This is a genomic window from Bacillus sp. FSL M8-0256 (assembly GCF_038005765.1).
Classification (GTDB): domain Bacteria; phylum Bacillota; class Bacilli; order Bacillales; family Bacillaceae; genus Bacillus; species Bacillus safensis.
Genome location: NZ_JBBOTU010000001.1, coordinates 3,391,376 through 3,622,061 on the forward strand (window position 1 = coordinate 3,391,376; position 230,686 = coordinate 3,622,061).

The window sequence follows — 230,686 nt, forward strand, 5'->3', positions numbered from 1 at the left end:
TCGTCACAATCGGATTTATCTTCAGCACGGGTATTGTCACAATTTGATACGCCAAGCTGTAAATACCTAACGCTTCCGCTCCAAGAAACCGGCCGATTAAAATCATGTCGATGTTTGATCCTGCTCGGTTAACCAGTCTGGATGCGAGCTGGAATGCACCGAATGAGAAAAATTCCTTCACTTCTCCTAATGCAAATACAGGTGCTGGACGCCACTTCTTCCAATAAGCCGCTGCATACATGAGACCTTTTCCTGATTGCAGCAGCACTTGAGAAATGACATAGGCGACAATCGGATTCATGAAGAAGGCGAAAACGAGTAAAACGAGCAGCGATATGATGGTCGCAATGGCTTCAATGGTGCTTAATGTTTTAAAGGCTAAGTCTTTTTGCATCATATACTGGTACTGCTGGCCAATCGGTGCGATCAGAAACATGATCGATAATAGCTTGAGCAGACCCTCTAGCTCTGGCCGGTTATAAAAAGCGGCTATCATTGGGCTTAGCAGGATGAGCAGACAAAACAAGATAATCCCTGTGAGCAGGTTGATCCAATATAATGTAGATAATTGACGTTCTGTCGTTTGTTCCTTTTGAATGATTGCTGCCCCAATTCCTAGATCTAGTAAAATCTGCGTAAATATTGTGACAGTTGTGATCATGCCAACGAGTCCAAACTCCTTGAGTGACATCACGTTCCCTAAAAAAGCGAACTGTGCAATTTGGATGATGGTGATGATCAATGCGGACAAGCTTGTCCATTTTGCCCCGCCTAGCATGCTTTTTTTCATACTTGCCATTTCTCTTCCCTACTTTACTTATCTGGCTCCGTCACCAGTCATGATGACTTTTAACGTTTTTACCATAATCTTCGTGTCGAGAGAAAATGTCAAGTTTTGAATATACTGTAAGTCATGTGTTAATTTTTCACTTGGACTCATTTCATATCCGCCATTTACTTGAGCAAGACCTGTCAGCCCCGGCTTTACCGCCAACCTTTTTGTGAAGCCTGGAATCGTCCGATTAAATTCTGCGGTAAACATCGGTCTTTCTGGACGAGGACCTACGATACTCATTTCTCCTTTTAACACGTTGATAAATTGCGGAAGTTCATCAATTCTTGTTTTACGGATGAATGCCCCCACTTTGGTGATACGCGGGTCATTTTTTTGTGCCCATTTCGCTCCTCCGCTTTCTGCGTCAGTTCTCATCGATCTGAGCTTCCATAATTTAAAGTAAACACCGTCTTTCCCGACCCTTTCCTGCATATAAAAGGCTGGCCCTGGTGTTTCCAGCTTAATCAAAAGAGCAAACAGCAAAATGATTGGCGTACTCAACATCAATCCGATGAACGAGAACATTAAATCTATGAAACGTTTTGCAAATAAATAACGAACCATATGTTCTGTTAAGGCAAAAGAGTGATTTCGTCTCACTTCATATTCTCTGTAAAGATTCATCGCTTTCTCTGCACTCACTGACCTGCACCTCACCATTCAAAGTAGTTGTTGTGTAAAGAGATGTTCTATGAAAGTCAGTTTAGCAGAGCAACATTAAGCAAATGTAAATGCGCTGTTAAGTCTTGTAAAACTTTGTTAAGAATGTGCACTTATATCAAGTTATGCCCTTTTGAACGTAAAAAAGACCCGCAATTCTGCGGGTCTCCGGGTCTTTTCTTTATTTTGCTTTTACAGATTCGATCGTTTTTAATCGAAGTGTTCCGTTTGCATCTTTTGTATAGGTTACTTTTACTTTTGATTCTTCTTTTAAGCTGTTCACTTGTTTAGAAAATGTATTTCCGAATTGAATAGCTACTTCTTTTCCATCAATGTTGACAGCAATTGTATGTCCATCAGCCAAACCGACATATGTGCCTTCTTTGGTGACTTCATTTTTCTTATTAGTCGTTGATTCTTTCTTTGTTTTAGAGTCACCTTTAGAGTCAGCTTTTGATTGGTCTTTAGCAGGTTCTTCTTTTGTGATTTCTTTGCTTGAGCTGTCTTTTGCCTCTTCATCAGATTGACTTGCTGGCTCTTCTGTTTGAGCAGCTGTTTCTTTGCTTTGATCATCTGATTTTTCATTTTTTGATGATTGATCTTCTGATTTTTCGTCTGCAGCCTTATCTTTGTTTTGATCGGCTGCTTCAGTTGTTTCTTTTTTGCTGTCTTCTTTTTTGTTATCGCTTGATTGATTTGTTGTGCCGCACGCTGTGAGCAATACACCTAGAAGCAATACTAGAAACGGCATTGTGATTAATTTTTTCAAAATCGTCACCTCTTCATGATTTGTCGGTTTGCTGTCGTTTGAAGATTTATGTGTAAACCATTCACCTTCTATGTTTCAATTATAACAAACATAACCAGAAATGAAATGTATTTTTAACTTGACACCCCACTCATGATTCATTTTGTGTCAAAGTAATTGGACACACCAGTTGTAATTCCAGAAGCCAGCCGATCCTTTGCAGTGGTAGATTTTAAAATACTCGCATCGATTGGACTTGTTACAAAGCCGGTTTCTAGCAAAATACTGGGCATTCTAGAATATTTGATGACGTAGAACCCTGCTGTTTTCACTCCTCGATCCCTCGTTCCAAGGGCACTGACCATTCGAGGCTGAACCTGTTGTGCCAGCTTGATACTATGAGCAGCCGCATATGTCGTATCATAATACGTCTCTGTTCCATTCGCACCGCTGTTATCATTTGCGTTGGCGTGGATACTGATGAATATATCAGCACTTGCCTGGGCTCCTTTACTGACACGTGTCTGCAAGGAGTCAAATGTATCAGAAGTTCTCGACATGACAATAAGGGCACCCGCTTGGTGAAGCCTTGACCGCAGCTTTAATGCTACTTCTAAATTGATATTCTTTTCAAGCAGCCCATTCCCTACCGCTCCAGCATCCTGCGCACCATGACCTGGATCAATAAAAATCGTTTCACCTAACACCGCATTTTTCAACTGCGTGATGACATTCGTTTGAACGGCTGATGTTCCGCCTACAACAGAAAAAGCTGACATCTGTTTGGCTCCGATGACTTTTCTGATAGCATCCGGCACCGTTTGAGCGTCTGTAAGAAGAAGGGTTTGGCCCTGTTTCGCTGCTATACTTGCCGCAGCGGCTGCATCTGCATAGGCATACCCATAACTTATAAATGTTTGGCTTGTCTTCATTGGATACGTTTTAGCAATTTGGGCAGCCACCTCATACCGATTGGCTCCGCTTATTCTGACTGGTGATGGAAGCTTTTGAAAAGCCGTTTTATTGATACTTGCTTCTCCGCCAATCACAATGGTCCGCTTGACTGCTTTGTTTTTTAATAGATTGGCTGTTTCCTCGCGCAGTCCTTTCGCATCTGTTAATAAAATAGGATAGCCTTGTTTGGCAGCGTATGGAGCAATCGCGACAGCATCAGCATAAGCAGAACCATTCACGACGACTGCCGCACTAGCACTCTTCATGTGCTTCGCCACATTTGCCGCCAATTCATAGCGGTTCTTTCCTTGAATACGGGAAACAGATAGATTCATTGCTTTTAGCTGCTTCACGACGTTTTCAGAAATACTCGCAGTCCCTCCAAGAATCGTTACCCGCTTCGTTTTGAGCTGCTGCAGCCCTGTCTTTAAAGGACCTGAAAGACTGCCAGCATTCGTTATCAGGACTGGGGCCCCTTGCTGGTAAGCATAAGGCACAGCACTCAGGGCATCTGCATAAGCATCACCGCCCACAAGAACAACGGCAGGCGCTTCCTTCCAGCCCCTTTTCGCGGTATTTACAGCCACCTCATATCGATTGCTTCCTTCTATCCTCGATACAGTGTGCTGAGCAAAAACGGATGGTGTATATAAACATAGTGAAATAGCAATCAGTAACATACATTTGATATCAAAACGCATGAAGTCAACCTCCTTGGTTTGAACCCTTCACCAAAGATGCTTCATGGACTTTTGAAAAAAGGCTGCCGAGTACGTTCTCGAGCAGCCTAAGAGGAGTATCTGAGGCACCCCTCAGGTTTGTGTTTTCTTATCTAAAATAACCTGACACACCGCTTGAAATGCCTGACGCTAATCGATCTTTATACGTAGCAGATTTCAAGATGTTTGAATCTACTGGACTGGAAACAAAACCAGTTTCCAAAAGAACGCTTGGCATCTTAGAATATTTAATAACGTAGAAGCCAGCTGTTTTCACACCACGGTCTCTTGTACCTAGTGCGCTGACCATTTTAGGCTGGATGTTTTGCGCCAGCTTCAGGCTGTTTGCAGCCGCATAGGTTTTGTCATAATACGTTTCTGTTCCATTTGCACTGCTGTTATCGTTTGAGTTCGCATGGACACTGATAAAGATATCTGCATTTGCTGACGCAGCTTTGCTCACTCGTGTTTGAAGACTATCAAATGTGTCTGATGTTCTTGACATGGTCACAAGTGCACCAGCGTTGTTTAATTTCGTATTTAAACGCTTTGCTACATCTAAATTCAAATTCTTTTCATATAATCCGTATCCTACAGCTCCTGAATCATGCGCACCATGACCTGGGTCAATGAATACTTTTTTCCCAACAGCCGGGTTTTTCAGCTGGTTCACAACAGTTGGTGTCACTGTATTTGTACTGCCTACGACAGTAAATTTGGTGATTTTCTTACTGCTCACTGTTGCTCTTGTTACTTTTGGCAGTGTCTTTTCATTCGTTAGAAGCAATGCTTTGTTTTGCTTCGCTGCAATGCCTGCAGCAGAAGATGAAGTGGCATAACCAAATCCTCTTCCTACATAGGTATTATTGACACTCATATTGTACTTTTTCACAATATTTGCCGCGACATCATAACGAGTCGAGCCTTTGATCCGTGTTGGTGATTTCAATTGGTTATAAGCTGCTTTTGTGACGTAATTCTCTCCGCCGACTACAATGGTTTGTTTCACATTGCTTGCTTTTGCAACAGAAGCGATTTCAGAACGAAGTCCCTTTTTATCTGTATATAGAATTGGGAATCCTTTTTGAGCTGCTACAGGTGCAATCGCAATCCCATGTGCATAGAAAGAACCCTCAACGACAACGACGCCTGCTGGCTTTTTCATTTTTTTTGCGATATTGGCAGATAGCTCATATCGGTTTTTTCCTGAAATACGCTGTGTGGAGATGCCCATTTTCTTCACTTGATTGACCACGTTGTTTGACACACTTGATGTGCTGCCTAAAACGATCACCGTCTTTGTTTTTAATGAAGTTAAGGCTTTCTTTGTATCACCCGAAAGGCTTTTACTGTTTGTGTAAAGAACTGGTCCATTTTTTTGATATGCAAGTGGAATTCCTGCTGTTGCATCTGCATACGCAGTTTTCCCAACTAAAACGACTGTACTTGCAGTTCCCCATCCTTTTTTCGCTACGTTTGCCGCTACAGCATATCTGCTCCCGCCATCAATTCTTGAGACTGAATTGTCTGCCAATGCTGTTGGAACGATAACGAAAATGGCGATGAGGCTGAGGATGGCTGTTTTCATCATTGAGCGCATCTTCTATGTCCTCCTTTTTCCCTTTAATAGTTTGTTAGTTTTGTACCTGGATAGTAGAACGAGAGTATGGAAGAATATGAGTTTCCAGATTCAGCTCTCGCTTTGGCTCCGTATTGGCTCATACCAATGCCGTGGCCATATCCTTTTCCTGAAATCGTGAAGTCATTTGTATTGTTTTTGACTGACGCAAACGTGCTTTTCACCTTTGTTGCGCCCATGACTGATCGAAACTCGGTCATCTTCATACTTGCCGTTGTGCTTTTGTTTACCGAATATGTGCCTGTTTTGTTTTTCAGATGGTATGTCAGTTTGATCGATACCGTCTTCGCACGCTGTCCTTTTGTTTTCCCTGAGAACGTCAGGCTTGAGATCGATGCGATTTTCATATCAGATGCAGCAGTTTCTTTGTTTTTGAGCAGCCATGATTTCAAGCCGGCAAGGTCAGCTGCATTTGTCTCTTTTGCTTTAGACCACTCAGATGCTGCTGTGCTAGCAGTCCATGTCGTGCCTAGTTGTTTTTTAGAGAGTTTCAGTGTCCATGGATTGACTGGATCTTTTGGATCCTTTTTGGCCACTAAGTATGGCAGTGCATTTCCCCATACTTCTTCACTTGCCTCTGTATAACCGCCATTGCTAGAGTAATAGGTTGCTGAAATGAGCTGATTGTTATATTTCAGAACCTTTCCTTTTGTGGCATCGACAGCTTTTGTCGAATTTGTATACCAGTTATATCCTCCATATACTTGGAAGGCTGTTGTATCAGGGACGACTTTTCCAATACTTTTCACCGAATACGTTCTAGCAGCAACCGCCTGTGCTTTTAACGCTTCGACATTCCAGCTTGCAGGCATTTCATTTGGCACTACACCTTTTAAATAGTCTTCAAATGGAATATTTTCGAGAGTCGGCCTGATATACCCTGATTCAATTGCAAAGTTTACGCTGCCTAAATACGGCTTTCCTGCAATTTGAAGGACATTTTTTGTTGAATATTTCTCAGGAACAACTCTTACTGTGTTATACGTCTTTATGCCTTTTAATGAAATTTTTCCGTTAGAAATATTCAATTGGTAGTTTTGATTTTTTTTCAGATAGACTTGTTTGGCTAATGAGTTTTTCAAGCTATCTTTAATTGCACTTGTGCTGCCAGCAAGATGATAAGCATATGTACCTTTTTCCTTCAGCAGTGCTTTTAAAGACGCTGTGACAGAATCGGGCTTTACATACACAACCGTACTGTTAGATTTTGCAGCCAATTGAGACAGCGGCATCGCATAAATATAGCTAGAGGCTTTTGCCAAATAAACTTTATCTGCATTAATATTTAATTTCTTTATAATATTCACAGATAATTCATAGCGATTGGCACCGCTGATTCTTGTCACCTGTGAGGTTTTTTTGATTTGATTTTCAACTTTTTGTCCAGTACTTTTCGTACTGCCGATGATGATCACTTTACTTGGCATTCTATAAGACGGAATGGAATCTTTTTTTGTTAACAGGATAGGGTATCCCTTTCTCGATGCGTAGGATGCAATGGCAATCCCATTCATAAATGAGTTCCCGCCGACAACGACAGCTTGCTTATAGTTACCCATTTCTTTAGCGATTTTTTGGGAGATTTCAAACTTATCTTTTCCACTAATACGTCTGACTTTGCCATACTTTTTAATAGACTTCTCAGCAGCTGTTGAAATGCTTTTCGTATTTCCGACAATCAGAATGTTATCCGGCTTCATTTTCTTGAGCTGGTTTTCTGTTGTTTTCGTCAGTTTTTCAATATTCGTATACAAAATAGGTGCGCCCAGTTTGTATGCTAACGGTGATACAGAAATTGCATGATCAAATGCATCACGACTGACAATGACAACAGTTGATGGATTTTTCCAGCCAGCAGATGCGATGCTGTTGGCTACTTCGTATCTATTTTTGCCGTCATATCTTTTCGTCACAGCAACATTTGATCCTGATAGCTTGTATTCCCCAGTTGTTGAGATATCCATGCTTGTTTTGTTTCCGATATAATTAGACAATTTCACTGAAATTGCCGAGCTTGCCATGGCAGACTGAAAGGGTGCAATTAGTAGAGTCAGTATCATGAGAACGATTAGTGTAACGCCTGTTTTCTTCAATTTTGTTCATCCCGCCCATCTTTTTTACTTCTGTTTTTCAATCTTCTGGATTTCCTTTTGACCATTGTCATTAATAAAGTAAGAGATTTCTACTGTGTCTCCTGGTTTAAATTCATTTAACACATCTTTAAAATTTTCCGTAAATTCATAGCTTAGGGTCGTATTCACTTTTTTCACTTCGACTGTATGTGCATCAGCCATTCCAATAAATTCAGCTTTCTCTTCCAGTACCTGAGGAGTTGAACTGCTTGTCTTGTTTTCTCCTGAGGACTGCTCAGCCGTTCCACATGCTGTGAGCACGATACCTAGTAGCAGTATTAAGAACGGTAAAACGACGATTTTCTTCATTTTTTTCACCTCATGTCTTTGTATCGTCTTATAAGTTATTATTTTAAGGTAAATTTAAGGTTTTTTGAAACCTTTTTTTTGTTACAACGTCTATATCTAGGTTCAGAGTAAAAAAATAACTTGTTTATCAAGATTCGTAAACCTATAATCATGGAAGAATCATAGAAAAGGTGAGGGACATTATGAGAGCTGAAAGAAAAAGAAAGAAGAAAAAGGTTCTTTGGATTGTTTTATCGATTATTGGCTTATTCGTATTAGCAACTGGCGGATACGCATATCATCTTTGGAACACAGCAGCATCGACCGTCGCAGGCATTCAGGAGAATTTAAAGAAGTCAGATAAGCGTGACAAAGATGTCGATTTAAGTAAGAAAGACCCGATTTCTATTTTAGTCATGGGTGTCGATGAACGAAAAAATGACCGAGGCCGTGCAGATACATTAATATACATGACAGTAAATCCCAAAACGAAAACGACCGAGATGGTGAGCATCCCGCGTGATACGTATACGAAGATTGTCGGAAAAGGCACAATGGATAAAATCAACCACTCCTATGCATTCGGCGGTACACAAATGGCAGCAGATACTGTAGAGGAACTGCTTGATGTACCTGTTGATTACTTTGTCAAAGTGAACATGGAAAGCTTCAAGGATATTGTTGATACACTTGGCGGCATTACAGTAAATAGCACGTTTGCATTTAGTTATGACGGCCATTCATTTGGTACAGGCGAAATTAACCTGAATGGGGATCAAGCCCTTGCGTATACGAGAATGAGAAAGCAAGATCCAAAAGGTGACTTCGGACGTCAGCAAAGACAGCGTCAGGTCATTGAAGGCATCATTGCAAAAGGTGCCAACATTTCATCTATTACGAAATTCGGCGATATGTTCAAAGTCGTAGAAAATAATATGAAGACAAACATGTCATTTGATGATATGTGGACGATGATGAATGATTATCGTGATGCAAGACAGCATGTGAAGCAGCACGAGTTGAAAGGATCAGGCACACGTATCAATAACATTTATTACTACCAGCTTGATGACAGCAGCCTTGCGAATGTGAAGAAGGAATTGAAGGAAAGTTTGGAGCAGTAAAAAAGAAGACTACAGAAATGTAGTCTTCTTTTTTATGATTGAAATGGAACTGGTTTTTCTTCACTTAATCCAAAACGGTGGAGAAGCTCTTCGACAATTCGTTTTGACGCTTGTCCATCACCATATGGATTAGACGCCTTCGACATGTTGTCGTACTCTTTCTGATCGACTAACAGCTGTTTTGCCATGTTGTAAATGGTCTCTTCATCTGTACCCGCGAGCTTAAGCGTGCCAGCTTTCACACCTTCAGGGCGTTCTGTTGTATCTCGCAGAACTAATACTGGCTTCCCTAGAGAAGGCGCCTCCTCTTGGACACCACCAGAATCCGTTAATATAAAGTGTGAGGCAGCAGCGAAGTTATGGAAATCAACGACTTCAAGCGGCTCAATTAAGTGCACACGATCAAGATCACTGAATTCTGTTTGAGCCGCATCACGAACAGCAGGGTTTAAATGTACAGGATATACAACCTGAACATCTTCAAACTCTTCTACAATACGTCTAATCGCTCTAAACATGTTTTTCATCGGCTGGCCGAGATTTTCTCTGCGATGAGCCGTTAACAAAATCATTTTATCTGTGCCTATTTTCTCTAAAATAGGGTGCTCATACTGTTCTGTAACCGTTGTTTGCAACGCATCAATCGCAGTATTCCCCGTCACACAAATCGTCTCTTCTTTTTTATTTTCAATTAAAAGATTCTGCTTTGCCTCATTTGTGGGAGCAAAATGAATATCAGCAATAGTGCCTGTCATTTGTCGGTTCAATTCTTCAGGGAACGGCGAGTATTTATTGTGTGTTCTTAAACCCGCTTCAACGTGACCAACCGAAATTTGGTGGTAGAATGCGGCCAAGCTTCCTGCAAAGGTTGTTGTTGTGTCTCCATGAACAAGGACAATATCAGGTTTTTCCTCTCGGAATAGTTGATCTAGTTTCAAGAGTGCATTTGATGTGATTTCGGATAATGTCTGGCGTTCTTTCATAATATTTAAATCATGATCCGGACGAATGTTAAAGGCTTTCAACACTTGATCAAGCATTTGCCGATGCTGTGCAGTCACAGTGACTGAGGATTTGATTTGCGGATGTTTTTTCAGTTCAAGGACAAGGGGTGCCATTTTAATCGCTTCAGGCCTCGTCCCGAATACAGTCATTACATGTAATGTTTTCAATAGTCGATGCCTCTTTCCTTCTCATTTATCATAAGTGTATTATACAAAAGAATAGGAACGAATCCTAATCATACTATTTTCAATTTTTACATCGCCTTTACTCTTTTCAACATAAAAATTTACACAAACTCTTTACAATAGATAATGAATCAGATCATGCATTTATCGTAAATCATTTGTCATTTCTATCATTTGTAAGTTACACTTTATGAAAGATGAAAAATGAAGCCAAATCATTTTTTCTATATGTAAGGAAGGTGCAAAGTTCATTGAAAAAAGTACGTAAAGCCATTATACCAGCTGCAGGTCTTGGGACACGTTTCCTCCCTGCAACAAAAGCAATGCCTAAAGAAATGCTCCCAATCGTTGATAAACCTACCATTCAATATATTATTGAAGAAGCTGTTGAATCAGGAATCGAAGACATTATTATCGTCACTGGAAAAGGAAAAAGAGCCATTGAGGATCATTTTGATTTTGCACCAGAGTTAGAGCGCAACCTTGAGGAAAAAGGAAAGAGCGAGCTTTTAGAAAAAGTGAGAAAGTCCTCTAACATTGCTGACATTCATTACATACGTCAAAAAGAGCCGAAAGGACTTGGACACGCCGTTTGGTGCGCACGCAACTTTATCGGTGATGAGCCTTTTGCTGTTTTGTTAGGTGATGACATTGTTCAAGCCGAAACGCCTGGGCTTCGCCAGCTGATGGATGAATACGAAAAAACCCTTTCATCTGTCATCGGGGTTCAGCAAGTAGCGGACAGCGATACGCATCGCTATGGGATCATCGACCCTCTTACACAAGAAGGACGCCGCTATCAAGTCAAAAACTTTGTTGAAAAGCCGCCGCAAGGAACAGCACCATCGAACCTAGCCATCTTAGGGCGCTATATTTTCACGCCAGAGATCTTTATGTACCTCGATCAGCAAGAGATTGGTGCAGGCGGAGAAATACAACTGACAGATGCCATTCAAAAGCTAAATGACATCCAGCGCGTCTTCGCCTATGATTTTGAAGGAAAACGATATGATGTCGGCGAGAAGCAAGGCTTCATTGAAACGACGCTTGAGTTTGCTCTTCAGGATGAAGAATTGAAAAAGAAACTCATTCCATTTATGAAACAGCTTCTCGAAAAAGAAGAAGTGAATTAAAAAAGCTGCCATCATCGGCAGCTTTCAGATTGTTGACAAAGGGCTAAAATGATCTTGATTTTAGCCCTTTGTCTTCTTTTCAGCGTGATAGAAAACCTTTGCAGTCTAGGAAGGGCGAGTACCGGAGCGGAGCGAATTGGACATTCGTGAGCACCGGAGCGCAGACCTGACACCGAATGCGAGGGTTTGTCTACACGCTGAAAGCTGCCGGCATCGGCAGCTTTTTTATTTAATGACTGAAATAGTCAGTGTATGCTGTTCATTATCAATGACAAACAGGTTGTTTTCGCCCTTCACTGCGAACTTTGTTCGTTTCTCATTCATCCAGACATTTTGTTCTGTCAGCCCAAGTGTGGAAGGAGAGATTGGCATAATGTCGCGAAACACAATCGTGTTTGCCAGACTATTTTGAATGACATAGTCGGTTTTCTCTGTGGTCAATCGCTCAATCGTATCTCCTTGATCATTTTTCACTGAACTCAGCGTTTGCATTCTCTGTTTCAGCACAGATTCTTCTTTTCCAAGGAAAGACAGTAAATACTCATACGAACCTGCCGATGCAGGCGATACATAGGAATTAAACTGTCCTGGTCCAATGGATAATGACTTTAAATCCTCTGCATTTTGAAGCGCAGCAGGTTTAACAAAATACGTTTCTGACGCTGTTTTAATTTGAACGGTTTGTTTATTTTCAGCCACAGCCTGTACTTCTTGTCCAAATGACAAAGTGACATCGGCCTTTTTTTTCATGGCTTGGTCCTTGTAAACCTTGAGTGGATCAGCCGTGACAATCACCTGTTGATCCACCTTTTTCATATCAGGCGCTCCTTTGGTCTGCGGGTTCTTCGACTGAGGCGCTTCTGTCTTATCTGATGGGATTGCACCAAATGTCGCCAATGTACGAAGCGGGCGATCTGAAAACATCGATAAGGCTAGCAATAACGTTAAGACTGCTAACACTGTCACTTGAAATGCGGGTCCGAACAATGAGCGGCGTTTTCCGTTCTCTTGATAACGAGACACCTTTTCTGTCTTTTGTACGCCTTTTCTACCTTCTTTATGTTCCATTTGGTATTTTTGTTTCTCTTTCTTGGAAAGCTTGTTAAACCAATCAACAAACTCCTTATATTCTTTCACGACCTTTTTCGTATCATCAAACATACGAAGCTCACCATAATGCATCCAAGCCACCCGATCACAGATTTTTTGAATTTGGCTAATGGAGTGACTGACAAAAAAGATCGTCTTTCCTTGTTCCTTGAATTCTGTAATGCGGTCCACACATTTTTGATAGAAGGTTTGGTCTCCAACAGACAGTGCTTCATCAATAATGAGGATATCTGGATCGATATGCGCTGAAATGGCAAAGCCAAGACGTGATTTCATTCCACTTGAATAGCTCTTAACCGGCTGGTCAATAAAGTCTCCAATATCCGCAAACTCTACAATTTTTTCATAAAGCTCATCTATCTCTTTATTCGTCAGTCCCATCATTAAGCACTTTAATCGAATGTTGTCTTTTCCGCTTAATTGGTTGTTCAGCCCTGCTGCAATGGCAATTAGCGATGGCTGGCCGTCCATATCAATTTCACCACTTGTCGGTGGAATGATTTTCGCTAGAAGGTTCGACATTGTCGATTTCCCAGATCCGTTAATCCCCACAAAACCAATGGTCTCGCCTTCATATACATCAAAGGACACATCACGAACAGCAAAGAAACCTTTTTCATTTTTATTAGGTAAAAACAGTCCTTTAATCTTATCCGATTGTTTTTTATATAGTACGTATTGCTTGGATACGTTTCGAAACGAAACCTTTAGTTTCATCGTATAATCTCCTTACTTTTTAAAGAAAATCGACAAATTTATCCCTAAATTTCATATGAAGCAATGAACCGACTGTTAAAAGAAGAAGCGTGATCAGCCAAAAATAAAGTGTGTATTTGACATCATGGAAGAACCATTCTCCCTTTAACAAACTATTTCTAAAACCATCAATAATGTAGAAAAGAGGATTCAATCTTAATATGTCCCCAATCCACGCTTTGTCTCCAGTGAGCTTCTCTGAAATATTCCAAAAAATCGGCAGCAAAAAGAAAAGTAATCTTGTCACAGATTGTAAAAGAAATTGATAGTCTCTCACGAGTACACTAATCGTGGAATTAAACAAACTAAACGAAAACATAAACGCGATCATACAAATAAGATAGTATATATATTGCAGCCAATGCGCGTCAGGATAGATGCCATAAGAAATCAGCACAATCAGATAGACACCCATCATAACAAAGTAGCTAAACAAGTTGGACATAATCACCACAGAAGGCAGCGCACTAATCGGAAAATTCATTTTCGATACCATATTAATGCGTTTAAACACACTGTTTGATCCATCAAGAATCGTCGGACTAATGAAGAACCAAGGGATTAAACCGGCAAGCATCCAGATGATAAATGGAACCTCCATGTCTCCAATGGCAATTGGCTGTCCTCCGCGAATACCCATACCGAAAACAAACCAGTATGCCAGCATCTGCATTAATGGATTTAAAAACTGCCATAAAACACCCAAATAATTCATCTGATATTTTGATTTTGTTTCATAAACAGCAAGTCGCATAATCAGCGGAAGTGAGCTGATCTGCTCTCTTAATATTGTAAACAATGCGTTCATTCTAATCTTCCTTAGATATTAGTTTTTGGGATTGCCTCTTTAAAAAAATCACCGCTCATAATTGTAACAGATGTTGAGAAATATTTCACTTTTCAAATCGAATGAGTATATTAAATAGTAGGGAAATTTGATCAAAACAAACACTGGTATATTCAGCTATTCTAGGTTACTAATTACCTTATTATATCATTGCTTTATAATTGCCATTAGAATATAATTATCAGGATAATTGCATTTCCAAAATAAATATCATTTTCCTATTATATATATTACATGAAGGGGCTTAACATTAATGAGAATCAAGCAATTCAAAAAAATCGTTACAAGAAAGATTAAATTTATTTTAGATCCACTAATTGAATTTTCCAGAGATTCACGACTTCGTATTAGAAGTAAATACACCTCCTATTTAGAGAAAAACCCAGTAAGAAGTAATTATATTCTATATGAAGCTTATCATGGCAAAAGTATTTCTGGAAATTGTTATGCAATTTTTCTAGGCTTGATGAAAGATAGTACTTTTAAAGATTTACATCATGTTTGGGTCATTAATGATTTTAATGATCCAATGATTGCAGAATTAAAGCAGAAAACTTCTAATATTTCCTTTGTTAAAGTTGATAGTAACGAATATCTAAAATATTTAGCAACTTCTAAATATTTAGTTAATGATACGTCATTTCCTTTTTATTTTATTAAAAGAGACGAGCAAGTTTATATTAATACATGGCATGGAACTCCTTTAAAAACTTTAGGGAAGGATCTTAATAAAAGATCAATGTCTGGTCATAAAAATATCCAAAGAAATTTGCTTCATTGTGATTACCTTATTAGCCCGAATACTTTTACGTATGAAAAGTTACTAAAATCAAATGATGTATTTGGGATATTTACTGGGAAAATTGCAAATATCGGTTATCCTAGAGTAGATTTAACATTAAACACTAGCAGTGAAAGTGTGAAAGAAAGATTAGACCTACCTTTTAATAAAAAAATTGTACTTTATGCTCCAACATGGAGAGGAACAATAGGTGCCGAAGAGGATACTTGCTATACATTGCATAGTGAAGTTGTGAAAATTCAGCAGGCGCTTGGTGATGATTACTTAGTACTTTTAAAATCTCATTATTTTTCTTATAAATTTTTTAAACAGAGCGGTCTTGAACACCTTTGTGTTCCAAACTGGATTGATACAAATGAACTTTTATCTGCTATAGACATTTTAATTACAGATTATTCAAGTATCTTTTTCGATTTCCTACCTTTAAAAAGACCTGTCTTTTTCTACATGCCTGACTTACGTGAATATGAATCAGAGAGAGGTTTTTATTTAGATATAACAAAACTTCCAGGACCTATCTGTGAAAGTATAGTTGATTTAATTGACAGCTTAGGCCAACTAAACAGTTTAAATAACTTCAATAAACAATTTGAAAAACAATACAAAGAGTTTTTAGATGAATACTGCTCTTATGATGACGGAAATGCTACTGATCGACTCATTGACATAATATTCAAAAAGAAAAATCAAGATGATTTAATCAAGGTTGAAAGCGATAAACAAAAATTACTCTTTTATTGTGGCGGCTTCTACAATAATGGTATAACCGTTTCAGCGACTAATTTATTTGATCAGATTGATTACAACAAATATGAAGTTGTTGTCATTGATAACTCAAATTATCATAAAGATAAATGGATGAACATACAAAAGCTACATCCTAATGTTCATATTATTTATAGACCTGGTTTTGTTAATAGAACATTAATAGAAACATATAAACAGAACCTAATTTTCCGCCGTGGTATATACAATAATAAAATGTTAAAATACACTCCAGTAAACTCTTACAAGAGAGAATTAAAGAGAATTAAAGAGAATTATTGGTAATACAAAGTTTGATGTAGGAATAGATTTTGGAGGATATAACAAATTTTGGACTCTTCTTTTCGCATTCGGAGATTTTAAAGTCAAAAGTATTTTCCTGCATGCTGACATGATGAAAGAGTATAACAAAAAAGTGAATCACAAATATAAACATCGTGGTAACCTAAAAGTAATTTTCTCACTGTACAAGTTCTTCGATAGAATTGTTTCAGTTGCCGAATCGACTAACATAGAAAATCACTTGAACTTAAGCCCTTATATTCCTAATGCTTTAGAGAAAATGGTTTTTGTTAATAATGTAATCTCACCTAACAAAGTACTTCAAATGAAAGAAAATAAAGAGATTATAGAATTTAACAATGAGAGATATTTAATTACTTATCAAAATGATAAAAACGAATCCATTGGTCTTAATCTATCTGGGATTCCACTTCCAAATAAGGAGTATATCAACTTTATAACTATAGGAAGATTATCTCCTGAAAAAGGGCAAAAGAAATTAATTTCTGCTTTCTCACAATTACACAAGCATTATCCAAAAGCTGTATTGTATATTGTGGGTGAAGGGCCTTTGAAAAAAGAATTAAAGGATCATACAAAAAAATTACATCTTGAACATTGCGTGTTTTTTGTTGGACAACTCGAAAATCCATTTTCTTTACTAGATGAATGTGATTGTTTTGTATTATCTTCAGATTATGAAGGGCAAGGCTTGGTTCTCATGGAAGCAATGATTCTAAAGAAACCAATTATAGCTACCGATGTAACTGGAGTACATTCCGTCTTAGAGGGTGGATATGGATTATTAGTTGATAATAATGAAACTGCGCTATTTAATGGTATGTCTGATTTTATCCAGAATAGTATGGAACAAAAATCCTTTGATTATGAAAAGTATAATAGCGAGGCGCTAGACCTCTTCTACAAAAATGTCTGTACAAAAACTAATTAACCACTTATATACAGAATAAATTATATGTATTTAAAAACACCTTTGGATAATGGTCAAGTACTGAACTTGATACCTTCCAAAGGTGTTTTTCTATCTATAAGAAAACAATTAAAAGCGTTGCGAATTAAAAACTACTTCAACCACCCGCTTCGATGACTCTCCGCTCTCTAAGTAACAGAATTTCTCATAAAACGGTGCAAATGATTCTGGTAGTGTAAAGGTCGGCTGTTCTGTTTCTCTTATCCAGTCAATAACACTTGCTGTCTCTTTCACAAGCGGTCCAGGTGCTTCTTGTTCAAAGTCGAAGTAGAAGCCTCTGAGCTTGTCTCGATAGGTTTCAATGTCTGGCACATAGAACAGCATCGGACGTTTGAGGTTTGCATAATCAAAGAACACCGATGAGTAATCTGTGATGAGCAGATCTGAAATCATATAAAGGTCTCTAATGTCTTCGTAATGAGAGAAGTCATAGGCAAAGCCTTCATACGGCCCTAAATCAAAGTTTTCAGCAACTAGATAGTGCATACGCAGAATGATGATATATTCATCTCCGATTGCAGCTCTGAGTTCATGCAGATCAAGGTCTAAATCAAATTTGTACTGCCCTTTTTTATAAAATTGATCGTCTCTCCATGTCGGTGCGTATAAGATCAATTTTTTATCGAGCGGCAGGTTCATTTTTTGTTTCAGTGCTCTCATCGTTTCTTCATTGTTTTGATTGTGAAGAAAGTCATTTCTCGGATATCCTGACTCAATCATGGTCTTTTGGAATTGGAACGCACGTGTAAAGATTTCAGTCGAGTAGGCATTTGGAGAAATGAGATAATCCCAATTCGATGCTTCTTTTGTGAAATTCTTTTTGTATTTCTTCGTGTTTGTTCCAGGCATATGCACCTCGTCCATGTCCATTGCCAGCCGTTTTAACGGCGTACCGTGCCAAGTCTGCAAGTATGTTGTGTGATCTGGCTTTGGAACCCATAGCGGCAAACGGCTGTTTACAACCCAATACTCGGCTCTTGCCATCGCAAAGATCCATTTCAATGACAGACGATTGATATAGTAGATGCCTTTTTCCTTAAACGGTGCTTCATGACCCTTTTTAACGCTCCAGATCAGCGTATATTCAGGGTGATGTTCCTTCATATACTCATAAATCCCACGCGGGTTACAACTGAATTGTTTTCCGTTAAAACTTTCAAAAACAACCGTTTTCTTTTTCACAGACAGCTTACTCGCCAGTTTAAAGGTCGTTTTAAACGTTCTTGTCACAAGACGGTTACGGACTTTTTTGATTTTACTGATCTTCTTTTTAAATTTCTTCCACTTGCTTTTGACGTAATACTTGGCACGTGTTTTCATTGTGTAATCATTAATACGGATGCCAAGCGTTTGTCTTTTTTTCTTTCGGTACACTTCATATCGAATCGGTACATCGTTTCGTTTATGAATTTGAACAAGTCCTTTGAGTTTGTTCGAGCGGTCTCCAAGCACTAAAGAAGTGGTTGTTAATGTTTCCTCTACTCCGTTTACATCGCAGATCAATTCAAGGTAGAAGCGATATACAAAGCGTTTGTTTAATGAATAGGTCAATTCCTCTAAAGGGACTTCTGCTAAAAATTGATAAAGCTGTGGTACATGTTGATCATCACGGTATTCGATCACTTCGTCTTTTATATGGGTGATATTAACCGGAAAGCGATGTTCAATTGGTTCTTCAGCATTTTTCTTCAATAGAAGCTTTGCTTCTTTGATCTCATACGGATGTTCTGCACTTAACACACCTGCATACCCGGATAAAGATAACATACACCCTTTGTTGAGCTCGATATGATTGAATTTCACAACCTTTAGCTCACGCTTGATTTTCAAAGAAGCATTCCCTTTGTCTGTACGGTATGGAATGATACACAGCATGGCGTCTTTATTTTCTAAAAAAGTCAGCTCAGGCTTTTCTATTTCCATTTTTAAACGGCGTTTATAGTTTGACGTTTTCTCTTCAGATTCAATATCTGTATTGATATCCGCTTCTTTTACTTCTTCTTCCTCTTCTTCGGAATCAGAATCATAAGCTGAGTCCTCAAGCTCGTCCTCATCCTCTTCTTTGTTTGTGCTCAAATAGTCCGTGACATACAAGTTATATGTCTGGCCTTGCTCTAACGCAAGCGGCAGCGATGCTTCATTCAATACCAATTTGAATAGATTCTCTTCTTGATGAACAAGCGGAAGGAAAAGTTCTTGTTTCGAAACTCTCTCCCTCATAAACAAATAAAATTCTCTATCTGTTAATGGCATGTCATCGTTGATGCGAATCAGCATTTCTAGTTTCTCATGGTGATTTTTTAACCCTTCAACGACACTCTTCTTATGAATTCCCTCTTCAATCATTAATCCTTAATCTCCTCTGTTCAGAAATCTTACCGTTATGTTATATCACTATTTCACTTTCCAAGAATAGTTGCCTTGTTTCGTTTGATATGACCATCCATCGATGGACGATGGTTTATTCGTAAGCAGCTCACCTTCTATTTCTAAACGCTGCAAAACCTCTTGAAGTTCTTCTGTTTTAAAACGAATGTAAAAATCCACAAATTTCGTTTGGTTGATTTCAATGTTTTTCTTTGTTTGAAAATGGCCGATTGGGAAGCTGACTTGATGGTTCTCATCGATTGTTTGAGAGATGATTTCAGCTCCATTCACTCGATCATATCCTGCGAAATCAATTTGCACATGATCCGCATGACTCATTTCATCTTTTAACTCGAGCTGAAGGTGAAGAACATGATGCTCAGAGCTTAGATCACGCAAGACCCATTTCATGCTGTCAACAATCCCTCTCAGTTCATCTTTATGCTCACGATTTTCGAGCATATGATGAATCGCCGTATTCCAAACAGTCTCTTCGTCAGAAGGAACAAGATAAAAACAGGCTTGTTCTCCCAATAGTTTTTCGACATCTTCTTTATGTTTAGTATCCCCAAAAAAGACAGCATCCACTTGCTGTTTTCTTATTTGTTTAAATAATTCTCCATATTGAGAATTGACTTGATGCAGATCTTCCTCATAATGTGCGTCATGCACAAATGCAGCATAATAAGTTGTTTCAGGCTGCTCAATTTTAAACAAGTGGCGGTCTTGATCCCGGTCTTCTGTAATCATCAATTTCAAACGGTCATTTTGTGATTGAATGCTGGATAACCATAATTGTTTAATATCCGTCTTCTTTGTAAATGTTTGAATTCCTGTTTTTTTATACCAATTAATATGTCGAACCGGATTCTTTTTTACATCTCCATGGTAGATGAACTCCATATAAATACTGCCATCATCACTGATCAATTCCTCTAAGTATAGTGCACCTGTATGGGGAACAAAGCTTTGTACTCTGCGTAAAACGCCATGCCAATTATATTCTTCCCTTTTCACCAATTGCTGCTCTTCATTATATTGTTCAATATAACAAATGGGGGAAGCAGGCAATTCATATCTCGTCACTTGAATCGTGGATTCATCTGCTGGAATCACTGCTTCATTGATCGAATGCGATGATTCACCAACAATAAATTCCGAGTAACGTCTTTTACTACCACTTTCCGGTAGAATATAGTGTTCATATACATTCAATATGTCAACCTCAGGAGAAAAGAACTCTCCCATGCGATGAATACGTTCTTTCACATTTGCATCATAATTTAAAGTTAAAATTTCCGTACGTTTATGCTGATCAGCTAATGGCTTAATTCTTGCCTTTATAGACTTCGTTAAGCTCTCATCCTGTTTTGGCACATCACCCATAATAAAGTAATAGTCCATATCAGGCACGTCCATTGATGCCATTGTTTCATGTTGTTCAGATTGATCCAATGTGTCTTCAACTTTTTTCTTCATCCAATTTTGAAACAAAGGAAGCTCTCCTTCATAATATTGTTGACTTACTCATTGTATTTTACATGAAAAAGTACTTCTTACCAAAAGATAAGAAGTACTTTTTTGATCTATTAAAGTCCAGCAATTTCTTCTTTAATTTGGGTTGTCGAGATGCCTTCTGTTCTCTTCAAGTATACGACTTCGCAATGTTCTTTTAAGAAATCGAACTTGCCTTCCCAGTCATCTCCCATAACAAACACATCAATATCATGCTGTTGCACATCATGAATTTTTTGATCCCAGCTGTTTTCTGGAATGACTTCGTCAACATAACGAATGGTTTCAAGAATCAGCTTTCTATGCTCGTAACTGTGATAAGCTTTTTTTGATTTTTGTAAATTAAACTCGTCTGTAGAAATAGCCACCACTAAGTAATCTCCAAGCTGCTTTGCACGTTCTAGCAGCTTAATGTGCCCCCAGTGTAATAAATCAAATGTACCGTAAGTAATAACTTTCTTCATTGCAAACATAAACTCCTTTCTTTCATCCTTATTCGTCTGCTTTAAGCAGTAATGTTATCCGTAATCTTATTATCATCGATCATTTTTTCGCTCTTCGGAACTTCATTATATCACAACGCCTATGAAAGGTTAAGAAAATGTAAAGACAAACTATTTCCAATTTATTGGGCACAGGAGGAAAAGTCCGAAGAATCAATGTTTCACAAAGGATTGTCCAGATGAAATGATGAAAATGTCATGAAATTTAAAGGTTTGTAAAGTTATTGTTAATATTTCATGGAGCATCTGTGATAAAATGATGAGTAGGTGAAGAATGAATTTACAATGAACGTTCATAGATAACAAGTTAAAAAGGAGGTCTAAACAATGCAAACAGAAGTGGTCTCTAACCTTTCTTATGTAAACGGCGACTTAGATGAATTTATCAGCTATATGAACCAGCATCATATTTCTCAGAGAAGAGGCGCCATGATTGCGACTGTCAATCCAGAGATAGGCTATGCCGTCATGAAGGATCATGCGTACCATCAAGTCGTCTCATCTGCGGATTATGTACTGCCGGATGGCGTAGGCGTCGTATTGATGTCCCGCATGACCCAAAGTCCGCTTAAGTCTAGAATTGCCGGCTTTGATGTCTTCATGTCTATGCTTGATCTAGCAAACAAGCAGTCTAAAAGAATCTTTTTATATGGTGCCAAAAAAGAAGTGCTTGAGGCTGTGAAACAGCGAATTGATACGGAATATCCAAATGTGGTCCTCGCAGGAAGCTGTGACGGCTATCAAGCCGATAAACGTTTCGTAGCGAAGCAAATCGCGCGCTCGAAACCTGATATGGTGTTTGTTGCATTAGGTTATCCAAACCAGGAGAACTTTATTTACGAATACCGCCATTTATTCCCGCAGGCTGTTTGCATCGGTTTAGGCGGAAGCTTTGATGTATTTAGTGGAACGGTGAAGCGTGCACCACGCTGGATGATTAAGACAAATACAGAATGGCTGTACAGATTGATTGTGAATCCATGGAGATGGAAACGAATGCTCAATATTCCTAAGTACGCTTTTGCCGTCTTAAAGGAAAGCAAAGGAAAAAAACGTTACTATCCTGAGCAGGTAAAGGATCAGACGAAGCAGCTGTGAGAGACTGATAAATGATGAATATACGCTCAATGATGATTTCATGTTACGCAGCTTTTATTTCTTTCATTGGATGGCTGATGAGCGGCGTGAAGCCTCGTGAAAACCAGGTGACGCTGCTTGTTTCATTCCAAGAGAATGCGGCTGCTCTCATTCATACTTATCAACAACAGGCGAACATGACAATGAAGCTTACTGTCCTCTATACGAAGCATGCTTCTGCGATAGAAAAGGACGAGCCTCATCTGTCATTTCGCTATTTTCATGAAAAAAATCCTCTCCATCTCATTCAATGTATGTATACGATGTTTAAAAGCAAGGTTGTCGTGACGGATAATTACTTTCTCATGACGAGCGTGCTCAGAAAACGGCCTTCTACCACCTGTATTCAAGTATGGCATGCCAATGGGGCTTTGAAAAAGTTCGGGCTTGAAGATGCTTCAAATTCTGAACGAAGTCCCCGTGACATCGAACGCTTCAAACGTGTCTATGCGTCTTTCGATTACATTGTGACAGGCTCAGATCACATGCGTGAGATTTTCAAGACCTCGTTTGGGGTCAATGATGAACGCTTTTTACCAACTGGTGTACCACTGACGGATGTGTACTATGAACAGCATCAGCCTTCCTTGAAGCTAAATGATGTTCCAAAAGGGAAAAAGATCCTGCTCTATACACCGACCTATCGAGACTTTGCAATGGACGGTCTTGTGCTGCCTTTTTCAAAAGAGCAGTTGCAAACTGAGCTGAACGGCGATTACATTCTGCTCGTCAAGCTTCATCCTGCGGTCAAACATTTAGCGAAAGCAGAAACAGACGGTGAATGGATATTTGATGTGTCCGATCAGCCGCTCTATCCATTGCTTTGTGCTTGTGATGTCCTAGTGACAGATTATTCGTCCATTGTGTTTGAGTATGCACTGCTCGAAAAGCCTGTCTTGTTCTTCACTTATGACTTAGACACTTATCGAGAGAAACGCGGCTTAGTCGATCGGTATGAAGATATCATTCCTGGTAAGGCTTGCGTCACTCAAGACATGCTCTTGCAGGAGCTTTTACACCTAAACAGATCAACCAATAAAGAACGAATCAAAACCTTTGCTGAGGAATGGAACCAATATTCAAAGGGACAATCCAGTCAGCAGCTCCTCTCATTTATTGAGCAGCAGCTGCTCCTACACAAAAAACGTCCGGCTTCTCATTAGGAAGCACGGACGTTTTTTTATTTGTTATACACCGGGATATCATAATACAGCGTATAGTCATCAAGCAGGTTATACAAACTATACATGCGAGTGACTTGCTTAGAAGCCCAGCCAATATCTGTTGCATATTGATGAGTGGCTGTAGCCGACCAGCGCATTTTATAAATTGTATCTTGCTTGTATGTGGCATTATTGATATAGCTGTTACCAATGAATTTTGCTCCGCCAATAATGGCAGCCTCTGGCGTGAACCATTGTTGTTCATACGCATACTTTGCACCAAGATAATTCGGATTGCTGTCATATGCGCCAATGCCATACATGTTATAAACTTTCTTTCCATTATACATTGTACCATTCGCTAAAATGGAACTTCCGTTACCCGTTTCAAGCAACGCATGAGAAATAAGATAAATTTCGTTGATATGATACGTTTTTGCTGCTGTAATAAAGGCTTGTCCTTTACCCGCAAGAATCCCTTTTCCTGCTAAAATCTTTGAATTGACCTCTGCTGGATTGAGATTCGCAGCTTCAGAGAGTTTCAGAAATTGAAAATAAGATTGCGTGCCTTCGGCAATATTAGCTGGATCTACATATTTTTGCACCTCTGCTGCACTTGCATTTCTCCAGCCGAGGTTGATCCTAATCCAGTTCCCTTCTTTCCCAAGCTGTTTCACTTTTGCTCCTTTATTGAGCTGTGCCACAATGTTGCTTGCAGAGCTCGAATCAGGTGTAGATCGGACATTTAAGCCATCCGTATTCACTGTCGATGTGGCTTGGTCTACATATGCTGCATAGACATAGGCCGCACCATCTGTCTGTGGTGACACCTTCATTTGTTTGTTGACCATCTCATTGACTGTAAGGTTGTAGTTCGTTTGCATGACCATTGGGCCATTTTTAATTTTTATGGCTGTGGCGGTCCAGCCATATTGGCTTTTCACAAAAGCAATGGCTTCATTTACAGTTGGTAACCCTGTAAATTGCTGCGTAATGTTGATTTTGTAAGTTGGTTTCGTTGTTGTTGTATACGCAGCGGTTTCATTCCGTTTTTTGAAAAATGCCATGCCTTGGTCACGCAGTGCAGCTGTTGAGATGACACCTGTTTTGATCTGATATTGAGCATAAACGGCTGCGCCTGTTTTTTGAGCAGCGGCCTTCATTTTTTGTTTGGTCAAATAGCTGAGTGCTTGATTCAGTTTTGTCTGATTCACTGTCGGCTCTGTCGTGATACGGTATTGCTTGACCGCTTCTGTCAGCGTTTTTGTACTGCTGGCAACGCCATTTTTCTTGATAATCTCTTGAGCCTGCTTCACTTTACTTTGTTCATATACAGGTGTTGTCTTGAGACTATATGTTTTGCTGACAGCCTGTCCATTACTTGCCTTGATGCTGCTTGTCAGCTTCTGCGTTTTTAAGTAGGCGGCACCTTTATCCACTTTCGCTTGGTCCACTGCTTGATTGACGACGAGTCGATATGTGCTGTCTGATACCTTGCCAGTTTTTTTCGTTGTCGCAGATACTTTTTTCTTTTGGAAGAAAGCCGCTGCTTTTTTCGCCTCTTCATCTCCTAAAAGGTTTCCCGTCACGACTTGATATGGCTGTGTAGAAGAAATCTTTTTGGACGTGTAGCGCCATTTCTTTTTCTTGAAAAAGGCTACCGTTTTGGCGTAAGCTGTATCGTTCAGTTGATTGAGCTTCACGATATAATTTTTTGTTTTTCCCACTCGCTGGACAGCACCTGCAGCACCGGTTTGTTTCTTAATCTGAGCTGCAGCTGAAGCTGCTTGTTTGTTGTCTTTAAAATAGCCTGATTCCAAGCTGTAGACATTTTTTAAGGCACCAGCCTTTTGAATCTTCCCGCTGATCTTTGCTTCTTTTTGCAGCTGGGTAAGGAGCGTCTGTGCTTTCGACTGGTTCGCTTGTGCAGCGGATGTGACGATGTAATACGGCTTACCTGCTGTCACCGTTTGAAGGACTGGTTTTAAACCAGATGCCTTTTGAAAGCCTTGCAGAATGGTATTCGCCTTACTTTGTCCAACAATACCGCTTGAAATCAACTGATACACAGTGCCAGCTTTCGTTTCGGTTTGGTATGTACTGGTGACGCCTGCCTGCTTTTGCAGCTCAGTTTGAATATTTTTCACTTTCGTTTCAGAATCAATGGTTCCTGATATGACCTGATAAGAAGGTTTGCTTTGATTGATGACTTCATAGGAGCTATTGAGCCCTGATGTTTTCGTTAGTTCAAGTGAGAGCTTTTTCGCCTGACTTTCATCATTGACTGGGTCAGATACGACCTTTTGTAAAGGAAGGCGGTCACCTACTGGAGACACCGTACCGCTCATGCCCACTTCTTTTTTTAATGCAGCTGCACTTGCATTCGCTGCTGCTTGCGACTCATATCCTGAAGCAGTGAGCTGATAGGTCGACGTATTTCCTGAGGTTTGATAAGTGGCTGTCCATTTTTTGTCTTTCTTCAGTGTTTCCACTGCTTTTTTCACTTCTGCTTCTGTTGTAAATACCTTTGAGGTGTTCATCGTATAAATGGATTGATCGACATAGGAGGCTGCTTGCGCTTCTTTACCCGTGTGTAATGTCATACCAAAGGCAGCTGCGAGTAACATAATCTTGATGGTTTTTTTCACGTTCCCTGTCCCTCTCTTAACTTTGCATAATAGTCTACTAATCTCTTTATCGACAAAAACAAGTACTCTTTCAAGTCATTTATGCAATAGAAAAATAGAGGACCCACTCGAAGTCCTCTTTTCCTTATATATGCGACACAATCAGTTCACAAGATCCTTCAATTGAGAAGCTTCCTGTTTCAGCCGGCAAAATAAAATGAGCGCCCTTTGGCAGTGGATATGTGTGTCCGTCATGCTCTAAAGACCCTTCTCCATGAATCACACTGCATAGCAAAAACGGATAATCCTGCGAAAGCACTACTTTTTGATCAATTTCCCATTTATACACAGAGAAATATTCTGCTTCGACAAATGTACGAATGGTCACTCCCCGGCGTGTTTCAACTGATTCATCTGCATACCCGTCTACATGAGGAACTGTTGTGACATCAATCGCTTGCGCAAAATGAAGTTCACGTTCGTTGCCATCCTGGTCTTTTCGTTCATAATCATATACGCGATAGGTTGTATCTGAGCTTTGCTGCGTTTCAAGGACAAGCGTTCCTTCGCAAAGCGCATGGATGGTACCGCTTGGCACATAATAAAAATCACCAGGCTTAATCTTCACCCGCCGCAAAAGACCTTCCCAATCTCCGCTATTCATCATGGTGACAAGCTCAGTTCTTGTTCTTGCATTGTGCCCATAGATCATTTCTGCTCCTTCTTCGCAGTCAATGATATACCAGCACTCTGTTTTTCCAAGCTCGCCATTTTCATGTCTTTCCGCATAATCATCATCTGGATGCACTTGAACGGATAAGTCTTGGTTTGCATCTAATATTTTAGTTAACAGCGGGAAGCGGTCGCCTTCTATCCCCCCGAACAATTCTCTATGATTGTCCCAGAGTTCGATCAGCGTTTTCCCTTTATATGGACCGTCTTGTACGACACTTGGTCCGTTTGGATGAGCAGAAATTGCCCAGCATTCTCCCGTTTGATCAGAAGGAATATCATAGCCAAATTGATCCCTTAAGGCTGTACCTCCCCATATTCTCTCCTTCAATTCAGGCAGTAAAAAAATTGGTGACTGCTTCATTCAGGATGACTCCTCCCTTTGCTACCCTTTGATAATCCTTACCCAGCTTGATGAAAACTAGTAAGTCTCAACTTTTATTATGACGCTATCTAAAGAGAAGTCAATCCTTTCAGTACACCGAATGAAAACGATAACACAAAAAATGTTTTACCCTTTGACAGAGCCAGCAAGAAGCCCTTTAACAAAGTATTTTCCAAGAAGAATATAGACGAGTAGTGTCGGCAGCGCAGCCAATATCGCCCCTGCCATTTGGACGTTCCATTGCACAATTTGACTGCCTGATAGATTTTGCAAGGCAACCATCACCGGCTGATGCTCCGCAGTGGTCATCGTGACCGCAAATAAGAATTCATTCCACACATTTGTGAACTGCCAAATGGCCACCACAACAAATCCTGTGATCGAAAGCGGAAGAATCATATGTCTGAAAATCCCGATAAACCCTGCACCATCCATTTTCGCCGATTCAATCATTTCATCTGGGATGCTCACATAGAAATTTCGGAACATGAGTGTTGTGATCGGAAGTCCATATACGACATGGACAAGCACAAGCCCTGGAATTGAATTATACAATCCGACTTCACGCAAAAATTGAATGAGCGGGATCAGAATACTTTGATATGGAATAAACATCCCAAACAGCATCAGCGTAAAGACGACTTCTGATCCTTTGAAACGCCATTTTGATAATACATAGCCATTCATTGCACCTAATACAGCTGACAGTAAAGTAGCGGGAATAACAAGATAAAGAGAATTCATTAAATTGGGCGCCAGCTTTTCAAACGCGATTTGATAGCTTGAAAAATCGATAGTAGATGGCAGCGACCACATTCGCTCAAGGGTGACTTCACCTAATGGCTTCAAGCTTGTGACGAGCATGACATAAACAGGCATCAGAAAAAAGAGACTGCACAAAATCAATAAAGCATAAAGAACTGGACGGACAAACCATCTGGCTGTCATGATGAAGCCCCCTTCCGGCTCGACAGGAGATATGGCACGATAAAGACCGCAACAGAGATCAGCATGACAACCGCAATGGCGGCACCGCCTGCATAATGGTTTCCTCTAAAGGTCATTTCAAACATATACACGCCCGGAACATCCGTGACAAAGTTCGCACCCGGCCCTGTCATCGAGTAAATCAAATCGAAGATCTTTAAAGAAATGTGAGCCATGATGATGACAACACTTGCTGTAATCGGTTTTAAAAGAGGGAAAATGATTTTCCAGTAAATCTGCCACTCCGTTGCGCCATCCATTCTAGCAGCCTCTCTTACTTCCTCTGGAATCCCTCGCAGACCCGCCAAATACATCGCCAGAGAGAAGCCTGTCATTTGCCAAACAGCTGCAATCACAACAGCAATCATGGCCGCAGGTACACCAAACTCAATTTTCCCCCAGACAAATCCGGCCAATATGTTCGTATCTGTATACCACTTAGGCTGGATTCCAAGCGTTTTCAAAAATAAATTCACCCCAGTTGACGGGTTTAAAATCCATTGCCATACGACTCCTGTGACAACGAAGGAAAGGGCCATCGGAAAGAAGAATAAATTCCGAAAAAGAGATTCCCCCTTGATCTTCTGGTCTAGTAAAATCGCAAGTGCGAGACCAGAGACAATGACCGCTCCAATAAAAAATAAAGTGAAAAAGACCGTGTTTCGAAGATCTGATTGAAAGCGGAAATCTTGAAACAGCATGACATAATTGCGAAGACCTGCGAAAGAGAAATCAGGAACAAGCGTGGTCCAGTTTGATAATGACACATATCCTGTCCAGCCAATAAAACCGTAAACAAAGATGAATAATAAAACCGCTGACGGGGCTAAAAAGAGCAGCGCCAGCAGCTGGTCTCCATTCCATTTTTTCCGCATACGTTTAACTTTGGGCACAGGTGTTTTTGTCATCGGCGATGTGTCTATGCGCATGAAACTGCACTCCTTTCTAAAAAAGAGGCGGTGCCTAGCCGCCGCCTCCTTCGTCTTTATTTCATTGCATCTTTTAATGATGAAACAAACTGACTGCTGTCTTTTTGTGTCACGAAGATATTGACGGCTTGATTCGCTTTTGTCACAAACCCTTCTTCAGCAGCTGAGCCATGAGCAAGAGACGGCGCCAGTTTTGACTCTTTAAATGCCTTCATCGCCAATTTTCCGTATTCATCATATTTTGATACATCTGCATCCACACGTGCTGGAATCGATCCTTTTAGCGGATTAAACGCATCCTGTCCTTCCACAGATCCTAAAACGGATAAGAATTTCTTCACGTTTTCTGGCTGTTTCACACCCTTTGGCAGTCCAAATGTATCGGTGATCACCATAAAGCTTCCTTCCGTTCCAGGAGTCGCCGCGTATCCAAAGTCTTGATTCACCTTCAAATCAAGATCATTCACAAAGTACCCCTTCGCCCAGTCGCCCATGACATTCATTGCCGCTTCTCCTTTTGCCACGAGCTGTGAGGCATCCTGCCAGTTACGTGAACTGTGATCGTCATTGACGTATTCGAGCATACGTCCAAAGATGTCTGCCGCTTCCTTCACTTTCGGGTCATCCATTTTCATGTCGCCAGCCCAAAGTTTTTGATAACCATCTGCCCCTAATACTCCCAGCAAAACACTTTCAAACAAATGAGTCGCTGCCCAAGGCTCCTTATCTCCAAGTGCAAGTGGTGTGATTCCTTTTTTCTTTAATGCATCTGCTGTTTTGAAAAATTCATCAAATGTCGTTGGCGGCTCTAAGCCTGCATCATCAAATACCTTCTTGTTATACCAAAGCACATTGCCCCTGTGAATGTTCACTGGCACGGAATAGATTTTCCCATCTTTGCTGACAAGGTCAATCAGTGATTCTGGAAATTTGTCTTTCCAGCCTTCTTTTTCATATAAATCATCCAGAGGCTCCATTTTGCCTGCCGCGACCCAGCTCTCATTCAGCTCCGCCCCGCCATGCACTTGAAACGTAGCAGGCGGATCATTTCCCTGCATACGGCTAGTCAGGACAGCCTTTGCATTCGTACCAGCACCACCTGCGACGGCTGCATTTTCAATTGGAATGTCTTTATTCTTCTCTTCAAACAATTGGATGAGTGCTTTCAGCCCGTCTTCCTCACCTGCTCCTGTCCACCAAGAGAAAATTTCTAGTTTTTCCGCTCCGCCTTCTTTTTTTGCCTCTGAGTTCGTCGATGGGCTGCAGGCAGTGACGATAAGCATACAGAGTGCCAGCAGCGTAAAGCCTAATTTGAACTTCATAATTGATCCCCCTATCCCCATTTTGTAAGCGTTATCAAAATAAGTATAATGGCAGATCCTTGCTTTTTTTCAGGCAAACTTCTTCACTTTTTTATGAAATTCTTCATTTTTTTACGGCCTGTTTTCGATATTCCTTCGGTGAACAACCGACCATCTTCTTAAACACACGGCTGACGTAATTAGGATCTGTATATCCTGCCTGAAAGGTAATTTCTTTTAAGCTAAGCGTGCTGTCTTTGAGGAGCTTTTTGATTTTATCCAGCCGGCAGGCTGTCACATACTCTTTAAATGTCAGACCCGTCTCGTCTTTAAATCGTTTTGTGAAATAGGTGGGACTTAAATCAACATAAGCGGCCGTTTGCTCAAGCGTGATCTGTTCACAATAATATGTTTTAATGTAACGTTTTGCCCGCTCGATGTCATTGATGGTCTGGGTTCTCGCTTCATACACATCAAATAGGTGTTCACAGCATTGGCGGCATTCAGCTGCGGTGCTGATTGTCAATATCGATAGGTCTGTACGGAGGCGTGATTTGAAGAGAATCAGCAGTTCTTTTACCTGTGAAATCGTCGCCCCCTCTAATTGAAAGGCATCAAATAAAGCCAGCGCATCCTCTCTTCTCCCTTCCTCAAGCGCCTGCATCATGCTGTCTGCAAGCTCCGGCAGATAAATCAATGGACCGGGCTTCACCTCTGTTTGGTAAAAGCCATAACGAACAACGCCGCCACTCTTTTTTCGCTGATAATAGGAAAGCTTCGCCTCTGCTGCACTTTTCTGAAGATGAAGCGGGTTTGAGACTGGGTGCCCTATGCCAACGACAGGTGAAGGCTGACCGTTTGTCATGGCAGCTCGAATGGCTTGCAGCACCTCTGCCTTTAGCTGACCTGATCCTTGATGACTATAAATGAGGCATGTAAATAGTTCACTTCCCATCTGAATCGGTACTGTATGAAATCGTGCTGATTTCTGTAAATCGATCAACAGCTGATCTCCTTCTGTCCGCTGCACAGCGATGATAAGACCTGCTTCATATTCGGAGAATAGTTGTTGAAACTCCATGGATGTATAAGATTGACCGTTCATGACATGCGCTTCAAGCCACTTTGACTGCTGATCGGCCGCTGCCGCCTGCCGCAGAGTCGCCTCCTGCTGAATCTCTGCTGCTACAAATCGAATGGCTGCGATGGTTTCATCTTTGTCAGCTGGTTTGACGAGGTATTGTTTCACCCCCTCCTGCATCGCTTGCTTGGCATAATCGAATGTATCGTAGGCTGTCAGCATAATGAATTTTGTATGAGGACTGATTGCTTTGATCTGTTTGATCGCTGTCAGTCCATCCATGCCAGGCATCTGAATATCCATGAGCACAAGATGAATGGACTCAGATCGCACGAATTCAACCGCCTTCTTTCCATTTTCCGCTTCTCCTGCTATATGACACTCTGGAACCCATTCGGTTAAGAACTTCCGCATCGCTAGCCGTTCTATTTTTTCATCATCGACAATCAGCACGTTCAGCATGACGGTCCCTCCTTCATCGGAATAGCCAATTGTATGGTGGTGCCTTCGTTTGGCTTTGAATCAATTTGAAGGGCATCTTGCACCCCGTAAAACAAGCGCAGTCTTGACATTACATTTCGAAGACCGATTCCTGTTGAGTGGCCTTTACTCAATATGTTCGAATCTTCCTCTTCTTTTTCTGATAGCAGCCTTCTTTTCTCTTGTTCATTGATGCCCATCCCATTGTCCCGAATCCGGATCATTACATAGCCGCCTTCTTGATAGATCGAGAGCTCGACAAGTCCCTCTTCCTCCTTTGGCTCAACGCCATGAATAAAGGCATTTTCAACAAGCGGCTGTAAGGTGAGACTTGGGATATGCACAGATAAACACGATTCATCGATGGACGTTTTGCACGTAATTCGATCGGCAAATCTCGTTTCTTGTATATGAAAATACTCTTTCACCACTTTCACTTCTTGTTCCAATGTAACGGATGTACTAAGAGCAGACAGCGAATACCGCATCAGCGTGGAAACGGATTGAATCAACCTCGATGTGGCTTCTGCTGATTCTAAGTAAGCCATACGTGAAACGATGTTTAATGTGTTAAATAAAAAATGCGGATTCATTTGGTTTTGCAGCGTTTTTAGCTTCATGTCTTTGATTTTTTGATCCAATGCTGCCTTTTGTTTGATCTCTTCAATCATCATTTTCATCTCTTGCCGCATTCGCTGAAAGGCTTCATTTAAAACAGATATTTCATCCTTTGAGGTGACATGCAAATTCGCTCCATCAAAATGTCCTTCTGATACTTCTTTTACGCTTCGGGACAGATGAACGATGGGTCTTGAGATCCCGCCAGCAATCATATACGCCATCCATAAGGCGACCCCGATTGATAACGTAAACAGGCACAAGGTAAAGAGCGCATAGGTTTGATGCCTTTTTTGAAGAGTTTGATAGAGTATCTGATACTCAGATAATTCATCATCAAGCAGGGTCATCGTCTGCTCTTGTATATAGGAGGAGACGGTTCTCACTTCCTTCACACTTGCAGCATATTCTTCGATTTTCCCTTCTTTTACATGTGTCATGGTCGCATCACTTTCATTGATGAGCGTCCGCATCATATATTGATATTTTTCAATAGAAGGAATTGCCGCATGAAGACCGGCATCCTTTCGCAGCGCTTGATCGTATGATTTCATTTTCTGTTTTGACGTAAGATATTCTTTGGCAAACTTCCGTTCCTTTTCAATGGCATAGGCATTGACCTTTTCATACATCGTTTTCGCCTCTGTCGATATATCATTGAGCAGGAGAAAAGAACGAAAGCTCCGGCTATATTCTGATGTGATTTTTGAACTGCTCCAGTAGACAAAAAAAGCAGCTACGTTGCCAAGAAGCACAAGGATTAAAAATGCCAATAACAGCTTACTTCGAATCCTTCTCATGGCTGCACCCCCTGCTTTCTGTCTGTTTGCTGAAGAGGCAGATCCCCGCGCCGGATTACACTCGTTCCCGTGTACTGAAGCGGTTCTTCTTTTTCACCTTTCTGCAAACGAACAAGCGATTCAACCGCTTGATAGCCCATTTCATAAGGATGCTGTACGACCACGGCATCAATTGTTCCATCATCAAGTGCCTGAATCGTATCAGGCAATGTGTCAAATGCAAGCACATAAAAATCAGTGGTTGATCGATACTGTGCGATTGCTTGAATAATGCCTGCGCCATCTAATGCACTTGTACCATAAAATGCGGTGAGCTTCGCATGATCGTTTAATAATTTATAAGCGGCACCTGAAGCACCTGACTTCGTAATGGCTGATTCTTCTATCCCAGCAATATGAATGCGTTTTTCAGCAGAGACGGCATCTCGAAAGCCTTTGACACGCAGCTTTTGATGAATGGCATCCAGCCTGCCTGTGACAATTCCTACATACTGTTCACCTTTTGTATCTGCGATGAGTGCCTGTCCTGCGATAAAGCCTGAATAGTAATTGTCCGTTCCTACATACACTTGACGCTTGCTCCCCTCTGCATCTGTATCGACGGTGACAACATCAATTCCCTTTTCCCTCGCCTTCTGAAAAAGCGGTTTGTATTTTTTCGCATCAAGTCCCTGTGTCATAATGCCATCAACATGTCCAGCGATTGCCATATCAATGGTTTTCAGATGATCGTCCACATCCGCTTGCTTTGGGCCCAAATATTCTAGATACACGTGATGAACGTCTGCCGCATCCGCAGCTCCCTTTTGTACCAGCTGCCAATATTCGTTATCAAGTTCCTCCGGTATAAGAACAAAATGATATTGATACGTTGACTCCGTTTTATCGGAAGCGCTTTCAATTTTAAATAAATCTTGACCTAATAACGTTAAAAAGATGACAGATACCGCACAAAATGTGAGAAATGCGCTTATTCCGATCCACTTAGATAATTTCACCGTGTCCTCCTCCTTCCCACTATTTCCGCATAAAAAAAAGAGCTGCTTATAAGCATACTCTCTTGACCTCTATAATTCCTTTGTCATAAATAAACTGTTTGGATCTTCTTGATATGTACCAAAAGGCGGACAATACTGAAACCCAGCGCTCTCATATAGTTTTCTTGCTGGTTCAAAGAAAGCCATTGCCCCTGTCTCTAAGCTGACACGTGTGTAGCCGCGCCGTTTTGCCTCTTGGAGAAGATGATTCAGCATATACCTCGCTACACCTTTTCGCATATGGAGGGCTGCGGTTCTCATCGATTTGATTTCCCCATGTTCACTTGACAGTTCTTTTAACGCTCCGCAGCCAAGAAGCTCCTCTCCATCTCGCACACTCCACACGGTGACATCCTGTTTTTTTAAATCAGTTAATGGAAGGGCATGAATGCTTTCTGGCGGCGAATGCTCCTTCATTTCTTCTAGATGTGCGGTAATCAGCTGGTCAATTCGTCCATCCGTGAGTTCATCTTGTAGAATGTACATTTCCATCACTCCTTCACGCTCATTGTACGTGAAGAGTCACATGTTTACCTGCTGTTATGTCAGATAAACGAACAAACAACCGGCATCAACGAGCCAGTTGTTTGTTCGTTTGACAAGTATTTATGAAGAAAGAACGGCTTGTAATTCCTCTGCTGTACTGCTTTCAAGCTGACTTCCGACACCAACAGCCACCGCGCCTGCTTTGAGCCACTTTGGAACATCAGCTGGATGAATGCCGCCCGTAGGGATAAATTCAATTTCTGGAAATGGACCTTGTAAGTTTTTCATATAGGATAAACCGAAAGAGCCGCTCGGAAAAAGCTTGAGCAAGCAATAGCCATCTGCTTTTGCCTGCATGATTTCACTCGGGGTGAGAACCCCTGGTACATAGAGTGTGTCGTAAAATGAAAGATGTTCTCCAATCATAGGAAGGTATCCTGGACTAACGATAAACTGTGAGCCTGCCTCAATGGCTGATTGTGCCTGCTCCAGCGTCGTAATTGTTCCCGCTCCTACAATGAGGTCCTGCTCCTGCTGGAAGGATGCGATGATGCGTTCAGCATTTGGCGTAGTATACGTTACTTCAATGGCACGAACCCCTTTTTTCTTTAAACGCTCAATCATTTCAATGCCTTCTGCTTCACTACCTGCTCTTACCACTGCAATTAATTTACAAGACGCTAGCTGCTTTTTAACGCTCAAACTTGCTGACTTTTCCATATCTCTCATCCCCTTTCATGTACTCCCGCCTTTGATATCGCTTGGCTTCTTTCATAAAAGCCTGAAGCTCCTTCCGGGTAGGCAGTCCGTCCTTATCGCCAGGTGACATCACTGCAAGTGCCCCGACCGCATTGCCTCTTGTCACGGATTTTTCATGTGATAAGCCGTCAAGCAAGCCGCTGATGACCCCCACTGCAAATCCATCACCAGCTCCAACTGTGTCTACGACATCCTGCACATAAAACCCATTCACAATTCCCTGACCTGCTGCACTTTTATAAAAGGCACCTTCTGCCCCTAGCTTAATGACCACTAGCTTGACACCTTTTTGCAAATAAACATCTGCAATCTCTTCTGGCTCGTGACAACCCGTGAGCCTTTGCCCTTCTGCAAGCCCTGGAAAAAACCAATCCGCTTGCGAGGCGATATGATTCACCGTCTGAATCATATCTTCCTCCTCTTCCCATAGCTGAAGCCGTAGGTTTGGATCAAATGAAATGGTTTTGCCCGCTTCCTTCATTTCTTGAAGAGCACGAAAAGAAAACGTTCTCATTTCACTGGATAGGGCAGGCGGAATACCAGTCATATGAAGGTGGCCTGCCTGTTTGAAATAAGCGGCGGGAAAGTCGCTTGGACTCATTGTGCTCGCAGCAGATCCTTTCCGATAATACGTGACGTCAGGGTCTCCTTCCTTCACTTTTGATTTAAGTAAGATTCCCGTTTGAGATCCATCATTTGAACGGAGCACTGCACTTGTATCGACCCCTTCTTTTTGAAGCTCTTCTAAAATGAATGTGCCAAGTGAATCTGCTCCGACTTTGCTCATCCATCCCACATGAAAGCCCAGCCTCGCCAAGCCGACAGCCACGTTACTCTCTGCACCAGCAAGCGCCTTTTGAAATGTATGCACTTGATGAAGCTCTCCAACTTCTTTTGCATAAAACATCGCCATTGATTCCCCAAATGTGACCGCATCCAACGCTTTCACTCATTTCTCCCCTTTCTTGGTACCGGTTTCAAATCAGTTGAAAAAGAGAGAGCATGCACGTATGTATACTCTTCTCTGCCTATCATTTATAAAGATTTCCTTACTATGATTTCTCCATCAAGCTGAATCGTTTGGGGCGCACTTTCATCCCCTTCTAGCCGCGTCTTGATTTTTTGCATGGCTGCTTTCCCCATTTCATGAGATGGCTGGGCGACCGTTGTGATTCCAGGTCCAATCAGCTTATACCATTCTGTATCATCAAACCCTGCAATGCCTATCTCTTTAGGAATCTTCACCCCAAGCTCTACAAGTTCACTAATCAGCTTCAGCATGAGTAATCCATTACCGGCTAAAATCGCTTTTTTCTGTTCGTTTGATTGTAAAAAACGAACAATCTCTTCGCGCATTTGTTCCTTTTGCTTTAAATCAATTTCTGCAATGATCGGCTTCTTATGTTTACTCAAAGCTGTCTGTTCATATGCTTCCTTTCGTTCTTCACGAGGGCTGATTCCACCGACAGGCTCAGTAAAGAAAGCGATGTGATCATAGCCTTTCTCATACATTTTTTGAAGCAGCCGGATGGTGATATCACGGTTGTTCGTGGTCACTGTGTCGACTTTCAGTTCAGGCAGCTTCCGGTCTACAAGAACAATCGGTACACCGTTTTTCTTAAAATCCTCCAGAATGTCATTGTTCTGTCCTGTCGTATTGATGATGAGCCCTTCAATATAATGTGCATTCAGCTTTAGGAGCATTTCTCGTTCTTTTTCTGGACGATTATCTGTGTTGCACACCATGATGCTGTATCCATATTCATCACAAATCTCTTCGACTCCGCGAAGTGTTGCCACAGAGAATGGATTCGTAATGTCGGCTACAATAAACCCAATGACCTTGCTTTTTCTGACTTTCAATCCTTGAGCGAGCTGACTCGGACGATAATGGAGTTCCTCAATGGCTTTCTTGATTTTTTTTACCTTTTCTGAAGAAATTTCATTTGTTCTGCCATTGATATATCTGGATACAGTTGATTTTGAGACCCCTGCATAAGCTGCAACTTCATTAATGGTGACTTTCGTTTGCTTTTTCTCTTTCATTCAAAAAAACTCCCACAATTGATCTTCTTATTTGGTTCGAAACCGATTTCAAATAAACTTAAAAAGAGCATATCATAATTGAACGCATTTCAGAAGATTTTTTTGCATGATGATAGAAAGAATTTGTCTAATCAGAGAAAAAGAAAGCGATTTCAAAATAACGGTTGACGACGCTCTCTTTTTCCTCTAAAATTTTCCTTGAAACCGATACCAAATAAATATCAATATTTGTTTCATATGGAAAGGGAGGCTTATCCAAATGGAAAATCGTTATGCTGTACATCCTGAGCAGGTCAAACGTTTTACAACAGAGGAACTTCGTCGTCATTTTCATATTCCTACGCTGTTTGTCAGTGGTGAATTAAAGCTCTATTACTCGCATGAGGACCGCGTGGTGATTGGCGGAGCGATGCCGGCAGCAGAGCCCATCACACTAGATGCCGGAGACTTTTTACGGACGGAGTATTTTCTTGAAAGACGAGAAATCGGGATTGTGAATGTCGGCGGACAAGGAACGGTCACTGTTGATGGTGAGGCCTTTGTGCTGGAGCATAAAGATTTCTTATATATTGGCCTTGGTCACAAAGATGTACAGTTCGCTAGTTCATCAGGCGAGCAGGCCAAGTTCTATTTAGTATCAGCCACGGCTCACAGGGCGTACCCTACGCAAAAAGCAGCCATCGCTGAATTAACACCAAACCACTTAGGGGAAGCAGCTGCTTCCAACGTACGAAACCTGTATCAAGTCATCCATGCAGACGGCATCCAAAGCTGTCAGCTCATGATGGGCATCACTCAGCTTGAAACCAATAACACATGGAACACGATGCCTGCTCATATTCATGATCGCCGGATGGAAGTGTACTTATATCTTGATATCGAAGAGGATGCACGGGTCTTTCATTTTATGGGGGAGCCATCTGAAACGAGACATCTTGTGGTGGCAAATGAGGAAGCAATCATTTCACCTGCCTGGTCCATTCATTCAGGCTCAGGAACAGCGAATTATTCATTTATTTGGGCAATGGCGGGCGAAAACTATACGTTCAAAGATATGGACTTTGTCCCAATGGGTCAGCTGAGGTAACGAGGATGATGACAACTTCATATGCAGCGTCCCTCTTTTCCCTTGAAGGAAAAACAGCCCTTGTGACAGGTCCTGGAACCGGCATTGGGCAAGGCATTGCCGTGGCGCTTGCCAAATCAGGTGCAGATATCATCGGTACGTACCATCACACACCGCTTGAAGAAACAAAGGCGCTTGTCGAACAGGCAGGCCGATCATTTCATGCGGTTCAGGTTGACTTTTCTAATCATCAGTCTGCAAAGCAGGCTGTCGATGCCATATTAAAGAAGCATACGATTGATATTTTAATCAATAATGCTGGAACCATTAAAAGAGAGCAGGCGGCTCACTATTCAGAGGAAGATTGGCATACGGTCATGGATGTGAATATCAACAGTCTCTTTTTCCTCACGCAAAAGGTTGGACAGCAGATGCTGAAAAATGGGCAAGGGAAAATCGTCAATATCGCCTCCCTTCTATCGTTTCAAGGCGGCGTCTTTGTCCCTGCTTATACAGCAAGTAAGCATGCTGTCGCTGGGCTGACGAAAGCTTTTGCCAACGAATGGGCGAGCCAGCATATTCAAGTGAATGCGATTGCGCCTGGGTATATTGCGACTAATAACACACAAGCCATTCGTGACGATGAAAATCGAAATGAAGAGATTCTGAAACGAATTCCCGCCGGGCGCTGGGGAAAGCCTGAGGATCTAGCCGGTGCTGCTGTTTTCCTTAGCTCACCAGCTTCTGATTATATGAACGGCCACATTTTAGCTGTTGATGGCGGATGGCTTGCAAGATAAACAAACGAGAGAATTCCTATCCGGGATTCTCTTTTTTCTATTTGTATAATTCTCCACCTTCCGAGTCACTCTATAAAAAACATGTGATGAGGGTGAGGTATTATGAAAAGTCGTATTGAACAAGATATAGCGTCCGTCATTAAGCGTGTCAAAAGCTTTGCCGGAAGAAGTGATGATATCGTGTTCCACTCTTTTTCATTTGGTCCTTCCACTATTTCTGCATGTCTCGTGTACGTTGAAGGACTCACAGAATTTGAGATGCTTTCTAAGCAAATCATTTCACCAATGCAAAAGGAACTCGACATCACTGAGGTTGGTTCTACTACACTTCCCTCCCTTTCAAAAACGTTCTTTGGCATTCAAAATGATGTGCTGGATGATATGAACCTTGCCATCGAGCAGTTATATAGCGGCAAGGCTATTTTATTTGTAGATGGAGCGGCTCAAGCGCTTGCGCTCCATACGAATCTTTTTCAATTTAGAGAAGTAGAAGAGCCGCAATCTGAAGTTCTTGTAAGAGGACCGCGGATCGGATTTATTGAGAATCTTGAAAAAAACACGGCTTTACTTCGTGAACGGGCAAACGACCCAAATCTTGTGATTCAAAAGGTGAGTATCGGTACTCGCAATAAAAAATCCGCTGCTCTTGTGTATGTTCGCGATATTGCTGATCCTAAACTAGTAGAAGATGTTCTATCACGTATGATGAAAATCAAAATGGATGACATTCCTGAAACCGGCTATATTGAACAACTGATTGAGGACAGTCATACCTCCATTTTTCCACAGATTCAAAACACAGAACGTCCTGACCGGGTGATTGCATCTGTACTTGAAGGAAAAGTGTCGATTTTGCTCAATGGGACTCCTTTTGCCCTTATTTTACCTATGACAATTACAGCTTTGATGCAATCTCCGGAGGATTATTATCAGAGGTGGACAAGTGCGACTCTTTTGCGTTTACTTCGTTATATTGCCGTGCTCCTCACGATTTTTTTACCCGGGCTTTACATTGCCCTTGTCTCTTATCATCCCGGTTTATTACCGACAAGAATGGCACTCACCATCGCAGGCAGCAGGCAGAATGTTCCCTTCCCTCCTGTTGTCGAAGCCATTCTCATGTCTTTTACGATAGAGCTGCTGCGGGAAGCTGGACTTCGGCTTCCAAGAGCCATCGGACAGACAATTGGGCTCATTGGCGGCGTGATTATTGGCCAGGCAGCGGTCCAAGCCAATATCGTCAGTGCCTTAATGGTCATTATTGTGTCGCTGACCGCACTGGCTGATTTCACAGCACCGTCATATGACTTTAGTTTTCCACTGCGTATTTTGCGGTTTATGGCGATTTTTAGTTCAGCATTGTTTGGATTATACGGCTTAATCATGTGTTATTTATTTGTGCTTTGTCACTTGATGCAATTAAAGACCTTTGGTTTTGACTATTTCACACCAGTGTTGTCTTCACCGTTTTCAGATTTAAAGGATACGTACGTTCGTTTACCAATCGGGCTATTTAAATCCAGACCAAAAACAGCAAAAATAAAAAATCTCAAAAGACAAGGAGATTAAACGATGTACAGACCTGAAAGGCTATCATTGTTACAAGTCACCATCCTCTGCAGCTCTACAATGATAGGCGCTGGAATTTTAACCATTCCACGCAGTTCTGCCAATTCAGGATACCCTGATGGCTGGATCATTGTATTAATACAGGGAGTCATCTTTGCTTTCGTTGCTTTTTTGTTGGGGTGGATTGCCGAAAAGAATGCGCCAGACACCATTTTTGAGTCAAATACAAAAGGAGCAGGGGCATTCTTTGGCACGATCTTTAATTTAATGCTGATCGCCTATTTACTAGGTATTGTCGGCTTTGAGGCACGTGTTCTCGGCGAGGTGGTCCAATTTTTCCTCCTGCAATCGACTCCCATGGCAGTGATTGTGATGATTTTTCTACTCGTGGCGATTTATCATTTAAAAAGCGGTATCTTTCCAGTTGTCAAAATGGTGACCTATATTTATCCGATCACCATGATCATTTACATAGCGCTCATGCTGTTTTGTTTAAAGATATTTGATTTTGATTATTTACGTCCTGTGATGGCGCATGGTTTTAAAGATTTTGTAAGCTGTTCTCACAAACCTTTATTCAATTTACAGGCTTTGAAGTGATTTTGTTTGTCGTACCGCTCATTTATAAAGACAAATGGTCGAAAGCAAAATGGGCAGCTGCCATTGGCGTTGGCATTACGTCTATCGTGTACTCGCTCACACTTTTTATTGCGATTGGCTCCATGACCGTCGGAGAAACGAAATCTCTCACCTGGCCGACAGTTTCCCTCATTCAAGCGCTTGAACTTGAAGGGGTGTTTATCGAACGATTTGATATTTTCTTACTGACGATCTGGACGTGTCAGCAGTTCATCTGTATGCTGGGCTTTTTCCAGTTTGCGATTAAAGGCTGCTTCACCGTTTTTAAAACAACCAGCTTAACGAGACTGCTATGGCTGCTATTTTTGATTACATCAGCACTCTCACTTTTCCCTAAAAATATCAATGAAGTCTTTTACTACTCTACGTTACTCGGCTACGCATTGTTCGCGGTTTTAGCCATTCCTTTTATTACAGCTATCCTGCTGATGATACGCAAAAAATGGGGAGGTCGTTCTGCATGAGAGGAAGGCGTATATTGTTATTCTTTTTTTCCTGCTGCCTTATCCTTTTATCAGCAGGCTGCTGGGACTTAAAGGATATTGAAAAACTATCGTTTGTACGCGGTGTTGGCATAGATGAGGAAGACGAGAATAGGATTAAGCTGACCTATCAAAACCTTGTACCGAAAACGGGCGGAACACAAGAAGCCGATTCTCCCGGCTATGTGAATGTCGTCTCGAAAGGAAAAAATGTATTGGAGGCTGTCAGTAATGTCGCCTTGAAGGATCCGCCGATCTATAGTGATCACCTGAAAATCTTTTTGTTTGGCAGAAATCAAGCGGAGCATCACGATATTCAAGGAACACTCAATCATTTTATTCGAGATGATGAGGTTCGGCGCAGCAGCTATCTCCTAGTATCACGAGGAGATGCGTCAAAAATTATTAACCAAAAACTAAAATCGCAGCAAAAAATCCCGGTTGAACATATCTTCGAAACATCCAAAAACCGAAGCTTTAACGGTCAGATCGCACTGCCAACTCGTATTGGCCGGGCGTCTGATTATTTTCAGATGGGCGTTAGCTTCCTTGTACAAAGTGTAGATGCAGTAGACGGTGAACTTATTTATGATGGTGCAGGAATCATACATGGGAAAACGCGTAAACTGATTGATTTTATTCCAGCAAAAGATGTCCAATCTTTAAACTGGGTAATGGGCCGTATCACTGGCGGCGTTGTACCTGCCACCTACAAAGGTTATCCGATAACGTATGAAATAAAAAAAGCTAAAACGAAGGTCGAGCCCTATCTGAAAGACGGAAAGGTTTCCTTTAAAATTAACGTAAAAACAAATGGAAAATTATCAGAGGATCAATATCCTCCAGAAAACTCATACGATGAGCAGTACATCAAACGATTTGAGCGGCTCTTTGCTCATAAAATTAAAGAACGCATTCAAAAAGCAGTAAATCATGTGCAAAAAGAAGTGGGCGTTGATCCTATTTTTTTAAACCAGCAGTTTCGTATGAAATATCCTGATTATTGGGATAAGCATGGTACCGAGTGGGATAGGCTATTCCAAGAAGCAGACATCGATTACAATATCAAAGTGAACATCTTGAACTTTGGCGCAGAAGGCGCAACAAAAAGCTTCAAATGGTAATACCAAAAGGCGGTTATCCCGAAGGGGAACCGCCTTTTTTACGTACGACAATGAGAAGCTGATACAAAGTCACTTGATCAGACAACGCTTTTGTTTGAAAGCCAAGTGATGCTCCTATCCTCGCCACCTCGTCAAAAAACAATTGGACGTTTTGATCAATCTGTACATTGATCCGCTGCTCGATCACGCGTTCAAACAATTGATCTGGGAAAAGTGCACGCATCGTGTTTGGTGTGAAGAACCGTATATGGGTTCGGTCTAAAATTCCTACATCTTGATACGTAAAATCCCCTGTCATCAAAGGAAGAAGTACCTCTGCATGCATCATGTTAGGCAAACAGCAAATGATAACACCGCCTGGCTTTAAAGATGCGTGGGCTTGCTCAATGATGTGCCAAGGATCTGACACATGCTCTAAAACATCTGAAAAAATGACCGCATCAAAAGAGGCCTCTTTCTCTGACCATGGGTATTCATCTGCATTTGCCTCGATGACTTCTTCATAATACGCCTTTGCGACCGCTGCTTTTAACGTATCCGCCTCTACCCCGTACATGTATACAGACTGACGATTCATTAGCTCAAGCCCGGTAGCCCCTGCGCCGCACCCAACATCCAGCACGCGAGCAGCGTCCTCAGGGAGTAATTCCGCAAAATACGGATGAGGGGTGATCAAATTTAGATCTATGCCCCACTTATCTAAAAACCGAAGTCTATTCTCAGTAAACAGTGTAGAGATGTTCGTTTCTTGATTGGCATTGAAGGTAGCATGACCATGATGATGCACAAAGGAATCATGCACAATTTGCAGCTGATATCCTTTTAGTAATGACCGCAAACATAGATCGTCATCCTCAAATGATCCATATACAAACCGCTCATCAAATAATCCCACATCCTCGATCAGCTTTCTTTTCACGAGCAAGCAAAACCCTACAAGCCGGTGCACATAAGTTCTCTGACCTTTTCTCTTAGACGTATACTCTTTAGCAAAGTCTGGGAGCTCCTTCACATCTGTATACGATGGCTGGACCATCTGAGGGCCGCTCACATAATTAGAGACGGGCCCCACCATCCCAATCCGCTCTGATGCAAATAACGCCTCTTTTAATGGAGGCAGCCAATTTTCCGTCACGATCGTGTCATTATTTAAAAAGAGAATGCTGTCTCCTGAAGCTTTTTTTGCCCCTTGATTACATCCCTTTGCAAAACCTTCATTCTCTTCATTATCAATGAATATCACATCATTCAGCTCTCTTACATATTCCTTCGTGCCGTCAGTTGACGCATTATCGACAATGATGAGTTCATATTGGTCGCTATCCGTATGCTGTTTCATGCTATCGATACATTTTTTCGTCAAATGCAGTTCATTGTACGTCAGCATGACAATGCTTGTTTTCCCTTTCATCTCATTTCCACCTTTCTCCCGCCTGTTCCATATGTATGTGATAGGCAGCACGTTCAGAAGATGAGGGAATGTCCTTTCTTGATTAAACGTTTGTTTAACATAGAAAAGCCAGCTGCACACAGCAGCTGGCCATTGTTCATACCGTTTTTCCTTCGCCACTTGCGACGGCACGATTTCTCTTTTTTAAATCTTCTTCGATTTCTTCAAGACTTTTCCCCTTCGTTTCGGTCACCAAGTATTTCACAAATAAGAAGGCGCCTACGCCAATGACCGCATAGATGAGGAAAAGATTACTGATACCAATCGCGCTTAATAAAGCTGGGAATGTCAGCGAGATGATTAAATTTCCTGTATGAAGAAGGAAGGTGGAGACACCTGTACCGATTCCCCTGACATGTACTGGGAACAGCTCTGGGAGCATCACCCAAACGACTGGCCCCCAGCTGACAGCAAAGATGACGATAAAGAGACCTAAACAAATAACGGTTGTCCATCCTGCAGCTGTTGAACCTTCAAAAAATCGGTTGACCACTGACAGGACAATTAAACTAAGGATCATTCCTGCATTCCCAAATAGGAGCAGCGCTTTACGCCCTACACGGTCAATGATTTTAATGGCAACAAACGTCATAATGACATTCACTGCACCAATTCCAACAGTTCCTAAAATCGCTGCTGAATTCCCAAAACCAACACTTGTGAATGTTTTTGGTGCATAGTAAATGATCGTATTTGTACCGATGAACTGCTGCAGAAAGGCTAGGCCGACACCGGCAATCAATGCTGGGCGTACCCACGGCTCAAATAATTCCTTAAAACCGCCTTTCTCTTCACTTTCCGCCTTTTGAATATCTGAAATTTCTTCTTCCACTTCTTGCTGACTTTTTCTGAGTTGAGATAATATCTTCTTCGCACGGTCAGCCTGTCCGTGAACAAACAGCCAGCGGGGACTTTCCGGCATAAACAAAATCCCGAATAATAATAGAACAGAAGGAACAACCGCAATTCCAAGCATCAAGCGCCATGCCTCTGCATCCGCTAAAGCGTAGTTCACAATATAGGCAAGAAGAATACCAAATGTGATCATGAGCTGGTTTAAAGAGGACAGTGCCCCTCGTGATTCCTTTGGTGCAAGTTCAGATAAATATAATGGAACAATCGTTGTCGAGCACCCGACAGCGAGCCCTAGCACAATTCGGAATAAGACCATCACTTCTGTATTCGGTGCAAGAGCTGTACCAAATCCGCCGATAATAAACAAAATAGCTGCGGCGATGATGGCTTTTTTTCGCCCAAATTGGTCTGTCAGCTTTCCAGAAAGAGAGGAACCGAGCATCGCCCCGATTAAAATCGAGCTGACGACAAGCCCCTCTGTAAACGCATTTAAACCTAAATCCTCTTTCATAAATAAGATGGCGCCAGAGATGACACCTGTATCATAGCCATATAAAGCACCGCCAAGGGCGCCGAAGAAATAAAGCCATCCATTCCGATTTTTCATATACATAACCCCACTTTTGTCTCTGTACTCTTATGAAAAGTCATTTTCCTCACTTCCTGTCATTTCAAACATTTCGATGTTTTATGACAAATATATTTCATTTGTGTATCTTTGAAACTTTTTACGAGAAGAAAACGTCAATTAAGCGTTAGTGAAAAAAATGTCGCACTATATCCCGTTTTAAGGTATATTTGTTTTAGTTTGTAAGCAGAAAGAAGGACATCTTTACTATAAAATCATAGCGAGGGTTTAAAATATATGGATCAATCACGAAGTAAACGCAAAGGAAAAAAGCGTTTAAAACCATGGGTGAAAGTCACTCTTTTTATCATTAGTATTCTTTTATTGACAACTGCTTCAGTCACAGGCTATGCCTACTACAAAATAACAAATGCTGCCAAAAAGGCTCAAGTATCTCTTGATCGCGGCGCACAATCTGTGAAACGGATTGAAGCATTCGATCCAGGAAAAGACAGCTTTTCTGTCTTGCTGCTTGGAATTGACAGCAGACCGGGCGAAACAGTGAAACAAGCACGAAGTGACGCAATGGTTTTGGCAACCATTAACCGCACAAATAAAACCGTTAAATTATTAAGCATTCCTAGGGACTCATACGTTAATATTCCAGGCCACGGTTTTGATAAAATTACTCACGCACACGCATTTGGCGGTGCAGATTTAACAGTGAGCACAGTTGAAGATTTACTTGATATTCCGGTCGATTTTGTCATCCAAAGTAATTTCGTAGCGTTTAAAGAAATCGTCAACGAATTAAACGGTGTTCCTATTAACATCAAGGATGAGTATCTTGTGAAACAGATTAAAAAGGATACAAAAGGCAAGGTTGTGCTTCAAACTGGAACTCATACACTAGATGGTGATCAAGCGCTCGCATATGTGAGAACGAGAAAAGCAGATAGTGACTTAATGCGTGGACAGCGACAAATGGAAGTATTAAAAGCCATTTTTGATAAATCAAAATCATTAACTTCTATTCCGTCATACGACAATATCATTGATACACTCGGTGATAATGTATCAACCACCCTTTCTATGAAGGAGTTAGTCGGTCTTTTCCCGCTTCTGACTTCATTGAAATCGGTTGATACCATTCAGCTTAAAGGATCTGATTACCAGCCAAACGGCGTTTATTATTTCCAATTGGATCAAAACCAGCTGAACGAAGTGAAAACTGAATTGAAGAAGCAGCTTGAATTATCATAAATAAAAGCGTCCCTTTGGGGCGCTTTTAGATTGTTGACAAAGGGCTAAAATGATCTTGATTTTAGCCCTTTGTCTTCTTTTCAGCGTGATAGAAAACCTTTGCAATCTAGGAAGGGCGAGCACCGGAACAGAGCGAATTTGAGATTCGTGAGTACCGGAGCGCAGACCTGACACGGAGTGCGAGGGTTTGTCTACACGCTGGAAGCGTCCCTAAGGGGCGCTTTTTCTTATTTCCTTGATCATTCACTCATTTTTGTTTAGCCTTGATAGAGAGGAATCAACCTTCCTTTTTTATGAGAATGAAGAAAATCGTACATACTTTGAAGAGGCTATTGCATGAATGAAGGAGGATTTGACAGCGATGAAAAAAATGATTGCGATTGATTTAGACGGTACACTCTTAAATACAAAAAGTGAAATATCCGCTCAAAACCGTGAGGCATTGATTCGTGCAAAGGAAGCTGGATATATTGTGACCATCTGTACAGGGCGGGCAACTTTTGATGTAAAGGAGCTGCTTGGTGATTTGGACATCCCCATTATTGCGGCAAACGGCGGGACTGTCCATACAGAAGGATACGAGCTCTTCAGCCGTATCACATTGGACCAAGAAGCGGGCAAGCGGGCTGCAAAGGCATTAGTGGAACGAAACATTTACTTTGAAGTCTATACAGATGATGCTCTCCTCTCTCCTTTTGATGGAAAAGAGAAGCTGAAAGCAGAATTTGATCTGATCAAAAGCGCAAACCCAAATGAGGATCTCGCTGATCTATGGGAAGGAGCCATGACGCAATTTAAACAATTTGGCATCAAACCAGTAGATGATATCCGTGAGATTTTTGAGTCGAACGAACCGACCTATAAATTACTCTGCTTCTCTTTTGATATGAACAAACTGAACGAAGCACGAAATCTTCTGACAGACATGCCCGAGCTTTCATTGACCTCGTCTGGAAAACATATTATTGAGGTGCTGCCAAAAGAGTCTGGAAAAGGACATGCCCTGAAAAAGCTCGCAGCCCATTATGGTGTAGACCGCTCACATATTTATGCAATTGGTGACAGCCCAAACGACCTTTCTATGTTTGAAGAAGCAGGTCACCGCATTGCAATGGGGAATGCTGTTGATGTCATTAAAGAAAAGAGCACCTTCATCACAAAAGGAAATCATGAAGACGGTGTCGCTTATTTTATTGATCTTCTTTTACAAAATCAATTCCATGAAAAAAAGACGCTTGTCTGATCAGCGCCTAGAGAGAAGTCCAGAAGTCCGATACAAGTATTGATCGGGCTTTTTCTTTATTTTTTGATTCTAACAGCCGTTTCATATTTGTCCTTCCAGTACGTACTCGTTTTCATATTGGTTAAGACAACACCGTTTGAGACAGTCACATGAATGACTTGATTGGATCCTGCATATATCGCCGGCATCAATGATGTTCCGCTGAAGAAGACAAGATCTCCCGGCTGAAGCTCAGAACGTTTCACAGGTGTACCTGCTTTGACTTGACCTGATGCATAGCGGGGCAGCTCAATGCCAAGCACTTCTTGATACACGTACTGCGTGAATCCTGCTGTATCAAATCCTTCCTTTGGGTTCGTACCGCCTTTGACATAAGGGACTTCACCAATATACGTAGCGGCTTTTGATACGATAGGGTCCTCTTTCGCAAGCTCCAGATCTGTTAACCGTTTTGCACCTGTCCATTTCTCGCGCCAATACGATTCAGATAAATAAGAAATTGTCACACTTTCAGAACGGCTTGCATGAATAAAGCGGTCGCCTCCAATATACATACCTACATGAGAAATTCCGGGCTTATATGTGTTGCTAAAAAAGACAAAATCCCCAGGGCGGATATCGTCTAATGCCACTTTTTCTCCAACGCTCCACTGCTGTTCAGCACTTCGAGGTAAATAGATTCCAAGTGATTTTTCAAATAAATACTGTAAAAATCCTGAGCAGTCGAATCCAGTCTTTGGATCTGCTCCTCCAAATTCATAAGGAATTCCTAAATAGGTCAGCGCATCTTTCACAAGAGGGTCATCAGAAATTTCTTGCGTGCCGGGCAGGCGTTTGACCGCATAAAATCGGTCTGTCCAATATTTGCTTTTGCTGACATCTGTTTTCACCACACCTTGACTAAGCGTGATGTGGATGACCTGATTGTTCCCCGCGTACAACGCCACATGTGTTGGGATATCCTTTGTTTCTTCAAGGCTTCGGAAATACACAAGGTCACCGGGCTGCGCTTTATCCCATGATACCTTTTTTCCAATCTGATATTGGTCGATTACCTTCCGCGGCAAATCAAATGTTTCGGATGTCTTGTACACATATTGAATAAACCCAGATGCATCAAAGCCCGTTTTTGGATCGGTTCCTCCTTTATGATAAGGTGTTCCAATCAGCTTTTCCGCTTGCTCCAAAAGAGATAGTGTTTGAGCAGATACCGCTGATTGAGACATGAACATCAGCCCTACAAGCGCACACCCTCCTATCAATATTCCTTTCCATTTCATGATCTTTTCCCTCCAATCTTCTATAGTTTCGGCATGACACCTTTCATTTTACACCCTTTTTCGACAAAAAAAGAGCACGCGATGTGCGTGCCCTTTATCTTTTTTAGGTTATTTACCTGCTTCCGCTTTTGACTGCTTTTGCTGTTCAATTTTCTGCATTTCAACCGAAATCTTTTGTTTTTCGTGATCTGTCAGACTGTCACTAAATTTAAAAGCAGACATAAAGACAAAGACTAAAATTAACGCAACAAACGGCCAGCTTGCTTTTAGGAATTTCATTTCTTCTCTTTCCCTCCGTTTTCTTTTAAGTTTTTAACTTTATCAGCGTGATCTACTTCAAAGAAAATGTGTCCGTCTTTTTCTTTCCAATCTGCATTCGTTCCATTGGTCAGCATACGGATAATGGCTTTTGATTCTAGAGATCCTGCTTTTACTGGAGCAGGTGTTGCTTCTTTGATGTACATTGGGACAACTTCAAATGTCGCTTTTCCATCTTCATTCAGATGATACTGAACAAGTGCAGAATCACGTGTTCTTGACCAGCCTTGGTCAAAAATAAAGTTACCTAGGCTATAGAAAATCGCTGTTCCGTTATAGACTTCCATTGGTTCAAGGACGTGCGGGTGGGCACCGATAATGATATCAGCTCCGGCCTTAGACATCGCTCTTGCCAATTCTCTTTGTCTGTCGTTTACTTCATTGTTGTACTCCTGTCCCCAGTGAGCATGAACAACGACGAGATCTGCCTTTTCAGCAGCCTGCGAAATCATCGGAATAAAGATAGATGGATCGGCTGGCAGAATACCCGCCTGGCGATTCGTTGCTTTGAAATCTTTCCCATACACATCTGTAAAACCAAGTGTAGCAATTTTGACACCATTTACTTCTTTGTACGAAATGTTCTGCTTCGCATCTTGGAGGTTACGGCCTGCACCTGTATAATCCATGCCATTTTGTTCAAAGGCATTGATCGTGTTGTTCAGCCCTTTTTCACCATAGTCTGCCGCATGGTTATTCGCAAAGTTTAAGACAGAGAAATTTAAATCCTTCAACGCTTGGACAGAATCTTCATCTGTTTTTAAATGAATATTCTTTTGGGCTGCCTGTTCCTTATCTGATGCGACAGGATGCTCAAAGTTACCTGTCACATAATCTGACACATCAAAATATGGCTTGGCATAACGAAAGAGATGCTCTTTTCCATAGCGTTCTGTTACTTTCTCTACGTTTCTTCCAAACATAATGTCACCGACAAACGAAGCGGTCAGGATGTTTTCTGGATTCTTTTGTACAGTTGGCACTTGTGCTTTCCCGATAAACGTAAATAGAAATGTACAAGCAATGACGATCGGTAAAGCAATGAGTACGTGTTTATTCGTCTTTTTCTTTTGATTCTTTGTGATTTTCAGCAGCTTTTCCTGAAAGCTCAATTTTTTATTCATCATTGGACACACCTTATCTTAAAATAGATAGTAAACATACATGATGGCAAATGTTGCACCACTTAGAAGTAACGTGCTTCCAAGGGTAATTGTAAGACCTTGCTTTTGAATCGTATTTGCAATCAATCCAGGGACGATGATTCCGATTCCGCGGAATTCTGCTATTTCAAATGGGACCACTGGATAGAAGAAATCAAATATCAGCTTTAAGGCAATCCCTGTAATCAGCATCGCAGCAAACTTTCTGCGTCCGTATAAAATCATGAATTTTGATAAGCCAAAGCGAACGATCACATACGTAAGCAAGCTGACAGATAAGACGATTAAAATGAAGACTGGCTGGTTAAATACGAGTGCCAGATAACCCGGGACAACAAGTCCAGCTGGTACGATTCCTGTTTTTTCTGCAAAGATTAAACTAAGTAGAACACCTAAAATTAACGAGATATAAAGATCTGATCCGAACATTTTCTATATTTCCTCCTAGCTGACAAGCTGCTTAATTTTGTATTCTTGAATTTTTTCGATTAACGGTTCAGCGGCACCATGGATATTGCCGACTCCATAAACCACTCGATTATGAAGCTTTTTCTCAAGCATATTCATAATTTCTTCTGTAGATTGATATTCAAGGTTGTGTAAGTGGTCAGCCGGAATTTTCCCTTCCTCATATGCCTTCACAATTGGATCAGTTGTTTCACCAATTAAGACAAGGTCACTTGCTTCAATATATGGAAGTACATCCTCCGCAAACTGGATCGTTCTATCTACCCGATCCGCACGGCAGTTCATAATAATAATCGGTTCATCTGTTGGATATCCAATTTCTTTCACACGCTTCCAAATGTTCAATGTAGATGCTGCGTCATTTGCCGCAAATCCATTTACAAAGTGTCCAGGTGTTTTCGCGTCCATTAATGGGAGAATTCTCATCGCTCCTGGATCAGGCGGCGCATTTAACATTCCTCTGAATGCCGTATCTTCATCAATCCCTAATGCTTGGGCAACACCAAGTGCAAGTGAAGCATTATCTGGGAAAACCATGTACTCAAATTTCCGCAAAAACTCATCGGAAATCTTGGAATTATCCGCAACAATGACTTCTGTGTTGCGTTTTTTCGCAATCTCTTTAAAGAAATCTGTATATTCACTATCCGTAATAACCAAGTGTCCATTGTAAGGAATTGTCGCTGTAAAGGCTTCTGCTATTTCATCAAGTGTCGGCCCCATAACGTCCATATGGTCTTCAAGAACGTTTACGATCACGCCAATATTTGCTTGAAGCAGCTCTTCCTGAAAGATAATTTGGTAATCTGGATTTACCGCCATACATTCACTGACGATGGCATTTGCTCCTCTTTCAACTGTTTCTCTCATAACTTCTTTCTGCTCTCCGATATTCGGTCCTTGCGGTTTCCTTTTAATCGGTTTCTCCTCTGGCGTATCCCAATAAATCATTCTTGCATCCGTTCCCGTTGTTTTACCGACAGTTTTATAACCTGCCTCCATTAAGATACCGGTTGTCAATCTTGTGACGGTAGACTTTCCGCGAATACCATTAATATTGACGCGCACCGGCAGGGCATCGATATTTTTCTGATGACGCTTCTTTTCAATAAAGCCAATCCCTAACATGATGACACAGGCTATAACGATTAACCACATCGCTATCTACATCTCCTTTTTTTATGAGTGTGATATGTAAATTCAATCAACAGTATATCTGTTCAGCATAAAATCACAATCGGTATTATGTAACATAATCTTTCACTTCCTCGTATGCCAAATTCCTCTAATCAGAAGGCTTTTTTGCCTACCCATCCTTTAAATGAAAAGGCCAAAAGGCGGACAAAAATCAATCTGAATTTCTGCTGAATTCATGAGAAAGCGTTACCATCAATGATCCGAAAATCTTTTGTCCTTTTCTCCCTAAATTTTTTGACAATTATTAAGATGTATTTTGAATCAATGTTTTAAAGCCCGCTCTTCTCTATAACATCAGTCATATCAGCGCTTTAAATAAATAGTGCGTGTTTTGGAATGTTTTATATTTTTGAACGAACAGGTTAGAAAGTCATCCTCATTGGTCAGATTGCTATGTGTTGGCCTATGACAAAGGTCACCTCTAAAAAAATCAAGTCATCTGCTTATTTTTAGGTCACGAAAAATTGGGATAAGATGTAAAATTTTGATCATTTCGGTGTACCTTCTCTTTACGAGATTCGCACCTTATGACCTAAACAATGAAACATTATTCATTTGTTTTTATCAAGATTCATCATTTCTTAACATTTTTAATGTGAATTTAGTTGAAAGTTGTCAGCTTATGTCATGCTTTCCCCAAAGGAGACGAATAAAATCCGCTTCTCCGCTTACACTATGGGTAAAAAATCTGTGAGAGGAGGCTAAAGATGCCAAACACCAATGAGCAGACACGCCTGCATTTTTTATCAGGCAGCTTCGAGGAAAAAATCCGTATCCTAAAAAAAACATTTCAGCAAAGCGGCGATTTTGAATATCGAGAGTTAATGGTGAATGAAACAAAATCTGTGCTGTTCTTTATTAAAACAAGAATTGATGAAGGCAAATTAAATGATTTCATTATCGGTAACTTATTAGGCTCTCCTGGAAAGCAGAATTATATAAAGTCTCTTAGCACACTTGAAACAGGCGACTTGACGCTGATCACAGACAGTATTATTGCGGGAAGTATTGCCTTTCTTGATGAAAACTCCTCGCAAATCAAGCTGTTTGCTGTCGGACAGCCGCCGCTGCGCTCTATTACTGAACCGTCTTCTGAAAGTATTATCGCGGGTGCACATGATGGTTTTGTTGAAAGTCTTGATACCAATATCTACTTACTGCGTTCGCATTTAAATGATCGGAAGCTTGCCATTCAATATCATAAGGTCGGTACAAAATCGGAAACAAAGCTTGCAACGGTTTATATATCTGATATTGCCAATCAAGAAAAGGTCGAAGAAGTCAACAGACGGATTTCTTCTATTAAAGTAGACACACTGATAAGTCCTGGCTCTATCGTTGAGGCAATTGAGGAAGATTCATATTCTATTTTCCCGCAGCTGATTGATACAGAACGTCCGGACAAGGTAAGATCTGCCATTCTTGAAGGCAGAATAGTCGTACTCATGGATGGCAGTCCAATGGCCATTATTCTGCCTATCACGTTCTTTAGTTTTTTTCAGTCGCCAGATGATTATAACAGCCGCTGGATTCCTGCTACGTTTATTCGTATTCTTCGTTATCTTGCCTGCATCATCGCAGTCATATTGCCATCTTTTTATATTGCTGTTATTGCGTTTCATTATGAGGTTGTCCCAGATGAACTAGCTATTACGATGAAGAACTCTATTATTGGCATTCCCTTTCCTCCATTGATTGAGGCTATGCTGATGGAGATCACAATTGAACTTATACGTGAGGCTGGGGTGCGTCTGCCTAAACCTATCGGGCAGACCATTGGCATCGTAGGAGGTTTGGTTATTGGGGATGCGGTTGTACAAGCAGGACTTATTTCGAATGTCCAAGTGATTGTAGTCGCTGTGACGGCTGTCGCTTCATTTGTACTTCCGTCGTTTGAAATGACGTCCACCATCAGGATGCTTCGTTTCCCGCTCATGTTTATGGCATCGATGTTTGGATTTATTGGCATTTCATTTGGGCTCGCCATTATTCTCATGAATTTATGCCGCCTAGAATCACTAGGGGTGCCATATTTATCACCTGTTGCTCCATTTAACTGGCAGGACTTAAAAGATACTGTGGTTCGACTCCCAATGTGGATGTACAAAAACCGCCCTGTTTATTTAAATCCGCAAAAGAACAAACAAATTGAACAACTGAGAGGGTGGAAAAAGAAAAATGAAAAATAAAATATCTCCACCTCAAGCTGTTTTTTTTATCATCCAATCTCAAATTGGTGTTGGTATTTTAGCGCTCCCCCATTTGCTAATGAAAGACATGGGACACGATGGCTGGATGGCAATAATTGTCGCGTGTTTTTTTATCCAAATCATCAATACCATTTTTCTTTATATCATCTACAAGTATCCAGAAACGTCATTTTTCCAAGCGCTGATTGAGGTCTTTGGAAAATGGATTGGACGCGCCTTGGTCGTGCTCTATACGGTATACTTTGCCTCGGTCTGCATCGTAGTCCTTTCTATATTCACAAGGATTCTTGGCATATGGGTGCTCCCGCTCACACCAAACTGGGTGATTAACCTATTACTGATGATATGCATTATCTATATCTCAAAGGAGCAAATTACAGCCATTGTCAGGTTTAACTTTATCTTAACTCCCTTTTTGCTTATGCTCTCTCTATTGATGTTCTATTCATTGAAAGGAACCAATATTGATTACCTTCTGCCTTTTTTCCAAACAGATATTTCTCAATTTCAGCTTGGATTGAAGGACGTGGTGCTGTCATTGAATGGATTTGAGATGATTTTAATCATCTCTCCACTGATGAAGGGCACCATTAAGGAACGATATAAAGTGATGACCATTTCAAATATATGCACGACGCTTTACTACCTATTTATTACATTAATTTGTTTTATGTTTTTCAGCCCAGCTGAGCTTGATGTTATCCCGAATCCTGTTTTGTATCTATTAAAAACCATTACATTCGGTGTCATTGAGCGCACGGATTTAATTTTTCTAAGCTTTTGGGTCTTTGTCATTTTAGCCACACTGAGTAATTATCTGTACTTTTGTGCAAATGGTGTGTCCAGTATGCTGAAGAAAAAAAATCACAAAAAATATGTCTACTATTTTGCCATTTTGATTTATGCTGCAAGCTGTTTTCTTTCAACTGATAACTTTAGAATTCAGCGCTTCAATGACTTTACCACCGTTGCACAATATTCATTTATATACACACTTCCGATCATGATGGCCGTTATCATCTTTATCAAACACCGCAAAAAGAAGGTGAAATCACATGCATCATAGGTACATGTTGACACTGCTTATGTGTGTTTCCCTCATTTTCATGCCTGGCTGCTGGGATCAAAACCTATTAAAAGACATCTCGCTCGTATTAACTTCAGCTGTTGATCAAGGAGAGGATGACAATGCGAGATATTCGATTACCTATCGAAAGGTGCAACAGTCTCAAAGTATGCAGCAAGGGAATTCTGGCAGCTATTTAACCACTGTTCTCACAACCGATGCGCCTACTTTAAGAAAAGCAAGAAGCAACTTTAGCCGAAGTGTAGACCAAAAAATTGATATGTCGAAAATGAGGGTCCTGCTGATCGGTGATGAATTTGCCCAAAACCGGCTGCTCCCTTACTTAGATATGTTTTACCGCGATCCCAAAAGCCCTTTGCTCGCAAACTTGGCAGTGGTGCAAGGCGGGAGCTGTGTGGACTTAATCAATTCTCTGCTCAAGGAAAAACTCATTGTGAGCGACTATTTAAACAACCTGATCACTTCTGCATCACGCTCCTCACAAGTTGCACCTAAGAACATTCAAAATATCCGGTCCAAAATGCTGCAAACCGGCGAGGATTTCACACTGCCATTACTCTACTACGATAAATCGAAAAAGTTAACGAGTGTAAGGGGGGTCGCCTTATTTGATAATGAGAAAAAGAAAGGTGAACTTTATGCGCAAGATGCCATTCTGCTCACCATCATGGATGGAAAAATGGGCAGTTATGCAAACTTCACAAAAAAAGTAAGAAGTGATATGAAATCAAAGGAGAACAATTACATCAGCATTCAAGTTACCGATACAAAGAGAGACATTAAAATCGTCAATCCTGATCATCGAAACGTAACCTTCTCTCTTGAGTTTGAATTCAATACCTCTATTATTGAATATCCGAAAGATAATTTAGATACAGACAAGAAAATTAAAATGTTAAATAAAAGGCTGTCAGCTATTTTGACTAAAGACGCCGAAAGAGTCATTGCGGCCCTGCAAGAAGCAAATTCTGACGTCCTAAGCCTTGGCAGAAAATATCGGGTAAAACACTATGATGAATATATGAAAATGAACTGGGTCACCGATTATCCGAAGGTGAAAATCATTCCAAAAGTGAAAGTGAACATTACACAAACAGGTATTATTAGTTAAGAAAAGGAAGAAGCCTTCTTTCTTTTCTTTTTTTTATTTTTTTTAGATTGTCATTTCGATGCTTTCGTGATAATCTATGTGTGTAAACGGTTACACATTCATGAAGGGAGGCTCTCCATTGGCTACAATTAAAGATGTCGCAAAAGCTGCACAAGTGTCTGTTGCCACTGTTTCACGCGTGCTCAATGATACTGGATATGTTCATTCAGATACGAAAACCCGCGTGACGCAAGCGATGCAGGAGTTGAACTACTTTCCCAATGAAGTGGCTAGATCCCTTTTCAAAAGAGAATCACGCTTAATCGGCTTAATCTTGCCTGATATCACAAACCCCTTCTTTCCTCAGCTTGCTAGAGGCGTTGAGGATGAGATTCATGCGCACGGTTTTCGGTTATTATTCGGAAACAGTGATGAAGATCGAGAGAAAGAAATGGCATACTTGCAAACCTTTAAACAAAATCAAGTGGTCGGTGTCATCGCGGTCACAAATGAACCTGAGTCAGATATATACAATGATGATGATCTGCCTGTTGTGTTTTTAGATCGAACGGTTCCACATGCACCTTCTGTTTTTGCAGATGCTGCAGCTGGCGGGAAAATGGCGGCAATGGAATTAATCAGACGCGGCAGCCGGCAGATCACACTGTTAAAAGGACCTGCCCATCTGCAAACAGCGCGGCAGCGATTCAAAGGCGCACTCGATGTTCTCACGGAAACAGGTGTCGACTTTCATGTGATGTCTAATGCTTCCTTTTCCTTTCAAGAAGCTCGAAAAAGTGCCAAGGCCCTTTTCCAGCTGTACCCTGAAACAGATGGGATCATTGCCAGCAACGATATCGTCGCAACAGCGGTCATCCATGAAGCGATTCGAATCGGAAAAGCGATTCCAGGAGACGTTCAAATCATTGGATTTGATGATATTCCGCAAAGTGAACTGCTCTTCCCTTCCTTGTCGACCATAAGGCAGCCGGCCTATGAGATGGGAAAAGAAGCAGCACAGCTGTTAATCAAAGCGATTCAGAAACAACCGATAGATCAACCAGTTATTCAAATGCCCGTCTCTTTTATTGAACGAGAGACCACAAGAAAGGTGGATTCACAATGAGTCATATTGTTGTAGTAGGAAGCTGTTCAATGGATTTAGTCGTCACATCAGATAAACGGCCAAATGCCGGTGAAACGGTTTTAGGCGAATCGTTTAAAACGGTCCCAGGCGGGAAAGGTGCCAATCAGGCAGTCGCAAGCGCCAGACTCGGTGCAGATGTATATATGGTCGGCCGAGTTGGTGATGATGCTTATGGCCATGATATTCTCAGCAATTTACAAGCACAAGGTGTCCGTACCTCATATATGAAACCGGTTACCGAAATGGAGAGCGGCACAGCTCATATCATTTTAGCAGAAGGTGATAACAGCATTGTAGTGGTCAAAGGGGCAAATGACGAGGTTACTCCTGACTATGTGAGTGATGCTCTTTCTACAATTGATGATATTGGGATGGTTCTCATCCAGCAGGAAATACCTGAAGAAACGGTCGAAGCGGTCTGTGCCATTTGCAGTGAAAAAGAAATCCCTGTCATTTTAAACCCTGCACCAGCCCGTAAAGTATCGAAGCAGGTTTTAGATCAGGCTGCTTACATTACACCGAATGAACATGAAGCTGTTCTGATGTTTGATGGTCTGCCAATTGAAGATGCCTTGCGTCAATACCCTAACAAATTATTAATCACAGAAGGAAAAAATGGGGTTCGATATTTTGATGGAACGAAAGACGTGTTGGTTCCAGGCGTTCCTGTCGAAACAGTCGATACAACAGGGGCTGGCGATACCTTTAACGGAGCCTTGGCTGTCGCTCTAACAGAAGGCAAATCCCTCTATGACGCACTTGCCTTTGCCAACCTTGCAGCATCAATGTCCGTCACAAAGTTTGGCGCACAAGGCGGCATGCCAACAAGAGAAGAATTGGAGAAAAAGAAATGAAAAAAAACGGCATCCTAAACAGCCATATCGCCAAGGTGCTTGCTGACCTTGGCCACACAGATACAATCGTTATCGCAGACTGTGGTCTCCCTATCCCAGAAGGTCCAGTCAAAATCGACCTGGCGTTATCAATCGGCACACCATCCTTTCAGGAGGTCACCTCCCTCCTTCTTCAGGAAATGGCCGTTGAAAACATCACTGTAGCTAGTGAAATCAAAGAAGCCAATGAACGAGATCATTTATTTCTTAAGAAAGCGCTCTCAAAACCGTTACATGAAGTAGACCACGAGACGTTCAAAGACATGACCAAACAGGCAAAAGCAGTCATTCGAACGGGTGAAGCCACCCCATACGCAAACTGCATTCTTCATGCCGGTGTCATCTTTTAAAAGGAGGAGCCAGATATGAACATAGAGATGCATAACATCCATAAGGCTTTTGGAAAAAACACCGTTCTCTCCGGGGTCTCCTTTGACCTCGTCACAGGTGAAGTCCACGCACTCATGGGTGAAAATGGTGCGGGAAAATCAACTTTAATGAATCTGCTTACAGGTCTTTATTCTTTAGATCAAGGAACGATACAAATCGACGGAAAAGAAATCGCTTTCAAAAATCCGAAGGAAGCGGAGGAGCACGGCATCGCCTTCATTCATCAGGAGCTCAACATATGGCCGGATATGACCGTCTTGGAGAACCTATTCATCGGGAAAGAAATCTATACGAAACTCGGACTGCTAGATACTAAGAAAATGAAGACCCTCGCCCAAACGCAGCTGGACCGTTTGTCTGTGAATCTCTCACTTGAACAAGAGGCAGGCAGCTGTTCTGTTGGACAAAAACAGATGATTGAGATTGCAAAAGCATTAATGACCGATGCAAAGGTCATCATCATGGATGAGCCGACAGCAGCTCTTACGGAACGGGAAATCGAGAAGCTCTTCCAGGTCATTGAATCTCTCAAAAAAGAAGGCGTTTCCATAGTCTATATTTCTCACCGTATGGAGGAAATCTTTGCAATCTGTGACCGGATTACGATCATGCGTGATGGGAAAACGGTCGATACGAAAGCCATACCTGAAACGAATTTCCATGAAGTCGTCAAAAAAATGGTCGGCCGTGAATTGACAGATCGATATCCTGAGCGAACGCCTTCTACAGGAGACATTGTCCTTGAGGTGAAACAAGCAACGAGAAAAGGACAATTTCAAGATATCAGCTTCTCAGTTAAAGCTGGAGAAATCGTTGGTGTTGCAGGCTTAATGGGTGCTGGCCGGACCGAAATGATGCGGTCGCTGTTTGGTCTTGATCCTCTTGATCAAGGAGAAATATGGGTTCATGGAAAAAAGGCTGTTATTAAAAAACCAAGTGATGCCGTCAAGCTCGGCATCGGCTTTATCACAGAGGATCGCAAGGATGAAGGATTGATGCTTGATGCATCCATCCGGGAAAACATCGGTCTGCCAAACTTAAAAAGCTTCTCTCCAAAGGGACTGATTGATAAGAAAACAGAACAGGATTTTGTCGACCTTCTCATCAAACGACTGACGATTAAAACGGCTTCCTCTGACATCTCTGCCCGAAGCCTGTCTGGTGGAAATCAGCAAAAAGTTGTCATCGCCAAATGGATCGGCATACAGCCGAAGGTCTTGATTTTAGATGAACCGACACGAGGAGTCGACGTCGGAGCGAAACGAGAAATCTATCAGTTAATGAATGAGCTGACCGATCGAGGCGTTGCCATTTTAATGGTCTCCTCTGAGCTCCCAGAGATACTCGGGATGAGCGACCGGGTGCTCGTCATTCATGAAGGAGCCATCAGCGGAGAATTAGACAAAGCAGAAGCAACGCAGGAACGAATTATGACACTAGCTACAGGAGGGAAGTAACATGAAACCACTTACTTCAAATGGACGATTTGATCACATCATGCAAAAGCTTGGGCCATTCTTAGGACTCATCATCCTTGTTGCCATTGTTTCTATTTTAAACCCGGCCTTTTTAGAGCCATTAAACATCTTAAACTTACTGAGACAAATATCCATTAATGCCCTCATTGCCTTTGGCATGACGTTTGTTATTTTAACTGGAGGTATTGATTTATCAGTCGGTGCTATTCTTGCACTGTCCAGTGCCCTGACTGCCGGCTTTATCGTTTCTGGCATGGATCCGATTTTAGCCATTATCGTCGGCTGTATCATCGGTGCCGTTCTTGGGATGATCAACGGTCTTTTAATCACAAAAGGCAAGATGGCTCCATTTATCGCAACGCTTGCCACGATGACAATTTTCAGAGGTTTGACACTCGTTTATACAGACGGAAACCCGATTACTGGGCTTGGCTCTAACTATGCATTTCAGTTATTCGGCCGCGGATATTTCTTAGGCATTCCTGTTCCAGCGATCACGATGCTTCTCACCTTTATCGTACTTTGGGTACTGCTTCATAAAACACCTTTCGGCAGAAGAACATATGCCATCGGCGGGAATGAAAAAGCGGCTCTCATCTCAGGAATCAAAGTACCACGCGTGAAAATTATGATCTATTCATTAGCAGGCTTCATGTCTGCCTTAGCAGGTGCGATCTTAACATCTCGCCTAAATTCAGCGCAGCCAACAGCTGGTACGTCCTATGAGCTTGATGCCATTGCTGCCGTCGTACTTGGCGGGACAAGCCTGTCCGGTGGAAGAGGACGAATTGTCGGCACACTCATCGGGGTGCTCATTATCGGTGTCCTGAACAATGGTATGAACTTACTTGGCGTTTCATCATTCTATCAATCTGTTGTGAAAGGGATTGTCATCTTGATTGCAGTCCTATTAGACAGAAAGAAATCTGCTTAAGGAGGCAGCCGCTATGAAAAAATATCTTATTCTCATCCTGACTCTCTCATTGTTCATGCTTTCTGCCTGCTCACTTGAACCGCCGGAGTGGGCCAAGTCATCAAAGGATGGCAAGAAAAAAGACATCAAAATTGGGCTGTCGATCTCGACGTTAAATAACCCATTCTTCGTTTCTCTGAAAAACGGTGTGACAAAAGAAGCGAAAAAGCTAGGCATTGAAGTCGTGATTGCAGATGCACAAAATGATTCAGCTAAACAAACAAGTGATGTTGAAGACCTTATTCAGCAAGGCGTCGACGCATTGCTCATCAACCCAGCGGATTCATCTGCCATATCAACCGCTGTCGAATCAGCAAACGCTTCTGATATACCTGTCATCACATTAGACCGTTCAGCCGAAAGTGGAAAGGTAGAAGCACTTGTCGCCTCAGATAACGTCAAAGGCGGAGAAATGGCAGCTAAATTTATCATTGACAAGGTTGGCAAAGGAGCAAAAGTCGCTGAATTAGAAGGCGTACCAGGCGCTTCCGCTACACGTGAGCGTGGAAAAGGATTCCATCAAATAGCGGATAAAGATTTAAAAGTGACAGCAAAACAAGCTGCTGACTTTGACCGGACAAAAGGACTGAATGTCATGGAAAACCTCCTTCAAGGAAACCCTGACATCAAAGCCGTTTTTGCCCATAATGATGAAATGGCTCTTGGCGCACTAGAAGCGATTCAAAGCTCTGGGAAAGACATTCTTGTCGTTGGCTTTGATGGAAACGAAGATGCACTCAGCTCAATCAAAGCAGGAAAGCTCTCTGCAACAGTCGCGCAGCAGCCTGAGCTGATCGGTCAACTGGCAGTCGGTGCTGCAAACGACGTATTAAAAGGGAAAAAGGTACAAAAGAACATCGCAGCTCCACTCAAACTAGAACAGAAGAAATAAACAGAAAACCCCCGATTTCCCTCGGGGGTTTTCCTATTACTGTGGTCTTTTCAGCACAAATGACGTGCCTAAATGGGCATAATCATTACCTGCTAGGCGAGCAACTGGTTTCAGTTCATTAGTAGAAACATAGCCTTTTTCTGCATCATAAACACCCTCATCTAAATGTGCACATACAACCCGGCCAATGATATGATCAACTGTGATCTCCCCTTCATCATTTTGAAAGGTCAGATGTTTTTCCAGCTGACATTCAAAACGAATGCGCGCTTCCTTGATTCCCGGCACTGAAATGACATGACTCTCTACTTGATGAAGTCCGGTGCGATCCAGCTCACTCTCTTCCCGAGGCAATGTAGCAGCTGTTTCATTAATATCTTCTATCATGTCTTCATCACTCACATGGACGACAAACTCTTCCCTGTCAATGATATGCTGCGCAGTATCTTTCATCTGACCATCACGTCGTCCGATAGAAACCGCAATGAGCGGCGGGTGTCCGCTGATGACATTAAAGAAACTAAATGGTGCGGCATTGACAACATCTTCTTTAGACAGACTTGTAATAAACGCTATCGGTCTTGGAACGATAGAACCAGATAATAATTTATATGCCTCTTTTCGTGACAGCTGATCCATTTGCAATGTAATCAATTCAGGTACGCCTCCTTTTAATGTAACGACATCATACCATAACCCGTTCCCTATACCTCTTATTCCAGCTCGGTGCGATGCAGGATATGGTGAACAAGATGAAATAAAGCAGGATTATGATTTTCCCGTCTATAGGAAATCGTCCATTCCGCCAGAAGCTGTTCATCCTCAATGGCCCGATATACAACATCCAGATTAAATAAACGCCGGGCTGATTTTGGAATCACTGCAATACCGATCCCTGCTGTGACGAGGCCAATGATCATTTGATATTCCGCCGCTTCCTGCACGATATTTGGAGAAAACCCGTACTTTTCACATAGCAGGACAAAGTGCTGATAAAGAGACGGCCATGATTCCTGTGATAAAGAAATAATCGGTTCATGACGGATATCTTCAATCGCGACCGTCTCTTTATTAGCCAATCGATGATTTTTTGGAATCGCAAAAATACATTCACTTTGCTTCATCAAACGACTCACTAATTCTTCATGCGGCGGTGTAGGATGTAAAAAACCGATATCAATCTCACCATTTAAAAGTGCCTCTAGCTGCTGCGGAACAGAAAGCTGCTGCAGCTCAATACTGACAGAGGGATACAGCTCCCTGAATTCACGTACAACGGGCGGCAGAATATCGTACGTCGCCGTTCCAACAAAACCTATGATGATTTTCCCCAGCTCTCCTCTTGCTGTATGACGGGCATGATCAACGGCTTTATCAAGCTGCTGCAGCACTCCTCGAACCTCATGTAAAAAGACCTTTCCAGCTGCTGTTAGCTCCACCACCCGCTTCGACCGGTGAAATAAAGGAAAACCCAATTCTTCCTCAAACTGCTTAATTTGCTGACTAAGTGGAGGCTGTGTCATATTCAACCGCGCGGCTGCTCTGCCAAAATGCAGCTCCTCCGCTACTGTGACAAAATACTGCAAATGTCTCAGTTCCATCCTTTCACTCCTCACACACTTATTCGTGAAACATATCAAAACCACGTTAAACATATATTGGAAAATTTATTTTATGAAATGTATAGTAAATCATATCATGAAAATATATTTTCATAAAAAATTTTACTTGCCGAAAGGAGTGCGGGGTAAATGAAATCTCAAGCACAACCCCTAACAAGACGAGGAGCAGAGTTGATTGTTGATACGCTGATTGCTCAAGGTGTGACCCATGTTTTTGCGATTCCAGGTGCAAAAATTGACGCTGTATTTGATGTATTAAAAGACAGAGGTCCAGAGCTTGTCCTATGCAGACACGAACAAAATGCAGCCTTTATGGCAGCTGCTGTCGGACGATTAACCGGCAAACCAGGTGTTTGTCTCGTCACATCAGGTCCTGGTGCATCTAATTTAGCAACAGGTCTATTAACAGCCAATACAGAAGGTGATCCTGTTGTCGCAATCGCTGGAAACGTCATTCGTGCAGATCGTCTAAAACGAACACACCAATCACTCGACAATGCGGCATTATTCAAACCAGTCACAAAATATAGCGTTGAAGTACAAGACGTTCATAATATACCAGAAGCATTAACGAATGCTTTTCGCGCGGCACAAAAAGGGCAGGCTGGAGCAGCATTTATCAGCTTTCCACAAGATGTCGTGACAGAACACACCACACAAACACCAGTGTCTGCTCACCCTTCTCCAGAATTAGGTCCTGCACCAGATGCTCTCATCAGTTCGGCTATCGCCAAAATTCAAAATGCACACTTACCTATTGCGATTGTGGGAATGAAAGCTAGTCGTCCAGCTGCTGCAAATGCCACAAGAGCATTATTAAAAACACTTGGTATCCCATTTGTTGAAACGTATCAAGGAGCCGGCGTTCTCTCAAGAGAGCTCGAGTCTCAATATGTAGGCAGAATCGGCTTATTCCGTAATCAGCCGGGTGATCTTCTCATTGAACATGCAGATGTCCTTTTGACCATTGGCTTTGATCCAATTGAATATGATCCGAAGCATTGGAATCTTCAGCCGCAGCAGCGTCAGATCATCCATGTTGATGACATGCAGGCAGATATTGACCATTTTTATGAGCCAGCGCTTGAGCTTGTAGGCAATATTTCTGAAACCGTCAAACATCTAGCGCATGACAGTGTTCCCCTTTCACTTAGCAAAGAGAACATAGAATTCGTCACTGAATTACAGGAACTATTAAGCGACATCGAAAAGACACCAGAAAGAGAAAGTCATCGATCTCACCCTCTGGATGTCATTCATACATTGAGACGTCTGATTCCTGATGACACGAAGGTCACGTGTGATATCGGATCTCATGCGATTTGGATGTCCCGTCACTTCCGCGTCTATGAACCGAACTCATTCCTGGTGAGTAACGGCATGCAAACATTAGGCGTCGCATTACCATGGGCAATTGCGGCTTCTATCATGAATCCAGATGAAAAGATTATCTCGGTCTCAGGTGATGGCGGTTTTCTCTTCTCCGCAATGGAGCTAGAAACAGCTGTCCGGAAGAAAACAAACCTCGTTCACCTTGTTTGGAACGACAGCACATACGACATGGTCGCGTTCCAGCAGGAAATGAAATATGAGCGTACATCCTGCGTTGAATTCGGGCAGATCGATTTAGTGAAATATGCGGAAAGCTTTGGAGCAACTGGACTAAGGGTCAACTCACCTGAGGAGCTTTCAACCGTCCTTCAAAAGGGTATAAACATAGAAGGACCCGTGATTATTGATATTCCGATTGACTATCAAGACAACCCTGACCTCGCCAGTCAAAAATGGCCAGAAGTCTTTCGCAAAAAACATGCAATGAACGTCAGATAAGACTTCGATACATTACATTAAAGGAGTGAGCGGTTATGGGTATGATGCACCCAATGAATCAACAGAATGACACAAGACAGCATGACAAACAGCAAGAGGTCTATCAAGTATCGACAATGACCTCCCTGCTGGAAGCCGTATATGATGGAGATTTCTCCCTCGCACATATTCCTGAACACGGTGATTTTGGCATCGGTACATTCAATCAATTAGATGGAGAGCTGATCGGCTTTGACGGCGCATTCTACCGGCTGCGCTCGGACGGAACAGCGACACCGGTCACCAATCAAGATTATTCACCATTCTGCTCTCTAGCATTCTTTGAAACAGATATCGTTCATCGAATTGATGCACCTATGACGTCTAAAGAACTTGAAGAAGAAATCGACCGCATTTTACCAAGTAAAAATATCTTTTATGCGGTCCGCATTGATGGATCATTCAAAAAGGTTCAAACACGTACGGTTGAAAAACAGGAAAAACCTTACGTTCCAATGGTAGAAGCAGTCAAGTCTCAGCCTATTTTCGACTTCGAGGATATTCAAGGCACGATCGCAGGCTTCCGTACACCGCAGTATGCACATGGCATTGCGGTGAGTGGATATCATCTTCATTTTATTGATGAAGATCGAAGTGTTGGCGGACACGTATTTGATTACACTGTTGATCAAGTCACCATCCGCATTTCTCAAAAACGCCATATGAATTTACACCTGCCAAATACGCAGGAATTCTTCCAAGCAGACATTGATCGTGCTGATCTTGCACAGCAAATTGCCAGTGCAGAAAGCAGCCCGGATCAATAAATGAAGACACCCCGATGATTCCGGGGTGTTTTTTTATGCACAAAGATGTTTTCTCGCACGTAATGTTTTCGTTTCGATACCAAAATAGAAATCATCCATTCTATTCGTAATAAAATATGATAGAATATCAACAGAAGAAAGGTGGTTATACGGTGTCAAAAGACTATAGCATTCCAAACCTAACATTAGACGAAAGAGATAAACAAATTTTATCCCTATTACACGAGGATGGGCGCATGTCTTATACAGATCTCGGCAAACAGGTTGGTCTGTCACGTGTTGCCGTACAAGCCCGCATTCAGCAGCTCATTGAAGCAGGAGTCATTGAACGATTCACCGCTGTAATTAACCCCGCGAAGGTCGGCATTCATGTCTCTGTCTTCTTTAATGTAGAGGTAGAGCCGAAATTTTTAGAAGCGGTAGCCCTTCAGCTTGAAAAGGAAACGGCTGTCACAAGCCTTTATCACATGACAGGACCAAGCAAGCTGCATATGCATGGCATTTTTCAACATGAACAGGAAATGGAGACTTTCCTGACAAAAAAGCTATACCCGCTAGAAGGCGTTGTCAGTGTGGACTGCCAAATGCTCATTAAACGATACAAAAGCCGCATGGGCATGAAATTGTAGACAGGAGTTGAACCACTTGCAATCATATATCGAACTCATTATCGCTATGGTGCGAACCGGTATTCTCGGTTTTGGAGGAGGCCCTTCCGTCATACCGCTTATTCGCCATGAAGCGGTGGTGAAATACCAATGGATCAACGATGACGAATTCGGAGAAACACTCGCCATCGCCAATGCATTACCAGGCCCAATCGCAACGAAAATGTCAGCATACCTCGGCTATCGATTAAAGGGCGTATCTGGCGCAATTGTCGCCACAGCTGCTCATATTTTACCAACATGTCTCGCCATGGTAGCCCTTGTCACACTTGTCAGCGTCTTAAGCTCCTCACAAATCATTCAAAATATGATTGGCGCTGTGACCCCTGTCATTGCCGTGCTGCTCGGCATCATGGCATATGAGTTTGGACAAAAAACGCTGAAAGGCTTCGGTATGATCTTCGGGATCGCTCTATTCCTTCTTGCTTTTATTGGGCTGCAAGTGCTGTCCATTCATCCAGGAATTATTGTCATGATCTTTTTACTTTATGGCGCCTTTCATTTTAAACTGAAAAATCGCTGGAATCGGCCAAATAAAGAGAAAGGAGTGTCTTCATGATGCTGATTCTCTTTTTATTCTGGGCTTTCTTTTTATCCAATCTATTAGGATATGGCGGTGGCCCTGCATCCATCCCGCTCAATTATGAAGAAATCGTCAATCATTTTCATTGGATGACGAACGAAGGATTCTCCAATATGCTGGCTTTAGCCAATGCACTGCCGGGGCCAATCGCTACGAAGATTGCAGCATATGTCGGCTATGACGTCATGGGCTGGCCAGGCTTTATCGTGGCACTGCTTGCAACTGTCCTGCCGTCCGCTGTTGGGCTGATTTTATTGCTCAAGCTCATTAACCGCTTTCGTCAATCTCCCGTCGTAAAAGGCATGACCTTATCCGTTCAGCCTGTCATTGCGATGATGATGCTTTTATTAACATGGGAAATCGGCGGAGATGCTGTGAAAGCCATCGGCTGGACGCAATCGCTCGCCATTGCTGCGATCTCCTTTTTCTTGATGACCAAATTCAAGCTGCACCCTGCTTTTCTGATTGTGGCTGCATTTTTATATGGCGGATTCATTCTGCCGCATTCATAAAAACCGATAACATTCACTGTTATCGGTTTTCTTTTACATATAAATTGGAGAAACTGATCTGCGCCCAATCGAATGATACTCGACCCCCGCTTGTTCTGCCGCTTCAAGTGTATGACAGTTTCGTCCATCGAAAATAAGCGGCCGCTTCATCCATTTCTTATAGGAAGCGAGTGGAAACGACTGAATATCCGCCCACTCTGTTAATAGACAGACCGCATCGGCATCCTTGATCGCTTCCTCAATCGTTTGAGCAAATAAGACTTGATCCGGCAGCTCGCGAGCTGCATGCCGGGCAGCAACAGGATCATATGCCACAAGCTCCGCACCTAATTGATGGAGCTCATGAGCGATCGGAATAGATGGCGCCTCCCTCATATCATCTGTATTCGGTTTAAAGGACAGACCAAGAAGCGCAATTCGCTTCCCTTCAAGAGCTGCCCCCAGCCGCTCCTGAATATTGCGGATAAAACCTGCCCGCTGCTCATTATTTACTTTGATGACAGCCTTTAACAACTCAAAATCATGGGACACATGCCCTGCAATTTGGACAAGTGCATTTGTATCCTTTGGAAAACAAGAGCCTCCGTAGCCAATGCCCGCTCTGAGAAAGGAAGAACCGATCCGCTGATCAAGTCCCATTCCCTGCGCCACCCATTCAACATCAGCCCCTGTTTTTTCACAAATGGAGGCAATCTCATTCATAAAGCTGATTTTTGTCGCAAGAAATGCATTTGATGCATACTTGATCATTTCAGCACTTTTACGGTCTGTTTTCACCAACGGAAGGTGGAAATCAGCATACATGTCCTCTAACTTGTCTAATACGGCTTTTGTTTCAGCTCCAATCACTAGCCGATCCGCCCTCAATGTATCTGAAATGGCAGAGCCTTCCCGTAAAAATTCTGGGTTAGATGCAATCGCTAGTGGCTCCTTCCGTCCTAATTCTTGATGGATCAACTGATCGATTTGATCCCCCGTTCCGACAGGAACCGTACTTTTCACCACAAGAATCGCCCCTGACTTTGCTTTTAAACCCATCTCTTTCGCAGCCTGAAACACATACTGTAAATCAGCTTGGCCATCTGCCTGCTGCGGGGTGCCGACCGCAATCATTAACACATCTGCCCGCGGGTAGGCTTCCGCTCCATTTATGCGAAAATGAATTCGTCCCTGCTCAAGGTTGCGCTTCAATAGCTCTTTTAACCCTGGCTCATACATTGGGGGATTTCCTTGTTTCAGCTGCATGACCTTTCGGCGGTCAATATCAATACACGCCACATCATGACCTGCCTCCGCTAAACACACACCTGTCACAAGCCCCACATACCCACAGCCTGCAATCGCAATATTCATGACACCATCAGCTCCCCATACTCCTTATGCTTGTAATGACATCGTATGCCGGGAGCGTTCATTCCATTCTTAAAAGCATACAAAAACCCCCTGCCATCACTAGCAGGGGGTCACTTTTATGAAACAAGACCATTTCGAATATGAGCAATCAGATTTTCAAGCATTTCTTTTGTTGTGACATCATTTGAATTTTCACCAATATCATGAGCGTACATCAAAATCTTTAAAAACTCTTCTTGATTTAAACCCTTATTATCCATGTCTGTATCCTTTCGATTCCACTAATTTCATTATTATATGCTGTAAGGTTGGTTTATGCAATACTCTATTACATCATTCGACAGCTTTTGAAATTTATGACCATTTTCATGAAAAACTTTTTTATAAATCCCCATTGAGCTATAATAAAAGAATTGGAATCTTTTACTTGGTTAGGAGCGGATCAAATGCTTCAGCACAACATCAACGAAGAAGAAATCAAACAAACAGCCGAACAGATCAAAGAACTTCTTCCTGCAACAGATGAAAACAAACAACTCATCAAAAAAGCATTGATTACTTATAGACAGGACAGCGTATATCGGCTCAAGCAAGAGTCTGATACCGAATGGTCAGCTTATGTACATGATGTCGTGGCAGCAAGAGTCCACCTTCATGTGCTATTTCCTGTGAGAAGCAGCTGCTCATGTCCAGCAGATGGACTTTGTAAACACATTCTCGCTGTCTTCTTTTCGCTATACGCTCAAGTAGAGAGTGTGACCGGGTTTACAGAACATTGGTCAGAAAAAGATGAATTACAGCGCAGCAAAGAACTGATTCGCCAGCACTTCCAAGTGAAGCGCCCAGACGAACAATCACTCCAAAGCTGGCTGACTTTTTTCCAAGAGGAATTTAACCTCTGGCTGAAACGGACACCGAAGCACCAGCAAACACCGCAGCATTTATATTACGGCTATTTATCGATCCTAAAAAAACACGCACCTGCTTCACCTGAATTCAAGAGCTTGTATGCAATTCATACGTCGATCGATGTATGGCTGAGGCTTCATGAACTCGTCGACCTCGGCCGGCTTGATGCCGAAAAAGACTTTTATTCCATGAATCCCTATGTAGAACAGCTCATGAACACCATTTTCGATTCAGTGGATCATTTGAAGACATACGCCCTTTCCTTTTCCCTCGATCCGTTTCTTGAAAACACACCAACTGCCGTTCGCACACTTCTTCAAATCAATGGACCTTTCCAGCATGAACGAGTAGCGGTCTTTATGGAGATTTGGGGCACCATATTAAATAGAGGGAAATGGGTCAAAAAAGAAACAGAATTACTAAAGAACGCCCAGAAGAAAGAACAAACGGTTGAACGTACCATCGGGCTGATGCACATGGATTATTTACTGAAAGAAGACGAAAGCCTCTTTCAGCAATTACAGCTGCTTAATGCGGATATGCTGCCAAATGTGCTCAATTGGCTGAAGGATCTCACAAACCGAAAGGACTGGAAGCGGCTCAAGCTCTGGTATCATGAAATCACCTATATATTAGAGGAATATTGCCAGCTCGACCTTTCCTACAGAGAACTGCGGGGAGCCGTCAGTGATTTCTTCTTTTATTTAGATGCATACTTTAAGCAAACGAAGGATCATCATTTATATGAACGTTATCTCCAAATCTGTATGCCCTATGCGTTTACAGAATACAGTCAGCTCTTGTATGCACAGCAGCGTTATGCGGAATGGATTGAGATTCACAGCCTTGTTGGTTTCTCCATTAGTGAACTGGAGAAGGATTTGATCAAACAGATTGCAAAAGAGGAGCCGGAAGCCCTCATTCCATCGTACCACCGTGAAATCTCACTTCTTCTCGATCAAAAGAATCGAAGTGCTTATCGAGAGTCTGTGAAAATGCTGAAGAAACTGCGCACGCTTTATCATAAAACGAAAAAAACCGTGATCTGGGAAAGGTATGTAAAGCAGCTGCAAGATTCAACAAAACGGCTGCGTGCGTTCCAAGAGGAAATGAAGAAAGGAAAATTGATTGATGACACGCCATAAACAAATTGTCATTCATGCAGAACAAACTGAAGATTTCTCTTTCACCATTTCAGCGCAAGCAGAGGACGGACACCCTGTTCCGCTTAATGAAATGAAGAGGCAGCTTTTCCAATGGCACGAATCTTCTTTCTACGGAACATTTTTAGAAGATGTCAGCTTTATTGGCACTCCTGCCTTTCTGTTAAGCCCTTGGATGACCGTTGAATTGCTAGGAAAAAATTCATTTAATACGTTTAGTCATGTGACATTAACGGATGAAACGGAACCACTGATGAAGACAGCCTCCACCATTTACGAATTCATCGAGGACGAAGATTTCGCTCCCGATTATGAGGCGTGGACAAAAGGCGAGCTTCGGTTTAAAGATAAAGAAGGCCTATTAGATGGTTATACGGCTGATTGGTTCTCCTTTGCTGTACAGGATTACATTCAGTATGATGATGCCTTGCAGCACAAATGGGAACTCATGAACGCACAATCGCCTGCGCTCTCAACCTTCCAAGGACATTTTCTAGATGAGCAGGATTTCTTGGAGACGATTGGCTGGATAGATGATGAGACGCCGTTCACTGTCGGCTTGCGCTTAAATGAACCGGATTTTGACGGAGATGATTGGAAAATCGAATTGTTTTTGCGGGACAAGAAAAACAGTGACCTTCACTTTTTTGAAGGCATTCGTTCATTGAAAAGGTCTTGGCATCCGTATCAAGATAAAATTTCAAGAGAGCTGGAACGATTCAGTCAAATCGTCCCTTGGCTTTCTTTCACATCTGGCACCACACTTATGTCAGAAGAAGAAGCATGGCTCTTCCTATCTGAAGCAAGTGAAACACTTGTCAATATGGGCATTGAGATTCTGCTCCCATCGTGGTGGCAAATTGTTAAAGACAGCACGATGATGTTAAAAGCAAGGATTTCTTCTACACCGCGAGGCGAATCGCATGTCGGAATGGACGCATTAATGGACTTTAATTGGCGCTTTGCTACAAACGGCATTGAACTAACAGAAGGTGAGTTCAACGAACTTGTCCAAAGCAAACGGCGCCTTGTCAACATTCGAGGACAATGGATCAAAATAGACCCGACCTTCATTCAGCAAATGAAAAAGTGGATGGAGCGTGCCGAAAATGAAGGGCTTCACATGTCTGATATTTTGTCACGCGAACTGGCAGATCAAGAAGCTTCCTCTGAATCGATTCCAGAACTACTAGACAGTTCAGCATTTGCCCATATTCAATTTGAACTTTCATCGCAATTAAGAGGGCTTGTCCACCAATTAAATGATTCGCACGAGCTGCCTTCTTACGAAATGAGTGAGTCCTTCAAAGGCACACTGCGTCCGTATCAGCAGCATGGCGTGAATTGGCTTTTATTTTTAAGATCTCATGGATTTGGGGCTTGTTTAGCAGATGATATGGGACTTGGGAAAACGATTCAAATGATCGCGTATTTCACGTATTTGAAGGAGCAGGAGCAAAATGCCGCTCCATCTCTCATCATTGCGCCGACCTCAGTTTTAGGAAACTGGCAGCGAGAGCTCGAAACATTCGCACCACATTTGAAGGTTGCCCTGCATTATGGCCCATCGCGTCCACAGGGAGAGGACTTCACAAAAGCATACGAGTCAACAGATATTGTTCTGACGTCTTATGGACTCTCACATTCTGATCGTGATGAATTAACGGCAGCAAAGTGGAATACCATTTGCTTAGACGAAGCCCAAAACATCAAGAACGCCCATACGAAACAATCGAGAGCGATTAGACAGCTCAAAGGACAGCATCACATTGCCCTTAGCGGGACACCAATGGAAAACCGTTTGACAGAGCTTTGGTCCATATTCGACTTCGTCAACAAAGGATATCTCGGCAGCCTGACCAGCTTCCATAAAAAGTTCGTCCTTCCGATTGAAAAAGACCGTGAAGAAAAAAGAATTGAACAGCTCCAGCAGCTGATCAAACCATTTTTATTAAGACGAACAAAACAAGATGAAGAGGTTGCCCTGAACCTGCCTGAGAAACTCGAAGAAAAAGAATTCATTCCGCTCTCCGCTGAGCAGGCGTCTTTATATGAACAGCTCGTGAAGGATACATTTGAACACATGGCATCATTAACAGGGATGCAGCGAAAAGCCATTATTTTAAGTATGCTTGGCAGACTCAAACAGATTTGTGATCACCCTGCGCTCTATTTAAAAGAGAGCGGAACAGATGTGAAACTGCTGAAACGTTCGTTAAAAATGGATAAACTCGCAGAGCTGTTAAAAGCGATACATGAGCAGGGAGAAAGCTGTCTCATCTTTACGCAGTATATTGAAATGGGCAACATGATCAAGCAGCTGGCAGAAAAGATGTTTGGAGAACCGGTCCAATTTTTAAATGGCAGCCTCTCAAAACAAGAGCGGGACAAAATGGTGGACCGCTTCCAGAAGAAAGAATTCAACATCTTAATTCTCTCTTTAAAGGCAGGAGGAACAGGACTCAACCTGACCGCCGCAAACCATGTCATTCACTACGATAGATGGTGGAATCCTGCTGTGGAAAACCAAGCAACAGACCGAGCTTATCGGATTGGACAAAAACGATTTGTTCACGTCCATAAGATGATCACAACGGGCACAATCGAGGAAAAAATCGATCAAATGCTCGAAACAAAACAAACATTAAATGATCAAATTATCCAAAGCGAAAGCTGGATTACAGAGCTATCGACAAACGAACTAGAAGACTTATTTACCTTAAGTGCCGCCGCTCAATCATCTTAATCACAGCAAAAAGAGGACTTTTCATTAATCTTGAGAAAAGTCCTCTTTTTCATTTCATATAACGTACGCTAAATGTTCAGTTTTTTCAATGCAGATTTCACATTCATATACGTATTTAATTCACGGAAGTCCTCTCTCATTTCTCCCATTTTCATTGCAAGATTCGGTTTAATTCCTGTCACAATGAGTTCAGTACCTGTCATTAAAATCAAATCGTTCAGCTTAAAGATCGCATCTGCCACAAATGAATCCACTTCTAATAATCCGGACAGATCGACAATAAAATAATCATCCTTGGATTGAGAGATATAGGTGGAGACCGTTGAAATGATCTTATCAAATCTAGGCGCTGTTAACGTACCAATGATCGGTAACACAGAGATACCATCTTTCACCGGAACGATTGGGACAGAAATATTCAGCACTTCATCAATTGATTGCTCAAGAAGCTCCTGCTGTTCCTTCTCTTTCGTGACATCCTTTTGCAGACCAACGAAATAAAGACGTTTTCCTTCCTTTTCGTCAATCCAAAGAGGAGCGACACTTAACTCGTTCCAAAACATTTGTCCTGATTTTTTATAATTTTTCAGCTGAACCGTGACAGCCTCTTTGTTCTCAATGGCTGTTCTAATTTGCTTGAGAGCGATTTGTTCAGTTTCATCTCCCTGAAGGAAACGACAATTCCTCCCCAATACTTCGGTTTCTTGATAGCCTGTCATATCTAAAAAGCCCTTGTTCACATATATTAAAGGATTATCAGGTAAAGACGGGTCCGTCACCGTCAGGCCAACCTGAGTATAGTCCAAGGCTTCCTTGATTAAATGCAGATTTTCGGACTTATAAGATTCCAGCGCCATTCGTTTACTCTCCTTATTTTCCTTACAAGCGGGTTATATTCATAATTAAATTATATGATGTTCCACATCATGTGTAAATAGAAGTGGTTCTGAATTCCTCTTTTGTAGAATGCGCTTCATCCTATGTGATTTATACCACGACATCTGATTCATCTATTTCAAAAGGTGCCGGATCATATGCGCGACACCGTGTTCATCATTTGATAACGTCACGTGATCAGCGATTTCTTTTATATCCTGTCTCGCATTCCCCATTGCAACCCCAACACCAGCAGCTCGAAGCATTGATTCATCATTTAAACTGTCTCCTACAGCCGCTGCCCTACTTAAAGGAATACCCAGTCTTTCTGCCAGCCTTGTTAATGCCTGCCCTTTAGACGCGTCCTTTGAACCAATTTCAAAGTTATGATCAGCCGAACTGACCAATGTTAAATCTGAATCATCACCAAACATATCCCATCCGGCTTTCAATCTGTCCTGAAAAAAAGAAAAACCTAAGATATTGTAAAATGAAAGCTTTCGATCCTCACGAAACAATTCTTTATATGTATCAATATAAGAAAAACCCGACTGGCTGTATTGAACTTCTGCCGCTTGTTTTAAGACATTTTGATCCGTTTCTGGATTTGCACTTTTTAAACGGTCCATTTCAATCGCAAGAAGCTCTCTGCCGCGATTTGGTGTGAAAATGGCTTCGTTTGTAAAGACTTCATAATAATAATCACGTTCTTCAAGCCATGACAATATGTGTTTAGCCTTTTCTTCTTGTAAAGCAGCTGAATGGTACACTTGTCCAGTTGGATCATGAATCACAGCTCCATTGGCACTAATCACCCATGTATTCATACCAAGCTGGTCAAAAATAGACCTCACATCAAAATACGCTCTCCCTGTTGACACGACAACCTCAATTCCATTCGCAGCTGCTTCCTTTAATGCCTGCTCGTTTTCCTGACTCACTTTGTGTTCACTGTTCAATAAAGTTCCATCTAAATCCGTTGCGATTAATTGAATGTTTGTCATCGTTCTCTCCTTTTTGTCTTTATTTTCAACCGACATACCGTTAACAAAATCCATCATCATTATGAAATGAGTATCCACTATTTGCAAGAGCTGATCGGTTAAACAGTGAATAAAAGGGTATCCGGCCACGCAAATATGACCGGATACACACATAGGGGATTCACAAGGGGACACATGACCTATACAAAGAAGCATTGGTTCTATATTACGCAGTGTTCATATGAACAAGGCAGCATCTATCAGCTTTAGCTAGAGGGGGGCTGTCAGATGATAGACGTTACCTTTTAATTCGGGACTTGCCTCCTTTCCTTTCAGCTACCCCTAGTCTACGGAGAAAGGCCGTATGTGACAAAACAGGAAAATAGCAAAATAGGTCTTCAAATTCTCTATATCCTCATTAATTTCTGTTTTTTACCGCTTGCGTATAAAACATCATCTTGTTTTGTTTGATGAAATACTTATTTTTCATAAATTGATAAAAAATATCTGAATGAATCCAATTACTAGAAGGCATGTGAATATAATCAGATCCGTCCCACGCAAACCAATAAAAACAAAGCCGGCCATCATGAACCGACAGCTGAAACTCAAAACAGTCCATTTGATCCTCGGTGACATATTGAAACGTGAGTGACTCTCCTTCTTCCATATACACATCACAAAATGAAAGAATATCTCCCCACGAATAAACACGTATATCACTCTTTGCCTTGTCGTCGCCAATATGAATGTTTCTCAATTGATAGGACTCCATAAAACATCTCCTTTCACTCATGTGCAGCTAGTTCTAAGCAGGCAGCGGTTTCATTTATACAGATGTTGTATGCTATAATAATACTTACGAATAATGAACGCTTGTGAGGTGATAAATATGAAAACCTTTAGGCTGATTGATTTAAAAATTGAACTTGATCCACAGCAAGATAAAATGTCCAGCATTCCCCTTCGTGACGGTTTAATCATTAATAAAGAAGACGGTGAAAATCACTGGATGATTGAGGCACTCATTCCAAAGAAACATAGACAGGTGTTTGAGGTACTCTTTCAGCAGCACACAGAAGTGAAGATTCTTGTAACGATCACTAAAGAAAACAACCGCCCTGTTCATCTATCTGTCCAAGTCAAAAACATCGTTGCCTTAGAAGAAAACATTTCTGTATTACTCGATGGTAAAATGATTACAAATCGTTACAGAACAGAAACTGAAGAAGTATTAAAAGACCTCGTCAAAGAGGGGCTGTCAGGAGAAAAACTACTGGATGCTTTTAAACAAAACACATAAAAAAGAGCGGGATCAGCCGCTCTTTTTCTATTGCACATCTTTAGACTGGCTTTGATTTTTCAATAAATCTCTAATTTCAGTTAGCAGAACTTCCGTTTGATCCGGCGTTTCCACAACCTCTTCTTCCTCAACCTTTTTCCGTTTTAACTTATTCAAATAACGAATAAAGATAAAAATGGAAAACGAGATAATTAAGAAATCAACCACTGTTTGAATAAAGTTCCCATATAAAATTTGAGCAGCTCCGATTTTAATGGATAAACCGCTAAAATCATGCCCTCCAATAATAATACCGACAAGCGGCATGATTAAATCATTCACAAGAGAAGTGACAATTTTGCCAAATGCTCCCCCAATGATGACACCTACAGCCAAGTCAATGACATTGCCCTTGACGGCAAACTCTCTAAATTCTTTCAGCATCCTTTATCACCTTCATCTTTTTTTGTCTAATATGACGTTTTTTTGTCAAAATTGCAAGTCCTTATCCGTTCTAACTGAACGTTTCTAAATAAAAAAGCGATTCATGCTTAATGAACCGCCAGGAAAATCATGATACTTTAGGACCGATAGAAAATGTCAGTTCTGCTTCACATGCAACTTCGCCATCTACTGTCGCTACTGCTTTTCCTTTTGCAACCGGCCCGCGGAGGCGCGTCACTTCAACCTCTAAACGAAGTTGGTCACCAGGCTTGACCTGTCTTTTGAAGCGGCATCCATCAATCCCTGCAAACAAACCAATCTTTCCTTTGTTTTCTTCCTTGCCTAACATAATCACACCAAAAACCTGTGCGAGTGCTTCTACTATAAGCACACCAGGCATGACTGGATAACCAGGGAAATGGCCATTAAAAAATTCTTCATTCACTGTAACATTTTTAATTCCAACCGCTCTTTTTTCTCCCTCAACCTCTAAAATACGGTCGACCAATAAGAATGGATAACGGTGTGGAATAATGTCTTGAATTTGCTGAGCATCAAGCATATCTTGATCTCTCCTTCTTTTCTATATCGCTGATCTTCATTTGATTCCTATAGAAGTATATTATGAATGCTGGCATTTTTCAATATTCGCCTTATGCATATGGTAAAAAATAGAATATACCATTACCAATTGTCATCAAATATAATCCACACTACACTCATTGTTTTTTCACAAATATGGTAATATATATTACAACATTGATTGAATAAGAGGGTAAAAATGAATTTTATGAGCGATAAATCCATAAAAAAACTTCTCCATTCCTGGTATACAATGCTAAAGCATCGACATTTTTCGAAGGCTGAAGAAATCAAAAAAACACTGCTAAAATATAAACGCAAATTATCAAAAAAACAGGAACTCTATTTCCATTATCAGCTGATGCTTTTCCGTCATCAGCTCTGGATGAATCAGACAGAAGACTTAGAAAAACTCAAACATGAACTGCTGCCCCACAAAGATGAAATGAACGAAGAACTGCAATATTATTTTTATTTCTTTCTCGGATTATATGAATCTTTAAAAAGTGATCAAAATGATGCGATTCATTATCTCGAAAAGGCAGAGGAACGACTGCCATTACTTAACGATGAGCTGGAGGAAGCAGAGTTCCATTTCCGTACAAGCGGTGTTTATTATAACAACCGTTACTCGTTGTTATCGATTCGTCATGTTCAAAAAGCCATGGATATTTTTGCAAAGCACGGAGATATCCATAGCATCTATCGGTGTAAAATTGTGCTCGCTCTTAACTATAGCGACCAAAAAAAATATAAGGAAGCAGAAGATATTTTCATTGAAATTATTGATTATGTGAAAAAGATTGATGATCAAGAGCTGCTCGGTATCGTTTATTATGATGCTGGCTTTATTCAGTCAAGACAAAACCATCATAAGGAAGCGCTAGAATACTTCAAAAAAGCACTTCGTCTTCCAGCATACCGAAAGTCAGCACACTCCTATGTATCGTGCCTATACGAAACTGTGCGTTCCTGTTTTAAAGAAAATTTAACCGATGAAGGGATGAAATATATTCAAAAAGGACTGAAAGAAGCCGTTGCTTCCCAGTTTGATATATTAAGAATGAAGTTTCAAATCTTATCTCTTCTCTACAGCCAAACGCCAAAGGCAGATGAGCAGATCGCCACACTCGTCACATGTCTTGAACGAAAAGAAGCCTGGATTGATCTTGAGGATCTGCTTGCTGATGTCTCAGATTTTTATAAAAAAAAGGGCGACTTTGAGCGAGCCGCCTTTTTTATCATGAGAGGCTGATACCAGCCTACTGATTATCGAATTGTATTAATTAATCCCAGCATTTGATCGCCCATCGTGATCGTTCTTGAGTTCATCTGATAGGAACGCTGTGTTGTCATGAGGTCTGTTAATTCTTTCGACATGTCCACATTTGACGTTTCCAGTGCACCTTGCTGGAGCTGAATCGCCTCTCGGTTTGCTCCATTTAGTGCTGTTAATGCACCTTGATAGGTTCCGTCGACTGAGAACAAATTATCTCCTTCAGAGGCAAGTGCTGAAGAATTATTGACTTGTACAACGCCTAGATTCACTTGCTGATTCGGTTGATTATCTCTTGAAATCGCCGTAAGCCGTCCATTTTTATCGATTGAAATATCACGGAAATTCGCATTTAAGACGATTGCATTTCCGTTTTCATCAAGAATCGGATAGCCTTCGCTCGTGACAAGCTGCACTTGGTTACGGTTATTGCCCGGCTGTAAGTAAAGTGAACCATCTCTTGTATAACGGATATTACCGCCGGCGTTGACCTGTAAATACTGCGACGGCGCTCCGAATGCAACATCAAGATCACGTCCTGTTTCTTTAATCGAGCCTTGCAGCGAGTTAATGGACGCATTGACCATTGTCCCCGTACCAAGCCTTAACCCAGCAGGTGTCAGACGACTGTTTGCCACCTGCTCATTTTTTTCATCTACCTGATTAAACTGCTGTCTGATCAGCTCTGAGAAACGGGTGTTTTTCGCACGGTATCCTGTTGTTTCACTGTTCGCGATGTTGTTGCTGATGATGTCAAGCTGCTTTTGCACTTCATTCATCGATACAGCTGCATTTATCATCGTTCTAAGCATAATTTTCCTCCTTTCTTTTTCATTTCTTGATTAGTACACTCTGCCAATTTCATTCACTGCTTTTTCTAAGCTTTTATCATACGCCTGAACCACTTTTTGATTTGTTTCAAATGCTCGGTAGGCCGTTGTCATATCTGTATATGATTTCGTCACATCCACGTTCGACAGCTCTGATACGCCTTGGCTTAACGTATAGGATATTTGACCGTTATTGACTGCACTTGGCAGGGGCTGGTTATCAGCTGTACGGTATAAATCATTTCCTTCACGCGCTAGGTTTCTTGTATCCATCGCAACACGCACATCGATTTGACCAAGATTTTGGCCATTTTCAGACACAGTACCATCTGCATTCACTTTGAAGTTCTCACTCTGAACCGTAATCGGCTGACCCGTCACGGAAAGAAGAGCGCGTCCATTAATCGTCAGCTGCTTTTGTGCGTTCAATGTAATAGAGCTGCTTTTCGTATAACGAACGCCTTCTGGTGTGTTGACCGCATAAAATAGCGCTGATTTCTGATTGGTCTCCGGATTGATCGGCACATTATTTTCAACTAGTGCTACATCTGTTGTTTGATCTGTTGTTTTTAAAGTTCCCTGTGTAAATTGAGGGATTAATTCCTGCATATATGTCCCAGTATTGATTCCACCAATCGGCGATTGCAGTGGAACACTAAAGCCTTTGCCTGAGGATGTTTGGAAACGTCCTGATTCCATTCGGCTCAGCAGCATTTCTGGAAATGCACGCATTGCCCCTTCATCCGCTTTATAGCCTGGGGTATTCGCATTTGCGATATTATTTGAAAGCATTTCTGTCCGCCGCTCTTGAGCGATCATGGCAGATGTTGCGGTGTATAGTCCTTTTAACACGTGCTCACCTCATTCAAATTCTTTCACATGACCTAAACACAATCTTCTATGAAATATATCGGCTGATTAGCAGGGTTCTTTAATAAAAATCCCCCATTCTTTCTAAAAAGAATGAGGGAAATCATTAGCTGAGTTTACGCTTTGGCAGCTTGTCCATATTATCAAGCATCACGCCAGTACCAACTGCTACACAGTCCATTGGATTTTCAGCAACGAAAACTGGTACTTTCAGCTCTTCTGCAAGCAATTGATCAAGCCCGTTTAGAAGAGCTCCGCCACCTGTAATGATGACGCCGCGATCGATAATATCAGCTGATAATTCAGGCGGTGTTCTCTCAAGAACTTGCTTCGCAGCCTGAACAATCGCAGATACAGATTCACGCAATGCTTCTTCTACTTCTTTGCTTGTGACGGTAATCGTTCTTGGTAATCCTGTCACCATGTCTCGTCCACGAATCGAAATCTCTTCGTGACGTGCGTCTGGGAATACCGTTGCAACTTGGATCTTAATATCCTCAGCCGTGCGCTCACCGATCAACAGCTTGTACTCTTTTTTAATGTAGTTTAGAATTTCCAGATCAAATTTGTCTCCAGCCATTTTAATAGAAGAGGCGGTTACAATGTCACCCATTGAGATGACAGCGATATCTGTCGTTCCGCCTCCAATATCTACGACCATGTTTCCACTTGGCTGAAAAATATCCATACCAGCACCAATCGCTGCTACTTTTGGCTCTTCTTCAAGAAATACATGCTTACCACCGCTTTTTTCAGCAGCTTCTTTGATCGCCTTCTGCTCAACAGATGTAATATTTGTCGGGCAGCAGATGAGCATACGCGGCTTAGAGAACAGCCCTTTCACATTTAATTTGTTAATAAAATGCTTGAGCATCGCTTCAGTTACTTCAAAATCAGCGATTACGCCGTCTTTTAATGGACGAATCGCAACAATATTCCCAGGTGTACGTCCAACCATACGTCTAGCCTCTTCTCCAACAGCCAAAACTTTCCCGCTGTTTTTGTCAAGAGCTACCACAGATGGTTCATTTAACACAATTCCTTTTCCTTTGACATGAATCAGTACATTGGCAGTACCAAGATCAATTCCAATATCCCTAGCAAACATCTATATATATCCTCCTTGAAAATCTGTTTCCATAGCAAATACCACATTCTGCCCTAATTATATATTCTATCATAATTTGCAGAAAAAAAGATATTTCTTTACAAAAGTCTTTACAAAATTTGTGGTTAGAAACTACCGATATGAGGAAGATATATATATTATGTTTATGAACAAAGAACTAAGCTTACTGTTTCACAGGTTCGCCTTCTAAAATTTCTTCTTTTTTATACTTTAACTTGGTGGCTTCTCCTCCTCGCAAGTGGCGGATTGATTTATGATAATCCAGTATCTCCTTTACTTCATTAGCCAGATCTGGATTAATTTCTGGCAGTCTTTCTGTTAGATCCTTGTGTACAGTACTTTTAGAGACTCCAAATTCTTTCGCAATAACACGAACGGTTTTCTTTGTCTCCACGATATACTTTCCTATCTTGATTGTTCGCTCTTTGATGTAATCGTGCACACCACTCGACCTCCCTAAAATGGATGTGAGAAGTGTGAAATGAGATCCGTATGAAGATTATCCATTTTCAGCGGCGCTTGTTCGTCGTAATTTCTCATCCATTAGGTAGTAAATGCCAAACACGATCCCTCACCTCAAACACTCTCTTTGTCAGGTTTGTAACAGTGTATTAGCATTGAATAGGGAATATGCTAAAAATGAAGATGGGACAAGGGATTTATCAGAAAAGGCAAAACAAAAAATCATTTCGGGGCGCGAAAATTTCCACTTTACAAGAAAGGATTCAGCACGTAAAATAGAAAAGGTGAATTTATTTACCTAGCTAAATATTTAAAAAAGGTGAGCATATGGATACGTTAAATAGAGAGTGTTTACATCAAATACATCAAGGCGCACGGCTGCTGTCTAAAAAGGCGAACGAAGCGCTTGCTGCTTATGACTTGTACATGTCCCAGTGGACTGTGCTTTTTTGTTTGGATACATTCGGCCCAAAAACCCAAAAAGACATCTGGACATATTTAAACGTCGAAGCACCGACCATCACCAGAACCGTCACCCGCTTAGAAGCAAACGGCTGGGTGAAACGTGTACAAGGCAAAGACAAACGTGAGAATCTGATCGTGATGACAGATGATGCAAAAGCCCGATTTGAAGAAATCAAACGCACGATGGAACAATTTGAAGAAGAATGTCTTTCAGATTTTACCTACGAAGAAAAACAACTCCTCCATACACTTTTACACAAATTATCAACTGAATAGGAAGTGACATACATCATGAACAAACGCATATGGACAAAAGATTTTATCATGATTGTCCTGGTGAATTTATTTACGTTCACCTCTTTTTATGCCCTTTTGACATTACTGCCCATTTACACAATGGATGAACTAAATGGAACAGAATCACAGGGCGGTCTCCTTGTGACGGTCTTCTTATTATCTGCTATTGTGACAAGACCGTTTTCTGGCGCCATTATTGAAAAATTCGGCAAAAAACGGATGGCGATTTTCTCTTCTACAGCCTTTGCCTTACTCACTTATTTATACATTCCGATTGATCAATTCCAAACGCTCCTTGTGCTGCGTTTCGTACAAGGGATCTTTTTTAGTATTTTGACGACAGTTGCCAGTGCCATTGCGGCTGATATGATCCCGAAACATAAACGCGGGGAAGGACTCGGATACTTTGTGATGTCCATGAACCTCGCTGTTGTCATCGGTCCGTTTATCGCACTGAATCAAGTAGGAAAAATAGGATTTCATTCCTTATTTCTTCTCTTTTCCATTATCGTGACGATCGGAGCTGCTTTTACGATGCTGATTAGACAGCTAGAGCCTGAAAACGGTGGAAGCATCGTCTTCCGATTCACGTTTTCTCACCTGTTTGAAAAAGGCGCATTAAAAACAGCGGCCGTCGGCATTATTATTTCCTTCTGTTATTCGCCGATTATTTCATTTATTTCAGTTTATGCCAATTCACTCCATTTGATGGGTGCAAGCAGTTATTTCTTCATTGTGTTTGCGGCTGCAATGCTTGGATCACGTCCATTTACAGGCAGACTTTTTGACCGGGTTGGAGCTCACGTTGTGATCTATCCTTCGATTGCCCTTTTTGCCATTGGTTTATGGATGCTGACAGCGACACATTCAGCTACAATGCTTCTTCTATCAGGCGCTGTGATTGGACTTGGCTACGGTTCGCTCGTGCCATGTTTACAAACACTTGCAATTCAGCACTCACCAGCTCACCGTACGGGGTATGCGACGGCTACTTTCTTTACTCTGTATGATACAGGTATTGCTGCTGGCTCATTTGTCTTTGGACTCCTTGTCAGTTTCACAGACTTTTCAAATGTGTACCTCATTGCAGGCATTGTGGTCTTACTGAGTATGGGCGTCTTTTATTGGAGCGAACGAAAACCCCAGGAATCAAAAGCACAAAAAGTCTCCCTTTCAGAATAAAAGGGTACTATTTTAAACTTCGCCGGAAACATGCTAATATATAGGATATTCCAAATAGAGCATACAAGCTTTGTTGAAAAATAGTTAGCATTAAGCGAAAGTATAGGTGATGTTTTGAATTACGAATTGTTTAAAGTCATACACGGGATGGCTCACCATTCTGAGTTTTTAGATCAGGCCATGATCTTTATTACGAAAAAGGCCATTCTTGTGTACGCCCTTGTCTTATTGATTTGCTGGTTTTTAGGGAATCACAAATTTAAGAAGCATGTCTTCTTTTCCGGTGTAACAGGCATTGCAGCACTTATTGTCAACTTTGCCATTACATTGTTTCATTATGAAGAGCGGCCGTTTGTGGCGCATAAAGTCGACACACTCATCCCGCATTCAGCAGACGCTTCCTTCCCAAGTGACCATACAACAGGTGCATTGGCTCTTTCACTAGCCATTCGATCTCGTAATAAAAAGCTCGGCAACATATTGCTCGTCTTTGGATTACTTACAGGATTCTCCCGCATCTGGGTCGGTCATCATTATCCATTTGATGTTTTAGGCAGCTTGGTCGTATCGATTGTGGTTGTCTTTATCATGAATAAATTATGGAAGTTCTTTGACTCTCCAATTGATCGCATCGTGACATTTTACGAGACAATTGTAGGGAAAATTTTCAGAAGGAAGACAAAGGATCAGGGCTCAGACCTGTCCAACTCTTAAGCGGCCTTGCGATAACGTGATGAAGATTCTTCTCTCACTTATCGCGCCGCTTTTTTTATTGGCTGTCTCCCTCTAACCATTTTTGAAAAATAAAGACTGACGCCAATGCCAATAAGAGAAATGATGATCAACGTCCAGCCTAATTGCGCAAAATGAGCACCAGCAATTTCATCCCCAAACAGCATACCAAGCACAGCAGACGACAGAATAGAACCAAGGTAGCGGCATGTTTGAAAAAGTCCAGAGGATGTGCCAATCATTTGCTGAGGACTTTCCTTGAGCATCGCAGCTTGAAGCGCAACATTCCCAATCCCATAACTGAGCCCAAGCAGCGCCAGAACCAATCCTTTCCCCCATAATGGCGCAGGAATAAAAAAGAAAGTCATGGCAGACGCTCCAGCCAGCATCAATACAGCACTCGCTAAAACTGGATGGCGTTCATCCCCGCGATCCACCCACTTTCCTGTCAGCGGCGACACAATAATGCTCACCCCTGACATACACAGCATAAAAAGACCCGTCATCTCCACACGCCAGCCTAACTCATCCTGAAAATAACTCGGCAAACCAAAAAAGAGACAATAGAAAAAGATATTTAAAATGATAAATTGCACATACACAAGTGACAGCCGCTGCTCTTCTCTGAACATCCGTATTTGAATAAACGGCTCATCCACCTGATACTCCCACCAGATAAAAGCGCCTGCACTCAGGAGACAAAGAATGCCTTGAACATATTGAATGCCATCACCCAGTGATAATAAAAATGAAAGCAGGAGAACAATGCAGACGGTAAAAAGAAGCATCCCTGGCAAATCGAGTGTTCGCACAGTTTCGCCTATGCGCAGCTTTCTCTTTTTCTGCTCCTTCGGAAACAACAATAGACCAAGAAAGAAACTGATCAAAATAAACGGCAGATTCACTAAAAAGATAGCCGGCCAGCCGCCAATGGTCATCAGAAATCCGCCAAGCGTCGGTCCAAGCGCCGTCATCGCTGAAGCAAAAATGGATAATACCGCTAACGCCGAAGCCTGTTTTTCTTGAATATGATCCCGAATAAGTCCGACCCCAGAAGGATAAATGGCACTGCTTCCAATCGCCTGTAACAAACGGATCACAATCAGCACCGCAAACGTTGGGGCAAACGGCGCGCAAACGGCTGAGACTGCGACAAGAACGAGACCGAATAAAAATAAGGTTCTGCGGCTCATCACATGATCCCCAATCCGGCCGCTCACTGGCTGTGTTACTGCACTGGCTAAATAAAAAGAAGAAATAAGCCAAGATACGGTCGTAAACGACAAACCGAATTCATGCTGAATTTGATGCAAGGCCAAAGAAATCATTGATGAATTCAGCGGATTCAACATCGTTCCAAAGGCAATAGCGGTTAAAAAAACTTTTCGATTGTCTCTCCACTTGTTCATACACTGACCTCCTTTTTGCAACCCTTTCGTTATTATGAGATTCATTTCCCTTTTTTACCCTAATCAATTCAAGTTCTCTCTTAGAAAAGCAAGACATACATTCTAAAAAGGACGATTGTTGGAATAACACATATAAAATTGAGAATATGAGGAACAAATGGTAAGATGCTACACATATTGAAAAGCCTACTTTCTCCTTATATGGAGAACGGCTGAAAAGGAGGAGAAGCTTATTATTAAAAAAAGACGGTTTTGGGTCCCAGCCCTTTTCTCGGTTGCAGTATTACTTCTGTCTTCGTGTGGTTCAAATGAAACAAATGGGAACGGAGATAAACGTAATTCTACAGCGAAAGGGTCGCCAATTTTGGAGGATGGAAAATTTATTTTTGCAGCATCAGGTGAATTTCATCCGTTTAGTTACATGGATGGAAATCAGATGTCCGGCTTTGATATCGATGTAGGCAATGCGATTAGTGACAAACTAGGTCTCGAACCTATACAGAAAAAATATAAATTCGCAGGCATCGTCGAAGGCGTGAAAGCAGGTAAATTTGATGCGGCAGTTGCAAGTCATACCATCAATGAGGAACGAAAAAAACACGTCCTTTTTTCTAAGCCCTATTACTACTCTGGTCCGCAAATTTTCACAAGACCTGGAGCAGACATTCAGCATGCTGATGACTTAAAAGACAAAGAAATTGCTGTATCCAAAGGATCGTCCTACGCTGATATTGCTAAGGAACATAGCGGGCAAGAACCAAAATATTATGATAGTGATGTCGTCGCCTTAGAAGCACTGGCCAACGGAAAACACGATGCAGTCGTAACAGATTTCGCCACAGGTGCAGAAGCGATGAAGAAAAAATTGAACATCACAGCACAGGAAAGACTCGGACAAAGTGAGCAGGCAATTGCTGTATCAAAAGAAAATGAACAGCTCATAAAAGAGATCAACGATGCGATTGACGCACTAAAAAAAGACGGAACATTAAAACAAATTAGCGAAAAGTACTTTGATGAAGACATCACGGTCAAACAAGATTAAAACCACGATTGTGCGCCCTTTTTATAGGCGCACTTTCTTCAAATGGAGATGATTGTTTTGCCTACCCTATCACACTTTTTTCAGACGCTGATTGATTCTAGAGGTATTTTCTTAGAAGGAATGCTGATCACCTTACATCTGACGGTGATCAGCATCTTCATCGGTATGTTCATCGGGCTTTTCTTTGCTTTATTGAAAATATCCCGCATAGCCGTTTTCGGTTATATCGCCAATGCCTATATCTTTCTTGTGCGCGGAACACCACTTATTGTTCAAATTTTCATCCTATACTTCGGCCTCACAGAATTGAATATACCCGACTTCTGGGCTGCTTCCATTGCGCTCGCCTTTCATAATGGGGCCTATATAGCCGAAATATTTAGAGGTGCTATCCAATCCATCGATCAGGGGCAAAAAGAGGCAGGACGCTCTCTTGGCATGGGTCGTTTTTTAACAATGAGGCGCATCATTCTCCCGCAAGCGATGCGGCGTGCCCTCCCCCCTCTTGGCAACCAGTTCATTATCGGCTTAAAAGATTCATCACTCGCCGCCTTTATCAGTGTCAATGAACTATTTAACGTCGCCACCACGCAAGGCTCCAACAGTTTTGATAATATGACGTATTTACTTGTTGTCGCCGTCTATTACTTAGTTCTTGTCCTGCTGTTAACATTCGCTGTCCAAACCTTTGAGAAGAAACTATCAGCCAGTGACCAATAGGAGGAGAAGCATGACAGAATCAAAGGAAATCATTCGTGTTGAAAAACTCAATAAATACTTTGGAGAGCTTCATGTTTTAAAAGATATCGATCTCACTGTTTATGAAAATGATGTGGTCGTCTTAATTGGCGCAAGCGGTTCTGGAAAAAGCACCTTGCTCCGCTGTATGAACTTTTTAGAAATAAAAAATGATGGAGATATTATCATTGATGGCAGTCCTGTTCATCCAAAGCGCGATCAATTAAACGAAATGAGACAAAAAATAGGAATGGTGTTTCAGCATTTTAATCTTTTCCCGCACAAAACTGTGCTTGAAAATATCATCGAAGCGCCTGTTATGGTGAAAAAAACAAAGAAAGCACAAGCCATCGCTGAAGCCAGCGCCTTGCTAGAAAAAGTCGGACTTGCGGATAAAGCCAACGTATATCCTTCTAAACTATCAGGCGGCCAAAAACAGCGTGTAGCCATAGCCAGATCTCTCGCCATGAAGCCTGATGTCATGTTATTTGACGAACCTACATCTGCCCTTGATCCAGAGCTTGTAGGCGAAGTGCTGCAAACGATGAAAAGCCTCGCAAAAGAAGGCATGACCATGGTCATTGTCACACATGAAATGGGCTTTGCGAAAGAAGTTGCCGATCGTGTCGTCTACATGCACGAAGGCCGTATCGTCGAAGAAGGCGTCCCTTCGGAATTGTTTGATTCTCCTAGGGAGGAACGTACAAAACTGTTTCTCAGCTCCATTTTATAGGTCAAACGCCCTTCATTTTTAGTGCTTAACTTACGTTTTTTCTCATTTTTTACGAATTTTTCATCCATTTATATTGAACTTAACCAAAAAACCATGTCAGATAAACTTACATGTATATGTTATATATGACTTTTCTCTCTATAATGAAGAATTAAGAAAACAATAATTCTGAATGATTCGGGGGAATGCAGCATGCAAATGGGTGATACAGTATTTATGTTCTTCTGCGCACTACTCGTGTGGTTAATGACACCGGGTTTAGCTTTATTCTACGGAGGACTCGTGAGAAGTAAAAACGTGTTAAGCACAACCATGCACAGCTTAACGTCACTAGCGATCGTTTCAATCGTATGGATCGTATTCGGTTATTCCTTAGCTTTTGCACCAGGCAATGCATGGATCGGAGGATTAGACTGGGTGGGCCTGAAAGGCGTAGGCTTTGAGCCTGGTTCCTATAGTGAGACCATTCCACATTCATTGTTCATGATGTTTCAAATGACCTTTGCCGTCTTAACAACAGCCATCATCTCAGGGGCCTTTGCTGAACGGATCCGCTACTCAGCAGTCGTTGTATTTACACTCCTTTGGGTCACATTTGTATACGCTCCAGTCGCACACTGGGTATGGGGCGGCGGTTGGATTGGCGAGATGGGTGCACTTGACTTCGCAGGCGGAAACGTGGTTCACATCTCATCCGGTGTTGCGGGTCTTGTCGTGGCGATTGTGCTCGGGAAGCGTAAAGAAGCGGCAAGCTCTTCTCCGCATAACTTGATCTACACCCTTCTTGGCGGAGCTGTCATCTGGTTTGGCTGGTTTGGTTTTAACGTGGGTAGTGCTCTTACATTAGACAGCGTGGCCATGTTTGCCTTTATTAACACCAATACAGCTGCTGCTGCAGGAATCATCGGCTGGCTGTTAGTAGAGTGGATGATCAACAAAAAACCGACCATGCTCGGCGCGATCTCTGGAGCCATCGCAGGTCTTGTCGCCATTACACCTGCCGCAGGCTTTGTTACACCGTTTGCTTCTATTATAATAGGAATCATTGGCGGGATCGTCTGTTTCTGGGGAGTCTTTTCACTCAAAGCCAAATTTGGCTATGATGACGCACTAGATGCATTCGGCCTTCACGGAATTGGCGGTACTTGGGGAGGAATTGCAACAGGACTTTTCGCCACAACTTCTGTCAATGACGGCGGAGCCAATGGCTTATTTTACGGAGATCCCAGCTTACTTTGGAAGCAAGTGGTCGCGATTGTTGCCACGTACGCTTTTGTTGCCGTTGTGACATACGTGATCATCAAAGTGGTCAATGTCTTCTTCAAAATTCGTGCAACCGAAGAAGAAGAATCAGTGGGTCTTGATCTAACCATGCACGGTGAAAAAGCTTATCAAGATTAAAGAAAAGGGGTGTCTCTATGAGCAAAATGTATAAAGTGGAGATTGTCACACGTCCAGCTAATTTTGAAACATTAAAGGTGGAGCTTGGAAAGATTGGTGTCACCTCGATTACCTTTTCAAATGTACACGGCTGCGGCTTACAAAAGGGACATACAGAGCTATACCGCGGCGTCAAAAAGGAAAGCAACGTGTACGAACGATTAAAGATCGAAATCGTCCTAAGCAAAGTACCTGTCGAACAGGTCGTTGAAACAGCTCAAAAGGTACTGCGTACAGGCGAACCAGGGGATGGGAAAATTTTTATATATGAGGTAGCGAATACAATCAACATCCGGACAGGTGAAGAAGGACCTGCCGCCCTATAGTGTATCCTCCGCCGAGTGGCGGAGGATCTTTTTAAGCAGAAAAAACCTCTGCATATTCATATACACAGAGGACCTTGTAAGTCATTAAGATTGTTTTGTTTCTTCTGACTGACTGCTGTCTTTAGAGGAATCAGAAGACTTTTCTTGATCAGAGGATTTCCCCTTCTCATCAGACTTTTCTTCAGATTTTTCTCCAGCTGGCTCTTTGGCTTTATCTTCAGCAGCAGGTTCTTTCGTTTTTTCCTCAGTCTTTGGCTGAGCAGGTTCTTTTGCTTGTTCCGTCACTTCTTGCGCTGCTTTTTCAATTGTAGAAACAGGCTTGTCAATGAAGCTAAGCGGATTAAGCGCTAAACCTTCCATACGAATTTCAAAATGCACATGGTTGCCGCTTTCAGCACCATATAGATTTTTACCAGAAGCACCAATGACATCATTCTGCTTGACTTCATCGCCTTCTTTGACACTTACTTGTGACAACGATTGATAAACAGTCGATAATCCATCTTCATGTTCAATTTCAACAACGTGACCAAGAACTGGATCTTTTTTCGCTTGAACCACTGTTCCACTAAGAGCAGCTGTGACATCAAACACTTTGCCATCTTTATCTGCAAGATCAATACCTTTGCTCAAGGTATAGGTGTTATTATAGTTTACAAGTGCTGCTTCTTTTTCTTTTTGGTCAGCATCTGCTTCATAGAACTTTTTCACGACAGAAACATTATCAGAATTCTGGACCGGCATTGCGACATTTTCAATTGGCTTTCCAACTTCAACGGCATCATCGCGCTGTTCTTGCCCTGTTTGATTTCCATCAGATAGTTGGTCTTTCACATCTTTTGATACAGCTTGATACCAAAGAACGGCTGTTAACACGACCGCTGCGCTGACCAAGTAAATAGCAGGGAATACCCAGCGCTTACGGAAAAATTGCTGAACTTTTGTGATTTTGGAAGTACGTTTCTTTTCTTCCTCTCTCATTTTTCATCACCTCAGCAACATTCTGAACACTTTTCAAAAAATATATACACACGAAATCATTTTTCTTTTTATTTTGCGCAATCGCATCAATAATATGTATGATAAATGAAAAAAAGATGGGAGACTTAATTGTGAAAACTTTCAACCGTATAGCAACAGAAGATGACCTCAAAGCGATCGTTGATATCTACAATTCAACCATTGCTTCAAGAGAAGTGACCGCAGATACAGAACCAGTTTCTGTCGAGGACCGCCGGCAATGGTTTTTGAATCATTCCGAGAAAAGACCTCTCTATGTGAAAACAGATGAGGATGGAAATATCTACGGCTGGCTCAGCTTTGAAACCTTTTACGGAAGACCTGCATACAACGGGACCGTTGAAATGAGTATCTATTTAAACCAAGACTATCGAGGAAAAGGCTTAGGATCACTTTTCTTGCAAGAAGCCATTGATTTAGCACCCTCATTAGGCATTCGAACGTTACTTGCCTTTATTTTCGGGCACAACGAAGCCAGTATTCGACTATTTAAAAAGCACGGCTTTGAGACATGGGGCCACCTGCCACGCATCGCAGAAATGGACGGCAGCAGATACGATTTAGATATCCTAGGAAAAGAATTATAAAACGAGCGTCTCCCTGAAAAAGAGACGCTTTTTATGACGCATGTAACAGCTGTTCAAACTGTTTCGCATTTTGAAGAGATTTTCTTTGCAGAATGATACCATGTTCATCAATGAGAATCGCTTGTGGAACAACTGTTACCCCGTATAGCTCCATGATTTGTGAAGAACGAGTATACACAGCCTGGGACGGCAGCAATTCAAGGATCTGCGTATCATCCCCCTGTTCATCCCCATTAATAAAAATGAATTGAGTATCATCAACAGCGATTTGCTGCTGCAAGTCTGCTAAAATGCTTTTGCACGTCATACAAGTAGAGTTCACAAATAACAGCATCACAGCACTCCCGCTTTGAAAATATTCCTTCAAAATGACCTTCTCCCCTAAATGGGAATAGCTTCGAAATAACGGTGCAGGATCCCCCACATCCGCTTCCTTTAATTCAATTCCATCAAGGGTTTTGATTTTATTCATAAATTTTCCGATAAAACGAGCGAGCAAAAATATCACAGCCAGCTGAGCAATGACAATGAATAACACAATAATCAATAGAATATCTGTCATTTCACATCGTCTCCTTCTATAAATAATTCAAATTGATTGATCCATTTTCTTTTAAACATTAAGACTTCTTGACCCACCGCTATTATGAAAGAGACAGCCACGGCAATGAGAAAACAAATGATGTTATATTGCCATGGAATGGTTTCTGCATAGGGATGCACATAAAACAATCCGATCACAAGAGCCAGCATCGACACATTGCGAATCACAATTCCCCAGTGAAGGCGTTCATTATCAAGCAGTCCACCACAGCCGCAAGAAATATCACGATGTCCTCTCAATAAATTGAAGGTCACCGCTCCAGTATAAATACTTAAAAGTGCTGTAAGACCAATCGCAGGTACAAGAGTCATATGCCATACGAATAAAAAAACAGTACAAACCAATTCTACAGTTAAAAACAAATAAAACATGGGTCCCGTGAAAGAAGAAGGCAGCAGCCGATAAGCATTCATCTGCTGCATATGTGCCGTCTGTTTTTTTACTTTATCAAGCCAAGCACCAGCAAAAATGATACCTAATAAATAGACACCTATGTAATAAAAGACACTCACCTTACGCCATCTCCTTTTGTTGGAATAATTGAGATTGTGCCTCGTAAAGCCTTTTGTACTCTCCATTTAACACCATCAGTTCATCATGGTTCCCCTCTTCAACGAAAGCACCATCTTTCATTACGATTATACGGTCTGCTAAACGGGCTGCTCCCATTCGATGTGTGATAAACAAGACACCCTGATCCTGCGTGTGATCGAATAGCTTTCGAATGAGTGAAATTTCCGATAGTGGATCAAGAGCAGAAGTTGGTTCATCTAAAATGATAAAATCACTCTCTCTAAAGAAGGTTCTAGCCATCGCGAGCTTTTGCCATTGTCCGCCAGACAGTTCATGGCCTTCTTCAAAAAATCGGCCAAGCTGCGCATCATACATTTCTTCCATTTGATGAATTCTTTTCTCTATGCCTGCTTGCCGTGCAGCTGAGATCATCCGCTCTCCCTCGTCCATATGATCAATACGGCCAAACCCGATGTTTTCTTTCACAGTGAACTCGTACTTCATAAAATCTTGAAAAAGAACAGCCATTCTCGCATGATATGACTTTTTATGAATAGTAGAAATGGACTCACCGTTCACTTTTTGCATGTTCGGCTGATCTGGATCATATAAACCGGTCAAACATTTGATCAAGGTGGTTTTACCTGATCCGTTATCCCCCACCAATGCAATACGTTCACCTTTATTGATATGAAAATGTATATGCTCAATGGCAGGTGTTTTCATATTCGGATAAGTAAAAGAGAGATTTTCAAGTGTAATGGACTGAATACACTCGATTTTTCGAAGCGATGCTCCTTCTTCTGTCTGCTCATGAATTTCTTCTTCTCTCTTTTGAAAAGCTCTCATTTCATCAACATAAAGACTTGTTTCATATAAACTAGAACATTCTCTTGTTAAGTCTTGAAAACCACTTTGGATGTTTTGCACCGCTTGCAGCACAGCGACAAATGTCCCGGCAGCTAATTTTTTTTGAAAAATAAGAAAGACAATAAAAAGACCGCAGCATACATAGGCAAATGTCATAAGCAATCCGCCCGCCATCTCCCAGCGGACTTGCCGCTTAAGCAGTTTATATTTTTCATCTGCACTTTTTACATAATGATCTTTCCATTTCTGAAGAAGATAATTCCCGATTCCATATAAACGGATTTCCTTCAATGAATCCCGTTGTGCGACAAGATCGGACACATACATTTCTCTTCTGTCATTGGCTGTTAACATACGGTTTAATTGATAACGCGCTCCTCCAAAGAAAAGCTCAATCCACAAGACAGGCAGGGTAAACACGATCAGAATGACCGCCAAGCCCCAATGGATACCAATCATATAGATAAGAAGTGATACAACAGTAATCAATGCGCTCATGATGGTAAAGATACTTCTAACCATGCTCAGAACATGCTGATGACTGTTCATCACACGTTGACTTTCATTGTAAAAAGACGGGTGTTCAAATGTAATAAACGGCAGCCTGATCGCCTTTTGAAGCAATTCACCCTTCAAATGCAAACCAATCAAATTTGTCGCTTTCTGCTGGCTAAGCTGAAGAATGAATTGAAGCCCATATCCTAAAACCACAATGACCATTTGCAGCCCAAATAACCACAAAACCTTTTGAATGTCTCCTGAAGACGTCATGAATAAAATAATTTCATTAATCAAAGTTTGAATAATCCAGACACTAGCTAAAGGCATAAAACCAACGATCACTTGGATCAACAAGGTTAAAAGAAGATAAGATCGGCTTCTTTTCCAAGTATAGGAGATTGCATATAAACAATGGTTCACTGTACTCATCAAACGCTCCACCTTACACCATTTAGTATAATTGACATATTTTTGATATTTATATTATGATAGCTTTGCGTAACTTTACTCTGAGAGGACGATATACGATGAATTCAATCCTACTTTTACAGCTCACTCTTATTCTTTGCAGCCTATTATTAACGATCGGAGTCATCATCTATTTAAAACAACAAATGGAACTGATCATCTTACCGATACAGCATGTTGGACAAAAACTTGTGCATCCGCTGCTTGAAAAACCATCACCTATTCCAGTGAATGATTTACTGCAAACCAACAACAAGCAGCAGCTACTTATTTTCACTGATACATCATGTCCGCATTGCATCCCATCACTTGAACAATTCCTAGAAACGAAAAAGCAGCGTAAATTGGACGTTTCATTTAGTATTTTGCTAAAGAATGGGCAAAAAGAGGATCAAGAATTATATCGTGATAATAAAACCAACATGCGAATTATCCCTGTGGACGAGCAAATGATAGACGCATTCCAAATTGAAGAATTTCCTTATTACATTATGGTAGAAGATGAAATCATCTCATACGCAGCACCTTTTCCGGATGGTCTTTATTCAAGGATATCTGCAAAATAAAGATAAATGAGGCATGTGAAGACTATCAAACACATGCCTCATTTTTTTATTGTGGATCTGACTGAACATCTTGATCTTTTTCTCCTGCAGCAGCTTCACTCGCTTCACCTGAAGCCTGTTCCTCAGCTTGTTCAAACTCACTCCGAGCCTCATTTGAAATGTCTACTTGGTCACCATGCTCATTCACAGTAACAGACGAAGAAGACGTCTCTTTTTGAGCCTCTTTCTCTAGTTCCTTTAATTTAGAAACATGAAGTTCTAAATCTTTTCCTTGCTGAACTAGAGTAAGTTGTTGAAATAATGCCTTTCTCTCTTCTGGAGAATGGTCACCTTGAACAATTTGAGCCGCTTGGGTTAAAAAAGAATTTGACGTTTGACCCGCTTGACGTCTATTTGACGTCTGCATAGCATTTGTTAAGAATGAAATTGAAGATATGCTCATGCGTTCACATCCTATTAAATATGATCCTTAGATTAGCAGCCACATCTAACGCGTTCTTGACTAGTACAAATCTCACCTGTGTCACGATCCACGTAGTAACGGAAAGTTCCAACACCTTGAAGGAAACAAGTCGGTGCTGATTTACATGAAGTGACTAATTTTTGCAAAATACATCTTGCAGCTGCAGGTTGAACATTGGTCATCTTGTTTAAGAAACGATCTAACATATGAATTCCACCTTCCAATTTTTATGGTAACACAACACAATAATAACCAATTACTAGACAACTAACAACATATTTTGATAAATTAACTAATTATTTTTTACTATCAATCTTATTTACGACATAATTTGTTGATAATTTTTATAGTAAATGTTACTTTTTTCTTATTTGAAAATAATTTATTTATCTGTAAATAATGAAGTGAAGATAGAAACATTTTAATTAAACAACATTCACTCTTCCTAAAGCACTACTTACTCAAGTATGATAAAGAGTGAATACATAAAGGAGTGAACACCATTGCAACAAACTGAGAAAATCATTCAATCTCTTCATTCAATCGTAAAGTGGGGAAAGGTTGGTAGTATCTTTCTCTATATTTCAGGCGGTCTGGCTATTCTTATTGGTTTTTGGCTTGTTCTTCCTGCAGCCCTTGGCGTCTTCCTCATTATGATGGGAATTCATGTACAAAAATCTGTAAAAGCAGCTGAACACTTGATTCAGGCTCCAGATACTTCTTACGAAGAATTATTAGAACAGTACGCTAAGATGATGAAAATGCAAACACTGTTTGCCATTTCAAGTATTGCCGCAGTTATTCTTTCATTCATTGCTATCGTTTTGATACTTATACTAGGCGGGTTAGCCTTCCTTCAAGAAATTCCTTATGATGTCCAGCAGTATGAAGGTGATTACGAACAAGAACTCGGTGACTTTTATTAATGGAGAGGGGTATCAATAGTCATTCGATACCCCTTTTGTTTTTATCATTTGACTTGGATCATTCTCCTATGCTTGACATTCAGTCTTGATCATTTTAAAATACAAATCGTAACTATTACGAATTAAAGGAGGATCCTATTACTTATGCGCGTGAATATTACGTTGGCCTGTACTGAAACAGGTGACAGAAACTACATCACAACAAAAAATAAAAGAACGAATCCTGACCGATTGGAGTTAAAAAAATATTCTCCTCGATTAAAGAAATATACCCTTCATAGAGAAACAAAATAAATTTTTTAGATTATAAATCGTAATGATTACTTTTTAAGTGAGGCGGAAAACAAAATGATCGTTTTCAAAAGGACAAAAACAAATGAATAAGCGTATACCTGTTACAGTATTAAGCGGCTTTTTAGGAGCAGGAAAAACAACGATATTAAATCATGTTCTTCAAAATCGCAAAGGATTAAAAGTGGCTGTGATCGTCAATGACATGAGCGAAATTAATATTGATGCAGAACTAGTCAAACAAGGCGGCGAGCTTTCTCGATCAGATGAGAAACTCGTTGAATTATCTAACGGCTGTATTTGCTGCACTTTGAGAGAAGACTTGTTAATCGAAGTAGAACGCCTTTGTAAAGCGGGTAATATTGATTATATTGTCATTGAATCAACCGGAATTAGTGAACCAATTCCCGTCGCTCAAACGTTTTCTTATATTGATGAAGAAATGGGTATAGATTTGACCCGCTTTTGCCGTCTAGATACGATGGTCACAGTAGTAGATGCAAATCGTTTCTGGACTGATTTCCAGTCAGGAGAGAGTTTATTAGATCGTAAAGAAGCGGTTTCCGATGACGACGAGCGAGAAATTTCCGATTTACTCATTGATCAAATTGAATTTTGTGACGTGCTTATTATCAATAAATGTGATCTAGTATCTCCCTCTGAATTAGATCGACTTGAGCATGTGCTGAACAAACTACAACCAGAAGCATCTATCATCAAAACCTCAAAAGGTATAGTACAGCCACATGACATTTTGAATACTGGTTTATTCGACTTTGAAAAATCAAGTGCCTCTGCTGGGTGGATCAAAGAAATCAACGCAGGACATGGTCAGCATACACCGGAAACAGAGGAATACCAAATTTCATCTTTTGTTTACGAAAGAAGACTCCCTTTTCATACCGGCAGACTGAATGCTTGGTTAGATCAAATGCCTGAGCAGATCGTTCGTGCGAAAGGTTTTACTTGGCTTGCCACACATCATGATTTAACCATTTTAATTTCACAAGCTGGGAAATCTGTTGCGATTGAACCAATTGCATACTGGATTGCTGCTTTGCCTGAACAAGAAAAAGCACGGATATTAAATCAAGAACCAGAGCTTCTAGATGAGTGGGACGCAGAGTTTGGTGATCGCCATACAAAACTTGTGTTTATCGGTGTAGATTTGCCTAAAGCAGAAATCATTCGTACTCTTGATCAATGCTTGCTCACACCTGAGGAATTTGATCAAGATTGGACTACATTTGAGGACCCCTTTCAATGGAAAATACAAAATTAGGCCAGGAGGGTTTTAATTGGCAAAGAAATCTAAGATTGCTAAAGAAAAAAAACGACAGCAGCTTGTATTGAAATATGCAGAATTAAGGAAAGAGTTAAAAGAAAAAGGTGACTATGAAGCTTTACGAAAATTACCTAGAGACTCTTCCCCTACCCGCTTAAAAAACCGCTGTGAATTAACGGGCCGTCCCAGAGGTTATTTACGAAAATTTAAAATGTCTAGGATTGCTTTTCGTGAGCTTGCCTATAAGGGTCATATCCCTGGAGTGAAAAAATCGAGCTGGTAAAGAATGATTTGATCTTATCACAGCACTCGTAAAAGTAAAGCAGCACACAATGAGGGAAAATCTATTTTCCAATCTTATCTCAATCTTTTTGAGGTGTAAAATAGCAATTTAAAAACCAGCAGAGATTCTGCTGGTTTTTTTAGTGACTGAGTTCATAAGATAAAAAGACCTGTTTTCAAAAAAGGATTTTCAACCACGATTATGACATTTTCTCTTCTTTTCAAAAATACATGATCATGATACTTTATTGTCATTACCCACCGATGTATGACATCTCAACCTTTTTCTGATCTTTTTTCTGCTCTCTCTCGGCTGAATATTGGTCATGTCTATTCGACCATAATTCCATTAACCTGTTCGTTAATTCTTCATTATCTTTTGTCGTACGAATCATCTGTTTCAGATCAAAACCCGATGATGCAAACAGACATGTAAATAATTCCCCCCGTGCAGACAGCCTTGCTCTGTTACATGTTCCACAAAAAGCATCTGAAACGGAAGAAATAATGCCTATCTCTCCTGAACCATCTTTGTAAAAAAATCGTTTGGCTACTTCACCTGTATATTGAGGAGGTTCTGGTTTGATAGGATATGTTGAATCAATTAATTCAATTATTTCTTTCTTTGTCATGACATGTTCTAGATTCCATTTATTCGTATTACCAACATCCATAAATTCAATAAATCTGAGAACGTGTCCTTCTTTTTTGAAGTAAGCTGCCATTGGTAAGACATCCTGATCATTCACACCTTTTTGAACAACCATATTAATCTTGATAGCAAGTCCAGCCTTTTTTGCAGCCTCAATACCATCAAACACTTTTTGGATAGAAATATGCCTTCCGTTCATTTGCTTAAAACGGTCGGGATTTAATGAATCTAAACTAATGGTGACTCTATTAAGACCAGCTCTCTTCAACTGATCAGCATATAAAGGTAAAAGCGTTCCATTGGTTGTCATCGCAATGTCTTCAATCCCTGGAATGTTTGCGAGCTTTTCTATTAAGACAGGCAGATCCTTCCGCATTAAAGGTTCTCCGCCCGTGATGCGTATTTTTACCACACCTAGGTTCTTTACAAAAAGGGTAGCAAGTCGTTCAATTTCTTCGAAACTAAGCAGTTCTTCTTTTTTCAAGAAAGGATAATCCGGTCCAAAAATTTCAGCAGGCATACAGTACGTACATCTAAAGTTACAACGATCAGTTACTGATATTCTTAAATCGCGCAATGGTCGATGTCTTTTATCTAAAATACTGACCATACTTTGCCTCCTATTCTGTAATACGCTGAGGATGCGTGTAAATGTTAAAGGATTTCCCTCTGACGAATCCAACTGTCGTAATATTTAATTCTTCTGCCATTTTAAGCGCCAGCTCAGTAGGTGCTGATTTTGAAATGACGATAGACACTCCTAGTTTTGCTGCCTTCAATAGAACTTCTGACGATATCCGGCCGCTGAAAACAAGGATTTTATCTCTAAGTGGAATTCGCTGAAGTAAACAATATCCATAAATTTTATCTAAAGCATTATGTCTTCCTATATCAGTTCTAGTGATGAATAGCTTCTCTGTGTCACACAGTCCAGCATTATGAACTCCACCAGTATGTTGAAATAATTGGCTTTCTGCTTGCAAACACTTCATGAGATGCATACAGGTTTCAGCAGAAATACTGATTCGATCAATGGCCGTTTTTGCCGTCTTCACATCTTGAAGGAAATAAAAGTGTCTTCCTTTCCCGCAGCATGAACCAATCACTCGTTTTGTATAATCTGATGAATCAAATCCACTTGAGTGAACTAAATCAACATAGGCAAAACCCATACTTTCATCTATTGTAAACCTTTTAATCTCATTTTCAAATCGAATGACCCCTTCTGAAGCCAAAAAGCCGATAACCAATTCTTTCAGATGCTCTGGGGAACAAACAAGCGTCACAAATTCTTCCCCATTCACCATCACAGTTAAAGGATATTCTTCTACAATTTCATCAGTTTTGCAGGTAAACTGGCCTTCACGGTATTGGTGTATGACTCGTTTCTTTTTAACTGAAGAATTCATTGTATGATCTTCCTTTCTATGCAAATTTAGTTATATGATCCAATCAAATTGTGATATTATTTTAAAAAGTCATAAAAATGTAACATATTTCTATCTTATCAAACTTCTTGATTGCTTTATATGGGGGGAACAAAATGAACAAATCGAAAAATCGCTGGCTCATCGCAGCAAGTGCTGTAGGAATTCATTTATCTATTGGGTCTGTTTATGCTTGGAGTGTTTTTACGAATCCTTTACATGAAGCCTTTCAGTGGTCATTAACAGAAATAAGTCTCACCTTCAGTATTGCTATTTTATTTTTAGGTTTATCTGCTGCTTTTATGGGACATTTCGTTGAAAGGTATGGTCCAAGGGCATCGGGGCTCTTCTCAGCTATTTTCTTCGGCATCGGAATGACTGGGTCAGGATTCGCTGTCCACATGTCCTCATTGCCTCTCCTCTATTTATTTTATGGTGTACTCGCTGGAATTGGTTTAGGGGTAGGCTACATTGCACCTGTATCAACTCTAGTCAAATGGTTTCCGGATCGAAGAGGTCTTGCAACCGGCTTAGCCATTATGGGGTTTGGGTTTGCTTCTCTTATTTGCAGCCCAATTATTCAATATCTCATTGAAAAAGTGAATATCGCAAATACTTTTTATATTCTTGGAATCTCCTATTTTATCATCATGGTGATCTCATCTCTTTATTTATCACCACCAACGCCTGATGACGTCAAACAATTTGACGTATTCAAAACAAAGAAAAGAAAAATCCCTCAAGATTTATCACAGCTTACAGCAAATGAAGCGATCAAAACAAGACGTTTTTATTATTTGTGGCTTATGCTTTTTATTAATATCACATGCGGAATCGCAATTATTTCAGTAGCGTCACCTCTTGCCCAAGAAAGTGTTGGGTTCACTGCAGGTGCTGCAGCTACTCTTGTGGGCATTTTAGGTGCTTTTAATGGTTTAGGACGCATTGGCTGGGCATCGTTTTCAGATTATATAGGAAGACCGAATACGTATACGATTTTTTTTAGTATCCAGCTCATTGCTTTTCCTTTACTCCCCTATTTAAAAGAACCGCTCATCTTTTCAATCGTTATGGCGATCATTTATACGTGCTATGGAGGAGGATTTGCTTCAATTCCAGCCTATATTGCGGATTTGTTTGGTACAAAGCAGCTTGGTGCCATACACGGTTATATTTTGACTGCTTGGGCCGCTGCGGGATTAGCAGGACCACTATTTTCATCCTTCATCCGAGATATAACAGGTAATTACACACAAAGCCTTATGGTGTTCTCTGGCTTATTTTTCATTGCTTTTATCATATCACTTCTCATTCGAAAGGATATTCAGCAGCTAAGAGAAAAAAACCTATCTGCTGCTTCCTCTGTCTCAGCCCGATCTTAATTTGAATTTGACAGAATCACAATCTAAAGGTAATTTTTAGATATGAAAACGCTTTACAAAGTAATAGGAGGGGGATGATCTCATGGGGAAAACAAAACATAAGGGGCCTGTTAAACTCAATAAAAAACCCTCACCAAAGCTATGGGCCTCTTTTGTACCAATGGGGCTTGGCAAAGTGAAACCGAAACACATTCGAGATACGATGAAAGTGGCATGGGAGAACAAAGATAACCTTCCCTACGCGTACCGTATTTTAACACAGGGTGTTTGTGACGGCTGTGCCCTTGGCGTCTCAGGACTGTATGATCAAACGCTCGCAGGACCTCATATATGCACCACAAGACTAAATGTGCTTCGTCTTAACACAATGCCAGCTATTGATCCAAAATGGTTTGAAGATATTCAGCAGCTAAAGCAAATGGACAGCACCTCTCTTCGCAAGCTTGGGCGGGTTCCTTATCCATTGATCCGAAAAAAAGGTGACAATGCCTTTACACGTATTTCTTGGGATGATGCACTAGATCAAATCGCTGCTAAAATCCAATCAATTGATAAACGGCAGCTTGCTTTCTATTTAACCGCCAGAGGAATTACAAATGAAGTTTATTATACGGCTGCAAAGGCTGCTCGATTTATAGGGACGAATCATATTGATAATGCTTCTCGCATTTGCCATTCACCAAGTAAAACTGCTCTTAAACGGTCCCTTGGCATCGGTGCTTCCAGCTGTAATTACAGTGATTGGATTGGAACGGACGTATTAATATTTTGGGGATCTGTTGCAGCAAACAATCAGCCTGTTTCCACTAAATATATGTACGCTGCTAAAAAGAAGGGAACAAAAATTATCGTCATCAATCCGTATAAAGAGCCTGCTATGGAAAAGTATTGGGTTCCTTCTATTCCAGAGAGTGCTTTATTCGGTACAAAAATTGCAGATGATTTTTACCAAGTCAATATAGGCGGAGATATTGCATTTATGAACGGCGTCATCAAGCATTGGTTTGACATGGAGCAGCATGCTCCCCATTCGGCTCTTGATCACGAATTTATTCAAAAACATACAACGGGCATACAGGATTTAAAGCAGCATGTCACACAATTGAAGTGGGAGGACCTAGAAGCATCATCAGGTTTATCAAAAGAAAGAATGAAGGAATTTGCGACACTGCTTGCCAATGCTAATTCAGGCGTTTTTATTTGGAGTATGGGCCTTACTCAGCACCGCTTTGCAACTGATAATATATCACAGGTTGCCAACCTTGCCATGCTGCGCGGATTTATCGGCAGAAAACATTGTGGTGTCATGCCAATTCGGGGACATAGCGGCGTCCAAGGTTCTGGTGAAATGGGTGCTGATCCATTCGTTTTGCCGGGTAGTGATTTTGATGAAGAGAATATTGAAAGAATCGAACGTATATGGGGGTTTGACATTCCTAAATGGCATGGTGACACCATTGGGCAATCCTTTGAGAAGATGGCTCTCCCAAAAGACCATCCACAAAAACTCAAAATGCTGTTTACGAGTGGCGGAAACTTTTTAGAAACGATGCCAAATCCGGAAGCGATCGAAAAAGCATTATCTGAACTTGAACTCCGTGTTCACCAAGATATCATTTTGAATACCTCTACGCTGGTAGACGCTGAAGAGGCGGTGATTGTGCTGCCTGCTATGACAAGGTATGAACAACCAGGCGGCGGCACATCAACCAGTACGGAACGCATGGTATATTTCAGTCCAGAAATTGAAGGACCTCGTATTGAGGAAGCCAGAGCGGAATGGGAGATTTATGTTGATCTTGCGAAAAGAGTCCGGCCAGAAGATGCCGAGCTGATACATTTTGAAACAGCTGAAGACATTCGTCGTGAGATTGCGGTCGCCAACCGAAATTATGATGGCATCCAGCATTTACGTCACAAGGGAGACGTTTTTCAATGGGGAGGCGCATGGCTTTGTGAAGATGGCGTGTGTCCAACACCAGACGGCAAGGGACATCTTCTTCCTGCCCAGCTGCCTCAATATCGAAAAACCGAAGGACATTTCAATATCACGACAAGAAGAGGAAAGCAATTCAACTCCATGATCTACAGTGAAAAGGATGCATTTAATGGTGGAAACCGTCATTCTATCCTAATGAATGAAGAAGATGCAAAAGAGCTTTACGTCCAAGAAGGTGATCCAGTTGTTCTCTTTAATCAATATGGATCCTATCAAGGAGTGGCTCAATTCGGAGAGTTGAGACGCGGCAATATCGCAGTTTATTGGCCGGAAGGGAACGTTTTAATTCCTAAAGGTGTGTATGAGAGCTACTCACAGATTCCCGAGTATAATACAGCTGCCATATTAGAAAAAGCCGAAACCTTCCATGCAAGAAAGGATCAGCATTATGTAGAGAAACGAATTGATGAATTAGAAACGACTTTGAATTAATCGTCAACTTAAAAACAGCTGGGGTTGTTTTCCCCAGCTGCCATTCACTCTCTACCGACCAAAAGCGGTCGCTTCCTGTTGAAGAATATGGTTCAATTCTTCGGCATTTGCAGCCGGTTGATATTGTCCACCACCCGCTTTTGCAACAGATTTAAGACTTTTTGCTTCCTTTTCATTCACATCGAAGCCAATGATATTGACGATTGTATCTATTCCGTCTTCATGTAATTCCTTTGCTGCTTGTGAAGGGCTTCCACCACAAGTTTCTTCACCATCACTGACAACATAGACAATATTTTTCCCTTCAGCTTGGTGATCTTCAAAATCTTGTTTCGTATCCGTTAATGCTTTTGCAAGTGGTGTCCAGCCAGTTGGCTTATACACATTCAGTGCTTGTTGAAATGTTGATGGCTCATATGATCCAAATCCGTAAACGGCTTCAGAGCTTGAACAAGAAACGGCTTTCCCTGCATTTTTATTGGTTCCTTCATGACCAAACACACGAAGCAGAACTTGTGTATCTTCTGATAAAATGCTCGCAAAGCTTTGAATAGACCGTTTGGCGATTTCAATTTTCTTTTCACCTTCAACTGACTGTGCCATGCTGCCGCTTAAATCGAGTAATATCACCACATGAGCAGGCGGCTCCTGTTTTGTTACAGCATGAGCTGGTGAAGAAAGAAGCAGGACAAGACTAGCCAAAATGGTTAATACGATATTTCTTTTCATCAATAAAGACCTCCCTTTTTTACTTTTGTACAGAAAAAGAGAAACGAAAGCATGAATCAATCGTTTCCCTTTTGTTCAGCAAGTTATTCGTGTAGTTTTAATGATTCTGCTGAAAAGATAGATCCCATTTCTTTACCTGTGCTTGCTTGGTAGTAATGGCCTTTACCAGCTTTGGCTACTTGCTTCAATTGACCTTCATAGCCATCGTTAAAGTCTAACCCGATCACATTTACAACAGTTGATCCTTTTGAGTTATGCAATTCTTTTGCTACTTTTACTGGATCTCCGCCACAAGTTTCTTCACCATCAGTGATTAAGTACACAATATGCTTTGTTCCTTCAGTAAGCTGCTCATCCGCTTGCTTTGCATTTTCAAGTGCACGTGCAATCGGTGTCCAGCCAGTCGGCCCAAGTCCGTTTAAAGAGTTCTCAAAGCTGTCTTTTTCATAAGGCTGTACGCCGTAAACGCCTCTAATGACTTCACATGATTGAGCTTTACCTGAATTTTTGTTGTTTCCTTCAGAACCAAACAAGCTCATACGAATTTTAGCGTCTTTTGGAAGTGACTGAGCAAATTTAAATACCTCTTGTTTAGCGAGATCAAATTTGCGCTCTCCCTCTACTTTTCTTGCCATACTTCCGCTTGCATCAAGTAAGATTGTGACTCTTACATCTTTGTTATGTTTTTTGACTGTAGATGCTTCTGCAAATACTGGTGAAGAGATTGACATAGATAATGTCAATACAGCTAAGGTTACGAGTGAGAATACTTTTTTCAACATAATTTTCCTTCCTCCTTATGTATTTAATTGAAACATCTTAATCGTAAATTATTCTGTCTTGGAATGGTATAGGACTCGGTCCCTTTTTCTCTTTCATCAAAATCACTAAAATTCTGTCAGATGTCTAGATATTTTCACCTAATGTGCCAATTATCCTCTCGATTTCTCCTCCTTTTGAGGGGCTTTGTATCGGCCATCAGTTCTTATCGGGACGTAAATGTTTAAGTTTTCCTACGGTGCGTCTTAAGTCGCAATTTGTCACATTCTGTTCAAACCTCTTTGAACACAAAAAAAATGCCTCATTTCTGAGGCACTGTTGATTTATTTTTTAGCCATATACGTGTTGAGAAAACGATCGGCTGATTCGATTTGAATTCCTTTATAATAATGTTTCACGATGGCATCTACTTTTTTGCCTGCCTGCGCCATATAATGCGCACCATATTGACTCATGCCTACACCATGACCATATCCTTTTGTTGTAATGACAATCTGCTGGCCCTTGCGTTCCCATGTGAAGTCCGCTGAATGAAGGCCTAGTGATTCTCGAATGTCTCGGCCTGACAATGTTTTACCGTTGATCACGGCTTTCGCTACTTGGTTTCCTGGTGTCCGTTCTACAATCTGTCCGACCTGAGCCTGCTGAGTGAGTGTCACACCTAATTTTTGCTGAAATTCACTGACCGAGATGGTTTTCTTATTTTGAAATTTTGGCGATTTTTCGTCCCATTTACTTGAGACACTTTTCAAATAAGGGATTTCGTTTTTCCAATAGGCTTCGGCATTTTCCGTTTTTCCGTTACTTGTTGAAAAGAATGAAGCATCAATTGGTTTCTCGTCATAAGTCAGCACTTTTCCTTGTGTGCTGGCGACAGCTTCCGTGACCTTTTTTAATTTCCAATTGTACGCTTTCCCCCAAATTTTCTTGAGTTCCTGTTTGTTTTTGTAAACTTGGAACATTTGGGTATCATCTACAAGAGAGCCCTTAGGTGATTTGACAGTCTTATCATTGATCATCTGTCTGACGATATACGTTCTTGCTGCGAGCGCCTGTGCTTTGAGTGCTTCCATTTCAAAATCAGCTGGCATTTCAGATGCTACGACACCGATCACATACTCTTCTAAGGGGATGTTTTCTACCTGCTGATGAGCTGAGCGATAGACGGGGATAGCGACGGGTGATTGCTTCAATTTGACTGAACCCTTCACTTCTTTTTTAACTGATGGTTCTGCTGCTACGTGCTGGCTTGCCGCCGGTTTCCCTTGGAACGTCGGCAACACAAGTAATGTTGGAATCATTAAAATGATGATGCATATTCCTGCGATTGTCCATATCATTGGTTTCATATTTGGCTGCCCCCATTTGTCATTGAATCTCTTTTATCCTATGGGCATGGACAAGCTAATATGACAGCTTCTTTCATTTAGTGGACAAGTCTTTTATGAAAGCTATGGGCCTGTTCTTAGAATGGATTTTACTGTTCGTCTGTATGAATAAAATTTAAGATGGTTGGATACACTAATGATAAGCTTCGTGAAATGAGGCATTCTATGATTCTAAAAAAAAAATCAGCATGCCCCAATGGACACACTGATTTCTTTCAAGATTACGCGTTCAGATCTGATACAACTTGTTCTTGTGTCACATCTGCTGATTCATCGTTTACTCTTTCAATATCTGCACCGATTGCTGCAAGCTTTTGGTGGAAGTTCACATAACCACGGTCAATATGCTTCAACTCAGTGACACGTGTATGACCTTCTGCCACTAATCCAGCAAGTACAAGTGCTGCTCCTGCTCTTAAATCAGTCGCTGCCACTTCAGCACCTTGAAGTTGAACCGGCCCATTGATAATGACAGAGCGACCCTCAATTTTAATATCGCCATTCATGCGGCGGAATTCTTCAGCATGCATAAAGCGGTTTTCAAACACCGTTTCTGTGATCATGCTTGTTCCGTTCGCACGAAGCAATAGCGCCATCATCTGAGATTGCATATCCGTTGGGAACCCAGGATGCGGCATTGTTTTTAGATCGATTGGCTTGAGCTCAGATGGTCCAATGACTCTTAAACCTTCTTCTTCTTCAATGATCTGAATACCCATTTCTTCCATTTTTGCAACAAGTGATGTCATGTGCTCTGGCACTGCGCCTTTTACAAGAACATTTCCTTCTGTAATGGCTGCTGCCACCATGAAAGTACCTGCTTCAATTCTGTCAGGGATGATGTTGTGTTTTGCACCGTGAAGTGTTTCCACACCTTCGATTTTGATTGTACCAGTACCAGCACCGCGAACCTTACCGCCCATGGCATTGATGTAGTTTGCTAAATCAACAATTTCAGGTTCTTTTGCTACGTTTTCTAAAATCGTCGTTCCTTCAGCTAATGCTGCTGCCATGATGATGTTTTCAGTTGCCCCTACACTTGGGAAATCCAAATAGATTTTTGCACCTTTTAAACGGCCTTTTACTTCAGCCTCGATGAAACCATTACCTACTTGAATTTTAGCTCCCATTGCTTCAAAGCCTTTTAAATGCTGATCAATTGGTCTTGAACCAATCGCACAGCCTCCAGGTAATGCAACTCTTGCATGACCTGTTCTTGCTAAAAGTGGTCCCATGACAAGCACGGATGCTCGCATTTTACGGACATACTCAAACGGAGCCTCAGTTTCTAGTGCATGTGATGCATCAACTGATACTTCGTTATTTTCAAAATGTACTTCTGCTCCTAAATGACGTAACACTTCATTGATTGTATATACATCGGAGAGCGTAGGTACATCACAAATTACGCTTTTTTCTGTACTTGCTAACAAAGATGCAGCGATAACTGGTAAAACGGCATTTTTTGCGCCTTCTACTTTAACTGTGCCGTTTAACTTTTGACCGCCGCGGACGATGATTTTTTCCAAGGTCTTCCCCTCCGCGTCCCAAATTCTCTATATTAATATTCAGTCGTTACGATTGGTGTGCCAACCGTAATCGTATGATTTTCGTTCATTTCCGAACTTCTGATGGCAATTTGAACATTCATTTTATCATTTGAAGTCATAATGAACTGTTCCCACTTATCTGTGTAAGCGGAAAGCGACACAAAATTAGACTCAACGAGATACTCAACTGGTTTTGCTTGAAACTCATTTGCTAACATTTCAGCTTTTTTTTGCAAAACAACATCCATCATACCATTTACATGACCATCGAGACAAGTAAAAATTACAATTTTCTCTTGTAATATGCTTTTTGCATGACGTACGAACTGATCATATGTATGCTCCCAGGTATTCAGTGGGCGAGCACCTTTTTGCTCATATAATAAATACGACTTTTGTTTTGATTTTGTGTCGGTCTTCACGAGTAAAATTTTCGATTCTGTATCATTTTTTTCATCTTTGTAAATTCCTGTGACTTTGGTGACATGTTGTTCTTTTTTTTCGGTCCACTCATACTGTCGTAGTTCGTCTTTCAAACGTTTCACTTTTTTTGAAAATTGTTCGGATGAAATATCTACATTTGTTTTGGCATGAAGGGTCCACCCATCGACTTCGATTTGCTGGTTTTTTAGACCTTCTGCTATTTGAGCGAGTGGAGAAGATTCTTCCGCACGAACGCCTTGAATCATCAGAACAAAAAAAGAATAAACGCAAATAATGGCCAACCTTTCAAATACTTTCTCACTTGTCATTCCCCCTTGCTACAAGTGTTGCCGCAAGGAGGGCAATGCATACGTGGAAAAGTCAACAAAAGGCGAGCCTTTTGACCCTTCTTTTTACGTTCCCGCAGAAGGCAGTGACCAAACCTTTTATGTTAGAACATATAAGGAATTTGTCTCGAGAAATTTAAGTAATCAAGGAAGAAATTGCTGACCGCAGATGCGATAGCAATGGTAATGAGCATCATCAGCAGCCTTGCTTGAACGATTTTCCCTTTTTTAATGAGTGGATCAATATTTACAGCAAGCAGTGCCCACCATGTAACCGCGATAAAAAATAGGTGGATCACAATGCCCACGATTGCTTGTTGTCCTACGTCTTCCATACAGTTGAATCCTCCTTTTATTTATTTCTGTAAAGGAAAACTCCCTTTCATTATATCCTCGAAAATCGGAAAGATGAATCATTTGGAAAAAAGAGCTACATTTAGTGTAAATCCCCTCTTATCCTGATGCCAAGGAGATGATATACTGCGTGTGGAAGGAGCTGAACACATTGAAAGATTCTTTTCCTGACTTTGTTGATTTGTACGGAGAATTGGTTCCCTCATTTGATCATGAATGGGAGGCCATTGCTTTCTACTTTGATTATAGACAGACACAGCTAGAAGAATTAGCACAATTGTGTCATTTTCATAACATTTCTTTGGATTACTCTGAGGAAAGCTTGTATCAGTTAGAATCACTATACTTTGATGCATTGACCAAGCAGCTGTTCGCTGAGTGGAAAATGCCAATAGATGCATTAGAAGCGATGATGAGTGTGTATATAGGAGAGGTTGTCATCCGTCATCATTCAGATGCTGACTGGGTGGTGCGGCCTTATATGGATTCTCCGCATAAATATACGCTTGGCTTACGCAGAAACAATAAAACATGGCATTGTAGTACGCAATTTTGCGAGCACTTATATCTAGAAAAGCAAGCATCTCATCCTTATGTGTCGATGTACCAATCTCTCATGTCATCCTAAAAAAAATCCTTCTTATCACTGTGATAAGAAGGATTTTCTGTTTTATTTCCCTGCTACATTTAAACGGTTTAACGCCCGTTTTAATGCGAGTTCCGCCCGGCGTACATCACTTTCATTCGGGTGGTTCAAATGCTCTTCAGCACGCTGTTTCGCTGATTTAGCACGATCGACATCAACTTTGTCTGATGTTTCAGCGGCCTGAGCCAGAATTGTTACTTGTTCAGGGCGGACTTCAACAAATCCGCCACTTACAGCAACCAATTCAGTTGATCCACTATGTTTTAAGCGAACTGCACCGATTTTTAGCGGAGCAACCATTGGAACGTGGCCAGCTAAAATACCAAGCTCACCGCTTTCTGCTCTTACACTGACCATTTCCACATCCGCTTGATACACTGGGCCGTCGGGAGTAACGATATTGACTTGAACGGTCTTCATGCTTTTACCCTCCTAAGGACCAGATTAGGCCTCTACACCCATCTCTTTGGCTTTTTCAACCACTTCTTCAATGCGTCCAACTAAGCGGAATGCATCTTCTGGAAGGTGATCGTATTTACCAGATAAGATTTCCTTAAAGCCTTTAACAGTTTCTTTCAATGGCACATAAGAACCCTTTTGGCCAGTGAACTGCTCTGCTACGTGGAAGTTTTGAGATAGGAAGAATTGAACACGACGCGCTCTGTGTACCACAAGCTTATCGTCCTCAGATAATTCATCCATACCTAAAATGGCAATAATATCTTGCAGCTCTTTATAACGCTGTAATGTTTGCTGCACTTCACGCGCAATCGCATAATGCTCTTCGCCAACGATCTCAGGTGCAAGTGCACGAGATGTTGAAGCAAGAGGATCAACCGCTGGGTAAATACCCATTTCAGTCAGCTTACGCTCAAGGTTTGTCGTTGCATCAAGGTGAGCGAACGTCGTTGCAGGAGCTGGATCTGTATAGTCATCCGCAGGTACATAGATCGCTTGAATCGATGTAACCGATCCTACGTTTGTAGACGTGATACGCTCTTGCAGCTGACCCATTTCTGTTGCAAGTGTCGGCTGATAACCTACCGCTGAAGGCATACGTCCAAGAAGGGCTGATACTTCAGAACCTGCTTGTGTAAAGCGATAGATATTATCGATGAAGAACAATACGTCTTGACCTTGTTCATCACGGAAATGCTCTGCCATTGTCAAACCAGTTAGGGCAACACGCATACGTGCACCTGGCGGCTCGTTCATTTGACCGAAGACCATGGCTGTTTTTTCGATAACGCCAGAATCTTTCATTTCGTAGTAAAGGTCGTTTCCTTCACGTGTACGCTCTCCAACACCAGCGAATACAGAAATACCGCCGTGTTCTTGTGCGATGTTGTTGATCAATTCTTGAATCAGAACGGTTTTACCTACACCAGCTCCACCGAATAGACCGATCTTTCCACCTTTGATGTAAGGAGCAAGCAGGTCAACAACTTTGATACCTGTTTCAAGAATTTCAACTTCTGTAGAAAGTTGATCAAAAGAAGGCGCTTGTCTGTGGATTGGATCTCTTTGAGCTTCCACACCAAGTGGCTCATCTAAGTCAATGTTATCTCCCAGTACGTTGAATACACGTCCAAGTGTTACGTTACCAACTGGTACTGAAATTGGTTTTCCAAGGTCTACAGCTTCCATACCGCGCTTCACACCGTCTGTTGATGCCATTGCGATGGTTCTCACTGTATCGTCACCTAAATGTAGTGCTACTTCTAAAGTTAAGTCGATATCAACTTCACTTTCGCTTTCCGCTTTATGCGAAACTTTGATCGCATTATAAATCTCAGGCAAGTGACCGTCTTCAAAACGAACGTCTACGACTGGTCCCATGATCTGACTGATGCGTCCTGTTTTCATTGCATTCCCTCCTGACAATTATTTCTATTCTAAGGCAGCTGCTCCGCCGACAATTTCTGTAATCTCTTGTGTAATCGCTGCTTGACGAGCACGGTTGTAAGAGAGTGTCAGGCTGTCGATCAATTCTTTTGCGTTGTCTGTTGCACTCTTCATTGCTGTCATTCTTGCAGCATGTTCACTTGCTTTGCTGTCAAGAAGCGCACCGAAAATCAAACTCTCTGCATATTGAGGAAGGAGAACTTCAAGAATTTCTTCTTCAGAAGGCTCAAACTCATAAGATGCGGAACGTTTATTTGGTGTCGCTGCGGCCGAAAGGTCCGTTAGCGGCAATAATTTCTTCTCTGTTACTTCTTGTGAAATCGCACTGACAAAGTGGTTGTAGAACATGTAAAGTTCATCAAACGCTTCATCAGAGAACATTTGAACTGTACTGCTTGCTAATTCTTTAATATCAGCAAACGCTACTTCGTCTCCAAGCCCTGTTACTTCAGAAATAACTGGAATACCACGCTTTTTGAAGAAGTCGCGTCCGATTTTACCAATGACAATCACCGCATATTCATCAGCGGATTGATGACGAGATTGAATGGTTTGGTAAGCGGCACGCAAAATCGAGCTGTTAAAAGGTCCTGCAAGCCCTCGATCAGATGTAATAACGAGATACCCTGTTTTTTTGACAGGTCTTGAAAGAAGCATTGGGTGCTTAGCACTTGTTCCAGTTGCGATTGCAGCAACCACTTCCTGGATTTTCTCCATGTAAGGAACAAAAGACTTCGCATTGTTTTCAGCACGATTCAGTTTCGCAGCTGATACCATTTGCATCGCTTTTGTGATCTGACTCGATTTTTTCGTTGACGTGATCCTTGACTTTATATCGCGTAATGAGGCCAAAGATTTCACCACCTTTTTTCAGGAATCCGTGTTCATTTACGTGAAAAGAGAGAAAAAGAGAATCTTTTTCTCTCGGAAAGATTACTAATTAGTTGCTTGGTGCAAACGTACGTTTAAAGCCTTCGATTGCTGTCTTCCACTCTTCATCAGCAGGCATATTTCCTGTTTGAGAGATTGTGTCAAACAAGCCTTTATGGTTTTCTTCAATGTACAAGAATAACTCAGCTTCAAAACGTTTAACATCAGCAATGGCTACATCGTCTAAGTATCCTCTTGTTAGTGCGTAAAGAATCGCTACTTGTTTTTCAACTTTAAGCGGTTTGTTCAAGTCTTGTTTTAAGACTTCAACTGTTCTTGCACCACGGTTTAATTTCGCTTGAGTGGCTTGGTCTAGATCAGATCCAAACTGAGCGAATGCTTCAAGCTCACGATAAGAAGCAAGATCCAGACGAAGTGTACCTGCTACCTTTTTCATCGCTTTGATTTGTGCAGAACCACCTACACGGGATACAGACAATCCTGCGTTTACCGCTGGACGTACGCCTGAGAAGAAGAGGTCAGATTGTAAGAAAATCTGTCCATCTGTGATGGAAATAACGTTTGTTGGGATATATGCAGAGATATCGCCAGCCTGCGTTTCTACGAAAGGCAATGCTGTGATAGAACCGCCACCCTTTTCGTCACTAAGCTTCGCTGCACGTTCTAATAAACGAGAGTGAAGATAGAAAACATCACCAGGGAATGCCTCACGACCTGGAGGACGACGAAGCAATAATGAAAGCTCACGGTAAGCTGCCGCTTGTTTAGAAAGGTCATCATAGACAACAAGTACGTGCTTGCCGTTATACATGAATTCCTCACCCATCGTTACACCTGCATAAGGAGCAAGGTAAAGAAGTGGAGCCGGCTGTGATGCAGAAGCTGTGACAACGATTGTGTAGTCAAGCGCACCATGCTTACGAAGTGTTTCAACAACACCACGAACCGTAGATTCTTTTTGTCCGATAGCTACATAAATACAGATCATGTCTTGATCTTTTTGGTTTAGAATCGTATCGATTGCAACAGATGTTTTACCTGTTTGACGGTCACCAATGATCAATTCACGCTGTCCGCGGCCGATTGGAATCAAGGCATCAATTGCTTTAATTCCTGTTTGAAGCGGCTCATGTACAGATTTACGATCCATAACGCCAGGTGCTTCACTTTCGATTGGACGTGTTTTGCTTGTTAAGATTGGACCTAGTCCATCAACAGGCTGACCAAGCGGGTTCACAATACGTCCGATTAACTCTTCACCTACTGGAACCTCCATGATACGACCTGTACGTTTTACGTCGTCACCTTCGCGGATATCTTTGTAAGGTCCTAAAATAACGATACCTACGTTAGACTCCTCAAGGTTTTGAGCCATACCCATTACACCGTTAGAGAACTCAACCAGCTCTCCTGCCATAATGTTGTCAAGGCCATGTACACGCGCGATACCGTCCCCTACTTGAATGACTGTACCGACATCTTTTACTTCAATTTCTGATTGATAGTTTTGGATTTGCTGCTTTATCAGCGCGCTAATCTCTTCAGCTTTGATACTCACTAAGGTTTCACCCCTTCTAACGATTTTCGCCTGCAAGCTGACGTTCAATGCGGGAAAGCTTTCCGCTGACACTGCCGTCATAAATGCGGTTTCCGATACGGATTTTCACTCCGCCTATTAGATCCTTGTCAATCACATTTTCAACACGCAGTGATGTGACTCCGGCTTTTTTGGCAAATACTTCAGATAAAGATTGAATTTCAGCACCGCTCAGCGGTTTCACTGAATACACGACCGCATCGTCTATTTGTTTCGCACGGTTTGCAAGTTTCACAAACTCAGACGTCATTTCAGAGAAAATATTCGTGCGTCCGCGGTCAATCAGTAAATACATTGTGTGCAATACATAAGTAGAAACACCTTTGAAAGCTTCAGCAATCAACTGTTTCTTTTTGTCTGCTGTAATCTTTGGATGAACAAGGAAGTCATTGAGTTCTTGATCAGCCTTTAGAACTTTTTTGATCTCATTCAGCTCTTTTTCAGTTTCGTCTACTGCCGAAGAAGCAAGAACGATGTCAAAAAGAGCAGAAGCGTAACGCTTAGAGACAATAGTTACGCTCATCGGCTTTCGCCTGCCTCTTTAAGGTACTCTTGAATCAATTTCTCTTGTGCCTGCTCATCAAGTTCTTTTTCAATCACTTTAGATGCAATCAGCACAGATAGTGATGCAACCTGCTCACGCAGTGCAGCCACAGCTTGTTCTTTTTCTTTCACGATTTCAGTTCTAGCAGACTCTTTCAAGCGCTCTGATTCTTGACGTGCTGCTTGAATGATCTCTTCTTTTTGTTTCTCACCAATCTTTTTCGCATTTTCGATGAGTGTATGTGATTCTTCGCGTGCTTCTTTCAATAAGACACGTTGTTCTTCAAGAAGCTTTTCAGCTTGAACGTGCTTTTGTTCAGCACTTGAAATTTCATTTCCTATATAATCTTCACGCTGCTTCATAATACCTAATAAAGGTTTAAGCGCAAATTTCTTTAAAAGTGCAAGCAAGATGAGCATAGCGATAAGCTGGAATAACATATCACCGGCGTTGAAACTTAAGCCCCCTGCTCCTAAAACCACTGGTAACTGAGACATTTAGTACGGCAACTCCCTTCTTTAAATAATATGTTAAGAAACAAAACATAAAGGAATGGCGAAGTTTCGAACTAATCTGATCTTCGCCATTAAAATTCATATTAGAACGCTTCTCACATATTAACCAAAGAATGCCAAGAATGCGATAACGACAGCGATAATTGGAAGTGCCTCAACTAAAGCGACCCCGATGAACATAAGTGTTCTTAGTTCTCTACCAGCTTCTGGCTGACGAGCGATTCCTTCAACTGTTTTAGATACGATTAGACCGTTACCAATACCTGCTCCTAGTGCTCCTAAACCGATTGCAATTGCTGCTGCTATTAAATTCATTAAAAAGCTCCTCCTTTAAAATAACGTCCTTTTTGGACTCTCAATTTTTTAGTGTTCGTCGCTGACTTTATGGGAAATGTACACCATTGTCAGCATGGTGAAGATAAATGCCTGGATTGTTCCGACAAACAAACTGAATGCCTGCCATACAATCATCGGCACGATGGCACCTAATGTACCAACGATACCAAGCGCAATATTTTGCGTGTAGAAATTGGTCGCAAGTCCTGCAAGTAACCCAAGAAGAATCTCTCCAGCGAAAATATTTCCGTAAAGACGCAAACCAAGTGTTAGCGTGTTTGCAAATTCTTCAATAAGTTTCAATGGTACTAAAAGTGGAATTGGTCTAAAGTAGTCTTTCGTATATTCCTTGACTCCTTTTGCCTTGACACCGTAGAAGTGTGTAAGTCCCATGACCATAATTGCTAGTGTCATTGTGATTGCAGGATCAGCAGTTGGTGATTTCCACCACAAGTTGTGATCGACCGTAATCGAGAATGGCAGTCCAAGCATGTTTGAAACAAATATGTACATGAGTAATGTAACGCCAAGCGCTAGAAATGGGGCTCCTGTTTTCATGTCCATCGAACTACCTATGATATTTCGAACAAAATCAACGATCCATTCCATGAAGTTCTGCGCCTTAGTCGGACGAATAGACAGAACACGAGTAGTCAGCACCGCTATGAGAAGAACGATGATACTAGCAATCGTAATCATGAGAACATTGGATAAGTTGAACGTTAACCCTAAAAATTCTGTAGTTTTTGAACTGTGACCCAAAGAGTATTCACCTCTCTTCCATAGTAGAACGTTTAAGTTGAATGAAGGAATCTATCATAATGACAGGATATATTGTCATTAATCCTATAACAACACCTGCCAGATGAACTTCATTAGGGTAACGCCAAGCAATCGCTACTGCGAGAATCGCGTTGGCCCACCTGGCTGTACTTCCCATTGAACGAATGGATTTTCCTTTTTTAACCGCTCGATCAAAAGCGTGCATTCTCCGTATAAGTAGGAATAAATTAAAGAAAGCAAAAATTGTGCCGATAATGAAACCAAGAAACAGTGGTTTAAAACCAGGCATGGCATAGCCAAACACAAAAATTGCCAATAGATAGAACATGTATTTACTCTGTCTGCGGAAAATCGCGTTTGGATCGTTCATTCATCTGACTCCCGATGAAAAGTATTGTAAAAAAGGTGATAAATGGTGATGAAAACTGCGTAGAAGACGCTGATGATAAGCCGTCCTATTCGAAAAAAATCAATCACCCATCGGTCTAATTGCACAATCAGACTTGAAATCTTTAGATCTATGGGATGCTGCTTCATTCGTTGATACAAACCCTGATTATTAAAGGGTTCACAATGAGGATTAGTAGAGTGCTATAGGCTATGAAAACCTTACCATAATACCCTCGTTTAGCATACAATAGCGTCTATGATGTGTCAATCGGTTGAAAGTTAAAAAACTTTTCTATAGTGATAGAGCACACAAAATGTTCACAATTTCATCAAACTTTAGGAGAGATGTGACATTCATTGAAAAAAACAGCCAATGTTCAGTATACATTGATTTTTCTAAGAACGGTATCAACCGTTTGTCATATATTTCAAAAAGCCCACATGCACGTTTGCATGTGGGCTTTTATTAAGACTTTCTTATTTCGTTCCGTACATACGGTCACCAGCATCACCAAGACCTGGGATGATGTAACCTTTTTCGTTTAGTTTCTCATCTAATGCTGCAATGTAGATATCAACATCTGGATGATGCTTTTGCATTTCTTCTACACCTTCAGGGGCAGCAATCAGACACATAAAGCGAATGTTTTTCGCACCACGTTTTTTCAAGCTGTTTAACGCTTCGACTGCTGAACCGCCAGTTGCAAGCATTGGGTCTACTACGATAAATTCACGTTCTTCCACATCTGATGGAAGCTTCACATAATATTCAACAGGCTTTAATGTTTTCGGATCGCGGTATAAACCGACATGTCCCACTTTAGCAGCTGGAATGAGTTTCAAAATCCCGTCTACCATTCCAAGACCTGCTCTTAAAATTGGCACAACCCCGAGTTTCTTCCCTGAGATCACGTTTGATTTCGCTACTTGTACAGGTGTTTCTACATCTACCTCTTCAAGCGGTAAGTCTCTTGTGATTTCAAATGCCATTAATGTTGCGACTTCATCCACTAGCTCTCTAAATTCTTTAGTTCCTGTATGAACGTCACGAATATATGTAAGTTTGTGCTGAATAAGCGGGTGATCAAATACATAAACCTTTGCCATTGCTTGCTACAACTCCTTTTCTGTCATCTTCCGGTGAACTTTGCACACTTCCTACAATTCTACATAAAAAGACATCATCTTTCAATATGATTCGCAAATCCTACAAAAAAAACCCACATGCCAAAAATAGGCAAATGGGTCTGTTTTTTAATAATCTAATTCGTTATATAGAGGGAAACGGGCCGTAAGATCAGATACACGCTTTTTCGCCTCTTCTAATTTCGCTTCATCTTCATGATGTTTTAGCGCAAGTGCAATAATGGAACCGACTTCTTTCATCGCTTCTTGATCAAACCCGCGGCTTGTTACTGCTGCTGTACCTACACGTACACCGCTTGTGACAAATGGTTTCTCTGGATCATAAGGAATTGCATTTTTGTTCACTGTAATACCGATTTCATCAAGAACGTTTTCTGCAATTTTTCCTGTGATGCCAAGAGAACGCAAGTCGATGAGAACAAGATGGTTATCTGTTCCGCCAGATACAAGCTGAATATCTTCAGATAAAAGTGTTTCAGCTAGTTGTTTTGCATTATTAATGACGTTTTGTGCATATGTTTTGAAATCTCCGTTCAATACTTCACCGAAAGAAACAGCTTTTGCAGAGATGACATGCATTAGTGGTCCACCTTGAATACCAGGGAAGATCGATTTGTCGATCTTTTTACCAAACTCTTCACGGCATAGGATCATTCCGCCGCGAGGTCCGCGTAATGTTTTGTGAGTTGTTGTTGTCACAAAATCTGCGTAAGGAACTGGATTTGGATGAAGACCTGCTGCAACAAGACCAGCAATGTGAGCCATGTCGACCATAAAGTAAGCACCGACTTCATCAGCAATCTCACGGAACTTTTTGAAATCAATTTGGCGTGGGTATGCACTTGCACCCGCAACGATGAGTTTCGGCTTATGTTCACGTGCTTTTTCAAGTACGTCTTGATAGTCGATATGCTGAGTTTCTTTATCTACACCATATTCTACAAAGTTGTACTGTACACCACTAAAGTTTACAGGGCTTCCATGTGTTAAATGCCCGCCATGTGATAAGTTCATGCCAAGTACTGTATCGCCATGCTCAAGAATTGTAAAGTATACGGCCATGTTCGCTTGAGCACCTGAGTGAGGCTGTACGTTCACATACTCAGCGCCAAAAATTTCTTTTGCGCGGTCACGTGCGATATCTTCCACAACGTCTACATGTTCACAGCCGCCATAATAGCGTTTACCAGGATAGCCCTCAGCGTATTTGTTTGTTAATACAGAGCCCTGTGCTTCCATGACTGCTTCGCTTACGAAGTTTTCTGATGCAATTAATTCGATTTTGTCCTGCTGGCGTTTCCGCTCTAGTTGAATTGCTTTGAATACTTGTGCGTCTTGCTCAGGTAAATGTTTCATCAGCGAAATCCTCTCCAATCTATTTCCATTCGATGTTTTCACCATCTCATTGTACACGGTTTTTGAGTAAAATGTAAAAGTTTTTTTTGGAAAATCGACTTCTTTTTTATGAAAACCCGAATATTCAAGTGGTAAAGCGTCTTCATCATTCAACATTATATTAGAAATATATCGAAGCTATGATCTTGTATAAACGGCTCGTTCTCCGCCAATCAGCTTCGGACGCGTTTTCGCAAAAGTCACATGTGCATGTCCTAATCGATGACGACTGAGGCGGACAGGTACAGCGACTCTCTTTAAGTGCATCCCAATTAACGTATCGCCGATATCAATTCCAGCATGTGCCTCAATGCATTCGACCAATACAGGATGTTCCATTTGCTGATACGCATGAGCCGCCATCGAACCACCCGCTTTACGGACAGGTACTGCAGCTACGATCTCCAGGTTAAAACGGAAAGCCACTTCTTCTTCAACAACAAGGGCACGATTTAGATGTTCACAGCATTGAAAGGCGAGCTCGATGCCGGTCTCTCGTCTTAACTGATCCAATTCTTGATAGATAGAGGCAGCAATTTGCTCACTTCCTGCAGTACCAATATGCTCACCAGCCACTTCTGACGTACTGCAGCCAATGACTAAGATTTGCCCGGCATGCAATTCAACTGTTCGATGAAACTCTTTTAACATTTCAAGCCAATCTTGACCAATGTTCATGTTAAGCGCTCCTTATAGGTGCTTTTCTTCGTAATCAGCAATTTTGCCAATCCGCACAGCATGGCGTCCTGCTGTAAACTCTGTCGTCAGCCAAATGTGCGCAATCTCACGTGCTAATCCTGGTCCAATCACTCGCTCTCCCATTGCAAGAACGTTCGTATCATTATGTTCTCTCGTTGCTTTCGCACTAAATGTATCATGAGCCAATGCACAACGGATTCCTTTTACTTTATTTGCTGAGATGCTCATGCCGATGCCTGTCCCACAAATTAAAATGCCGCGGTCGACTTCTCCGTTTGCCACCATATTGGCTACAGGGAAAGCATAATCTGGGTAGTCTACAGAACCTGATCCGCATTCACAACCCATATCAATGTATTCAATCTTCAATTCATCCATCAGTTGTTTGATTTCTTCACGAATATTCGTTCCGCCGTGATCGGATGCAATGGCTACTTTCATCGGGCAATTCCTCCTAAGGGTGAGTTGATCTGTTATGTCTTACATTCATTCTTTATTTACAGTTATATTTTAACCTCTGCCTAGTGATTTGCAAACAATAGCAGAAAAACCGTTGAGGCAACGGTTTTACAAGTTATCTATTATGATGATCTTTTTTCAGCTTCTCAGCGAGCTGATACAGCAAGGCTTCTAGTTCATCTCGAGTTTCCTGATAAACAGAAAGACTTCCTCCAAACGGATCGGATACATCACCTTCTGTTCCTGTCGCAAATTCCTTTAAAGTGAAGACCTTGCCTTTTGCATGCGCATATTGCTCTGCAATCAACTGTTTATGCTGCATCGTCATCGTGAAGACGTAATGAGCTTCGCGCAGAAGATCCTCTGTCAATTTTGATGATGAGTGATTCAGTGGAATGCTTTTCTCAAATAATGCTTCGATCGCTTGAGGAGAAGCCTTCCCTTCATCGGAGGCAAAAATGCCCGCTGATTTTACAGTGACCTCTAAACCTTTTTCATCTGCAATGGAAGCAAAAAGGGCTTGAGCCATTGGACTTCTGCATGTATTTCCCGTACAAACAAATAAGATTTTCATCTTTCGCCCTCCTTTTCTTCTATTATATAGCATTTCATTCTACATGTTATGTAAGGAGACTGGCTAGAGCGGAAATAATAATTTGATACCAAAGGCTAGTAAAATGATTCCGCCAAGCGCGCCGCTATATGAACCAACCCATGACCGAACCTGTTTACCGAGTAATAATCCGAGCCATGTGAGGAGCATACTAAAAAAACCAAACAATAAAATAGTCATCCACACCTGGGAACCATATATCCCGAGGCTTAAACCAACGGAGAAGCTGTCTAGGCTTACACTTGTCGCAAAAAGAACGAGACCAGCCCCAACAGGTGCGATAAAGGGCTTATCCTCTTTGCGGATAGAAGCAACAATCATTTGCAGTCCCAGCACCAAAAGCAGCGCCCCGCCGATATAGGTGGCAAGAAGACCGAGCCATCCAGATAAGAGCTGACCTGTCAGCATGCCAAAAAGCGGCATAAACATATGAAATATCCCAATGACAAGTCCAATATAAATGATCTGGCGGAACCTCAGCTGAATCATTCCCATACCAAGTCCAACCGAAAAAGCATCCATCCCAAGTGCAAAAGCCATGATGCTGAGTGTCAGCAATTCGCCAGCTAGTTCGTTCATGTAAATCCCCCTTGGACACACATTCTTCTTTAACCTATGTTTGTCCAAGAAAGGTTAGAACTATTGGAACGACGGGAGTGTACGCCCTCCTGCGGCTTTTTGCAGACGGTTCATAATGGCAGAACCGACTCCCTGCTCTGAAAAGGCTTCTGAAATGATCAAGTCTACATCTGTTTCATCAAATTGTCTCAGTACACGATAAAGGTTTGCAGCAACCGTTTCAGGTTTTTCTCTCCATCCACAGCTGTACACAACATCTGCCGCAAACAGCGATTTCTTTTCTTCTGTTGTCAGCACTCCGACTTTTAAACCTTCAGCTCTGTATTTCTGAATGTGACGCTGCATGTCTTCATCACTTCCATGAAAGATATACATCTTGGCTTCAGGTGCATAATGTGTGTATTTCATTCCCGGCGATACAGGCGCCTCGTCCTTTTTTGTCAGCCCTGGGTCCACACTCACCGTTCCGACTACCTCTTCTAATGCTTCTTTTGTAATCCCGCCCGGTCTTAAAATCACCGGGGTCTCACCGACACAGGATACAACCGTTGACTCAACGCCAATTCCAGTTGAACCGCCATCCACAATCCCAGCGATTCTCCCTTGGAGATCACTCGCTACATGATCAGCTTGTGTTGGTGAAGGTTTTCCCGAACGATTGGCACTTGGTGCAGCAATTGGCAGACCAGCTGCTCGGATGAGCTCAAGCGCAATGGGATGATCAGGCATTCTCACTCCTACTGTGGATAAACCTGCTGTAACCTGCTTTGATAAAGTGCCTGGCTTACACGGAAGAACGATGGTTAAGGCGCCCGGCCAAAAGGCATCCATCAGCGCCTTCGCTTTTTCGCTTTCTATTTGTGCAAATTCGTGAAGCTGCTGAACCTCCGCAATGTGAACAATCAACGGATTATCACTCGGACGCCCTTTCGCTTCATAAATTTTCATCACGGCTTCTGTCTCTTTCGCATTTGCCCCGAGTCCGTAAACGGTCTCTGTCGGGAAAGCAACCACTTCATTTTGCTGCAGCAGATCGGCCGCCTGTTTAATTTGTGGATAGTATGTGGATAAATCCTTTTCTAAATCCACAGACCACCTTTTTGTATTTAACATCCTACAAACTCCTTTTAAAAAAGATAAAACTGTTGATATATCTCAATTATCCTTTTGAAAGTATAAAAGATGATGATCAATAAAACAAGCGTTGTCCACAATTTGTGGATAACGCTTGTTTTGTAGTGGATAAGTATGTGTATAAGTCCATCATTTTGTGATTAACTGCCTTTTTTTTGCAGGACCACAGCCTGTTCTTTCCCCAATGTCTCTTTCGCATGTGCAGAGCTCCATATGCTTTCTGGAATTTCCTTTAAAGGCGTAAAGCCCATTAATGCCAAAAAATCATGGGAAGAGGAATGGTTTGCGACGACATAAAAAGTATCCACACCCATTTTTTCACCGAGCGTTTGAACACTTTGGAACAAAGAGACAATGTGTCCCTGACCGAGCTTATCTGATATGACAAGAGACCGCAGCAATCCCTCTTGTTCATTGAGCTGTTCAAGACCTAAGCAGCCTGCCAGCTGACCATCCGCATCTTCCATCACTACAAATGCCGTTCGCTCCGCAAGTGTTACTCCGCCTTTTGCTTGTCCCTTTTCAAGAAAAGCATTGATCGCCGGGACATCTTCTTCTGTGGCTATTCTTAATTGATAATACATGCTTTCACCTCTTTTTGATCTCTTACTTCAACTCTATGAGGCAAAAACCGATTTATACCTTTTTTAAGAGAAAAGACTAGAGACCCATTCGAACAAAAAGAACTTTACTTCACCTGTCTCTTCTTCCTCTTCTTTCACCACTTCATTAACAGACTCTTTCGTTTGCTTCGCTGTCACTTGTTTATCATCATCCCCTTCTGGTGAGGCGATGGCTTCTCCGTTTGAAAAATCGATAAAGCAGAGCGGTGGAAATAACACACACCACCAGTTGGCACCGTCTCCTTCTCCAAGCGTAATTAAAATGGCTTCATATTTCCCAGCAGGGTAGACGAAATTTCCATAGAGCTTTGTTGGAAATGAAGCTTTTTGAAAACTGACCGATACGGATTGATCAATGTGCTGTTCCTTCAATTTCGCTTTAGCAATACGATTGATTTCTGGCAGCTTTGATCGAATGACACGTCTTGCTTCTTCAATGGATGTGAGGTCTTTCACCCACTCCGTCATATTCGCATTGACCTCGTCACGAATACTTCTTTTCACATCCTGATCCGCTGAACGATCACTATTTGCTAAAATGCGTAATCGAATCGCCTCATCTGGTATGACAACAGGCTGATTTGCAGAAGCAGCGGCTGTCTCCTCCTTGCCAAGGTTTGCAAAAGCACCGCATAATAATAGAAACATATAAAGACAAATCATCGTTTTATTTTTCAACATTGTGTGTTCCCCCCACTTTTTCTCTTCGCTACAAACATTGTGTCCAGGAAACTCATTTCATAAACAGTCAATATGAATTTTTTAATAGATTATGAGTCAAAACAAAAAAGCCGTTCTCATTAAGAACGACTTTTGAGTGAGGATTGATAGTCAGAAGGATATAGTCTCCCATCCCAATCTCGACTGATTTTTAAACCAGATTCTGTTTTGATGACAGTCATGGCTCCTTTTTTCTCGATTTCTTTTTTGACTTTTCCTTTTTGATCGATAAATTGGATCACCATTTCATAGTTAAATTCAATTCTGTCATCGCTTTCATCTGAAGGCGTAAACATAATTTTCTTCAGCTTAATTTGACAATCTTGATCCTTCGCCGCTTCTAATATGCTCGGGAACATGCTGTCTTGTGTATATTCTTGATATTCATGTTCGGTTAAATAAACCTTCAGCTTCTCTTTCATGTCAGATAGGTCATCCGTTCGATTCACTGTGTATTGTGCTTTTTTATAGCTTTCTCCAAATGCTGCTGCCTCTTTTTTAAAGCTCGGTTTACCACAAGCACTCACAATCAATAGTACACTGACGATGACCAACACCATCGCATACCTTTTGTTCACACCATTCGCTCCTTCAAAACAAATTTATGTAAAAAATCATGATCAGAATGTTCATTCTTCTATATATACGTTTCTCTTTTACCATAAGTTTCATCTTTACATAATAAAATAGTCCGGCTTTCTTCAGCCGGACTTTCCGTTTTGAATGTGTGCGCAAACAGCTCGATCTTTTCCGTTAATATCTTTGACGATACAGACATCCGCTTTAGGAAATGCCTGCTCAAGAAGCGCTGTGACATCTTGACCTTGCGTATGTCCAATTTCAAAGACAACAACTGCCTGAGCACTCAGCACGCTGGGAAGATCATGAACGAGACGCTGATAAAACCACAAGCCATCACGTCCGTCCGTCAGCGCATTCACCGGCTCATGCTTCGTCACAACCTCAGACAGACTATCCATTTCTTCCGCCGCAATATAAGGTGGATTGGAAATAAATACATCTACTTTAATGCCTTGAGCTATAACCGGTTCAAGCAAATCCCCATGTAAAAAATGAACGTCTGCACCGAGCGCTTGTTGATTCCGTTTTGCTACCGCAAGCGCTTCTTGTGAGATATCAGTCGCTGTGACAGATAGTGATTTTTTTTCAAGAGCCAGCGTAATTGCAATGGCTCCGCTTCCTGTGCCAACGTCAACTGCTTTGAGCCGCTGATCGGGCGGGAAAACGTCACCTACCAAATTGAGCGCCGCCAGAACAACTTCTTCCGTTTCAGGACGAGGAATAAGAACATGCTTGTTCACCTCGAAAGGACGTCCGTAAAAGAATTCAATACCCGTTAAATGCTGAACAGGAACACCCGCCTTATGCTGTGTCACAAATTTGCTGAACAGTTGATCTTGCTCCTCAGGCAGCGCATCATGAAATCGTGCAAGAAGCTCACTTCTGCTCCAGCCGAGCACATGCATCAACAGGAGTTCTGCTGCATTTTGGTCTCTGCCAGCTTCCGTTAACAAAGAAGAAGCCCATTTAAGGGCTTCGAAGATTGTTCGCTCTTTATTTTGCATCTTGAAGCTTTCTTGCTTGGTCTTCCATAATTAGTGCATCAATGACCTCGTCAAGTTTTCCTTCTAAAATTTGATCAAGCTTTTGAATCGTCAATCCGATGCGGTGGTCTGTTACACGGTTTTGCGGGAAGTTGTACGTACGGATACGCTCTGAACGATCCCCTGTTCCAACCGCAGATTTACGTGTTTGATCATATTCAGCCTGTGCTTCACGCTGGAATTTATCATAAATTCTCGCACGAAGTACTTTCATGGCTTTTTCTTTGTTTTTAATTTGTGATTTCTCATCCTGACAGGACACAACAACACCTGTTGGAAGGTGAGTTAATCGAACAGCAGACATGGTCGTATTGACACTTTGTCCGCCAGGTCCGCTTGATGCAAATGTATCCACACGGATATCTTTTTCATGGATATCAATTTCAACTTCCTCAGCCTCAGGTAATACAGCGACTGTCGCAGTAGATGTATGGATCCGTCCGCCTGATTCTGTTTCTGGAACACGCTGCACGCGGTGTGCACCATTTTCAAACTTTAGTTTGGAGTATGCGCCTTTCCCGCTGATCATAAAGATGATTTCTTTATAACCGCCTGTGCCAGTGACACTTGCTTCCATGACTTCCGTTTTCCAGCCTTGCATTTCAGCATAACGGCTGTACATACGGTAAAGATTTCCCGCAAAAAGAGCAGCCTCTTCTCCACCCGCTGCACCACGAACCTCCACAATAACGTTCTTATCGTCATTCGGATCTTTCGGGATCAGCAAGATTTTCAGCTCGTCTTCTAAACGTTCCGTTTCTTCTGTGAGCTCTGAAATTTCTTCTTTGACCATGTCGCGCATCTCGGCATCCAGCTTCTCTTCGAGCATTGCTTTCGCATCATTCAGCTGGTCGTATGCCGCACGATATTGTCTATATACCTCAACAGTTTCTTGAATATCGGATTGTTCTTTCGAATATTCACGAAGCTTCTTAGGGTCGTTCACCACTTCAGGGTCACTTAAATATTCATTTAGCTTTTCATAGCGTTCTTCAATTGATTTTAAACGGTCTAACATGGTCTTCACCTCTGTTTTGTGCGTAACAGTCTAATTATAGTATAGCGGGGTATGACAGTCAAAAAAATTTCCAAAACAATTGAATTCCTGCAATTTTTCGCTAGAAAACACGATCTTTGGCGATTGGTTACTTGTTTTGTCTAACGTGAAGGAACAGGAACTCTTAAAAGAGAATGGTACTTGTAATTGAAAAAAGGGAGGGCATTTGGTTTGAATACAAATGAGGTTGCAAAGGAAATTGGTGTTTCTTCAAAGACGATTCAGCGTTGGGTCAAACAGCTCAACATCCCTGTCGCCCGGAATGAACTTGGACATTATGAATTTCATGAAGATATTGTACAGCTGCTCAAAGAGGTCAAACACCAAATGAGTGAAGGTGTGATCCTCCAAGATATTCAACTGCCAATCCATAAGGAAACCGTTCGTCAATCAGCACCTGCTGCCGAAGCTGATGTCTCTATACAGCGGATTGAAGCATTAGAAAAACAAGTGAAAGCGCTCATTCAGCAGCAATTACACGTCACTGATGTGGAAGACCGCCTGCAAGAGTTTGAACGGAAATTGGCTAAAAAGGCAGATGAAGGTGTATCGTATCAGCTGCTTCAGCACCGCAGAGAAATTGAAGACTTATCCACAAAATTTGACCGCCTCGCCGCAGCCTTGAAACAACCGTCACAAGTAGAAGAAAAAAAGGAAATCGCACACCCCGACATCAAAAAAAAGCGTGTACTCTTCCCTCTGTTTCATTCTTTTCGCTAAGAAAGGCTGCCTCGTTTGGCAGCCTTTCTACTATATTATACGGTAAGTGCAATAATGATCGGTAATGTAATGAGTGACATGATGGCACTGATCACAAATGCGGATGCAGTTTCCGCCTCTTGTTTTTCAAATCGTGTTGCGATCATCGCTGCAACAGCTGAACCTGGGAAGGCAACAAGCAATACAGCTTTTGTAATTTCATCAGCCGAAAGACCCATAAGAACGGCAATAAAATACATAAGTAATGGTTGTACAGCTACTTTTAGCAATGCAATACTGAAGGCTGGCAAGCTTAATTTAATTTTGCGGATACCAACAGTGACACCGACTGCGAATAATGCCACACCTGATGTGACGCTGCCAATTTCCTCTAACATTTCATGTCCGATTGCAGGAAGTTTAAATCCTAAAAGAACAAGAATGATACTGGCTAACGGTGCAAGTGCAAGCGGCTCTGATAAACCGTGCAAAATTGCTTTTGTCGTCATTTTTAGGAAGCTTTCGCCGTCTTTTGTTTTTCCTTTTGTTTTTTCACCGACAGTTGAGACAATAATTGCAATTGGATCAAGCATTGCATTTACAACTATTCCGGTAATCGCAATCGGAATTGCAACCTCTTGAGCTCCAAATAAACTGCCCAAGACCGGAATCCCCATAAATGCAAAGGTCGGTTGTGCTGAGTTTAACGAGAAAACAGAAGAATCTGTTAAGTCATATTTAAAAGCAAATTTCGTAACTAAAAGGATAATGATATAAAAACCAACGATTCCGAAAATCAATGCCACGAAAAATGGAATTTGACTATAGAATTTATCTTTTGGTGTTGACAGAATACTGGCGATAAAGTGCGCTGGTAAAGCATACTTTGTAACAAGTGTACTTACACCTTTTGCAGATTTAGCGTCATAGCTGCCGAAGTGTCCTGCGAACCAACCCAGCGCGATAACGAAAAAAATCGGTGCTAGGAGGATCAAAATATTTAAAAAGTCCATCTTACTCTTCCTCCTTAAATCCTTTACATGTTTCTTATTTATTGCGGCATTGCTTAGATTACCCGAAGCAATGCCGCGTTACACATTTTATTATGCTCTTACAATTTTTTTATATTCAGGAATCCACATTGCGTCTTTCACAGCTTGTTCGATGTTGTCAGGCGTTCTTCTAGCGACTCCATCTTTGATTGCTGCTTTCGCTACTTCAACAGCTACATGAATTGACACTTCTTGCAATTTATCAATACTTGGAAGAAGACCAGCACCTGGTTTCTCATGATCAACCATTTCAGCAATTGCATTCGCAGAAGCAACGAACATGCCTTTTGTGATGATTTTTGATTCTGTTACGATTGAACCAAGACCAAGTCCAGGGAAAACGAACGCATTGTTTGATTGGCCGATTTCATGTTCAATTCCGTTATACTCAACGTTTTCGAACGGGCTTCCTGTTGCAACAAGCGCACGGCCGTCAGTCCATTTGAATAGATCCTCTGGCACAGCTTCAGCAAGCGGTGTTGGGTTAGACATTGGCATGATCACTGGACGCTCTGTATGAGCTGCCATTTCTTTAATGATTTCTTCAGTGAATGCGCCGCCTTGACCTGATGTACCGATAAGGATGGTCGGCTTCACCCTGCGAACAGTTTCAGCAAATGAGATTTGTCCTTTTTCATCGCGTGCCCAGCCTTCTACTTCATCAGAAGTACGCAGGTATGGTTTTTGGAAATCAAGCACTTCATCTTCAAATTGATCTGTGAGCAATCCTCTGTAGTCTAATGTCCAGAATGCATTGTTTGCTTCTTCTTCAGTTAGACCTTCAAGAACCATTGTGTCACGCATTTGATCTGCGATTCCGATTCCAGCTGATCCAGCTCCGAAGATGACAACACGGTGATCTTTTAATTGAGTACCAGTTTTCTTGACAGCTGCAAGAACACCCGCTAAAGTAATGGCACCAGTACCTTGAATATCATCGTTGAACGTTAAGATGTTATCGTTGTATTTTTTCATGATGTTACGCGCATTTTTGTTTCCAAGGTCTTCCCAGTGAAGCAATGCTTTCGGGAAGAATTTAAGTGCTGCCTTCACATAAGCATCAATGAATTCTTCGTATTTTTCACCTTGTACACGTTTGTGATGGTTCCCAATGTATAATGGATCATTCAATAATTTTTCATTGTTTGTTCCAACATCTAATACAACTGGAATCACGCGGCTAGGATCAATACCTGCTGCAGCCGTGTAAACAGCTAATTTACCGATTGCGATGTTGATACCACCAACACCCCAGTCACCAATTCCAAGAATACTCTCAGAGTCAGTTGCAACGATGAGATCAATATCTCCAGCAGTTGCGTGCAAGTTTTCAAATGCTTTCTCGATTCCGTCAATGTCGTCGATTGAAAGATAGACACCATGAGGTCTTCTGTATTCATGGCTGTATTCTTGAATTGCTTCACCAACAGTTGGTGTGTACACAACTGGAAGCATTTCACGAAGCTTTTCTGTTAGAAGCTTGTAGAACAATACTTCGTTACGGTTTTGCAAATCACTTAAGTATACGTTTTGACGAAGACGATCCGGCTGAGCTAGAAACTGCTTGTACGCTCTTTCCGCTTGCTGTTCTAAAGTTAGAACCGTTGGAGGAAGTAAGCCTTCTAGTCCAAGCTCTTGTCTTTCTTCTTCAGAGAAAGCAACGCCTTTGTTCAACGTTGGAATCGATAATACATCTTTACCTGTCAAAGTGGTTTCGAGGTACCCTTCTTTTGTTTTCTTCACGTTGTTCATCAAAAACTACCCTCTTTCTAAAATATAAATAAAGTGAACTATTAATCCAAAGAACGATTAAGGAGAAAAATCCTTAATCAAAAAAATTATGACAAGAAATCGAACTTTTCGTTTAAATGCTTTACACTACAGTTAGTCATTTTATGCCTGCTTATGACAAAACGCAAGCGTTGAAAATTAGATAATTTAATCGTAGTGTTATTTAATTTATTTAAGTACAAATGATGGGTGTTCAGCCAAAATCTCGAAAAACGAAACACAGCGGCATTTGCTATTTTTTTATTTGTCAAGTGTTGTACCAACATCAAGTCTTGGTACTTCATGGTGATGTCTGCATCGTGCTTCGTATGATTCCTGCGCACCTACTAAAATAATAGGATCATCATAGGATGCGGGTTTACCGTCGATCAAGCGTTGTGTTCTACTCGCTGGGGAGCCGCATACCGAACAAACTGCTTGAAGTTTTGTTACAAGCTCTGCACATGCCATTAAATGCGGAACAACACCAAATGGCTCTCCTCTGAAGTCTTGATCCAGGCCTGCAACAATGACTCGATAGCCTTGGTCAGCCAATTGAGTGACAATGTCAATGATTGTCTCATCAAAAAATTGCACCTCATCAATGCCAATGACATCGGTTCTTTCTGATATGTGCGTTATTATGTCTTTTGGTGAGGCTACTGCAATCCCATCTAATGATGAACCGTTATGTGACACAACTGAGCTTGTACTATATCGGTTATCAATCGATGGTTTGAATATTTTTACTTCTTGTTTGGCAAAGGTGGCCCTTTTGGCTCTCCGAATCAATTCTTCCGACTTTCCAGAAAACATACTGCCGCAGATGACTTCAAGCCAACCGCTTTGTTTCATCACATACATAAGGTCTTCTCCCCCGTTTTAAAGTTCCATCAATCCACGTAAAAAAACAGGCAAGAACGGATTCCTGCCTGTTTATTGTATCTATTATTACTTAAGACCGTATTTTTTGTTAAAGCGGTCAACACGTCCATCAGCAGAAGCGAATTTTTGACGGCCTGTATAGAAAGGATGGCACTCAGAGCAAATCTCGATGCGTACCTCTTCTTTTACTGATCCAGTTTCAAACTCATTTCCACAAGCGCATTTGACTGTAGCTTTTTTGTAGTTAGGATGAATTCCTGTTTTCATCTACTGTCATCTCCTTCCGCCCTGAATCCAATTCGGAAACAGAGTTAATATCTCAGAAATAAATTCTGAAACGCACATGATAAAATTATAACAGTGTGAGTCTATGATTGCAAATGTATTTTTTCAGAGAAACTATCTTCTTGATGCAGACATATTGGCTTGTTTCCATTCTTGCGTTAAAATATCGAAAAATTCTTGGTTTGTCTTTGTTTTTCTCATTTTGCGCATGAACTTCTCAGCGAAGTCAGGTGTATCTGACATCGATTTTCTCATCGCCCATAAACGATCAAGATGCTCTTTTGGTACAAGCAGTTCTTCTTTTCTCGTACCAGAACGGCGAATGTCGATCGCAGGGAAAATTCTTCTTTCGGCCAAAGAACGGTCCAAATGAAGCTCCATGTTCCCAGTTCCTTTAAACTCTTCATAAATTACGTCATCCATACGTGATCCTGTATCAACAAGTGCAGTGGCTAAAATCGTCAAGCTTCCGCCTTCTTCAATGTTACGCGCAGCACCAAAGAAGCGTTTTGGACGATGGAAAGCCGCAGGATCAATACCGCCTGAAAGCGTTCGGCCGCTTGGCGGAATCACAAGGTTGTATGCACGAGCAAGCCTTGTGATGCTGTCCATTAAGATGATGACATCTTTCTTATGTTCAACAAGACGCATAGCACGCTCTAAGACAAGCTCTGCTACTTTAATGTGGTTTTCCGGTACTTCGTCAAAGGTTGAACTAACAACATCCCCTGCAACAGAACGTTCGATATCTGTTACTTCTTCTGGGCGTTCATCAATCAAAAGGACAATCAGCTCTGCCTCTGGGTGATTTTCAGAAATGCTGTTGGCAATTTCTTTAAGCAAAATGGTTTTCCCAGCCTTAGGCGGTGCAACGATTAAACCACGCTGTCCAAATCCAACTGGCGCCATCATGTCCATAATTCTAGTAGACAGGTGATTAGGCTGTGTTTCAAGAATCATTTGACGGTCAGGAAATAGCGGTGTGAGTGCAGGAAAGTGAACACGTTCCTTTGCTGATTCTGGGTCGTCCCCATTTACCGCTTCTACATGAAGGAGGCCATAGTAGCGTTCATTCTCTTTTGGAGGTCGTACCTTTCCAGACACTTTATCTCCATTTCGTAAATCAAAGCGTCTGATTTGTGAAGCTGAAATATAAATGTCTTCAGAACTTGGGGAGTAGTTAATCGGTCTTAAGAAACCAAATCCCTCAGACTGAATAATTTCAAGAACCCCTTCCATAAATAAGAGATCCTCTTGCTCAGCGTTCGCCTTTAAGATGGCAAAAATTAATTCTTTTTTTGTTAGTTTGCTGTAATAAGAGATTTTGTATCGCTTTGCTAACTCATACAGCTCTTTTAATTTCATATTTTCCAAAGATGAAATCGATACATCTTTCAATATGGACACCACACTTTTCTAGTCAATGTATTTCTTTACAAATGCATGACCATTGTATTTGATTAGCTTTTAATTCCGTTGTTGTTGGAATGACCTCGCTCTGATGGTAACGCTCCCACTCGTTTTATCGTGAAAGATAGGAACAATGTGAAATAGAGCTTTGTCAACATAGAGAAGGATAATGAGTATATCGTCATGATGCGGCAGTATTTAAACTTGTTGAAGCTTAAAAGAAGTAAATTCGCAGAAAATTTCGCAGCACTATTTAGTTTTACCTCATTTGCAGAGAATATTCAACTTTTAAAAGAAAATGATATACATTTGACACCTATATGAAAAGCGGGTAATGAATACCCGCTTTCAGATTACGGACGAATGACAAGATTCGGTTTTTTCTTTAAGCTGTGTCTGCCGTCTACGAAACGAACTGTACCTGATTTCGCACGCATGACAACACTATGTGTTGTTCCAACAGAGCCTTTGAATTGAACACCTTTAAGTAATTCTCCGTCCGTTACACCTGTCGCTGCAAAAATGGCGTCATCTCCTTTTACGAGATCTTCCATTCTGAGGACTTTCCCAACATCCAGCCCCATTTTCTCACAGCGTCTTAGTTCTTCTTCACTTTGAGGAAGAAGCTTACCATGAATTTCACCACCAAGTGCCTTTAACGCAACAGCAGAAAGGACACCCTCAGGCGCTCCGCCTGAACCAAATAGAATATCAACACCTGTGTGATCAAATGCTGTATTAATGGCTCCTGCAACGTCACCATCGTCGATCAGTTTAATTCTTGCTCCTGCTTCTCTCAGTTCAGCAATAATTTTCTCATGTCGATCTCTGTTTAAAATCGTTGCAACCACATCTTCAATATCTTTGTTTTTTGCTTTTGCAACAGCGCGAAGATTATCAATGACAGGCGCTTCAATGTCGATGCAGCCTACCGCTTCTGGACCTACTGCGATCTTATCCATGTACATATCAGGTGCATTCAGCAGGTTGCCATGATCTGCAACTGCAATGACAGCTAAGGCATTCCAGCCGCCGCTTGCCACAATGTTTGTTCCTTCTAATGGATCAACAGCGACATCCACGCGAGGTCCATATCCGTTCCCAAGCTTTTCCCCAATATAAAGCATTGGTGCTTCGTCCATTTCTCCTTCGCCAATGACCACTGTCCCCTTCATCGGAATGGTGTCAAATACATCTCGCATTGCACTTGTTGCAGCATCATCCGCTTCGTCTTTTAATCCTCTTCCCATCCAACGGGCAGATTTTAATGCAGCTGCTTCTGTCACCCGTACTAGTTCCATCGATAAACTTCTTTCCATTTTTGTCCAAATCTCCTCTCACAGTCAAAGCCTTATGAATTTTGAAGTTCTTCTATTTCTTGGTCATTCAGCTTTTCACGCCAGATGGTTGCACCCAAGCCTTCAAGCTTCTTCTCAAGCAAACTATATCCTCTGTCTATATGTTCAAGCCCTGTGATTTCGGTCACACCGTCTGCCATTAACCCTGCGACAACAAGACAAGCGCCTGCACGCAGATCACTTGCTTTAACCTTTGCTCCTTGGAGCTGTGTTTGTCCGGTAATAATAGCAGATCTTCCTTCGACCTTCATGTTTGCACCCATTCGACGCAATTCGTCAATGTGCTTAAAGCGGGCTGAGTAGATCGTATCTGTGACCACACTCGTGCCTTTTGCTTTTGTTAACAGCGCCGTCATCGGCTGCTGAAGGTCAGTCGGAAAGCCCGGATACACAAGGGTTTTGATATCGACAGGCTTGAGTCCTTCGTTTCTGCCAACGATCAGCATCTGATCGTTGCTCGTTTCAATGGTGAACCCCATTTCTCTAAGTTTCGCCGTAATTGATTCTAAATGAGTTGGGATCACATTATCAAGTACAACTTCATCTCCCATCGCTGCACCAGCTATTAAAAATGTTCCTGCTTCGATGCGGTCAGGGATGATTGAATGCTTACAGCCATGAAGAGATTCTACACCTTCGATTCGAATGACATCGGTACCCGCACCTTTGATTTTGGCTCCCATGCTTGCAAGCAGTGTCGCTACATCAATAATTTCGGGTTCCTTTGCAGCATTTTCAATCACGGTTTTTCCTTCAGCCAGTACGGCTGCCAGCATGATGTTGATCGTCGCACCTACACTGACAACATCAAGATAAATCCGGGCTCCGACTAATTTTTCAGCACGCAAATAAATCGCACCCTGCTCGTTTGTCACCTCGGCTCCAAGTGCTTCAAAGCCTTTGATATGCTGATCGATCGGCCTAGGTCCTAAGTGGCATCCTCCTGGCAGTCCGATGACAGCCTGCTTAAATCTGCCCAGCATGGCGCCCATTAAATAATAGGATGCACGCAGTTTCTTCACTTTTCCATTAGGAAGCGGCATACTGATCATGGAAACAGGATTCACAACCATTTCACCTTTTTCAAAAGTGACCTTTCCGCCAATTTCTTCTAACAGATCCCGTAATGTGTCGATATCTGATATATGCGGAAGGCCTTCAATGGTTACTGGAGAATCAGCAAGAATCGTGGCAGGAATCAGTGCCACAGCACTATTTTTCGCACCACTAATATGTACGGTCCCGCGCAAGGGATCACCGCCGGCAATGTTTAACTTTTCCATATTTGTCTCCCTTCTTAAAGAAGATCACTGTTGGAGTTATACTGTTTGTGGATGTCGCGCTTTAAAAGGTCTTGTCCAAAATTTAGCCAATATCAAGAGAAAGAATACAGGTTAAACGAAATTTGTCGGAAGAAAAATAATCGAAGCTTTGCGAGGCTGTGATGTTCTCTTCTTTGCACAAAACATTTCTTAGCGTTTATAAGGAAAACTGCGGCAAACGAGAGACGATCCCGCCTGCCACAATCATTTATTTATTCCAGTCTGCTAAAAATTGCTCAATGCCTGCATCCGTTAATGGGTGTTTCGTCAGCTGCTTGATGACTTTCAGCGGCATTGTGCCGATATGAGCACCTCTAAGCGCAGCTTCTGTCACATGCTGCGGATGACGAATAGATGCAGCAATGATTTGTGTATCTAATCCATGAACATCAAAAATAGTTTTCACTTCGCTGATGAGATCAAGACCATTTTGGCCAATGTCATCTAAGCGGCCAAGGAATGGAGAAACATACGTCGCACCAGCTCTAGCTGCAAGAAGTGCCTGGTTTGCACTAAAAATCAATGTGACGTTTGTTTTAATTCCAAGGTCTGTTAATGCTTTGACAGCTTTAAGGCCATCTGTAGTCATTGGAATTTTGACTGTGATATTCGGTGCAATGGCAGCTAGCTCTTTTCCTTCTTCAATCATTTCCTCTGCTTTTAAGGAAATCACTTCTGCACTGACAGAACCTGATACCACGTCAGTGATTTCGCGAAGGCGGTCGTGGAATGAGACGTCCTTTTCTTTCGCTACTAAACTAGGGTTTGTTGTGACGCCTGCTAAAATGCCAAGCTCGTGCGCCTCTTTGATGTCTTCAATATTCGCTGTATCTACGAAAAATAACATAACTGTGCCACTCTCCTATCAATAAATTGTCTGAAATGTAAATTTGATTGCGCTTTCTCAAGATATGGAGAAAACCGCCTGTGACTCAGGCGGCTTTCGGTTCTCATCAAATTATGCTTGGTTAGAAGAACCAAATTCGCGCATTTTGCCGATAACAGTCGCTTTAATTGCGTCACGAGCTGGTCCAAGATATTTACGTGGATCATACTCTTCTGTTTTTGCAGCAAGTGTTTCGCGTACTGCTTTCGCAGAAGCAATTTGGTTTTCAGTGTTTACATTGATTTTTGCTGTACCAAGTGAAATTGCACGCTTGATGTCAGCAGTTGGGATACCTGTTCCGCCGTGAAGAACAAGTGGAAGACCAGTTGTTTTACCGATTTCTTCCATTTCAGCGAAACCAAGGTTTGGTTCACCTTTGTATGGACCATGTACTGAACCTAATGCAGGTGCAAGGCAGTCAATACCAGTGCGTTCTACAAGCTCTTGGCACTCTTTTGGATCAGCATAAATAACGCCTTCAGCGATGACGTCATCTTCTTGCCCACCAACAGTTCCAAGTTCAGCTTCTACAGACACACCATGGAAATGTGCAAGTTCAACGACTTTCGCAGTTGTTTCCACATTCTCATCGAATGGATGGTGAGAAGCATCGATCATGACAGAAGTAAATCCTGCATGAATCGCTTTTGCACAAGATTCAAAGCTTGAACCGTGATCTAAATGAATCGCAACAGGAACTGTTACATTATATTCTTCGATTAACGCTTTAACCATTGCGACAACTGTTTTGAAGCCGCCCATGTAGCGTCCTGCTCCTTCAGATACTCCTAAGATAACAGGAGATTTCTCTTCTTCAGCAGCTTGTAAAATCGCTTGCGTGAATTCTAAGTTATTTAAGTTAAACTGTCCAACAGCGTAACCTTTTTCCTTTGCGTCTTTCAACATTTCTGTCATTGAAACTAAAGGCATGATGAAAAATCCTCCCTATGTAGCTAATTTGCTTGCTAAAAAAAGCTCTCCACCCTAGCATGACCAGAATTTCTCGCCATATGTAAACTTTCAAAGTCAGATCGCTTTCTTCTTCTTTTCTAGAATACCAATTATTCGACAAATCGGCAACAGAATGACTCGATTCAATCATTTCCATCTAGCCATTTGTTTCAAGCGGCAGGTATTCTTTAACAGCATCTCGGATTTCATCAATATCAAAAGGCTTAGCGAAGTGCGTCAATGCACCGAGTTCTTTGGACTCTTGGATCATATCTAATTCTCCATAGGCTGTCATAATGATGACACGAATGTCTTCATCAATTAATTTCATTCGTTTTAAAATTTCGATACCATCCATTCCGGGAATTTTCATATCAAGCAGGACAAGGTTCGGTCTATGGTTTTTCACAATATCTAATGCCTGAAGTCCATTGGCAGCTTGAAAGGTTTGATAGCCTTCTTTATGAAACACTTCATTCAATAATATTCTAATACCGTACTGATCATCGACAATTAAAATTTTCTCATTCATCTGTTACACCCCATTGCTTTCATTTTTCGCCATAAAAAGAGCTGTTGTTAAATAATTCTGTTTGATTTTCACATTTCCTTTAATTATAATAGTTTACTTTACGACATTTTCTGAGCATTTTTCCTAATATTCTCTTTATATTCTATTATAAAATGATCTGACCGAAGGAGGAAATGAGTCTTGTTAAAAATTTTTACGACCCAGTTATCAGGTATTTTTTCACGTATTGGAGAAAAGCAGGCTGAAGCGATTGAGGACGGTGCACGCCTTCTTGCACAGGCTGTGGTCAGTGGACATGCCGTTTATTTTCATGGAAAGAATGAACTGGCTGCTGTCGCCCTAGAGGCATCTGAAAGCAAGGAGCCATTTCCCGGTGCGAAGGTACTGCCCCTCGATCAAAAGGAGCGCAGCTTACTTCATCCAAGTGACAGGGTGCTGCTATTTTATTCAGACCCAGAAGATCCAGAAATTCAATCTCTTGTCAAAGAACTGCACGAACAAGGTACGCCCGTTGTTGGTGTAGGACCGGCACAAAAGGAGCCGTCCACGATTGAAGAGCATTGTGATGTCCACATTGATTTCCAGCTCAAGAAACCGCTTGTGCCCGCTGAAGATGGGACAAGGTTTGGTTATCCTGCTTTAATGACCTGCTTATACGTCTACCACGCTCTATCGTTTACTGTGAAGGAAATCGTTGAGGAATATGAATAAAAAAACTGCCGAGAAGTGATATTCTCGGCAGTTTTTTGTTTTATTTTGATTCAGATGCTTGGAGTGAAGCACCAACGAAATCTCTAAATAACGGCTGTGGTCTTGTTGGTCTTGAAACAAATTCTGGGTGGAACTGAGAAGCAAGGAACCAAGGGTGATCCTTCAGCTCAATAATTTCAACAAGACGTCCGTCTGGACTTGTACCTGAGAAGACAAAGCCTGCTGCTTCCATTTGCTGTCTGTATTCGTTATTAAACTCGTAGCGATGACGGTGGCGTTCGTAGACCACTTCGTCATTGTATGCAGCAAATGCTTTTGAGTCTTCATTTAATTTACAAGGGTATAGACCGAGACGAAGTGTTCCGCCTAGATCATCTACATCCTTCTGTTCTGGAAGAAGGTCAATGATTGGGAATGCTGTTTCAGGATCAATTTCCGCTGAATGAGCTCCCTCAAGGCCTAATACGTTTCTCGCGTATTCGATAGATGCCACTTGCATTCCTAAGCAGATTCCGAAGAATGGCACTTTGTTTTCACGGGCATATTGCGTAGCAATGATTTTCCCTTCTACTCCGCGGTCTCCGAAGCCTCCAGGAACAATAATACCGTCAACATCTTGTACGAAATCAGCGATATTCTCTGCTGTCACTTCTTCTGCATTGATCCATTTAATTTGAACATCTGCATCAAACGCATAACCAGCATGACGAAGTGATTCAACGACTGAAATATAAGCATCTTGCAGCTCAACATACTTCCCTACAAGACCAATTGTGACTTGTTTCGAAAGGTTTTGCACTTTATCAACAAGCGCTGTCCACTCTGTCATGTCCGCATCTTGGCAGTCAAGTTTCATATGTTCACATACTAGCTTGTCCAGCCCTTGTTTTTGTAAATCAAGCGGAATGGAGTATAGCGTGTCTGCATCCTGACATTCGATAACAGCTTTTGTATCAATATCACAGAATAGCGCAATTTTGTCTTTCATATCTTGCGTCATTGGCATTTCCGTTCTGACCACGATGACGTTTGGCTGAATACCAAGACTGCGAAGTTCTTTTACACTATGCTGTGTTGGTTTTGTTTTCAATTCACCCGCTGCACGGATGTAAGGAACAAGGGTACAATGAATGTACATCACGTTTTCACGGCCGATGTCACTCTTCATTTGACGAATGGCTTCAAGGAATGGAAGGGATTCGATATCTCCTACTGTCCCGCCGATTTCTGTAATGACCACATCTGCACCCGTTTCTTTTCCGGCACGGTACACGCGGTCTTTGATTTCATTTGTAATGTGGGGAATGACCTGTACTGTTCCACCTAAGTAATCACCGCGGCGCTCTTTCTTCAGAACAGTAGAATAGATTTTACCAGTTGTGACGTTGCTGTACTTGTTTAAGTTAATATCAATGAAACGCTCGTAGTGACCTAAGTCAAGGTCTGTTTCAGCACCATCATCTGTGACAAAAACCTCACCGTGCTGGTATGGACTCATTGTCCCTGGGTCTACGTTGATGTATGGATCGAATTTTTGAATGGTAACATCCATCCCTCTATTTTTCAGAAGGCGGCCTAACGATGCAGCCGTGATTCCTTTTCCAAGTGAGGAAACAACTCCTCCTGTTACAAAAATATACTTTGTCATTTCGTATGCTCCTCTCTTTTTTACCCTTGCATGTCTACACATGCACAGTTTCATCCTTTTTAGAGTGTATCCCTAAATCTCTTGAAAAATAAGAAAGCTCCCTTTCAAATAAATGAAAGGGAGCGTAAATGAACGTATCTTTACGTACTCTTTTTTAGAGAGCCCAAAATACATACTACATAGTTCGCTCTCGAAAGTCAAGACGGTTTTGTCCTGTTTTGAAGACCGGTTTGAGAGGGTTATTTGTCTTCCTCATCATCGTCTAAATCGTCTTCATCAATCTCCGTTAAGCCGTCATCATCTTCATCATCATCTTCGTCGAAGTCTTCAAGATCTTCTTCAATTTCTTCATCATCGTCTAGGTCGAGATCATCGTCGTCTTCAACAAGATCAAGGTCTTCTTCAAGCTCGTCAATTTCTTCTTCCTCTTCGATCTCATCGAAGTCGTCTTCAACGACAGCTGCTTTTGATTTTTTCTTTTTCGCTTTTGTTTTCACAGCTGGCTGAACTTCTTCTTCGATTTGATCAACTGGATACCAGCTGCGAAGTCCCCATCTCTGATCACCTAACGAAATAAAGCGGCCATCTATATTTAAGTCTGTATAAAATTGAGCAAGTCGATCATCTAGATCGGATTTTTGTATTCCTTGCAAACGGACAATTTCATCTATTAACTCGGAAAACGTAATTGGTGTTTTACTGTCTCTGAAAATTTCATAAGCAAGTTCAACTAAAGACATTTGTTTGAGCTGTTCCTGTGAGTATTCTTTCAAACTCAAGGTCAGACACTCCCTTTCTATTACATGTATGTATCCATTTATCAGTGAAATAATAAGTACTTATACCTTATTCTTACGACAAACCATACCTCTCATTATAAACAAATTAGGGGAGTTTATGCCACCTTTATTGATGTTAATTTTTGATTTTTCTCACGGGGAGCACCTAGAGTGTGTACGGTATGCTTTTTGTCGTTCAGTTTTTTCTCGTCTGTTTTAAAATGGGATGTTCTGAATGAGTGAGACAACGACAGGAATCGTGAATAACATTCCAGCAGACATGAGTACGATTAGTTTTCTGCGGCTGTTTTCTTTTTCTTCCTGCTTTTTTGGAGATTTGGAAAGCTCCGCGGACACCATGATCCAGATCACCATCGTGACGATTGCCAAAATGCCCATAATTGTTGAGTTCATCATCATAACCTCCATATTGATATTTTCCCTAATTTTAACATAATACGATGATGATATGGATGAACATTGACAATGCGCTTACATTTGAAAACTGCATGACGAACAAAAACAGACCACCTCACGTTCAGGCGGTCTTTGCTTGTTTTCTACATATCTAGCAGTTTCCTTGAGATGACCAGACGCTGGATTTCCTGAGTTCCTTCATAAATTTGAGTGATTTTCGCATCACGCATGTATCGTTCGACTGGGTAATCCTTTGTGTAGCCGTACCCGCCGAAGATTTGAACCGCTTCTGTCGTCACCTTCATCGCTGTATCACCGGCAAAGAGCTTGGACATGGCAGATTCCTTCCCATACGGAAGACCTTTCGTTTCGAGCCATGCCGCCTGATAAGTAAGCAGCCTTGATGCTTCAATCGCTGTTGCCATATCAGCCAGCTTAAAGGCGATCCCTTGCTGCTGAATGATTGGTTTGCCAAATTGTTTACGCTCCTTGGCATAATCAACCGCCGCATCAAGAGCGCCTTGAGCAATCCCAACCGCCTGTGCAGCAATGCCGTTTCTGCCGCCATCGAGTGTCATCATGGCTATTTTGAACCCTTCTCCTTCTTGACCGAGCCGGTTCCTTTCATGAATTCGGCAATCTTCAAATCGAATTTCAGTTGTTGGCGAAGAACGTATGCCCAGTTTGCTTTCCTTTTTGCCAACGGAAAAACCAGGTGTCTCTTTTTCTACAATAAAAGCAGTTGTATTTCGAGATGAAGCTTCTTGGTCTGTTACGGCAAACACAATATAATAATCTGCAATGCCTCCATTTGTAATAAAGATTTTCGCCCCGTTCAGGACATATTCACTGCCTGCCTTGACGGCCGTTGTCTTCATTCCGCCAGCATCTGAACCAGAACCGCTCTCAGTAAGTGCGTATGCTCCCATCTTCTGCCCTTCTGCAAGCGGTTTTAAGTAGGTCTCTTTTTGTTCCTTTGTTCCGAATGTATAGATTGGCCATGAAGCAAGAGATGTATGAGCGGACAGGGTGACACCTGTAGAGGCGCACACTCTTGAAAGCTCCTCAACTGCTATGACGTAGGCTAAATAGTCACTGCCAATTCCGCCCACGTCTTCCGGCCAAGGGATACCCGTTAAACCGAGCTCCGCCATTTTGCGAAAAATAGATGGATCATATGTCTCTGTGTCGTCTCGCTTTGCTGCTGTTGGCTCCACTTCATTTTTCGCAAAGTCTCTCACCATTTTTTGAATCATTTCATGTTCATCACTTAATTGGAACTGCATCGTGAGCCACCTCGTTTCATATTAGCTGTTTACAGATGACCAGCCTTTGAATTTCACTTGTTCCTTCATAGATTTCACAAATTTTCGCATCACGAAAGTAACGTTCTGCTTGATAGCGATTCGTATAACCATCCATGCCTAGCAAATGGATCGCTTCTGTACTGATCTCTACCGCCGTTTTTGAAGCAAATAGCTTTGCCATTGATGCTTCCTTTGTGACCGGTCGATTTGCCTCTTTGAAAGAAGCCGCTTGATAGACGAGTAGTTTGGCTGCCTCAAGCTTCGCCGCCAAATCGCCCAGCCGAATGGTCGTTTCAAGACCTGCTGGATGCTTCTTTAAATAGGTCACTGCCTCGGTTAAAGCGGCTTCTGCAATGCCAAGGCTTTGAGCCGCAATTCCAATTCTCCCTGCATTTAGGCTGGACATGGCAATTTGAAAGCCCTCTCCTTCTGCACCGAGCAGCTGATCTTTTGGAATCCGCACGCCATCAAAATGAAGCGTGACTGTTTTTGAACCGTGCAGTCCCATCTTTTTCTCATCTTTTCCAATCGTAAATCCCGGCGTATCTTTCTCGACAATGAACGCCGATATATTTTTTCTCGCAGAAGCGGGATCGGTCACCGCAAAGACAAGATACAGTTCTGCTTCTCCGCCGCTTGTGATAAAGATTTTCGTCCCATTTAATACATAATCGCCGCCCCTCCGCTCTGCTCTTAACTGAATACTGGAGGCATCTGATCCGGCCTTTGGTTCAGTCAGACAAAAGGCGCCCAGCTTCTTCCCGGATGCAAGCGGCGGCACATAAGTTTCTTTTTGTTCCTTCGTTCCAAAAGTCAAAATAGGCATCGTCACAACAGATGTATGAACGGACACAATGACACCGATGGTCGCACTCACTTTCGATAATTCATGGATTGCGATGATATACGTTGTAAAATCTGCTCCTAAGCCTTGATACGAAGCTGGTATTGGAATTCCTAGATAGCCTTTCCGCCCCATTTCACTTAAAAGGGTGTTTGGAAACCGGCCTTGTTCCATGGCTTCTACTTCAGGGAATATATGCTGGCGTGCAAATTCTGCTGTCTGTTCTCTCCAGAGACGCTGTTTATCCGTAAGCAAAACATCCATCTTGACTCCCCCTATGAGTGGTCGTGGTATGTGTAAAAACCTCTCTTTGTCTTTTTGCCCAGCCAGCCTGCATTCACGTATTTTTTCAAAAGAGGACAAGGCCGATATTTGCTGTCTCCAAGTCCCTCGTGAAGGGTATTCATAATAAATAAACATGTATCCAGTCCGATGAAATCAGCTAGACGAAGCGGCCCCATTGGATGATTCATCCCAAGTGTCATCACGTCATCAATGCTTTCTGCATCTGCTACGCCTTCATACAGGGTGTAAATGGCTTCATTGATCATTGGCATCAATATGCGATTTGATACAAACCCCGGGAAGTCTTCCACTTCAATTGGGGTTTTGTTTAATGTCTTCGCTGTTTCATAAACAACTTGATATGTGTCATCACTCGTTTGCAGTGCTCGAATGACTTCAACCAGTTTCATGACAGGAACCGGATTCATAAAATGCATGCCAATCACTTTATCCGGTCTGCTCGTCACAGCTGCTAATTCTGTGATCGACAAGGAAGACGTGTTTGTCGCAAATATGGCCTCAGCCTCTGCAAATTGATCAAGTGTTTCAAAGATTTGTTTTTTCACACTCATTTGTTCTGATGCGGCTTCTATGACTAAATGAGCCTGTTGCATGTCTTTTAAATCTGTGGAAACGGCAAGCCGCTGCGTAATATCTCGGACTGCCTGATGTGCCAGCTTTCCTTTTTCTGCCCGCTTCGTCAGTTGTTTGGTCATGGAGGAAATCGCTCGATGAATCTGCTTTTCTGATACATCATGAAGCAGGACTGTATAGCCTGACTGAGCAAACACTTGGGCAATGCCTGATCCCATTTGACCAGCCCCAACGACCATAACGGTCTCTTCTATACTCATCAATAAACGCCTCCCTTTTCATCTACCTTTATCATGATGGCGTCTCCTTGACCGCCTCCGCTGCAAATCGCCGCAATGCCAAGGCCTCCGCCTCTTTGTCTTAATGCATGAATCAATGTCAATATCACGCGTGTTCCGCTTGCCCCAATTGGATGACCGAGTGCGACAGCTCCTCCGTTGATATTCATTTTCCGCCGGTCGATCCCGGTTATTTTTTCACATGCCAAAGCCACAGCTGAAAAGGCCTCATTGATTTCAAACAAATCAATATCCTCTAGGCGCTTTCCTGTTTTCTTTAAAAGCTTCTCGATAGCAAAGGCTGGTGTTTTCGGAAAATCCTTCGCCTCTACAGCAACCTGAGCATGACCGAGAACGACTGCCATTGGCTTTACGTCATGCCGTGCAGCATACGTGTCTTTCATTAAAAGGAGCGCACTTGCACCATCATTGACACCTGGTGCATTTCCAGCGGTGATGGTACCCTTCTGATCAAAAACAGGCATGAGCTTAGACAGCCGTTCATATGACGTATCACGCCGCGGAGACTCATCTTCTGTGATCAGCCGTTCTCCCGTTTTTATTTTGACGGTGACGGGAGTGATTTCATGTTGAAAAAAGCCGTTTTTTTGCGCTTCGATGGCCCGTTCATGACTTCTGAGTGCCCACAGATCCTGCTCTTCCCGCGTGATGCCGAGCTCCATTGCAGCCATACTTCCATACTCACCCATATGAACGCCTGTAAACGAACAGGTTAACCCATCTAAAATCATCGCATCTTGTACTGCAGCATCTCCCATTTTGTAGCCCCATCGCGCTTTTTTTAGCAGATAAGGAGCATGAGACATAGATTCCATACCGCCCGCTGCGATGACCTCAGCATCTCCGGCTCGAATGCTTTGATCTGCTGCAGTCACACTGCGCATTCCGGATGCACAGACTTTATTGATGGTTTGTGTTGGAACAGACCAAGGAAGATCAGCATATCTTGCTGCTTGCCTTGAAGGAATCTGCCCTTGCCCTCCTTGTAAAACACATCCCATGATGACCTCATCTATTTCATGAGAACCCGAAACTCTTTCCAGTGCAGCCTTGATCGCTATACCGCCTAGTTCTGCAGCAGTCAAACCACTGAGAGCACCGCCTAGTTTTCCAAATGGTGTTCTTGCTCCAGATACAATGACCGTCGTACTCATATATGCCCCTCCCCATTTGTTACCGCTTACATATCATTTAGGCAGCTGATGAAACAGCGCCATGGATAAGCCGATGAACATCCTATTCATCGGCCTGTCATGTTTACGACACCTGCTTTCCAGGCTCACCAAACACTGATTTTTCAAGAAGTTCGGCGACATCAAATGTGCCTACCTGCTCCTCTACTTCCTTCGCCTTCGTCCCATCTCCCAGCATCGTTAAGCAATAAGGACACCCTGAGCTGATGATGGACGGCTGTACCTGTAACGCCTGCTCCGTTCGTGCAGTGTTAATCCGGGTACCCGTCTCTTCTTCCATCCACATTAAGCCCCCGCCTGCTCCGCAGCACATACCAGTTTCACGATTGCGCTCCATTTCTTTCAGCGTCACACCAGGAATGGCTTTTAAAATGTCTCTTGGCGGGTCGTACACTTCATTATATCTGCCTAGGTAGCAAGAGTCGTGGAAGGTAATCACTTCGTTTACTTCATGTACAGGTGTTATTTTCCCTTCTTTCACTAACTCTGCCAGTAATTCTGTATGATGGTACACTTCTGCCTCAAGTCCGAAGTCTGGATATTCATTTTTAAATAAGTTGTAGGCGTGTGGATCAATCGTGACGATCTTTGTAACGCCGTTTTTCTGGAATTCTTCAATGTTTTTTGCAGCAAGCTCTTGGAATAAAAATTCGTTTCCGAGTCTTCTTGGTGTATCACCTGAGTTCTTCTCTTTATTGCCTAGGATCGCAAAGGAGACCCCCGCTTCATTGAGTAGCTTCGCAAAGGCAAGCGCAATCTTTTGGCTTCGATTGTCATAAGCCCCCATTGAACCAACCCAGAATAAATAATCAAAAGTTTGCTCTGCTTTTTTCAGCTCTTTCACTGTCGGCACATGCACATCTTCTCTCAGTTCACGCCAATTTTCTCTTTCTTTCCGGTTTAATCCCCACGGATTCCCTTGGCGCTCAATGCTTGTCATGGCACGCTGTGCATCTGCGTCCATTTTTCCTTCAGTCAAGACAAGATATCTGCGCATATCAATAATCTTATCAACGTGTTCATTCATGACAGGGCATTGGTCTTCACAGTTTCGGCACGTCGTACATGCCCAGATTTCTTCTTCTGTAATGACCTCTCCAATAAGAGAAGGATGATATATCGAGCTGGCAGCCGACTCTTCCGCACCTGCTCCTCTCGCCTGCAGTGCCAGCTGGTTTCCTGTTGTCTGCTTGAAGGCAAGCTGCGGGACCCAAGGTGTCTTTGATGTAATAGCGGCTCCTTTATTGGTTAAATGATCTCTTAACCTTAAAATCAAATCCATCGGAGACAGCATCTTCCCTGTCCCTGTTGCCGGGCACATATTCGTGCAGCGCCCGCATTCCACACAGGCGTAAAGGTCGATGAGCTGAGACTGACGGAAGTCTTCAATTTTTCCCACACCGAAGGTCTCTTGTGTCTCATCTTCAAAATCGATCTTTTGCAGCTTGCCTGGCGGGTCTAATCTGCTGACAAATACATTCACAGGCCCTGCAATTAGATGAGCGTGCTTTGACTGCGGAACGTATACTAAGAATGTCAGCAAAATAAGAAGATGCACCCACCATGCGGCATAAAAAACAATCGCAGCCGCAAGAGGTGAAATTCCGCCCAGCAAGAAAGCAATACCAGAAGCGATTGGCTCAGTTGGTGATAGAGAGTGTCCATGCCAGATGATGTTCATGCCGTTCCCAAGTAAGACTGTCAGCATTAAGCCGCCAATAAATAAAAGCACTAGACCTGATTTGAAGCCTCGTTTTAAACGGACAAGCTTCTCCACGTATCTTCTATGGAAAGCCCATACAACGGCCACTAAAATGAGAAGTGTGACCACCTCTTGGAAAAACGTAAAGACGCCGTACACCGGACCTAAAGGAAGCCCGCTGTCTGGAATAAGCCCTTTCAGAATAAAATCAAGGGCTCCGAACTGTACGAGGATAAATCCGTAGAAAAACAGCACATGAATGATGCCGCTCTTCTTGTCCTTTAACAGCTTCTTTTGCCCAAATACATTGACCCAAACACGCTCTAAGCGTTTCTTCATGTCTTGTTGAAACTCTTCTTTTTTACCAAGACGAATATACGCCGCTCGTGTTCGAATGAGATAAACAAACAAATACACTGCGTAAGCGGTCACCGCCGCAAATGCGATCAAGTTGATGATTAAAAGGCTATTCATCTTGCTCCCCCTTTCATTCCCCAAAACCCACTTTGTTCCGTTTCCATGTTGTACCTCTATCATAAATAATGAATGAGTATTCAGTCAATATTTTTTACGCGTTTGGGTACACTATTGAAATATGCAAAAAAGGAGGAAGTTTCATGATCGCATTGATCATCCTACTCGTACTCATTGCCATCGTTTTGCTCGTGATGTTAGACCTTTATATGGGAAGGAAATATTTTTCTACTCACGCATTTGAACGGTCTTTTGACCAAACAAGCGGCGATGCTGCCTTTTATCATGATGGCGAACCATTTTTCGATCAGCTGCTTACCGATATACAGCAGGCCTCTTCTTCTATTCATATGATGTTCTTTATTGTAAAGAACGACAAGATTGGTCAAAGGGTCTTACAAGCATTGAAAGCCAAAGCGGAGCAAGGAGTTTCCGTCTTTTTGCTGACTGACCGATTAGGCTCTTATCCGTTTGATCAAAAGGCGATTGACATGCTAGAAAGAAGCGGCATTCAATTTTACTTTTTAAATAAGCCTCGTTTTCCTTTTTTGATTTACCGTCTAAACATGAGAAATCACCGTAAAATTACGGTGATTGATGGGAAAATTGGCTATATTGGCGGATTTAATATAGGTGATGAATATGTTGGGAAGAAAGGCCGATTTGGCATTTGGAAGGATTATCATTTGCGGATGACTGGACAGGTTGTCGCAGATCTCCAGCATGTGTTTCTGAATGATTTGTACCGTTCGTCTGGCATTCATCAGCTGCAATATGAGGTTTTCCCTGCATTGGAACCGGGAACATTACAATGCACAACACGCGCGACTGCTGGCTTTTCTTTAGAAGCTTTATTTCTCCAAGATATTCAGCAGGCGAGGAAACAGATCATCATCTGTACGCCTTATTTTATTCCATCAGCCCCTCTTCTGAAGGCGCTGCTTGATGCACGAAAGCGGGGCGTCACAGTTGAAATCATCATTCCAATGAAAGCGGATCATCCACTTGTCAAAGAGGCTGGCTTTCATTATTTGAAGGACCTCATTGCCTCTGGATGTCTTGTTTATCGTTTTTATAAAGGGTTTTATCATTCGAAAGCCATTTTGATTGATCACAGCCGCTGTATGATTAGTACCGCGAATTTTGATAAACGCAGCTTGTTTTTAAACGAAGAAGTAGATGTAGCCATTGATGATCCCGCTTTTACTGTACACGTAGAAGAAAAGATTCGGGAGCATATGGAGGTTTCTGAGATCCTGACAGAAGAAACATTGTCAAAGCGTCCGCTTTTCACTCGGCCGCTTGAGTGGGTTGCCGCCATGTTCTCGTATTTTTTATAAAGGAGATGACCTATGCGTTATCGATTTGGTTATGTATCCAATGCCGTCACCTTGTGGGAAGCTTCTCCTGCCAAGTCGCTGACCTTTGCTAGATACAGCAAGCTCGCTAAGGAAGAAAGAAAAGAGGCTTTATTGCGAACAACGAAGGCCAATCTCGTGAATACATTAAGAACGCTTTATTTCGCCATTGCTCATGATATCCCGCTTTACCGTTTTTCAAGCTCGATCGTCCCGCTCGCGACCCATCCAGAGGTGCGCTGGGACTTTGTGACACCTTTTCACAAAGAATTTCTTGAGATCGGCAAGCTGGTGAAACGGCACGGCTTACGGGTCAGTTTTCACCCCAATCAATTCACCTTGTTTACTAGCCCCAAACCTTCCATTACAGAAAATGCCGTCATCGATATGACGTACCATTATCAGATGCTTGAGGCGATGAAGCTCGATAAGGAAGGCTACATGAACATTCATGTAGGCGGGGCGTACGGCGATAAAGAATCGGCTCTCCAACGCTTTGATGAAAATATCAAACAGCTTCCAGCTCATATCAAAGCGAGAATGACACTTGAGAACGATGACAAAACATATACGTCGCTCGAAACGCTTGGTGTATGTGAAAAGCATGACATTCCGTTTGTTTTTGATTACCATCATCACGTGGCAAATAAAGATGACGATGCCGCACTCGATGACATCCTGCCAAGAATGTTCGACACGTGGACAAACACTGGCATTCCGCCCAAAATCCATTTGTCTTCACCAAAATCAGAAAAAGCTATACGCAGTCATGCAGATGGAGTAGATATGAATTTTGTCTTACCGCTTTTTCAAGCATTAAAATCGTATGGCCGGGATGTAGATTTCATGATTGAAGCAAAATTAAAGGATCAGGCTCTGCTCCGTCTAGTCGAAGAGCTGTCTGCGATAAGGGGCAATCGGCGGACGGGCGGAGGAACCATTGAGTGGAAATCATAAAGAAAGGTTTACCTTTGTACAAATGGGGGTAACAAAGCTATTGTGAGAAAGTAATTAACAGGAGGATATGAAGATGTCTCAAATCTATTCAATCCGAATCGCTGCGAAAGCGTTGAATTTACATAAGCTTATTTCTCTTTATGAAAAGTGCCAGCAGGCTCAGCATCGTATATATGTGTATTCTAAAAAAACAATGTGTAGCATTAAGAACATCGTAGAGCTTGAAACCTTCAGGCTCACTCATTTAGAGTCTGACTACTTAATTGTCGTAGAGGGGAAAAAAGCGCAAGATCTCCTTCAGCCGTTTGAAAAAGAGACGGTTTCATAAAGAAGAGCAGCCTCGGGCTGCTCTTTCAAATTGGTTGACAAAGGGCTAAAATGATGTTGATTTTAGCCCTTTGTCTTCTTTTCAGCGTGATAGAAAACCTTTGCAGCCTAGAAGGACGAGTACCGGCGCGGAGCGAATTTGACATTCGTGAGCACCGGCACGCAGGCCTGACACCGAATGCGAGGGTTTGTCTACATGCTGGGAGAGCAGCCGCGGGCTGCTCTTTTGCTATATCCACTCTTTTGTTAACCAAACTTGTTTGGAGGATGCATCCATTTTCACTTGTGCCCCGATTGGCATCGTAAGCATTGGGTGCGTATGGGCACAGTCAAAATCAGCGATGAGTGGTCTTTTTGTCTCTCCGAGCACCTCAAGTAAAATCTCGTAAGGTTCTTTGCCCGTTCCTTCATCATCAAACAGCTCATGTTTTCCTAAAAGAATCCCTGATACCCGTTCAAACACTCCATTTACTTTCAATAAAGAGAAGTTCTTTTCTACAACTGACGCGGTTTTCATACAATCTTCAATGAGAAGGATGTCTCCGTTTTTCACCGCTGGCATGAATTCACTTCCCCATATGCCGTACATCGCATTCAAGTTTCCGCCGATCAACCTGCCTTCTGCCTGTCCCTCTATGGCGCACAGCCAATCATTCGGACGCTGTTTTTTGTCACGCGTCTTTTCTTCCCAATTGATTCGTTCATCTGTCCAAAAAGGCGGTTTTTCAATCTGATAAGGAATGGTTTGTTGGGACATCAGGATGTCCTCGAATGACTGATATGTATTATTAACAAACGGTTCAAACTCGCCAAAAGAAGGAACAAGCGCAGGCCCGTAGAAAACAGGCAGTCCCGTTTTTTCGTACGCCGCTAGTAGAATCGCTGTCGCATCTGAATAACCGATCATGATTTTCGGATGTTGTTTCAGCAGGTCAAAATCAAGATAAGGCAGCAAACTATTTGAATTCGTCCCGCCAATCATTGACATGATGCACGCCAAGTCCTCTCTAGCCATCAGCTCATTCAGCTCATCTGCTCGTTCTTGAATTGTACCTGAACGGTAGTAATCTTCTTTCCCTGTTAATGATCCTGGAACCACAATGAATCCTTTTTGCTCAAGCCACTTCTTCGCCCGCTCATACCTAAGAGGCGAGGTCGCTGATGCAGGACTAGAAGGTGAAAATATACCGATCTTATCGCCCTTTTGTAATCGCCGAAGCCCCTTCATTCCATCAGATCCTTCCTACACGCATTTTTTCTATCCTAACAAAAAAAGCCCTTTAACAAAAGAGCTCTCAGATTGTTGACAAAGGGCTAAAATGATCTTTATTTTAGCTCTTTGTCTTCTTTTCAGCGTGATGGAAAACCTTTGCAGCCCTAGGAAGGGCGAGTACCGGAGCGGAGCGAATTGGACATTCGTGAGCACCGGCACGCAGAACTGCGGGCGAATGCGAGGGTTTGTCTACGCGCTGATCAATGACCAAACTGCGCTTCATGCAGTCTGCTGTACACGCCGCCCATTTGGATGAGATCTTGGTGGCGGCCTTGTTCTTGGATGCCTTCCTCTGTCACGACGATGATACGGTCGGCGTGTTTAATTGTTGCCAGGCGGTGGGCAATGACGAGTGTTGTCCTGCCGACAGCCAGTTCGCTCAGTGCATCCTGTATAGCTTTTTCTGTTTCTGTATCAAGTGCTGATGTAGCTTCATCTAAAATAAGAATCGAAGGATTTTTTAGGAACATCCGCGCAATTGACAAGCGCTGCTTTTGACCGCCTGACAGTTTGACGCCGCGCTCGCCTATCACCGTATTTAATCCTTCTGGGAAACGCTGAACAAGTTCCTCTAAATGCGCACGACGTACAGCCTCCCAAATCTCTGCATCGCTGGCTTCTAGGTTGCCGTACGCGATGTTTTCTCGAATGGTGCCTGAGAATAAAAAGACATCCTGCTGCACAATGCCGATCTGCTGTCTTAAAGAAGACAGGGTCATCGATTTTGTACTCACACCATCAATCGTAATCTCCCCTTTATCCACATCATAAAAACGTGGCAGCAAACTGCAAATCGTCGATTTCCCGGCTCCTGAGGGACCGACAAACGCAACGGTTTCTCCTTGTTTGATCTTCAAACACATGGCTGTGCTCATCGTAGCCGAATGTCACGTTTCGATATTCAATTTCACCTTTTAGCCCGAATACATCACGAGCTCCCTCTGTATCCTTCACATCTGGCTCTGTTTCAAGTAAATCGACATAGCTTTTAAAGCCCGCAATTCCTTTTGGATACATTTCAATCACGGTATTGATCTTATCAATCGGTCTGAATAAGACGTTTGTAATGAGAACAAACGCGATAAATCCACCTGCCGTTAATTGACCCTGCAGAACAAACCATGTCCCTGCCAGAAGGACAAACAGTGTCACAAGACGGGTGAGAATGTAACTGATTGAGCCGTTGACCGACATGATTTTATATGAAAGAAGCTTCGCTTTCCGAAAGCGGTTGTTGTTTTCAGCAAAACGCTTTTTCTCGAAATGTTCGTTGGCAAAGGCTTGAACAAGACGAATGCCGCCAATATTGTTTTCAACCCTTGCATGAAAGTCTCCAATGTCATTGTTCAGCTGTGTAATCGCCTGCGTCATCTTCTTATTAAAATGAAGGGCAAGCCAGATGATGACAGGCATGATCAAGAAGGTTAAAATAGCAAGCTGCCAGTTAATCATCAGCATGACAGCAAAGGCACCAAGAATCGTCATAATTGCAATAAACAAATCCTCAGGTCCGTGATGAGCCACCTCACCAATGTACATGAGGTCATTTGTCATCCGAGACATAAGCTTACCCGTTTTGTTGTTATCAAAGAACTTAAATGAGAGACGCTGAAAATGATCAAACAGCTTCTTCCTCATATCTGTTTCAATATTGATACCTAACATGTGCCCCCAGTACGACACAATAAACTGCATAACCGAGCTGAGTGCATAAATGATAAACAGAGCAAGTGCGGTCCAGGCAATGACCGTCCAATTCCCTGTTGGTAATAATGTATCAATGAAGTAGTTCACGATCAGCGGGAAACCAAGTTCCATTAATCCAACTGCGACAGCGCAAAAGAAATCTAAAAAGAACAGACCGCGATAGGGCCTGTAATAGGCGAAAAAGCGTTTTAGCATATGTAAAAAAACCTCATTTCCTCTATAATTGATAATCATTTTCAATTATAGAGGAATCCTCTTCAAAATACTAGATCAGGAAATGATTTCATTGACTGGAAATCCTCATAATACGCCAGAAAACAACCGGGCAAATGATTCCTTCAACCGCTCTTTTAAGCCTCTTTTATAAAAATGTACAGGACCCATTTGCTCACATTCCTTCATATCTTCCTCATAGTGGGCCATCAATTGCTCAATTGGCTTTTTCGCAGCTGTAAAGACATTGACCTCAAAATTGAGCTGAAAACTTCTCATATCAACATTGGCGGTGCCGACGGAGGCGAGTTCTCCATCAGCAATCATCACCTTTTGATGCATAAACCCTTTTTGATAGTGATACACCTTGATGCCCTCTTTTAGAAGCTCAGAAAAATAGGATCTTGTGGCATATTGCGTGAGAAATCCGTCATTGATCTCCGGTACCATCACCCTCACATCCACCCCTCTTGTGGCAGCGATTTTGAGCGCAGTGCGAATCGATTCGTTTGGTACAAAGTAAGGTGTGGCAATCCAGACAAATTGTTTCGCATTAGAAATGAGAGCATCATATAAATCACTCATACTTTCTTTCATATCAGGTCCAGTTGGTACAACCTGAATGACATCATCGCCTGTCACAGAATGCGGCGTATGATACTTCGGATCATCAATTAATACTTCATCTGATACGTATTCCCAGTCGAGCATAAAAACGGAATGAAGGGTCTGAACAGCCTCACCCTTTAACATGGCATGCGTATCACGCCAAAAGCCGATCTTTTCATCCCGTCCTACGTATTCCTTGCCGACATTTAACCCGCCGACAAACCCTGTCTCTCCATCAATAATGACGATTTTCCGGTGATTTCGGAAATTGAATTTTTGATTAAAGAATCCATATTTTAAAGGTAGAAAAGGAGCGACCTTGACCCCTGCCTGCTTCAAGCGTTTAATATCTTTTCGCGAGAAGCGGATGCTGCCAGCCGCATCATATATGAAACGGACCTCTACCCCTTCTTTCACTTTTTCAATCAAAATCTCCATCATCCGGTGGCCGAGGAAATCGGATTTGAACATGTAATATTCAATATGAATGAACGATTTTGCCTTTTTTAACTCTTCAAAAATTCTGGGGAACGTCTCCTCCCCATTCTTTAAAATCTCCATATCACTATTTGTGTTCACATGCATACCTGTTGCTTTTTCTGTGTAATGAAAAAAAGCACGCTGATTATCGGTTAAACGTGACTCATTCGGCTTACTCTCAAGCTCAGAGATTCTGCGTAATTTCTCGCGGTTATACATTCTCTTTGATTTGAATAAATGACCCTTTACATAGAGCTGCCCTGAGAACAGATAGAACATATAGCCAATGATCGGGAAAAAAATGAGCACATATATCCATAACAACGTGTGCTGTGATGTACGGTTCTCCAGCATGAGTGAGATGATACTAAATAAAATAATGGCGATATAAATCGCTGCGTACAGCTGAACGCTCCACGCCGGCACAGTCCACCAATACACCACATATGCCCCGAATATCATAAAATATAAAAATAAAAATTCCAGTCTTCTCTTTTTCACATTCTCCGCCCTCATTCTGTCTTTTTCTCTTCCATACCCTTTGCACAGCTTGTATGAAACGCACGACCCATTCCTTTTTCCTAGCCTTTACAGACTTTCGCTATTTGATCCGATATAATAAAGAAATATGTGATGGAAAGGAAGATCTGTTTATGCATACCCCCTCACCTCTTAAAAAAGGGAGCCATATACGTGTCATTGCCCCAAGCCGAAGTGCCAGCATTTTATCAAAAGAAGGGATTTCTCAAGCGAAAAAACGTTTAGAGTCTTTAGGCTTCACTGTCTCTTTTGGACAGCATGTGTTTGAATGTGACATTCATTCCTCATCGTCTATTGAACACCGCTTGTCTGATTTGCATGAGGCGTTCAAAGATAATGAAGTCGATGGTATTTTGACAGCCATCGGAGGCTTCAACTGCAATGAGCTTTTGCCTTATATTGATTACGATTTGATCCGACAGCATCCTAAAGTCCTTTGCGGCTATAGTGATATCACTGCACTTGCAAACGCCATTACAGCGAAATGTGATATGGTGACATATTCTGGCCCCCATTTCTCAAGCTTTCAAATGGAGCAGGGACAGGAGGAGCAGACCGCTATGTTTCAAGCTTGTTTGATGAACGGCGGCGAACCGTTTGATGTGATTCCTTCGACAAAATGGAGTGATGACGCGTGGTATCTAGATCAAGCGAATAGGCAGTTTCATCCGACGAAATGGAACATATATCAGGAAGGAACAGCTGAAGGCACCTTGTTTGGCGGAAACCTTTGTACACTGAACTTACTGCAAGGGACATCGTTTATGCCGAATGTAAAGGATGCGATCTTATTTGTCGAGGATGATGATCTGGTATTCCCTGAAATGTTCGCCAGAGACCTTACCTCCCTCTTGCAGCATGCACAATCAATCAAAGGGTTGATCATCGGACGCTTTCAGAAGAAATCCAACATGACAGAGGAACATTTAAGATTCATCCTAGATAAGCATCCAATGCTCAAACACATCCCAGTGATTTACGACGTCGATATCGGACATACACAGCCAGTCTTCACCTTCCCGATTGGTGGAAACGTTCAACTAGCGTGTACAAATGGAGACGTGAAGCTGCGCATTCATTCATAACTTAAGGCCAAAAAGCACCCGAATAGGCGGTGCTTTTTTCTATGCCACCATCTTTTTTAAAGTTTTTTTAGAAAAAGTGATCCAACCCTTCATTCCCTTCGTTAAGTAGATGTAAAAAGAAAAGAGAGGAGGCAAAAATATGTTCTCTGATGTACTTAGCCAATTATTTGATTCTATTTCTAACATTATTAATACACTTGGATAATTTTTAAAACCCGCTATCCTCAAGAGATAGCGGGTTTTTACATGTTTTGAGTGGATGACATGTTGTTCCATTAAATAAATCTAGAACAATGCCTTCTATGAGCATGTTTCTGTTAAGTTATTTAAACAAACCTAATTGGATGCTATAATCTATTAAAGGAATATATTAACTATTTAAGGAGATATAATGAAAAAACGTTTGATTGGTTTGTTTTTTATTACTCTTTGTATTCTTGGATTAAGTTCCACTCCAAATCGTCTCACTCTTTCTGAAGAAGAATTAGATCAAAAGGTAGCACAAGTATTAGACTCGTTATGGAAAGAGCATGACTTGTTACATTATCAAATCGTTAAGACAGATCCCACAATTTCCATAGGCATCAATACTTCAAAAGATATAGCAGGTTTGCAGTCTGTATTAGAAAAGAAACTTCCTAAACAAGCATTAGAGAATTATGAAATTGAGATTTTCCAGAGAAATAAAAATGATATAAACGTTGAATGACAAAAACCCACTCCTGTTCCGAGTGGGTTTCTTCGTGTATTACATCTTCTCCGGAGCCGATACACCAATTAGTTTTAATGCATTCGCAAGTGTGATTTGTGTTGCTTTCATCAGCGATAGACGTGCTGTTGTTTTTGTTTCGTTTTCTACGTCAATAACCTTCTCGGCATTGTAGAAGCTGTGAAGGGCTGATGCAAGGTCATAAATATAGTTCGTCACGCGGTGCGGAATACGCTTTTCAGCTGCTTCTGCTACAACTTCTGGGAAGCTGCCAATGATTTTCAGAAGATCGTATTCTTTTTCCGATTGAATGTGAGAGAAATCGGCTTTTTCAAGGTTCGGTTCATAGCCTTTTTCTTCACCTTGACGCAGCATGCTGCAAATTCTCGCATGTGCATATTGTGCATAGTACACAGGGTTTTCGTTAGACGTAGAAATCGCTAAATCTAGGTCAAAGTCCATATGTGTCGCCGCACTTCTCATCGCAAAGAAATAACGAGTCGCATCTAAGCCGACTTCTTCAATCAGATCACGCATTGTGACGGCTTTTCCTGTACGCTTACTCATCTTCATCTTTTCGCCGTTTTTGTAAAGATGCACAAGCTGAATGATTTCTACTTCAAGCTTGTCAGCTGGATATCCAAGTGCTTGGATCGCCGCTTTCATCCGAGGAATATAGCCGTGATGGTCCGCTCCCCAAATGTTAATGAGCTGGTCAAAGCCTCTGTCCAATTTGTCTTTATGATATGCGATATCTGGAAGCAGGTAAGTGAAGCTGCCGTCTTTTTTAATCAGCACACGGTCCTTGTCATCACCAAAATCAGTTGAACGGAGCCATGTTGCGCCGTCTTCTTCAAAGACATAGCCTTTTTCACGAAGTGTTTCCAGCGCTGGTTCGATTTTTCCGTTTTCATATAAAGAAGTTTCTGAATACCATACATCAAATGGCACACGGAAATTCTCAAGGTCTACACGTAATTTCTCTAATTCGTATTTCAAGCCGTATTCACGGAAGAACTTCATCCGCTCTTCTTCCGGCTCATGCACGAAACGGTCACCAAATTCATCCGCAAGCTTTTGTCCGATGCCTTTGATGTCTTCTCCTCTGTAGCCGTCTTCAGGCATTTCTTTTTCAAGACCGAGTGCCTCAAAATAACGTACTTCTACAGATAAAGCGAGGTTATTGATTTGATTCCCTGCATCGTTGATATAGTATTCACGGCTCACATCGAACCCTGCTTTATCAAGGATGTTGCAAAGGGAATCTCCTACAGCTGCACCGCGGGCATGTCCAAGGTGAAGGTCACCTGTTGGGTTGGCTGAGACGAATTCGACTTGCACCTTTTGACCGCCGCCTGTATTCGTTTCGCCATAAGCTTCTTTTGCCTCAAGAACAGCTGGAATGAGCTTTGTTAAATACTGATTATTCATATAAAAGTTAATGAACCCTGGACCTGCGATATCCAGTTTTTCAATGGAAGCTTTCCCTTTATCAAACGCATTGACGATGTCCTCTGCGATTTGACGAGGTGCTTTTTTCGCAATGCGGGCAAGCTGCATCGCCATGTTGGTAGAGTAATCACCGTGAGTTTTGTCTTTCGGCACTTCTAAAAGGACATCTGGCACCTGGCTTTCATCGGCAAGTCCTGCTTTGACGACTGCCGCTATGATTTCTTCTTTTAACGCATCTTTGACCTGTTCTGCGATATTCATGAACGTAAATCCTCCTTATACGAAATCGATAATGTATGTAAATGCTTTTGATCTTCTCCTGTCAGCATATCGTACGTAATGTGCAGCAGCCCCTTGTCCACATCGAGATCAATACCATGTGTGTGCACATCTAGCTGAAGTGTACCGAATGGCATCTTGTAATGTGTGACGGTCGTTTCTCCAATGAGAAAGCGCTGCTTCATTTGAATAGCCCCTGATCTCATCACAAAAATTTCTTTTTCACTCATTTTCACAATGGTTTTTACTTGACCCATTTCATGTTCTTCATGATAAGTGAGATACGTTTTGTCATTCTTCTCTTGGTACGTTCCAGTCGTGCGGAATTCGATCGTTTCAGCCGGCTCCGTCTCTGGTTTCATCACTGACTTTACATGAATTGAAATTTGGTTTTGTGTCATTTTGCACTTCCTTTGCTAAGACCCGTTTAACTAAAATAGTATACCATAATCACGATCGCCTATCATACCATCATTTCTCTTCTTCACGGCGATTAAACTTCGTTTTTCATCTTCAGACATCCCTTTAGAAAAAAAGAAAAATACAACTGACCACTACGACAAGTCCAGCCTTTACACCTAAGTCTTTTCTTTTCATTAAGTAAAAAAGAGCCTGTATGCCTGAACTTGCCAAAAATGCCTGAAAAAAATCAAATGGTGCGATTTGATCCTTTTTAAATAACTGCATGAATAACGCAATGGCCGTCAGATAGAAAAAGCCTCGATCGTGAAACAGCCCCAGCATCTCTACCTTCGCTTCCTTCTTTGAAGCAAAAACAGGCGGATCAGCTGCGAGCTCTCGTTTCAATGTGAGAAAGCCGGCCCCTAACACACATAAAGCGAGGAACACCATCAATATTGACGAAAACATGAGCTCCCTCCTTTATTTTTTGACCAATGTAAAAAAAAGAGCTTGTCCACATGAGATGACAAGCTCCTCTATCAACTGATTATTTCACAAATCCAAGCAGCATTTCGCGTAAAAGCTTACTCGCTGTATTCGCTGTTTGGTCAGAGTGATCATATACAGGTGCTACCTCGACAAGGTCTGCCCCGACGACTTGGACGTCAGATCCTGCAATTGCATGAATGGATGCAAGCAGCTCTTTTGATGTAATACCGCCAGCATCTACCGTTCCTGTACCAGGTGCATGAGCTGGGTCAAGTACATCAATATCGATCGTCACATATACTGGACGCCCTTTTAGCTTTGGCAATACTTGCTTCAATGGCTCCAGTACTTCAAATTTAGAAATGTGCATCCCCGCTTCTTTTGCCCATTCAAATTCTTCTTTCATCCCAGAACGGATGCCGAAAGAGAATACATTTTCAGGTCCAATCAGTCCTGCAACTTTACGAATCGGTGTTGAATGTGAAAGCGGCTCACCCTCATATTCCTCACGAAGATCCGTATGTGCGTCCATATGGATGATGGCCAAATCAGGGTATTTCTTATACATTGCACGGAAAACCGGCCAAGACACAAGATGCTCGCCGCCCATTCCTAATGGAAACTTCCCTTTTTCTAAAATGCTGTCAACATACTCTTCAATTAAATCTAAGCTTTTTTGTGCATTCCCAAAAGGAAGTGGGATGTCACCCGCATCAAAGAATGGCACCTCATGCAGCTCACGATCTAAATAAGGGCTGTATTCCTCTAAACCGATCGATACTTCACGAATGCGGTTCGGACCGAAACGTGAACCTGGGCGGTAGCTGACTGTCCAGTCCATCGGCATGCCGTATAAAATGACCTTTGCATCTTCCCATGTCGGATGACTTCCAATAAACACTTTTCCTGAATAAGCCTCGTCGAATCTCATGCAAGATTCCTCCTTTTACGCTTCAAAAAATGCGCAAACCGTCATTTGCGCATGTCCATTTCGCTTGATTTATTTGATTAAGTCGCTCACAAATTTCGGCAGAACGAATGCCGCTTTGTGCAATTCTTTTGTGTAATATTTCGTCTCAATATCAAAGAAACGGCTGTCTTCTACAGCAAGTGGATCATATTTTTTTGAACCGATGGTGAATGTCCAAAGACCGCTTGGATACGTTGGAATATTCGCTGTGTAAAGCTTCGTAATAGGGAAAATTTCTTTTACATCACGCTGTACATTTGTAATCAGCTCAGGTGTGAACCAAGGGTTGTCCGTTTGTGCAACGAAAATACCGTCTTCTTTGAGTGCTTTTGCGATTCCTGCGTAAAATCCTTTAGAGAACAGGTTCACAGCTGGTCCAACTGGCTCAGTAGAGTCAACCATGATGACATCATACTCGTTGTCAGCTTCAGCAATGTGCATAAAACCGTCTCCGACTTTGACATCTACACGAGGATCGTCTAGTTTTCCAGCAATAGAAGGAAGGAATTTCTTCGAGTATTCGATGACCTTTCCGTCAATATCAACAAGTGTCGCTTTTTTCACACTAGGGTGTTTGAGGATCTCACGAATGACACCGCCGTCCCCTCCGCCTACGACAAGAACATTTTCCGGGTTTGGATGAGTGAAAAGAGGAACATGTGCCACCATTTCGTGGTATACAAACTCATCTTTCTCAGATGTCATCACCATGCCGTCTAAAAACAGCATATTGCCAAACTCTTCTGTTTCCACCATTTCTAAATGCTGAAAGTCTGTTTGTTCTGTGTGAAGGGTTTTGTTCACCTTCAATGTAATACCAAAATTCTTCGTTTGCTTCTCTGTATACCAAAGTTCGCTCATTGTTCATCTTCCTCTCATCAATAATAAACAAACATCTATTGTTAGCGCCTTTTATCGGCTTTGACTATATCGATTGTCCAAGAAAAAAGTATAGTGGATTCATATCAAATTGTAAAGAACCGCATGAGTTCTCTTCATTTTTTAAAGCGCTCCTGCAATCGCTTGTTTAAAACGGTTTTCTTTGTTCCATACTGATAAAAAACCGTCAAAATGGGGGCTTTGCATGGACACAATCATGAGTAATAAAAAAATCCGCATGACCGTGAAAACGATTCGAGCCTGTTTTTTTATCGGCTTGCTCGCTTTTCTATTTGCAGGTACCGTCTTTTTGACGATTCTATTGATAGCTAAATGGCAAGGTGCCCCTTCTGTTCAAGTTCCCCAATCCACGACCATTTATGCAGCCGATGGCTCAAAGCTTGGAGAATCCAGCTTTGGAGAAAAGAGATATTGGGTGCCATTAAAGGAGATGTCTCCTCATATCAGACAGGCAGTTGTCGCTGTTGAAGATAAAACCTTTTATGAGCATCATGGCTTTGATGTGAAACGAATGGCAGGTGCTGCGGTGGCCGATATTCGTGCCATGGCTAAGGTGCAAGGCGCCAGCACGATCACCCAGCAATATGCACGAAATCTGTATTTAGATCATGATAAAACGTGGAAGCGGAAGTGGAATGAAGCCTTTTACACGATTCGTTTAGAACAAAACTATACAAAAAATGAGATTTTAGAAGGATACTTGAACACCATTTATTATGGTCACGGAGCGTACGGTGTGGAAGCAGCGTCCCGTCTGTATTTCGGGAAAAAAGCAAAGAACTTAACCCTCGCTGAATCTGCCCTGCTTGCCGGTATCCCTAAGGGGCCTTCTCTCTATTCCCCTTATGTGAATGAGGAGAAAGCCGGCGCAAGAAAGAATATGATTTTGAGACAAATGTACGAGGATGGCATGATTACGAAAAAAGCAGCCGATAACGCTGCGAAAGAAAAGCTGTCCTATCGCCCTTTGCAAAAGAAGCAGCTGCAAGCAAAGCAAGCCCCGTATTTTTATGACGATGTGATTCGAGAGTTGAAACAAAGTTTGGGGTTAAATGAGGAACAGATTGAAACCTATGGGCTTCATATCCAAACGACTCTCAATCCAGAATTACAGAAAATCGCAGAAAAGACGTTAAAAAATACGATGAATTCCAAATCAGAAATCCAAATCGGCTTTGCCGCCATCCATCCTCAAACAGGGCATGTACTTGCCCTCATAGGCGGGAGAGATTATGAAAAAAGTCCATTCAATCGGGTGACACAAGCAAAAAGGCAGCCCGGTTCAACCATGAAACCCCTTCTTTATTACATTGCCTTGCAAAACGGGTTTACACCCGCAACTGTCATGCGCAGTGAGGAAACGGTGTTTGAATTAGATGATCAAGACAGCGATGCCGCTTATTCACCAAGCAATTATCACGGCTATTACGCCAATGACGGCATTACAATGCTTCAAGCTTTAGCACTGTCTGATAATATTTACGCTGTAAAGACCCATCTATTTTTAGGAATGGAACAGCTTGTACGTGCTGGCAAGACATTTGGAATCAAGGAGAAACTAGATCAAGTACCCTCTCTTGCCCTGGGCACGTCTCCTGTGAAACCCATTGAAATGACCAATGCTTACGCCATACTGGTCAATGGCGGAAAACGCGTCAAACCAACCTTTATTACGAAAGTAACCGACGCAAAAGGCAATGTGCTTTTTGAAGAGAAACAAAAACGAGAACAAATCCTCGATGAAAAAGCAGCATTTGTCACCACAGATATGATGTCAGGCATGTTCAATGATCAATTAAACGGCTATACAAGTGTCACTGGCCGTACCATTATAAAGGACCTTACAAGAACATACGGAGGAAAGTCTGGGACTACAGGCGCCGACAGCTGGATGATCGGCTTCTCTCCCCAGCTCGTCACAGGTGTATGGACAGGCTATGATAAAGGCCGCACCATTGACTCAGTCGAAGAAACGGCCTATGCGAAAAAAATATGGGCTTCCTTTATGGAATCAGCTCTCTCGAAGCAGCCAGCCTCCTCCTTCATGCCGCCAGACGGTGTCAAAGGGGTATATATTAATCCAAAAACCGGAGACCTCGCAGGTCCAGGATGTGAATCAAAGGTATTCACCTATTTTATAGAAGGAACGGAGCCGACAGGTGTCTGCTATGGTGCTGAGGACAAAGCCTCTGAGCAGGAACCAGTTCAAGATCAAAAGCCAAAGAAATGGTGGGAAAAGTGGCTGAAACGTTAAAAAAGACATGAAAAACCCCGAGATCTGCATCTCGGGATTCTCCATGTCCTAGCTTTAACACCAGTTTACTCAAAAACCGGAGAGAATTGGTAGCCATCCGCCAATCTTCACAAAAATTTCACAATTATTCAGGGACAGCCAATCCTTCTTTTAATTCATCTGTTGATGCGTCCCATAGCGCTTGATTATGACCTTTTAAGAAGTCAGCCAGCACCTTTTTGGATACGTCATCCATATGACTAACGACAATTTTTCGCTTCATCGATTTATCCATTAAATTCACATGCTCTGGAAGTGACTTATACCCGCGGCGGATCGAACGGTCAACGGTCATTTCACAAGCCGTCACACCTGCATAATAAGGCCCTTCTTCTCTGCGGTCAATCGTCACCCATACAAGCCAATACGGTTTTCCGTTCGGCACCTCTTCTTTTGTTTTCAAAAATTTAATTCCTTTTTCGACGGCACTTCTTGCATGCATGGCACCAATATCAATGACAGCTTCCTTTTCCTCTACATCAATGATGACTGGCGAGATATTATCAAGGCTGAGTGCACCTGCCCCAAAGCCTCCATGTCCGTCGGTTGCATCTGTTTTTTTAATGATGTTAAAACCAATTGGTTTTTTCTTTTTACCTTCCATTTATTAAACCTCCTAAAGCAGCGGCTTCAAAATAAGATTAAACCAGTGTATGATTTGATCCCGCATTCCGATCAATGGACCAAACACAAACTGTCCCAGCGGTGTGATCACGAATATGAGAAAAATAATGATCCCATATTGTTCAAATTGCGTCATTTTCGCCCGGATACGGGGGCTGACGACGTCCTCAATAATCCGATACCCATCCAGCGGCGGAAGTGGTAATAAGTTAAATAGGAACAAGATGACGTTTAAGTTAATAAAGATTAAAAAGAAATTATCGACTCCCGGCTCAAAGCGCATAATCCACTCCCCGCCAAATTTCTGAAGAAGCACATACACAAAAAAGCCCAAAAACGCCAGCACCAAGTTACTTAATGGCCCAGCAATGGAGACACAAATCCCTGCTAAGCGCGGTTTTTTAAAATGGTAACGATTCACCGGTACAGGTCTCGCCCAGCCAAACCCGGCCACAAAGATCAAAATCGTTCCGAATACATCGAGATGCTTCAGTGGATTTAACGTCAGTCTCCCTTGATTCTTAGCCGTCGGGTCTCCGAATCGGTACGCAACATATGCATGCGCCAGCTCGTGCATCGTAAATGCAACAACAAGCGTAATGGCGACATATGGAATAAGTTCTAATGGATAAACAAGAAATTGGTTCAAAGGCATGAATCCCTCTTTCTTTCTATACAATGATTTACTTCATTCAGTATACTATAAGAAGTCCCTTAAACTAAAGGGAAGCGTAGCATTAAAGGAAAAAGGAGGTTTTCGCCATGCCGATTGTCACCGTTCAAATGCTTGAAGGAAGAACAGACGAGCAGAAAAGAGCTCTTGTGGAGAAAGTCACTGATGCCGTTGTAGAAACAACAGGCGCAGGTGCAGAAAAAGTCTCTGTTATTATTGAAGAAATGAAAAAAGAACACTATGCCGTAGCAGGAAAGCGCATCAGCGATCTGTAAGCATATAAAAAGGACAAACACTCAATGTGTTTGTCCTTTTGTCTGCATTCTTATCTGTACCACGCTTTATTACGGTTCACTTGATTTTTATGAGCCGCATCGAAGAAATCGACTGTGTAAGAATAATCATAATTCATTAGGCAGACAATGCCGCTTCCTTGAGGGTCGTGCGGTAAGCCAAAGTTATGACCGTATTCATGCGTAGCCGCTTTTGCAGTGTTCGCTGTTCCTTGATCAAGGTTAACGGCGAATGCACTTCCGCTTGGTGCACTATTGTAGACATAAGCGATTCCGCCAGCATCAAAGTTTGGATTTGCTGTAAATCCAGTGACAAAGTCATATCCTCTGCCATCAAAGCTGCGCGCAAGGTTAGACAAAATTTGCTCTGCATTTGAACCCGAAGACGTCCATGATCCTACTGCTTGTACGACAAAGTCCACATCATGATCACGGTTAAACGTGACATCTGCTTGCTCGATGATGCTGACAATCCGTGTTTGCCAGTCACTATATTTCGCACGATACTGCGCATCAGCGACCGCATAGACAGTGACCTTCTGACTGCCTGTACTTGCTTTTGTTGAAATAGAATCTCCTGTATTGGCCTTAAAGGTTCTCGAGCCTACCTGCTTACCAGACTCATCTAATACCTTTGTTGTCACATCTCGTTCAATTGGAGGTGCTGTCGTCAAATCTTTAAAATCCTTTGCTTTTGGCAACCCCTCACTAATATGGGTTTCGAACGGCGCATGACCATGATCATGCCCATGACCTGCACTCGCTACAGGTGCTGAAGCTGAACTTACCCCCGGTAACAAACTACCTACCAATAAAAATGACAAAAAGACTGAACGCTTTTTCATTCCTATCCCTCCTTTGTTTTTCACAAGGTTATATATTCACTGAAAATTCACCATTTTCCTTCTATTCAGTCAAAAACAGGGAATTAGATGCACAGGAAGAAAGTCGAATTACGTCATTTTCACTAATTTTTCGGATATTTTGACACACATTTCATCGAAAAATAGCGCTTTTGGTCTGGGTCATTTACTTAGTAAACACTCATGTTTTTAAGAAATAATATCATGGACTTAATGTCACATCTGAAAGAAACAAAAAATGATATTAGAAAAGATAAAGTCACACTTTACTGATACCAATTATACTTCTCTGCGGTTCTGCCTTATGATGAAGAACATAAAACATTGCTACCTCAAAACGGAAGGGACGATCGGCATGTCTGGAAAAAAGCTCATACAATTTGGATTAATGTTACATGGCCCAGGGGGTCACATGAATGCATGGAAGGATAAATCGGTGCCAGCAGATGCAAGTGTTAACATTGATTATTATCAAGAGATGACCAAAAAAGCGGAATCAGCGGGTTTCCGTTTTGTCTTTGTGGCAGATGGCTTATATATTCATGAACATTCGATTCCTCATTTCTTAAACCGATTTGAACCATTAACCATCTTATCTGCACTTGCCACAGTCACGAAACAGATTGGACTTGTGGGTACTGTATCCACTTCATACAGTGAGCCCTTTACCATTGCCAGGCAATTTGCTTCCTTGGACAAATTAAGTAAAGGCCGGGCAGGCTGGAATGTTGTGACTTCCCCATTAGAGGGCTCTGCTGAGAATCACATCATCCGTTCGCATCCTAGCCACTCACTTCGATATGAAATTGCAGAAGAGTATTTACATGTAGTGAACGGGCTTTGGAGCTCATGGGAAGAAGATGCTTTTGTAAGAGATCGATCAACAGGTGTCTTCTTCGACCGAGATAAATTGCACACCTTAAACCATCATGGCAAACACTTTTCTGTCAAAGGTCCTTTAAATATTGAGCGCTCTGAACAAGGGCAGCCCGTGATTTTCCAAGCAGGCGCTTCAGAGGCAGGAAAAGACCTAGCTGCAAAAGAAGCAGACGCTGTATTTACAAATGCCGACTCACTTGAAAAGGCAAAAGCCTATTACCGCGACGTGAAAAATAGAGCGGCAGCGCTTGGAAGAAAACCATCCGAGATCAAAATATTCCCTGGCATCCACCCGATTACAGGGAAAACGGTCGAAGAAGCAGAAGAAAAATATGAAGCCATTAAACATCTAGTCTCTATTGAAGAAGCTCTGCATTATCTCGGCCGATTCTTTGACCATTTGGACTTCAGTCAATTCCCGCTTGATGAACCTTTTCCGGATATAGGTGACGCTGGGTCAAACAGCTTCCAATCCACAACAGAGTCCATTAAGAAAATGGCCAAAGATCAAAACCTGACCTTAAGAGAAGTCGCTTTACAAGTGACCACACCAAAAAGTGCCTTTTTCGGCACTTACGAACAAGTAGCTGACAAATTAATTCAATGGATCGAAGAGGACGCCGCAGATGGATTTATTTTTGGCGCTCCAATTTTAGCAAGCGGTTTATCCGAATGGACGGAGCACGTCATTCCGATATTAGTCGAAAGAGGATATTACGACCCAAATTATCCAGCTCATACCCTTCGCGAAAACTTAGGTCTGCCAATGAAGAAGAATCAGTTTCTGAAACAAACAGTAAAATAAATTTAAAAGAGGGGCTAGCATAAAGGCTAACCCCTCTTTTTATGACGGTTGGTGCTGGTGCAATCGACTTTCAATGAGATCAATAAACTGGAGCACAGCTCTTCCAGGCGTATCATTTGTTTTCCTCAATAGACCTACTGGCGGGGAAACTTGAATGCCCTTTATTTCTAATACCTTCGTACCCGGGAGTGTAAAAGAATGAGCCGTTCGTGTAAACAGAGATACTCCTAAGCCCGCCTGAACATAGTGTTTATGGGACATGCTGCTAGTAATCTCTAATTTCTTGTAATTTGTCCCAATGACATCAACGATTTGTTGTTCAATTTGGATACGGATGGGGCAATTGTGAGGTGTGAATAGTATAGTCTCATTTTCTAAATCAGTTACCTCTACGACATCTTTTTCCGCCAATCGATGGGAGGATGGAACCAGCAGGACAATATCATCTTGAAAAAGCGGCTTATAGCTATTTTCCATCGAAGCTTCTGGTGCACCGCAAATCGCAAAATCAATCTCATCATGCGAAAGCAAGGAACTCAGGGTATTCGCATCTGCTACTTGTACCGAAAATTCTACATTCGGAAACCTTTCCTTGAATTCTGCAAGGAGCGCCGGGAATTCTAAACTGGCAGTAGGCTCAGAAACACCGATGCGAATGAATCCCGCAATGCCCACTTCTAAATCTTGAAGCGTTTTCGTCAGTTTCTCATATTCATTGAGTAAAGAATTGGCTCTTTCATAAAAAAGCTGTCCTGAAGCTGTTAACTTTAAGGTCTTCCCTCTCTCTAGAAGCTTCTCTCCAATTTCCTCTTCTAAATGCTTGATGTGCAAGGTAATGGTTGGCTGAGAATAATTCAGTGCTTCTGCTGCTTTTAAAAAATTCCCATATTTCACAATGGTGGCAAAGGTGCGGATCGCACGAATCTCCATAAAACCCCTCTTTTCTCTATATTTTAAATAACTGAATCGTGTATTTATGATTACTAATTATACTTTTCAATTGGTTTGCCTTATTATAATTTATATTATCAACTATTCCAAGTTGTTTAGAAGGAATTATGTGAAATGGAGGAGACGAATTGACGAAAGTAACGATTATAGCAGGCGGACATTCCGTCCAATCTCGATTAACCGGTGTTTTGCATCATGTTCAGCAGCATTTAACGATCAATGGAATCGATGTACATATCATTCAAGTTCACCAGCTGCCTAGCAGCGCACTAATACGTGCGGACTTTTCAAACGAAGAGGTTGTCAAGGCCATTGAACTTGTGAATGAGAGTGACGGTGTCATTGTGTTAACTCCTGTCTACAAAGCGTCATTTTCCGGTATTTTAAAAACGTTTTTAGATTTACTTCCACAGAAAGCGTTACAAGGAAAACCCGTCCTTCCGTTTGTTTTAGGAGGAACCTACGGCCACCTGCTCGTCATTGAATATGCTCTTAAACCGATTATTCATCAACTTGGTGCAACAGTTGTGCAATCTGGCGTGTATGTTGTGGATCAACAGGTCACAAAGCAGGAGTCAGGTGATTACTTACTTGATTCAGATGCCACAAACAGGTTAAACCTCGCATTATCTCAATATCAAAGTCTGATAGGAGGAACAGCCAATGTCGTTCACCCTTAGTATTCTTGATCAAAGCCTTGTCGGTGAAAACGAGAACGCAGAGACGGGCATTCAGCATACTGTCAGATTGGCTGAAGCAGCGGATCAGCTTGGCTATCACAGGTTTTGGGTGTCTGAACATCACAATAACCCTCAAGTAGCAGGTTCTTCCCCTGAAGCTCTTGCCGGCTATCTCTTAGCAAAAACAAACAACATACGAATTGGGTCTGGCGGTGTCATGCTTCAGCATTACAGCCCGTTTAAAGTGGCTGAAACATTTCACGTCCTCGCATCATTAGCGCCTGGAAGAGTCGATTTAGGTGTTGGGAAAGCACCTGGAGGACTGAACCTATCGACACAAGCTCTTCAGGAAGATTATCAGGCGTCACGGAAGGATTTTTCTCAAAAATTAGTGGATCTCAAAACTTATCTGACGGAACACACAAATGAATTGAATGCTCAGCCCATCCCTCGTTTATCACCTGACATGTTCCTTTTAGGGGGAAGTATAGAGAGCGCTGAATTTGCAGCAAAACTTGGTATCTCCTTTGTCTTTGCCTTTTTTATTAATGGAGATGAAGCCTTATTAAAAGAAGCAAGAGAGGCCTTCCAAACATATCAGAAAGCGGGCTCCCGCCAGCAATTCCTTCTTGCTATCACCGTTTCTGTAGCCGATGATCCCGAACAAGCACTCTCACATATCAAACAAAAGGAAACAGTAAAGGTCTCCTTTTCTGATGGAAGAAAGCTGAATGTCACATCGTTAGAGGATGCAGAAAAACTGGTGAAAGAAACGGAGAAGGAACAGTACAACATTCACGTGCAAAAAACCGGCTATACCGCTGGCACAAAAGAAACCGTTCATCACAGGCTGACTGAGCTGGCCGAGTCATACGATATCAATGAATTCATTGTGCTGTCGCCGATCGTAAATATTGATGAAAGGATCACGTCTATCACTTTATTAAAAGAAGCACTTGATCAAGAACAAACAAACCAAAAACCAATCAATCAAGAGGTGAACGTCTAATGTCAAACAATCAAAAAATCATATTATGGAGCAAAAATGGATGCAGTTATTGCAAGGACATTCAATCCTACTTCAACGATCAGCAGATCCCTTTTTCAACGATTGATGTCACAGAACATGATGATTACAGAAACATTTTAGAAGCAAAATACGGTGTCCGCTATGTACCTGTAGTTGAGATCAGTCATGATCCCCACGTGTATCAAGCATTGCTGAATCCAGATATCGAGACTTTAAAAAAAGCATTAATCTGACATTACATTTTGAATGGAGGTTTGTCATGAGTCGAGATATTTTTCGCATCGCTACCGAAGAAGATGCGCCAGCTTTTTTAGAATTACTGTCCAGTGCATTTAAACCGCTTGGGGAAATGGGCATCGATTGGCCATCCACGAACGCCACACTTGAAATGGTCACAGAAAACATCACACAGTCCGCTGCCGTTGTATTAGAACGAGATGGCCGGCTCATATCAACCATCACCATACGTTTTCCTTGGGAGAGCACTGAGCCGGTCTCAGGCTATCCATTTGTCTGGTGGTTTGCGACAGCTCCTGATTTAGCCGGTCAAGGAATTGGAAATAGGCTGCTCGATTATGTAGAAAACACCTTGCTCCGGCAGACATATAAAGCGCCTGCTTATACACTAGGCACTTCTGGCCGGAAACACCCTTGGCTTTTAGAGATGTACGAACGAAAAGGATATACAAAATATATTGAACGCGAGGCTGAAAATGGAGATTTAGGTGTTTTGATGTATAAAGTGCTTATCCCTGAACGCTTTGATCCAGCCATTCTAGGGGCACCACCCGCAGAAGAAAAAGTCGAAACGACTTCTACATAGGAGGTGATTCAACGTGGGTGAGTTTTTCAAATGGGAGTATGTGGTCACACTTTTTCCTAAAGTATTATCAGCCCTTCCGACGACCTTGCTGATTGTTTTATTTGCCACTTTGATTGGCAGCTTTCTTGGATTCATCCTTGCTTATTTTCGAATTGAGCGCATTCCTGTTCTGCATCAACTCAGTGCAGTCTATGTCTCATTTATTCGCGGAACGCCTATCCTGGTTCAAATGTTTATTGTCTTTTATGGTCTGCCAGGTGTGCTCGCAGCAATTGGCCTTGATATCTCCATGTGGAACAAATTGATCTTTCTTTATATTACATATGGACTCAATACAGCTGCCTACTTTTCAGAAATATTCCGATCAGCCTTATCAAGTGTCCCAGCATCTCAATATGAAGCGGCTGCCTCAATTGGGCTGACGAAATGGCAGATTTATAGAAGAACACTCATTCCTCAAGCAGGAAGAATTGCGCTCCCGAATATCGGCGTGGCCATTGTGAACTTATTACAAAACACCTCCCTCGCCTTTACACTAGGCGTGATGGATATTATAGGAAAGGTCCAAACATTAGGGGCTTTATACTATCGCGTATTAGAAGGATACTTTATTGCTGCCGTCATTTTTATTATGTTAAGTATGCTGCTGGAAAAAGCGTTTGATCTATTGGAAAAACGGATCAATACACCGAAAACGAGAAAACAGCGTCAGACGACATTCGTTTCCTTAAAAAGACCCGAAACGGCCTTCACTGTCGAAAAGCGTGCGAAGTAAAACGAGGAGGATTTCACATGAAAAATAACAAACGATTCAAAAAACATTACATCATCGGTCTGCTTACACTTGGCTCATTGCTGCTTGCTGCCTGCGGAAATACAGAACAATCGAATGAAGTCAAAGCAGAAGCAGCGAATAATGATCCAGATGCGAAAGAAATCATCGTTGGCACAGGGAACGCTTATCAGCCTTTCGTTTACTTAGATGAAAACGGTCAACTAACAGGCTATGAGAAGGCTGTATTAGACGAAGTGGATCAGCTGCTTCCACAATATAAGTTTAAATATGAATCCTTCGAATTTAAAAATATTCTGCCCGCTTTAGATGCTGGTAAAGTAGATCTCGCTGCCCATCAATATGAAATCAATGATGAGCGCCAGAAGAAATATCTATTTGGAAAAGTTGGCTACACAGATTATACAAGCTATGTGGTTGTTGATAAAGCATCCGGTCATGATTTTCAAAGCTTAGACGATTTGGCTGGACACAAAGTGCACACCTCTACAGGAAGTAATTTCGCTTATCTTCTAGAGCAATATAACAAAAAACATGATCGGAAAATTGACATTGTCTACGGAGATGGCGGGAACGAAATTCTCGTCAAAAACCTTCAAAATGGCACAGTCGATGCAGCATTGCTCACAAAGTATGACGTCAACAAACTAAACAAACAATTCAATGCCAATCTAGTCACCTCTGGAAAACCTGTAAACGTATCTAAAACATATTATTTATATCAAAAAAACAATACAAAACTTCAAAAAGACATTGATCAAGCATTACAAAAACTGATCGACAACGGCAAGCTCGCTGAATTGTATAAGAAAATATTGGGCGGAGACTTTACTACATCATAAGAAAGGAGCGATCTGAGTGGATTTTGATGTTGCCTTTATGCTGCAGGCCTTTTTAGCCGCACTTCATTATTTGCCAACGACGCTGCTGTTAGGCTTTCTCCCGCTATTATTTGGCTCAGTCTTTGGATTTGGTATTGCCCTTATCCGTTTTTATCAGGTGCCTATATTGTCTCCATTGTTCAAATGGTTTGTGGCTATTTTTAAAGCAATTCCTGTTGTCCTCATTCTGCTCGTATCTTATCTTCTTTTTTCTGATTCGCTGGATCGTTTGGCTGCATCTTTTTCTCTTCAGATTCGTTTCAGTGATTTGGACAGACGATGGATTGCCATTTTCGCCCTTACTTTATATGCCGTAAGCGGGTTATCTGAAATATTTCGAAGCTCTCTTGCATCTATTCCAAAGGGGCAATTCGATGCTGCTCTATCCGTTGGTTTTACCAGCAAACAGATCTTACGAAGGGTCATTATACCGCAAGTCTTTCCCATCGCCCTTCCACTTTTGAACAACATGCTGATCAGTTTAATCAAAGCCTCTTCTCTCGTCTCTATGGTGTCTGTGGTCGATATTTTAAACGGCGCTTTAATCAAAGCCAATGTGAACTATCGTTATCTTGAAGCCTACATCGCCGTTGCTCTGATTTACTGGGCACTGTGTGCCTCTATCGAAGCCATTACAGCCGGATACGAGAAATATGGACTCAAAAACAAAAGGAGACGATTGGCATGATTGATATCAAACAGGTGCATAAAGCGTTCGGTAAAAACCAGATTCTGAGAGGAATTGATTTAACGGTAGAAAGAGGCGAAGTGGTCGTCATTTTAGGTCCGAGCGGTTCTGGGAAATCAACCTTTCTGCGATGCTTGAATTTTCTTGAGCGTGCGGATCAAGGAGAAATCAGCATTGATCACACGACCGTCAAGTTCAATCAAGCAAGGCCTAAAGACATTCTCGCACTTCGCAGAAAAACCGCCATGGTCTTTCAGCAATACGATCTATTTCTTCATAAAACAGCACTTGAAAACATCATGGAAGGTTTAGTCATTGCCCGTAAACAACCGAAAGATCAAGCCTATGACACAGCTCTCCAATTACTCACAAAGGTCGGGCTACTAGAGAAAAAGGATGCCTATCCGCATCAATTATCTGGCGGACAGCAGCAGCGCGTCGGCATTGCACGGGCACTGGCTTTGAATCCAGAAGTCATTTTGTTCGACGAACCGACCTCAGCATTAGATCCCGAACTTGTAGGAGAAACGCTTGATGTCATTAAACAGGTAGCCCAAACCGGTGTCACTATGATCATCGTCACCCACGAGATGAACTTTGCCTATGATATTGCCGACAGGGTCATTTTCATGGAGGATGGGGTCATCGTCGAATCAGGTACGCCGGAAGAAGTCTTTGAACAGACGAAAGAAGAACGTACAAAACAATTTTTAGCCAGATTCTCTTATCACCATTCATAAAATACAAGTCGATCCATGCGGTCGGCTTGTTTCTGCGCAAAATAAAAACCAGTCTGTTCTAGCCATGAGCCATCACACACTGGTTCTTTTCGTTAGTTCAATTCCTTCAACTGATCAATATAAGCAAGGGCCGCCTCAAATTCTTCGTCCGTATAGCGCTGCTTGCTTTTAATGGTGAAGACCTTTTCCTTCACCTCATCTTCTGGCAGGTTATCAAAATATAAAATCGTTGAGACAAGCTCTAGGAAACGGGATGATTGCTCGTTCATCTGCTGCGTCAGCGCTTTGAGGTCAGGCATGTCCACTTCACACTGATCGAGAAACTCTTTCCCATTGTCCGTCAGCGAATAGCGATATTGATAGTATCCGCCCTTTTTTTCCTTCATTTCGTCCAAGAATCCAAGGTTGCACAGCTCTTCAATTCTGAGCGTCAACTCCTCTGAATAGGGGCCATAAAAATGAAAATCGTATTTCTCGTAAAAAGGCAAATCTAGCTTTTTTGCTATGTAAATCATCTTTTGCAGCTTCTTCCGTCCAACGATTTCCCCTGATTCAGAGAATACCTTCATCAACTTTGCATGCTCTTTCAACAAATTCCCGACATCTCCTTTTTCAGTACTTCCTTATCCCAAACCAAGCAGCTTCATGATCGCCTTTTTTTCTTCAGCTTTTTCCGACATATCTACAATTAAGTCCATCGGGAAATAAAGTTTATGATCGGTTCTTCGTTTACCGGAAATGGCGTCAACAATATCTGACTGTCTCGACAGTTCTTTAATATGACCGCTTTGCGTCAAAAGGTGGATTGGCAGCCTCTCTTCTTCCTCCCCTGGTCTGTAGAAGTCATAGGGCAAGTCAGATGAAGAATCGACCACTAAATAATAGTCAGGATCAATTCCGGCCTCCTTGAACAAGGCGGTCAGCTTGAAATATTTCGTCATTTCTTCATTTGGATTAAACTCTGTATATTGGAACAATCGGCGGTTCATAAAACGGCGGCACAAATCAGCCAGCACGTGATCTTCTTCATCTTCCCACGCCTGAAAATAAAATAAGACAATGGATTCATCCAGCTTAATATAGTCCTCTGTGGTGACATTCCCCTCAAAGATTGAATAAAAGTGAACGGGGGCATGTGTGAAAATATAACCCGTTTCATGCAGCTCTTTTGCACGGTGAAGGATTTTCGTTAAAATGACTTCCGCACTGCGTGTCACTGGGTGGAAATAGACTTGCCAGTACATTTGATAGCGGCTCATAATATAATCCTCAACCGCATGCATCCCGCTCTGCTTCATCACAATCTGATCTTCTCTCGGGCGCATCACACGTAAAATACGTTCCATATCAAAGTGGCCGTAGCTGACGCCTGTATAGTAGGCATCACGCTGCAAGTAGTCCATTCGGTCGGCATCAATTTGACTTGAGATCAAACTGACCACCTGCTTGTTTTGATACGTTTTGGCAATGACTTCAGCCACATGCTTCGGGAAATCATCACTCACCCGGCGGAGCACTTCATTGACTTCCGTCTGCCCTAAAATAATATCTCTTGTAAACGATTCATGGTCTAAGTGGAAGACCTTTTCAAAGGAATGAGAAAATGGACCATGTCCGAGGTCATGAAGCAAGGCTGCACTAAGTACAAGCTCGCGCTCCCCTTCATCCCATTCAGGCCGCCCTTTAAACACATCATCCACAATTCGTCTCACAATCTCGTATACACCGAGTGAATGATTGAATCGGCTGTGTTCTGCACCATGAAACGTCAAATAAGTAGTTCCTAGCTGTTTAATTCGTCTCAGGCGCTGAAACTCTCTTGTTCCTATTAAATCCCATATTAATGCATCCCTTACGTGAACATAACGGTGTACAGGATCTTTAAATACCTTTTCCTCAGATAATTTCCCTTTTGGATACGCCATCGTTTCGTCCCTCTTTTTTTAAGACGTGTTTCTATTATATCGGGTAACTTTTCCCGAAAACATCCTTGAATTTGCTGGTGAATGTGTTCTCAAAGATTGCACGGACGTAAAAAGCCCGACCTGACAGGGACGGACCTCTTTTTAGGTCGACTGAACACATTCAGTGACATTTATTTGACTTTTTTTTGAACCTTTTCGAGTAATTCATCTTCTGTTGGTGCGGATAATGGGCGATTGTTCACAAACGCAAAAGCCTTTTTTCGTCCTGGACCACAATAGGATTGACAGCCGATCTCAATTTTTGCATCAGGGTCAACCGATTTGAGTCGAGGCAATAACGTCTTTAGGTTCGTCGCATCACAATCGTCACATACGCGAAACTCATTAGCCATGGTCTTACGCTTCCTTTCAATGATGATACTTCATTCTATATGAAACAGTTGGACAGCCAATCGTGAATAATATACCACCCAACATTGTACATCGAAGCGCCTGGACTTGCAAGATGCTTTGCCGCCCCCATCATCCGCTTACATAAAAGCTAGTATTTTCCACTATCCTTTTAGCAAACTTGTATAAACCTTCTTGAACTTGGCTAATCTAATACCATCAAATCTTATGGGGGTTTAAACATGTCAAAACAAAGACAAGATGCTTGGTCAGAGGAAAATGATCTCCTCCTGGCAGAAACCGTCTTACGTCACGTCAGAGAGGGCAGCACGCAGCTAAATGCGTTTGAAGAAGTTGGAGACAAGCTGAACCGCACCTCAGCGGCATGCGGATTTAGATGGAACGCTGTCGTCAGACATCAATATGAAAAAGCGTTGGCACTTGCCAAAAAACAGCGAAAACAACGGATGCGCGCACTTGGCAATGGCCAGCCTGCGAAAAAACGATTACTTTATCAGCCGCAAGTAGAAGAAACGGTGACTCAAGAGGAATTCTCACAGGATTTGGAGCCAGCAAAGGAAGAAACATTTGCACCAGCAGCTGAAACGGCTGAACAGCTTCAGTTTGTGGATCAAAGCTACAATGAAGAGTTAGCTAGTTTATCACATTTATTGTCACAGGCTGCTCCTGCCCCAAATACCGCAGAGAAAAAGCCGGAAGCAAATCCATTTAGGCAGCATCAAGAATTAACCATCGACGATATCATTGATTTCTTACGCCGTTATGAAGGCGATGGTCAGCAATCCACTGCCTTACGTATGGAAAACAGCCGCTTAAAACGAGAAAACAATGAGCTTTCTCATAAAGTCTCGCAGCTAGAAGCTGAAGTGAAGAAGCTTGAAAAGGATCAGCTCACGATTCAAGAAGATTATGAAACACTCGTCAAAATCATGAACCGTGCAAGAAAACTAGTTTTATTTGAAGAGGACGATAGTGCCGCACCAACCTTTAAAATGGACCGGAACGGCAACCTCGAAAAAATGGCAGAATAACAAAAAGTGCTCCCCCCCCTCGGGAAGCACTTTTTTAAATGCCCAAAAATAGCATCACACTAAAAAGGACATTGATCAAAAACACGAACATAAAAATATATCTGACCTGCCTTACTTGAAAATCACCAAACACAAAAATATAAAGACCTGCAATGCCAAGTGTCAGGACAGGCTGAAGAAATGGCACTAAAAGCGAAATGCCGTAGCCGGCTCCCATGATGACAGGAAGCCATAGTAAATAGAGGTAACCGCCGTTTTTGGATTTCAAGAAACCACTCCCTCTCTTTCTTCTATCTGCTTGATTTCAGGCTGAACAAACTTGAGTCCGGCCATTGTGCGTCCGCGTTTTTGTGATGTCCAGACTGCAATCGCCGGCTGATCTGTGAGAGATTCTGTATCAATGGTGATCAGCACTTTCTCATGTAATTCAATTGAAGCTTCAGACTCGATTTTGCACCCAGTTACACTTATATCATGTATGTTCACCGGCACCTTCTCTTCTAACCGGCCCTCATAGGACAGCGTGCCTGCCACGCTTTGCAACGGTCTTCTCACCCATTTGCGCCGCAAGGCCCTTGGTACTTTTTCCGTTTCTCTTATAAAGCGGAGAAATGTCCGAACAGCATAGGATTTTTTCTCACGATCCGTTATCGATACATGCTCTCGTGTGAATAAGAAACGGATCAATGATAGGTACTCTGATTTTTCTGTATCAGTAAAAGCAACACCAACCATCAGCTTGTCTCCCTCTGGATGGCTCCAAACCACATCACACGCCACACTTTGATCCTCTGAAAAGAACAATTGCATTTGCCCTTGATTTAAAGAAGAAGCTTGATCCAATGGAATGGATATACGCGCACCTGAATCACTCATGTCTAGTAGAAAACAAGCAATCGATTCATCTTGACGATCAGAACAGAGCTGCCCCTCTTTTTCTATGACAAACCGCTCTGATTTTCGATAACGCGGACGATCAAACGCCACAATCAGTGCCATGAATAGACCTGCACCGTTATAAAGCACCCAAAAAATATTAATCAACGTGAGATCAGCATTCATCGTCCCATTTACCTTCATATCGTATCCTATTTTCACAAGGACAAGCAATGAGAGCAGCAAGAAGATCAAATGAGGAATCATCGTTTTCAAATGAAAATGTCTCTTGTCCGTTTGAATTCCCTTCGGCGTGACAAGGAATTCAACCCTCTTCTTCAAAAACAGCTCACTTAAAGCTACACCAGCCAGATGGAATGCCATAGAGCTTTCGTAAATATGACTCCAAAACATACTTCTTTTTTGATTCGACACCAGTTTAAACGCTAAATACGAACTAAAGAACGCCGGCAGCCAAAACATAAAAATGGACTGGAAATCTGCCCAGAAACTTTGAATACCAAACAATAAAAACAAAATCGGTGTAAGAATGTAAATCATTTTAAACAAACCGTTAAACCAATACACAATGCCATCTAAATAAAGAACTCGCTGCATAAGCGTTAAGCCGCGAACCTTCAATGGATTAAACTTACGGGCGCACTGAATGTTCCCTCTCGACCACCGGTCTCTCTGCTTTAACAAATCAAGCCAGCTTTCAGGTGCCAGACCGACGGCTAATACTTCTCCGACAGACACAGATTTGAACTTCCCTTGGAGAAGCATTCCGGTCGCCATGTCTTCTGTAATCACTCCAGTAGCAAATCCGCCTATTTCCTCTAAGGCCGTTCTTCTAAATACAGTATTACTCCCGACATACATCACCGCATTGAACCGATCCTTACCAGCCTGGAGGGTTTGCATGAAGAAGTCCTGTTCATTTGGAATTCGATCCTTCGAGAACATATTATATTGGAAAGGGTCTTCGTTATAAAATGCCTGTGGAACTTGAACAAACGCAGTCGCTCCATCATGAAAGTAAGGCACTGTCTTTTCTAAAAAGGCAGGAAGGGGGACCATATCAGCATCAAGTGTGAGAATCAGCTCCCCATTCGTTTGAGACATCGCATGGTTTAAATTACCCGCCTTAGCAAACTTGTTATCTGTTCTTGTCAGATAATGAACGCCAAACTCAGATGCAAGCTGCTCCACAGACTCCCTCTTGCCATCATCACATAAATAAATATGGACGCTGTCTTTTGGATAAGAGAGATTCAAACAGCCTGCAACCGTGCGTTTCAGCACTTCAATCGGTTCATTATATGTAGCTATGAAAATATCAACTGTTGGCAGCCTGTCCAAATCACTGATCGTGACTTGTTTCCGATTTGAAGGCTTCCAAACAAGTGTATAAAACACAAGCAGCTGTAAAAATCCAATACATTCACAGGCAACAAGCAAGATGCCCATTATCATATTAAATGTACCTTCATGCGGCAGTGTAAAGAAGAGACGCCAGCAAATATATGCGGCATTTGTTAACACACAGAGCACAATGATGATTTTTTTAACAGTAGAGGCCAAGGGCTGAATACGATACATCACATACAACACAGACAAAACACAAAGCATCAACAGCGGGTAATACGTGGTGAATAATGACAACAAATTTACCTTCTTTCTTACGCCATAAATGACTATCACATATAAAATTCCATAACAAAGGAGGGGATTTTTTCATCACATTGCCCCTCCAAATCTATTCAAGCAGCCAAATTAATATATTATTTCCACAATGTATCTAACTGATTTGAATAAAAATCAATCGCTTTTCGATAACTTAAAATAGCAGGATCTTTTGTCGTTTCAGTTAAACAGTTCAGTAATATTTCCATCGCTTTGCTATGTTCCTTTAAATTATACAAAGTCATGGCATAGAACGTTTGAATGGCTTTGTTGTACGGATAAGTTTCCATCCCTTTTAGGAATATCTGTTTTGACTTTTCATATTCTCCTAAAGTTCTGTATGTACTTCCTAACCCTAGTAAAGCGTCTTCTAGTTCTTCTGAAGACAATCCTAACTCAATGGCCCTTTCATAAAAAAAGACAGCTTGCCTTTCCTCTCCTAACAGGTCATAACTCCAGGCACATTGATAATGAATAGAGGCATCGTCTGGATACTCCTCTGCAAGATGAGACAGCAATTCATTTGGTTCTTGAAGATGTCCACTTTTTCGAAGTTCAATGGCTTTTTCAAGCTTTGTTTCCATCACTTCACCTCTACTCTTTTCAAGATAAAAAGACTGATATTTACGAAAACACCTTTTCATTCCGCTCAATCATCCGCGTCATATTTTTCTCAAATTCCAGCTGCTCTTCTGCATTCAGGCCCGAGGCTGTCAGCTGATCACTAAGCTTTTGAAGCTCCTCTAGTAATAAACGCATAAGAAGTGTACAATCAATCGGTTCACCGATTAATTCTGATAAGGATGCCATCGTATCCGGCTGTATATCAGGAAATACTGCCTTCACTTCTTGCCGTTTATCCTTTAAGGCGGCGTCATAAAAACGGCGGATCAAGTTGGCACGTTCACGCCCGCTTCCATCTGCACACAAATAAATTTGCACAGCGACCCCACCGCGTAATCTACGCTGAGAAATGCCTGCAAATTTCTTTCCATTGATACTTAAATCGTAGCTGCCTGGACAATAAGAGCCGACTATTTCATAGGCTTCAATGTCCACATCATACATAGACAGCATCCGGCGGATCAATTCCACCATCGCATCATATCCGCGGTCAATATCAATGCCCTTCTTTTGTTCCGCAAAGATTAAAGACACATTCAGTACACCTTCATCCAGCACCACAGCAAGACCGCCTGAGTTGCGCACAATCACACGATATCCCTCTTCCTCAAGCAGCTTTACGCCATCTTGGAGAAATGGAAGTCTTGTATCCTGAATCCCAAGCACAATCGTATTGTGATGCACCCAAGAACGGGCTGTCGCTGGTGAAAGGCCCTTCCCCACCGACGCGCAAAGCGTATCATCCATCGCAAAGGATTGCTTCGGGTCCACATAGAGACCGAGACTCGACTGATCGATGATTCGCCATTTCGGCTGTGTCAGTAACTCAATAGGTTCATTTTTCATCTCCTGCATATCCTCTCGTTCATAAACTGTGTTTATTATACCATGGGATGAATGGGGGGAGAATGCAAAAAAGCTCTATGACATTTGGCGTCACAGAGCGTTTCAGTTGGATGATTTGGTTTTCTTGTTCTTGCTTTTCGAGATGAAATAAACAATTGCAATTAAAACGACAGGAACCCCAACCACGAGGCATGCAACGATCAATGTATTCCACGGCAAATCGATCATCTCCTTAATAGACTAAACTTCTATGAAACAGCCCTCATTTACCCAGCTCAACAAGTCTTCAGCGACCAATTCCGCATACTGAGGGTCCATCACACCAGCATCGACGATCCACACTTTTTTCTCCTCTTCAGCCAGCCGCATGAGAAATACTTGCCCGCCGCCATCGTCGCCAATCGCCACATAACCGCTTGCATATTGCTGAACCTCCCATGTTTTATTGCGTTCCACCATGTCCTCTGTCCCGTATAGAAGCACCTCACCGCCAATGGAACATCCATTTGTCTGTTTCAGCAAAGCCTTATAAGCACGGGGCAGCACCATGTTTAGCTGGGATTCTGCCTCTTTGATATGTATGTCACTGGCTGGTTTGTTCACGTGCAGATGTGGGATTTGGGGTAAATTGATCATTTTTAAGGCCTCCTCTATTTTAAGTTGCTGATTTTTTCATCACCCTTTTATACAAACGAAGAAGCATTTTTAAAAGAAAATAGAAAATGACCACGTCAAGTATAAAACCCCACAATAGAAATTCAAAAGCATGATGTCCGTGCAGAACTAGCCAATCAATAGGGAACCGCGATAATCAGCATCTGAGTAAGAAACTCCTCTCAGCAAAGCTGTTCCTATAACAATCAGAACACTGATACTTAATAGCCAGTTGGATGTTTTTTTGTTTTGTTTATGTTCCATATGCATTCCTTTCTCTGTTTTGCTGCCCGATACAAGACTTGATTCCAGTACTACAGACAACCGTCCTATCTATGACAGCATTTCTTTAAGCAAACTCTCTGCTTTATGTAATTCATCTAGAAAGGGGTTTAGATAGTCATTATAACTATCCAAATAAGCTCTCACCCCGCCAATGATCAAAATCTTTTGGAGATCTTCATTGTTCTGAATGATCCTTTCAGCAATTTTATATCTTTTGTATATTAATTGGAGAACACCTTGATTGATTTCTTGTGGATATTCTTTTTCTAGGATGTTGATGACGGTTTGGATTTGTTTCGTTAGTTGTTGTTTTTTGTTCATTGAACGCTCCTAAAGAATCTGCAATTTTTATTCTCTTATCAATTCAACAAGCCATCCCTGAGTGTATCTGATCATTATCGTTCTTAAGCAGGTATATCGATTCAACTATTATTATATTTCAAATAACCCTTAAAAGTTTATAGACTTTCAAGGGTTTAAAGACATCATCTCTTACTAATAAATATCAAGTCGTTGACAATTAAAACTTATAAAATCGCCTTCATTTATATCTCCTGGTAAATTGTTATCCAATTCTAATAAAAGTCCGCCTACTCTCACTTTTTCATCATGCTTATCAATTAATTGTCCTAAGAAACTATAGCTAAAATTATCATCTAATTTTTCAATTCTATACTCTGACAATTCAGCTTTCACTAGGTCTGACACATCTAAACAATAAATAGGCTCTAATAGTTCACTTTCTTCAAGGTAATTTAATGGTTGAGCAAAACACATTATTTCCAGTTCACCATCTGTTACAATCACTTCAGCTTCTGAAGCTTCTTGTGAAATCCAGTTTATTTTTTTTATTTTCAATACGATCACCCTTTTTTACTTCTTTGTTTTTATCCCTAAACTTGGTGCTTTTTTAGAAAGTTCTTTAACCGATTTTATATGAAATGTGGTAATATTCCCTGTTTTTCTATCAAGCCCAACAAAACCATATTTTGCACTTCCCTTTCCACCAACAAGCCTCACATAACCATTCAGTTCTGGTACATATTTCCCCTTCTGAATAACGTGATTTGCATCTTTAAGGTAATTTTTGATATTGTATTGATTTTTACCCATTGCATCCATTATCTCTTTACTATGCTTTTCATAATGAATAATAGCTTGATCACCTTTGAATTTAATCAGGTCACCCGCACCCTTAGCCGTCTTCTCAACCCTCTTCACATTCTTCCCTTGATCCAACCTAAAAACATATTTCCCAACCTTCACTATTTTCGTTATTGGGATGATAGAGGCGGCGGATAGAGCTTGGTCTGTGCTGCTGATATTTTGGCTGGTTTCTGGGTCTTTGCCAGTAACCGCTCGGTAGCCGTCGTAGATGCCGCTGTATTCTAAGATGATGTTTTCAGTGGTTGAGACGACTTCACCGTCTAATATGCGTTTAGCGTTGCCACGGCTGCGGCTTTCTGGAATTTTGTCGACTTCTTCTATTCTTATTTCGCCGTTTGCGATATACGTTCGGATGATTTGTTTATTGGCGTAAACGGTGTATCTTCCACCAATAAAATCAATATCCGACGGATCCGTGACGACTTCATCTGCGATGTCGAATTCTTTTAACTTTTTAATGTCTTTTACGTTGTATAGTCTACCATTTATGACTCTGATGTCTCTATGAATCTTGTTTTTCCCGTTCACAGCTTCCTTTTGTAATGTCGTAAGCAATGGATCGTTTGCTGTGACTTGTTTACTGATGTTTTTATGGTTGTCATTCCGAACAATCGTCTCCACATTCGCCTGTTGTTTCTCTTTCAGTTTCTTCAGCATGATCATCAATGGATTGTCTTTTGGGTTGTCTATTTTATCTTTCAATCCGCTGATGGTGCTGCTTACTTTTTCTTCTTTTCCATCTTTGAAAATAGAACCCTTTTGATAGCTCGTGATGTCGATTTTTGGGCCGGTGAACATGGTACTTAAGGTATCTATGTATTGCTTCATTGTTTGAAGGGAGCTTTTGGTTTCATGTAAAGCACTTGTCTGCTCCCTGTCAAATGCATGAAGCAGACCAATATTTCTTGATGTCTCAAGCCATGCCTTTTGATAGTTCTGCTGAAACAATGATTCGTCTACATTTGGCAAATGAACAATATGACCAACTCTGCCGATGGCATGGTTTACCTCTGATACAATTTCAGAAATCGTTCGTTCAGCTTTTTTTAAGCCTTGATCAAGATCATGTTCGATAAATGCTTGTGATATATAGCCGTGCTCATTTGATTCTAGCGCGCTAAGAGCCTGCTTTGTGTTTTTCAATGCGGCGCTATATTCCTCAATGACGACCTGAAAGAATTGCAGGAAGGGAATATGGCATTCTGTATAAAAGGCGCGGATGGCTTGTCCCGCCTCTCCCTTTAGTGCGCCATCGAGTGAGATGATGTGATTGATTTGTTTTTCTAGGGAGCTGATTTGCTGTGACTGCTGCTTTAACGCATTCAGCGTTTGATCTATTCCGTTTATTAGCGCAAAGGCGTCAAGGGTTTTCATTGCGTTCTCCTTTATTTTCTTTTACTGCTGGAAGCAAGCGCCTTGTCCGTTTCAATCATGGTGTTCACCGCTTGTTCTGTTTGTACAAGCTGTTTCTGAAGAATGCCTATATAGGATGTACTTAATTCGTTCAGCTGCTGATTGATCTTTTCTAATGTGTCTGCCGTCAGGAGATGATTGCTCCCTTTGATGGTGGTTGGAAGGGCTGCATTCATTTGAGCGCCTGATTGCTTTGCATGCTGTAATACTTGTTTGACCTGACTGGCATCTATTTTAATTTCTCTCGTCATGTGACTACCCTCTTTTTTCTTCCAGTTGTTTCTGCTTTTCTTTCTCTATTTTTCTTTCAACCGAATGAATTTCATGTTCTAACGAATGGATATCCGATGTTAAATCACTGATTTTCTCATTGATTCGATTTAATAGATTGGTTAGCTGTACACCTTTTATTTCCTGACTGGCGGAAGCCATTTCGTCTCGAATGTCATCAAACGTGTCTGCCAAATGGCCAAACCATGTATGTGATGTCAGGTCTGGATGTGTGATTTTTTTGCTGGCATCTGACAGGGCCCATTTTGCCTCTTTGATTTCTTTTCGGCACATATTGAGTTCGATGATTTGTTCTTTTTTGATAGATATATCTGCCTTTAATGAATACAAGGCTGCTTTATATCCGATGATTGCTCCAGATATGGTCAAACACCTCTATTCCTTAAATAGTCCTCCGTTATGTTACCATTTACTAGCACAAGAGGCATATGATTGAAAGTGAATTTACCAAAAAATGAATCGTACGTATTGGGTTTTAATACCTATTTCTCGCGCGCAAAAAAGCTGGATTCTTTTACTGAATCCAGCTTTTTATTGCTTATTTGAGCGATTCACCTGCTGATGCAGATGGATGATCGCTAAATGAGGTGGTGTCTTTCTTTTCAGGAATATAATTTAGAGAGAAACCAACAAGACTGAAAAAGGCACTTAACACCAATGTTGGGTTTTTAAATAGGTTCGTACTTGCAATGATCATATCTCCCTTTTGCAAAAGAATCCCTAGTATTTGACCGAATACCAACAGGGCTCCTGACGTTAAGAACAGGACAAGCAGCACTTTAAATAAAAATTCCATCAATGCTCTCATGTGTTTCTCCTTTCTATACTGGAAGTATTCCCATTCCGATGAGCCAGCCAATTCCTACGATCGGCAGCATATAGTAGAGAATCAGCGGTATAAACGTTTTCTCCGGTCTGGCTCCTGCAAGACCAGAAGCAATGAAAATTGATCCTGATGCCGGCGGGGAAGCGCCTTCTGTTGATGAAAAAGCAAGAATGGCGACAACAGCCACAACTGGATCCACTCCGACTGAGACTAAAGCTGAAAATGAGACAAGTCCAACAGCTGTTAATGTGGCTGTAGAAGATAATGGTCCAGCCACCAGCGTGACAAGAATACCCACAATGAGCACCATGAGCCATTTCGGAATGGTAAGCACTGATGTGATTTGCGTCAAATCTTCTGCCAATCCTAATTCAGCAAGCACCTGACTTGCCGCAACAGCAAACAGCATCAAGGCACCGATCGTTGTAAACTTAGGTATAGCCGACTTGAAAAACTGAGACCAATCTAGTGCAGACGCCTTTTTTCTCCCAATTGTTAAACTAATCAACATCATGAGAATCGGAATCCACGTAATTAAAGAAATTTGATCCATTGCCTCTGGTCCAATGTTTGGATTACTTTTCAAGTAGTTTGCCAGCGGACCTATCGTGACAATGATAGGAATCAAGGCACCGAAAAAAATAAAGATCGACTTCCACCCTTGTTTCACAGCTTCCCTAAAAGGAAGAATATCATCTGGCGGCATGGCCTGAATTTTATTCTTTTTCACCAGAATATACACAAGAATAAATCGGTATACGACTTGATACAGTCCTCCTATTAACAGGGCAATATATAAATCTCCCTCAGATACAAGGGCTGCAATTGGTGCAAACCCCAGCATGATAAACATTGAAGAGTTCGGAGGCAGTGCCGCCCCAAGTCCGCCATTCCCTGCTAAAATCGTGGCTGTATGGGTTCGGCTCCAGCCTGATTTAATCATCCAAGAAGCTGTGATAGAGCCAGTGGCTGCTGTGTTTGCAGAATTTGAACCTGAAAGAGCACCTAAGACCGCTGAACCTAACGTACTCATATAAGCCGCTCCACCAGGGAGTTTTCCTACAACCGAATTTAAGATTCGCAAGAGTGCATGAATTAATTCCAGCTTTTCGATTAAATAGGCCATGAATACAAATGCAACAGCTGCATAGAGCACCTCATATGTGGATGCAAATTTTAATCCATCCCAGAAAAGTCTTAATGCATCCAATCCGCCAAATAATGTGGTTGCAATAAAGCCTAATAGCATGGCTTCTCCCATATTCCGCTTCACGACGACATTCCATATAATGATGACAGCTATGAATACAATCAACGCAATAAAACCCATATCGTTTTTTCGCCTCCCCTTCGTTAAATAAAACGCTTACAATTTATTGCCCCTGCTGCATCACGTCAATGACTTCTTCCCAGCTGGCCGGCTTTTTCCCATTAAACCGTTCAGCGAATTGAAAGTCTGCTAATCTCTCTAGCTTCTGTTGTGCTGCCCGAGACATACTGGCATCAACCTCTGCTTCATCCAGCATTTCAATCGAGCCAAGAAGCTCGATCGCTCGTCTTTTTGCATGCAATGCACTCCCTGTCACAAGACGGTTCATGGTCTCTTCAAAACTTTTGCTATCCATTGTATCGCTTAATGAAGAAATCACTTGATGTTCCACATTATACTTTTTTGAAATTTCCAAAAATTCAATCATGAGACCAACGATCCCCTTCATATAAACGCTTCTGATCAGCTTCAAGGCCGAAGCATCTCCTGGCTGGTCACTGATTTTTTTAATATTCATGCCATAAGCATTCATTACTTTCATGAATTGGTCAGTTCCACTGCCGCTTGCCGTGATCGGAACCTTGTGTTTGTTAACTGGAAGAGGCCCTAGCATGGCAGCATCTACGAATAGAGCTTTTTGCTTTTCAATTTCGTTTGCCACTTGTTTTTTGATGTCTGGTGTTGATGCCGATACATCTACATATACTTGATTCTCTTTCAAACTTCCCGATACGGTTTGGGCCACTTCTAAGGTTTTATTCGCTGGCACAGCAGCAATCACAATATCAGATTTCTCAACGACTTCGCTAATACTGCTGGTTAATTGAACTCCTGTCTGCGATGCTTTTTCCTTCAACGCGCCAGCCAATTTCTCGTTTTGTAATAGTACATCATACGCATAAAATTGATCTAATCCTTCTGTTTTCAATCCTGTTGACAACTCATATGCCGCTTCTCCATATCCAATAAAGCCTATCTTCATCACCGATTCTCCCCTATCCCTGATAATTTTTCATTCTGCCTTCCAGCCATGCCGGTGCTAAAAGACTGATGTCTTGCTTGCCTTCGTCCACATACTGTTGAATCGTTTTTAATCTCTGATTTTCATACGCTTGTTTCTCTTCCGCTAGTGTCAGCAGATGTTCCGCCTTCTCCTTTGGAACGATGACGACTCCATCATCGTCTGCAATGACTAAGTCACCTGGTGCTACTTTGACACCGCCGCAAGAGATGATTTGATTCAATTCCCCAGGACCATCTTTAAAAGGTCCATTTGGCATAAACCCCTTACTGTATATCGGAAAAGCCAGTTCCTCTAAAGCGAGTTTGTCGCGAACAAGCCCGTCAATCACGATTCCTTCTATTCCTGCAGCCTTTGCTACACCTGCCATCAATTCCCCTAAATATGCATGGCCCTTATGGTCTTTTCCATCAACAATCAGTACATCTCCTTCTTTCGCAGAATAGATCGCTTGATGAAGAAATAAATTATCCCCTGGCCGTAAGCTGACGGTAAAAGCTGTACCTACTATATTCATGCCTCTTGCAACTGGTTTGATTTGATGATCCATCGCGCCGGTGCTTCCCATCACATCTGCCAGCAAGGTCGAGCTCAGTTTTTTTGCCCGATCTATTAGATCATTTGACACGAATTGAACAGTACCCATTGTTTCCATCATCCCCTTTGAGTTATATTCATTACATTTAATTTTATATAAAGTAATATATATTACTTTTGTGATAAGATCATACCATCTCATTTTTATTTAGTAAAGCGCTTTCAGAAAATTTTAAAATAAAAAAAATGAGTCACCACACGACTAATGTGTTGTGTGATAACTCATTTTCGTTAACATATGATTGATTTGATCTAAACGAGGTTTTGTCCTTTCAGGCTCATTAATGGCTAAGGCACTTAAAATGTAATCTACGATAAAGATAGCAGATACGACAGAGTTATGAGAGCCCGCACTTGCTGAGGAACATGGTAATACATATTGTGCATACTTGGTTAGTGGAGAGCTGTAGCTGTCTGTAATTAAAAGCACTTCCACCCCATATGACTTCGCTGCCTCCAGCAAATCCTTTATACGCTTTGCATAGCGAGGATAGCTGACCGCTATAATGAAATCATCAGATTGAAAATGAACGAGTTCGTCGACCCAGTCACTTTTGTCTGCATCAATATATTGACAGTTCCCCAGTAGGCGATTGATTCCTTGTGACAGATACTCTCCAACAGGTCTTCCACTTCGGACACTTGTACACAGAACCTGGCGGGAGCTGGCTATTTTTTCAACAATATGCTGAAAGGTTTCTTCCGTGATATTGTCTAAAGCGTACTGGATATTTTGAAATTGCAGCTCGACATGATTATGCAAAAGCTTACTTTTATTTGAATGCTTGAGGTTCGCTTCAAGTCTCGTTTGAGGGGCAGCTTTATGCTTCATATTTGATTGAAGCTCTTTTTGAAGCTCGGAGAAACCGGAATACCCTACAGCAGCAGAGAATCTCATGATGGTCGCTGTACTCGTCCCTACTTTTGACGCCAATTTATCTACTGTTAAAAACGCGACCTCCATTGGATTTTGCACGATATAATCTGCAATTCTCCTTTGTGCCTCGGTTAATCCCGCGACCTTATGCTGAAGCTTATGTATTAAATCGTCCATTATAGCACCTGCCCATTCTAAATTCTATCGGCTTTATCTACGATCAAAATTTTTTCTTTTCCCCCTATATTGTACACATTTGTCATCAAAAAAACAGCCAGCACGAATCTATCGTACTGGCTGCCTTTGTCGAGATCATTATAGTGCTTGAGCTGCTGTGATAAGCGCAAGGTTGTAAACGTCTTCGGCATTACAGCCTCTTGATAGATCGTTTACTGGCTGGTTTAAACCTTGAAGGATAGGACCTACAGCTTCAAAGTTACCTAAGCGCTGTGCAATTTTGTAGCCAATGTTTCCAGCTTCGAGGCTAGGGAAAACAAATACGCTGGCGTCGCCTTTGATGACGGAATCTGGCGCTTTTTTCGCTGCTACTGAAGGAACGAAAGCTGCATCGAATTGGAATTCTCCATCAAGTACAAGCTCAGGTGCCTTTTCTTTTGCAATGCGAACTGCTTCAGATACTTTTTCTGTTTCGTCTGATTTTGCTGAGCCTTTTGTAGAGAAGCTAAGCATTGCCACACGTGGTTCGATATCAAACATTTTTGCTGTGTTTGCACTTTCAATCGCAATTTCAGCTAGATCTTGGCTGTCTGGTGCAATGTTGATTGCGCAATCAGCAAACACATATTGCTCTTCGCCGCGAGCCATGATGAAGACGCCAGATGTTTTCTTAACGCCTTCTTTTGTTTTAATGATTTGAAGTGCTGGACGCACTGTGTCAGCAGTTGAGTGTGCCGCACCGCTCACAAGTCCGTCTGCAAGACCTTTATACACAAGCATTGTACCGAAATAGTTTTCATCTAGTAATGCTTTTCTTGCTTGCTCTTCTGTTGCTTTGCCTTTACGTCTTTCAACGAAAGCTTGTACAAGCTCTTCAAAACCTTCATATGTATGAGGATCATACACGTCAACACCATCAAGTGTAAGACCTAATTCTTTTGCTTTAGCTTCAACTTCTTGTTTTTTTCCTACCACAATTGGCTGCAATACTTTGCCATCTGCTAGTTTTTGAACGGCTGTTAGAATGCGTTCGTCCATTCCCTCAGGAAAAACGATCTTTACTCCTTTACCTGCAACCTTTTCCTGAACTGTTGAAAAAATATCTGCCACTTCAATACCCTCCTTGATTTTACAAAAAAAGCGTTCTCTTTTAAGCATACTCTTCTTCTACCTAAATTCAAACTACCAACTTATATTATAGCGCTTACAAATTAAATTCTTATTTTTCAAACTAATTTAATCAATTTTTGAGAAAAGCTGTTTTCCTCGTTCAAGTTTTGATCACATCTCCATTTGGACAAACTATGTTATAGTTGGAACAGATGGAAAACTGTTAATAGGAGTGAAAGAAATGAGCGAACAACATACAACAAATGAAGCAGCTCAAACACTAGATGGCTGGTATGCGCTGCATGATTTTAGAACAATCGACTGGACAGCTTGGAAGCTGCTGACAAGTGATGAGCGCCAAGCCATCATTCATGAATTCACAGGTCTATTGGAAAAATGGAAAACAGCTGAGCAAGATAAAGCTGGGAGCCAAACAATCTATAGTATTGTCGGCCAAAAAGCAGATATTATGCTCATGATTTTACGTCCGACAATGGAAGAACTAGGTGAAATTGAACTCGAATTCAACAAGACACGACTAGCAGAGTTTACGATTCCAGCTTATTCTTATGTTTCAGTTGTTGAGCTCAGCAACTACTTAGCAGGAGGCGGCGATGGCGGAGATCCTTACGAGAACCCGCATGTACGTGCTCGCTTATATCCAGAGCTTCCTTCTTCTCAATACGTGTGCTTCTATCCAATGGATAAAAGACGTTCTGGCAATGACAACTGGTACATGCTTTCTATGGATGAGCGTAAATCTCTTATGAGAAGCCACGGTTTAATTGGCCGAAGCTATGCTGGAAAAGTAAAACAGATCATTACAGGTTCTGTTGGTTTTGATGATTATGAGTGGGGCGTTACCCTTTTCTCTGATGATGTGCTTCAATTTAAAAAATTGGTTTATGAAATGCGCTTTGATGAAGTCAGTGCACGCTACGGCGAATTTGGTTCCTTCTTTGTTGGAAACCGATTAGCAAACGAGCAGCTGGCGTCTTATTTCCATGTATGATAAAATCTTAAAGCTTCGGATCTTTCCGAAGCTTTTTTATGTATTTGTTTAGAAAGGTGATCACATCATGAAAAACTTCCCCATCGCTATTTTTGCGTTAACGCTCGGTGCGTTTTCGATTGGCATGACTGAATTTGTTATCATGGGACTTTTGCCAAATGTCGCAAATGACCTTCATGTATCAATTTCTGCTTCGGGGCAACTGATTACTGGATACGCACTTGGTGTCGCAGTTGGCGGACCTATTTTAACGTTATCAACTGGGAAAATGTCGAGGAAACGTCTCCTCATTCTGTTAATGATTCTTTTCGTGGCGGGAAATGCTGCTGCCGCTGTCTCGACCTCTTATGGTCTATTAATGGCCGCCCGTATTTTAACGTCATTTGCTCATGGAACCTTCTTTGGCGTCGGAGCCATTATGGCTGCACGGCTTGTGCCTAAAGAGAAAAGCGCAAGCGCGATCAGCTTCATGTTTACAGGACTGACAGTTGCCAATGTACTCGGTGTGCCGTTCGGTACCTTTATCGGAAATCAATTCGGCTGGCGTATGTCTTTTCTAGTCATTGCCGTCATTGGGCTCATTTCCTTAATTGGTATCATCAGCTTAGTCCCAAATCAGTCGAAAGAAGAAGTACTCGATATTCGAAATGAAGTATCCGTTTTGAAAAAACCACAAGTACTCGTTTCCTTTGCAATGACCATCTTTGGTTTTGCTGGTGTATTTACAGCCTTTACGTATATCAGCCCAATCTTGCTGCAAGTCACTGGCTTTCAGGAAAATGGGGTGACGCTCATCCTTGTCCTATTTGGACTTGGGGTCACTATCGGAAATTTAGTTGGCGGAAAGCTTGCTGACTGGAGGCTGATGCCAAGTATTATGGTGACACTGATCCTGCTCATTGCTGTCCTGTTATTGTTTACAGTCACTTCCGAATTCAAAGTGCCTGCCGTGCTGACCATTTTTGTTTGGGGAATCATTTCATTTATTCTTGTTCCTACCTTGCAATACCGCACGATGAACATGGCACATGAAGCACCGACACTCGCATCGACGCTCAGCCATTCTGCCTTTAATATTGGAAATGCCGGCGGTGCAGCGCTTGGCGGTCTTGCTATCGAAATCACACATTTACAGCTTGTTCCGTTATTTGCTGCAGCTGTGACATTTATTGGTCTTATCATTACAATTATGAGCTATCAGTCAGATAGACAAACAAAAAGGACCTGAGTCAGGTCCTTTTTTATTTCACCACGGTCATTTCTGGCTCTTCTATTTGTTTCAAACGTTCCTGAATTGGATGGGAAAAAGAGTGCTCTGACAAGACAATATGGGAGACGGTTTTTGTAAATCCAGACACTTCTTGAATAAAGGCTTCAATTTCTTCAAGAGAAGAAACTGACAGCTTAATGAAAAAGCAAGACTGCCCTGCCACTCGATAAGCAAAAAAGGCGCGTGGATGCTCATTCATAAAAGTCACAAAACGCTGATACTCCCCATTTAACACCGTAACTTCCAGCAGGCAGTCAATCAGAAGCCCTAATTTTTTATAATTGACCTGAACAGAATACCCTTCGATAATCCCTGCATCCTCTAATTTACGCACTCTTTCTGCTACCGCAGGTGCTGATAAATTCACTCGTTTGGACAATTCCCTCATGGATAAGCGGGCATCTTCTCTCAATTCATTTAAAATATGCACATCTACATCGGTGATTTTCATTCGTACCTCTCCTATCCAAAAATCGTTCCATTTGAAAAGTATTTTATGATAATACTTATGATGCGAAATGTAAAATAAAACTAAATAATGGTAGAATTTATTTTAACGGAATTGAATGAAAAAGCAAGTATGGAGGGATCACTTGATGAAAGAATCTTTAGACAGCCAGGCTTCTAAAACATTTCCCATCACACTTGCCATTGCACTCACACTTGGCGTTTTTGCGGCGGGATCGGAAGAGCTGGTGATTTCACCACTGCTGCCTGATTTATCAAACTCCTTTCAGCACTCTCTTGATGTTCTCGCTCTTTCCATCAGTATATATGGGTTAGCTGTGCTGGTTGGAGCTCCGCTGCTCGTTCCTTTAGGGGACCGGTATTCAAGAGAGCTGTGTTTGATTATTGGGCTGTCTTTCTTTTTGATTGGAACAGTGATGTGTGCTGCTGCCCCAAATTTGGCCGTGTTTTTTGCAGGCCGTGCTATTTCTGGGCTGGCGACTGGTGTATTTGTGCCAACAGCCTATGCTCTTGTGGGCGACCGGGTTCCATATGAATATCGCGGCAAAGTGATGGGACTCATTGTATCGAGCTGGTCTCTTTCTCTTGTCCTTGGTGTGCCAATTGGCGCCTTTATTGGTCAAAGTTTGAACTGGCGCTGGACATTTTGGATTTTTGCCATGATGAGTCTCGTTGTCCTGCTGCTCGTCGTCCTTGAATCTCGTAAACAAGTCGAAGCAGCTGATCCAAAGACATCTCAAGCGAGGGAGAAATCAGGCTCTATATGGGGGGCTTTAAAAATCGACCGAGTCCCTGCCTATTTGACCGTGACATTTTGTAACATGCTTGGATTTTATGGCATGTACTCATTTTTAGGGGCTTACCTGCAAAGTCTGTTTTCCGGAGGTCAATCAACAGCTGGACTTCTGATCATGGCTTATGGCGTTGGTTTTTCCATGAGTATATTTACCGGGAAATTAGCTGATTGGTTTGGCAAAACACGCTCACTTTTCTTTGTGCTGGGCGGCATTACGCTCGTTCTTGCCTTACTTCCTTATGCACCGTTCTCATGGACATTGCTCATTTTCGCTTTATTTATTTGGGGTGCCATGCAAAGTTTATCCGTCACGCTTTTGAGCACCGTCCTGAGCGACTGCTCTCAAACCCACCGAGGCAAAGTGATGGCTTTTTACAGCCTTGCTTCCAATCTTGCCGTTATGCTTGGGTCCGCTCTGATGGGACCTGTTTATGTCCATTTCGGCTATCATACGGTAGGGCTTGTATGTGCACTCATTACGCTTGTTGGTTTTCTCATCAGCTTGGTCAGCTATAAACGTGAAAAATCTTTACAGCAGAAACATAAAAATACATTTGAAACGTGAGCTCATTTCACTGCACATCTTGATATGTGCAGTTTTTTAGATCAATTTTTAATATCATCATAAAATACATTTTTTATAAATTTTGTTGACAATTTACAATTTTATTTTTTATAATCTAGTAAAAATTTGAAAAAGATTGGATGGTAAACATGATCTTAAAGAATGATGTTTTTCATTTCAAAGAAGAGCCCATCGTTTCACCTAAGATGTTTACAGTCAATACATTAGGCCCTAAGGGGACAAGCAGTGAATATGCAGCAAAACATTTCATCTCTCATTCCACCACTACACTCGGCACCCATACGAAACTATCCCTTTACGACACATTCGAAACTTGCATTGAACATACTCTCTCTAACGCACTCCAATACACTCTCGTTCCACACGCATACGAAGGAATCAAACACTTCTACATGAGACCTGACCTGCAGCTTTTACAAATATTCAGATGTGACACGCCCATGTATGGTTTGGCTGTCAGACCAGATTTCCCCTTTCAAGAACAAATGCTTCACCATTTAAAAATTGTTTCTCATCCTGCACCTGTGAATTTGATTCAATATTTTATTCATCAAAATGCTGAATTTGAGCTTGTCAATTCTACAAGTACAGCCGCACAAAAGGTAAGAGACGGAGAATTTGATTTCGCTTTAACCAATGAGGTGGCAAGAGCTACATACGGGCTCACCTTCATTCGAACATTTAAAAGCATTCCTATGAGCTGGTCTATATTCGGAAAAGGAGAGATGTAACATGACAACTGAACAAAAGGTGCAAGAATTATATTTTCCTCAAGCGAAAAAACGAGAATGGGATAATGGTGTCATCCAATATTCTACTGTCAGAGGTGATACGGAAGTGTTAATTTCACACGTCCCTCCTCACACGATCATCGAACCTCACGAGCATCCAGAAGCACAAATCGGCATCGTATTAAAAGGCGAGCTTCAAATGACGGTCGGCCGATCGACCCAATTGCTGACCCCATTAGAATCAGCTTATATTGCACCACCATTCGTTCCTCACGGCGCATCTAATCTGACAGATGAAGAAGTGATCGCCATTGATATTAAGAGATTAAAAGATGGCGAAGAATATACGGCTCCTCCTACTTATTTCTTAGACATTTTCAAAACGCGTGATTTACTTCCTGGCATGGAAGTGACTTTTTTTGTGGAGGACTGGATGGAGCTTATGATTGCCAACATTCCGGGAAATGGCGGGGAAATGCCTTTCCATAAGCACCGTAATGAACAAATCGGGATTTGCATTAGCGGTGGGTACGATATGACGATTGAAGGCTTTACAGAAAAAATGGAATTTGGCACGACCTACTTCTGTGATCCAAAAGAAGATCACGGCGCCATTAATCCAAAGCCAGAAGCATCAAAATCTATTAATCTCTTCTTCCCTCCACGCTATAACCGCTTAAAGCCAAAAGCGTCTAAGGTGAAGAAATGAACATTGCCGGAAAAGTCGTCCTGATTACAGGAGGTGCGTCTGGGATTGGGCTTGCCGCCGTCAAGCTTTTCCTTGAGCACGGAGCAAAAGTAGCAGTAGCTGATATCAATGAAGATAGCGGTAAACAACTCGTTGAATCATTGCCTCATGAACATGCTGCGTTTTTCAAAACAGATATTACGAATGAGTCTGACTGTCAAAAAACCGTTCAATCCGTGCTGAGCCAATTCGGGACAATTGATGTTTTGATTAACAATGCAGGCATCGAAATTGTCTCACCTATTCACGAGATGACTCTGGAGGATTGGAACCACATTCTACAGGTCAACCTGACTGGTGTATTTCTTATGAGTAAGCATACATTGCCCCATATGCTTGAAAAGAAAAGCGGAAGTATTATTAATACTGGATCTGTCGGAGGTCTCGTTGGATGGCCTGACATTCCTGCATACAACGCAACAAAGGGCGGTGTCATCCAGCTCACCAAATCGATGGCGATCGACTATGCCGCTCATCAAATCAGGGTGAATTGTATCGCCCCAGGCATCATTGATACGCCATTAAATGAAAAATCCTTTTTAGACAATCATTCAGAAAGTCTTGAGGTTGTCAAAAAGGCAAAAGCAAAGGTGAATCCCTTGCTTCGTCTCGGAAAACCCGAAGAAATTGCGGGCGTGATGCTGTTTCTCGCCTCTGATCTATCCAGCTATATGACTGGAAGTGTTGTCACAGCAGATGGCGGATACACCGCTAGATAAAAAGGAGTGCTTTCATTGAGTAAAAAAACCGTACTTGTCATTGCTGACTTAGGAGGATGCCCGCCCCATATGTTTTATGAAAGCGTGGCGGCATCTTATCATATCGTTTCTTATATCCCGAGACCCTTCGCCATTACAAAGGGTCACGCTGAACTAATCGAAAAATACTCCATTGCCGTCATCAAAGATCGTGATTATTTTGAGACACACCCTTCTTTTGAACACCCTGATTCTATTTACTGGGCACATGATGATTATCTGAAATCAGAGGAAGAAGTGGTAGATGACCTAGTCCGTGTGGCTTCCTTTTTCAAAGCTGATGCCATCACCACCAATAATGAATTATTCATTGCACCAATGGCAAAAGCAGCTGAGCGTCTGGAGCTGCGCGGCGCTGGGGTAAAAGCAGCTGAAATGGCACGTGATAAAAGTCAAATGAGGGCTGCATTCAACGCTGCTGGTGTCAAAGCGGTGAAAACTCAGCCTGTCACGACTTTAGCTGATTTCCAGCAAGCCATTGAACATATCGGGACACCGCTTATTTTAAAGCCTACATATTTAGCAAGCTCCATTGGCGTGACCCTTTTTCATGACAGAGCCGGCAGTGATGATCTTTTTTTAAACGTAAAATCCTACTTGCAAACGATTCCTGTCCCAAACGCTGTGACATATGAAGCACCATTTGTCGCTGAAACGTATTTAGAGGGTGCTTACGAGGATTGGTATCAAGAGGATGGCTATTCTGATTATGTCAGTGTAGAAGGGTTAGTCGTGGAGGGAGAATATATCCCTTTTGTCATTCATGACAAGACCCCTCAAATCGGTTTTACAGAAACGGCTCATATTACTCCCTCGATCCTTGACAATGAAGCCCAGCAAATCATCATTGAGGCAGCAAAGAAGGCAAATGAAGGGCTAGGCCTTGAAAACTGTGCGACCCATACAGAAATCAAGCTCATGAAAAATCGAGAAACAGGACTGATCGAATCCGCAGCTAGATTTGCTGGCTGGAATATGATTCCGAATATCAAAAAAGTGTTTGGGGTGGATATGGCCAAGCTGCTGATCGATGTATTAGTCGATGGAAAAAAAGCGGAGCTGCCAAAAGAGCTGCTTTCTGGACATACGCATTATATAGCAGACTGCCATTTGTACCCTCAGCATTTCAAAGAAAGCGGGCACATACCGGCAGAGGCCACACATATCACCATTGATCATATCCATATTCCGCAGGATGCTTTAGTTGGAGATACTGTGATCGTCAGTGAATCCGTCCCCTCCAAAGGCACTTTTGTGGATCTATCTTTATTTGAAGCCTTTAACGGCATCGTGTCGCTTGAATTAAAAGGGTCATCCTCACAGGATGTTGCCGCATCCATCCGCAACTTACAGAAACAAGCTGCTATTCAGTTAATGGATGAATTAGTGAAGGGATAGAAAGAGAGGGTAACGTGGTGGAAATCTTACCATCTAACATAATTGAACGGTTGCCAGAACAGAAATTTGGAACCGTATTTGAGAAAATTGCGCAAAAAGCACAAAACGGAGCGAACATCATAAACCTTGGTCAGGGAAATCCTGATCTTCCTACTCCTGCACATATCGTAAGCGCCCTTCAAGAGGCAGCAGGCACTTTACAATTTCAGCAATATGCACCTTTTAGAGGCTTCGACTTTTTCAAACAAGCCATTGCAGATTTCTACAAAAAGGAGTTCGGCACTGAGATAGACCCACAGAAAGAAGTTGCCCTTTTCAATGGGGGAAAAACAGGTCTTTATGTCATGAGTCAGTGTCTGCTTGACCCTGGGGACGTTGCTCTCGTCCCCGATCCAGGATACCCAGAATATCATTCTGGGATCTTGATGGCAGACGCAAAGCCCTACTGCATCAAACTTGAATCGAAAAATGGCTATTTGCCGAATCTCTCTTCAATTGAGCCTGAGGTACTAAAAAAGGCAAAGGTTCTTTTCTTAAATTATCCGAATAACCCAACAGGTGCTGTGGCAAATGATGCATTTTTTGAAGAGACTGCTGAATTTGCCTCAGCTCACGGACTGCATGTCATTCATGATTTTGCCTATGGTTCATTTCATTATGATCAAAAACCAGTAAGCTTTCTGAACGCTCCTCTTGGGATAAGCGTAGGAGTGGAATTATATTCTCTATCCAAAACATTTAATATGGCAGGATGGAGAGTCGCTTTTGCTGTAGGTAATGAGGAAATCATCCAAGCCATTAACGCCTTCCAAGATCATGTGTTTGTCAGTATGTATGGCGGATTTCAACATGCCGCAACTGTCGCCTTGCAAAGTGATGACCGTCACATACAATCATTAAAAGAGGTCTACCTTGAACGAATTCACTTCTTCATCCGTCAGGCAGAAAAGCAGCTAGGATGGTCCATCGAACGTCCAGCTGGCGCCTTTTATTTATGGGCTCCAATCCCTGATGATTTTGAACATTCTCATGCATTTGCAGACTATTTACTCGAACTTACTGATGTCGTTGTCACGCCCGGGGGTGTGTTTGGAGCACATGGAAGCCGTCATGTCCGCATCTCAATGGTTGCTCCAATTGAACAGCTTGCCCTGTTTATCGACCGACTTCGCATCCTTCCGATTCGCTTTAATCAAAAAACCCGCATATAGCGGGTTTTTTTGATGCTATATACTTTTCATTGCTCCACCATCGACAGATATTTGTTGCCCTGTAAGATAGGAGGCTTCCTCTGATGCGATAAAAGCGGCCAATGAAGCCATTTCACTTGCTGAGCCCACTCTTTGCATTGGAATCCCTGACGCTACAGCCTGTACAGCTTCTTCCCGCGATAATGCCTGTTTACGCATCATGTTTCCGATAAATTGATTATACCGATCTGTAGCAATAAATCCTGGGTTTAAACAATTCACTGTGATCCCTGAAGGTGCAAGCTGTGTGGCAGCATTTTTACTAGCATTGATAATCGCTGCATTCATCATACTGTTCGTAAACATTTGGTCACCGGGTTCCTTCCATAGGTTCCCGACAATTTGAATGATCCGGCCATATTCATGTCGTTTCATCATCGCTGCCGCACGCTTCATCGTATCAATGTACGCAATGGCTTTTTGAGAAAATACTGCCATCATCTGCTCGCTGTCACATGAATCAAAGGTATCCGGCTTTCCCCCTGGAATGTTATTAATCAACACATCCAGTCTGCCAAACTCTTTTTCTATTTCCGTAAAAGCCTCCGCCCTCACCCCTTCATCTGACATGTCGCCACAGAAAAGAGCCACTGGCTCCTTTGTTTCCGCCATACGCCCAATGTGCTGCTGCGCATCTTCTAGTGAGGATTGATTTCTAGAATTGATGATGACCTTTACATGGTCTTGAGCGGCAAGCTTTATGGCGATGGCCTTTCCAATCCCTGTACTTGCTCCTGTTACAAATGCAATTCTTTTAGACAAACTCATCCACATCCCTTTTCTTATCAGCTTAGTACATATACATAAAATGACACATATAGAATGTATTTCAACAAAAAAAGACCTTTCTCCTGCGAAAGGCCCCCCGTTCTCTATTTAAATGTCGTTTCCCAATTAAACCCGATCGTTTCGTCATTCCAGGCGATTCTCTTTTCATCTGGGTTTTTCGGGTCATACGATTCTGTTGTGAAATACACAATTTGCAGCGGCGTCTCACCTAGTACACGGTAGCCATGCGCGACACCCTTTGGGATGAGAAGCAGCATCGGATTGTCTTCCCCCATATAATACACATCGGTTTGCCCCTTTGTGGGAGAGTCCTCACGCAAATCGTATAACACGACCTGTGCATGACCTGCCGGGAAGAACCAAACGTCGTCTTGTTTTTCATGATAATGAAAAGCTTTGATCACGCCTGGAAAGCTTTTCGACCATGACGCCTGACCAAAGCGTTTCAGCATCGGCTCATCATCTCGAATGAGCTCTGCAAAAAAGCCGCGGTCATCACAATGTTTCATGAGTTTTTTTGTTTGAACACCATCAATCATGCTGTTGCCATCTCCCTTCTTTCTGCAAATATTCGTGAAGTGCATCCTTCCAATGCCTCGGCTGCCAGCCTGTGGCTTCAATCGCTTGAAGATCTAAGACAGAATAGGCTGGACGAGGCGTTTGGAAGCCATACTCTTCCGTGGAAATCGGCTCAATTGTGGTGGACAGGCCGCTTTTCATCACAATTTCTGACGCAAAATCAAACCAGGAACAGCTTTCTCGATTACTGACATGATACACGCCTGCCTTCTGATCAAACAAATGAATCAAGGCCTCTGCTACATCCTTTGTATAAGTAGGAGACCCTATTTGATCGTTCACAATGCGCAAATGATCCTTCGTTTCAGCGAGCCGAAGAATGGTATTCACAAAGTTATGCCCCTCATGTCCGTAAAGCCATGAGGTACGAATGATTTTCACTTCATCTGACACAAGCTGAATCAATTCCTCACCAAGCTTTTTACTCTTTCCATAAATGGTTTGAGGGTCTGCTTGTGCATCGACTCGGTAAGGGGTGTCCGCCTGCCCGTCAAACACATAATCTGTACTGACATGTAACACATCAGCGCCTGCGCGTTTTGCTTCCAGTGCTGTATAGTAAGCGCCAATACCATTCACAAGATATGCCTTTTCCGTCTCTGTTTCACATTGATCAACAGATGTATAGGCTGCTGCACTGACAACAATATCAGGCTGAAAGTGTCTCATCGCATGTCTGACTGCCTGCTGGTCTGCGATATTGAGCATGCTCCTCGTTAAGGCAATGACGGTCATGTCTTTATCCTTGAGCTGTCTGCTCAATTCTTTTCCTAATTGGCCGCCTGCACCGGTGATTAAAACTTTCATCCGTCACCCTTCTTCGCTCTGATCGTATTTGGTTCGATACCAATTGATCGTTTTTTCGATACCTTTTTCAAATGACGTCTCCTGCGTCCAGCCGAGCTCGCCTTTTAGCTTACTGGCATTAATGGCATACCGTCTGTCATGTCCTTTTCGGTCTTGAATAAACGCAATTTGATCATGACTGACTCCGAGCTGCGATAGAATGGTTTTGGTCAAATCGAGATTTGTTTTCTCGTTGCCGCCGCCAATATTGTATACCTGCCCGGCTGTGCCGTTTTCGAGTACCTGCTTCACAGCTCTCGCATGGTCCTCTACATACAGCCAATCGCGAATTTGCTGGCCGTCTCCATAAATCGGGATTTTCTCTCCATTGACTGCTTTTCTAATAATGGTCGGTATTAATTTTTCCTCATGCTGATACGGTCCGTAATTGTTGCTGCATCGTGTAATCATCGCGGGTAATTGGTGAGTGTGGATATAGGATTTCACAAGCAGGTCTGAACTCGCCTTGCTTGCTGAATAAGGATTATTCGGTGAAAGTGGTGTTTTTTCTGTGAAAGCAGGATCATCTGGCTCCAAATCGCCATATACTTCATCTGTTGAAATATGAATGAGTTTTTTCGCCTTTCCTTTTAAGACCGCTTCAAGCATACGATACGTTCCGAGGACATTTGTTTGAATAAAAGGCTCTGCCGATTCAATGCTTCGATCAACATGCGATTCTGCCGCAAAGTGAATGATCGCATCATAGACTTCGTCAAAGGCTTGATCCAGCTCATGCTGAAGGGTAATATCCCCTTGAATAAAACGAAAATGAGACAACTTTAATAATTCATCCATCTCCTCTGGATGACTGGCATACGTTAATTTATCAAAAACGGTGAGACGGACATCTGCATCCTGAAGCATCAGCTTCACAAAATTCAGTCCGATAAAACCCGCTCCGCCTGTAATTAAATAAGACTTCGTCATTCGGATCCCTCTTTTTTCTTCATCGTTTCAAACATCTTCGCAGATGCTTGGTGGAGAGATTCATGTGTTCCTGCATCAATCCACCACCCTTTTAACATATCATAGGTCAGCTGGCTATTTGAGATATAGAGATTGTTCACGTCTGTAATCTCTAATTCGCCTCGATCTGACGGCGAGATTCTCTCAATATATTGAAAAACTTCTTGATCATAAAAATAGATGCCCGTGACGCAGTAGGATGAGCGCGGATGCTCCGGCTTTTCCTCTATTGATAAAATCTGTTGACGCGTGGCATCAATTTCTGCAATGCCAAACCGCTTTGGATCTGCCACTTCTTTCAACAGAACCTTGGCTCCACTTTCTTGCTGCTGAAAAGCTTCAACAAAAGGGCTTAGCGAATCCTCAAATACATTGTCACCAAGCATCAGCACAAACTTCTCCTTTTCTACAAAGGGCTTTGCATAGGATAAACCGTCTGATATCCCAGACGCTTCAGGCTGCACCTGATATACGATGTTCATCCCAAGCTCCTGATCGCTTGCAAACAGCTTCTGAAACAGGGGGATTTGTTCTTCTTGTGATATGACCATCACATCTAAAATCCCTGCTTCCTTCAATTTGAACAATGACCAATAAATCATCGGATATGGACCAACCGGCAATAAATGTTTATTGAAAATCTTCGTTAAAGGCGCCAGTCGTGATCCCTTTCCTCCTGCTAAAATAACTCCCTTCACATCTACACATCCTTATGTTCTTTTTGGTGATGATTCATGAGGTGTATAAGAATGTTTTTCACTCGTTCAGTTCCTTTTCCATCAATGAGTGTCCGTCCATTGAGATGGATGCTCCTGCGGAGAAAGTAGCTGCTGGACAGTCTTTCCACAGCGCACCGTATATCTTTTTCATCCACAAGTTCACCTAATCCAAGATGGTGGCAGGCTCCCTTTTGCGCAAAACGAGAGGCTGTCACTGCTTGGTGGTCTACTTGTGAAAGGACAATACTTGGCACTCCGATACAAACTGCCTCGTATAATGTCATCCCGCCAGCAACTATTGCCAGATCAGCTTCCGAGAGACGCTCAGGTAATTGATCTGTATGACGAATGAATTGAATATGCTCAGCCTCTATTTGTTCCTCGATACGGGAGGCTTTTCCTGTAACCGCTAAAATGTGTAAGTGGTCAGCTTCGAGGAGTGCTGATACAGCCTTTGATAACAATCTGCGCGGGTCACTGCCCCCAAGGCTGATAACAACCTTTTTGCATTCTTTTCGAACCTCATATGTGTCTTTTAATCGGCTTATCTCTTGATCTAACAATAAATAAGGTGTTCCATAAAAATATTCTGTCCCATCTACTTGCATGTGCTTTTCGTCCAGACCACCATAAATGCCGTTCACGACAGCATCGGCAAGCTGACAGGCTTCTGCTCTTTTTTCTTCGAATAAGACCAGCCTTGCAGAGCCGGAGGACGCTTTGACCAATTGAAGAAATTGAAGGTCACAATCAAGCACATCAATCAACAGAAGAGCAGGATTCAACTCTTTTAAGTCCTGCTCCATCTGAAGGAATGCCTTCGACTCTTGCACCAAATGAACGTGCCAATCTGGACCTGAGAGCATTTCTACACAGATCTGTTCATTTGTATAGAAATATAAGTCGTTTCCTTCTTGAAGCAGTTGAATTGCCAGTCGTTTCATTCTGACGACATGCCCCATCCCTCTTAAAAACCCACCATACACAACAATCATGATTTTCTTGTTCATTCAGGATCCTTCTGTTTCACAAATTGATTCAACCGAACAATATCAGGATCTTGTTCGCAAATAGTGATGAGTTCAGCCGTAGGCACAGCAATGGAGCCATCAGCTTTCTCTAATAAACGGGTGGCAAACACGTAATCTTCTTCTGTATCTATCGTGAATCGATAAGCAGGATATGCAAGTTCTTTGGGCGGTGTGAATAATTGCAGATGAAATTGCTCAGGATGCTTTCTGATATAGAGCGTGACATGCTCACGTTCTGGCTGCGTAAGGGGAAAATTGTCGATTTCACTTAAAATTGCTGCGTTGATCATTTCCCCGGAAATACCGAGTGGCGTTCCAGTCGTATACGTGTAATCAGCCTTCTCTTGTCTATGTTTTTCAAGCATTTTCGACAAAAGGGACGGATCTATAAATGGGTTATCTCCCGTTAAACGCACAATGGTTTGCGGTTCAAAATGACGGACAATCTGCGCAAATCGCTGCAGTACATCCGTCTCACTGCCACGAAATACTTTATAGCCCTTTGATAAACAATAATGAGCCAGCAGATCATCTTCTGCCTCAACTGTTGTGGCGATCATGAGGTTCTGCGTTTTGTGATTGTAATGAGCTGATTGCTTTACCCGTTCAACAATCAGGTCGATCAGCGCCATACCGCCGATCGGTTTCATCACCTTTTTTGGCAGCCTTGTTGAGCCCATTCTCGCCTGTATGACAAAGAGCACATCATTGATCATTTGACGTCTCCTGAACGAGTACATCTTTCCACGAAACCCCTGTATGGGCTGGGATATCTCTGACAGCCTTTGCGCCAAGTAAAATTGCCATATACCGCGGATGCAGACCTTGGCTTTTTTGGCCTGGACGTAACACGGCTAGATTTTCCGCAGTCAATGTCTCGCCCTTTGCAATGCCTTTTGTCGTAAAAATACCTCGATACGCAAATTCACGAATCTTGCCTTCAATGGCTGTTGTCGTTTTATAAGAACTGCCAAGGAGCTCTTCTGGCACTGAATGAATGTCAGCTTCTTTTAAATTCCACTGCTTTTCTGCCGCTCGAATATGCTGAACCATTTCCTTCAATTCTTCAGGATCAAGCGCAAAGGAATGATCAGCCCCAGGTAACGTTTTATCGACTGTAAAATGCTTTTCAATGATTGCTGCCCCAAGCTTCACAGCAGCTACAGGCGCTTCAGTTGGATGCTCACTATGATCAGAAAAGCCAATGACTGCCTCGGGAAATGCCGCAGCTAAAGTTTGAAGCACGCGCAGATTCGTGTAAGCTCTAGGTGCTGGATACTTTGCTACGCAATGCATGATAGCGACCTGCTGATTTTGCTCGCTTGTAATCGCCTCGTATGCTTCATGGACATCCGAAATGGTTGCCCCGGCTGTTGAGAATATGATGGGCTTTTGAAAAGATGCCGTGTGACGCATAAGAGGCAGATGATTGATTTCATAGGATGCCAGCTTGAAAGCCGGCGGATCGGTTTGATTCAATAGATTCGCAGATTCTTCGTCACACACTGTGCTTAAAAATATCAGCCCTTTTTCCGCGCAACGTGACAATAACACTGGGAGCCATTCTGGCGGCAGCTCCATTTGTTCCACTAAAGAAAAAATAGACACCTCTTCTCCCTTGGCTGTTTCGTACAAACCCGGTTCCTTTTGATACATCCGATCAGCTTGAAACATTTGAAACTTCACCGCATCGGCACCTGCTTCTTTTGCCACATCAATTAAAGCAAACGCCTGATCCAGCTTTCCATCATGGTTAATGCCTGCCTCTGCAATGATAAAGACAGGCGCACCATCCCCTACTTTGCGATCTCCGATATAGAAATGCGCCATCTTACCTCTCTCCTTTTTTCGGCCACACATGGTAATACAAGAAGGCATTTTTTGTTCTAAAGCCCAGCTTTTCGTACAGCTGAATCGCGGTTGTGTTATGCATCTGAGTTCCGGCAGACATAAACCGATGCCCTCTCTCATAAGAGGCTTTTATTATCGCCATCACGAGCTTTTTTCCGATCCCTTTTCCTTGTGCATCCGGTCTAATGGACAATAAATCAAGCACTAGTTCATCGCCCTTTGTCACCCCTTGAATCAAACCAATGACTTCATCGTTCACCTTTGCCGCGAGATTGATATCTGCACGTCCGAGTAAATTGTTTCTCATCCATTCCTGAAAGAAATGCTGGACGACATTCTGATCTAAAAAAGGATCAAGTGCGTACCGGCTTTTCCCAAACGCCTGATGAGCAAGTGAGACCGCCTCATCGTAATCCTTTTCATCCGGCAGACTAATAACCACATCTTCACCTGTTGATGGAAGCTCCATTTGAACAGGCGGCGCTTCAAGACGAGTGAGACCTCCCACATAGTACACATGTGACAGTCTTTGAACGATACGGTTTTTTACAAGATCAGACGCTTCAAGACGTAAAAAGAAAAAATCGCATTTTTCAGTTCTCATCCAATTGATGAAACGCTCCATCAATTCTTGAAAGGAAGACGCTGACTCCGCTTCCACAAACTTCACATGAAAAATATGCTGATCAAAAATGCCGCTTTCCCATTTTGACCATTCATATAACAGGACTGCTTTGAGCTGGGCGCCATTAACAAGAGCAAACTGCTTGAAGCCGTTCATTTGTTCCGCTTGTTGACCGTATTTCTCCAGCCAAGCAGCGAACACCTGATCATCTACAGCATGAACGACCTTCATGATGATGCCCTCTGTTCTTTTAAAATAGACAACACCGCTGTGATAACATCCTGCACATCTTCATCTGTCATACTTGGATAGAGTGGCAGTGAGAGCGTCTGCTTGTAGTATGCGAGTGACTGAGGGAAATCCTCTGGTGAATAGTGATATGTTTCCTGATAGTATGGATGCAAGTGAACAGGGATAAAGTGAACACTCGTGCCGATTTTATATTCCTTTTGCAGTTGATCAATCAGTTCATCCCGCGTGATGAATGCTTCTTTTGGATTCACTTGCAGTACATACAAATGCCATGCATGTCTTCCATCTTGATGCACAGGCGGCAGGATCAGACCCGCTTCTTTTTGAAAAGCCTGATTGTATGCTTTTGCAATCTGTTCTCTCCGTGCCTGCATGTCATCCAGACGGTTTAGCTGAACAAGCCCTAACGATGCCTGCACGTCAAACATGTTCATTTTATAGCCTGGTTCCTCGACCTCGTAATACCACGTTCCTTTTTCTCCATAACGATTCCACGCTCCCTTGCTCATCCCATGGAGCGCTAGTCTTCTAATCCGAGCAGCAAGCGCATCATCATTTGTTGTCAGCATGCCGCCTTCACCAGTCGCTAGGTTTTTCGTTGCATAAAAGCTAAAAGCGGTCGCATCACCAATGGATCCAACGGGCTGACCGTGGTACGTTGTGTAAAGAGCGTGGGCAGCATCTTCAAGTACAAATAGATCATACTTTTTGGCAATCGCTAAAATTCGGTCCATATCGCACGATTGACCGGCAAAGTGAACAGGAACAATCGCTTTTGTATGTGGTGTAATGGCCGCTTCTATTTTCTCTGCATCTATGTTGAGGGTCGCTGGATCAATATCGACAAATACAGGCGCTGCCCCCGTATGGATAATCGTATTAGCTGTTGCGCAGAATGTCAGAGGGGTTGTAATCACCTCATCCCCAGCCCCAATCCCTCTTGCCTTTAAGGCTAAAAATAAAGCAGCCGTACATGAATTGACAGCGATCGCATGTTTTGCACCTGTCAGCTGCTGAAATTCTTCTTCAAACTGTCTTACTTTTGGTCCAGTTGACAGCCAGCCGGACTTTAATGTTCCAATGACTTCATCAATTTCCTCCTGCTCAATGAAAGGCAGAGCATAAGGAAGAAATTGTGCTCTCTTTTTTCCCATATCGCTTGCACACCCCTATCTTCATCTCTGAAAATCCACACCAGTTTTTGTTTTGAGCAGAGAAAGCAGAACATCGATAGATCGCGCATGCGGATAATGTTGTTTAATGAACTGAGCTCCTTGCTGCTTTGCCAGTTTCATCTCTTGTTCATCCGACAAAATACGAATGGCTTTCTCAGCTAGTTCAACAGGGTTTTCCATATGATAACTGCCAAGCGACTCGTAATATGGGTATCTTCTGCCTTCTGTCATTTTCCCGATCAGCACACTCTTTTCAAAAAGCATCGCTTCAAGACCAACTGTAGATGTGAGCGTAATCACGATATCCACATATGGCAGCAGGTCATACAGGTCAATTTCTTTTTTAATCAATTTCACATGATTTCCCGCTCGTTCAATAGACACATAGTCATTTAATCGATTTCGAGCAATTTCCCAAGGATGCGGCTTCATGATCAGCTGAATGTCTTTCCGTTTGGCGATCGTTTTAAGAACATCGCCATAAAAGGCTTCAGAAAACGGCTGCGTTGCCACAAGCACGGTCTTTTTAGCCGGACTGAAATTCAATTTACGAAAAATGAGGTCCTGTTGAAGCGGCGTTCGCTCTTTCACCAAATCAAACCTCGGATGACCTGTGATTTCCACCTGTTCCGGCTGACAGCCTTTGTCTACATACCAATCCTTTTCATATTTTCCAAACACCCCATGGCAAGTCGTAAAAATCGGTAAAAAGGCTTCGTCTCCCATAAGCGCGCCGTGCTGAAGACAGATACTCGTAAGCTGGCGTTTCACTGTTTGCAAAGCGAGTACGCGGCTGTAGACATCCTCTGTCGTTCCAACAATAACAGCTGCAATCGGCTGCATTTGAAATAGCATTTCTATCTGGTCAATGACATCAATAAATTGCACAATGTCCTTCCGCAGTTTTTCTCTAAAAAAGACATTGCCAAAGACAGGGTGGTGAGCGTAAGGTTTAAGGAGAGCATTTGCTTTTTCAATATATTCAGCGTGGGCTTCTTTATTAACCTCTCCGGCTAATTCCGGCTTACTGATCACGGGTAAACCGTAATAATCCGCCTTCTTCCAACGAGCGAGCACCACCGTTTGGTTTGGATGGAACCGCGTGTAATTTTGTTCCGTAAAACGCAGGTGTTCAAAGTGAAGCAATACCTTTCCATTCGCCGGACGATAAGCAATACGCTTGATCTGCTGTTTATGCTGATCAAAAAATGGCTGAATCTCTTTCGGTAATGGACAAGCGGTTGTCAGTTCTTGACCGAATGCCTCATCTTCCATGCGTTCCCTCACTTCAGGACTGATATATTGATAAAAATTACTGATCAACCCAAGAGGAATTTGCTTGTAGGACAAATCCTTCATCAGATTCACATACTCAAAGTACACCTGCCAATAATGATGAATATAGTGCGACACTTCAGGTCACCTCCCATGTCTTTGTTTTAATATACTGCGAAGCTCCCAGCAGGTGGACTGCTCGGGAAGTGCTTGAATAAAGGCACTTTTCTCTTCTTCTGCCAGCTGATAATGAATGGACTGTTCTGTAATGTAATTTGTATCTAATATTTCATCAAAGGGATAGAACGGATAAAAATGATTTAAGCGGAAAAAGAAACGGGCATCCCCTATTCGATAAAAATGCGGACTCTCGTCCCAGTAAGACCCAAATTCCTCATGAATTTTTGATAAAATGGATGTACGATGCACGACCGAGCAATGATCTATGGCGCAGGGGGCATTCCATTGCACTGTTTGCGCCGGCCGAATCGTTTCCTTCACTGGCTCTTTTTTGCTATTTAAATAGATCACTTTAGAACTAGAATAGACAATATCTTTACCTGGATGGGCATCTAGATAATGAGTGAGCTTCTCTAAACGGTCCGGGGCGTAGACATTGTCATCTGTGGCATAGGAAATATACTCCCCTTTTGCCAGTTCTAATGCTTGATTAATCAGCACGGCGTAGCGAGTTTTCGCTGTTCTCTCTTCCAGCGTTTTGACACCGCTTTGAATAAAATGAACGCGGGGATCTTTGCGAAACGGTTCAATAGCAGCAAGGGTTTTTTCGTTTGATCCATCATCCATGATAAAAAGTTCAAAGTCTGACAGCGTCTGCTGCAGGACCGCTTCAATCGATCTGCCGACGTAAGCCGCCTTGTTGTAGCTCGTCATAATGACAGTTACTTTTGTCAAAGTTTTCACCTCGGTCTCTTTCAAACTATGTTTATCATATGTGTCTCCTCTTAAAGAGACTGTAGAGTGACCTATTTTTTATAAAATTGTATTTTTTTATTGATCTATCTTTGAAAAATGCGAACTTTTTGGTAATATAAGTAATCATTTGTGTGTATTAAAGGAGTAAAGAACATTGGAAGCTATGAAGAATGATCACTCCCAAGAAGAGGAAGTAAAAGGATTTTTTCGATTTTTTAAAATTTTCGTCGCAACAAAAACGATTATTCGCTCATATCAACATTCCAATATTCCCATTTGGCTGATGATGCTCCTTGCAAGTATCGCCGGTACAGGCTGGATCTACGAAGGGTATTTTAGCGAGTATATGGGCAATCATATTCCATTCCCTTTTATTCTGTTACAAGGAGCGGGATATGGTATTTTGGCAGGCAATATGATTCTATTTTTCGGTGTCCTCATCATCAAGTGGTTGGGACGTCTCTTTTTCGGCTGTCAAACGGCGTATCGAGATATACTCAAAGCGTGCACACTGACGGTCTTTTTCCCTTCTGCTTTATTTTCACTTACTTGGATTTTCACTGTTGGGATGCTAGGTCCGTACACGTTTGTTAAAATCTCACCATATTTAGATCAGCATTATGAAGTATGGTATTATCTCGATCTTTTACCTCTTACGGAAGCATATGCAAAGACGTGGATATTGGGAATGGCTGTTTTAGGCATTGTCGCTGTGATGAAGCTCAGATTATGGCAAGCCTTCATCATTGTGATCACACCGCTCGCCGCGTTTTTTCTCATCATGACACTTTTATTTGATATTCAGCACGCTATAAACTGGATCATGTAAAAAGGACGAGTACCGATAGAATACGAGGGATTGTCTTCACGCTGAGGAATTGCATAGCAGTTCCTTTTTTTCGTTCAATGTACATATTCTCCCCTCCTGTCTCATAGTGTGAAAGAGAGAAAGAATGCTATGGAAACAACAGGTGCTTTAGCGCCTTCTGTTTAGAACACCATGAGGAAAGAGGAGGAACGTTATGAAATTGAAAAATCAATTTGGGCAAGGTTCGGGTTTCGAAGGTCAAGATTTCCGCCAGCAACAATATGGAGCAAATCCGTATCCTGCGCAGCAGATGGGTTATTCAGTCCCTCCCCAAACGCAGGGTCAAATGCAGCAGGGGTTTTCACCAATGCCGTCAACCGGTACTTCACAAGGAGGCCAAGGAACGCAGGGCGGCGGTCAGCCCTATCAAATTCCTTCTGGACCGGTTTATCAGCAGAATGTCACAGGACAGCTACCTATTGAGCAGTCCTATATTGAAAATATTTTACGATTGAACCGCGGCAAGGTAGCCACGATTTATATGACGTTTGAGGCGAGTAAGGAATGGAATTCGAAGATTTTTAGAGGCGTCATAGAAGCTGCAGGGCGTGACCACATTATCATTAGTGATAATAAGACAGGAACACGATACTTACTATTAACAATCTATCTTGATTACATTACGTTTGATGGAGAAATTCAATATGATTATCCTTATTCGATGTCAACATATTCTCCGAGATAACGTCAAGCATGGCAAAAGCAAGGACTCAGGTGCCCTTGCTTTTTTCTTTTGTCTAGGTTTTTGTCACACCTCTAGAGCGCTGCTCATAAGATGCCTAGTAGTTTTTATCAAAAGCCTAGAGGTGACATCAATGACTGTTGAGCTGGATTATACATCACCAAATGTCAAATTTTCATACGATCTGAATCAAAGCCCCCTTGTGAAATTCGATCAGCATAACCTGATTAATGTATTAGGAAAAAAACAATTAAACTCGTTGGATCAAGTGTCCCTGCTGGATATATATTTGAGTAAAAGCAAAGTCGTAGAGCCTCATTATCATCAAAATGCGGCAGAGCTTGTTTATTGTATAGCCGGTTCTGCTGCCGTATCGATGCTGAATCCATTTACAAAAAAACTGCACACCTACACCATCACACCTGGACAGGTGGCAAACGTGCCTCAAGGCTGGTGGCACTATGAAGTCGCTCTCCAAGACAGAACTCATTTGTTAGCCATTTTTAACGCATCTACACCTGAAGTGATCCTAGGCTCAGACCTTCTCACCCTCACCCCTTCTCACATCATGGCCCATACTTATTGCATGAACGAAACACAGTGGAAGCAGGCGATAAAGCCTGTGAAACCAAGTGTGTTTATCGGACCATTTTGCCACCGGGAGGAAGAGTCTCAAACGCATCCTGTCCCTCCATCTCACTACGTCCCTTATTATCAAGCACCGCCCAACTATACCCCTTACTGGAGTTAAGAAAAAAACCGATGCCCCTATGAGAGCATCGGTTTATTGGCTTATAAATTTTTTGCTGCTGCAATGACAAGCATGATCCAAGAGGCGATAAATGCTACTCCGCCAATAGGAGTAATGGCACCTAGAATCTTCACCTGCGTTAATGCCAGCACATAAAGGCTTCCTGAGAAGAAAAGGATGCCTGCAAGCATCACCCAGCCAGCGGTTGGAACTAGGGAAACACCTGATAGCTTATCTGCAAGAAAGGCGACAATAAATAGTCCTATCGCATGGAACATCTGATATTGAACACCTTTATTCCATATTTCTATATATTTTTCAGATATTTTCCCTTCTAGACCGTGCGCACCGAAGGCTCCAAGTCCAACAGCAAGCATGGCGTTAATGGCACCTAAAATGAAAAATAGTTTCATTCGTCATTCTCCTTATCTCGTCAATTATATTTATCATAGCGCGGGTGAAGGGCGACATTCAACTTTCCCTTTACGTTGACACGAGATTGTCGGATTTCTTTTTCTTTCGTAACAAGACTTGGTCGACCACGATCGCAATGAGTGTACCTAGAACAAGACCGTTGCTTAATAATGAAATGAGCACAGGATGCATCCCTTTCAAGGCCCCCTGAGGCACAAACATCGCCCCTACGCCCGCTAAAACAGCAATCCCAAGAACAAAGCGAATCCGCGGAATTTCTTCTTTCTCATACTGATCAAACTCCGACATCGCAATCCCAATCATAGAAGAGAAGACCACAAAGTTTACAGCAAGCCCCACAGGGGATGGCAATGCAGAGAAAAAGCTCATGAGCAGGGGAAACAAACTAATGAGAACAACAAGCAGACTTCCTATGAAAAAAGGCTTTCTCGAAGGAATTTTGGTTGTCTGGATAAATCCGGCTGCCCCCGAAATAGGTACAGGCGCAATCGCCCCGATGAGCCCGCTTAATAAATGACCAAATGCTGCGACAAAACCAGCAGGGCGTGCTCTCTTCCGCTCACGCAGTTCACCAAATGCCTTCACTGAGCTTTCCACAATTCGAATACTTGCCAGCATGTTCACAATGAGTAAAATCGTTATAAAAAAGGACGTGACAAGCAATCCACTGTCAAAGACCGGCATACCGAATGGAAACAGCTTCGGAAACTCGATGATTTGTTCTGGAATTCGGACCGGCTTCGCCAATCCGAGTAGAGCGAATAACAGCCATCCGCCTGCAAGTGCGAATAACACAGAAAACTGTCTTAAATAATGCCATTTTGAGCGGCTGATCATGAAGGTAAGGATAATAATCAAGATCGATAAGCAAAAGACAAGCCCATCTACTTGATTTCCCCGATAGCCGATGCCCATCAGCCCTTTCATAATTGGCTGACTTAGCTGCACAACAAGCAGCAGCAGGTAAATGCCTGTGACGACTGGCGTAAATAAAGACGCGAGCCAATTGATGATTTTAAATAGACTAAAAATAAAAAAGAAAACAGCACTAAAAATTAAAGCCCCTTGTAATGCTTGCAGGGTTTCAGGATACGTCGCAAAGATTGTACCTGTCATGCCGGCATAAAGGGTATACACACCCCACCAAAGCCCTGCTGGACTTTCATTAATCGGCAGCATATGGCCGCATAAACACTGCACCATTGCCACAAGACCAAGTGAAAAGAACGTACTTTGAATCAGCTCCGCCGATTGCACTTGGTTCAATTCAAATGCTTGTGCAATCGCAATTGGTACGGCAATAGAAGCTGCGATAAAAAATGCCATCCACTGAATGGCGCCCAAAAATAGTTTCAAACCGATCACCTTCCCTTTGTCGTGACAAGACATTAAAAATCAAAAATAGAGTCGCCATTCCCGTCCTTCTCTTTTTGACCCTCATCATTTTGCTGAAATTTCTTCGCGCCACTTGTGCCCATGAGTTTCTCCAGCATGGCTTGATCTGCAGACACAGATGGTGCTGATGGTGTATGTATCGATGAAGGTGGTGAAATGACCGGCGACTGCGGCATTTGCACCTGTGATGGTGCGTCGAGAATGACATCACATAGTGAAGAAATGGCCGCCACTTGACGTTTCACCTCTTCATCATTTCCACTTTGTTTTGCTTTTTGAACCGCTTCCTCCATTTTTTGAAGCAGGCTTGATATATGAATATTCAAGGGTAGACCCTCCAATCTAAAAAAATCTCTTTTCAACATTATTTTACCAAATGAACAAACCAAATGGGTTCATTTTTTCAAAGCAGTGCGCTCACGACTCTCTTATTTGACCCGTCATCTTCATTCACACATAATAAAAGAAACAACATCGTCTATGAAAGGATTGAATAATGGACAAGCTCACTGCTCTATTTCAGAAACAAAAAGTCTTTCAGAAGCCGGCGGTTCAAGAACGCATCCGCATTCTTCAAGACTTAAAAGCAGCAATCAAACAGCATGAAAAGGATATTTTACAGGCCTTAGCCCATGATTTACATAAATCCGAACAGGAAGCCTATACAACAGAGATCGGGATAGTGTATGAAGAAATCAATCATACCCTCAAGCACCTTCACAAATGGGCGAAGCCAACTCGCGTGAAAACACCGCTGACTCATATCGGATCAAAAAGCATGATTATCAAGGAACCCTATGGAAGTGTGCTCATCATTGCTCCTTGGAACTATCCTTTCCAATTGGCCCTTTCTCCATTAGTCGGCGCGATTTCTGCGGGAAATGCTGTGATTTTAAAGCCGTCTGAGCTGACGCCGGCAGTCTCACAAGTGATCAGCACTATCATCAAACATGTATTTCAAGAAGATCATGCGGCTGTCGTAGAGGGCGGTGTTGATGTCAGTACAGAACTGCTGAAACTGCCCTTTGATTATATCTTCTTTACTGGAAGTGTGGCAGTTGGCAAAGTCGTCATGGAAGCCGCCGCAAAACATTTGACCCCTGTCACACTTGAGCTTGGCGGAAAAAGTCCCAGCATCGTCATGCCTGATGCCGACATCAAATTAGCAGCGAAGCGGATCACCTTTGGAAAATTCAGCAATGCAGGGCAAACCTGCATTGCACCAGACTATTTGCTCGTTCATGAATCCATCAAAGAGGAACTTTTGCGAGAAATGACGGCCTGTATCCGTGACTTTTATGGTGAACATCCCGAAACGCATCCGCACTTTGGAAAAAATGTCAGCCAGCGTCATTTTGACAGGCTTACACAATTTCTCTCAAATGGAACGATCGTCACAGGTGGACAGCGCAATGAACAGGAGCTCAAAATCGCTCCGACCATTTTAGACCACATCACATGGGAAGATCCCGTCATGCAGGAGGAAATTTTCGGACCGATTCTGCCTGTCATGACCTTTGATTCTCTGCATGAGACAGTTCATATGATCAAAGCAAGGCCAAAGCCGCTTGCGCTTTACTTATTTACAACAAATAAAGAAACAGAAACCTATATTCTAGACAACCTCTCATTTGGCGGAGGATGTATCAATGACACGCTTATGCATGTCGCTACACCTTACCTGCCATTCGGAGGCGTCGGCGAAAGCGGCATGGGGCGATATCACGGGAAGGACAGCTTCTTTACTTTTACGCATGAAAAAAGCGTCCTGCGGCAAACCAATCGCTTCGATTTTTCCTTCCGTTATCCAAATGCGAAAAACGGACTCGACTTGGTTCGTAAATTTTTAAAATAAACAGGACGAAGGGTCTCTCCCCTCGTCCTATTTTCATTCAATATCCTTGATACACCAATTGATTTCTTCAATCCCCATTTGCTTTAAATACGCGTTTACCTTTGAAAACGGCCGGCTGCCAAAAAAGCCGTTTCTTGCAGAAAAAGGACTTGGATGAGGTGACTCAATGATGAAATGCTTGTTTTGATCAATGCGTTCTTTCTTGTTTTGAGCATGTCTTCCCCATAACACAAAAACGACCGGCTGTTCACGCTGATTCAGCACATCAATCACGCGGTCTGTCACACGTTCCCAGCCCTTGCCTTTATGAGAATTCGCCTCGCCTTTTCTCACAGTCAGCACAGTGTTTAACAGCAGAACACCCTGCTCTGCCCAGCTGACAAGTGAGCCGTGGTTTGGAACAGGACAGCCAAGATCATCTTTTAGCTCCTGAAAAATATTTCTCAAAGATGGCGGATGTTTGACGCCCGGCTGAACAGAAAAGCTTAATCCATGTGCCTGCCCTGGGCCATGATAAGGGTCTTGTCCTAAAATCACCACTTTGACCTTTTCATATGACGTCAAATGAAGAGCACGATACACGTCATCTGGTTTTGGAAAAACGGTCTGCGTGCGATATTCTTCCTTCATCCATTCACGTAATTCCTGATAATACGGCTGTTCAAATTCACTTTTCATCACAGCCCACCAGCTATCATTTAAAAATGGCTTCATTGTGATTTTCCTCCTTCTACTTGCTGCGCTAGTCTGGAGATCATCGGTTTTCCATCCCACACAATCTCACTCTCTGATTCTCTTTTTTTCATCGCTGGTTCTTCTAATAATATAGCAAAGTTCGCTGTCGGCAGATCGCCCAGTTCATGCTTTTCACTTAAATCATCTAAATAGTTTTTCCTTGTTTCACCAAGATCACTAGACTGATTTCCACCGCCGTCAAAAAACGCATAGATCACGCTCGCAGCTGGCACTCGTTTCACTCGGGCATGCTGTGATACACGCAAAAAGAAGTCCCAGTCCCAATAATGATGCATCGCTGGATCAAAATAGCCTATCTCATCGTGTATACAGCGTTTGTACATACTGCCCGAAGGAACATATGTAGAAAAGACACGCATATCCTCAATATCTGCTGTATAAGCAAACAGACGTCTCGACAGCGGAAAACGGGTCGCGCCTTTTTCTTCAAATGATACAATTTCTGCATCAGAAAAGACAAAATCGGCATCCTCCAGCGCCTTGCTCATGCGTTCGATATGACAAGGTGTGAAGTAATCATCGTCGTCACTCAGCATGATGACGTCGCCTGTCAGCTCCCGCACCCCCACATTTCTGGCATTCACATGCTGGACATTCTCATCTAAATGAATCAAGCGGATCGGAAGCTCAGGGTAAAGTTCCCGAATGATGTCGACTCGCTCTCCTGCATCATTGACGACAACAATTTCAAAAGGCTGTACGGTTTGTCTTGTAATGGATTCAAGCAGCTCACACAGTGCGCTGAGCCGGTTATGTGTCACAATTAATAAGGAAATCTTCATATGCAGCTTACTCCTTTAATAGATTCGTCTTTTTCCATTAAAACATAAATTGACTTTCTTCTCATGATATAAAAGGCGGTTTGATTTGATGGGAAAATGGGAATTTTTGATGAAAAGGAGTGATGATGATGGAATATATCACGGTGGAGAATAGTAAAGAAGCAAAACAGACCATTGACCACATTCATTCATCGGGATCATCAAAGGACGCTGTTTTTGTTTTTGCCTACGACCCAGAACGCTCTGATACCGTAACAGAGCATACAGACGCCAAAAGCATGACAGCGGTCGATCAAGGAATTTTGGATCAAGTCGCCAATGTCATTCGCACCCGGGATGATGAACTGATGGCCAAAATGATGTCAACTGGGGCCGATCAAGAGTTAGCCTTAACCCTTTTAGACGAGCTGAAAAAAGGGAAATTGGTGATTTGTAAAAGGTAAGAAAGAGAGGCGTTCCGAAGAGAGGAACGCTTTTTTATGCCGTTTCATTGTGATAAACGGAAAAGCTGATTATAATAAGGGATAGAACAATAACTGTTACACATCACATTGGAGGTTCAGCAACTATGTCTATGAATAAAGCACTCACCATCGCAGGTTCGGATTCAAGCGGCGGTGCAGGTATCCAAGCAGATTTAAAAACGTTTCAAGAAAAAAACGTCTACGGGATGACAGCTTTAACCGTTGTCGTTGCAATGGACCCACATAATCATTGGGATCATCAGGTGTTTCCAATTGATACGGCGACAATTCGCGCGCAGCTCTCTACCATTGTAGAAGGCATTGGTGTAGATGCACTGAAAACGGGTATGCTTCCTACCGTCGACGTGATCGAGCTTGCAGCTGACACCATCAAAACATATGACCTAAAAAATGTCGTCATTGATCCTGTCATGGTTTGTAAGGGTGCGAACGAGGTCCTTTACCCAGAGCACGCGGAAGCACTGCGTGAAAAGCTCGCGCCACTGGCAACCGTTATCACACCTAACCTTTTCGAAGCAGGTCAATTAAGCGGAATCGGCGAGATTAAAACGATCGAACAAATGGAAGAAGCAGCAAAACGCATTCACGAACTTGGTGCAAAGTATGTGGTTATCACTGGAGGCGGTAAGCTCAGCGAAGACAAAGCCATCGATTTACTTTATGATGGACAAACCTTCGAACGCCTTGAAACAGATAAAATTGACACAGAATACACACACGGCGCAGGCTGCACATTCTCAGCAGCAGTCACAGCTGAACTAGCGAATGGATCAGACGTGAAAGAAGCCATTTATGCAGCAAAAGAATTCATCACGGCTGCCATTAAAGGCTCTTTCCAGCTAAACGAATACATTGGACCAACAAAGCATTCTGCTCATCGTTTTGACAAATAAAACAGAAAAAACCGATTCGCCTTGTTAGGAGGTGAATCGGTTTTTGTTTATCGAAAGCTTCGTCTCTGTGCAAACAGCCAATCTGTTAAGCCTGGCGTCTCATAAGCAGGCATCCATGATGCATGGTCATATCCATACTTACTTGCATACTCCGTATAAAGCGGCTGGCCGCCGGCTTTTTGAATAGCTTGAATTGTATTTCTTGCATAGCTGATAGGGATAATGGAATCATCTTCTGCATGAAATGCCCATATTGGCTTGTGTGCTAAAATTCCTGCCTTGCTTGGATCTGCTCCCCCCGCAATAGGAATCATTGCTGCAAACAGACGAGGATATGTGATGTTCAACTGGTACGTGCCAAATCCACCTTGTGATAAACCCGTCGCATAAATTCTTTTCTGATCAATCTGATAAGAAGTTAACACATGCTGAAGGACATCATAAGCTTTGTGTAAATCTGGTGAAAATTGAAACACGTTCGTCAGATCAATTTCATTTTGCAAATTTCTTGTTAAAGCAAAGCCTCCATCGACAGCATCTCGCGCCTGAGGTGCAAGTACGTACGAAGGATGTTTCTTTTGGACTTCAGGAGAAGCCCATAAAACTGCACCATCATTCGCAAGTAACTGCTTTTGATTGTCTGTTCCCCTCTCCCCGCCTCCATGTAAGAATAGGACGAGAGGATAGGCTTTACCCCTTTTATGGTTTTTTGGAATATACAGCCGATAAGGCATTCCTTGGTATTCGAAAGATAAAAAAGATGATGCAATGTCCTCTCGTGTGACAAAGCGATAATTGTACGTAGACGTGGAAAGGCGGCGGCTTTTCTTGTAAACGCTTACTTTTAAAGTCGTATCAGTTTCGATATGAATGGGCTTTTTGTATAACTGACTTTGAGTTGTCGGCTGGCTGCCATCTGTTGTGTAATAAAGAGAAGCTTTTTGAACGTGAGAATGCAGAGCTACCTCTTGTGAACGATAATATTGACCAGATGGGACTGAAGCAGTTGATGCAGCATACGACGTATGATTTCGGGCAGAAGAAACGGAAGGAAAAAGAAAACTCATAGAAAATAGGACAATCATAAAGGTGATCAGGAATTTCTTGGTTGTATGGTTCATATCGTTCCTCCTGTACATGCTCAGATGAATTTTTTATTTATTATTGATCATGATAATATAAATGTCAACGCTTTCATTTAAATTTCCGAATAATCAGTCAGAATACAAAAAAGCGTACCCGCACGCAGGTACACTCTTTTATCCATACATGAATGCCTATTTTTGCTGATCGGACTCTTTCGCCATTTTTCGAATAAAGGCTTCAATGGATTCAACAAATAAAGCATATTCTTTCATTTGTTTATACGTATCTGACAGCTTCTCTTTCACTTCTTCCTGCTCTAAAGAAGGTTCACCGAGAATAGATTGAACTTGAATGAGCAATTCTTTATATTCTTCACGTTTATCTTCAACATGATCTGCCATTGTCTCCAAGCGTTTTCTAGTCGTCGGCTGCTGTTTTGAATTCAAGTAAACAACCCCTTTTTTTGTCCTACCGCATTTGGATAAACGTCAGCCTCAGCTGTATATATTTTAAAATGATACCATAATTCCACCTGTTATCATATATGTAAAACGTCATCAAACCGCTTTAGGCCAACCTTGTATATACACGCTATAGTCTCTAAGATACAGGCTGATCTCACTAGAAAAAAGCAGATCATTGATCTGCTTAGATTGTAGAGAAATTATTTTTCAAGTCGGATTTCCCCTATTTCCTTCTGACTCTTTAAGGGAGTTCTTCTTTGCTCAAATTTCATAGCTAATACTAATAGGAAAGCTATTATTAAAATCATACTTAAGAAAATCAAACCGGCCTGCATTTTTCCTGTATAATCTTTTAGCCATCCAACTGCATAAGGGCCAACAAAACCTCCTAGACTTCCAATTGAATTAATGACTGCAATTCCAACAGCTACTGTGGCTGGACTCAATATCATAGTAGGTAATGACCAAAAAGGACCTTTAAAACAATACATGGCTGCCAATGAAATGGTGATGAAAATCATGGCAATAAATGGATTGGACACCATTCCTACACTGAGTAACGTTAAACCAGCTACGAGTAACGGTAAAGCTGTGTGCATACGTCTTTCACCAGTGCGATCTGAGCGTCTTGACCAGTAATTCATGACGATTGAAGCAATAATGTAAGGGATTGTAGCAATGAAGCCGATCTGGGTGTTTGATAAATAGCTAGATAACCCTTTAATAATTTGGGGCATCCAATAACCAACGCCCAGTGTACCTGCAGTATATACAAAGTAAATTAAGGCGAGGTACCACAGTTTAGGATCAATCAAGGCCGTCTTATGACTAGAGGCTTGTCGGCCTTGCTTTTCTCTTAGCTCCTCGTCCTTTCTTAATTCTGCCATCAACCAATTTTTTTCTTCAGCTGTTAACCACTTTGCTTGTTCTGGCCGGTCTGTTAAGTAGAAATATGTAACAAACCCTAAAATAACAGCAGGGGCGCCTTCGATAATAAACATCCAACGCCATCCAGGTACATTCATCCAATGAATATGATCAATAATTAAGGTAGAAACGGGAGCTCCAATAATATAAGAAACTGCGATTGCTGTCATAAACATCGCAATTGTACTTGCTCTTTCTTTAGCTCGGAACCAATAAGTAAGGTATAGAATAATGCCAGGAAATAGACCTGCTTCTGCTATTCCAAGAAGGAATCGAATAACATAAAGCTGGGTAGCATTCTGAGCAAACCCAGTTGCCATAGAAATAATCCCCCAAGTAAAGAGAATCCTAGTAATCCAAACTCTTGCCCCAAATTTTTGCATTAAAATATTACTTGGTACTTCAAAGAGAAAATAACCAATAAAAAAAATACCTGTCACAAGACCAAACATTTTACTTGTTAGTCCTAATGCTTCGTTCATTTCCAATGCAGCATATCCCACATTTGCCCTGTCTAGATAAGAAATTATATAGAGTAAAAATAGTAACGGGATTATTCTTCTTGTCACCTTTCGAATCGTCTTCTTTTCGAAATTCAATTGAGAATTTTCCATTCAAATTCCTCCTTTTAAAATAATTAAAAAGAAATTTTGATAACGCTTACATTCATTTGGAAATAAAGAGATACTCTTACGGTTCGGTAAGATGTGTAAGAGTATCTCCATTTACTCTTCTGTTGTTTCCTCAAGACAGCGAACAAAATGAAAACTTTCTTTCATCGTGTCAAAAACGTTTATTTTCAACTAAAATTGCTCTCAAGGTCTGGTTTACCGTTAAAAATTACATGTTTCGGTTGATAGTTAATGTTACCTAACACCGTTTCTCCATCTACATCGGGAAAGGCAGTCTCAGTAGAAGTAGAATCTAGAACCACAAGGTGATTTGGAGTAAAAGTAACATCGTCAATTCCTAACAATTTAGGAGCTGTTACCAGAACTGCTCTAAAAGCTTCATCAAGAGACAGTCCACCTACAATCATTTTAGAAATGATGTAGCTCATGTTATAAACAGGGTATTTTCTCCATGACGCGCTTGTTAAATCTGTACTGATCGTATCTGGTTTAATTCCCTCAGCTAAGCATTTATAAAAAACATTCCAATTAAAGTGTTTTCTACCGTGACCGATATCTAATACTATTCCTCTTTCTACTGCAGCTAGAAATTCTTTTTTTACCTTCCCGGAAGTATTTAACACGTTTCCATCCCTTCCTTGAAATGGATGAGTGAGAATGTCCCCTTTATTAAAATATTGTGTTACCTCTTCAATATCTAGTTGAGTTCCAGTTAAATGAACCATCATTCGTAAATTGGTTCGATCGGCTGCTTCTCTTGCTAAGCGTAATAAAGACCGGTCAGTCGTTTTGTCCACCTGACCTAAGCGAATCTTAATTCCTAATAAACAATCATTAGCTAAAGATGCAACTTCAACAATTCGATCCAACGAAATACTTTCTGGCTTGGTTGGGTTAGGATTGGGGTGATTGGTTAGCCCTTCTGGTAAAGCTGATAACCAAGAACGAACTGTTAACGGGCTGTTTTCCCAATAACGATTTGCTTCCTCCCATCCGTCATAGCCAAAAGTACCTGCGTCCCCAACTGTAGTTACTCCTGAGGAAAGATATTGTTTATCTGTTACACCAATCTCTGCTCCAGGTGCCCATACATGACAATGAAAATCTACTAGTCCCGGTACAATTACGCTAGATTCAGATAAATGAATATCCCTATCATCCTCATGAGTAACTGTAATGCTTGTAGACTTATTTGGAATGAACCCCTTTTCTGACCAAATAGAACCGCCTTTAAAATTCCATACTCCCATGCAAATACACCCCTTAACTTCATATTGATTTAATAGATTAATTTTTTTAGTTGTTTGCAATAGCAACTTCTTTACATGCATTGATAACATCCAACCACTGGTGCTAAATCACTGACCAACATACACTCCTCTTCATTTTGGATAGTGGAAACAATCAACTAAGTAGAATTTTTAATCTATTCACTGCCAGCCACATACCAATAAGATAGCGCTTTCAAAAATGAAATGAATGACGCAACCCCTATCTTCGACAACTTTCATTTTAGAGACAGAGCACCCCTCATCATAAAAAAATTTATATGATTTATCATATGTAATAAAAATTACTTTATTTTATATAAAAGTAATATTCATTACCAATAATTTAAATGTATGTTATCACTCATAATTAATAAAGTAAACCTTTTTTATAAAGAACAGCATGATAAAGTAAAACGAACAGTGAAGCAAACGGGGGAAAATCGTTTTAACTGATAGTTATCAAGAAAATATAATGGAATTAATGGTGAGGGGATGTAGATGTCGGGGTTGCCATTGGTCCAAAAGCCAAAAAACCAATGAAAATAAAAATTCCACTTATGATCAGTGGAATAAGATGCAAGACTTTCTTTGTCTGAAGCAGCTAATAATGTCAAAACATCGATTAATCCTGAGGAAGGCGGGGTTAGTTTTCAAAACTGATCGATCAGAAGCAGAACTATTTAAACGGGCTGATATGATTGAAGTTAAAAATTTGAACAAGGTACTTTAGCCGGAACGGGCGGTGAATTTAACAAAGAAAACGAGGATGCGGTATTGGGGTCCCCAATATCCCGCACCTCAATTATCTGATAGAGAAATGTAATTCTACATCGGCACCTTCTCTATCAATCGTGCAGACGGTGCTGAAGCGCCCTTTTTATATGCCTTGCTGTTTCTGTTACTTTCAATTTCACGTCATACTGATCATCACTTGTAGGATAAGGATCAACGATTTGCTTCTCTTTGTAAATGCCATGTCTTCAGTTTCAGCTTTGTTTCATTTCTGCCACTGATGGAGATCGATTTATTTCCCGGGGAAGGAAAATAACGTGCAGTAAAAACTTCTCGGCCTCCGTTTACAAAAATCTCAATTGACGATGAGTCGATAAAGATATGAAGGTCGTGTAATTCCTCTATGACTGCTTCACGAACTTCCTTTGATCGATCTTCAAATCGATCCCGCTCTAATGTCAGCTTCCCTTCCTCTTTATCATAGATGATGCGTGCTGCTGCACGGATACAGCATTCAAACCCTTTTTGTGTGTCAATTTGATCAATGAATACCTCTGCGCTCGTAATATCCTCTACAGGGATGGAATGAACAGAACGTTTAATATGAAAAACATGCTCTTGTTCATTGGTCCGCATGGATTGAAGTTCACTTACTGGTTTTTGAATCAGATGTTCGTCCTCATCTAAATGGAGTTCTCTCGGGATCGTGAGGCAGTGTATCCATTGATAAGAAATCGTCGGATGATGCTCTTCTCCTTGATCAGGCACCCCCATCCACCCGATTAAAAGTCGTCTGCCTGATTCGTCTAGAAAGGTTTGCTGCGCATAGAAGTCAAAGCCACGGTCCAGTTCCTCAAACGCTCCGTGTGTATATTGATACGAGTGATCATCCAATGTGCCAACAAAATAGCCTGATTGATGTGTGTTGTGATATTTTAAGCCATCCGGCTCTAGTCCTTGCGGTGACACAATCAATACATCCCGGCCGTC

At 41.9% G+C, this 230,686-nt stretch carries 231 protein-coding genes and 2 pseudogenes (2 of these 233 cut by a window edge); 81 read left to right on the forward strand and 152 right to left on the reverse strand.

Annotation, left to right across the window (positions count from 1 at the left end):
- The 7 genes from tuaB to NSQ76_RS17625 all read right to left on the reverse strand — a co-directional run.
- On the reverse strand, positions 1-799 hold the 5' portion of the coding sequence (gene tuaB / locus NSQ76_RS17595; RefSeq protein WP_034623731.1) for a teichuronic acid biosynthesis protein TuaB. Its footprint begins 653 nt before the window's first position; only the first 799 of its 1,452 coding nucleotides appear in the window; its start codon is at positions 797-799; the stop codon falls past the left edge of the window.
- 18 nt (positions 800-817) lie between these two features.
- The gene (locus NSQ76_RS17600; RefSeq protein WP_034281119.1) at positions 818-1,477 is read right to left on the reverse strand and encodes a sugar transferase; all 660 of its coding nucleotides are present in this window, start codon (positions 1,475-1,477) and stop codon (positions 818-820) included.
- A gap of 199 nt (positions 1,478-1,676) precedes the next feature.
- Positions 1,677-2,264, reverse strand: a complete 588-nt coding sequence (locus tag NSQ76_RS17605) for a hypothetical protein (RefSeq protein WP_034623729.1) — start codon at positions 2,262-2,264, stop codon at positions 1,677-1,679.
- Between the two features lie 137 nt (positions 2,265-2,401).
- A complete protein-coding gene (locus NSQ76_RS17610; RefSeq protein WP_034623727.1) occupies positions 2,402-3,898 on the reverse strand; it encodes a cell wall-binding repeat-containing protein in 1,497 nt (498 codons plus the stop codon).
- A 127-nt stretch (positions 3,899-4,025) separates the two neighbouring features.
- Positions 4,026-5,516, reverse strand: a complete 1,491-nt coding sequence (locus NSQ76_RS17615; protein ID WP_034623725.1) for an N-acetylmuramoyl-L-alanine amidase — start codon at positions 5,514-5,516, stop codon at positions 4,026-4,028.
- Positions 5,517-5,539: 23 nt separating this feature from the next.
- Positions 5,540-7,648 (reverse strand): SpoIID/LytB domain-containing protein, encoded by a 2,109-nt coding sequence (locus NSQ76_RS17620; RefSeq protein WP_024426269.1) that lies wholly within the window; start codon positions 7,646-7,648, stop codon positions 5,540-5,542.
- Between the two features lie 24 nt (positions 7,649-7,672).
- Positions 7,673-7,996 carry a hypothetical protein gene (locus NSQ76_RS17625; RefSeq protein ID WP_025093953.1) on the reverse strand — a complete coding sequence of 108 codons (324 nt, stop codon included), beginning with the start codon at positions 7,994-7,996 and terminating at the stop codon, positions 7,673-7,675.
- A 182-nt stretch (positions 7,997-8,178) separates the two neighbouring features.
- On the opposite strand from NSQ76_RS17625, the gene tagU reads away from it, so the two are divergent.
- Positions 8,179-9,099, forward strand: a complete 921-nt coding sequence (tagU, locus tag NSQ76_RS17630; protein WP_024423641.1) for a polyisoprenyl-teichoic acid--peptidoglycan teichoic acid transferase TagU — start codon at positions 8,179-8,181, stop codon at positions 9,097-9,099.
- A gap of 32 nt (positions 9,100-9,131) precedes the next feature.
- On the opposite strand, the gene wecB is transcribed toward tagU, so the two are convergent.
- Positions 9,132-10,271: a non-hydrolyzing UDP-N-acetylglucosamine 2-epimerase gene (gene wecB, locus NSQ76_RS17635; RefSeq protein WP_034623722.1), complete on the reverse strand. Its 1,140-nt coding sequence runs from the start codon at positions 10,269-10,271 to the stop codon at positions 9,132-9,134.
- Positions 10,272-10,540: 269 nt separating this feature from the next.
- On the opposite strand from wecB, the gene galU reads away from it, so the two are divergent.
- Positions 10,541-11,422 (forward strand): UTP--glucose-1-phosphate uridylyltransferase GalU, encoded by an 882-nt coding sequence (galU, locus tag NSQ76_RS17640; RefSeq protein WP_008343198.1) that lies wholly within the window; start codon positions 10,541-10,543, stop codon positions 11,420-11,422.
- A 225-nt stretch (positions 11,423-11,647) separates the two neighbouring features.
- On the opposite strand, the gene tagH is transcribed toward galU, so the two are convergent.
- Both tagH and NSQ76_RS17650 read right to left on the reverse strand, forming a co-directional pair.
- Entirely contained in the window at positions 11,648-13,249 is a 1,602-nt protein-coding gene (tagH, locus tag NSQ76_RS17645; protein WP_034624568.1) for a teichoic acids export ABC transporter ATP-binding subunit TagH, read from the reverse strand.
- Between the two features lie 19 nt (positions 13,250-13,268).
- Positions 13,269-14,096: an ABC transporter permease gene (locus NSQ76_RS17650; RefSeq protein ID WP_034281130.1), complete on the reverse strand. Its 828-nt coding sequence runs from the start codon at positions 14,094-14,096 to the stop codon at positions 13,269-13,271.
- Between the two features lie 292 nt (positions 14,097-14,388).
- Here NSQ76_RS17650 and NSQ76_RS17655 point away from each other — a divergent pair, with 292 nt between their 5' ends.
- Both NSQ76_RS17655 and NSQ76_RS17660 read left to right on the forward strand, forming a co-directional pair.
- Positions 14,389-15,987 carry a CDP-glycerol glycerophosphotransferase family protein gene (locus NSQ76_RS17655; protein WP_341055180.1) on the forward strand — a complete coding sequence of 533 codons (1,599 nt, stop codon included), beginning with the start codon at positions 14,389-14,391 and terminating at the stop codon, positions 15,985-15,987.
- A 109-nt stretch (positions 15,988-16,096) separates the two neighbouring features.
- Positions 16,097-16,936 (forward strand): glycosyltransferase, encoded by an 840-nt coding sequence (locus NSQ76_RS17660; protein ID WP_341055182.1) that lies wholly within the window; start codon positions 16,097-16,099, stop codon positions 16,934-16,936.
- Between the two features lie 108 nt (positions 16,937-17,044).
- Here NSQ76_RS17660 and NSQ76_RS17665 read toward each other — a convergent pair whose 3' ends face one another.
- From NSQ76_RS17665 to tagD, 3 genes are all read right to left on the reverse strand, one after another.
- Positions 17,045-19,321, reverse strand: coding sequence for a CDP-glycerol glycerophosphotransferase family protein (locus NSQ76_RS17665; RefSeq protein WP_034624572.1), 2,277 nt, complete (start codon positions 19,319-19,321; stop codon positions 17,045-17,047).
- Positions 19,322-19,369: 48 nt separating this feature from the next.
- Positions 19,370-20,836, reverse strand: coding sequence for an alpha-glucosyltransferase N-terminal domain-containing protein (locus tag NSQ76_RS17670; protein ID WP_034624574.1), 1,467 nt, complete (start codon positions 20,834-20,836; stop codon positions 19,370-19,372).
- A gap of 95 nt (positions 20,837-20,931) precedes the next feature.
- A complete protein-coding gene (gene tagD, locus NSQ76_RS17675) occupies positions 20,932-21,321 on the reverse strand; it encodes a glycerol-3-phosphate cytidylyltransferase (protein ID WP_034624575.1) in 390 nt (129 codons plus the stop codon).
- 366 nt (positions 21,322-21,687) lie between these two features.
- On the opposite strand from tagD, the gene NSQ76_RS17680 reads away from it, so the two are divergent.
- Both NSQ76_RS17680 and NSQ76_RS17685 read left to right on the forward strand, forming a co-directional pair.
- Positions 21,688-22,458 (forward strand): WecB/TagA/CpsF family glycosyltransferase, encoded by a 771-nt coding sequence (locus NSQ76_RS17680; RefSeq protein ID WP_024426277.1) that lies wholly within the window; start codon positions 21,688-21,690, stop codon positions 22,456-22,458.
- An 11-nt stretch (positions 22,459-22,469) separates the two neighbouring features.
- Positions 22,470-23,660, forward strand: coding sequence for a CDP-glycerol glycerophosphotransferase family protein (locus NSQ76_RS17685; RefSeq protein ID WP_080708102.1), 1,191 nt, complete (start codon positions 22,470-22,472; stop codon positions 23,658-23,660).
- 17 nt (positions 23,661-23,677) lie between these two features.
- On the opposite strand, the gene NSQ76_RS17690 is transcribed toward NSQ76_RS17685, so the two are convergent.
- From NSQ76_RS17690 to NSQ76_RS17745, 12 genes are all read right to left on the reverse strand, one after another.
- On the reverse strand, positions 23,678-26,308 hold the full coding sequence (locus NSQ76_RS17690) for a glucosaminidase domain-containing protein (protein WP_034624578.1): 2,631 nt from the start codon (positions 26,306-26,308) through the stop codon (positions 23,678-23,680).
- A gap of 124 nt (positions 26,309-26,432) precedes the next feature.
- Entirely contained in the window at positions 26,433-27,383 is a 951-nt protein-coding gene (manA, locus tag NSQ76_RS17695) for a mannose-6-phosphate isomerase, class I (RefSeq protein WP_341055188.1), read from the reverse strand.
- 147 nt (positions 27,384-27,530) lie between these two features.
- On the reverse strand, positions 27,531-28,352 hold the full coding sequence (locus NSQ76_RS17700; RefSeq protein WP_024426281.1) for a carbohydrate ABC transporter permease: 822 nt from the start codon (positions 28,350-28,352) through the stop codon (positions 27,531-27,533).
- Positions 28,349-29,320, reverse strand: a complete 972-nt coding sequence (locus NSQ76_RS17705) for a carbohydrate ABC transporter permease (protein WP_034624582.1) — start codon at positions 29,318-29,320, stop codon at positions 28,349-28,351. The genes NSQ76_RS17700 and NSQ76_RS17705 overlap by 4 nt, the downstream gene beginning before the upstream one ends.
- A gap of 56 nt (positions 29,321-29,376) precedes the next feature.
- Entirely contained in the window at positions 29,377-30,642 is a 1,266-nt protein-coding gene (locus tag NSQ76_RS17710; protein ID WP_034624584.1) for an ABC transporter substrate-binding protein, read from the reverse strand.
- A 103-nt stretch (positions 30,643-30,745) separates the two neighbouring features.
- The gene (locus NSQ76_RS17715) at positions 30,746-32,164 is read right to left on the reverse strand and encodes a response regulator (RefSeq protein ID WP_034624586.1); all 1,419 of its coding nucleotides are present in this window, start codon (positions 32,162-32,164) and stop codon (positions 30,746-30,748) included.
- Entirely contained in the window at positions 32,158-33,600 is a 1,443-nt protein-coding gene (locus NSQ76_RS17720) for a sensor histidine kinase (protein ID WP_034624588.1), read from the reverse strand. The genes NSQ76_RS17715 and NSQ76_RS17720 overlap by 7 nt, the downstream gene beginning before the upstream one ends.
- A complete protein-coding gene (locus NSQ76_RS17725) occupies positions 33,597-34,598 on the reverse strand; it encodes a sugar-binding protein (protein WP_034624590.1) in 1,002 nt (333 codons plus the stop codon). Before NSQ76_RS17725 ends, NSQ76_RS17720 begins: the two co-directional genes overlap by 4 nt.
- A 69-nt stretch (positions 34,599-34,667) precedes the next feature.
- Positions 34,668-35,123, reverse strand: a complete 456-nt coding sequence (locus tag NSQ76_RS17730) for a GNAT family N-acetyltransferase (RefSeq protein ID WP_034624591.1) — start codon at positions 35,121-35,123, stop codon at positions 34,668-34,670.
- 120 nt (positions 35,124-35,243) lie between these two features.
- Positions 35,244-35,843: a bifunctional 4-hydroxy-2-oxoglutarate aldolase/2-dehydro-3-deoxy-phosphogluconate aldolase gene (locus tag NSQ76_RS17735; RefSeq protein ID WP_034624593.1), complete on the reverse strand. Its 600-nt coding sequence runs from the start codon at positions 35,841-35,843 to the stop codon at positions 35,244-35,246.
- Complete coding sequence (locus NSQ76_RS17740) at positions 35,815-36,831, reverse strand: sugar kinase (protein ID WP_034624595.1); 1,017 nt, start codon at positions 36,829-36,831, stop codon at positions 35,815-35,817. Before NSQ76_RS17740 ends, NSQ76_RS17735 begins: the two co-directional genes overlap by 29 nt.
- Before the next feature lie 86 nt (positions 36,832-36,917).
- Positions 36,918-37,928 carry a LacI family DNA-binding transcriptional regulator gene (locus NSQ76_RS17745; protein ID WP_034624597.1) on the reverse strand — a complete coding sequence of 337 codons (1,011 nt, stop codon included), beginning with the start codon at positions 37,926-37,928 and terminating at the stop codon, positions 36,918-36,920.
- Positions 37,929-38,187: 259 nt separating this feature from the next.
- Between NSQ76_RS17745 and kduI the strand changes: the two genes are divergently transcribed.
- From kduI to NSQ76_RS17770, 5 genes and pseudogenes are all read left to right on the forward strand, one after another.
- Entirely contained in the window at positions 38,188-39,015 is an 828-nt protein-coding gene (gene kduI, locus NSQ76_RS17750) for a 5-dehydro-4-deoxy-D-glucuronate isomerase (RefSeq protein ID WP_034624598.1), read from the forward strand.
- Positions 39,016-39,020: 5 nt separating this feature from the next.
- Positions 39,021-39,794, forward strand: coding sequence for a 2-dehydro-3-deoxy-D-gluconate 5-dehydrogenase KduD (kduD, locus tag NSQ76_RS17755; RefSeq protein ID WP_025093933.1), 774 nt, complete (start codon positions 39,021-39,023; stop codon positions 39,792-39,794).
- A 102-nt stretch (positions 39,795-39,896) separates the two neighbouring features.
- Positions 39,897-41,363 carry a spore germination protein gene (locus NSQ76_RS17760; RefSeq protein WP_034624600.1) on the forward strand — a complete coding sequence of 489 codons (1,467 nt, stop codon included), beginning with the start codon at positions 39,897-39,899 and terminating at the stop codon, positions 41,361-41,363.
- A 60-nt stretch (positions 41,364-41,423) separates the two neighbouring features.
- A pseudogene (locus NSQ76_RS17765) lies at positions 41,424-42,466 on the forward strand (GerAB/ArcD/ProY family transporter).
- On the forward strand, positions 42,463-43,608 hold the full coding sequence (locus NSQ76_RS17770; protein WP_034624604.1) for a Ger(x)C family spore germination protein: 1,146 nt from the start codon (positions 42,463-42,465) through the stop codon (positions 43,606-43,608). Before NSQ76_RS17765 ends, NSQ76_RS17770 begins: the two are co-directional and overlap by 4 nt.
- A gap of 13 nt (positions 43,609-43,621) precedes the next feature.
- Here the strand turns inward: NSQ76_RS17770 and NSQ76_RS17775 are convergent, their stop codons facing one another.
- Complete coding sequence (locus NSQ76_RS17775; protein WP_034624606.1) at positions 43,622-45,019, reverse strand: bifunctional glycosyltransferase family 2 protein/class I SAM-dependent methyltransferase; 1,398 nt, start codon at positions 45,017-45,019, stop codon at positions 43,622-43,624.
- 136 nt (positions 45,020-45,155) lie between these two features.
- Positions 45,156-46,520, reverse strand: coding sequence for a sugar porter family MFS transporter (locus NSQ76_RS17780; RefSeq protein ID WP_135031352.1), 1,365 nt, complete (start codon positions 46,518-46,520; stop codon positions 45,156-45,158).
- Between the two features lie 258 nt (positions 46,521-46,778).
- Between NSQ76_RS17780 and NSQ76_RS17785 the strand changes: the two genes are divergently transcribed.
- Positions 46,779-47,744, forward strand: a complete 966-nt coding sequence (locus tag NSQ76_RS17785; protein WP_025093927.1) for an LCP family protein — start codon at positions 46,779-46,781, stop codon at positions 47,742-47,744.
- A gap of 361 nt (positions 47,745-48,105) precedes the next feature.
- On the forward strand, positions 48,106-48,987 hold the full coding sequence (locus NSQ76_RS17790; protein WP_200874135.1) for a Cof-type HAD-IIB family hydrolase: 882 nt from the start codon (positions 48,106-48,108) through the stop codon (positions 48,985-48,987).
- Between the two features lie 56 nt (positions 48,988-49,043).
- Here the strand turns inward: NSQ76_RS17790 and NSQ76_RS17795 are convergent, their stop codons facing one another.
- The 5 genes from NSQ76_RS17795 to pgsB form a co-directional block, all read right to left on the reverse strand.
- The gene (locus NSQ76_RS17795; RefSeq protein WP_034624485.1) at positions 49,044-50,267 is read right to left on the reverse strand and encodes a C40 family peptidase; all 1,224 of its coding nucleotides are present in this window, start codon (positions 50,265-50,267) and stop codon (positions 49,044-49,046) included.
- Positions 50,268-50,375: 108 nt separating this feature from the next.
- A complete protein-coding gene (locus tag NSQ76_RS17800; RefSeq protein ID WP_087976066.1) occupies positions 50,376-50,546 on the reverse strand; it encodes a hypothetical protein in 171 nt (56 codons plus the stop codon).
- A complete protein-coding gene (locus NSQ76_RS17805) occupies positions 50,543-51,709 on the reverse strand; it encodes a CapA family protein (RefSeq protein ID WP_024426300.1) in 1,167 nt (388 codons plus the stop codon). The genes NSQ76_RS17800 and NSQ76_RS17805 overlap by 4 nt, the downstream gene beginning before the upstream one ends.
- 18 nt (positions 51,710-51,727) lie before the next feature.
- Positions 51,728-52,177, reverse strand: a complete 450-nt coding sequence (gene pgsC / locus NSQ76_RS17810; RefSeq protein WP_024426301.1) for a poly-gamma-glutamate biosynthesis protein PgsC — start codon at positions 52,175-52,177, stop codon at positions 51,728-51,730.
- A 15-nt stretch (positions 52,178-52,192) separates the two neighbouring features.
- Positions 52,193-53,374 (reverse strand): poly-gamma-glutamate synthase PgsB, encoded by a 1,182-nt coding sequence (pgsB, locus tag NSQ76_RS17815; protein ID WP_024423670.1) that lies wholly within the window; start codon positions 53,372-53,374, stop codon positions 52,193-52,195.
- Positions 53,375-54,120: 746 nt separating this feature from the next.
- On the opposite strand from pgsB, the gene NSQ76_RS17820 reads away from it, so the two are divergent.
- The 9 genes from NSQ76_RS17820 to rbsB all read left to right on the forward strand — a co-directional run bounded on the left by NSQ76_RS17820 (position 54,121) and on the right by rbsB (position 63,573).
- Positions 54,121-55,602 (forward strand): spore germination protein, encoded by a 1,482-nt coding sequence (locus tag NSQ76_RS17820; RefSeq protein WP_024426302.1) that lies wholly within the window; start codon positions 54,121-54,123, stop codon positions 55,600-55,602.
- Positions 55,592-56,689 carry a GerAB/ArcD/ProY family transporter gene (locus tag NSQ76_RS17825; RefSeq protein WP_024426303.1) on the forward strand — a complete coding sequence of 366 codons (1,098 nt, stop codon included), beginning with the start codon at positions 55,592-55,594 and terminating at the stop codon, positions 56,687-56,689. Before NSQ76_RS17820 ends, NSQ76_RS17825 begins: the two co-directional genes overlap by 11 nt.
- Entirely contained in the window at positions 56,679-57,821 is a 1,143-nt protein-coding gene (locus tag NSQ76_RS17830) for a Ger(x)C family spore germination protein (protein ID WP_024426304.1), read from the forward strand. The genes NSQ76_RS17825 and NSQ76_RS17830 overlap by 11 nt, the downstream gene beginning before the upstream one ends.
- Before the next feature lie 118 nt (positions 57,822-57,939).
- The gene (locus NSQ76_RS17835) at positions 57,940-58,926 is read left to right on the forward strand and encodes a LacI family DNA-binding transcriptional regulator (RefSeq protein WP_034624483.1); all 987 of its coding nucleotides are present in this window, start codon (positions 57,940-57,942) and stop codon (positions 58,924-58,926) included.
- The gene (gene rbsK / locus NSQ76_RS17840; protein WP_034624482.1) at positions 58,923-59,801 is read left to right on the forward strand and encodes a ribokinase; all 879 of its coding nucleotides are present in this window, start codon (positions 58,923-58,925) and stop codon (positions 59,799-59,801) included. Before NSQ76_RS17835 ends, rbsK begins: the two co-directional genes overlap by 4 nt.
- Positions 59,798-60,190, forward strand: a complete 393-nt coding sequence (gene rbsD, locus NSQ76_RS17845) for a D-ribose pyranase (protein WP_025093920.1) — start codon at positions 59,798-59,800, stop codon at positions 60,188-60,190. The genes rbsK and rbsD overlap by 4 nt, the downstream gene beginning before the upstream one ends.
- A gap of 15 nt (positions 60,191-60,205) precedes the next feature.
- A complete protein-coding gene (locus NSQ76_RS17850) occupies positions 60,206-61,687 on the forward strand; it encodes a sugar ABC transporter ATP-binding protein (RefSeq protein WP_034624481.1) in 1,482 nt (493 codons plus the stop codon).
- A gap of 1 nt (position 61,688) precedes the next feature.
- Positions 61,689-62,642, forward strand: coding sequence for a ribose ABC transporter permease RbsC (rbsC, locus tag NSQ76_RS17855; RefSeq protein ID WP_024423678.1), 954 nt, complete (start codon positions 61,689-61,691; stop codon positions 62,640-62,642).
- A 13-nt stretch (positions 62,643-62,655) separates the two neighbouring features.
- Positions 62,656-63,573: a ribose ABC transporter substrate-binding protein RbsB gene (gene rbsB, locus NSQ76_RS17860; RefSeq protein ID WP_024423679.1), complete on the forward strand. Its 918-nt coding sequence runs from the start codon at positions 62,656-62,658 to the stop codon at positions 63,571-63,573.
- Between the two features lie 36 nt (positions 63,574-63,609).
- Here the strand turns inward: rbsB and NSQ76_RS17865 are convergent, their stop codons facing one another.
- Both NSQ76_RS17865 and alsR read right to left on the reverse strand, forming a co-directional pair.
- The gene (locus NSQ76_RS17865) at positions 63,610-64,227 is read right to left on the reverse strand and encodes a flavin reductase family protein (protein ID WP_024423680.1); all 618 of its coding nucleotides are present in this window, start codon (positions 64,225-64,227) and stop codon (positions 63,610-63,612) included.
- Positions 64,228-64,286: 59 nt separating this feature from the next.
- Entirely contained in the window at positions 64,287-65,174 is an 888-nt protein-coding gene (alsR, locus tag NSQ76_RS17870; protein ID WP_024423681.1) for an acetoin biosynthesis transcriptional regulator AlsR, read from the reverse strand.
- Positions 65,175-65,324: 150 nt separating this feature from the next.
- Here alsR and alsS point away from each other — a divergent pair, with 150 nt between their 5' ends.
- From alsS to NSQ76_RS17895, 5 genes are all read left to right on the forward strand, one after another.
- A complete protein-coding gene (alsS, locus tag NSQ76_RS17875) occupies positions 65,325-67,025 on the forward strand; it encodes an acetolactate synthase AlsS (RefSeq protein ID WP_034624479.1) in 1,701 nt (566 codons plus the stop codon).
- Between the two features lie 35 nt (positions 67,026-67,060).
- Positions 67,061-67,831, forward strand: coding sequence for an acetolactate decarboxylase (gene budA / locus NSQ76_RS17880; protein WP_024423683.1), 771 nt, complete (start codon positions 67,061-67,063; stop codon positions 67,829-67,831).
- Positions 67,832-67,983: 152 nt separating this feature from the next.
- Entirely contained in the window at positions 67,984-68,460 is a 477-nt protein-coding gene (locus NSQ76_RS17885) for an Lrp/AsnC family transcriptional regulator (protein ID WP_024426311.1), read from the forward strand.
- 16 nt (positions 68,461-68,476) lie between these two features.
- Positions 68,477-69,058, forward strand: coding sequence for a chromate transporter (locus tag NSQ76_RS17890; protein WP_034624477.1), 582 nt, complete (start codon positions 68,477-68,479; stop codon positions 69,056-69,058).
- Positions 69,058-69,594, forward strand: coding sequence for a chromate transporter (locus NSQ76_RS17895; protein WP_034624488.1), 537 nt, complete (start codon positions 69,058-69,060; stop codon positions 69,592-69,594). The genes NSQ76_RS17890 and NSQ76_RS17895 overlap by 1 nt, the downstream gene beginning before the upstream one ends.
- A gap of 33 nt (positions 69,595-69,627) precedes the next feature.
- Here NSQ76_RS17895 and NSQ76_RS17900 read toward each other — a convergent pair whose 3' ends face one another.
- Positions 69,628-70,947, reverse strand: coding sequence for a UDP-glucose dehydrogenase family protein (locus NSQ76_RS17900; RefSeq protein WP_034624474.1), 1,320 nt, complete (start codon positions 70,945-70,947; stop codon positions 69,628-69,630).
- Positions 70,948-71,063: 116 nt separating this feature from the next.
- Positions 71,064-71,207, reverse strand: a complete 144-nt coding sequence (locus NSQ76_RS17905; protein WP_003214884.1) for a hypothetical protein — start codon at positions 71,205-71,207, stop codon at positions 71,064-71,066.
- Positions 71,208-71,393: 186 nt separating this feature from the next.
- On the opposite strand from NSQ76_RS17905, the gene NSQ76_RS17910 reads away from it, so the two are divergent.
- Together NSQ76_RS17910 and NSQ76_RS17915 are read left to right on the forward strand one after the other, a co-directional pair.
- On the forward strand, positions 71,394-73,001 hold the full coding sequence (locus NSQ76_RS17910) for an SWIM zinc finger family protein (protein ID WP_041115535.1): 1,608 nt from the start codon (positions 71,394-71,396) through the stop codon (positions 72,999-73,001).
- The gene (locus tag NSQ76_RS17915; RefSeq protein WP_341055230.1) at positions 72,988-75,765 is read left to right on the forward strand and encodes a DEAD/DEAH box helicase; all 2,778 of its coding nucleotides are present in this window, start codon (positions 72,988-72,990) and stop codon (positions 75,763-75,765) included. Before NSQ76_RS17910 ends, NSQ76_RS17915 begins: the two co-directional genes overlap by 14 nt.
- A 68-nt stretch (positions 75,766-75,833) precedes the next feature.
- Here NSQ76_RS17915 and NSQ76_RS17920 read toward each other — a convergent pair whose 3' ends face one another.
- The 3 genes from NSQ76_RS17920 to NSQ76_RS17930 form a co-directional block, all read right to left on the reverse strand.
- The gene (locus tag NSQ76_RS17920) at positions 75,834-76,622 is read right to left on the reverse strand and encodes a PAS domain-containing protein (protein WP_029706346.1); all 789 of its coding nucleotides are present in this window, start codon (positions 76,620-76,622) and stop codon (positions 75,834-75,836) included.
- 153 nt (positions 76,623-76,775) lie between these two features.
- On the reverse strand, positions 76,776-77,636 hold the full coding sequence (locus NSQ76_RS17925) for a Cof-type HAD-IIB family hydrolase (RefSeq protein ID WP_024426316.1): 861 nt from the start codon (positions 77,634-77,636) through the stop codon (positions 76,776-76,778).
- A 406-nt stretch (positions 77,637-78,042) separates the two neighbouring features.
- Positions 78,043-78,399, reverse strand: a complete 357-nt coding sequence (locus NSQ76_RS17930) for a hypothetical protein (RefSeq protein WP_034281192.1) — start codon at positions 78,397-78,399, stop codon at positions 78,043-78,045.
- Positions 78,400-78,516: 117 nt separating this feature from the next.
- On the opposite strand from NSQ76_RS17930, the gene NSQ76_RS17935 reads away from it, so the two are divergent.
- Positions 78,517-78,927 carry a YwpF-like family protein gene (locus tag NSQ76_RS17935; RefSeq protein WP_024423692.1) on the forward strand — a complete coding sequence of 137 codons (411 nt, stop codon included), beginning with the start codon at positions 78,517-78,519 and terminating at the stop codon, positions 78,925-78,927.
- Between the two features lie 27 nt (positions 78,928-78,954).
- On the opposite strand, the gene mscL is transcribed toward NSQ76_RS17935, so the two are convergent.
- Both mscL and fabZ read right to left on the reverse strand, forming a co-directional pair.
- Entirely contained in the window at positions 78,955-79,350 is a 396-nt protein-coding gene (gene mscL / locus NSQ76_RS17940; RefSeq protein WP_024423693.1) for a large conductance mechanosensitive channel protein MscL, read from the reverse strand.
- A 127-nt stretch (positions 79,351-79,477) separates the two neighbouring features.
- A complete protein-coding gene (gene fabZ / locus NSQ76_RS17945; RefSeq protein WP_012011512.1) occupies positions 79,478-79,912 on the reverse strand; it encodes a 3-hydroxyacyl-ACP dehydratase FabZ in 435 nt (144 codons plus the stop codon).
- A 219-nt stretch (positions 79,913-80,131) separates the two neighbouring features.
- On the opposite strand from fabZ, the gene NSQ76_RS17950 reads away from it, so the two are divergent.
- Entirely contained in the window at positions 80,132-81,187 is a 1,056-nt protein-coding gene (locus NSQ76_RS17950) for a tetratricopeptide repeat protein (RefSeq protein ID WP_125585887.1), read from the forward strand.
- A gap of 14 nt (positions 81,188-81,201) precedes the next feature.
- Here the strand turns inward: NSQ76_RS17950 and NSQ76_RS17955 are convergent, their stop codons facing one another.
- The 4 genes from NSQ76_RS17955 to spoIIID all read right to left on the reverse strand — a co-directional run bounded on the left by NSQ76_RS17955 (position 81,202) and on the right by spoIIID (position 84,479).
- Positions 81,202-82,020 (reverse strand): flagellar hook-basal body protein, encoded by an 819-nt coding sequence (locus NSQ76_RS17955; protein WP_024426319.1) that lies wholly within the window; start codon positions 82,018-82,020, stop codon positions 81,202-81,204.
- A 30-nt stretch (positions 82,021-82,050) separates the two neighbouring features.
- A complete protein-coding gene (locus tag NSQ76_RS17960) occupies positions 82,051-82,890 on the reverse strand; it encodes a flagellar hook-basal body protein (RefSeq protein ID WP_341055236.1) in 840 nt (279 codons plus the stop codon).
- Positions 82,891-83,014: 124 nt separating this feature from the next.
- Positions 83,015-84,016, reverse strand: a complete 1,002-nt coding sequence (mbl, locus tag NSQ76_RS17965; protein ID WP_007497573.1) for a cell shape-determining protein Mbl — start codon at positions 84,014-84,016, stop codon at positions 83,015-83,017.
- Positions 84,017-84,200: 184 nt separating this feature from the next.
- Positions 84,201-84,479, reverse strand: a complete 279-nt coding sequence (spoIIID, locus tag NSQ76_RS17970) for a sporulation transcriptional regulator SpoIIID (RefSeq protein ID WP_008343327.1) — start codon at positions 84,477-84,479, stop codon at positions 84,201-84,203.
- Between the two features lie 347 nt (positions 84,480-84,826).
- Between spoIIID and NSQ76_RS17975 the strand changes: the two genes are divergently transcribed.
- The 3 genes from NSQ76_RS17975 (at position 84,827) to NSQ76_RS17985 (ending at position 87,157) form a co-directional block, all read left to right on the forward strand.
- Entirely contained in the window at positions 84,827-85,240 is a 414-nt protein-coding gene (locus NSQ76_RS17975) for a MarR family winged helix-turn-helix transcriptional regulator (RefSeq protein ID WP_024423697.1), read from the forward strand.
- 15 nt (positions 85,241-85,255) lie between these two features.
- Entirely contained in the window at positions 85,256-86,443 is a 1,188-nt protein-coding gene (locus NSQ76_RS17980; protein WP_341055239.1) for an MFS transporter, read from the forward strand.
- 114 nt (positions 86,444-86,557) lie between these two features.
- Positions 86,558-87,157, forward strand: a complete 600-nt coding sequence (locus tag NSQ76_RS17985) for an undecaprenyl-diphosphatase (RefSeq protein ID WP_024423699.1) — start codon at positions 86,558-86,560, stop codon at positions 87,155-87,157.
- Positions 87,158-87,195: 38 nt separating this feature from the next.
- Here NSQ76_RS17985 and NSQ76_RS17990 read toward each other — a convergent pair whose 3' ends face one another.
- On the reverse strand, positions 87,196-88,584 hold the full coding sequence (locus NSQ76_RS17990) for an MFS transporter (RefSeq protein WP_341055242.1): 1,389 nt from the start codon (positions 88,582-88,584) through the stop codon (positions 87,196-87,198).
- Positions 88,585-88,783: 199 nt separating this feature from the next.
- Here NSQ76_RS17990 and NSQ76_RS17995 point away from each other — a divergent pair, with 199 nt between their 5' ends.
- The 5 genes from NSQ76_RS17995 (at position 88,784) to NSQ76_RS18015 (ending at position 92,866) form a co-directional block, all read left to right on the forward strand.
- On the forward strand, positions 88,784-89,629 hold the full coding sequence (locus tag NSQ76_RS17995; RefSeq protein WP_224426795.1) for a transporter substrate-binding domain-containing protein: 846 nt from the start codon (positions 88,784-88,786) through the stop codon (positions 89,627-89,629).
- Positions 89,630-89,671: 42 nt separating this feature from the next.
- On the forward strand, positions 89,672-90,349 hold the full coding sequence (locus tag NSQ76_RS18000; protein WP_341055243.1) for an amino acid ABC transporter permease: 678 nt from the start codon (positions 89,672-89,674) through the stop codon (positions 90,347-90,349).
- 10 nt (positions 90,350-90,359) lie between these two features.
- Positions 90,360-91,100, forward strand: a complete 741-nt coding sequence (locus tag NSQ76_RS18005; RefSeq protein WP_034622553.1) for an amino acid ABC transporter ATP-binding protein — start codon at positions 90,360-90,362, stop codon at positions 91,098-91,100.
- A gap of 192 nt (positions 91,101-91,292) precedes the next feature.
- Positions 91,293-92,501, forward strand: coding sequence for an ammonium transporter (locus NSQ76_RS18010; protein WP_024426325.1), 1,209 nt, complete (start codon positions 91,293-91,295; stop codon positions 92,499-92,501).
- Positions 92,502-92,518: 17 nt separating this feature from the next.
- Positions 92,519-92,866, forward strand: coding sequence for a P-II family nitrogen regulator (locus NSQ76_RS18015; RefSeq protein WP_024423704.1), 348 nt, complete (start codon positions 92,519-92,521; stop codon positions 92,864-92,866).
- 84 nt (positions 92,867-92,950) lie between these two features.
- On the opposite strand, the gene NSQ76_RS18020 is transcribed toward NSQ76_RS18015, so the two are convergent.
- Positions 92,951-93,847: a peptidoglycan DD-metalloendopeptidase family protein gene (locus NSQ76_RS18020; protein WP_034281210.1), complete on the reverse strand. Its 897-nt coding sequence runs from the start codon at positions 93,845-93,847 to the stop codon at positions 92,951-92,953.
- Positions 93,848-93,963: 116 nt separating this feature from the next.
- On the opposite strand from NSQ76_RS18020, the gene NSQ76_RS18025 reads away from it, so the two are divergent.
- Positions 93,964-94,473, forward strand: a complete 510-nt coding sequence (locus NSQ76_RS18025) for a GNAT family N-acetyltransferase (RefSeq protein ID WP_029706351.1) — start codon at positions 93,964-93,966, stop codon at positions 94,471-94,473.
- Positions 94,474-94,504: 31 nt separating this feature from the next.
- On the opposite strand, the gene NSQ76_RS18030 is transcribed toward NSQ76_RS18025, so the two are convergent.
- The 3 genes from NSQ76_RS18030 to NSQ76_RS18040 are packed head-to-tail and all read right to left on the reverse strand — an operon-like array spanning position 94,505 to position 97,390.
- On the reverse strand, positions 94,505-95,035 hold the full coding sequence (locus NSQ76_RS18030; protein WP_034622549.1) for a TlpA family protein disulfide reductase: 531 nt from the start codon (positions 95,033-95,035) through the stop codon (positions 94,505-94,507).
- Entirely contained in the window at positions 95,032-95,589 is a 558-nt protein-coding gene (locus NSQ76_RS18035) for a MauE/DoxX family redox-associated membrane protein (RefSeq protein ID WP_034622547.1), read from the reverse strand. Before NSQ76_RS18035 ends, NSQ76_RS18030 begins: the two co-directional genes overlap by 4 nt.
- A gap of 1 nt (position 95,590) precedes the next feature.
- The gene (locus NSQ76_RS18040) at positions 95,591-97,390 is read right to left on the reverse strand and encodes an ABC transporter ATP-binding protein (RefSeq protein ID WP_024423709.1); all 1,800 of its coding nucleotides are present in this window, start codon (positions 97,388-97,390) and stop codon (positions 95,591-95,593) included.
- A gap of 98 nt (positions 97,391-97,488) precedes the next feature.
- Between NSQ76_RS18040 and NSQ76_RS18045 the strand changes: the two genes are divergently transcribed.
- Positions 97,489-97,995 (forward strand): hypothetical protein, encoded by a 507-nt coding sequence (locus tag NSQ76_RS18045; protein WP_025093903.1) that lies wholly within the window; start codon positions 97,489-97,491, stop codon positions 97,993-97,995.
- 46 nt (positions 97,996-98,041) lie between these two features.
- On the opposite strand, the gene NSQ76_RS18050 is transcribed toward NSQ76_RS18045, so the two are convergent.
- Positions 98,042-98,437 carry a hypothetical protein gene (locus NSQ76_RS18050; protein WP_024423711.1) on the reverse strand — a complete coding sequence of 132 codons (396 nt, stop codon included), beginning with the start codon at positions 98,435-98,437 and terminating at the stop codon, positions 98,042-98,044.
- Positions 98,438-98,961: 524 nt separating this feature from the next.
- On the opposite strand from NSQ76_RS18050, the gene NSQ76_RS18055 reads away from it, so the two are divergent.
- From NSQ76_RS18055 to rpsN, 4 genes are all read left to right on the forward strand, one after another.
- Positions 98,962-99,384, forward strand: coding sequence for a DUF5362 family protein (locus NSQ76_RS18055; protein ID WP_024426331.1), 423 nt, complete (start codon positions 98,962-98,964; stop codon positions 99,382-99,384).
- A gap of 144 nt (positions 99,385-99,528) precedes the next feature.
- The gene (gene rpmG / locus NSQ76_RS18060; RefSeq protein WP_024423713.1) at positions 99,529-99,678 is read left to right on the forward strand and encodes a 50S ribosomal protein L33; all 150 of its coding nucleotides are present in this window, start codon (positions 99,529-99,531) and stop codon (positions 99,676-99,678) included.
- An 82-nt stretch (positions 99,679-99,760) separates the two neighbouring features.
- Entirely contained in the window at positions 99,761-100,957 is a 1,197-nt protein-coding gene (locus tag NSQ76_RS18065) for a GTP-binding protein (RefSeq protein ID WP_025093901.1), read from the forward strand.
- Between the two features lie 16 nt (positions 100,958-100,973).
- Positions 100,974-101,243 carry a 30S ribosomal protein S14 gene (gene rpsN, locus NSQ76_RS18070; RefSeq protein WP_025093900.1) on the forward strand — a complete coding sequence of 90 codons (270 nt, stop codon included), beginning with the start codon at positions 100,974-100,976 and terminating at the stop codon, positions 101,241-101,243.
- 253 nt (positions 101,244-101,496) lie between these two features.
- Here rpsN and moaA read toward each other — a convergent pair whose 3' ends face one another.
- Positions 101,497-102,504, reverse strand: a complete 1,008-nt coding sequence (moaA, locus tag NSQ76_RS18075; protein WP_034622546.1) for a GTP 3',8-cyclase MoaA — start codon at positions 102,502-102,504, stop codon at positions 101,497-101,499.
- Between the two features lie 10 nt (positions 102,505-102,514).
- On the reverse strand, positions 102,515-103,303 hold the full coding sequence (fdhD, locus tag NSQ76_RS18080) for a formate dehydrogenase accessory sulfurtransferase FdhD (protein ID WP_025093898.1): 789 nt from the start codon (positions 103,301-103,303) through the stop codon (positions 102,515-102,517).
- A gap of 134 nt (positions 103,304-103,437) precedes the next feature.
- Here fdhD and NSQ76_RS18085 point away from each other — a divergent pair, with 134 nt between their 5' ends.
- Positions 103,438-104,703, forward strand: a complete 1,266-nt coding sequence (locus NSQ76_RS18085; protein WP_341055258.1) for an L-lactate MFS transporter — start codon at positions 103,438-103,440, stop codon at positions 104,701-104,703.
- A gap of 82 nt (positions 104,704-104,785) precedes the next feature.
- On the forward strand, positions 104,786-107,134 hold the full coding sequence (locus NSQ76_RS18090; RefSeq protein WP_034622541.1) for an FdhF/YdeP family oxidoreductase: 2,349 nt from the start codon (positions 104,786-104,788) through the stop codon (positions 107,132-107,134).
- A gap of 51 nt (positions 107,135-107,185) precedes the next feature.
- Here the strand turns inward: NSQ76_RS18090 and NSQ76_RS18095 are convergent, their stop codons facing one another.
- The 6 genes from NSQ76_RS18095 to NSQ76_RS18120 all read right to left on the reverse strand — a co-directional run bounded on the left by NSQ76_RS18095 (position 107,186) and on the right by NSQ76_RS18120 (position 112,686).
- A complete protein-coding gene (locus NSQ76_RS18095) occupies positions 107,186-107,863 on the reverse strand; it encodes a VWA domain-containing protein (RefSeq protein WP_025093895.1) in 678 nt (225 codons plus the stop codon).
- Positions 107,864-107,946: 83 nt separating this feature from the next.
- Complete coding sequence (locus NSQ76_RS18100) at positions 107,947-108,645, reverse strand: VWA domain-containing protein (RefSeq protein ID WP_034622539.1); 699 nt, start codon at positions 108,643-108,645, stop codon at positions 107,947-107,949.
- Positions 108,646-108,966: 321 nt separating this feature from the next.
- On the reverse strand, positions 108,967-109,992 hold the full coding sequence (gene spoIID, locus NSQ76_RS18105; RefSeq protein ID WP_341055263.1) for a stage II sporulation protein D: 1,026 nt from the start codon (positions 109,990-109,992) through the stop codon (positions 108,967-108,969).
- A gap of 260 nt (positions 109,993-110,252) precedes the next feature.
- A complete protein-coding gene (gene murA / locus NSQ76_RS18110; RefSeq protein ID WP_024423722.1) occupies positions 110,253-111,560 on the reverse strand; it encodes a UDP-N-acetylglucosamine 1-carboxyvinyltransferase in 1,308 nt (435 codons plus the stop codon).
- A 32-nt stretch (positions 111,561-111,592) separates the two neighbouring features.
- On the reverse strand, positions 111,593-112,333 hold the full coding sequence (locus NSQ76_RS18115) for a YwmB family TATA-box binding protein (protein WP_341055265.1): 741 nt from the start codon (positions 112,331-112,333) through the stop codon (positions 111,593-111,595).
- 122 nt (positions 112,334-112,455) lie between these two features.
- Positions 112,456-112,686 carry a DUF1146 family protein gene (locus tag NSQ76_RS18120; protein WP_024423724.1) on the reverse strand — a complete coding sequence of 77 codons (231 nt, stop codon included), beginning with the start codon at positions 112,684-112,686 and terminating at the stop codon, positions 112,456-112,458.
- 170 nt (positions 112,687-112,856) lie between these two features.
- Here NSQ76_RS18120 and NSQ76_RS18125 point away from each other — a divergent pair, with 170 nt between their 5' ends.
- Entirely contained in the window at positions 112,857-113,333 is a 477-nt protein-coding gene (locus NSQ76_RS18125; RefSeq protein WP_024426339.1) for a hypothetical protein, read from the forward strand.
- Positions 113,334-113,375: 42 nt separating this feature from the next.
- On the opposite strand, the gene NSQ76_RS18130 is transcribed toward NSQ76_RS18125, so the two are convergent.
- The 21 genes from NSQ76_RS18130 to prfA form a co-directional block, all read right to left on the reverse strand.
- Positions 113,376-113,771 carry a F0F1 ATP synthase subunit epsilon gene (locus NSQ76_RS18130; RefSeq protein WP_003214592.1) on the reverse strand — a complete coding sequence of 132 codons (396 nt, stop codon included), beginning with the start codon at positions 113,769-113,771 and terminating at the stop codon, positions 113,376-113,378.
- 24 nt (positions 113,772-113,795) lie between these two features.
- Positions 113,796-115,217 (reverse strand): F0F1 ATP synthase subunit beta, encoded by a 1,422-nt coding sequence (gene atpD / locus NSQ76_RS18135; protein ID WP_008354929.1) that lies wholly within the window; start codon positions 115,215-115,217, stop codon positions 113,796-113,798.
- 24 nt (positions 115,218-115,241) lie between these two features.
- On the reverse strand, positions 115,242-116,108 hold the full coding sequence (locus NSQ76_RS18140; RefSeq protein ID WP_024423727.1) for a F0F1 ATP synthase subunit gamma: 867 nt from the start codon (positions 116,106-116,108) through the stop codon (positions 115,242-115,244).
- A gap of 88 nt (positions 116,109-116,196) precedes the next feature.
- On the reverse strand, positions 116,197-117,705 hold the full coding sequence (gene atpA, locus NSQ76_RS18145; protein WP_024423728.1) for a F0F1 ATP synthase subunit alpha: 1,509 nt from the start codon (positions 117,703-117,705) through the stop codon (positions 116,197-116,199).
- A gap of 16 nt (positions 117,706-117,721) precedes the next feature.
- Complete coding sequence (locus tag NSQ76_RS18150) at positions 117,722-118,267, reverse strand: F0F1 ATP synthase subunit delta (protein ID WP_041115517.1); 546 nt, start codon at positions 118,265-118,267, stop codon at positions 117,722-117,724.
- Positions 118,264-118,785, reverse strand: a complete 522-nt coding sequence (gene atpF / locus NSQ76_RS18155; RefSeq protein ID WP_008354935.1) for a F0F1 ATP synthase subunit B — start codon at positions 118,783-118,785, stop codon at positions 118,264-118,266. The genes NSQ76_RS18150 and atpF overlap by 4 nt, the downstream gene beginning before the upstream one ends.
- Before the next feature lie 120 nt (positions 118,786-118,905).
- A complete protein-coding gene (gene atpE / locus NSQ76_RS18160; protein WP_003214968.1) occupies positions 118,906-119,118 on the reverse strand; it encodes a F0F1 ATP synthase subunit C in 213 nt (70 codons plus the stop codon).
- Between the two features lie 48 nt (positions 119,119-119,166).
- Positions 119,167-119,901 (reverse strand): F0F1 ATP synthase subunit A, encoded by a 735-nt coding sequence (atpB, locus tag NSQ76_RS18165; RefSeq protein ID WP_024426341.1) that lies wholly within the window; start codon positions 119,899-119,901, stop codon positions 119,167-119,169.
- A gap of 7 nt (positions 119,902-119,908) precedes the next feature.
- On the reverse strand, positions 119,909-120,292 hold the full coding sequence (locus tag NSQ76_RS18170) for an ATP synthase subunit I (protein WP_024423731.1): 384 nt from the start codon (positions 120,290-120,292) through the stop codon (positions 119,909-119,911).
- A 497-nt stretch (positions 120,293-120,789) separates the two neighbouring features.
- Positions 120,790-121,419, reverse strand: coding sequence for a uracil phosphoribosyltransferase (gene upp, locus NSQ76_RS18175; RefSeq protein WP_003214553.1), 630 nt, complete (start codon positions 121,417-121,419; stop codon positions 120,790-120,792).
- Positions 121,420-121,566: 147 nt separating this feature from the next.
- Positions 121,567-122,814, reverse strand: coding sequence for a serine hydroxymethyltransferase (glyA, locus tag NSQ76_RS18180; protein ID WP_024423732.1), 1,248 nt, complete (start codon positions 122,812-122,814; stop codon positions 121,567-121,569).
- A gap of 177 nt (positions 122,815-122,991) precedes the next feature.
- Positions 122,992-123,531, reverse strand: coding sequence for a TIGR01440 family protein (locus NSQ76_RS18185; RefSeq protein WP_341055272.1), 540 nt, complete (start codon positions 123,529-123,531; stop codon positions 122,992-122,994).
- 12 nt (positions 123,532-123,543) lie between these two features.
- Positions 123,544-123,993, reverse strand: coding sequence for a ribose 5-phosphate isomerase B (gene rpiB, locus NSQ76_RS18190; protein ID WP_003214714.1), 450 nt, complete (start codon positions 123,991-123,993; stop codon positions 123,544-123,546).
- 133 nt (positions 123,994-124,126) lie between these two features.
- Positions 124,127-124,585 (reverse strand): low molecular weight protein arginine phosphatase, encoded by a 459-nt coding sequence (locus NSQ76_RS18195; RefSeq protein WP_024423734.1) that lies wholly within the window; start codon positions 124,583-124,585, stop codon positions 124,127-124,129.
- 63 nt (positions 124,586-124,648) lie between these two features.
- Positions 124,649-125,203, reverse strand: coding sequence for a manganese efflux pump MntP (locus NSQ76_RS18200; RefSeq protein WP_024423735.1), 555 nt, complete (start codon positions 125,201-125,203; stop codon positions 124,649-124,651).
- A gap of 60 nt (positions 125,204-125,263) precedes the next feature.
- Positions 125,264-126,316, reverse strand: coding sequence for an L-threonylcarbamoyladenylate synthase (locus NSQ76_RS18205; protein WP_341055274.1), 1,053 nt, complete (start codon positions 126,314-126,316; stop codon positions 125,264-125,266).
- Between the two features lie 161 nt (positions 126,317-126,477).
- Positions 126,478-126,921: a GNAT family N-acetyltransferase gene (locus NSQ76_RS18210; RefSeq protein WP_044330897.1), complete on the reverse strand. Its 444-nt coding sequence runs from the start codon at positions 126,919-126,921 to the stop codon at positions 126,478-126,480.
- 63 nt (positions 126,922-126,984) lie between these two features.
- Positions 126,985-127,638: a stage II sporulation protein R gene (spoIIR, locus tag NSQ76_RS18215; RefSeq protein ID WP_225315514.1), complete on the reverse strand. Its 654-nt coding sequence runs from the start codon at positions 127,636-127,638 to the stop codon at positions 126,985-126,987.
- 122 nt (positions 127,639-127,760) lie between these two features.
- Positions 127,761-128,240, reverse strand: a complete 480-nt coding sequence (locus NSQ76_RS18220) for a hypothetical protein (protein ID WP_024423739.1) — start codon at positions 128,238-128,240, stop codon at positions 127,761-127,763.
- Between the two features lie 141 nt (positions 128,241-128,381).
- Positions 128,382-129,266 carry a peptide chain release factor N(5)-glutamine methyltransferase gene (prmC, locus tag NSQ76_RS18225; protein WP_341055278.1) on the reverse strand — a complete coding sequence of 295 codons (885 nt, stop codon included), beginning with the start codon at positions 129,264-129,266 and terminating at the stop codon, positions 128,382-128,384.
- The gene (gene prfA, locus NSQ76_RS18230; protein ID WP_024423741.1) at positions 129,256-130,323 is read right to left on the reverse strand and encodes a peptide chain release factor 1; all 1,068 of its coding nucleotides are present in this window, start codon (positions 130,321-130,323) and stop codon (positions 129,256-129,258) included. Before prfA ends, prmC begins: the two co-directional genes overlap by 11 nt.
- Before the next feature lie 210 nt (positions 130,324-130,533).
- Between prfA and racA the strand changes: the two genes are divergently transcribed.
- Positions 130,534-131,082, forward strand: coding sequence for a chromosome-anchoring protein RacA (gene racA / locus NSQ76_RS18235; RefSeq protein ID WP_268478970.1), 549 nt, complete (start codon positions 130,534-130,536; stop codon positions 131,080-131,082).
- Between the two features lie 35 nt (positions 131,083-131,117).
- Here racA and NSQ76_RS18240 read toward each other — a convergent pair whose 3' ends face one another.
- From NSQ76_RS18240 to NSQ76_RS18285, 10 genes are all read right to left on the reverse strand, one after another.
- Positions 131,118-132,074 carry an AEC family transporter gene (locus tag NSQ76_RS18240; RefSeq protein ID WP_034622525.1) on the reverse strand — a complete coding sequence of 319 codons (957 nt, stop codon included), beginning with the start codon at positions 132,072-132,074 and terminating at the stop codon, positions 131,118-131,120.
- A gap of 90 nt (positions 132,075-132,164) precedes the next feature.
- A complete protein-coding gene (gene malS, locus NSQ76_RS18245) occupies positions 132,165-133,865 on the reverse strand; it encodes an oxaloacetate-decarboxylating malate dehydrogenase (protein ID WP_046312945.1) in 1,701 nt (566 codons plus the stop codon).
- Between the two features lie 279 nt (positions 133,866-134,144).
- A complete protein-coding gene (locus NSQ76_RS18250) occupies positions 134,145-134,747 on the reverse strand; it encodes a thymidine kinase (RefSeq protein ID WP_024426350.1) in 603 nt (200 codons plus the stop codon).
- A gap of 87 nt (positions 134,748-134,834) precedes the next feature.
- Positions 134,835-135,035 carry a 50S ribosomal protein L31 gene (gene rpmE, locus NSQ76_RS18255; RefSeq protein WP_003215407.1) on the reverse strand — a complete coding sequence of 67 codons (201 nt, stop codon included), beginning with the start codon at positions 135,033-135,035 and terminating at the stop codon, positions 134,835-134,837.
- Between the two features lie 132 nt (positions 135,036-135,167).
- Positions 135,168-136,451, reverse strand: coding sequence for a transcription termination factor Rho (rho, locus tag NSQ76_RS18260; protein WP_008354975.1), 1,284 nt, complete (start codon positions 136,449-136,451; stop codon positions 135,168-135,170).
- A 365-nt stretch (positions 136,452-136,816) separates the two neighbouring features.
- Positions 136,817-137,782, reverse strand: a complete 966-nt coding sequence (gene glpX, locus NSQ76_RS18265) for a class II fructose-bisphosphatase (protein WP_012011567.1) — start codon at positions 137,780-137,782, stop codon at positions 136,817-136,819.
- 32 nt (positions 137,783-137,814) lie between these two features.
- Positions 137,815-139,104, reverse strand: coding sequence for a UDP-N-acetylglucosamine 1-carboxyvinyltransferase (locus tag NSQ76_RS18270; protein WP_024423746.1), 1,290 nt, complete (start codon positions 139,102-139,104; stop codon positions 137,815-137,817).
- Positions 139,105-139,351: 247 nt separating this feature from the next.
- Complete coding sequence (gene fsa / locus NSQ76_RS18275; protein ID WP_024426351.1) at positions 139,352-139,990, reverse strand: fructose-6-phosphate aldolase; 639 nt, start codon at positions 139,988-139,990, stop codon at positions 139,352-139,354.
- A 111-nt stretch (positions 139,991-140,101) separates the two neighbouring features.
- Complete coding sequence (locus NSQ76_RS18280; RefSeq protein WP_024423748.1) at positions 140,102-140,959, reverse strand: class II fructose-bisphosphate aldolase; 858 nt, start codon at positions 140,957-140,959, stop codon at positions 140,102-140,104.
- A 178-nt stretch (positions 140,960-141,137) separates the two neighbouring features.
- Positions 141,138-141,512: a response regulator gene (locus NSQ76_RS18285; RefSeq protein WP_003214681.1), complete on the reverse strand. Its 375-nt coding sequence runs from the start codon at positions 141,510-141,512 to the stop codon at positions 141,138-141,140.
- 180 nt (positions 141,513-141,692) lie between these two features.
- Between NSQ76_RS18285 and NSQ76_RS18290 the strand changes: the two genes are divergently transcribed.
- A complete protein-coding gene (locus NSQ76_RS18290) occupies positions 141,693-142,223 on the forward strand; it encodes a DUF2529 domain-containing protein (protein WP_024423749.1) in 531 nt (176 codons plus the stop codon).
- A gap of 40 nt (positions 142,224-142,263) precedes the next feature.
- Here NSQ76_RS18290 and pyrG read toward each other — a convergent pair whose 3' ends face one another.
- The 8 genes from pyrG to NSQ76_RS18330 form a co-directional block, all read right to left on the reverse strand.
- Positions 142,264-143,871, reverse strand: a complete 1,608-nt coding sequence (gene pyrG, locus NSQ76_RS18295) for a glutamine hydrolyzing CTP synthase (RefSeq protein WP_024423750.1) — start codon at positions 143,869-143,871, stop codon at positions 142,264-142,266.
- Positions 143,872-144,110: 239 nt separating this feature from the next.
- The gene (rpoE, locus tag NSQ76_RS18300; protein WP_024423751.1) at positions 144,111-144,650 is read right to left on the reverse strand and encodes a DNA-directed RNA polymerase subunit delta; all 540 of its coding nucleotides are present in this window, start codon (positions 144,648-144,650) and stop codon (positions 144,111-144,113) included.
- Positions 144,651-144,866: 216 nt separating this feature from the next.
- A complete protein-coding gene (locus NSQ76_RS18305; RefSeq protein WP_024423752.1) occupies positions 144,867-145,064 on the reverse strand; it encodes a hypothetical protein in 198 nt (65 codons plus the stop codon).
- A gap of 146 nt (positions 145,065-145,210) precedes the next feature.
- The gene (locus NSQ76_RS18310; protein ID WP_341055292.1) at positions 145,211-146,353 is read right to left on the reverse strand and encodes an acyl-CoA dehydrogenase; all 1,143 of its coding nucleotides are present in this window, start codon (positions 146,351-146,353) and stop codon (positions 145,211-145,213) included.
- 16 nt (positions 146,354-146,369) lie between these two features.
- Positions 146,370-147,482, reverse strand: a complete 1,113-nt coding sequence (locus tag NSQ76_RS18315) for an acyl-CoA dehydrogenase family protein (RefSeq protein WP_341055294.1) — start codon at positions 147,480-147,482, stop codon at positions 146,370-146,372.
- Between the two features lie 11 nt (positions 147,483-147,493).
- Positions 147,494-148,357 (reverse strand): 3-hydroxybutyryl-CoA dehydrogenase, encoded by an 864-nt coding sequence (locus NSQ76_RS18320; protein ID WP_285710410.1) that lies wholly within the window; start codon positions 148,355-148,357, stop codon positions 147,494-147,496.
- Positions 148,357-149,550, reverse strand: coding sequence for an acetyl-CoA C-acetyltransferase (locus NSQ76_RS18325; RefSeq protein ID WP_268478961.1), 1,194 nt, complete (start codon positions 149,548-149,550; stop codon positions 148,357-148,359). The genes NSQ76_RS18320 and NSQ76_RS18325 overlap by 1 nt, the downstream gene beginning before the upstream one ends.
- Positions 149,551-149,653: 103 nt before the next feature.
- Positions 149,654-151,765, reverse strand: coding sequence for a heterodisulfide reductase-related iron-sulfur binding cluster (locus NSQ76_RS18330; protein WP_024426357.1), 2,112 nt, complete (start codon positions 151,763-151,765; stop codon positions 149,654-149,656).
- 143 nt (positions 151,766-151,908) lie between these two features.
- On the opposite strand from NSQ76_RS18330, the gene cls (NSQ76_RS18335) reads away from it, so the two are divergent.
- The 3 genes from cls (NSQ76_RS18335) to NSQ76_RS18345 all read left to right on the forward strand — a co-directional run bounded on the left by cls (NSQ76_RS18335) (position 151,909) and on the right by NSQ76_RS18345 (position 154,408).
- Entirely contained in the window at positions 151,909-153,105 is a 1,197-nt protein-coding gene (gene cls / locus NSQ76_RS18335; RefSeq protein ID WP_120207874.1) for a cardiolipin synthase, read from the forward strand.
- Between the two features lie 12 nt (positions 153,106-153,117).
- Positions 153,118-154,080 (forward strand): UV DNA damage repair endonuclease UvsE, encoded by a 963-nt coding sequence (uvsE, locus tag NSQ76_RS18340; RefSeq protein ID WP_135031411.1) that lies wholly within the window; start codon positions 153,118-153,120, stop codon positions 154,078-154,080.
- A 73-nt stretch (positions 154,081-154,153) separates the two neighbouring features.
- Positions 154,154-154,408, forward strand: coding sequence for a hypothetical protein (locus tag NSQ76_RS18345; RefSeq protein WP_024423759.1), 255 nt, complete (start codon positions 154,154-154,156; stop codon positions 154,406-154,408).
- A 228-nt stretch (positions 154,409-154,636) separates the two neighbouring features.
- Here NSQ76_RS18345 and NSQ76_RS18350 read toward each other — a convergent pair whose 3' ends face one another.
- The 3 genes and pseudogenes from NSQ76_RS18350 to cls (NSQ76_RS18360) all read right to left on the reverse strand — a co-directional run bounded on the left by NSQ76_RS18350 (position 154,637) and on the right by cls (NSQ76_RS18360) (position 159,205).
- Positions 154,637-155,635 carry a S66 family peptidase gene (locus NSQ76_RS18350; protein ID WP_025093867.1) on the reverse strand — a complete coding sequence of 333 codons (999 nt, stop codon included), beginning with the start codon at positions 155,633-155,635 and terminating at the stop codon, positions 154,637-154,639.
- A gap of 245 nt (positions 155,636-155,880) precedes the next feature.
- Positions 155,881-157,582, reverse strand: a pseudogene (locus tag NSQ76_RS18355) (ABC transporter ATP-binding protein).
- Positions 157,583-157,687: 105 nt separating this feature from the next.
- Positions 157,688-159,205, reverse strand: a complete 1,518-nt coding sequence (cls, locus tag NSQ76_RS18360; RefSeq protein WP_263479664.1) for a cardiolipin synthase — start codon at positions 159,203-159,205, stop codon at positions 157,688-157,690.
- 137 nt (positions 159,206-159,342) lie between these two features.
- On the opposite strand from cls (NSQ76_RS18360), the gene NSQ76_RS18365 reads away from it, so the two are divergent.
- A complete protein-coding gene (locus tag NSQ76_RS18365; RefSeq protein ID WP_341055308.1) occupies positions 159,343-160,314 on the forward strand; it encodes a S66 family peptidase in 972 nt (323 codons plus the stop codon).
- A gap of 391 nt (positions 160,315-160,705) precedes the next feature.
- Positions 160,706-161,023, forward strand: coding sequence for a hypothetical protein (locus tag NSQ76_RS18370; RefSeq protein ID WP_098677159.1), 318 nt, complete (start codon positions 160,706-160,708; stop codon positions 161,021-161,023).
- A 39-nt stretch (positions 161,024-161,062) separates the two neighbouring features.
- Here the strand turns inward: NSQ76_RS18370 and argS are convergent, their stop codons facing one another.
- From argS to speE, 5 genes are all read right to left on the reverse strand, one after another.
- Positions 161,063-162,736: an arginine--tRNA ligase gene (gene argS, locus NSQ76_RS18375; RefSeq protein WP_041115501.1), complete on the reverse strand. Its 1,674-nt coding sequence runs from the start codon at positions 162,734-162,736 to the stop codon at positions 161,063-161,065.
- Positions 162,733-163,155, reverse strand: coding sequence for a DUF1934 domain-containing protein (locus NSQ76_RS18380; protein WP_341055314.1), 423 nt, complete (start codon positions 163,153-163,155; stop codon positions 162,733-162,735). The genes argS and NSQ76_RS18380 overlap by 4 nt, the downstream gene beginning before the upstream one ends.
- A 124-nt stretch (positions 163,156-163,279) precedes the next feature.
- Positions 163,280-163,624, reverse strand: a complete 345-nt coding sequence (locus NSQ76_RS18385) for a hypothetical protein (RefSeq protein WP_024426364.1) — start codon at positions 163,622-163,624, stop codon at positions 163,280-163,282.
- A gap of 79 nt (positions 163,625-163,703) precedes the next feature.
- On the reverse strand, positions 163,704-164,576 hold the full coding sequence (speB, locus tag NSQ76_RS18390; protein ID WP_024423766.1) for an agmatinase: 873 nt from the start codon (positions 164,574-164,576) through the stop codon (positions 163,704-163,706).
- 69 nt (positions 164,577-164,645) lie between these two features.
- Positions 164,646-165,476 (reverse strand): spermidine synthase, encoded by an 831-nt coding sequence (gene speE, locus NSQ76_RS18395; protein ID WP_025093862.1) that lies wholly within the window; start codon positions 165,474-165,476, stop codon positions 164,646-164,648.
- Between the two features lie 223 nt (positions 165,477-165,699).
- On the opposite strand from speE, the gene NSQ76_RS18400 reads away from it, so the two are divergent.
- Positions 165,700-167,769: a transglycosylase domain-containing protein gene (locus NSQ76_RS18400; RefSeq protein WP_341055320.1), complete on the forward strand. Its 2,070-nt coding sequence runs from the start codon at positions 165,700-165,702 to the stop codon at positions 167,767-167,769.
- Between the two features lie 124 nt (positions 167,770-167,893).
- Here NSQ76_RS18400 and NSQ76_RS18405 read toward each other — a convergent pair whose 3' ends face one another.
- Both NSQ76_RS18405 and NSQ76_RS18410 read right to left on the reverse strand, forming a co-directional pair.
- Positions 167,894-168,412 (reverse strand): YwhD family protein, encoded by a 519-nt coding sequence (locus tag NSQ76_RS18405; protein WP_024423769.1) that lies wholly within the window; start codon positions 168,410-168,412, stop codon positions 167,894-167,896.
- Between the two features lie 12 nt (positions 168,413-168,424).
- Entirely contained in the window at positions 168,425-169,081 is a 657-nt protein-coding gene (locus tag NSQ76_RS18410) for a site-2 protease family protein (RefSeq protein ID WP_024423770.1), read from the reverse strand.
- 113 nt (positions 169,082-169,194) lie between these two features.
- Between NSQ76_RS18410 and NSQ76_RS18415 the strand changes: the two genes are divergently transcribed.
- Positions 169,195-169,380, forward strand: coding sequence for a 2-hydroxymuconate tautomerase (locus NSQ76_RS18415; protein ID WP_012011601.1), 186 nt, complete (start codon positions 169,195-169,197; stop codon positions 169,378-169,380).
- Between the two features lie 50 nt (positions 169,381-169,430).
- Here the strand turns inward: NSQ76_RS18415 and NSQ76_RS18420 are convergent, their stop codons facing one another.
- A complete protein-coding gene (locus NSQ76_RS18420) occupies positions 169,431-170,243 on the reverse strand; it encodes a zinc-dependent metalloprotease (RefSeq protein WP_024423771.1) in 813 nt (270 codons plus the stop codon).
- Between the two features lie 373 nt (positions 170,244-170,616).
- Between NSQ76_RS18420 and NSQ76_RS18425 the strand changes: the two genes are divergently transcribed.
- A complete protein-coding gene (locus tag NSQ76_RS18425; RefSeq protein ID WP_280149186.1) occupies positions 170,617-171,945 on the forward strand; it encodes an LLM class flavin-dependent oxidoreductase in 1,329 nt (442 codons plus the stop codon).
- Between the two features lie 39 nt (positions 171,946-171,984).
- On the opposite strand, the gene NSQ76_RS18430 is transcribed toward NSQ76_RS18425, so the two are convergent.
- The gene (locus tag NSQ76_RS18430; protein ID WP_025093859.1) at positions 171,985-172,875 is read right to left on the reverse strand and encodes a LysR family transcriptional regulator; all 891 of its coding nucleotides are present in this window, start codon (positions 172,873-172,875) and stop codon (positions 171,985-171,987) included.
- Positions 172,876-173,024: 149 nt separating this feature from the next.
- Between NSQ76_RS18430 and ssuE the strand changes: the two genes are divergently transcribed.
- From ssuE to NSQ76_RS18470, 8 genes are read left to right on the forward strand one after another with little or no spacing between them, the layout of a single operon-like run.
- The gene (ssuE, locus tag NSQ76_RS18435) at positions 173,025-173,576 is read left to right on the forward strand and encodes an NADPH-dependent FMN reductase (protein ID WP_024426370.1); all 552 of its coding nucleotides are present in this window, start codon (positions 173,025-173,027) and stop codon (positions 173,574-173,576) included.
- A complete protein-coding gene (locus NSQ76_RS18440) occupies positions 173,560-174,585 on the forward strand; it encodes an LLM class flavin-dependent oxidoreductase (protein ID WP_135031417.1) in 1,026 nt (341 codons plus the stop codon). Before ssuE ends, NSQ76_RS18440 begins: the two co-directional genes overlap by 17 nt.
- The gene (locus NSQ76_RS18445) at positions 174,585-174,839 is read left to right on the forward strand and encodes a glutaredoxin family protein (protein ID WP_025093857.1); all 255 of its coding nucleotides are present in this window, start codon (positions 174,585-174,587) and stop codon (positions 174,837-174,839) included. The genes NSQ76_RS18440 and NSQ76_RS18445 overlap by 1 nt, the downstream gene beginning before the upstream one ends.
- Positions 174,840-174,865: 26 nt before the next feature.
- Positions 174,866-175,429: a GNAT family N-acetyltransferase gene (locus tag NSQ76_RS18450; RefSeq protein ID WP_025093856.1), complete on the forward strand. Its 564-nt coding sequence runs from the start codon at positions 174,866-174,868 to the stop codon at positions 175,427-175,429.
- 13 nt (positions 175,430-175,442) lie between these two features.
- Positions 175,443-176,204: an amino acid ABC transporter permease gene (locus tag NSQ76_RS18455; protein WP_024426374.1), complete on the forward strand. Its 762-nt coding sequence runs from the start codon at positions 175,443-175,445 to the stop codon at positions 176,202-176,204.
- Positions 176,205-176,221: 17 nt separating this feature from the next.
- Positions 176,222-177,064, forward strand: a complete 843-nt coding sequence (locus tag NSQ76_RS18460; protein WP_341055333.1) for a transporter substrate-binding domain-containing protein — start codon at positions 176,222-176,224, stop codon at positions 177,062-177,064.
- A 16-nt stretch (positions 177,065-177,080) separates the two neighbouring features.
- On the forward strand, positions 177,081-177,791 hold the full coding sequence (locus NSQ76_RS18465; protein ID WP_341055336.1) for an ABC transporter permease subunit: 711 nt from the start codon (positions 177,081-177,083) through the stop codon (positions 177,789-177,791).
- A complete protein-coding gene (locus tag NSQ76_RS18470) occupies positions 177,788-178,531 on the forward strand; it encodes an amino acid ABC transporter ATP-binding protein (RefSeq protein ID WP_024426377.1) in 744 nt (247 codons plus the stop codon). The genes NSQ76_RS18465 and NSQ76_RS18470 overlap by 4 nt, the downstream gene beginning before the upstream one ends.
- A 92-nt stretch (positions 178,532-178,623) precedes the next feature.
- Here the strand turns inward: NSQ76_RS18470 and NSQ76_RS18475 are convergent, their stop codons facing one another.
- The 3 genes from NSQ76_RS18475 to NSQ76_RS18485 form a co-directional block, all read right to left on the reverse strand.
- Positions 178,624-179,124: a YwgA family protein gene (locus NSQ76_RS18475; protein WP_024426378.1), complete on the reverse strand. Its 501-nt coding sequence runs from the start codon at positions 179,122-179,124 to the stop codon at positions 178,624-178,626.
- Between the two features lie 30 nt (positions 179,125-179,154).
- The gene (locus tag NSQ76_RS18480; RefSeq protein WP_007497716.1) at positions 179,155-180,456 is read right to left on the reverse strand and encodes an HD domain-containing protein; all 1,302 of its coding nucleotides are present in this window, start codon (positions 180,454-180,456) and stop codon (positions 179,155-179,157) included.
- 170 nt (positions 180,457-180,626) lie between these two features.
- Entirely contained in the window at positions 180,627-180,848 is a 222-nt protein-coding gene (locus NSQ76_RS18485) for a DUF1450 domain-containing protein (RefSeq protein ID WP_003215259.1), read from the reverse strand.
- Between the two features lie 240 nt (positions 180,849-181,088).
- Between NSQ76_RS18485 and NSQ76_RS18490 the strand changes: the two genes are divergently transcribed.
- Positions 181,089-181,898 carry an RsfA family transcriptional regulator gene (locus NSQ76_RS18490; RefSeq protein WP_341055341.1) on the forward strand — a complete coding sequence of 270 codons (810 nt, stop codon included), beginning with the start codon at positions 181,089-181,091 and terminating at the stop codon, positions 181,896-181,898.
- A gap of 34 nt (positions 181,899-181,932) precedes the next feature.
- Here the strand turns inward: NSQ76_RS18490 and NSQ76_RS18495 are convergent, their stop codons facing one another.
- From NSQ76_RS18495 to pta, 16 genes are all read right to left on the reverse strand, one after another.
- Positions 181,933-182,166 carry a DUF5970 family protein gene (locus NSQ76_RS18495; protein ID WP_024423775.1) on the reverse strand — a complete coding sequence of 78 codons (234 nt, stop codon included), beginning with the start codon at positions 182,164-182,166 and terminating at the stop codon, positions 181,933-181,935.
- The gene (locus tag NSQ76_RS18500) at positions 182,163-184,439 is read right to left on the reverse strand and encodes a glycosyltransferase (RefSeq protein WP_268479427.1); all 2,277 of its coding nucleotides are present in this window, start codon (positions 184,437-184,439) and stop codon (positions 182,163-182,165) included. The genes NSQ76_RS18495 and NSQ76_RS18500 overlap by 4 nt, the downstream gene beginning before the upstream one ends.
- A 119-nt stretch (positions 184,440-184,558) precedes the next feature.
- Positions 184,559-185,044, reverse strand: a complete 486-nt coding sequence (locus tag NSQ76_RS18505; protein ID WP_341055345.1) for a tetratricopeptide repeat protein — start codon at positions 185,042-185,044, stop codon at positions 184,559-184,561.
- Positions 185,045-185,084: 40 nt separating this feature from the next.
- Positions 185,085-185,930, reverse strand: a complete 846-nt coding sequence (locus tag NSQ76_RS18510) for a lipoate--protein ligase family protein (RefSeq protein ID WP_268479425.1) — start codon at positions 185,928-185,930, stop codon at positions 185,085-185,087.
- Between the two features lie 240 nt (positions 185,931-186,170).
- Positions 186,171-186,584 carry an SMI1/KNR4 family protein gene (locus tag NSQ76_RS18515; protein WP_341055798.1) on the reverse strand — a complete coding sequence of 138 codons (414 nt, stop codon included), beginning with the start codon at positions 186,582-186,584 and terminating at the stop codon, positions 186,171-186,173.
- A 333-nt stretch (positions 186,585-186,917) separates the two neighbouring features.
- Positions 186,918-187,190: a hypothetical protein gene (locus NSQ76_RS18520; protein ID WP_151039736.1), complete on the reverse strand. Its 273-nt coding sequence runs from the start codon at positions 187,188-187,190 to the stop codon at positions 186,918-186,920.
- Between the two features lie 174 nt (positions 187,191-187,364).
- A complete protein-coding gene (locus NSQ76_RS18525) occupies positions 187,365-187,727 on the reverse strand; it encodes a hypothetical protein (RefSeq protein ID WP_034621921.1) in 363 nt (120 codons plus the stop codon).
- A gap of 15 nt (positions 187,728-187,742) precedes the next feature.
- On the reverse strand, positions 187,743-189,410 hold the full coding sequence (locus NSQ76_RS18530; protein ID WP_341055350.1) for a T7SS effector LXG polymorphic toxin: 1,668 nt from the start codon (positions 189,408-189,410) through the stop codon (positions 187,743-187,745).
- Between the two features lie 11 nt (positions 189,411-189,421).
- Complete coding sequence (locus tag NSQ76_RS18535) at positions 189,422-189,700, reverse strand: YwqI/YxiC family protein (protein WP_025093845.1); 279 nt, start codon at positions 189,698-189,700, stop codon at positions 189,422-189,424.
- A 4-nt stretch (positions 189,701-189,704) separates the two neighbouring features.
- A complete protein-coding gene (locus tag NSQ76_RS18540) occupies positions 189,705-190,103 on the reverse strand; it encodes a YwqH-like family protein (protein WP_024426388.1) in 399 nt (132 codons plus the stop codon).
- A gap of 175 nt (positions 190,104-190,278) precedes the next feature.
- Positions 190,279-190,548 carry a hypothetical protein gene (locus tag NSQ76_RS18545; protein WP_326133220.1) on the reverse strand — a complete coding sequence of 90 codons (270 nt, stop codon included), beginning with the start codon at positions 190,546-190,548 and terminating at the stop codon, positions 190,279-190,281.
- 13 nt (positions 190,549-190,561) lie between these two features.
- The gene (locus NSQ76_RS18550; RefSeq protein WP_024426389.1) at positions 190,562-191,896 is read right to left on the reverse strand and encodes a TRAP transporter large permease subunit; all 1,335 of its coding nucleotides are present in this window, start codon (positions 191,894-191,896) and stop codon (positions 190,562-190,564) included.
- A gap of 43 nt (positions 191,897-191,939) precedes the next feature.
- A complete protein-coding gene (locus NSQ76_RS18555; RefSeq protein WP_341055359.1) occupies positions 191,940-192,818 on the reverse strand; it encodes an NAD(P)-dependent oxidoreductase in 879 nt (292 codons plus the stop codon).
- 13 nt (positions 192,819-192,831) lie between these two features.
- Positions 192,832-193,503 (reverse strand): RraA family protein, encoded by a 672-nt coding sequence (locus tag NSQ76_RS18560; RefSeq protein WP_341055361.1) that lies wholly within the window; start codon positions 193,501-193,503, stop codon positions 192,832-192,834.
- 153 nt (positions 193,504-193,656) lie between these two features.
- A complete protein-coding gene (locus tag NSQ76_RS18565; protein ID WP_024426392.1) occupies positions 193,657-194,508 on the reverse strand; it encodes a MurR/RpiR family transcriptional regulator in 852 nt (283 codons plus the stop codon).
- A gap of 138 nt (positions 194,509-194,646) precedes the next feature.
- Positions 194,647-195,618, reverse strand: a complete 972-nt coding sequence (gene pta / locus NSQ76_RS18570; RefSeq protein ID WP_024423792.1) for a phosphate acetyltransferase — start codon at positions 195,616-195,618, stop codon at positions 194,647-194,649.
- Between the two features lie 241 nt (positions 195,619-195,859).
- On the opposite strand from pta, the gene hemQ reads away from it, so the two are divergent.
- Both hemQ and NSQ76_RS18580 read left to right on the forward strand, forming a co-directional pair.
- Positions 195,860-196,630, forward strand: a complete 771-nt coding sequence (hemQ, locus tag NSQ76_RS18575) for a hydrogen peroxide-dependent heme synthase (protein WP_024423793.1) — start codon at positions 195,860-195,862, stop codon at positions 196,628-196,630.
- Between the two features lie 67 nt (positions 196,631-196,697).
- Complete coding sequence (locus NSQ76_RS18580) at positions 196,698-197,858, forward strand: MFS transporter (protein WP_149126170.1); 1,161 nt, start codon at positions 196,698-196,700, stop codon at positions 197,856-197,858.
- A gap of 13 nt (positions 197,859-197,871) precedes the next feature.
- On the opposite strand, the gene NSQ76_RS18585 is transcribed toward NSQ76_RS18580, so the two are convergent.
- Positions 197,872-198,351, reverse strand: coding sequence for an Lrp/AsnC family transcriptional regulator (locus NSQ76_RS18585; RefSeq protein ID WP_025093842.1), 480 nt, complete (start codon positions 198,349-198,351; stop codon positions 197,872-197,874).
- Positions 198,352-198,496: 145 nt separating this feature from the next.
- On the opposite strand from NSQ76_RS18585, the gene NSQ76_RS18590 reads away from it, so the two are divergent.
- The 6 genes from NSQ76_RS18590 (at position 198,497) to NSQ76_RS18615 (ending at position 204,596) form a co-directional block, all read left to right on the forward strand.
- Positions 198,497-199,729 (forward strand): MFS transporter, encoded by a 1,233-nt coding sequence (locus tag NSQ76_RS18590; protein ID WP_341055370.1) that lies wholly within the window; start codon positions 198,497-198,499, stop codon positions 199,727-199,729.
- Positions 199,730-199,878: 149 nt separating this feature from the next.
- On the forward strand, positions 199,879-200,481 hold the full coding sequence (locus tag NSQ76_RS18595; RefSeq protein ID WP_024423797.1) for a bacilysin biosynthesis protein BacA: 603 nt from the start codon (positions 199,879-199,881) through the stop codon (positions 200,479-200,481).
- A gap of 1 nt (position 200,482) precedes the next feature.
- Positions 200,483-201,190 (forward strand): cupin domain-containing protein, encoded by a 708-nt coding sequence (locus NSQ76_RS18600; protein WP_341055373.1) that lies wholly within the window; start codon positions 200,483-200,485, stop codon positions 201,188-201,190.
- The gene (locus NSQ76_RS18605) at positions 201,187-201,948 is read left to right on the forward strand and encodes a glucose 1-dehydrogenase (RefSeq protein ID WP_341055375.1); all 762 of its coding nucleotides are present in this window, start codon (positions 201,187-201,189) and stop codon (positions 201,946-201,948) included. Before NSQ76_RS18600 ends, NSQ76_RS18605 begins: the two co-directional genes overlap by 4 nt.
- A 15-nt stretch (positions 201,949-201,963) precedes the next feature.
- Positions 201,964-203,385 carry an ATP-grasp domain-containing protein gene (locus tag NSQ76_RS18610; RefSeq protein ID WP_341055378.1) on the forward strand — a complete coding sequence of 474 codons (1,422 nt, stop codon included), beginning with the start codon at positions 201,964-201,966 and terminating at the stop codon, positions 203,383-203,385.
- A gap of 17 nt (positions 203,386-203,402) precedes the next feature.
- The gene (locus tag NSQ76_RS18615; protein ID WP_341055380.1) at positions 203,403-204,596 is read left to right on the forward strand and encodes an aminotransferase class I/II-fold pyridoxal phosphate-dependent enzyme; all 1,194 of its coding nucleotides are present in this window, start codon (positions 203,403-203,405) and stop codon (positions 204,594-204,596) included.
- A gap of 15 nt (positions 204,597-204,611) precedes the next feature.
- Here NSQ76_RS18615 and NSQ76_RS18620 read toward each other — a convergent pair whose 3' ends face one another.
- From NSQ76_RS18620 to NSQ76_RS18675, 12 genes are all read right to left on the reverse strand, one after another.
- Positions 204,612-205,403 (reverse strand): SDR family oxidoreductase, encoded by a 792-nt coding sequence (locus NSQ76_RS18620; protein ID WP_341055383.1) that lies wholly within the window; start codon positions 205,401-205,403, stop codon positions 204,612-204,614.
- A gap of 104 nt (positions 205,404-205,507) precedes the next feature.
- Positions 205,508-205,963, reverse strand: coding sequence for a dTDP-4-dehydrorhamnose 3,5-epimerase family protein (locus NSQ76_RS18625; RefSeq protein ID WP_024423802.1), 456 nt, complete (start codon positions 205,961-205,963; stop codon positions 205,508-205,510).
- Complete coding sequence (rfbD, locus tag NSQ76_RS18630; protein ID WP_341055386.1) at positions 205,956-206,810, reverse strand: dTDP-4-dehydrorhamnose reductase; 855 nt, start codon at positions 206,808-206,810, stop codon at positions 205,956-205,958. The genes NSQ76_RS18625 and rfbD overlap by 8 nt, the downstream gene beginning before the upstream one ends.
- Before the next feature lie 3 nt (positions 206,811-206,813).
- Positions 206,814-207,779 carry a dTDP-glucose 4,6-dehydratase gene (gene rfbB, locus NSQ76_RS18635; RefSeq protein WP_252056926.1) on the reverse strand — a complete coding sequence of 322 codons (966 nt, stop codon included), beginning with the start codon at positions 207,777-207,779 and terminating at the stop codon, positions 206,814-206,816.
- A complete protein-coding gene (locus NSQ76_RS18640) occupies positions 207,776-208,516 on the reverse strand; it encodes a sugar phosphate nucleotidyltransferase (RefSeq protein ID WP_341055392.1) in 741 nt (246 codons plus the stop codon). The genes rfbB and NSQ76_RS18640 overlap by 4 nt, the downstream gene beginning before the upstream one ends.
- 2 nt (positions 208,517-208,518) lie before the next feature.
- Positions 208,519-209,547, reverse strand: a complete 1,029-nt coding sequence (locus NSQ76_RS18645) for a PseG/SpsG family protein (RefSeq protein ID WP_341055394.1) — start codon at positions 209,545-209,547, stop codon at positions 208,519-208,521.
- Positions 209,544-210,284: a glycosyltransferase family protein gene (locus NSQ76_RS18650; RefSeq protein WP_341055396.1), complete on the reverse strand. Its 741-nt coding sequence runs from the start codon at positions 210,282-210,284 to the stop codon at positions 209,544-209,546. The genes NSQ76_RS18645 and NSQ76_RS18650 overlap by 4 nt, the downstream gene beginning before the upstream one ends.
- The gene (locus tag NSQ76_RS18655; RefSeq protein ID WP_341055398.1) at positions 210,274-211,398 is read right to left on the reverse strand and encodes an N-acetylneuraminate synthase family protein; all 1,125 of its coding nucleotides are present in this window, start codon (positions 211,396-211,398) and stop codon (positions 210,274-210,276) included. Before NSQ76_RS18655 ends, NSQ76_RS18650 begins: the two co-directional genes overlap by 11 nt.
- Before the next feature lies 1 nt (position 211,399).
- On the reverse strand, positions 211,400-212,275 hold the full coding sequence (locus NSQ76_RS18660) for a GNAT family N-acetyltransferase (protein ID WP_277722650.1): 876 nt from the start codon (positions 212,273-212,275) through the stop codon (positions 211,400-211,402).
- Positions 212,272-213,450, reverse strand: a complete 1,179-nt coding sequence (locus tag NSQ76_RS18665; RefSeq protein WP_024426401.1) for a DegT/DnrJ/EryC1/StrS family aminotransferase — start codon at positions 213,448-213,450, stop codon at positions 212,272-212,274. The genes NSQ76_RS18660 and NSQ76_RS18665 overlap by 4 nt, the downstream gene beginning before the upstream one ends.
- Positions 213,451-213,471: 21 nt before the next feature.
- The gene (locus NSQ76_RS18670; RefSeq protein ID WP_341055402.1) at positions 213,472-214,884 is read right to left on the reverse strand and encodes a capsular polysaccharide export protein, LipB/KpsS family; all 1,413 of its coding nucleotides are present in this window, start codon (positions 214,882-214,884) and stop codon (positions 213,472-213,474) included.
- A 6-nt stretch (positions 214,885-214,890) separates the two neighbouring features.
- Positions 214,891-215,661, reverse strand: a complete 771-nt coding sequence (locus NSQ76_RS18675) for a glycosyltransferase family 2 protein (protein ID WP_024423812.1) — start codon at positions 215,659-215,661, stop codon at positions 214,891-214,893.
- A gap of 175 nt (positions 215,662-215,836) precedes the next feature.
- Here NSQ76_RS18675 and NSQ76_RS18680 point away from each other — a divergent pair, with 175 nt between their 5' ends.
- From NSQ76_RS18680 to NSQ76_RS18690, 3 genes are all read left to right on the forward strand, one after another.
- Positions 215,837-216,511, forward strand: coding sequence for a YIP1 family protein (locus NSQ76_RS18680; RefSeq protein ID WP_024423813.1), 675 nt, complete (start codon positions 215,837-215,839; stop codon positions 216,509-216,511).
- Positions 216,512-216,704: 193 nt separating this feature from the next.
- Positions 216,705-217,235 carry a spore coat protein GerQ gene (gerQ, locus tag NSQ76_RS18685; RefSeq protein WP_024426405.1) on the forward strand — a complete coding sequence of 177 codons (531 nt, stop codon included), beginning with the start codon at positions 216,705-216,707 and terminating at the stop codon, positions 217,233-217,235.
- Positions 217,236-217,365: 130 nt separating this feature from the next.
- Complete coding sequence (locus tag NSQ76_RS18690; protein ID WP_024423814.1) at positions 217,366-217,983, forward strand: cupin domain-containing protein; 618 nt, start codon at positions 217,366-217,368, stop codon at positions 217,981-217,983.
- A 41-nt stretch (positions 217,984-218,024) separates the two neighbouring features.
- Here NSQ76_RS18690 and NSQ76_RS18695 read toward each other — a convergent pair whose 3' ends face one another.
- From NSQ76_RS18695 to NSQ76_RS18705, 3 genes are all read right to left on the reverse strand, one after another.
- Positions 218,025-218,396, reverse strand: coding sequence for a DUF423 domain-containing protein (locus NSQ76_RS18695; protein WP_056765468.1), 372 nt, complete (start codon positions 218,394-218,396; stop codon positions 218,025-218,027).
- A 70-nt stretch (positions 218,397-218,466) separates the two neighbouring features.
- Positions 218,467-219,774 (reverse strand): purine/pyrimidine permease, encoded by a 1,308-nt coding sequence (locus NSQ76_RS18700; RefSeq protein WP_024426406.1) that lies wholly within the window; start codon positions 219,772-219,774, stop codon positions 218,467-218,469.
- A gap of 32 nt (positions 219,775-219,806) precedes the next feature.
- Positions 219,807-220,139, reverse strand: coding sequence for a YwdI family protein (locus NSQ76_RS18705; RefSeq protein ID WP_024423816.1), 333 nt, complete (start codon positions 220,137-220,139; stop codon positions 219,807-219,809).
- Between the two features lie 170 nt (positions 220,140-220,309).
- Between NSQ76_RS18705 and NSQ76_RS18710 the strand changes: the two genes are divergently transcribed.
- Positions 220,310-221,668, forward strand: a complete 1,359-nt coding sequence (locus NSQ76_RS18710; protein ID WP_341055413.1) for an aldehyde dehydrogenase — start codon at positions 220,310-220,312, stop codon at positions 221,666-221,668.
- 33 nt (positions 221,669-221,701) lie between these two features.
- Here NSQ76_RS18710 and NSQ76_RS18715 read toward each other — a convergent pair whose 3' ends face one another.
- Both NSQ76_RS18715 and NSQ76_RS18720 read right to left on the reverse strand, forming a co-directional pair.
- Complete coding sequence (locus NSQ76_RS18715; RefSeq protein WP_024426408.1) at positions 221,702-222,382, reverse strand: uracil-DNA glycosylase; 681 nt, start codon at positions 222,380-222,382, stop codon at positions 221,702-221,704.
- Complete coding sequence (locus NSQ76_RS18720; protein ID WP_149126165.1) at positions 222,379-223,206, reverse strand: glycosyltransferase family 2 protein; 828 nt, start codon at positions 223,204-223,206, stop codon at positions 222,379-222,381. The genes NSQ76_RS18715 and NSQ76_RS18720 overlap by 4 nt, the downstream gene beginning before the upstream one ends.
- A 128-nt stretch (positions 223,207-223,334) precedes the next feature.
- On the opposite strand from NSQ76_RS18720, the gene NSQ76_RS18725 reads away from it, so the two are divergent.
- Together NSQ76_RS18725 and NSQ76_RS18730 are read left to right on the forward strand one after the other, a co-directional pair.
- Positions 223,335-223,649 carry a general stress protein gene (locus tag NSQ76_RS18725; protein ID WP_024423820.1) on the forward strand — a complete coding sequence of 105 codons (315 nt, stop codon included), beginning with the start codon at positions 223,335-223,337 and terminating at the stop codon, positions 223,647-223,649.
- A gap of 125 nt (positions 223,650-223,774) precedes the next feature.
- Positions 223,775-224,584 (forward strand): bifunctional hydroxymethylpyrimidine kinase/phosphomethylpyrimidine kinase, encoded by an 810-nt coding sequence (locus NSQ76_RS18730; RefSeq protein WP_034621888.1) that lies wholly within the window; start codon positions 223,775-223,777, stop codon positions 224,582-224,584.
- Between the two features lie 47 nt (positions 224,585-224,631).
- Here NSQ76_RS18730 and NSQ76_RS18735 read toward each other — a convergent pair whose 3' ends face one another.
- From NSQ76_RS18735 to NSQ76_RS18755, 5 genes are all read right to left on the reverse strand, one after another.
- Positions 224,632-225,705: a chitobiase/beta-hexosaminidase C-terminal domain-containing protein gene (locus NSQ76_RS18735; protein WP_341055419.1), complete on the reverse strand. Its 1,074-nt coding sequence runs from the start codon at positions 225,703-225,705 to the stop codon at positions 224,632-224,634.
- Positions 225,706-225,861: 156 nt separating this feature from the next.
- Positions 225,862-226,116 carry a hypothetical protein gene (locus NSQ76_RS18740; protein WP_024423823.1) on the reverse strand — a complete coding sequence of 85 codons (255 nt, stop codon included), beginning with the start codon at positions 226,114-226,116 and terminating at the stop codon, positions 225,862-225,864.
- A gap of 218 nt (positions 226,117-226,334) precedes the next feature.
- Complete coding sequence (locus tag NSQ76_RS18745) at positions 226,335-227,675, reverse strand: MFS transporter (RefSeq protein ID WP_341055422.1); 1,341 nt, start codon at positions 227,673-227,675, stop codon at positions 226,335-226,337.
- Positions 227,676-227,860: 185 nt separating this feature from the next.
- Positions 227,861-229,024 (reverse strand): amidohydrolase family protein, encoded by a 1,164-nt coding sequence (locus NSQ76_RS18750; RefSeq protein WP_341055424.1) that lies wholly within the window; start codon positions 229,022-229,024, stop codon positions 227,861-227,863.
- Positions 229,025-229,909: 885 nt separating this feature from the next.
- On the reverse strand, positions 229,910-230,686 hold the 3' portion of the coding sequence (locus NSQ76_RS18755) for a glycoside hydrolase family 32 protein (protein ID WP_135031460.1). The gene runs 681 nt beyond the window's last position; the window shows 777 of its 1,458 coding nt (coding positions 682-1,458); its start codon lies beyond the right edge, outside the window — the gene reads right to left on this strand; it ends in the stop codon at positions 229,910-229,912.

Excerpts from the sequence above, each read along its gene's own strand:
- NSQ76_RS17975 (WP_024423697.1), top strand. The coding sequence starts at position 84,827 with ATGGATACGTTAAATAGAGAGTGTTTACATCAAATACATCAAGGCGCA.
- tagH (WP_034624568.1), bottom strand. The coding sequence starts at position 13,249 with ATGAAACTAAAGGTTTCGTTTCGAAACGTATCCAAGCAATACGTACTA.
- rbsD (WP_025093920.1), top strand. The coding sequence starts at position 59,798 with ATGAAAAAAAACGGCATCCTAAACAGCCATATCGCCAAGGTGCTTGCT.
- NSQ76_RS18330 (WP_024426357.1), bottom strand. The coding sequence starts at position 151,765 with ATGAATAGCCTTTTAATCATCAACTTGATCGCATTTGCGGCGGTGACC.
- hemQ (WP_024423793.1), top strand. The coding sequence starts at position 195,860 with ATGAGCGAACAACATACAACAAATGAAGCAGCTCAAACACTAGATGGC.
- NSQ76_RS18580 (WP_149126170.1), top strand. The coding sequence starts at position 196,698 with ATGAAAAACTTCCCCATCGCTATTTTTGCGTTAACGCTCGGTGCGTTT.
- prfA (WP_024423741.1), bottom strand. The coding sequence starts at position 130,323 with ATGTTAGACCGTTTAAAATCAATTGAAGAACGCTATGAAAAGCTAAAT.
- NSQ76_RS18050 (WP_024423711.1), bottom strand. The coding sequence starts at position 98,437 with ATGAGCATATCTTCAATTTCATTCTTAACAAATGCTATGCAGACGTCA.
- NSQ76_RS18535 (WP_025093845.1), bottom strand. The coding sequence starts at position 189,700 with ATGACGAGAGAAATTAAAATAGATGCCAGTCAGGTCAAACAAGTATTA.
- NSQ76_RS17730 (WP_034624591.1), bottom strand. The coding sequence starts at position 35,123 with ATGTACATTCTACAAGATGAACTCACGGATGGACGAATTGACCAGCTG.
- NSQ76_RS18720 (WP_149126165.1), bottom strand. The coding sequence starts at position 223,206 with ATGAAGATTTCCTTATTAATTGTGACACATAACCGGCTCAGCGCACTG.
- NSQ76_RS18380 (WP_341055314.1), bottom strand. The coding sequence starts at position 163,155 with ATGACACAAAACCAAATTTCAATTCATGTAAAGTCAGTGATGAAACCA.
- NSQ76_RS18655 (WP_341055398.1), bottom strand. The coding sequence starts at position 211,398 with ATGGCGCATTTCTATATCGGAGATCGCAAAGTAGGGGATGGTGCGCCT.
- NSQ76_RS18520 (WP_151039736.1), bottom strand. The coding sequence starts at position 187,190 with ATGAACAAAAAACAACAACTAACGAAACAAATCCAAACCGTCATCAAC.
- NSQ76_RS18320 (WP_285710410.1), bottom strand. The coding sequence starts at position 148,357 with ATGAGTATAGAAGAGACCGTTATGGTCGTTGGGGCTGGTCAAATGGGA.
- NSQ76_RS18560 (WP_341055361.1), bottom strand. The coding sequence starts at position 193,503 with ATGGGTACTGTTCAATTCGTGTCAAATGATCTAATAGATCGGGCAAAA.
- uvsE (WP_135031411.1), top strand. The coding sequence starts at position 153,118 with ATGCGTTATCGATTTGGTTATGTATCCAATGCCGTCACCTTGTGGGAA.
- NSQ76_RS18505 (WP_341055345.1), bottom strand. The coding sequence starts at position 185,044 with ATGGAAACAAAGCTTGAAAAAGCCATTGAACTTCGAAAAAGTGGACAT.
- NSQ76_RS17915 (WP_341055230.1), top strand. The coding sequence starts at position 72,988 with ATGACACGCCATAAACAAATTGTCATTCATGCAGAACAAACTGAAGAT.
- NSQ76_RS18200 (WP_024423735.1), bottom strand. The coding sequence starts at position 125,203 with ATGAACGAACTAGCTGGCGAATTGCTGACACTCAGCATCATGGCTTTT.
- NSQ76_RS18345 (WP_024423759.1), top strand. The coding sequence starts at position 154,154 with ATGTCTCAAATCTATTCAATCCGAATCGCTGCGAAAGCGTTGAATTTA.
- NSQ76_RS17615 (WP_034623725.1), bottom strand. The coding sequence starts at position 5,516 with ATGCGCTCAATGATGAAAACAGCCATCCTCAGCCTCATCGCCATTTTC.
- NSQ76_RS17980 (WP_341055239.1), top strand. The coding sequence starts at position 85,256 with ATGAACAAACGCATATGGACAAAAGATTTTATCATGATTGTCCTGGTG.
- NSQ76_RS17610 (WP_034623727.1), bottom strand. The coding sequence starts at position 3,898 with ATGCGTTTTGATATCAAATGTATGTTACTGATTGCTATTTCACTATGT.
- manA (WP_341055188.1), bottom strand. The coding sequence starts at position 27,383 with ATGAAGCAGTCACCAATTTTTTTACTGCCTGAATTGAAGGAGAGAATA.
- rpiB (WP_003214714.1), bottom strand. The coding sequence starts at position 123,993 with ATGAAAGTAGCCATTGCATCCGATCACGGCGGAACGAATATTCGTGAA.
- NSQ76_RS18305 (WP_024423752.1), bottom strand. The coding sequence starts at position 145,064 with ATGAACTCAACAATTATGGGCATTTTGGCAATCGTCACGATGGTGATC.
- NSQ76_RS17800 (WP_087976066.1), bottom strand. The coding sequence starts at position 50,546 with ATGAAATTCCTAAAAGCAAGCTGGCCGTTTGTTGCGTTAATTTTAGTC.
- NSQ76_RS18045 (WP_025093903.1), top strand. The coding sequence starts at position 97,489 with ATGAATTCAATCCTACTTTTACAGCTCACTCTTATTCTTTGCAGCCTA.
- NSQ76_RS17850 (WP_034624481.1), top strand. The coding sequence starts at position 60,206 with ATGAACATAGAGATGCATAACATCCATAAGGCTTTTGGAAAAAACACC.
- NSQ76_RS18745 (WP_341055422.1), bottom strand. The coding sequence starts at position 227,675 with ATGGAAAATTCTCAATTGAATTTCGAAAAGAAGACGATTCGAAAGGTG.
- NSQ76_RS18350 (WP_025093867.1), bottom strand. The coding sequence starts at position 155,635 with ATGAAGGGGCTTCGGCGATTACAAAAGGGCGATAAGATCGGTATATTT.
- moaA (WP_034622546.1), bottom strand. The coding sequence starts at position 102,504 with ATGGTCAGTATTTTAGATAAAAGACATCGACCATTGCGCGATTTAAGA.
- NSQ76_RS18025 (WP_029706351.1), top strand. The coding sequence starts at position 93,964 with ATGGGAGACTTAATTGTGAAAACTTTCAACCGTATAGCAACAGAAGAT.
- NSQ76_RS17715 (WP_034624586.1), bottom strand. The coding sequence starts at position 32,164 with ATGCTGAACGTGCTGATTGTCGATGATGAAAAAATAGAACGGCTAGCG.
- kduD (WP_025093933.1), top strand. The coding sequence starts at position 39,021 with ATGATGACAACTTCATATGCAGCGTCCCTCTTTTCCCTTGAAGGAAAA.
- NSQ76_RS17795 (WP_034624485.1), bottom strand. The coding sequence starts at position 50,267 with ATGAAATGGAAAGGAATATTGATAGGAGGGTGTGCGCTTGTAGGGCTG.
- NSQ76_RS18370 (WP_098677159.1), top strand. The coding sequence starts at position 160,706 with ATGAAAAAACGTTTGATTGGTTTGTTTTTTATTACTCTTTGTATTCTT.
- NSQ76_RS17920 (WP_029706346.1), bottom strand. The coding sequence starts at position 76,622 with ATGGCGCTGGAATCTTATAAGTCCGAAAATCTGCATTTAATCAAGGAA.
- NSQ76_RS18735 (WP_341055419.1), bottom strand. The coding sequence starts at position 225,705 with ATGAACCATACAACCAAGAAATTCCTGATCACCTTTATGATTGTCCTA.
- argS (WP_041115501.1), bottom strand. The coding sequence starts at position 162,736 with ATGAATATCGCAGAACAGGTCAAAGATGCGTTAAAAGAAGAAATCATA.
- speE (WP_025093862.1), bottom strand. The coding sequence starts at position 165,476 with ATGAGCGAACTTTGGTATACAGAGAAGCAAACGAAGAATTTTGGTATT.
- NSQ76_RS18400 (WP_341055320.1), top strand. The coding sequence starts at position 165,700 with ATGGACACAATCATGAGTAATAAAAAAATCCGCATGACCGTGAAAACG.
- NSQ76_RS17735 (WP_034624593.1), bottom strand. The coding sequence starts at position 35,843 with ATGGAAAAGTCAGCAAGTTTGAGCGTTAAAAAGCAGCTAGCGTCTTGT.
- NSQ76_RS17820 (WP_024426302.1), top strand. The coding sequence starts at position 54,121 with ATGCCAAACACCAATGAGCAGACACGCCTGCATTTTTTATCAGGCAGC.
- NSQ76_RS17775 (WP_034624606.1), bottom strand. The coding sequence starts at position 45,019 with ATGAAAGGGAAAACAAGCATTGTCATGCTGACGTACAATGAACTGCAT.
- NSQ76_RS18325 (WP_268478961.1), bottom strand. The coding sequence starts at position 149,550 with ATGAGTACGACGGTCATTGTATCTGGAGCAAGAACACCATTTGGAAAA.
- NSQ76_RS17790 (WP_200874135.1), top strand. The coding sequence starts at position 48,106 with ATGAAAAAAATGATTGCGATTGATTTAGACGGTACACTCTTAAATACA.
- NSQ76_RS18040 (WP_024423709.1), bottom strand. The coding sequence starts at position 97,390 with ATGAGTACAGTGAACCATTGTTTATATGCAATCTCCTATACTTGGAAA.
- NSQ76_RS17655 (WP_341055180.1), top strand. The coding sequence starts at position 14,389 with ATGAGAATCAAGCAATTCAAAAAAATCGTTACAAGAAAGATTAAATTT.
- NSQ76_RS18710 (WP_341055413.1), top strand. The coding sequence starts at position 220,310 with ATGGACAAGCTCACTGCTCTATTTCAGAAACAAAAAGTCTTTCAGAAG.
- NSQ76_RS18590 (WP_341055370.1), top strand. The coding sequence starts at position 198,497 with ATGAAAGAATCTTTAGACAGCCAGGCTTCTAAAACATTTCCCATCACA.
- NSQ76_RS18425 (WP_280149186.1), top strand. The coding sequence starts at position 170,617 with ATGTCTGGAAAAAAGCTCATACAATTTGGATTAATGTTACATGGCCCA.
- NSQ76_RS18210 (WP_044330897.1), bottom strand. The coding sequence starts at position 126,921 with ATGTATTATCAATTAAGAATAGCCACAGAAGAAGATGTCCCGGCGATC.
- NSQ76_RS17705 (WP_034624582.1), bottom strand. The coding sequence starts at position 29,320 with ATGCGCATAGACACATCGCCGATGACAAAAACACCTGTGCCCAAAGTT.
- NSQ76_RS18480 (WP_007497716.1), bottom strand. The coding sequence starts at position 180,456 with ATGGCGTATCCAAAAGGGAAATTATCTGAGGAAAAGGTATTTAAAGAT.
- NSQ76_RS18550 (WP_024426389.1), bottom strand. The coding sequence starts at position 191,896 with ATGGGTTTTATTGCGTTGATTGTATTCATAGCTGTCATCATTATATGG.
- NSQ76_RS17665 (WP_034624572.1), bottom strand. The coding sequence starts at position 19,321 with ATGATTGAAGAGGGAATTCATAAGAAGAGTGTCGTTGAAGGGTTAAAA.
- NSQ76_RS18730 (WP_034621888.1), top strand. The coding sequence starts at position 223,775 with ATGTCTATGAATAAAGCACTCACCATCGCAGGTTCGGATTCAAGCGGC.
- atpF (WP_008354935.1), bottom strand. The coding sequence starts at position 118,785 with ATGTCTCAGTTACCAGTGGTTTTAGGAGCAGGGGGCTTAAGTTTCAAC.
- atpE (WP_003214968.1), bottom strand. The coding sequence starts at position 119,118 with ATGAATTTAATAGCAGCAGCAATTGCAATCGGTTTAGGAGCACTAGGA.
- NSQ76_RS18430 (WP_025093859.1), bottom strand. The coding sequence starts at position 172,875 with ATGGAGATTCGTGCGATCCGCACCTTTGCCACCATTGTGAAATATGGG.
- NSQ76_RS18545 (WP_326133220.1), bottom strand. The coding sequence starts at position 190,548 with ATGAGAGCATTGATGGAATTTTTATTTAAAGTGCTGCTTGTCCTGTTC.
- NSQ76_RS18095 (WP_025093895.1), bottom strand. The coding sequence starts at position 107,863 with ATGAAAAGAAATATCGTATTAACCATTTTGGCTAGTCTTGTCCTGCTT.
- prmC (WP_341055278.1), bottom strand. The coding sequence starts at position 129,266 with ATGCAAAATAAAGAGCGAACAATCTTCGAAGCCCTTAAATGGGCTTCT.
- NSQ76_RS18100 (WP_034622539.1), bottom strand. The coding sequence starts at position 108,645 with ATGTTGAAAAAAGTATTCTCACTCGTAACCTTAGCTGTATTGACATTA.
- NSQ76_RS18170 (WP_024423731.1), bottom strand. The coding sequence starts at position 120,292 with ATGAACGATCCAAACGCGATTTTCCGCAGACAGAGTAAATACATGTTC.
- NSQ76_RS18530 (WP_341055350.1), bottom strand. The coding sequence starts at position 189,410 with ATGAAAACCCTTGACGCCTTTGCGCTAATAAACGGAATAGATCAAACG.
- NSQ76_RS18150 (WP_041115517.1), bottom strand. The coding sequence starts at position 118,267 with ATGAGCGTAACTATTGTCTCTAAGCGTTACGCTTCTGCTCTTTTTGAC.
- NSQ76_RS18715 (WP_024426408.1), bottom strand. The coding sequence starts at position 222,382 with ATGAAGCCATTTTTAAATGATAGCTGGTGGGCTGTGATGAAAAGTGAA.
- NSQ76_RS17700 (WP_024426281.1), bottom strand. The coding sequence starts at position 28,352 with ATGACAGCCAGATGGTTTGTCCGTCCAGTTCTTTATGCTTTATTGATT.
- NSQ76_RS18595 (WP_024423797.1), top strand. The coding sequence starts at position 199,879 with ATGATCTTAAAGAATGATGTTTTTCATTTCAAAGAAGAGCCCATCGTT.
- NSQ76_RS18440 (WP_135031417.1), top strand. The coding sequence starts at position 173,560 with ATGTCGTTCACCCTTAGTATTCTTGATCAAAGCCTTGTCGGTGAAAAC.
- NSQ76_RS18280 (WP_024423748.1), bottom strand. The coding sequence starts at position 140,959 with ATGCCTTTAGTTTCAATGACAGAAATGTTGAAAGACGCAAAGGAAAAA.
- NSQ76_RS18585 (WP_025093842.1), bottom strand. The coding sequence starts at position 198,351 with ATGAAAATCACCGATGTAGATGTGCATATTTTAAATGAATTGAGAGAA.
- NSQ76_RS18445 (WP_025093857.1), top strand. The coding sequence starts at position 174,585 with ATGTCAAACAATCAAAAAATCATATTATGGAGCAAAAATGGATGCAGT.
- NSQ76_RS18660 (WP_277722650.1), bottom strand. The coding sequence starts at position 212,275 with ATGAAGGTCGTTCATGCTGTAGATGATCAGGTGTTCGCTGCTTGGCTG.
- NSQ76_RS18695 (WP_056765468.1), bottom strand. The coding sequence starts at position 218,396 with ATGAAACTATTTTTCATTTTAGGTGCCATTAACGCCATGCTTGCTGTT.
- NSQ76_RS18415 (WP_012011601.1), top strand. The coding sequence starts at position 169,195 with ATGCCGATTGTCACCGTTCAAATGCTTGAAGGAAGAACAGACGAGCAG.
- NSQ76_RS18555 (WP_341055359.1), bottom strand. The coding sequence starts at position 192,818 with ATGAAGATAGGCTTTATTGGATATGGAGAAGCGGCATATGAGTTGTCA.
- NSQ76_RS17720 (WP_034624588.1), bottom strand. The coding sequence starts at position 33,600 with ATGAGAAGGATTCGAAGTAAGCTGTTATTGGCATTTTTAATCCTTGTG.
- NSQ76_RS17680 (WP_024426277.1), top strand. The coding sequence starts at position 21,688 with ATGCAAACAGAAGTGGTCTCTAACCTTTCTTATGTAAACGGCGACTTA.
- atpD (WP_008354929.1), bottom strand. The coding sequence starts at position 115,217 with ATGAAAACAGGACGCATCAGTCAGATCATGGGACCAGTCGTAGACGTT.
- NSQ76_RS18600 (WP_341055373.1), top strand. The coding sequence starts at position 200,483 with ATGACAACTGAACAAAAGGTGCAAGAATTATATTTTCCTCAAGCGAAA.
- rbsB (WP_024423679.1), top strand. The coding sequence starts at position 62,656 with ATGAAAAAATATCTTATTCTCATCCTGACTCTCTCATTGTTCATGCTT.
- NSQ76_RS18130 (WP_003214592.1), bottom strand. The coding sequence starts at position 113,771 with ATGAAGACCGTTCAAGTCAATATCGTTACTCCCGACGGCCCAGTGTAT.
- NSQ76_RS18195 (WP_024423734.1), bottom strand. The coding sequence starts at position 124,585 with ATGAAAATCTTATTTGTTTGTACGGGAAATACATGCAGAAGTCCAATG.
- NSQ76_RS18470 (WP_024426377.1), top strand. The coding sequence starts at position 177,788 with ATGATTGATATCAAACAGGTGCATAAAGCGTTCGGTAAAAACCAGATT.
- budA (WP_024423683.1), top strand. The coding sequence starts at position 67,061 with ATGGGTATGATGCACCCAATGAATCAACAGAATGACACAAGACAGCAT.
- NSQ76_RS18315 (WP_341055294.1), bottom strand. The coding sequence starts at position 147,482 with ATGGATGTTTTGCTTACGGATAAACAGCGTCTCTGGAGAGAACAGACA.
- rfbD (WP_341055386.1), bottom strand. The coding sequence starts at position 206,810 with ATGAAAGTTTTAATCACCGGTGCAGGCGGCCAATTAGGAAAAGAATTG.
- rbsK (WP_034624482.1), top strand. The coding sequence starts at position 58,923 with ATGAGTCATATTGTTGTAGTAGGAAGCTGTTCAATGGATTTAGTCGTC.
- NSQ76_RS17785 (WP_025093927.1), top strand. The coding sequence starts at position 46,779 with ATGGATCAATCACGAAGTAAACGCAAAGGAAAAAAGCGTTTAAAACCA.
- fdhD (WP_025093898.1), bottom strand. The coding sequence starts at position 103,303 with ATGAATTCTTCAGTTAAAAAGAAACGAGTCATACACCAATACCGTGAA.
- NSQ76_RS17685 (WP_080708102.1), top strand. The coding sequence starts at position 22,470 with ATGATGAATATACGCTCAATGATGATTTCATGTTACGCAGCTTTTATT.
- NSQ76_RS18065 (WP_025093901.1), top strand. The coding sequence starts at position 99,761 with ATGAATAAGCGTATACCTGTTACAGTATTAAGCGGCTTTTTAGGAGCA.
- kduI (WP_034624598.1), top strand. The coding sequence starts at position 38,188 with ATGGAAAATCGTTATGCTGTACATCCTGAGCAGGTCAAACGTTTTACA.
- cls (WP_263479664.1), bottom strand. The coding sequence starts at position 159,205 with ATGAGGGCGGAGAATGTGAAAAAGAGAAGACTGGAATTTTTATTTTTA.
- NSQ76_RS17895 (WP_034624488.1), top strand. The coding sequence starts at position 69,058 with ATGCTGATTCTCTTTTTATTCTGGGCTTTCTTTTTATCCAATCTATTA.
- pgsB (WP_024423670.1), bottom strand. The coding sequence starts at position 53,374 with ATGTGGTTAATCGTTATAGCCTGTGTCATCATGTTAGGGATTGGCTTT.
- NSQ76_RS18365 (WP_341055308.1), top strand. The coding sequence starts at position 159,343 with ATGCATACCCCCTCACCTCTTAAAAAAGGGAGCCATATACGTGTCATT.
- NSQ76_RS18020 (WP_034281210.1), bottom strand. The coding sequence starts at position 93,847 with ATGAGAGAGGAAGAAAAGAAACGTACTTCCAAAATCACAAAAGTTCAG.
- NSQ76_RS18485 (WP_003215259.1), bottom strand. The coding sequence starts at position 180,848 with ATGGCTAATGAGTTTCGCGTATGTGACGATTGTGATGCGACGAACCTA.
- NSQ76_RS18310 (WP_341055292.1), bottom strand. The coding sequence starts at position 146,353 with ATGCAGTTCCAATTAAGTGATGAACATGAAATGATTCAAAAAATGGTG.
- NSQ76_RS18665 (WP_024426401.1), bottom strand. The coding sequence starts at position 213,450 with ATGGGAAAAAAGAGAGCACAATTTCTTCCTTATGCTCTGCCTTTCATT.
- tagD (WP_034624575.1), bottom strand. The coding sequence starts at position 21,321 with ATGAAGAAAGTTATTACTTACGGTACATTTGATTTATTACACTGGGGG.
- NSQ76_RS18285 (WP_003214681.1), bottom strand. The coding sequence starts at position 141,512 with ATGAATGAGAAAATTTTAATTGTCGATGATCAGTACGGTATTAGAATA.
- NSQ76_RS18650 (WP_341055396.1), bottom strand. The coding sequence starts at position 210,284 with ATGATCAATGATGTGCTCTTTGTCATACAGGCGAGAATGGGCTCAACA.
- NSQ76_RS17900 (WP_034624474.1), bottom strand. The coding sequence starts at position 70,947 with ATGAATATTGCGATTGCAGGCTGTGGGTATGTGGGGCTTGTGACAGGT.
- gerQ (WP_024426405.1), top strand. The coding sequence starts at position 216,705 with ATGAAATTGAAAAATCAATTTGGGCAAGGTTCGGGTTTCGAAGGTCAA.
- NSQ76_RS18015 (WP_024423704.1), top strand. The coding sequence starts at position 92,519 with ATGAGCAAAATGTATAAAGTGGAGATTGTCACACGTCCAGCTAATTTT.
- rpmE (WP_003215407.1), bottom strand. The coding sequence starts at position 135,035 with ATGAAAACAGGAATTCATCCTAACTACAAAAAAGCTACAGTCAAATGC.
- speB (WP_024423766.1), bottom strand. The coding sequence starts at position 164,576 with ATGAGATTCGACGAGGCTTATTCAGGAAAAGTGTTTATTGGAAGTCAT.
- NSQ76_RS18460 (WP_341055333.1), top strand. The coding sequence starts at position 176,222 with ATGAAAAATAACAAACGATTCAAAAAACATTACATCATCGGTCTGCTT.
- NSQ76_RS18565 (WP_024426392.1), bottom strand. The coding sequence starts at position 194,508 with ATGGACGATTTAATACATAAGCTTCAGCATAAGGTCGCGGGATTAACC.
- NSQ76_RS18385 (WP_024426364.1), bottom strand. The coding sequence starts at position 163,624 with ATGTTTTCGTCAATATTGATGGTGTTCCTCGCTTTATGTGTGTTAGGG.
- NSQ76_RS17830 (WP_024426304.1), top strand. The coding sequence starts at position 56,679 with ATGCATCATAGGTACATGTTGACACTGCTTATGTGTGTTTCCCTCATT.
- NSQ76_RS17660 (WP_341055182.1), top strand. The coding sequence starts at position 16,097 with ATGAAAGAGTATAACAAAAAAGTGAATCACAAATATAAACATCGTGGT.
- NSQ76_RS18510 (WP_268479425.1), bottom strand. The coding sequence starts at position 185,930 with ATGAAAAATGAACCTATTGAGTTACTGACACAGCCGAAATGGCGAATC.
- NSQ76_RS18625 (WP_024423802.1), bottom strand. The coding sequence starts at position 205,963 with ATGATTGATGGTGTTCAAACAAAAAAACTCATGAAACATTGTGATGAC.
- spoIID (WP_341055263.1), bottom strand. The coding sequence starts at position 109,992 with ATGAAACCAATGATATGGACAATCGCAGGAATATGCATCATCATTTTA.
- NSQ76_RS18010 (WP_024426325.1), top strand. The coding sequence starts at position 91,293 with ATGCAAATGGGTGATACAGTATTTATGTTCTTCTGCGCACTACTCGTG.
- fsa (WP_024426351.1), bottom strand. The coding sequence starts at position 139,990 with ATGTTATTTTTCGTAGATACAGCGAATATTGAAGACATCAAAGAGGCG.
- NSQ76_RS18240 (WP_034622525.1), bottom strand. The coding sequence starts at position 132,074 with ATGGACTTTTTAAATATTTTGATCCTCCTAGCACCGATTTTTTTCGTT.
- NSQ76_RS18620 (WP_341055383.1), bottom strand. The coding sequence starts at position 205,403 with ATGAGTTTGTCTAAAAGAATTGCATTTGTAACAGGAGCAAGTACAGGG.
- rfbB (WP_252056926.1), bottom strand. The coding sequence starts at position 207,779 with ATGACGAAGTCTTATTTAATTACAGGCGGAGCGGGTTTTATCGGACTG.
- NSQ76_RS18030 (WP_034622549.1), bottom strand. The coding sequence starts at position 95,035 with ATGACAGATATTCTATTGATTATTGTGTTATTCATTGTCATTGCTCAG.
- NSQ76_RS17780 (WP_135031352.1), bottom strand. The coding sequence starts at position 46,520 with ATGAAAAATCGGAATGGATGGCTTTATTTCTTCGGCGCCCTTGGCGGT.
- NSQ76_RS18690 (WP_024423814.1), top strand. The coding sequence starts at position 217,366 with ATGACTGTTGAGCTGGATTATACATCACCAAATGTCAAATTTTCATAC.
- NSQ76_RS18725 (WP_024423820.1), top strand. The coding sequence starts at position 223,335 with ATGGAATATATCACGGTGGAGAATAGTAAAGAAGCAAAACAGACCATT.
- pgsC (WP_024426301.1), bottom strand. The coding sequence starts at position 52,177 with ATGTTCGGATCAGATCTTTATATCTCGTTAATTTTAGGTGTTCTACTT.
- NSQ76_RS18605 (WP_341055375.1), top strand. The coding sequence starts at position 201,187 with ATGAACATTGCCGGAAAAGTCGTCCTGATTACAGGAGGTGCGTCTGGG.
- NSQ76_RS17650 (WP_034281130.1), bottom strand. The coding sequence starts at position 14,096 with ATGAACGCATTGTTTACAATATTAAGAGAGCAGATCAGCTCACTTCCG.
- NSQ76_RS17825 (WP_024426303.1), top strand. The coding sequence starts at position 55,592 with ATGAAAAATAAAATATCTCCACCTCAAGCTGTTTTTTTTATCATCCAA.
- glyA (WP_024423732.1), bottom strand. The coding sequence starts at position 122,814 with ATGAAACATTTACCTGAGCAAGACGCACAAGTATTCAAAGCAATTCAA.
- NSQ76_RS18270 (WP_024423746.1), bottom strand. The coding sequence starts at position 139,104 with ATGGAAAAGTTAAACATTGCCGGCGGTGATCCCTTGCGCGGGACCGTA.
- NSQ76_RS18750 (WP_341055424.1), bottom strand. The coding sequence starts at position 229,024 with ATGCATGTAAAGAAGTTGCTATTGCAAACAACTAAAAAAATTAATCTA.
- NSQ76_RS18005 (WP_034622553.1), top strand. The coding sequence starts at position 90,360 with ATGACAGAATCAAAGGAAATCATTCGTGTTGAAAAACTCAATAAATAC.
- mscL (WP_024423693.1), bottom strand. The coding sequence starts at position 79,350 with ATGCTGAAAGAATTTAGAGAGTTTGCCGTCAAGGGCAATGTCATTGAC.
- NSQ76_RS17990 (WP_341055242.1), bottom strand. The coding sequence starts at position 88,584 with ATGAACAAGTGGAGAGACAATCGAAAAGTTTTTTTAACCGCTATTGCC.
- NSQ76_RS18115 (WP_341055265.1), bottom strand. The coding sequence starts at position 112,333 with ATGACAAGTGAGAAAGTATTTGAAAGGTTGGCCATTATTTGCGTTTAT.
- mbl (WP_007497573.1), bottom strand. The coding sequence starts at position 84,016 with ATGTTTGCTAGGGATATTGGAATTGATCTTGGTACTGCCAATGTACTG.
- NSQ76_RS17760 (WP_034624600.1), top strand. The coding sequence starts at position 39,897 with ATGAAAAGTCGTATTGAACAAGATATAGCGTCCGTCATTAAGCGTGTC.
- NSQ76_RS17805 (WP_024426300.1), bottom strand. The coding sequence starts at position 51,709 with ATGAATAAAAAATTGAGCTTTCAGGAAAAGCTGCTGAAAATCACAAAG.
- NSQ76_RS17955 (WP_024426319.1), bottom strand. The coding sequence starts at position 82,020 with ATGCTTAGAACGATGATAAATGCAGCTGTATCGATGAATGAAGTGCAA.
- NSQ76_RS17950 (WP_125585887.1), top strand. The coding sequence starts at position 80,132 with ATGAATTTTATGAGCGATAAATCCATAAAAAAACTTCTCCATTCCTGG.
- NSQ76_RS18420 (WP_024423771.1), bottom strand. The coding sequence starts at position 170,243 with ATGAAAAAGCGTTCAGTCTTTTTGTCATTTTTATTGGTAGGTAGTTTG.
- tagU (WP_024423641.1), top strand. The coding sequence starts at position 8,179 with ATGAGAGCTGAAAGAAAAAGAAAGAAGAAAAAGGTTCTTTGGATTGTT.
- NSQ76_RS17930 (WP_034281192.1), bottom strand. The coding sequence starts at position 78,399 with ATGGAGTCCTATCAATTGAGAAACATTCATATTGGCGACGACAAGGCA.
- NSQ76_RS17745 (WP_034624597.1), bottom strand. The coding sequence starts at position 37,928 with ATGAAAGAGAAAAAGCAAACGAAAGTCACCATTAATGAAGTTGCAGCT.
- NSQ76_RS17625 (WP_025093953.1), bottom strand. The coding sequence starts at position 7,996 with ATGAAGAAAATCGTCGTTTTACCGTTCTTAATACTGCTACTAGGTATC.
- NSQ76_RS18250 (WP_024426350.1), bottom strand. The coding sequence starts at position 134,747 with ATGTATGTGATGAAACAAAGCGGTTGGCTTGAAGTCATCTGCGGCAGT.
- NSQ76_RS17910 (WP_041115535.1), top strand. The coding sequence starts at position 71,394 with ATGCTTCAGCACAACATCAACGAAGAAGAAATCAAACAAACAGCCGAA.
- fabZ (WP_012011512.1), bottom strand. The coding sequence starts at position 79,912 with ATGCTTGATGCTCAGCAAATTCAAGACATTATTCCACACCGTTATCCA.
- NSQ76_RS18185 (WP_341055272.1), bottom strand. The coding sequence starts at position 123,531 with ATGAACATTGGTCAAGATTGGCTTGAAATGTTAAAAGAGTTTCATCGA.
- upp (WP_003214553.1), bottom strand. The coding sequence starts at position 121,419 with ATGGCAAAGGTTTATGTATTTGATCACCCGCTTATTCAGCACAAACTT.
- glpX (WP_012011567.1), bottom strand. The coding sequence starts at position 137,782 with ATGGAAAGAAGTTTATCGATGGAACTAGTACGGGTGACAGAAGCAGCT.
- alsR (WP_024423681.1), bottom strand. The coding sequence starts at position 65,174 with ATGGAACTGAGACATTTGCAGTATTTTGTCACAGTAGCGGAGGAGCTG.
- rbsC (WP_024423678.1), top strand. The coding sequence starts at position 61,689 with ATGAAACCACTTACTTCAAATGGACGATTTGATCACATCATGCAAAAG.
- cls (WP_120207874.1), top strand. The coding sequence starts at position 151,909 with ATGATCGCATTGATCATCCTACTCGTACTCATTGCCATCGTTTTGCTC.
- NSQ76_RS17905 (WP_003214884.1), bottom strand. The coding sequence starts at position 71,207 with ATGGATAATAAGGGTTTAAATCAAGAAGAGTTTTTAAAGATTTTGATG.
- NSQ76_RS17770 (WP_034624604.1), top strand. The coding sequence starts at position 42,463 with ATGAGAGGAAGGCGTATATTGTTATTCTTTTTTTCCTGCTGCCTTATC.
- alsS (WP_034624479.1), top strand. The coding sequence starts at position 65,325 with ATGAAATCTCAAGCACAACCCCTAACAAGACGAGGAGCAGAGTTGATT.
- malS (WP_046312945.1), bottom strand. The coding sequence starts at position 133,865 with ATGAACAACGTGAAGAAAACAAAAGAAGGGTACCTCGAAACCACTTTG.
- NSQ76_RS18085 (WP_341055258.1), top strand. The coding sequence starts at position 103,438 with ATGAACAAATCGAAAAATCGCTGGCTCATCGCAGCAAGTGCTGTAGGA.
- rpmG (WP_024423713.1), top strand. The coding sequence starts at position 99,529 with ATGCGCGTGAATATTACGTTGGCCTGTACTGAAACAGGTGACAGAAAC.
- NSQ76_RS17935 (WP_024423692.1), top strand. The coding sequence starts at position 78,517 with ATGAAAACCTTTAGGCTGATTGATTTAAAAATTGAACTTGATCCACAG.
- NSQ76_RS18220 (WP_024423739.1), bottom strand. The coding sequence starts at position 128,240 with ATGGTGTTGGTCATCGTCAGTGTACTATTGATTGTGAGTGCTTGTGGT.
- NSQ76_RS18450 (WP_025093856.1), top strand. The coding sequence starts at position 174,866 with ATGAGTCGAGATATTTTTCGCATCGCTACCGAAGAAGATGCGCCAGCT.
- NSQ76_RS17710 (WP_034624584.1), bottom strand. The coding sequence starts at position 30,642 with ATGAAGTTCAAATTAGGCTTTACGCTGCTGGCACTCTGTATGCTTATC.
- NSQ76_RS18645 (WP_341055394.1), bottom strand. The coding sequence starts at position 209,547 with ATGAACAAGAAAATCATGATTGTTGTGTATGGTGGGTTTTTAAGAGGG.
- NSQ76_RS18405 (WP_024423769.1), bottom strand. The coding sequence starts at position 168,412 with ATGGAAGGTAAAAAGAAAAAACCAATTGGTTTTAACATCATTAAAAAA.
- NSQ76_RS18205 (WP_341055274.1), bottom strand. The coding sequence starts at position 126,316 with ATGTTAAATACAAAAAGGTGGTCTGTGGATTTAGAAAAGGATTTATCC.
- NSQ76_RS18490 (WP_341055341.1), top strand. The coding sequence starts at position 181,089 with ATGTCAAAACAAAGACAAGATGCTTGGTCAGAGGAAAATGATCTCCTC.
- NSQ76_RS18090 (WP_034622541.1), top strand. The coding sequence starts at position 104,786 with ATGGGGAAAACAAAACATAAGGGGCCTGTTAAACTCAATAAAAAACCC.
- NSQ76_RS18120 (WP_024423724.1), bottom strand. The coding sequence starts at position 112,686 with ATGGAAGACGTAGGACAACAAGCAATCGTGGGCATTGTGATCCACCTA.
- NSQ76_RS18000 (WP_341055243.1), top strand. The coding sequence starts at position 89,672 with ATGGAGATGATTGTTTTGCCTACCCTATCACACTTTTTTCAGACGCTG.
- pyrG (WP_024423750.1), bottom strand. The coding sequence starts at position 143,871 with ATGACAAAGTATATTTTTGTAACAGGAGGAGTTGTTTCCTCACTTGGA.